Genomic DNA, 230686 nt, shown 5'->3' on the forward strand with positions numbered 1-230686 from the left:
GTGAAAGGGGCCTCTTCGGAGGCCCCAATTTTTTGAACCATCCATCAATTCTATGCGACTTCACTGGTAAATCGGGACACGCGCCTTACATCCGCAACAAAGATTATATTTCTGCAGGAGCGTCGGATGATCCCCTTTTCCATTCTCGACCTTTCGCCCATTGGCGAAGGCGAGAGCGTCAGCGAGGCGCTTGAAAATTCCCGCCGCATGGCGATCAAGGCTGAAGACCATGGCTATAACCGCATCTGGCTGGCGGAACATCATGGCATGCCGGGTATTGCCAGTGCCGCAACCTCGCTCGTCATCGCCCATGTGGGCGCAGCCACGAAACATATCCGGGTCGGCTCGGGCGGCATCATGCTGCCCAACCATTCCCCGCTTGTCATTGCCGAACAGTTCGGCACGCTTGCGGCGCTGCTGCCCGGTCGTGTCGATCTCGGTCTTGGCCGCGCACCCGGAACCGACATGCGAACGGCAAGGGCACTGCGCCGCAACCTCGATGCGGGTGCGGAAAACTTCCCGCAGGATATTATCGAACTCCAGCGCTACCTCGGTCCACCGCAGCAGGATCAGGCGATCCTGGCCGTGCCCGGCATGAATTCGAACGTGCCGCTGTGGCTGCTCGGCTCCAGCACCTACAGCGCGCATCTGGCGGCAGCGCTCGGCCTGCCCTATTCCTTCGCCTCACATTTTGCCCCTGACATGCTGATGGAGGCGATCCATATCTATCGCGAGCGCTTCCAGCCCTCCGAGGTGCTGGACAAGCCCTATGTGATGGTGGGCGTGATGGGTGTGGGGGCCGATACGGACGAGGAGGCGCAACATCTCTTCACCTCGTCACAGCAGCAATTCGTCAATCTGCGCCGCAACGTCCGCACCCCGTTCCCGAAGCCGGTGCACAGCATGGACGGTTACTGGAACGAGATGGAGCGTTTCTCGGTGGAACATACATTGCGTTTCGCGGCCGTCGGCGCGCCTGAAACGATCAGCCGCCATCTCGACGGTTTCCTTGCCGAGACACAGGCGGACGAGCTGATCGTCTCGATGCCGATCCACGACATCGAAAAACGGCTGCGCTCCGTGGAGATTTTCGCCGATGTGCGGACCTCCATCAGGAAGGCCGCCTAAACAAAAAGCCCCGGAGCGACAACGCTACCGGGGCTTTTTTAGAAGATATGAAATGTCAGGCGGAAAGCTTGGCGAGGATTTCTTCGGAAACCTCGAAGTTGGAATAGACGTTCTGCACGTCGTCATCGTCTTCGAGATTGTCGATGAGCTTCATCAGCGACTGCGCCTTTTCCTCATCCACCGGCACCGTGTTCTGCGACTTCCAGATGGCCTTGACGCTTTCGGCTTCACCCAGCACGCCTTCCAGCGCCTTGGAAACCTCGTTCATCGCTTCGAAACCGCAGATGATGGTGTGGCCATCTTCGGTGGTCTCGACATCGTCGGCACCCGCCTCGATAGCCGCTTCCATGACCTTGTCGGCATCGCCGACTTCCGGCTTGTAGGCGATTTCGCCGACACGGTCGAAGGAGAAGGATACGGAACCGGTTTCGCCGAGAGCGCCGCCAGCCTTGGTGAAGATGGAGCGCACGTTGGAAGCGGTACGGTTACGATTGTCGGTCAGGGCCTCGACGATGACGGCGACGCCGCCCGGGCCATAGCCCTCGTAACGGACTTCATCGTAGTTTTCTCCGTCTGCGCCGGAGGCCTTCTTGATGGCACGCTCGATATTGTCTTTCGGCATGGACTGGGCCTTGGCGTTCTGGATTGCCAGACGCAGACGCGGGTTCATGTTCGGGTCGGGCATGCCCGTCTTTGCCGCAACGGTGATTTCACGCGCAAGCTTGGAAAACATTTTGGACCGTACGGAGTCCTGCTTGCCCTTGCGGTGCATGATGTTCTTGAACTGTGAATGACCAGCCATGGAAAACCTGATTGTCGTAATTTGGAGATTGCGGGCCTTATAAGTGCGATAGGCCCATCGTTCAAGCCCGCAAGCGCTTTCTCTTGCCCGCAAGAATATAAGGAACTGATTTATCCGCTTTTCGTTTTGTTCATGAAAGCGGAAGAGCGGGGCATTTTTGCCCTCCCGGTTGCCGCAGCGAACCTGAAGGAGGAAGCACATGGTCAGCCTGACTGAAGCAAGAGAAGCCCCTGCCCGCCAGCTCTGGGACGAGGTCAATTCGGTCCATGCCGGCATGCTCGGCCTCGAGGGCCTGCACAATCATATGCAGCCCATGGCACCGCACGCCGACCCCAAGACCAACACGATATGGTTTTTCTCCAAGAAGGATACCGATCTGGTCAAAACGCTGAAGCCGGGTTCACGGGCGCATTTTTGCCTCGTCGGAAAGGACCATGATTATCACGCCTGCCTTTCGGGCGTGCTTGAGGCGCGTGACGACAAGGCAAAGATCGAGGAATACTGGAATTCCGTTACTGCCGCCTGGTACGAACACGGAAAATCCGATCCGCAATTGACGATGCTGGCGCTTCACGTTGACGATGCCGAAATCTGGGCCTCGACCGACAGCACGCTTAAATTCGGCTGGGAAATCGCCAAGGCCAATATGTCCGACGACAAGACACCCGATGTCGGCGTGCGCCAGCACCTCGCCTTCGCCTGATAACGGGCTCCCCCGCCTTCCTCGCCGGCCCCTCTATTGCATGCCTTTTGGCACCAGTATCTGCGGCTGGCGGGGAAGATTTCTCATTGAGACCCGGATGATCGGATCGCTCGCATAGGCAATCCGGAAACTTGCACCAAACATCGTCAGAAACTGCTCCAGCGGCGCGCCGGTGCGGTGCATCGGCAAGATCAGCGCGGAACGCAGGCGCTTGACCACGCGGCTCATGCTGTCGGCGCCCATCGTCAGCCCGCCATCAACAGGCACCATCAGTACATCCAGACGGCCTATCTCGGCATAGTGCGTATCCGTCAACTCATGATGCAGATGGCCGAGATGACCAATGCACAGCCCCGCGACCTCGAAGATGAAGATGGAATTGCCGTTTTCCTGGAAGGATTCGTAGTCACCCCATCGATTGCGGATGTCGGTCGCGACATTGCGGATATAGACATCGTCCACGAGAACCTTGTGTTCGGCCTTTTCCCCCGGCGTATCGCTCCAGCCATGCAATACATATTGAATGGCCGGGTCGGGATTAAGGGTGAAATGCGTCGAATGAGCCCGGTTCATCGTCACCACAGTCGGCGTGACGGGCGGACGATAAACGCCGTTATAATCGGTGGCGATCGTCACGCCGCCGGGGCTTTCGATGAGATAGGTGGAATGGCCGATGAAGCTGATCTTCACCTCTTCCTTTGGCGTCGCCTGTGCCAGCTGGACACTTGGCCGATTGAGGGGCGGTTCGAAGCTCGCGAACATGACGCCGGGTATGTTGCGGGCGATCGCCTGGCACTGGCTGACCGGAGGGCGGCTTTCCGTTTGGGCAAAGGTCGCTCCCGCACAGGTGAGCAGACCCGTTATTGCAAGCATAAGCACACGCAGCATCATGCCACTCCCCTGAACTTGCGAAGGTTGAGAGGATGAGACAGGTTTTGCCGGGCGTCCAGTTTCAAGAACGGCGGGACGCTCACAATCTCGTCATTGTGAACGTCGCAAGGGGGCCTGTTAAGCCCAGAAGGACGGGAGGGTTTCGGCAAGCCTCGGGCCGATGCGCAGCGGTGCGATCTTTTCCGCAAGGCCGGTGCGGTCAGATATCTCGACGCCCACGCCGCAGATCGTCGCAGGCCCACTGGCCGCCTCGAAGCGGCCCTTCGGCATCTTGGAAATGAAGCGGTTGATCGGCTCTTCCTTCTCCATGCCGAGCGAGCTGTCATAATCGCCGCACATGCCGGCATCCGACATATAGGCGGTTCCGCCGTTCAATATCTGCGCGTCGGCGGTCGGAACATGGGTATGAGTGCCGACAACGAAGCTTGCACGCCCATCGACGAAATGGCCGAAACACTGTTTTTCGCTGGTCGCCTCGGCATGGAAGTCGAAAATGATGGCGTCAGCCTGCTCTTTCAGCGGGCAGGCAGCGAGAATGTTTTCCGCCGACTTGAAGGGATCGTCCAGTTCCGGATGCATGAACACGCGGCCCATAATGTTGGCGACGAGCACACGCGCGCCGTTGCGGGCATAAAAGATGCCGGAGCCCTTGCCCGGTGTGCCATCGGGATAATTGGCGGGCCGCAGGAACTGATCGTGGCGCTCGCAGAAGGAGACCGCCTCTTTCTGATCCCAGACATGATTGCCTGTCGTCACCACATCGGCGCCGGCATTGATGGTTTCGAGATAGATATCCTCGGTGATGCCGAAACCGCCGGCGGCGTTTTCACCGTTGACGATGACGAAATCAAGCTTCAGATCGGAAATCAGCCCCGGCAGCCTGTCCCAGACCGCCGTGCGTCCGGTCTTGCCAACCATGTCTCCGAGAAAAAGAAGTCTCATTCACCGCCCCGTTTTGCGTATGTTCTTTGGATTTCGTCCCTCTAGCGGGTAATCCGTCTTTTAAAAAGTGCTAAAGCGCCGTTTGCCCATTATCTGGCATCAACGGCTGGCCGGAAAACCAGCGCAGACCGCTCTCCGTCAGAACAGCATGAAGCGGCACATCGTGGGGCTCTGCCGGCACCGACGGCACTTCCTGACAGTCAAAGGCGACGCCGATGAGAATGGGAAGCCGACCCTTGCCATGCAATCTCGCAATGGCGCGGTCATAGTGTCCCGCGCCATAACCGATCCGCTGGCCCTGCCCGTCAAAAACAGACAGCGGCACGAGTAGAATATCCGGATCGAGAACCGCCGCATCCTCCCCCGGGCCGGTCGTGCCGAAGCCGGTCTTCACCAGTGGCGTGTCCGCCTCGAAGGCACGAAAGACGATGGTTTCTCGGTCCAGCACAACGGGGAGAACGAGACGCCCGCCCCTTGTCCGCAACGCTTCCATAAGCGATCGGGTATCGACCTCGGAGCGGATCGGCATGAAGCCGGAAATCACGGTGCCCGGTGTAAACGGAATGCCGGAGGCACCGTGAGCCGTTATAGACTGGCTCTTCTGCTGCCGCTCGGCCGGTGTCAGGGCGTCGCGCGCGGCAAGCCTTTCGCCGCGCAGTCTCGCTTTTTCGGCAATGTCGCCGGACATCAGGCGGCCCGGCTCACAAGCACCTTGTCGATACGGTGTCCGTCGAGATCGATAACCTCGAAACGCCAGCCGTTGCGGGTGACATGTTCGCCCAGTTCCGGCAGGCGACGGAACTCGTCCAGAACCAGACCGGCAACGGTTTCGAACTCCGCATCCTCGTCGATCTGAAAGCCCATGCGATAGGCAAACTCATCGGCCGGCATCCAGCCGGCAACGAGGAACGAACCGTCCTCGCGCTCGACCATGGCAGGCTCCTCGTCATTGTCTTCCTGGAAGGCACCGGTGATAGCCTCCAGAACGTCGCCGGAACTGACGATACCTTCGAAGTGACCGTATTCGTCGTATACCAGCACCATATGCACGGTGGAACGGCGCAGCGACTGAATGACATCCACGGCGCTCGTCAGATCCGAGACCACAGGAACTTCACGCAGAAGTTCGCGGACATTCAGTTCTTTTCCGGATGCCAGCGCATCAAAAGCGTCCTTGGCGAAAAGCACGCCCAGAATCTCATCCGAGGCGCCGTTGCGCACGGGCAGACGCGACCGCTGCGTCTCGCGAAGCTGCACGCGGATTTCCTCCGCGCTGTCTTCGATATCGACCACTTCCACATCGCGGCGCGGCGTCATCAGGCCGCGCGCGTTACGGTCGGCAAGGCGCATGACGCTGGTGATCATCGCCGATTCCTCGGTCTCGATCACGCCGGCGCTGTGGGCCTCTGCCAGAACCGTGCGAATTTCATCGTCGGTTACCGATGCATTGGACTCGCCGCTATGGCCGAGAAGGGCGAGAACGGTCTTACCGGATTTGTCGAGCAGCCACACCAGAGGCGCACCGATCCTCGAAAGCAGCATCATGGTGGGCGCGACGCGGGCGGCCACCTTTTCCGGATCGCGCAACGCGATCTGCTTGGGCACAAGCTCGCCGACGATCAGCGACAGATAGGTGATGGCGACAACCACCGAACCGACGCCAAGCGCATCGGCGGCGCGGTCGGGAATGCCCTGTTCCAGAAGCCAGGCCGTGAAACGGGCGCCGAGCGTGGCGCCGGAAAAAGCACCGGAAAGGACGCCGACCAGCGTGATGCCGATCTGCACCGTGGAAAGGAAGCGTCCGGGATTTTCGGAAAGGCTGAGCGCCATTGTGGCGCCCTTGCTGCCCTGGGAGGCAAGCACCTTGAGCCTCGCCGGTCTGGAGGAGACAACGGCAAGCTCGGACATGGCAAGCACACCGTTCAATACGGTGAGCAGAACCACGATCATAATTTCAGTAAACAAGTTTAGCTCTTTGGGCTGTTGAACGGCACGTCGCGGTTTTGGCCGCAGCGCCCTTTCTGTAAAAGGGCATGACAGACATACCAATCCGGATAATAGGGAATTGTTCCGCCAATGCAATGATGGCGGGATAAAAAAGCCGAGCCCGGCAGCAATGAAAATAACTGTCGACTATATCAGGGTCAGGGAAGAGCCGGGGTTAACCCGGAACTTCAAGCGCGATCCACGGCGACCGATGGAGATTTACGATCCTGGGTGCCTACAAAAGTAGGTGGGCACCGTGTGTCCAGCCCCACGGGACTGGCCAGGGACAGCTCCCTTTGGATCGAGTATGGCCCCAGGGATTGTGGTTCCTGTCGGGAAGCGCAGAACGCGCTACAGATATAAGACGTATCGAACAAAACCACCAGAGGGCCGGCAGCGAAATTTTGCCGGCGCAAAGCTTCCCAAGTGATCAATGCGCCGCAGACTTCGGCCGCGCCAGCAATTTTTCCGTAATGCCGTTCAGGCGGTCGGCCAGATCGCCAATGGCAACAGCCACCATCTCGTCCGATTTCGCCTTGTGCTCAGCCATGCCGTCGCGGTTGCGGGAAAGGGAGGTGACTTCGCCCTCCAGTTTTTCGAGCTTGCGATTGATCTCGGAAAGCTCGTCCATCACCATGATACCCGCCATGACGGTGAGCCTGAGATCGCCGATTTCGCCGAACTGGCTCTTGAGATGTCCGACGTAACGGTCGAAGCGGGTGGCAAGATCGGTCAGGTGGTCTTCCTGTCCCGCTTCGCACGCCATGCGATAGGCCTTGCCGTCGATCATAACAGTAACTTGCGCCATGAAACCGCTCCTATCGATCCAGCACCGCGCGGATCGTCTCCATCGCCGTCACCAGACGGCGGGAAACCTCGCGGTTGACTTCCTCAAGACGGTTGGCGCGAAATTCGGCCTGATCAAGCTCATGCGCAAGCCTTGCGCGGTCGACATGGACCCGCTTGACTTCGTTATCGATCTCGCCCGTCTCCCTTTGCCGTTCGATACGCATATCGATGGCATTTTCGAGATTTGTGATGGCAGCACTCAGCTCCGTCAGCGCAGATTGTACGGTCTTCTCAGCCGACATCGTTTTTTCCAACTTGCAAGCAACCGGCCGAATCGTCCGGTTTCAGGCCTTTTCAACAATCACGAGGTTATTACCCGATTTATCATCCAGTCAATCAAACCAGTGCATTGAGGCATTTTGCTCTGTGGATGAACGAGGAAGCCTCGGCACATATCGCGCAGATTTTGTCCGGACACCCAATTTTCTAAACGATTTTTATCTTCGACAGAACCGCAAACGCCCGTGGATTTATTGACTTGCCTGCCTCACCTGCTATGGATCAACCCGCTTTTTGGATAGTTGCGTAAAACTATCTCCTTTCACCCGGAAACAGACGGAAAAGCCATGATTTCTCGCGACAAACACAACCGGATGGCAAATGCGATCCGCTTTCTTGCCATGGATGCAGTGGAGAAGGCCAATTCCGGCCATCCCGGTCTGCCGATGGGCGCCGCTGATGTCGCCACCGTTCTCTTCACCCGTTACCTGAAATTCGATCCCAAGGCGCCGCTTTGGGCGGATCGTGACCGCTTCGTGCTGTCGGCGGGCCATGGTTCGATGCTTCTTTACTCGCTGCTCTATTTGACGGGCTACGAGGATATGACGATCGACGAGATCAAGCGCTTCCGTCAATTCGGGTCCAAGACCGCCGGCCATCCGGAATATGGCCACGCGACCGGCATCGAGACGACCACCGGTCCGCTCGGCCAGGGCATCGCCAACGCCGTCGGCATGGCAATCGCCGAACGCAAGCTGGAAGAGGAATTCGGCTCCGACCTGCAGAGCCACTTCACCTATGTTCTGTGCGGTGACGGCTGCCTCATGGAAGGCATCAGCCACGAAGCCATCGCGCTTGCCGGCCATCTGAAGCTCAACAAGCTCGTTCTGTTCTGGGATGACAACAACATCACCATCGACGGTGAAGTGGGTCTTTCCGACAGCACCGACCAGATCGCCCGCTTCAACGCCGTTCACTGGAACACGATCCGCGTCGACGGCCACGATCCGGACGCGATTGCCGCCGCCATCGAAGCCGCGCAGAAATCCGACCGCCCGACCTTCATCGCTTGCAAGACCGTGATCGGCTTTGGCGCGCCCAACAAGCAGGGCACCCACAAGGTTCACGGCAACCCGCTCGGCGCCGAAGAAATCGCCGCTGCGCGCAAGAGCCTCAACTGGGAAGCCGAAGCTTTCGTCATTCCGGAAGACGTGCTGGATGCATGGCGTCTCGCCGGCCTGCGCTCCACCAAGACCCGTCAGGACTGGGAAGCCCGCCTCGAAGCCGCTGAAGCCGGCAAGAAGGCCGAGTTCAAGCGCCGCTTCGCCGGCGACCTGCCAGGCAACTTCGACAGCTCCATCGATGCCTTCAAGAAGAAGATCATCGAGAACAATCCGACCGTCGCCACCCGCAAGGCTTCGGAAGACTCGCTTGAAGTCATCAACGGCGTCCTGCCGGAAATGATTGGCGGTTCGGCTGACCTGACGCCGTCCAACAACACCAAGACCAGCCAGATGAAGTCCATCACGCCGAGCGACTTCTCCGGCCGTTACCTGCATTACGGGATCCGCGAGCACGGCATGGCAGCGGCGATGAACGGTATCGCCCTGCATGGCGGTCTCATCCCCTATGCCGGCGGCTTCCTGATCTTCTCCGACTATTGCCGTCCATCGATCCGTCTTGCTGCGCTCATGGGCATCCGCGTCGTCCACGTTCTGACGCATGATTCCATCGGCGTCGGCGAAGACGGCCCGACCCACCAGCCGGTCGAGCAGATCGCCGCCCTTCGCGCCATTCCGAACCTTCTCGTCTTCCGTCCCGCGGATGAAACCGAGACGGCGGAATGCTGGCAGCTGGCTCTCGAGCAGAAGCATCGTCCGTCTGCTCTGGCGCTTACCCGTCAGAATCTCGCGCCTTCGCGTAAGGAATATGAAGAAAAGAACCTCTCCGCTTATGGCGCTTACGAGCTCGTATCGGCAAGCGACGCGAAGGTTTCGATCTTCGCCTCCGGTTCGGAAGTCGAAGTGGCACTGAAAGCCGCTGCAACGCTGAAGGACAACGGCATTTCGGCCCGCGTCGTCTCCGTTCCCTGCTTCGAACTCTTCAAGGAACAGCCAGAAACCTATCGCAATGCCATCATCGGCAAGGCACCGGTGAAAATCGCGGTGGAAGCCGCCATCCGCCAGGGCTGGGATTATTTCATCGGCTCCGACGGCGCTTTCGTTGGTATGCATTCCTTCGGTGCGTCCGCACCGGCGAAGGATCTCTTCAAGCACTTCGGCATTACGGCGGAAGCCGTTGTCGCCGCAGTCGAGGCAAAACTCGCGTGAGGGCCCCAAGCCCTCACCATTCCAGCAAAGACCAAGCCCATATCTTGATCGGGAGACTGTAAATGACTGTAAAAGTTGCCATTAACGGCTTCGGCCGCATCGGCCGCAATGTTCTGCGCGCCATCGTCGAATCCGGCCGCACCGATATCGAAGTCGTTGCCATCAACGACCTCGGCCCGGTTGAAACCAACGCGCACCTGCTGCGCTACGATTCGATCCACGGCAAGTTCCCGGCCGAGGTGAAGGTCGAAGGCGACACGATCATCGTTGGCGGCGGCAAGCCGATCAAGGTGACGGCCGTTCGCGATCCGGCAACGCTGCCGCACAAGGAACTCGGCGTCGATATCGCGCTCGAATGCACGGGCATCTTCACCGCCCGCGACAAGGCTGCTGCACACCTGACCGCCGGCGCAAAGCGCGTCATCGTGTCTGCTCCGGCTGACGGCGCTGATCTCACCGTCGTTTTCGGCGTCAATGACGACCAGCTGACCAAGGACCATCTGGTCATTTCCAACGCATCCTGCACCACCAACTGCCTCGTGCCGGTCGTGAAAGTTCTCGATGACGTCGTTGGCATCGACCATGGTTTCATGACCACGATCCACTCCTACACGGGCGACCAGCCGACGCTGGACACCATGCACAAGGATCTGTACCGCGCCCGCGCCGCAGCCCTGTCCATGATCCCGACCTCGACGGGTGCAGCCAAGGCCGTTGGCCTCGTTCTGCCGCACCTCAAGGGCAAGCTGGACGGCACGTCGATCCGCGTTCCGACCCCGAACGTTTCGGTTGTCGACTTCAAGTTCATCGCCAAGCGCGACACGACGGTTGAGGAAATCAACGAAGCGATCAAGTCCGCTTCCAACGGCAAGCTGAAGGGCATTCTCGGCTATACCGAAGAGCCGCTGGTTTCCCGCGACTTCAACCATGACAGCCATTCCTCGATCTTCGCGATCGACCAGACCAAGGTCATGGAAGGCAAGTTCGTGCGCGTCCTGTCCTGGTACGACAATGAGTGGGGCTTCTCCAACCGCATGTCGGATACGGCCGTCGCCTTCGCGAAGACCATCTAAGCAAATATCACTTTCGTAAAAACCGGCAGGAGCGATCCTGCCGGTTTTTGTTTGCCTGAAAAATGCCGGCGGGAATGAGGGATCCCGCCGGCATCGATCCAGAAGCAAGGCGGGGCGCTTCGGATCGAAACAATCACCGGCGGAGAAACGATGCGGCCGTCACTCAACCAGTACGGTGCACGCGCATCCGTCATTTTCTGTTGTTGATAATGACCGGGCCGGAATTCCCGGCACTGCTCCAGATCGTATCGAACGTCTGTTGCCGCAAATCACTTTGCTGCATGGAAAGCTTCATCATGCAGTCGGCAAAATCCCGAGAACCTTCAGGGTAGCCAAAGACGCGACAACGCTCGCGTTGAGCAGCCATGTTTTCGGCCGTCTGTTCCGTGCTTGAGCAACCCGAAACTATCGAGCCCGCCACCAACACCATAATAAATCCAGTAATATTTATCCGCTTCATCCGACCGCTCCGGTAATGTTGAAAAGCAATTCGGACGAGAGAAATAACGCCGCTGCATTGTCTCTATGTTACGTCGAAACCCCGGCGCCTGAATTGTTTCGGCGGGGCATATTTCGCGCTGCGCGCCTTGGATCTTTTAGGCCATACGCCGAAAAAAATCCCATTTCCTGCCTTTGTCTGGTCCATTTTGAAACGGACAAGAAGAACAGGGATAACGGTCGTGCGCAATGCACTTCGGCCCTGCCGTATCATTCGATACACCCCGCCTTGCGTCACCTTTCAACGCCAGCAGAAACAGCGCTGACAGACCGCAACCCGTGGCGCATTGACTGCACGCGCAGAGCATTCATTGCGCCACGGGTTGCGGTCTATCAACGCGGTTTGAATGAGGCGGTGGACGTGGAGTCATTTTATCTTCTGTTGCTGGTGGCAACTGTTCTGGTTCTCGTCGCCGCCTTTTCCAGCCTCATCGCCTTCCGGTTCGGCGCGCCCCTCCTTCTGCTTTTCCTGATGATCGGCCTTGGGGCTGGTGTGGATGGCCTCGGCATCGAATTCACCAACAATCCCCTGGCCTATATGCTTGGCTCGCTCGTGCTTGCCGTCATCCTCTTCGATTCCGGGTTCGGCACGTCCATCCAGTCCTTCAGACTTTCCGCAGCACCCGCCGTCGCTCTCGCTACAGTCGGCGTCATCCTCACATCCGTCTTCTTTGCCGGCGCGGCGGCCCTGCTGCTCGGGCTTTCATGGCTTGAGGGCCTGCTGCTTGGCGCCATAGTCGCTTCCACCGATGCGGCGGCCGTGTTCTTCCTGCTGCGCATCGGCGGCATCCATATCCGCGATCAGGTGCGTTCGACGCTGGAAGTCGAATCCGGTACCAACGATCCAATGGCGATCTTCCTTACCATCGCCCTGGTTGAAATCATCGCAAAGGGCCAGGGGCTGGCCGGCATCGACAGCGGCTTTCTGCTGCTTTTCATTGAGCAGATGGGCCTTGGCGTGATCTTCGGCCTGCTCGGCGGTGTCATGATCGCCACCGTCGTCAACCGGTTCGCCGCCGACCGCGGGCTGGCGCCGATCTTCGTGCTGGCGCTGGCGCTGCTGGTCTTCTCCTTCACCGGCACAATTGGCGGCAGCGGTTTTCTGGCGGTCTATGTGGCAGGCATTGTTGCCGGCAACCGCCGAATCTTCGCCAAGGAAACCATTCGCCGTTTCCATGAGGGCCTGACCTGGCTTGCCCAGATCATCATGTTCCTGATGCTCGGCCTGCTCGCCACCCCGTCGCAATTTCCGGCAATCGCCATTCCGGCCGTGCTGCTCGCGCTGTTCCTGATCTTCGTCGCCCGTCCGCTTGCGGTGTGGCTGAGTCTCATGCCCTTCAACTATACCCAGCAGGAAACCTCCTTCGTGGCCTGGGTGGGCCTGCGCGGCGCGGTTTCCATCCTGCTCGCCATCATGCCCATTCTCGGCGGGCTTGATGATGCGCAAATCTATTTCAACGCCGCCTTCATCATCGTGCTGGTGTCGCTGCTGGTGCAGGGCTGGACCATCAAGCCGGTAGCGACGAAACTCGGACTGATCGTGCCGCCGCGCATGGGCGAGGTGGACAAGCTGGAAGTCGACCTGCCCGGTACCGCCAATCATGAGCTGATCTCCTACCGGGTCGCGAAAGGCAGCGCCATCATGCAGGGCGAGCGTATTCCGCGCTGGGCCATGCCTTCGCTGGTGGTGCGCGACGGCAAATCGATCCGCTACCAATATGCCGGACGGCTGCGCGAGAACGATCTCGTCTATCTCTTCATCGCGCCCGGCTATTCTCGATTGATCGACCGGCTGTTCGCCAGCGCCCTGCCGGTTGCCGATGACGACGCCGATTTCTTCGGCACTTTCGCGATCTCGCCCGCCCGCCCGGCAAAGGAGCTGGACGCAGCCTATGGCCCCGGCCTGCTTTCGCCCGCCGAACAGGCGATGAGCGTTGCCGAACTCATCGAGGCGCGTCTTGCCGGAAAGGCCGATTATGCCGACCGCGTGCGCCTCGGCTCCATCGTGCTGATCGTTCGCACACTGGACGAGCACGAGGCGATAACGGGTGTGGGCATCTCCCTCGAACCGGTGGAACCGGCGACCAGCCTGCCGATCTTCATCAGCTTTTCGGAAATCCTCAACCGTATACGCAACCATCTGGCAGAGAAGCGCCAGCCGCGCGCCGCCAGCGTTGAAGAAAGCACCCCCGCCGCTGCGAATACAGTGAGAGAAAATGAGGCCTGACCGGCTTGCGTCGGCATTCAGGCATAGTATGGTCCGTGCCGAACTCGCAACAAATCAGGATCGACCTATGCCCGCTTTCAAGACCCTCGACGACCTTAACGACATTGCCGGAAAGCGCGTTCTCGTCCGCGTTGATCTCAACGTGCCGGTCGCAGATGGCAAGGTAACGGACGCAACCCGTATCGAACGCGTTGCGCCGACCATTCTGGAACTGTCCTCCAAGGGCGCGAAAGTCATTCTGCTTGCCCATTTCGGCCGTCCGAAGGGCGAACCGGTGGCCGACATGTCGCTTTCCCAGATCGTGCCTGCCGTCGAGGAAGTGCTGGATCATGCCGTTTCCTTCGCGACCGATTGCATCGGCGCACCGGCGGCGGATGCAGTCGCTAAACTGAACGATGGCGATATCCTGCTTCTGGAAAACACCCGTTTCCACAAGGGCGAAGAAAAGAACGATCCGGCCTTCGTGGAAGCTCTGGCAGCCAATGGCGATATCTACGTGAACGACGCCTTCTCCGCCGCCCACCGCGCCCACGCTTCCACCGAAGGCCTTGCACGCCACCTGCCCGCTTATGCCGGCCGCACCATGCAGGCCGAGCTTGAGGCTCTGGAACAGGGCCTCGGCCAGCCGGTGCGCCCGGTTGTCGCCATCGTCGGCGGCGCCAAGGTGTCGAGCAAGATCGATCTCCTTATGAACCTCGTTAAAAAGGTCGATGCCCTGGTCATCGGCGGCGGCATGGCCAACACCTTCCTCGCCGCCCGCGGCGCGCAGGTCGGCAAATCGCTGTGCGAGCATGATCTCGCCGAGACCGCAAAGCAGATCATGATCGAGGCAGCGACATCCGGCTGCGCCATCGTGCTGCCGGAAGACGGCGTCGTCGCCCGCGAATTCAAGGCCGGTGCGGCCAATGAAATCGTCGACATCAACGCCATTCCTGCCGACGCCATGGTTCTCGATGTCGGCCCAAAATCGGTTGAAAGCATCAAGGCCTGGATTTCCCGCGCCGAAACGCTGGTCTGGAACGGCCCGCTCGGCGCCTTCGAAATCGAACCATTCGACGCGGCGACTGTCGCCGCGGCAAAACACGCGGCGGAATGCACCAAGGCCGGCAAGCTCGTCTCCGTCGCTGGCGGCGGCGACACCGTTGCCGCGCTCAATCATGCCGGCGTTTCCGAGGATTTCTCCTATGTTTCGACGGCCGGCGGCGCCTTCCTCGAATGGATGGAAGGCAAGGAATTGCCGGGCGTTGCCATCCTGACCGCCGCCAAGTAAACTCATCCTACTTGCCTGACACAAGGCCGGACAAGCCATGCTTGTCCGGCCTTGCTTTTTGGTAAGCGGCACCGGGAGGAAAAGTTTCAAACGATTGAAATCATTTCAATCGTTTCAATGAGTTAGCGTGCCATTTCCCTGCCCTGGAACTTCTGTTATCGGAAATTTATTGTGCCTTGGGAGAATAGCAAATGACCGAACGTCTCGAAGACATTGCAATCAAAATGGTCGCCGACGGCAAGGGCCTGCTCGCCGCCGACGAATCCACGGGAACGATCAAAAAGCGTTTCGACAGCATCAATCTGGAGTCCACCGAGACCGCCCGCCGCGATTATCGCGAGATGCTGTTCCGTTCCGACGACGCCATGAAGAAATACATCTCCGGCGTCATCCTTTACGAAGAGACCCTGTTCCAGAAAGCCGCCGACGGCACGCCTTTCGTTGACATCATCAAGGCGGCCGGCAGCCTGCCGGGCATCAAGGTGGATATCGGCGCCAAGCCGATGGCTTTCCACCCGCATGAATTCATCACCGAAGGCCTCGATGGTCTTTACGAGCGCCTGCGCAAGTATCATGAGGCCGGCGCGCGTTTCGCCAAGTGGCGCGGCGTCATCACCATCGGTGAGCAGCGTCCGAGCTGGGGTTCGATCAAGGCAAACTCCCAGTCGCTCGCCCGTTACGCCGCCCTCTGCCAGCAGGCGGATATCGTGCCGATCGTGGAGCCGGAAGTGCTGATGGACGGCGAGCCGGGCACGCATGACATCGACCGCTGTGCGGAAGTCACGCAGTGGGTTCTCCAGACCGTCTTCGCAGACCTGTTCGACGCCCGCGTGAACCTTGAAGGCATGATCCTCAAGCCGAACATGATCATCGACGGCAAGAAGGCCCGCAAGGCTTCTGTCGAGGAAGTGGCGGAAAAGACCGTGAAGGTTCTGAAGGCAACCGTGCCTTCCGCCGTTCCGGGCATCGCCTTCCTTTCCGGTGGCCAGTCCTCCGAAGAAGCAACCGCGCATCTCTCCGCCATGAATGCCGGTTACGACCTGCCCTGGTCGCTGACCTATTCCTACGGCCGCGCGCTTCAGGATACGGCCCTCAAGACATGGGGCGGCAAGCAGGAAAATGTCGCCGCCGGCCAGCGCGCCTTCACGCACCGCGCCGCGATGAACAGCCTCGCCGCCAAGGGTAACTGGAAGCAGGAACTCGAAAAGGCAGCCTGAGGCCCTCGCCGCAGGCATTCAGCCAAACAAAAGCCGCCCCATGGGGCGGCTTTTTTGTTACGGACGCAGAAGCAGCGTCACCGACCAGATGACAAAGGTGGCAACCGCAATCTTCCAGCAATCGCCTCTTTTCTTGAGGCCCGGCAGACCAAGCGGCCGGATGATCTGGACCACCATGGCCAGCAGTAAAAAAAGGCCGATCGCCTTTGTCATTTATTGAGCCTTTTCTTTATTTCTGCATCGTCACAGGCTGGACATTTTTACCGTTCACCAGAAGAGTGCAACTCATTCGGGTAATCCCGTTCTATGACCTGTCCGACCGTCCGTCCGAACGCATGAGAGTGTCTTCATGAGCAGAAATCTTCTACCCGTATTCGCTCTTTTATCCAGCACTCTGTTTCTTTTTCTCGGCAACGGCCTTCAGGGCCTCGTATTGCCGGTTCGCGGTTCGGCGGAAGGTTACTCCAATGAAATACTGGGCTTCCTTGGCACCTCCTGGGCGGCCGGCTTCGTCATCGGCTGCTTCGTGGCGCCCGCCATCGTGCGCCGTGCTGGGCATGTCAGGGCCTTTGGCTCCTTCGTCGCGCTGATCTGCCTGACGGTGCTGATGACCGGCCTCATCGTCGATGATGTCTGGTGGATTGCCCTGCGAGCACTGACCGGCTTCTGCACGGCCGGCACCTCGATGATCATCGAAAGCTGGCTGAACGAGCGTGCGACCAATGAGAGCCGCGGCATGATCTTTTCGCTCTATATCGCCATCACGCTGCTTGGCGTCGTGGCCGGGCAAATGATCGTGCCGATGGGCGACATCAGCAATACCTCGCTATTCATGATCTGCGGCATCATTTACTGCATCGCCATTCTGCCGGCCACACTCTCGAAGGCGGCCAGCCCTCAGCCCCTGCAGAAGGTCAGTCTGGATTTACCGGCGCTCTATCGCAATTCACCGGTCTCTTTCGTCGGCATTCTGATGATCGGCATTGCCAACGGTGCTTATGGTACGCTTGGCGCTGTCTTTGGCGCACGAGCCGGTCTCGACCCGACCATGATCGCCATCATGGTCTCCGTCACGATTTTCGTCGGCGCGCTGGCGCAGTTTCCGGCGGGCCGCCTGTCGGACCGGATAGACCGCCGTTACGTCCTGGCGGGGTTGGCCGGGCTCGGCGCGGTCGCGGGCCTTGCCGTTGCGGCGGTGCAACCCCATGATGTCTATGTGCTGATTGCCATGATCGCCGTGTACGGCGCCGCCGCCAACGCGCTCTATCCCATCGCCGTGGCGCATGCCAACGACTATGCCGCCTCGGAAGACTTCGTGAAGGTCTCGGGCGGGTTGCTGCTGCTTTACGGCATCGGCACCATTATCGGCCCGACACTCGGCGGCGCGGTCATGACTTATTTCGGTCCCTATGCGCTGTTTCTGGTAACAGCCGTCGCCCATGTGCTGATCACAGCCTATGCCATTATCAGAAGCCGTCAGCGTGCCGCCCTTTCGACCGACGAAAAAGACAATTTCTCGACCATGATGCCGACGACGCCCTCCCCACTCGTCACGCCGGAAAGCATTGCACTTGATCCGCGCGCGCCGCAATATCCCGGGGACGATGGCAACTATGTTGAAAAAGGAGCAGGCATATGAGCCTCTTTGACGATGACCGTCCGCAAAAACCGGTGGCGCACGAGATCGGCAGCGATCTCAGCCTTCTTTCGGTAGACGAACTGACTGGCCGCATCGACCTCCTGCAAACGGAAATCACCCGGCTTGAAGAGGAGCGGACGAGGAAGTCCGCCGGCCGGCTGGCGGCGGAGAATCTCTTTCGGTCCTCATGACCGATCTCGGCAGGGCCTTGAAAGAACCCACAGGCGGCAAGATGCGGCCGGCGGGGTTGTGCGCAAATAAACAACCTGGCGCAGTCTTTCGTTTACCATTAACCAAAAATTAAGCTTTCTGAGAGATTACTATACATGTCCAGTTCTTCTGGACCTCAGGCATCTTCTCCATTCGGCGAATTGGTCTGATTTTTCTCCCTGTTTTACCTTGAGAGCCGCTTTCGCGGCTCTTTTTTTGCCAGACGGCAAATTCCGTAAAACTGTGGGTATTAACCCTTCTTTAATAATTGCCTTGCGCATTTCAGGTAAAGATACCATCCTGAAAACACTAAAGGCCGGAACAAAATATCCCGGTCGTCGTTGCCTGACAGTGTGGTGCGTGAGCAGGGATTTAAAGAAATGTCGGAACAGGTTTTAAATACCATAAGCTTTGCGGGGCGCGCGGCTGCTTCCAACCAGTTCAAGACCCTCTATACCGAAGGCATGACCTTGGTTGAGGAAACGGCAAGCTATCTCGATGGCGCCGGTCGCGTCGCTTCCAAGGTTCTGCCGCGCATGGCCTCGGTTCTTTATGCGGCGGAATCGATGCGCCTCACCACCCGCCTGATGCAGATGGCCTCCTGGCTGCTGCTGCAGCGCGCCGTCAATAATGGCGAGATGACGCGCGATCAGGTTCTGAGCGAAAAGAACAAGGTGCGTCTCGACAGCTTCAATGTCGACCGCAACGCGCCCGGCTGGAACGATCTGCCGGAATCCTTCCGCGACCTCATCGAACGCTCTCTGCGCCTCCAGAACCGTATCGCCCTTCTTGACCGCGAAATCTATCGTCCGTCCGAAGCCACCAAGGTGCCGGACAACGAAAACAGCGTGCAGGCGCAGCTCAACCTTCTGCGTACGGCTTTCTCCATCAACTGAGAAAAGACGATCTTATCCGGACAATTTGAAAAGCAGGCTTATCGGCCTGCTTTTTTTATTTTGACGTATACGCCCACATCCGCCATTGCCAAAACGGCAACAAAAAAGCCCGGTAAAAACCGGGCTTTTTTAAATGATCCGTCCGCAAGAGGATCAGAGGCCGAGGCCGCCGAAACGCTTGTTGAACTTGGAAACGCGACCACCACGGTCCATAAGCTGCTGGTTGCCGCCCGTCCATGCCGGATGGGACTTGGGGTCGATTTCAAGGTTCATGACGGCGCCTTCCGAACCCCAGGTAGAGCGGGTTTCGTATTCGGTGCCATCGGTCATGACCACCTTGATCGTGTGATAATCGGGATGGATATCAGCCTTCATGACAATCTTCCTGGTTAAGTGACGTGCGGTCCATTTGCCGCAATTGCGTCAACTGAGCCATTTCAATAAATGAAGCCATAGACCAGATGGGCTATGGCTTCCCAATTCGATGCGGAGCCTATACATGAAGGTCGCCCAGATAACAAGAGCCTGCTATCCCCTTGTGAAAGGAGATGGCCGCAGGGGCAGAAATTTTACCGCAGGCCGGAAATTCGGCCCCAAAAGACCGAAAAACGGCGCGGAACGAGGAGCATAAAGGACGTGGCAGATATTGAAGCGCAGAAAGCGGCGAAACAGAGAAGCCTGAAGCCGCTTCTTGGCCTTTTCCCCTATCTCAGGCGTTATCGCGGCCTGATGGCGGCTGCCCTTTTCGCACTTGTCCTGTCTTCCGCCACCACACTCGCCCTGCCGCTTGCCGTCCGCCGTATCATCGATCACGGCTTCCAGACGCCCGATGGTGGCATGATCAACAGCTATTTCGCCATGCTGCTGGCAATTGCCGTCCTCCTCGCGCTTGCCAGCGCCATGCGCTACTATTACGTCATGACGATTGGCGAAAGGGTTGTTGCCGACCTGCGCCGCGACGTCTTTGCCCACCTCACCACGCTGTCGCAGCAGTTTTTCGATACTAATCGATCCGGTGAACTGACCTCGCGGCTGACCGCCGACACGGTGCAGATCCGTTCCGCCTTCGGGTCATCCGCCTCCGTGGCTCTGCGCAACATCATCATGTGTTGCGGCGCAGTGGCGATGATGATCTATACCAGCCCCGGCCTCTCCGGCCTTGCGCTGCTTGCCATTCCCTTCATCGTGTTTCCGTTGATCGCCTTCGGACGTTCCGTCCGCGCCCGCTCGCGCACCACGCAGGACACATTGGCCAATTCCGCCGCCTATGCTTCCGAGACGATTGCGGCGAGCCGCACGGTACAGTCATTTAATGCCGAGACCCTCGCAAATGCACGTTATGGCGCCTCCGTGGAAGCCGCCTATCAGGGTGCGCGCGCGGCGATCGGTGCACGCTCCATCCTCACTGCCGTTGCCATTGCGCTGGTCTTCGGCAGCGTCGTCGGCATTCTCTGGTATGGCGCACAGAGCGTCCTGTCCGGCGGCATGACCGCCGGCACGCTCGGCCAATTCGTGCTTTATTCAGTCATCGCTGCAAGCGGCCTTGGCCAGCTTTCGGAAGTCTGGGGGGAACTGGCGCAGGCGGGCGGTGCCGCCGAACGGCTTTCCGAACTGCTGGACGAGCGCTCACCCGTCATCGAACCGACGGCGCCCATTGCCCTGATACAGCCGCCGCGCGGCGAGGCGGCATTTGAGAATGTCGATTTCATCTACCCCCTCGCGACGGGACGGCCGATCATCTCCGGCCTCTCCTTCAAGGTGAACGCCGGCGAAACCGTTGCCATTGTCGGCCCATCCGGCGCGGGCAAGAGCACGGTCTTCTCGCTACTGATGCGGTTTTACGATCCGCAAAAAGGCCGCATCACGGTTGATGGCACGGATATCCGCGATGTCAGCCTGGCGGACCTGCGCGCGCGCCTTTCCATCGTTCCGCAGGACGTGGCGATATTCGCCTCCTCCATCCACGATAACATCGCCTTCGGCCGGCCGGATGTGACACGCGAGGAGGTCCGTGCGGCCGCGACCGCCGCACAGGCGGACAGTTTCATCGCGCGACTGACCGATGGTTATGATACGCAGGTGGGTGAACGCGGCGTTACGCTTTCCGGCGGCCAGCGCCAACGCATTGCAATTGCCCGCGCGATCCTGCGCAATGCGCCGATTTTGCTGCTCGACGAGGCGACCTCAGCGCTCGATGCGGAAAGCGAAATGCTGGTGCAGAAGGCTCTGGATGAGCTGATGAAGACCCGCACCACCATCGTCATTGCCCACCGTCTTGCCACCGTGCTGAAGGCCGACCGCATTCTGGTGATGGATGAGGGCCGCGTCATCGAGGAAGGCACGCACCAGAGCCTCATTCGCCAGAACGGCCTCTACGCAAAACTTGCTCGGCTGCAATTTCAGACGGGGCCGGACGAGTTGCGCGCCCAGGCTTAATCACGCCAGCACTTTGCGCCCTGCAACACGGCCTGAAAACAGGCAACCACCAAGGAATGTGCCCTCAAGCGCATTATAGCCGTGCATGCCGCCGCCACCGAAACCCGCCACCTCACCGGCGGCATAAAGACCCGGCACCGGCGCACCGGCACCATCCAGCACCCGCGCCTCAAGGTCGGTATGCAGGCCGCCCAGCGTCTTGCGCGTCAGCACATGCAGGCGCACGGCGATTAAGGGTCCCATCGCGGGATCGAGCAGCCGATGTGGTTTTGCAGTGCGCATCAGCCTATCGCCGAGATAACGACGTGCGCCATGGATTGCCGTCACCTGCGCGTCCTTGCAGAAACCGTTTTCGATCTCACGGTCGCGCGCCTCTATCTGGTGGCGAAGATGGCCAATATCCAATCGCTTATCGCCGCTGATTGCATTCATCGCCGGTACAAGTTCTTCCAGCGTGTCGCGGACAGCAAAATCCTCACCACGCTCCATGAAAGCCCTTACCGGCCCGGGCGGCTCTTTGCCCAGACGTTTGAGGAGCAGCCGCACATCTTTATTCGTCAGATCAGGATTTTGCTCCGAGCCTGAAAGCGCAAACTCTTTCTTGATGATCGCCTTGGTCAAGATGAACCAGCTATGGCCGCTGCCGCGCTCGCCCAGCATTTTAAGCGTGCCGAGCGTATCGAAGCCCGGCATGGCGGGCGCTGTGAGCCGGTTTCCATCCGCATCACACCAGAAGGACGAAGGGCCGGGCAGGATGCGGATACCGTGGCCCGGCCAGATCGGATCATGGTTTCTCACGCCCTCGGTATAGTGCCACATCCGGTCGCGATTGATGACCGTTCCGCCCGCCTTCTCCGAAATTGCGATCATCCGACCATCCACATGGGCGGGTACGCCGCAGACCATGTTCGCGGGAGGTTTACCCAGCCGCTCCACCGGCCAGTTACGCCGCACCAGTTCCTGATTGCCGCCGATGCCGCCGGAACTGACGATGACGGCCGAGGCTGCAATGGTGAAATCCCCCACCACGTCCCGGCTGCTCTGCTGTCCGCGCAACACCGGATCCGTTGCAAGAACAGCGCCGGAAATGCCAGTCACCCGGCCGTCAGTGATATCCAGCCGATCGACGCGATAACGAAACCGAAGGGTAAGGCGGCCGTCTGCCGCCATGGTTTTCGCCCTTTCAGCAAAAGGCGCCAGCACGCCGGGACCCGTGCCCCATGTAACGTGGAAACGCGGCACGGAATTGCCGTGGCCATGGGCAAGGGCGCCGCCACGCTCGGCCCAGCCAACCACCGGAAACCAGCGCATGCCCAGCCGATGCAGCCATTCACGTTTCTCGCCGGCAGCGAAATTGAGGTATGCTTCCGCCCACCGTTGCGGCCAATGATCTTCTGAGCGATCGAAACCGGCCGAACCAAACCAATCCTGCCTCGCCAGATCAAGACTGTCGCGCACCCGCATCAGGCGCTGCTCGGGACTATCGATGAAAAACAGCCCACCGAGCGACCAGAAAGCCTGCCCGCCAAGGTTCTGCTCTCCTTCCTGATCCACAAGGCAAACGCTGAGACCACGCTCGACAGCCTCGGTGGCAGCGACCAGCCCGGCAAGCCCCGCACCGACGACAATCACATCATATCGTTCCATCAGCCCCTCCCAGATATGACGGAATTACTTTTACGCGAACGTAAATTCCCTCGCGTCACAAGGCAACCGCCAAGATGCGGCTCTTGTCTTAGCGCTCGGTGAGCTTCAGTTCGATACGGCGGTTCTGCTGACGCGCTTCCGGCGTGTCGCCTTCTGCAATCGGCTGATATTCGCCGAACCCGGCGGCAACCAGGCGGTTTGACGGAACGCCCTTGGAGATAAGGAATTTCACCACCGAGGTGGCGCGGGCTGAGGAAAGTTCCCAATTGTCGCGGTAACGGCCGGAGCCGGAAAGCTGGACATTGTCGGTATGGCCGTCAACGCGCAGGACCCAGTTGATCTCCGCCGGGATTTCCTTGGCAAGATCGATCAAAGCTGTCGCCAGCTTCTCCATCTCCGCCTGCCCTTCCGGATTAAGCTCGTTGCCACCGGAAGGAAACAGCACTTCGGACTGGAAGACGAAACGGTCGCCGACGATACGGATATTTTCGCGATCCGAGAGGATTTCGCGCAGACGCCCGAAGAAATCAGACCGATAACGGTTCAGTTCCTGCACCCTCTGCGCCAACGCCACATTGAGGCGACGGCCGAGATCGGCGATTTTGACCTGAGACGAGGCATCCTTGGCTTCCGAAGCCTGAAGCGCAGCCTCCACCGAAGCGATCTGCGCCCTGAGTGCCGCAATCTGCTGGTTGAGCAATTCGATCTGGGCGGAGGCACGGGAATTTGCCTGCTTCTGGTCGTCCAGTTCGCCGGTGAGGCTACCGATCCGGGCATTGGCGCTTGCATTGTTGCCCGATCCCGCATCAAGAAGCGACTGCAGGCGCGAGCGCTCGCTTTCGGACGCCGCAAGTGTGGATTGCAGGCTCGCCAGTGCGTCCTCGATATCCTGCTTGTTGCCCTTTTCCATGGCCAGAAGTTCGGTCAGTTCCGCTATCTGGCTATTGAGGCGCGTCAGCACCTCGTCCTTGCCGGTGATTTCCCGCGACAGCACGAATTGCGCCAGCACGAAAACCGTGAGCAGAAACATGATGGCCATGAGCAGCGTCGAAAGCGCATCGACGAAACCCGGCCAATAATCCACACCCCTGTCGCGGCGGCGGTTGCGCGCAAGCGCCATGGCTACTCGCTCCCGTTATCGTGCCGGGTGCGTCCGGAGGATTTTGTCTCCCCGTCGATGCGCGTCGACAGCCGATCAAGCGTGCGGCGGAGCGATCTCGATTCCTCCTGCTGCGCCTCGATCCAGTCGCGCAGCATCTGCTGTTCGCTGCGCATATTCTTGACCAGACCCTGAATGCCCTCGGCAAGGCTGGTCATGGCCGCAAGCGAACGCTCGGTGCTGACAACCGCGCCGGCTTCAGCCTTGAACTCCCTCGGCATTTCCGCCGAGGTATCCGTCACGGAAGACAGCCAGTTCTCGAGCTGAGTGTAAAAACGATTCTGGGCGCGACCCGCCTGAAGATCGAGAAATCCGAGGATCAGCGAACCCGAAAGGCCAAGCAGCGACGAGGAAAACGCCGTTCCCATGCCCGCCAGCGGCGCAGTCAGGCCGGCCTTGAGGGAGCCGAGAATATCGTTGCTATCACCAGCACTTGGATCAAGCGACTGGATGACGTTGCTGATGGCGCCAATGGTGCCGATGAGGCCCCAAAAGGTGCCGAGCAGGCCAAGGAAAACCAGAAGGCCAACGAGATAACGCGAGGTATCACGCGTCTCATCAAGGCGAGTCGCGATGGAATCGAGGATCGTGCGCTGCGTAACGGCGGAAAGCCGGACCTCACCGCGCTTGCCAATCAGCGTGCTCATGGGGGCAAGTAACTTTGGCGCGCGGCCAACCTTCTCAACGCTGCCAGCGGCGCGGAACGCGTTGAACCAGCGCACTTCCGAACGCAGGCTCATGGTCTGCGTGAACACCAGAATAATGCCGATGGCGAGAACGCCGAGAATGAAACCGTTCAGGCCCGGGTTCGTCATGAAGGCGGTGTGCGCCTGCCGGTAAAGAATGGCCGCCAGGAAACCCACGAGGATCAGAAACAGAACCATCGTCCAGAGAAACGGTGTCGGGCTGGACAGCTTGTGGCTGTATTGCCGTGTGGTCACCGGCTTCTCGACGCCGAGATCAAGTAACTCCGAATCCGCCATAACGTTCGCATTCCCTTCGGTCAGGTATCCAGCGGAAGCTATTTGAAAATTGCGACGATTTGAAGCGAAAAGCCGGTCTTTCGTCATACGCATTTTGCAAAGACGGATGGGACCAGCGCTCAGAAAAACAAAAACGCCCGGCAAGGGTTCGCCGGGCGCTTAAAAACTTGCACTAAACGGCAGGTTTTCTGCCGAAATCGATCAGCGGCCCGGTATCGGGCGGTTGGCGACTTCCACGAGCGACTTGTGGATATATTCATTTCCAGCCGCAACAGTACCGCTGCCGAAGATGTCAGTGCCACCCTTGATATCAGAGGCGAAGCCACCGGCCTCGCGAATCAGCACCAGACCGGCCGCCATGTCCCAGGGCGAAAGATCCGCCTCCCAGAAACCGTCGAGACGGCCCGCAGCAACATAGGCAAGGTCAAGTGCTGCCGCACCCATGCGGCGAATGCCGGCCGCTTCACCCATGACATGACGGAGCTCGACGAGGAATTTACCGTGATTGCCACGGCCGAGATGCGGCACGCCGCAGCCGATAACGCAATCGGTCAGCGCCTTACGCGCTGCAACGCGAATGCGGCGATCGTTGAGGAAGGCGCCACCGCCACGCTCGGCAGTATAGAGTTCGTCGGTCGCCGGGTTGAAGATCACGCCGGCGACGACTTCACCGTTGCGCTCCAGCGCGATGGAAACGGCGAAATGCGGAATGCCGTGCAGGAAATTGGTCGTGCCATCAAGCGGATCGACGATCCAGCGATGGGCGCCGTCACTGCCTTTTTCCTCGCCGCCTTCCTCGCCCAGGAAGTCGTAGGTGGGGCGGGCCTTCATCAGTTCATCGCGCACGATCTTCTCGGCCTTGAGGTCTGCCTGCGATACGAAGTCACTCGGTCCCTTGACCGAAACCTGAAGGTTCTGCACTTCACCGAAGTCACGCGACAAAGACTTACCCGCCTTGATGGCGGCCTGAACCATGACATTGAGAAGGGCTGAACGGGCCATCGAGTTTGTTTCCTGGAAAGCTTGCGAACCGCCCGAAAGCTTGCCGGGCAGGCACGTCATTATTTTCTTGAATTGAAAGTTTGCGGTTCAAGACCACAAAACGCGCGGAAATTCAAGGCAAAAAGCCCGCGGGCGAACGCCGGCAGCGGTTGAGCCGCCCTGCATCACACCGGGCGGAACCGATTTGCCGCCTCGATCGCCTTTTTCTGCTGCTCGTCGGTGATGCCGAGATAAAAATCCTCAAGAGCCGGATCCTTGAGCCCTGCACGCCGGGAAAGCACATACCATTTGGCCGCTTCCACCGGGTCGGGTCGGGTGCCCAGTGCCTGAATATAGAGGTGCGCCACCTTGTTCTGGGCCACAACATTGCCGCGCTGTGCAGCGCCATAAAGCCAGCGGAAGCCCTCATCCAGATTTCGCTCGCCGCCAAAACCATTGACCAGCCAGATGCCGAGATCGACCTGCGCGGTATCGTAGCCCGCCTTCGCGGCCCGCATCAGCCAGTCCCTTGCCTTGGCCTTCTTTTCGGCAGGCACATCCTTGAGCGACCAGTAAATCTGCGACACCGCATATTGCGCATCGGCAATGCCCTGTTCGGCGGATTTTTCATAAAACGGCATGGCCATCAGCAATCCCTTGGCACCGGGATTTTCCGAAACCAGGATCTGCCCCCAGTTGAACTGGGCCGAGGCATTGCCGGCTTCCGCGGCCCGGCGCATGTAATCGTCGGCTTTCACCTTGTCGCGGGTGACGAATTTACCTTCCATCAGGATCAGGGCGAATTTGAACATGGCGACGGCGTCACCACCCTGCGCCGCCTGCTGGTACCAGAAAGCCGCGGTCTTCTCGTCACGGGCAATGCCGAGCCCGCGCGACATCATTTCCGCCACCAGTGTCTGGGCGGCCGCATCGCCGTTCTGCGCACGGGTCAACGCCTTGTCGAGCGCCTGCACATATTCACCGCGCTGGAAATGACCGTAGGCCTCGTCCACCCTGCCCTTGAACTCCTTTTCAGGTGGCAGGGCCGGCAGTTCGGCACCCATGCGCTGATAGACGTTGACGCCCTGCGACGGTTGCAAATCCTTCTGTTCTTCCGATTGCACCCTGCCCTGACGGGAAGGCTGCGCCTCATCCTCCATCTGGCGGGAAAGCGCGTTGCTTTCGCTCTGCGGTCCGGACTGGGCAAAAGCAACGCCCGCCGACGCGCCAAAAATCAGCGTCATCAGCGAAACGGAAAGGCAGAAGGGAACCGAGCGCATGAACATCGCCTGTATCAACCGCCAAACCGTGGCGCTTTTTCGTCAAGCAACGCGTTGATTTCAGAAACGGCCTGGGAGGCGCCGGCAGCATTGTCGAAAACGCCGCTGCGCATCGCCACAAATTCCACGCCGGTTTCAGCAACGGCAACCACCGATGACGGATCCGTACCACCCATGACGATGGCCGGGATTTCGATCATCGAAGCCCACCACTCGCCAAGCGCCAGATTTTTGGGGTGCGCTTCCGGCTTGATGTCGCCTTCGAGCTTGCCAAAAAAGACGTAGTCCGGATTGGACTCGCCCTGTTCCAGAGCCTTGTGACGGTCATCCGCATTGCCGCCGCCGACGATCATCTTGGGCGTGAAATTTTCAACGGCTTCGGCAAGCGCCTCGGCATTGCCCGCCACATGCAGGCCATCCGCCTTCACCCGGCCCGCAACCCGGCTGTCGCCTGCAATGAGCGCAGCCGCACCCGCCTTCTGGACGAGAGGCACGATCAGTTCGGCGCGCTTCTGGAAAGAGGCGTCATCCAGACCGTATTGCGGAATGATGACCGAGGCCACATCGCCGCCCCGCAGTGCTTCTTCCACATCTGTCGCCTGCTTTTGCGCATCGTCCGATTGCGGGACGATCAGAACAAGGCGGCAACGGTCTTCAACTATGGTCATTGGTTCGTCCATTTCAGGCAGAAGACACTTCCGGCGCGATCTGCACTCGTTTTGATATGATAAATCCGATAAACCGGACCGGCGAAAGGATCAACCATCCATCCATGCTGACCGATTTTCATTTTTTCCTCGTCGCTATCCCCGCAGTCGTGCTTGTCGGCCTTTCCAAGGGTGGTTTGGGTGGCGCGCTGGCGCTGATGGGCGTGCCGCTGATGGCGCTTGCAATACCGCCGGTACAGGCGGCGGCGATCTTCCTGCCGATCCTGATCGTGATGGATCTCGTGGCGCTTTGGGCGTGGCGACACCACAATCACCGGCAGACGCTCCTCATCATGCTGCCCGGCGCAATCGCCGGCATCGCACTCGGCTGGGCAACCTCGAGCCTCATATCTGCAGATGCGATGCGGCTTGTCGTCGCCTCGGTGACGATCCTCTTCGTGCTGCGCTATTTCCAGGAGAGCTTCAAAAGCCGCAACGGGCAGCAAATCCCGGCCAGACCACAACGGCCGGCCGCCGCAACGCTCTGGTCCAGCCTTTCGGGTTATGCGAGTTTTGTCGCCCATGCGGGCGGCCCGCCCTTCCAGATCTATGTCCTGCCGCTGAAGCTCGACCCCAAGACCTATACCGGCATGAGCGTGCGTTTCTTCGCCATCATGAACGCGATCAAGCTCATTCCCTATTTTGCGCTGGGCGCGCTGGACGCCACCAACCTCAAGACCTCGGCCAGCCTTTTGCCAGTCGCGATGCTGGCGACGCTCGCCGGTGCAAGGGTGGTGAAATACCTGAAACCATCGGTGTTTTACCCGCTGATGTATACCATGGCGCTGATCGCGGCCCTGAAACTGCTATGGGACGGACTGCCCTTTTAGGTTTTGACAGCCACTAAAAAGCCCTGGCAACACCGCAGGTGTCGTCAGGGCCGAAAAGGAACCGTCAGTCCTTCATTGAAGGCTGCGGCATGGCATCATTTAATGCCTTGTGGAGGCTTTAAGCCTCTGCAGTTCATCCTTCAGGCGCAGTTTTCGACGTTTGAGGTCAGCGATCTCTGTGTCGTCCGAAGACGGGGAAGCAAGAATACTTTCGAGCTCTTCCTCCAGAGCACCGTGTTTCTTTTCGAGCGATGCAATATGAGCCTGAATGGTCATGCGGCACGTCCTTCCATTTTTAAGCCTACCTCCAGCTCTCCATCGCTGGAGTTTCAGGTTTGCGACGACAATGTGACATGGATTAATGGTATTGTCGAAGGCGAAATGAAGGCAATTAGTGGGCAATTTGGTCGCAACGGATAACTTCCCGTTACCGCGATTTGATGATAGAGGCTCGAGAACAGACGACATAGGCGCCGGAGGCTATCCGGCTGGCATAAAATGGGGATGACAAGATGCCCGATCAGGACCAGGCGGACATCAGGCTCACGCTGGCGCGGCTGCGCCAGGAGCATGAGGATTATGACGCTGCGATCAATGCGATGATCCAGACCAGCTGCGATGCGCTGAGGATACAGCGCATGAAGAAGAAGAAGCTGGCCGTCAAGGACAAGATGACCCAGCTCGAAGACCAGGTCATTCCCGATATCATTGCCTGAGCCGGAGAAATTACGTGACAGCAGAAACGCCCCCCGTCGCCATCATCATGGGCAGCCAGTCCGACTGGGAGACGATGAAGAACGCCGCCGATACGCTGGATGCGCTGGACGTGGAATACGAAGCCCGCATCATTTCCGCCCACCGCACGCCGGACCGGCTTTATGATTTCGCCAACGGCGCGAAGGACGAAGGCTTCAAGGTCATCATCGCCGGTGCGGGCGGTGCCGCCCATCTGCCGGGCATGACCGCTTCGATGACACCGCTTCCGGTCTTCGGCGTTCCGGTGCAGTCCAAGACAATGTCCGGGCAGGACAGCCTCTATTCCATCGTCCAGATGCCTGCCGGCATTCCCGTCGGAACGCTTGCGATCGGCAAGGCCGGCGCGATCAATGCCGCACTTCTGGCGGCAGCGGTTCTGGCACTCAGCGACGAGGATCTTGCAGACCGGCTCGACGCATGGCGCGCGCGCCAGTCGGCGGCCGTGGCCGAATATCCCATGGACAACGCCCAGTGACGACCTCTGAGACTTCTGAAGTGACGACGGAAAACAATAATCTCATCATCGGCATCATCGGCGGCGGACAGCTTGGCCGCATGCTGGCAATGGCGGCGGCACGCCTCAACCACCGCACCATCGTCTTGGAACCACAGGCCGATTGTCCGGCCGCACAGGTCTGCAACAGCCAGATCGTCGCGGATTACGACGACGAGACAGCACTTGCGGAACTCGGCCGCCTTTGTGATGTCGTGACCTATGAATTCGAGAATGTGCCTGTCGCGGCAGCCGAGATGCTGAGCGCCTCCGTTCCCGTCTATCCGCCGCCGCAGGCGCTCAGCGCCTCGCAGGACCGGTTGACGGAAAAGCGCTTCCTCAACGGTTGCGGCATTCCGACCGCCGATTTTCGCGCCGTGGACAATCAAAAAGAACTGGAAGCGGCATTGGGCGCTTTCGGCGGCAAGGGCGTGCTGAAAACCCGCCGTATGGGTTATGACGGCAAGGGCCAGCGGCTTTTCCAGGGTGGCGAGGACATCACCGGTGCCTTCGAGGCGCTCGGTGGCGTGCCGCTCCTCCTTGAAAGCTTCGTCGCCTTCGAGCGGGAAATCTCGATCATCGCCGCCCGTTTTCAGGATGGCACCGTTACCTGCTACGATCCGGCGGAAAACATTCATCTGAACGGCATTCTGCATACATCCACCGTTCCGGCAGCGCTCTCCGACGCGGCGAAAGCTGTTGCCGTGCAATCAGCGGAAAAGCTGCTGGCGGCACTCGATTATGTGGGTGTGATCGGCATCGAATTCTTCGTCCTGCCCGACGGTTCGCTGGTTGCCAACGAAATGGCGCCGCGTGTGCACAATACCGGCCACTGGACGGAAGCGGCCTGCGTGATTTCGCAATTCGAACAGCATATCCGTGCCGTATCGGGCCTCGCGCCCGGCAGCACGGCCCGCCATTCGGATTGCGTCATGACCAATCTCATCGGCGATGACATCAATGATGTGCCGGCATGGCTTTCGAAAAAAGACTGTCTCGTCCACCTCTACGGCAAGACCGAAGCACGGCCCGGACGCAAGATGGGCCACGTGACCGAGCTTTTGCACACAGGAAAAGCCTCAGTCTTTTAAGGTAAAAACCCCTGCAAGTGTTGACAGGCAGGGGTCAAACGGGTATTTGCCTGCCAACCGAAAAGAGCGCGCCCCGTTGCGCGCTTTTGATTGTTTGAATAAGCACGGTAAAAGCCGTGCAAAACTGCGGACCAGTAAAATGAAAATCAAGAATTCGCTTAAAGCGCTTAAGGCCCGTCATCGCGATAACCGCCTGGTTCGCCGCAAGGGCCGCGTCTACATCATCAACAAGCAGAACCCGCGCTTCAAGGCTCGTCAGGGCTGATTGGACTGCGGTTCGCGATCAAGATCGCGGATCACTTTGTTGACAGAGTAGAACTTTGCATTTGATATTGGGCGCAGTCGGGTTAAGCTTTAACCCATGCGCCCAAATCGTTTTTGCATGGCTATCATCGTCGCTCAGGGTTTCCTGTTTTCAGGCCTCGCGTTTCCGGGAATGGCCTCCATTGGTCATGCTGCGGATGGGCAAGCCCCCGCAGTGGTGGAACCCGCGCCTTCTCCCGCCAGGACCATAGACACTCTTTTCGCATCCCTGAAAAAAGAGCGAAACGCCGTCAAGGCGCGCAGCATCGCCAACCAGATCGCTTCCGAATGGAATGATTCCGGCAGCGCGACGATCAATCTTCTGATGCAATGGGCAGGCGAAGCGTCTGACGAGAAGCGTAACGCCGCCGCTTACGATTTTCTCGACCAGATCGTTTTGCTCGATCCGGACTACGTGCAGGCACCCTATCGCCGCGCCATGGTGCATTTTGCCGATGGCGACACCCGCAAGGCGATGGCAGACATCAACCTGACGCTGGAGAAGGAGCCGCGCTATTTTCCGGCGCTGGCGAGCCTCGCCAACATCCTTGAAGCCTCGGGCCGAGACGAACTGGCTCTGAAGGCCTGGGAACGCTACCTGGCGCTCTATCCCGCGGACAAAGACGCCCGCAAACAGGCCGTCGACCTTTCCGAAAAATTGGCGGGAACGCGCGGCTAATTATTGGATTTATCAGGACGATATTTTGGCAGAGCAGAATGAATTTAAAGCAGCCGAAAGTCTTTTAAACTCCATTGGAGATAACCCGAGTTTCGATATCGGCGAGTTCATAGATCGAATTTCCGTGACTGAGGATTGGGGGAAACTAATAGTCGCCCATATCTATCTGGATCACATCGTCACTGAAGTTTTGAACACGCATCTCGATCATCCTGACTCGTATTTCAACGGCTACAGATCGTTCGCTGAAAAACTTAGCCTATGCCAGGCGCTGGGTTACTTTCGCGATGAATTCGGCAATGTTCTAAAAGCCGTAAATAACTTACGCAACAGGTTTGCGCACAAACTGGTATTTCATGTATCGGATGAAGAAAAGCGTAATTTGTTTCGCACTCTCACGATCGAACGGCCTATATCCGAAGTGACACGCCCCGGCGGTTTCGAGGAGTTTCTGTTTACAGTCGTTATGTTTACAGAGATTTCGCGATCCGCAGAAGAGCGACAAGCTGAACTGTCGAAAGAGCGTGAGTTCGTGAGCGAAAAGATTCTCGAACTCCTTATCGCCAATAAAGACCTGCTGGGCGATAAAATTTAGCTGTAGGGCGTATTCGTCTATCGCCCTACAGCAACTTGTTGGCGCTAATTATTCCATACCAAGCGCGGCCATATAGGTCTGAAGAATGGTTTCTTCCTCGATACGCTCGTTGGCGTCCTTCTTGCGCAGGCGGATGATGGTGCGGATCGCCTTGGTATCGTAACCACGCCCTTTGGCTTCGCCAATCACGTCCTTGATGTCACCCTGAATGGCGGCCTTTTCTTCTTCCAGCCGTTCAATGCGTTCAATAATCTGACGCAGTTCGGCGGCGGCGACGGTTTCGGTGGTGCTCGTTTCGTCCATCATATCATCCTTCATTGGCGCTCTTGCGAGCCTTGTTCATACAATCCGGGCGAAGCTTTCGCCGGTCGCCGCCAACCGGGCGACAAAAATTCCGGCCTGTGAACTGCCCATTGCCGGGCCTCACGTCAAGTCGTTTCCATCGATAAGGGGTTATTCGCTGGGCCGGTTTTGCTCGAAGGCGGCTTTCTGGGCATCACTCGCCTCCGCCTGATATTTTTCCTTCCAGTCCTCATAAGGCATTCCGTAGACGATTTCCCGGGATTCTTGCTTGCTAAGCGGCACACCAGCCTCGTCCGCCGCTTCACGGTACCAGTTGGAAAGGCAATTGCGACAGAAGCCTGCGAGATTCATCATGTCGATGTTCTGCACATCATGGCGCTCGCGAAGATGCTGCACCAAACGGCGGAAGGCGGCCGCCTCGAATTCGATCTGCTGTTTGTCGTTCTGTGTCGTCATGGGGCAACTCCAGGCTCAATAGGGGCCGGTGCGAGAGGCAAACAGCTGGTACTCATGCAGGACGGGATCGTCGTTCATTGCGGCAAAAATGGGAGCGAGCCGGTCCGACCAGTCGGCAATCCCCTCCTCATCCGCGATCAGATCCTGCCGAACCTCAAGAAGCGCATGCGGTATGCCCCTCATCATGCAATGGCGGTACATGGTGTCACCCTTCAGCGCTCCGTCATAGGGTTCGTTGTCGCCGACGAGAATGTCGCCGGTCGCGCGCAGATGCGCCAGAAGCGGATCGACCACACGATTATCCGTGTCCCAGAGAACAGCCGCATGCCAGGGCCGCGGCGTTTCCTTCCAGAACGGCGTGTAGGAATGCAGCGACAGAACGAGAGGCGCCTCCCCGGACGACTGTGCAACACCGTTGAGCACGCGATCAACGGCATCGTGATAAGGCCGGTGAAAAATCTCGATGCGCGTCTGCCATTCCTCATCCGAAATCGGGTGATTGCCGGGGATGATGGCGCCGTCCGAAATCTTCATGATGAGAGTGGGATCGTCCTCACCGCGATTCGGATCGATCAGGAGCCGCGAAAAGCGCCCGAGGACCGCCGGCACGCCAAGGCGGGCGGCGAGCGACCGTGTCAACCCTTCTATGCCGATATCAAATGCGATATGGCGATGAAAAGCGGTTTGCGGAAGGCCAAGTTTGCCGTAGTGTGCCGGCAGGAGGTTCATGGCATGGTCCGCCAGAAGAACCATGCCTTTGTCATAATCGCCTTCTATGATTTCATAGGGTATGAAGTCGTTCATCGATGATTTTCTGGGGCAGGATTGAGGAGAAAAGCTTGATGGCATGGCTTGAGGCCGGGCGCAAGTTTCGGCGAAAGAATAGCCATCTACCTTATCGCACTCATGATCCCACGAACAATATAATCGATTAAACTCGCGTTGACTTTCTCTGGCGGCCACGCCAAGAAGTGTGTTCATTATAACCATGGAATCCGGATGGAAGCCGTGACTCAGTCATCTCTCGCTCTTCCTCGCCTTTTTCGGCATATCACCCGTCTTTTTTCCGCAGCGGCATTGTTTCTGACCCCGTTTGTGTTCGTGGAGACCGCCCATGCGGATTTCCGCGTCTGCAACAGCACGCAAAACCTCGTGGGGGTCGCAATCGGCTACCGGGCACAAAACGGCTGGGTCAGCGAAGGCTGGTGGCAGGTTCCCTCCTCTACCTGCGCAACGCTGATAGAGGGTGAGCTGCAGTCGCGTTATTATTATCTTTATGCCGAGGATGCCGCCCATGGCGGCCGCTGGACTGGTGACGTCAACATGTGTGTGGCGGAAAACGAGTTCAAGATCGACGGCGTAGACGATTGTTATGCCCGCAGCTTCCAGAGAATGGGTTTCAAGGAATATGACACGGGCAGACAGGGCAGCTGGATGGTCCAGCTTTCCGATACGCCAGGCACACAGGGAAATCAAAACTGATGAAGCGTAACCGCAAAGTCAAAATTCTTGCAACTCTCGGCCCCGCCTCTTCCGAAGAGGCGATGATCGAGAAGCTGCATCTGGCCGGCGCCGATCTCTTCCGCATCAACATGAGCCATGCGAGCCACGACGTGATGCGGACGCTCATTCAGCGTATCCGTTCGGTCGAGAGCCGCAACGGCCGTCCCATCGGCATTCTGGCCGACCTGCAGGGTCCCAAGCTGCGCGTCGGAAAATTTGCCGAAACCAAGGTCGATCTCGTTCCTGGCCAGACCTTCACGCTGGACAATAATGACGCCCCCGGCGACAACAGCCGCGTTTTCCTGCCGCACCCTGAAATTCTCGAAGCGGTCAAGCCTGGCCATCGCCTGCTGATCGATGACGGCAAGCTGCATCTGCGCGCTGAAAAATGCGACGGCAAGAGCATCGTCACCACGGTCGTTTCCGGCACCCGGATTTCCGACCGCAAGGGCATCAGCCTGCCCGATACCCTGCTTGGCGTCGGCGTGCTGACCGATAAGGACCGCGTCGATCTCGATGCCGTTCTGGCAACCAATGAAGTGGACTGGGTTGCACTTTCCTTCGTCCAGCGCCCGGAAGACCTGGCCGAAGTCCGCAAGATTTCGCGCGGCCGCGTTGGCCTGATGTCCAAGATCGAGAAGCCGCAGGCGATCGAGCGGATCGAGGAAATCATCGAACTTTCCGACGCATTGATGGTCGCACGTGGCGATCTCGGTGTCGAAATGCCGCTGGAAGCAGTTCCGGGCATCCAGAAGCAGCTGACACGCGCCTGCCGTCGGGCCGGCAAGCCCGTCGTTGTCGCCACCCAGATGCTGGAATCCATGATTACCGCACCGGTTCCGACCCGCGCCGAGGTGTCGGACGTCGCCACCGCCGTGTTTGAAGGCGCCGATGCCATCATGCTTTCGGCTGAATCGGCCTCCGGTGATTACCCGGTCGAAGCCGTGTCGACCATGGCGTCCATCGCCAGCACGGTGGAACAGGATCCCTATTATTCCAACATCATCTACGCGCAGCGCCCGCAGCCGGAAGCAACCGGCGCCGACGCGATTTCGCTTGCCGCCCGCCAGATTGCCGAAACGCTGAAGCTTGCGGCGATCGTCACCTATACGTCCTCCGGCACGACGGGCCTGCGCGCCGCGCGTGAACGGCCGCAGGTTCCGATCATTGCGCTTTCGCCGATCATCCAGACCGCACGCCGCCTGTCAGTGGTATGGGGCCTGCACTGCGTCGTCACCGGCGATGCCAGCGATCTGGACGACATGGTGAACCGCGCTTGTCGCATCGTCGTATCCGAAGGTTTCGGCAAGCCGGGCGAGCGCATCATCATCTCCGCCGGCGTACCACTCGGAACCCCCGGCGCAACCAATATGGTGCGCATCGCCTATATCGGCTCGGACGGCCAGAGCGGCGTCTGAAGTCAGAACAAACCGTCATAAAAAAACCCGCCGTCACCGGCGGGTTTTTTGTTGGCCTTTAGGCTGCACTACAACAGCTTGGGCTCAGTGCATTTTCACCGGCGTGCTGAAGCGGCTGGACTCGATTGCCGCAGCGCCCGGCCTGAAGCTTGCCGAGGTGGCAGAGGCCGACATGTCGTGGCTGAGCATGCGGTTGGCGATAACGCGCGGTGCCTTTACCGAACGCCCGGTCGTACCCTTGTTCTGGTTCAGCGCCCAATCCGAGATCAGATCCTGCGTCAGGCGGCCACCACCAACCATCGCCTGATGGGAAACAGCCGCATCCTGCTTGCTCGGGCGCGAACCCTTGGTCGGCAAGCCGGCAGTGAGCCCACCATTGATGGCGGGCTTGAGGTCGAAGGCATCGCCGAAGCCCTGCTTCGGTTCTGCCTTGGCCATTTCGGCCGGCGCTACCGTAACCTTGTGGTTGACAGCGGCCGGGAACGCAGCAGCTGTCGGAACGGCAGCCGATTGAACCTGCGAACGGGCAGCCTGACCGCTCTGTTCAAGAGCCGCTACCACTGTCGGCGAAAGCGTATCCTGCTGTGCGTCGGCGAGATCGTCTTCACCTTCGGGGTCAGCATTGGCCGCCGCCAGCAGGGCTTCTGCGACTGCCGGGCGATTGGCGGGAACCGGAACGGAGGCAAGTTCACCGGTCGCAGCCGGGGTTGCGCCATCTGCCGAAGCCGTCAGGATCGATCCCTCGGCATCGCCTCTCATGCCACGCGGCCCGAGAAGTGTCGGCACGGGTACGGATACCTCAGCCAGATCGGCAAATTGCTGACGCTCAGCTGGAGCGGACGCCGGTGTCGGCGTTGTCGCAGCCTGCAGTGCATCCTGCGCAGCATTGCGGGCAGGAGAATAAAGTGCAGTCGCAAGGCCAGTATTGGCCGGCTGATTGCCGAAGGCGGGACGAGCCGTTGGCAGCGGCGCATCGTTCACGCCAGGAAGAGATTGTGCGGAAGCAACGGCAATGGCCTGTTCCGGCTCGGGCGCTGCGGGCTGCGGAGCAGCCGGCCGTGCGACAGCCGGGCGTTCTGCGGGCTCCGGCGCTGCGATGCTATCCGGATCTTCATCCTCATCGCCTCCGCCGCCAAAGAGTGTCTGCAACAGCGTCTTGCGCTTGCCGCCGCCGGAAGAAGCAGGACCAGAACCGGCGCTGGAAGCAACCTGGATAGAGGACGAGCTGACGCGCTTCTTGTAATCCGCCAGAGCCTGTTCGTAACCGGGAAGCGGCTTGCCGTCGGAGGGAAGATGCAGCGTATTGCCGTTCGGGAAGATGCGGACGAGTTCCTGGCGGCTCATGCGCGGCCAGGCGCGAACGCCGCCGACATCCATGTGCACGAAGGGGGAACCGGAACTCGGGTAGAAACCGACGCCGCCGATCTGCATCTGCATACCGATTTCGCGCAGACGCGCCAGCTTCACGCCGGGTATGTAAAAATCCATGGCCTTGCCGAGCATATGCTGGCTTTTTTCCGCGACACCCTTGGTCCGGGTGCGCAGGAGACCATTGGTCTCCGGCGAGCGAAAGGCCGAAACGACGTTGATGTAATCGGTCGCGCCGCTGCGGCGATAAACTTCCCAGACGAGATCGAACAGGCGCGGGTCCATCCGTGTCGGCTGGTTGCGGCGCCAGTCACGCAGGAACCGGTTCAGCTCCTGCAGACCCTTCTGGTCGTATTTGCCATTGCGCTTGAAGGTGATGACCGCCTTCTCGCGTGTATGGATATAATACAGTTTAAGGCTGCGCGTCTCGGCGAAGGCTTCCGTCGCCGAGGCACCTACGAAAGGCATGGCGGCGAGCATCAGGCAGGCAAAGGTGACAGCGCGTGCCGACAGCTTCGTGCATATATCCTTGATCAAGCCGCGCGCGATCTTGGTCGACAGCGCGTTATTCCGATGCAGATATGGCAATTCGATCCCCGCCTGGAAGACAATTTCTGTCACATTGCCTCAAATGAACGTCAAATACGGTGACACGATGGCAAAATTGCCACACACATGCAACCTTCCTCTACATAGTGAATCAGCCACTAACAAGAGGTTTATAGACGGTAAGCGGATATCCTTGCTCAGAAGTTAACGAATCTCACGATCTGCCGGGGAATATGCCATTTGCGGCATCAGGCGGCATCTCGAAGCGGATCATCGGGATCGATGCCATAATCCTTCAGTTTTCGATAAAGCGTCGATCGCCCTATGCCGAGTTTCCGTGCGACCTGGCTCATCTGCCCGCGATAGAAACGAAGGGCGAAACGGATAAGCTCTTCCTCGATCTCCGCCAGTTTTCGGATATTGCCCGAATCGTCCATGCTGGAGATCAGGTTGCCTCCGCGGTAGATGGTCGTCGAAATATCCGCCGTATCTTCAAGAACGGCGTTAGTTTCGGCCAATGGCGGCGGCGGTGAATAGGCCGCGAGTTTCAGCGACGATCCAGACGGCGACCGGATGGAATCACCCGCTTCATCCCCCGTTGCAAATTCCGGCAATTGCAGCGCGATCTGCGGAAAATCGGAATCCGCCAGTTCCTCGCCCTGCGACAGCACGACAGCGCGGAAAACGGCGTTTTCAAGCTGGCGGATATTGCCCGGCCAATCATAAGCCGTCAGCAGCGCCAGGGCGCTGGCGTCAAGGCCAACCGGATTGGGCAATTTCTGCTCCGCCGAAAAACGCTCGGCGAAAACCCGCGCCAGATGGGGAATATCCTCCTTGCGGCGGCGCAGCGCCGGAATGGTGATCGGGAAGACGTTGAGGCGATAATAGAGATCCTCGCGGAAACGGCCTTCCTTCACCTCTTCGATAAGGTTCTTGTTGGTGGCGGAAATCAGCCGGACGTTGACCTTCTGGACCCGCGCGGAGCCGACGGTTTCGATTTCGCCCTGCTGAACGGCACGCAGCAGCTTGACCTGAACGTCCAGCGGCAGATCGCCGATTTCATCAAGGAACAGCGTTCCGCCATCGGCCTCCATGAATTTGCCGACATGTTTTTCCGTGGCACCCGTGAAAGCGCCCTTCTCGTGGCCGAAGAGAATGCTTTCCACCAGATTATGCGGGATAGCGCCGCAATTGACGGTGATGAATGGCTTGTTCGACCGGTCACCGGCCGACTGGATGGCGCGCGCGACCATTTCCTTGCCGACACCGGATTCACCTTCCAGCACCACGGGAATGCTGGACTGGGCGGCACGTTGTGCGAGCTCGATGACCCTCAGCATTGCGGGGCTTGCGGAAACGATATCGGTAAAATTCACTGCATTGCTCCGTCCGCGCCTGCCCGTGCGGGCCTTTGCCTCTCTCCTGTCAAGTTTGAGAGCATTGGAGATGGCGGCGCCGATCCTTTCCGGGGAGACCGGCTTGACCACGAAATCGAAGGCGCCGGCGCGCATGGCCTGCACGACAGTGTCGATGCCGCCCTGTCCCGTCTGGACAATGACGGGAACATCGGTGCCAAGTTCGCCGACGGCTTTCAAAAAGGTCAGGCCGTCCATTTCCGGCATCATAAGGTCGAGGACAACAACATTGATCTCGCCGCTATATTGCTTGAGCAGCTCCAGCCCCGCTTTGCCGTTTTCGGCAAGCAAGGCGAGATGCCCATAACGTTCCACCGCGTTTTTGAGCAGGCGGCGCTGGACAGGATCATCGTCTATCACGAGAACATGCGCGGTCATTTTTGGCTCCGGTTTCCGGTTTATGGACCTGCGTCATGCGGTCCCTTATGCCGCACTCTGGCACAGGAGACTTGAACATCCAGTTTTGAGATTTGCTTGCATTTTATCCATTGCTACGGGAAACAAAGGCCCCATATGCTTCGAAAAGCATAACCAGAAGGATACGTCCGATGACCCTTAATCGCTCCATTCCGCAACCCGTCTTTTCCCTTGCGGAAACCTCCGGTCCCGTGCTTGGCGACCTGCCCGGCTGGAAGCTTTCGGATCTCTATCCGTCGGGCGATTCGCCAGAATATAAGGGTGATCTCGAGAAGGCGGCGGCGATGGCGACGGCTTTCGAGGATAAATGGAAGGGCAAGCTTGAGACCGCCGCAAAGGCGACAGGCGCCAACGGCATCGGCGCGGCTCTCAAGGAGTATGAAGCGCTGGACGATCTCATCGGCCGCATCGGCTCCTTTGCCGGACTGACCTATTTTTCCGATACGTCGAACCCGGCAAACGGCAAGCTTTACGGCGACGCGCAGTCGAAACTGACGGATATTTCCGCCCATCTCCTGTTTTTTACGCTTGAACTCAACCGCATCGACGATGCGGTGATGGACGCCTGCATGGCCAATGATGCCGCTGCAGGGCATTACCGGCCCTGGCTCGTGGATTTGCGCAAGGACAAGCCGCACCAGCTTGACGACCAGCTGGAACAGCTGTTCCTTGAAAAATCGATGACCAGCGCGACCGCCTTCAACCGTCTGTTCGACGAGACGATGGCCGATCTGCGTTTTGATATTGACGGCGCAAGCCTTCCGCTGGAAGTGACGCTCAACATGCTCCAGGAGCCGGAGCCGGAAACCCGCAGGAAGGCGGCGGAAGCGCTGAGCGCCACCTTCAAGGAGAATCTGCGGGTCTTCACCCTCATCACCAACACGCTCGCCAAGGACAAGGATATTTCCGACCGCTGGCGCAAGTTCGAAGACATTGCCGACAGCCGCCATCTGGCGAACCGCGTCGAGCGCGAGGTGGTTGATGCGCTGGCTGCCGCCGTCAAAAACGCCTATCCGCGCCTTTCGCATCGCTATTACGCCATGAAGGCGAAATGGCTCGGCATGGAAGAGATGAACTACTGGGACCGCAACGCGCCGCTTCCAGATACGTCTAATACGATCATTCCATGGGATGAGGCGAAGGATACGGTGCTTTCCGCCTATGGCGATTTCGCCCCTGAGATGGCCGATATCGCCCGCCGTTTCTTCGATGAGGAATGGATCGACGCCCCCGCCCGCCCCGGTAAGGCGCCGGGTGCATTCGCACACCCCACCGTGCCATCGGCCCACCCTTACGTTCTGGTCAATTATCTCGGCAAACCGCGTGATGTGATGACGCTCGCCCACGAGCTTGGCCATGGCGTGCATCAGGTGCTGGCGGGCGGCCAGGGCGCGCTGATGTGCGCCACGCCGCTGACGCTTGCCGAAACAGCCTCCGTCTTCGGTGAAATGCTGACCTTCCGCAAGCTGCTCGACGACACCAAGGACGTGAGAGAACGCAAGGCCATGCTCGCCCGCAAGGTCGAGGACATGATCAATACTGTCGTGCGCCAGATCGCGTTTTATGAATTCGAACGCAAGCTGCACACCGCCCGCAAACAGGGCGAATTGACCTCTGAACAGATCGGTGAATTGTGGCTTTCCGTTCAGGCCGAAAGCCTCGGCCCGGCGATCCGGATTTCCGAGGGTTATGAGACATGGTGGACCTATATCCCCCATTTCATCCATTCACCCTTCTATGTTTATGCCTATGCCTTCGGTGACTGCCTGGTGAACTCGCTTTATGCGGTCTACCAGAAAGCCGAGACCGGCTTTCAGGATAAATATTTCGAGCTTTTGAAAGCGGGCGGCACCAAGCACCATTCCGAGCTTTTGAAACCCTTCGGTCTTGATGCGACCGATCCTTCCTTCTGGGACAAGGGCCTTTCGATGATCGAGGGGCTGATCGACGAGCTGGAAGCGCTGGACAACAAACAGGCTTAACCTCGCCAGCCGGCAAGGCTATCCTATTTCGGACAAGCTTTGCCGGTTGATATCGCCGGTATGGACACCAATGATGACGACAGGCGACGAGCAAAGGCAATGAAGCGCAAACCCGCCGATCTGACCCTGAGGGAAACACTGCGCTGGGAGCCGCAAACGGGCTTTCAGCGCATTGACCAGCATATGCGCCGGCTGTTGCGCTCGGCCGATGCGCTTGGTTTTCGCGCACCGGTCAATGCGGTCCAGATTCTGGAAAAGAAGGTCGGCGGCGAAACCCCGCTCTGTGTCAAGCTGATCATGAACTACAAGGGCGAACTGGACATCGAAACGGCTGATTTCCAGCCGTTGCGGGAGAACACGGTTTGGCGGGTCCGGATCGCGAAACAAACCACCCTCGATTCCGCCGATACCTTCTATCGCCACAAGTCGTCGCGCCGGGAACCCTATGATGCCGCCCGTGCCGAATTTTCAGCCGCGGATGCGGACGAGGTTTTGCTGCTCAACGAACGCGGGGAGTTGTGCGAGGGATCGTCCACCAGCATCTTCGTCGAAATGCCGGACGGGCAGTTGCTGACGCCGCCGCTCGACAGCGGCATTCTGCCGGGCGTCCTGCGCGCTGATCTTATCCGTGAGCGCAAGGCACGCGGACAGGCACTGAAACCGGAGGATATTGCCGGGCGGCGGCTATTCGTCGGCAATTCGCTGCATGGATTGATTGCGGCGGAACTGGTTTAGGCCGTCACTGCCAGAAGCCGGTCACGGCCTTTTTCCTTGGCAGCATAAAGTGCCTGATCGGCGCGCATGAAAATCTCGTCGGCGCTTTCCGCCATGCGATAGGGGGTCATGCCGGCGGAGCAGCTATAGGAGAAATCCGGAAAATCGGCGAGAGGTCTTGAAAGGCGTACCCTTTGCAGCAACCGCTCGACAATCTCACGGCTTTCCGAAACCGAGCTGCGCGGCAGGACAAGCATGAACTCCTCACCGCCGATCCTGCCGAAACAGTCCACCCGGCGGATAACGGAATGGGCGATGCCGACAAAATCGCGCAGAACCGCATCGCCGCATTTGTGGCCGAAACGATCGTTAATCTGCTTGAAAAAATCGATATCGAGGGTGCAAAGGCAAAAGGGTGCTTCAAGGCCTTTGCCCACCCGCTCCACCTGCAGGGCCAGTTTCGCGAAAACGAAACGCCGGTTTGCCGTTCCGGTCAATTCATCCGTCTGCGAAGCGCGCACCGCAAGATCCCGGTCCTGCCGCAGGGCTCTGTAGCCCTGGCGCAATTCCGTGACGTCGCTTGCAACGCAGAGCATCCAGCCATCCTGCTGCACCGTCTCCGTCATCCAGAACCAGCGACCGTCATACATGTCCATCTCGAAGGCGCGATAGGGCAGCTTGCCGCGCCGGGACTGCGCTGACATCAGCCAGCCCTCGAAATCGTTGTTTCTGATGACGACGCCGGTGCCCAGCCGCTGGTTCAGCCGCATGATATCCGCCCAGGTCGGGAAATCACCGGCGGCAAGCTGAAAGCTCTCCCGAAACGATGGGTTGGCATGCCGCAACCGATCCCCGGAATCATAGAGGGCAATAAGAACGGGGGTAGCACTCTGAAGCGCTGCGACACGCTCGATAAGACTATCCAACAGGCAACTCTCCTGTGATGGCGAAAAACTCCCCCGTCGTCATCCGCCCAAAGCCCCCAAGCCTTTGGACATATATACGAAAAGAAGAACCTAATTATAAACGCACTATCTAAAATGCGAAGAGGCAGAATGTGGTGGAAAGGATGCGCGCGGCCATCTCACCACCGCCACCGTCATATGTCCGTCATCCGCCTGCCCTTTATTGTGGCACGCTTTTATGATCTAGCTTACTTATTGGCTGAAAAAGGAAAATTGACGAATGACGGATGCAAACCACCCGATTTACGGCGATATTGACGGCCCCATCATCATGATCGGCTTCGGCTCCATCGGGCGCGGTACTCTTCCGTTGATCGAACGTCATTTCAATTTCGACAGGACCCGGCTCGTCGTCATCGACCCGCGCGAGGATATCGCAGCGTTTCTGGCCGAGAGGAACATTCGCCATATCCGCACACATCTGACCAAGGAGAACTATAAGGAGGTTCTCAAACCGCTTCTCAAAGGGGTTCAGGGTCAGGGGTTCTGCGTCAATCTCTCGGTCGATGCCGCATCCGTCGATCTGATGCGGCTCTGTCGCAAACACGGCATGCTCTACATCGACACCGTGGTGGAGCCATGGCCCGGTTTTTATTTCGACGCCGATGCCGACAATGCCTCCAGAACCAATTATTCGCTGCGCGAGACCATGCTGAAAGAAAAGGCGCGCAAACCGGGCGGCACCACGGCGGTTTCCACCTGCGGCGCCAATCCGGGCATGGTGTCCTGGTTCGTGAAGCAGGCGCTGATCAACCTCGCCAGGGATACGGGTCTTGATATCGAAGAGCCGCAGCCGCATGACCGGGAAGCATGGGCAAAGCTCATGAAACAGCTTGGCGTCAAGGGCGTGCATGTGGCCGAGCGCGACACGCAGCGGGCAAGGGAACCCAAGCCCTTCGGCGCTTTCTGGAACACCTGGTCCGTCGAGGGTTTTATTGCAGAAGGCTTTCAACCCGCCGAACTCGGCTGGGGAACGCATGAAAACTGGATGCCCAAAAACGCAAAAAAACAGAAAAAAGGCAGCAAGGCGGCCATCTATCTCGATCAGCCCGGCGCCAATACGCGGGTGCGAACATGGTGCCCGGGCCAGGGCGCACAATATGGATTTCTGGTCACCCATAACGAGGCGATCTCGATTTCCGACTATTTCACCCTTCGCAATGACGATGGCGGCGTGATCTACCGCCCTACCTGTCATTATGCCTATCACCCCTGCAACGACGCCATTCTTTCCCTGCACGAACTTTTCGGCAATGGCGGCACGGCCCAGCCGATCCAGCATGTGCTCGGCGAAGACGAACTGGTCGACGGCGCTGACGAGCTGGGCGTTCTTCTCTACGGCCATGACAAAAATGCCTATTGGTACGGATCACGGCTGAGCCTGCAGGAAGCGCGCTCGCTTGCCCCTTACCAGAACGCAACCGGATTGCAGGTCAGTTCGGCGGTTCTGGCAGGAATGGTCTGGGCAATTGAGAACCCGCAGGTGGGCATCGTTGAGGCGGACGAAATGGATTACCGCCGGTGCCTCGAGGTGCAGCGCCCCTATCTCGGCCCTGTCGAGGGACATTACACGGACTGGACACCGCTCGATGGCCGACCCGGCCTGTTCCCCGACAATATCGACAAGTCCGACCCCTGGCAGTTCCGCAATATTCTGGTGCGCTGAGGGACGGAGTCTCATATTTGTCACGCCGGCGCTTTCATGCGGGACGTCAGGAACCCGGGAGAGCAAACAACGTTGCCTTGAAATAAGTAACGCTTCACGGCATGGTCGAAGCACAAGGGTTTCATCGAATCGCAGGAGAACAGGCTCATGAACTTCAAGACAAGCGCTGCTTTGCTTTCAGCCGCCATCGCGGTGTCTTCATGCGTCGCGCCGGGTCCCTCCCAGCAGACCTCGATGGCCCCATCGCTTGCCCGCGGGCCGGCCGTCGATGGCCGCTGGATCGACCGTAACGGCATCGTATCGACATTCCAGAACGGCGCTTTCTCCACGCGTTCGACCGATACCAATACGCTTCTGGCCTCCGGCACCTATGTCACGATTTCGCCGACACTCTACGAAATCAACATGACGTCGCTGGTCCGCAATACGCAGTCGCGCGTCAACTGCGCTCTCGTCTCCCCGTCACAATTGAATTGCACGACAGACACGAACAGTCAGTTCTCGCTGACACGTCAAGGCTGATAACATCACCTTTTCAATGAGATGACCTTATGGAACGCACGCCTCAGGCGTGCGTTTTTCTTTATTGCGCGTCTGTCATAATTTCGCTTGCGGCAGCTGCCGCTAAATGGAAACATCGCGCTTTGAAAGACTGACATGTTTTCAGATTAGAGAATAAGCACGGCCGGATGATGATCGACCGGCCCGGGCTTCCGCTTTGAACAGGAGAGAGGGACCATGAAGAAAATTTTGGGACTGGGCATGCTGAGCGTTTCGGCAATAACGCTTTCAGCCGGAGCGGCCTTGGCCGACTACGAGCTCAACATTCTTCACATCAACGATTTTCACTCCCGTATCGAATCGATCAACAAGTTCGACTCGACCTGCTCGGCGGAAGAAGAAGGCAAAAACGAATGCTTCGGCGGTGCCGCCCGTCTTCTGACCGCCATCAATCAGACCCGCGATGCCCTGAAGGCTGAAGGCAAGAACGTTCTGCTGCTCAATGCCGGCGACAATTTCCAGGGATCGCTGTTTTACACCACCTATAAGGGCACGGTGGAAGCGGAAGTGCTGAACGCCATGAAGTTCGACGCCATGACCGTCGGCAACCACGAGTTCGACGATAGCGAGGACGGTCTTGCAGGTTTCCTCGACAAGGTTCAGTTTCCGGTCGTGACCGCCAATGTGGTCGCCACCGCCGCCTCCAAAATCGGAGATCGCGTCAAGCCTTCCATCATTCTTGAAGTCGGCGGGCAGAAAATCGGCATCGTCGGTGCCGTGGCCAATGACACGGCGGAACTGGCGACACCAGGTCCCAATATCACCATTGCCGAAGACGTCGCGAAAATCAGCGAACAGGTGCAGAAGCTGAAGCAGGACGGCGTCAACAAGATCATCGCCCTCACCCATGTCGGATATCCGCGCGACCTCGAATTCATCGCGAAGATCCCGGATGTGGATGTCGTAGTCGGCGGTCACTCGCATACCCTGCTTTCCAACACCGACCAGAAGGCCGAAGGCCCCTATCCGACACTCGTCGACAATCCCGGCGGCTACAAGGTTCCGGTCGTTCAGGCCGGTCAATACAGCAAATATCTCGGCGACCTGCGCGTCGTCTTCGATGACAGCGGCGTGGTCAAGGAAAGCAAGGGCGATCCAATCCTGATCGATTCCTCCTTCAAGCCCGATGAAGCCACGCTCAAGCGTATCGATGAGCTGAAAGCGCCGATCGAGGCGCTGAAAGCCAAGGTTGTCGGCACTTCGGAAGGCCCGATCGAGGGCGACCGCAAGATTTGCCGCGTCAAGGAATGCTCCATGGGCAATCTGGTCGCGGATGCAACACTTGCCCGTGTGAAGGATCAGGGCGTCACCATTGCTTTCGCCAATAGCGGCGGTCTGCGCTCCTCCATTGATGGTGGCGATGTCTCTATGGGCGAGGTCCTGACGGTTCTGCCGTTCCAGAACACCGTGGCAACCTTCCAGCTGAAGGGCGAGGACATCCGCGCCGCTCTCGAAAACGGCGTCAGCCAGATCGATGATGGCGCGGGCCGCTTCATGCAGGTTTCCGGCCTGAAATATTCCTTCGACCGCTCGAAGCCAGCCGGCAGCCGTGTCGTTTCGGTTGAGGTCAAGGAAGGGGACGCTTTCGTGCCGCTCGACCCGGCCAAGGCCTATATCGTCGCGGCCAATAACTACGTGCGCACCGGCGGTGACGGCTTCAAGGTCTTCGCGACCAAGGCAATCAACGCCTATGACTTCGGCCCGAACCTCGAAGAGGCAGTCGCCGCCTATATCACCGCAAACAGCCCCTATAAGCCCTATACGGATGGCCGCATCAGCGAAGTCACGCCGGCCGGTTACGTGGCTCCGGCAAAACCCGCAGCACCCGCACCCGCTGCAACCGCCCCGGCGCCTGCAGCAAGCACGCCTGCTCCAGCCGCCACACCGGCCCCGGCACCTGCTGCCACCGCACCGGCCGCTACTGCGCCTGCGGCAGCCGCTGCTGCCGTCAGCAAATATGTCGTTGAAAAGGGTGACTCGCTCTGGAAGATCGCTGCCGAAAAATATGGCGACGGCGCTCTCTGGACCAGAATTGCCAAGGCGAACACGCTGAAGCATCCGAACCACATCGAGATTGGTGAGGAACTGGAGCTTCCGGCGCAATAAGCCGGTAGCGACCAGACAGGGCAATTTGCCGCAGACCGGAAGCCGACCCTCAACCACGGGGTCGGCTTCTTATTTTCCTATAAAAAACAGGTCATTACAGGCCGCACTTTGCAAAAGGGCATCGTGCCTGTCAGCGAGCCCCGGAAATCACCTCCACCGGTGGTTCAATCCTGAGAAATTTCGTCTAGAACACGTGAACAAATTGACGACAGGGGCGTATAGCTCAAGCATTTGCGACAGGATCCGTCAGGGTTCTCGTCGGTATGCATAAAACAAAAGATGGAGCCTTCCGCCCTCTCCCAAACGGAAAGCTCTTGTGCAAACAGTCCGAATTTCAGGGTGTCATTCATGGCGATAGAACTATCCGCACTCCCCGTAGACCATCCCGGCATAAGATTTGGCAAGGTCGGCGTCCTGCTCGTCAATCTTGGCACGCCTGATGGTACGGATTATTGGCCGATGCGCCGTTATCTGGCGGAATTCTTAAGCGACAAACGCGTGATCGAATGGTCCCGGCTCTACTGGTATCCGATCCTGTACGGCATCGTTCTCAACAAACGCCCGCAGAAGGTCGGCAAGGCCTATGAGGAAATCTGGAACCACGAGCGGAACGAAAGTTATCTGCGCACCTATACCCGCAGCCAGGGCGAGCTGATGGCTGAGGCGCTGAAGGATTTGCCCAATGTCGTCGTTGACTGGGCCATGCGTTACGGACAACCCTCCATCGCCTCGAAAATCGATGCGCTGAAGGAGCAGGGCTGTGAAAAAATCCTGCTTTTCCCGCTTTACCCGCAATATGCCGCATCGACCACGGCAACCGTAAACGACAAGGCATTCGAGCACCTGATGAAGTTGCGCTGGCAGCCTGCGCTACGCACCGTGCCGCCCTATCACGACGATCCGGCCTATATCGGAGCGCTCGCCGCCTCTGTCAAAAACCATCTGGCGACGCTGGACTGGGAGCCGGAGATGCTGATCACCTCCTTCCACGGCATTCCGCAATCCTATTTCAAAAAGGGCGATCCCTATTACTGTCACTGCCAGAAAACCGCCCGCCTGCTGCGCGAGGCGCTGGGACGGACAGACAAGAATTTCATGATCACCTTCCAGTCGCGTTTCGGGCCGGAGGAATGGCTGCAGCCCTATACTGACAAGACCGTGGAAAAGCTGGCTTCGGAGGGTATCAAGCGCATTGCCGTGATGAATCCCGGCTTCGTATCGGATTGTCTTGAGACGCTTGAAGAAATTGCCGGTGAAGCCGGTGAGATTTTCCTGCATAATGGCGGCGAGAAATTCACCCATATCCCCTGTCTTAACGACAGCGCCGAGGGCATGGATGTTCTCGAAAAGGTTGTGCGACGGGAGTTGCAAGGCTGGGTGTAATCTTGCCATAACGATACTGGGGTAAAATCCCTGACGGTTCTTACCCTGGAGGAAATGTGATGATTGAATTGGGCGGTTTCGATATTGTTGTTCTGGCAGCGGTGGTGCTGGTTATTCTGGTGCTGTTTGCCGGTATCAAGACCGTGCCGCAGGGACATCGTTACACGGTTGAACGGTTCGGGCGCTACACCCGCACGCTCGAGCCCGGCCTGAACCTTATCGTGCCCTTCATCGAAAGCATCGGTTCGAAAATGAATGTCATGGAGCAGGTGCTCCATATACCGACACAGGAAGTTATCACACGCGATAATGCCAGTGTCTCCGCCGATGCCGTCACCTTCTATCAGGTGCTCAATGCCGCCCAGGCCGCCTACCAGATTTCCAATCTGGAAATGGCGATCGAAAACCTCACCATGACGAACATCCGCTCGGTAATGGGCTCGATGGATCTCGACGAATTGCTGTCCAACCGCGATGCGATCAATGATCGCCTGCTGCGCGTGGTGGATGAGGCCGTGGGGCCATGGGGCATCAAGGTCACGCGCATCGAGATCAAGGATATCGCGCCGCCAAAGGACCTCGTCGATTCCATGGCGCGGCAGATGAAGGCCGAGCGTGAAAAACGCGCGCAGGTTCTGGAAGCCGAGGGCGCGCGAAACGCCCAGATTCTGCGCGCGGAAGGTGCAAAGCAATCCGCTATTCTTGAGGCGGAAGGTCAGCGCGAAGCGGCGTTCCGCGATGCCGAGGCGCGCGAACGTCTGGCAGAGGCCGAAGCCAACGCCACCCGCATGGTGTCTGAAGCCATCGCCGCCGGTAATGTCCACGCCATCAACTACTTCGTTGCCCAGAAATACACCGAAGCGCTCGCCGAGATCGGCACAGCCAAAAATTCGAAGATCGTATTGATGCCGATGGAAGCCTCGGCGCTGATTGGTTCTCTCGGTGGTATCGGCACGATTGCGAAAGAGGTGTTCGGCGACAGGGGCGATGCGCCAACCGCACCCACCGCCACGCCTTCCCGCTCCGTGCCGCCAACACGGTCTTCGGGACAGACCATCAACGTTACGGTTCCCGGCAATCCCTTCGGTTCTTCATCGGAGAAGTGACGATGCTGCAACGGCTTGCCTCAGAATTTGGACCATGGAGCTGGTGGATCGTCGGCTTCATTCTGCTGGCCGCCGAACTGGTCGCTCCGGGTGTATTCCTGATCTGGATCGGGCTCGCCGCGCTGGTCATCGGCGCGCTCTCGCTGTTTTTCTGGGAAGCGGCATTCTGGGCATGGCAATTGCAGTTCGTGCTGTTTGCCGCCCTCTCCATCATCTTTGCCCTGCTCGGCCGGCGATATTTCGGCAGGAACCGGGACACCAGCGATGAACCCTTTCTCAACCAGCGGGAGGCAAGCCTTGTCGGTCGCACGGCAACCCTGCAGGAACCAATCGTCGAAGGGCGTGGCCGGATAAGGCTGGATGATACGTGGTGGTCCGTCAACGGCGAGGATATGCCTGCCGGAACACGGGTCAGGATCGCAGCCGCACGTGGCCGCACCTTGGTTATAGAACCGCTCGACCGATCCTGACGATCAGGCGACGCCGATCCGCAGAAGATCGTGGAAATGCACCAGCCCGATCGGCCTGTTGTCTTCGTCAACCACGATCAGCGCGCCAATATGAAATTTTTCCAGCGTCGCCAGGGCGCTGGTCGCCAGAACCGATTTTTTCACCGTTTTCGGATTGCGGGTCATGATGTCATCCACCGTCAATTCCGCGAGGTTGCGCGACAGGTTGCGGGCCATGTCACCTTCCGTAACGATGCCGCACAGGCGGCCATTCTCGTCAAGAATGCCGACGCAGCCGAAATGCTTGCGGGAGAGAACACCGACCGCTTCCGGCATGGCCGTTCCCTTATCGACCAGCGGCACACGATCGCCCGTATGCATGATATCGCTGACCAGCGTGAGGCTGGCGCCCAGTTTGCCGCCGGGATGAAACACCTTGAAATCACCGGCAGTGAAATTGCGCGCTTCCAGAAGCGCAACGGCAAGGGCATCGCCGAGTGCCAGCTGCATCAATGTGGAGGTTGTTGGCGCGAGACCGAGCGGGCAGGCTTCCTGTTCATTGGGAACCAGAAGCACGATATCGGAAGCTTTCGCCAGCGACGAATTTTCCGAACAGGTCAGCGCGATCAGCGGAATGGAGAAACGGCGCGAATAGTTGATGATGCTGCGCAGCTCGGCACTTTCACCGCCCTTGGAAATGGCGAGAATTACATCATCGCCGCCAATCATGCCCAGGTCGCCATGGTTGGCCTCGGCCGCATGCACAAAAAAGGCAGGCGTTCCGGTGGAAGCGAAGGTGGCCGCGAGCTTCGCGCCTATATGTCCGCTTTTACCGACCCCGGTTATGATGAGACGGCCATTCGACTGGCCAATGGTCTCGATCGCCTTGCAGAAGGGCTCGGAAAGCCCGTTTCTGAGAGCGTCCTCAAGAGCAGCAAGGCCAGCCCGCTCCATCGAAATCGTCCGCACGGCGGATTCGATGGCATTGTCTTCGACCAGTTTGACGGCGCGCGTAATCATGGCCGACTGTTACTCTTTCATCCGGAATAAGTCCACTCTCCAGCGGAAAAGCGCCGTGTTTAGTGTCGCAGGTCTGGTGGAGAAATCTCCTCCATCGTTCCCAGTCGCTTAAAGGGGATGTTTTCTTCATCGACAAGATACCGTCCGACGGTCCTCACCCACGATACCGAGCCGTCGTCTCGGCGCACGGCATATTCCTGGCTGTAGAAACTTGCCGCCTTCAGCGTGGTCAACGCGGTCTCGATGACGCGATTTCGATGATCCAGATCCACTTTTTCAAGCATCTGGAAAATACTGATGCCCTGCATCGCCTGTCTCAGCGGAATTCCGAAGAGTTCAGCGCATATTTCGTCCAGATAAAATCGATCGTTGGTAATATCCCAGCAATAAAAACCAACCTGATTGATATTCAAAACGGGATTCATGAAAAGACGCTGTCACAAAAATAAAAATCAATAGGACTTACTGAGCAATAATAGCCAGTTCCCCCTAATCATAGGGCGATTCCGTGCCAAATTGAACCGTTTAAATCTGATCATATTAGAAATATTTTGCATTATCGCAAATTTCCTCGAGCGACCTCGCCTCGGAAAACCCGGCTGCCCGATCAGGCGATAGCAGCGGCGGGTTTCCTGGCTATGACCGCAGCGCTGAAATCCCGGCAATCTTTATCAACTGTTAACCATAAAAAACCTATTGTTAAAGCGATGTTAAAACTTGCGTCGTCTGCCTGATCGCCGGTTTGCCCACGTCATTCTCACCGGCCTGTCGTCATTGGCCGGCAGAGATGCCTTGGTGAACTTTCGATCCGGCATCGGCCAGATTCGCCGGGTGAAGAGGAATGAATGTGAGGGGCGCCGCCACACGTCTGTCGACGTCGCGGAAAGCAGCAACCATGCTGCTTGCCTGCACGCTTCTTTGCGCGTCCGGAAACGCCTTTGCCCAGAGCGTGGCCACGCCTGTCCCGACTGCGGCTCCTTCCCGCGCCGGAACGCCTCCAGGCGTCCCGGCGGAAGAAGCGGAGGCAAACACGACGCAGGCCACTGCCGCGCCCGCACCGCAGCAGCTATGGCGGCCTTCCAACAATCCCGGTGATCCGATCTTGGAACAGCAGGACGAAGCGGGACAGCCCTATGCCGAGGCCGAAAACCCCTATGAACCGACGGTCGATGGCGGCGAAAACCCGCAAGTGCCGACTCAACCCGGACAGACGCCCGGGATCCGGCTCGGCACATTCCTGCTGCGGCCTTCGATCAGCCAGACGATCAATACGGAAAAACAGAGCAATACCGGCGGGCCTTCCCGGCGCAACTACCTGACAACGGGCATACGTGGAACGCTGACCAGTGACTGGTCCCGCCACGCGCTGACCGTGACGGGCGATGGCGCCTGGGAAAGGAATTTCGGCAGCGACAAGGATGGCGAAGAGCCGAGGGCAAGGCTCGAGGCCGATCTGCGCCTCGATCTCGGTGAAGAAACGACCGCCAATCTTACGGCCGGTTACGAATTCAGCCGCGAAGACACGACAGATCCCAACGCTCTGACCGGCGCATCGGTGCAGGGCGGCGAACACCGCTTCACGACCGGCGCATCCATTGAACGGGATTTCGGCAAGCTGCGCGGGTTGGCGGCGCTCGATCTTTCGCGAACGGTCTATACGGATGCGAAGGGCCTGAACGGCCAGCCGATCAGTCTCAGCGACCGCGACCAGAAGGCTGCAAATCTGCGCGGTCGCATTGGCTACGAATTGTCGCCGGCCTTGATCCCCTTCCTCGAACTGAACGTCGGAACGACGAAATATGACAGCCGCCTGGATAATTCCGGCTACGCCCGCTCCTCGAATTCCTACGGCGCGAAGATCGGGACCGAGGTCGACCTCGGCGAGAAGACACGCGGCGAGGCAGCAATAGGTTATCTGCGCAAGCAATATGACGACGACCGCCTTGCCGCCATCGGCGCGCTGACACTGGACGGCGAACTGAACTGGTCACCCCAGCGCGGTACCAACGTTAATCTCGGGCTGCGCACGATGATTGAGGACTTCGCCGGCGGCCCGCAGGGTGGCTGGATTTCCTATCGCCTTGACGCCGGTCTGACCCACGAATTGCGCAGCAATCTGGTTGCTCGACTGACGGGGCAGATCGTTCACCGCACCTTCCCCTCCTCCGACATCGATAATGTCGTGGAATATACCGCAGGCGCCGGCCTGACCTGGGGCCTGAACCGCTATCTCGATCTGACGGCAGATGTCAGCTACCAGTGGACGCCGGTTTATGACAGCAACGAACTGCGCGTCGGCGCAGGGCTTGTCCTGAAGCGATAAACTGTCTCCAAAACAGAAATCCCGGCGCGAAGGCCGGGATCCCAATCTCATATTTTGGCTGAATTACTTCAGGCCGTCGATAAGTGCCTTGATCGGCTCCTCGATCGCAGGACGAATATCGCCGCGCTCCAGAGCGAAGGCGACGTTGGCGAGGATGAAACCATCCTTTGCACCGCAATCGAAAGTCTGGCCGCGGAAATGATAGCCGGAGAATTCCTGCGACTTGGCGAGCGTCAGCATGCCATCCGTCAGCTGGATTTCATTGCCGGCACCGCGTTCCTGATTTTCGAGAATGTCGAAAATCTCCGGCTGAAGGATGTAGCGGCCGTTAATATAGAAATTCGACGGCGCCGTGCCCTTGGCCGGCTTTTCGACCATTTCGGTGATCTTGAAACCTTCGCCAACGGTGTCGCCCACGCCGACGATACCGTATTTATGCGTCTGGTCGGGAGCGCATTCCTGCACAGCGATGACGTTGCCGGCGGTCTGGTCGTAAAGTTCGACCATGCCCTTCAGGCAGCTTTTCTGCGAGTGCATGATCATGTCAGGCAAAAGCACGGCGAAAGGCTCATCACCGACGATATCACGCGCGCACCATACCGCGTGGCCAAGGCCGAGCGGCACCTGCTGGCGCGTGAAGCTTGCCGTGCCCGCCTTGGGCAGAAGGCCGGCCAGCAATGTCAGCTCGGCATTCTTGTTGCGCTCACGCAGCATCTGTTCGAGTTCAAATTGAATATCAAAATAATCTTCGATGACCGCCTTGCCGCGGCCGGTAACGAATACAAAATGCTCGATGCCCGCTTCCGCCGCCTCATCAACGACGTATTGAATGACAGGCTTGTCGACGACGGTGAGCATCTCTTTCGGAACCGCCTTGGTTGCGGGCAGGAAACGCGTGCCGAGACCTGCGACCGGAAATACGGCCTTCCGAATTTTCTTCTGTTCTACCACATATCCCTCCTGAGAGATAAAACTTGATCACAATCCCCGCACGCTGTTGTTATTTCAAAAATAACAACGTTTTGTAAAGGGTGACGCTACCATCTATTAATGGTAAAGAATTTGTTGACGTTCTTTTGTTATCCATGATGACGCCCGATGCGTTTTCGCAATCGAAATGACATTCGAGAGAACGAAAGACTGACGATGACAAAGATGATCCTTTCAGGTGTCCGCAAATTCGGCTGCATGATGGCTGCAGGTCTGGCAATCTCGCTGGCGCCCGTTTCTGCTCACGCAGATGCGGGGTTCAGACAATGGATCAACCAGTTCTACGCAACAGCCGCGAAAGAAGGCATTAGCAAGGCCACATATCAAAAGGCCTTTGCCGGCGTCAGCGAGCCGGATCCGGACGCGCTGCGCAAGGCAACCTTTCAGCCGGAATTCACCACTCAGGTCTGGGATTATCTCGATTCCCGCGTTAACCCCTATACGGTGCGGATCGGTCGGGAAATGAAGATGAAGCATGCGACGACCCTCAACTGGATCGAGCGCAACTTCAATGTCGACAAACACATCATCCTCGCCATCTGGTCGATGGAATCGAATTACGGCGCCGTTCTCGAAAAGCCGGAGCGACTGCACAATATTCCGCAGGCGCTGGCCACGCTCGCCTATTCCGATCCCAAGCGCGCCAAATTCGCACGCACGCAATTGATCGCCGCGCTCAAAATCCTGCAGGCCGGCGATGTAACGCCGAAGCAACTGACGGGTTCCTGGGCAGGGGCGATGGGCCACACCCAGTTCATCCCGACCAGCTATCTGCTTTATGCGGTGGACGCCGATGGCAACGGCAAGCGCGATATCTGGCACTCGGTTCCCGATGCGCTGGCAACCGCTGCCAATCTTCTTTCCAAGAACGGCTGGGAGCCCGGCCGCACCTGGGGTTATGAAACCGCCGTACCGCGTGGCGGCGCGCGTTATGAAGGCCAGACGAAGACCATTGCCGAATGGGCAAAGCTTGGTTTTACCCGTCCGAACGGGAAGAATTTCACACGCGGCTCCGACCGCGCCATGCTGAAATTGCAGGGGGGTGCAAACGGCCCCGGTTTCCTGATGATGAAAAACTTCTTCACCATCAAGAAATACAACGCATCGGACAGCTACGCGCTGGCAGTTGGCCTGCTTGCGGACGAAATTGCCGGTTATGGCGGCATGCAGCAGAAATGGCCGCGTCCGGACGGCACGCTGGATATTCGTGAAAAATTCGAACTCCAGACCCGCATGAAGGAACTGGGTTATTACGATGGCGAAATCGACGGCAATTTCGGCTCCGGGTCGAAGGCCGCAATCAGCGCCATCCAGTCGCGCATGGGCATGGAAAATGACGGCCAGCCGTCGCAGCGATTGCTGAGAGCCCTGCGCAATTAATAATGTGCCGGCGAATTCGGCGACGGTCGTTACCGCCGCCGAACCATCCGGAAAGGTCGGTGCCATGAGTAGGAAACCTGCGGCGAAAAGCGGAAAGACAGGTTGGCGTGTCTGCGCCATCATCCTTTGTGCTGCGCTGTGCACGCCGCTCGTCCCTTCCCAAAGCTTCGCGCAGGAACAGCGGCGTACCCTGTTCGAAATGCTGTTCGGCAGGCCCGTGGGCCGGGAGGATGCGCCCAGCCGCGAATACCAGCCCCGCAACCGCCGGGATTTCCCGTCAGCCCCACGCGAAAGAGCCGTCACTCGCCCGCAACCCGCGAGAAAAGCGCCTTCGGTGGTTCAGATGCGAACCATAAAACCGGAACCGGCCGCCAAACTTGAAAATGCAAGGCGCGTGCTGGTCGTCGGCGATTTTCTGGCCGGCGGCATGGGGGAAGAACTGGTCAACGCCTTTGCCAGTTCACCGGCAATCGCCGTCGATGTGCGGGCGAACGGCTCCTCAGGTCTCGTTCGCACTGATTATTACGACTGGTTCGCCAATCTGCCGCAATTCATAACCGAGACCAATCCGGCCACGATCGTCATCATGATGGGATCGAACGATCGCCAGCAGATGCAGATCGGCGATATCAGGGAAAAATTCGGCACCGATGTCTGGTTCAAGGAATATGAACGGCGGATCGATGAACTTCTGACTATTGCGGGCCGCAAGAAGGTGCCGCTGTTATGGGTTGGTCTGCCCGCCTTCCAGTCGCCCTCGCTCACCGCCGATCTGGTGGGCTTCAACCGGCTTTATCGCAGCCATGTCGAGAAATATGGCGGCGAATTCGTGGATGTGTGGGACGGCTTCGTCGACGAGGCGGGGAAATTCGTCATTACCGGTTACGACATGAACGGGCAGCAGGCCCGCCTGCGCGAAGCCGATGGCGTCGGCATGACAAGCGCCGGCAAGCGCAAGCTTGCTTTTTACGTCGAGAAATTCGTGCGCAGGCACCTCGACAGCGCCGGCCCTGATCTCGTGAAACTGGACGGCAGCAACTTGCCGGCTCTTACTTCGCTGCCGGCGCTTGGCATCGACGCGGGACAGGTGCGCACGCAACCGATCAGCCTTACCGATCCGGCGCTTGATGGCGGCGACAAGCTGCTTGGCGATGCTCCCCTGACAGCAGGACCGACACGCGTATCGGTGGTGGAATCACCACGCGAGCGGCTGACCAAGCGCGGCGAGATGGCCGATGCGCCGGCAGGCCGCATCGATGACTACCGCATCGTCCCGGATACGGCACAGGCCAGACAATAGGCGCTACATCACCAGCATGAGAGCCCGTCAGGGCGTAATGTTTAGGCAATCCGAAAATGGCAGGATAAGTGAAGCTCTGCAGGAGAGCGGCCTATAACCGCGTTTTTGCAAGGCGATATTTCTTCGTTACATCCACGAAGCTGTTGTTTTATTTCATGCGCGGCCCTGCGGGGAAGGTGCGCAGACATTGCCGAGAACACTTCATGCGCCTGCTGCTAGTTGAAGACGAACGCGAAATGGCAGCAGCCCTGTCCGCCGCCCTGCACCGGTTCGATATCATCGTGGATAATGTCGGGACGCTCGACCTTGCCCGCCATGCGATCATGGACGGTGTTCACGATCTCGTCGTGCTTGATCGGCAACTGCCCGATGGCGATGGCATCGAACTCATAGAAGATCTGCGCCTGCTGCCCGTCACCCCGCCCGTCATCGTGTTGACGGCGCAGGGGACACTTGCCGACCGGGTAAACGGTCTCAACCTTGGAGCGGACGATTATCTTGGCAAGCCCTTCGCCGTCGAGGAGCTTCTTGCCCGTATCCGCGCCCTGATGCGCAGACCGGCAGGCGCGGTGACGATGACGGCGAGACTGGGCAAGCTGGAATTTTGCTTCGAAACCCGGGAAGTGCGCATCAAGGGGGAGTTTATTCCCCTGACCAGACGTGAACTGCTCATTCTTGAAGCCCTGTTGCGCCGGCAGGGTCGAACGGTGCTTCGTTCGGTGCTGGAGGAGGCCGTCTACAATTTCGACGATGAAATCCAGTCCAATGCGCTTGATTCCCATATTTCACGTCTGCGCCGTAAATTGCAGGCGGCGGATGCAGGCCTTGAGGTCCACGGCATTCGCGGTGTTGGTTACCTTCTGAGGGCGGCCGCATGAAGCTGGCCAGACGGAAATCGCTCAAACATCGCCTGACAATTCAATTGCTGCTGTTCCAGATCGGCAGCCTCTTCATCGTCAGTGCGGCCTTCGTTGCTTACCTGTCCAGCGGCGGCGCAGGCAGCGCCCTGCTCAGCCCCCAGGCAGCCCAGATCACCGCCAATGCAATCATGCGGGACAAGGATGGCCGGCTGAGACTGGAGGAAACGGAGGAGTTTGCCGAGCTACGCAACGACATGCCCGATTTCTGGTTCGTTGCGGTCAGCGAAAAAGGTGAAATCGTGCAGGGCGGGCCGGTACCAGAGGTCTTCAGCAATATGGATCAACAGCTTAGCGACATCAAAGTCTCGGATGTGCGCGACGCGGCATTGTCCTATTCCTATCTTGCCGTGGTGCGCATCGCCGTCGTTCGCCGTGCTTCAGGGCCGGCTGGCGAATTCGTCATGATCGGCAAAGGCGGCCCGTTCAGCATGACATTCCCGGTTCTGCTGTTTTCCAACATATTGATCATGCCCATCCTTATTCTCATGTCCATCGTGACGATCGTGACCATTCCCTGGATCATCCGCAGGGAATTTCTCGCCCTTTCCGCCATTGCGCATGCGGCGGAAACCATCGATATCGACAGACGCGGATATCGATTGCCGGATAGTAATATTCCACAGGAAGTGCAGCCGCTCGTGCATGCCGTCAACGGCGCGCTGCAGCGGTTGGACGATGGTTATGAACGGCACAAGCGTTTCATTCTCGATGCCGCCCATGAATTGCGCACCCCGGTCGCCATTCTCCAGACCCGCGTTGAAACGCTGCTCGACGGGCCGGACCGGAGCAGGATATTGGCCGATGCCAGCCGTATCGCCGTGCTTGCCGAACAATTGCTCGATCTGCAGCGACTTGGCGGGCAAAAGGCGCCCCTTATCCCGCTTGATCTTGTTGGTCTTTGCAGGTCGGTCGTGGCGGACATGGCGCCGCTTGCGATTTCTCAAGGATACGGGCTTTCATTCGAGCCGGAGGAAGAACCGATCCTCGCCCTTGCGGATGACGCCTCGCTGCAGCGCGCCCTTATGAACATCGTGCAAAACGCCATCGAACATGGCGGCAATCGCGGAACCATCACCATAAAAGTCGGGGCCAACCGCGTGATCGACATATCCGATGAGGGTCAGGGAATTCCCGAAGAAGACCGGGAAGCCGTGTTCGACGCGTTCCATCGATTAAGGCCCAAGGATCGCGGCACCGGCCTCGGTCTCAACCTCGTGCAGGAAATCGTCCGATACCATGGCGGAGAGATCACCATTGGTGATTCACCTACCGGCGGCGCCTCCTTCCGCATCAGCCTCCCCTATTGCTGAAACGATCTCATCTTCGGAAACACGTAATGTCATTGCAATTTTAAGGCGCGATATAGTGTCCGTCCCCTGAATGCGAGACCTTCATTGCATTTCGGTTCTCCAGTCAAACAAAAGGCCTGTTGTGAAACACAACAGGCCTTTCTGTTTTCGGGTAGCGGCCTGCGCCGCATCGTCTGGCTCAGCGCGGCAGGACGGTTGCGCCCATCAGCGCCTCGTCGATTGCGCGTGCCGCCTGGCGGCCTTCACGGATGGCCCAGACAACCAGCGACTGGCCACGACGAACATCACCTGCCGCCCACAGCTTGTCGACCGAGGTTCTGTAGTCCGTCTCATTGGCGACCACATTGGTAGAGCCGCGACGATCGGTATTGAGCGTCAGCTTGCCATTCATTTCCTTCAGCACGCTATCGGTGAAGGGGCCGGAGAAGCCGATGGCGATAAAGGCGAGATCAGCCTTGATGATGAATTCCGTGCCGGCGATGGGCTTGCGGCGATCATCCACCTGACAGCACTTCACACCGGTCAGAACGCCATCTTCGCCAACGAATTCGAGCGTGGCGACCTGGAACTCGCGGATGGCGCCTTCTGCCTGCGAGGAAGAGGTGCGCATCTTGGTTGCCCAGAAGGGCCAGACCGCGAGCTTGTCTTCCTTTTCCGGCGGCATCGGGCGGATGTCGAGCTGCGTGACTTTCACCGCACCCTGACGGAAAGCCGTACCGACGCAGTCAGAGGCCGTATCGCCGCCACCAACGACGACGACATGCTTGCCGCCGGCGAGGATGGGATCGGCAGGCCAGCCGATGCTGTCGATGTTTTCGCGGCCAACGCGGCGGTTCTGCTGCACGAGGTAAGGCATGGCGTCGTAAACGCCGTTGAAATCAGCGCCGCCGATACCGGCCGGGCGCGGGGTTTCCGAACCGCCGCAATAAAGCACGGCATCGTGGTCTGCCAGAAGCGTCTCAACCGTCACATCCACGCCGACATTGACGCCGCAATGGAAGGTAACGCCTTCGCCCTTGATCTGCTCGACACGGCGGTCGATGAAGTTCTTCTCCATCTTGAAATCAGGAATACCGTAACGCAACAACCCGCCGGGCTTCGATTCACGCTCGTAAACATGCACTTCATGACCGGCGCGGCCAAGCTGCTGTGCGGCCGCCATGCCCGAGGGGCCGGAACCGATGACGGCAACTTTTTTCCCGGTGTGGATCGTTGCCGGCTTCGGCACGATAAAGCCCAGCTCATAGGCCTTGTCGGCGATGGCCTGCTCGACGGTCTTGATCGCGACCGGTGCATCCTCGAGATTCAGCGTGCACGCCTCCTCACAAGGCGCGGGACAGACGCGGCCGGTGAATTCCGGGAAGTTGTTGGTGGAGTGGAGGTTGCGGATCGCCTCTTCCCAGTTGTTGTTATAGACCAGATCGTTCCAGTCGGGGATCTGGTTGTGCACGGGACAGCCGGTCGGGCCGTGACAATAGGGAATGCCGCAATCCATGCAGCGCGCCGACTGCTTCTGCACCTCGGCATCCGACATCGGAATGGTGAATTCGCGGAAATGGCGGATGCGGTCCGATGCGGGCTGATACTTGCCCACCTGCCGGTCGATCTCCAGAAAACCTGTAACCTTGCCCACGTTTATGTCCTCACATCAAAGCGGAGCGCCTGTCGGGCCCCAGTACCAGTAAGCGAAACCAAAAGCCGCCCCCAGCACGATGAACTCAAATCCGGTCTCGCCGCTCGTCCAGTAGATCGCCGTGGGAACGGCGACCGCGATCATCAGCGAGACCAGTTGGTGTAGTATCCTCACGCGGCGGATTACTCCGCCGCCACGCCCATGCGCATGCGCTCCATTTCCTCAAGCGCACGACGGTATTCGACCGGCATGACCTTGCGGAACTTCGGACGGAACTCGCTCCAGCGGTCGAGTATATCCTTGGCGCGCGACGAGTTTGTGTAGTGGAAATGGTTGGAGATCAGCTGGTAGAGACGCTCCTCATCGTGGCGCGTCATGTCCTCGGAAACGTCTACACGCCCCTTGTGCATGAGGTCGCCGCCGTGATGGTGCAGCTTCTCCAGCATGTCGTCCTCTTCCGGAACCGGCTCCAGCTCGACCATGGCCATGTTGCAGCGTGTGGCGAAATCACCTGTCTCATCGAGAACATAGGCCACGCCACCGGACATGCCGGCCGCGAAGTTACGGCCCGTTTCGCCGAGAACGACCACGATGCCGCCAGTCATATATTCGCAACCGTGATCGCCGACACCTTCGACAACTGCGACCGCACCGGAGTTGCGCACCGCAAAGCGCTCACCCGCGACACCGCGGAAATAGCACTCGCCGGTGATTGCGCCATAAAGCACGGTGTTGCCGACGATGATCGAGTTCTCCGCGACGATGCGGGTGTTTTCCGGCGGGCGCACGATGATACGGCCACCCGACAGACCCTTGCCGACATAGTCGTTGCCGTCACCCACCAGATCGAAGGTGATGCCGCGTGCGAGGAACGCGCCGAAGGACTGGCCCGCCGTACCCTTGAGGGTGACGTGGATAGTATCGTCCTTCAGGCCCTTGTGGCCCCAGCGCTTGGCAAGCGCACCCGAAAGCATGGCGCCGGCGGAACGGTCGACGTTCTTGATCGGCACTTCGAAGACAACAGGCTCGCGGCTTTCCAGCGACGGCAGCGACTTCTCGATCAGCTTACGGTCGAGAATATCGTCGATCGGGTGCTTCTGGCGCTCGGTCCAGAAGGTTGCCTCCTTCGGAGCCTCGACCTTGTGGAAGATGCGGCTGAAATCCAGACCCTTGGCCTTCCAGTGCGCCAGCATCTCATCCTTCTCCAGCAGTTCGGAAGCGCCGATGATCTCGTCCAGTCTGGTAACGCCAAGCGAGGCAAGGATTTCGCGCACTTCTTCGGCCACGAAGAAGAAGTAGTTGATGACGTGTTCCGGCGTGCCCTTGAAGCGCTTGCGCAGAACCGGATCCTGCGTCGCGACGCCCACCGGGCAGGTGTTGAGATGGCACTTGCGCATCATGATGCAGCCGGCCGCTATCAGCGGCGCGGTGGCAAAGCCGAATTCATCCGCACCGAGCAGCGCGCCGATGATGACGTCGCGGCCCGTCTTCAGGCCGCCATCCACCTGCAAGGCGATGCGCGAACGAAGGCCGTTCAGCACCAGCGTCTGCTGGGTTTCGGCAAGGCCGATTTCCCAGGGGGAACCGGCGTGCTTCAGCGAAGTCAGCGGCGAAGCGCCCGTGCCGCCATCGAAACCGGCAATGGTGATATGGTCGGCGCGCGCCTTGGCAACACCGGCCGCAACCGTGCCGACGCCCACTTCCGACACCAGCTTCACCGAAACATCGGCTTCCGGGTTGACGTTCTTCAGGTCGTAGATCAGCTGCGCCAGATCTTCGATGGAGTAGATGTCATGATGCGGCGGCGGCGAAATGAGGCCAACGCCCGGCGTCGAATGCCGGGTCTTGGCAACGGTCGCATCCACCTTGTGGCCGGGCAGCTGGCCGCCCTCGCCGGGCTTGGCACCCTGCGCCACCTTGATCTGCAGCATATCGGCATTGACGAGATATTCCGTCGTCACGCCGAAGCGGCCGGAGGCGATCTGCTTGATGGCCGAGCGTTCCGGGTTCGGCTTGCCGTTCAGGAGCGGCATGTAGCGGTCGGATTCCTCGCCGCCTTCACCGGTGTTGGACTTGCCGCCGATGCGGTTCATGGCGATGGCAAGCGTCGTGTGCGCCTCGCGGCTGATGGAACCGAAGGACATGGCGCCCGTCGAGAAACGCTTGACGATATCGACCGCCGGTTCAACGTCATCGATGGAAACCGGCTTGCGGCCGAGCGCTTCCGCCGACTTGACCTTGAACAACCCGCGAATGGTGTTCATGCGCAGCGCCGTCTCATTCACCATGCCGGCGAATTCGCGGTAACGCTCCTGGCTGTTGCCGCGCACGGCGTGCTGCAGCGAGGCAACCGCATCCGGCGTCCAGGCGTGGCTTTCGCCGCGCATGCGATAGGCATATTCGCCGCCAATATCGAGCGTGTTGGCAAGGATCGGGTCCTTGCCGAAGGCAGCCGTGTGGCGCGTCACGGTTTCTTCCGCAATCTCCGTCAGGCCAACGCCTTCGATGGAGGTGGCGGTGCCGAAGAAATACTTCTCGACGAATTCCGAAGACAGGCCGATGGCGTCGAAAATCTGCGCGCCGCAATAGGACTGGTAGGTGGAAATGCCCATCTTGGACATGACCTTGAGGATGCCCTTGCCGACCGCCTTGATGTAGCGATAGACAACTTCGTCGTCCGACACTTCCTTCGGGAAAGCGCCGTGCTTGTGCATGTCAAGCAGCGTGTCGAAGGCGAGATAGGGGTTGATCGCCTCCGCACCGTAACCGGCGAGCAGACAGAAATGGTGGATTTCGCGCGGCTCACCGGTTTCAACGACGAGGCCGACCGAGGTGCGCAGACCCTTGCGGATCAGATGATGATGCACGGCGGCCGTTGCCAGCAGCGCCGGGATCGCAATGCGGTCCGGGCCAAGCTGACGGTCGGACAGAACGATGATGTTATAACCGCCGCGAACAGCCGATTCCGCACGCTCGCACAAGCGGTCGAGCATATCGGGCATGCCTTCGGCGCCGCGCTCGACATCATAGGTGAAATCGAGCGTCTTGGTGTCGAAACGGTCTTCCGTGTGGCCGATGGAGCGGATCTTTTCCAGATCGCCATTGGTCAGGATCGGCTGGCGCACTTCCAGACGCTTGGCGCGGGCGGCACCTTCATGGTCGAGAATATTCGGACGCGGACCGATGAAGGACACGAGGCTCATGACAAGCTCTTCGCGGATCGGGTCGATCGGCGGGTTGGTGACCTGCGCGAAGTTCTGCTTGAAATAGGTGTAAAGCAGCTTCGACTTTTCCGACATGGCCGAAATCGGCGTATCGGTGCCCATGGAGCCAATGGCTTCCTGACCGGTGGTCGCCATGGGCGACATCAGGAGCTTCGTATCTTCGCTGGTGTAACCGAAGGCCTGCTGGCGGTCGAGCAGCGACACGTCGCGGCGCAACGCGCGCGGTTCAACTGGCTTCAGCTCTTCGAGAATAAGCTGCGTGCGGTCGAGCCAGGTGCGGTAGGGGTGCTTGGCGGCAAGCTCGTGCTTCACTTCCTCGTCGGAAATGATCGAACCCTTTTCCATGTCGATCAGCAGCATCTTGCCGGGCTGCAGACGCCACTTCTTGACGATGCGCTCTTCCGGCACCGGCAGGGTGCCGGCTTCGGACGCCATGATGATGCGGTCATCATCGGTGACGAGATAACGCGCCGGGCGCAGGCCGTTGCGGTCAAGCGTTGCGCCGATCTGCTTGCCATCGGTGAAGGCAACGGCGGCCGGGCCGTCCCACGGCTCCATCAGCGCTGCGTGATATTCGTAGAATGCCTTGCGTTCGGCCGACATGGACTGGTTGCCGGCCCAGGCTTCCGGGATCAGCATCATCACGGCATGGGCCATGGAATAACCGCCGCGAACGAGGAATTCGAGCGCGTTGTCGAAACAGGCGGTATCCGACTGGCCTTCATAGGAAATCGGCCAAAGCTTGGAGATATCGTCGCCGAACAGCGCCGAGGAAACGGATGCCTGACGCGCCGCCATCCAGTTGACGTTGCCGCGCAGCGTGTTGATTTCGCCGTTATGGGCGACCATGCGGTAAGGATGTGCAAGCTTCCAGGACGGGAAGGTGTTCGTCGAGAAACGCTGGTGCACGAGTGCAACCGCAGATTCGAAGCGCGGATCCGCCAGGTCCTTGTAATAGGCACCCACCTGATAGGCGAGGAACATACCCTTGTAGACGATGGTCGAGGAAGAGAGCGATACAGGATAAAAATCCTGCGTTTCCTTGCCACCACCCTCATCATAGATGCGGTTGGACAGCACCTTGCGGATGAGGAACAGCTTGCGCTCGAAATCTGCATTGGTGGCAGCGTCACGCCCGGCGCCGATGAAAACCTGAACATGGTGCGGCTCGGTCCCGGCAATATCCGGAGCCTTGGAGAGCGATTCATTGTCAACAGGCACGTCACGGAAGCCGAGGAACTGCTGCTCCTCCTCGCCGATGACATCGACGATCACCTTCTTGTAGTGCTCGATGCGGGACGGATCGCGCGGCATGAAGATGTGGCCGACGGCATATTCACCGGCCTTCGGCAGCGTCACGCCCTGCGCCGCCATTTCCTCACGGAAAAAGCGGTCGGGGATCTGCACGAGAATGCCCGCGCCGTCACCCATCAGCGGATCGGCGCCGACTGCGCCGCGATGTGTGAGATTTTCGAGAATGAACAGGCCGTCCTTGACGATCTGGTGCGACTTCTGGCCCTTCATATGGGCCACAAAGCCGACGCCGCAGGCATCATGTTCATTGGCGGGATCATAAAGACCCTGCTTTTCCGGCAAGCCGCCCGCGAAACGCCCCTTCGCAGAAACGGGTGCGGCCGCAGCCGCGGTGGGACAGTCTATGGTCAGGGTTGCGGCGGCGATCTCTGCCTGCGGCTTGTTCGTCATTTTTGTCCCTCCTGCAATATTACCTGCATGGTTTCATGCGAAGATCCGGCTCGACGCGAATTTTTGCTTCCCGCAAAATCCACACTCAACCCGGCTCGATCAAATTTAGGACAGCAAAGCTGTCTCAATTCGTGAGAATTTTGGCAGAAATCGGTGGATTTAGCAAGGGTACGAATCCAATTAGTCGAACTACCGTTTTGCAGCGAAGTTTCGATACTGACCTATTGCGCGAAACTTTCTTGTCTCAAAGCGGGTCGACCCGTTGCTTTCATTGCCGGATTTGCCAATCGCCACGTTAGGTCCTAGAACTTTTTCCGGTCATCGGCCACGCCTTACCAAATCGAACCCCAGCCATCGGAAAGCCTTCAGAGATGTTTTTTGCTTCAGACAATTGGGCCGGCGCCCATCCGGCCGTCAACGAACGACTTTCGCGGGAATCCACCCGGTTTGCCGCCGCTTACGGTACCAGCGAACTCGATCTCTCCATCGAAAAGCGCTTCAACGAGATTTTCGAGCGCGAGGTGGCTGTGTTCTTCGTCGCAACAGGCACGGCGGCCAACTCGCTTTCGCTGGCAAGCATCGCCCGCCCCGGCGGCCTGACCTTCTGTCACTCCGAAGCGCATGTGATCGAGGATGAATGTGGTGCACCGGATTTCTTCTCTGGCATGCGTATGGTCGCCGTCGAGGGACCGAACGGCAAGATGCTGCCCGAAAACCTGATCGAGCGCATTGCGCGTTATCCGCAGGACGCAGTCCACCACGGCCGCGCCGCAGCCATCACCATGACGCAGGCGACCGAGGCCGGGACCGTCTATACGCTCGATGAAATCGACGCCATCGCCAAAATCGCAAAAGACAACGGCCTGCCGCTGCATATGGATGGCGCACGTTTCGCCAATGCGCTGGCCGCGCTCGGCGCCACGCCCGCCGAAATGACCTGGAAACGCGGCGTCGACGTCCTGTCTTTCGGCGGCACGAAAAACGGCTGCTGGTGTGCGGAAGCCATCGTCTTCTTCGATCCCTCGCTCGCCCGGGATTTTTCGTTCCTGCGCAAGCGCACCGCCCAGCTTTTTTCCAAGTCGCGCTTCATCGCCGCGCAGTTCGAGGCCTATCTGCAGGACGACCTGTGGCTCGGTCTCGCCAGCCACGCCAATGCCATGGCTAACCAGCTGCGCGCCGGTTTCGCGTCGCTGAACAGCGCCCGCCTTGCATGGCCGACCCAGGCCAATGAAGTTTTTGCCATTCTGCCAAAGGCTGCCGCCGAAGCCGCCACGGCAAAGGGTGCGAAGTTCTATGACTGGCTGGAGCCGCGCGACATGCCGGAAAAGGTCGGCAAGGATGAAGTGCTGATCCGTATGGTCACCAGCTTCGCGACGACCGAGGCCGATGTCGACGAATTCCTGTCGATCTGCGCCGCCGTCTGAAAGCATGAGGGGCGTCGCATCGCGACGCCCTCACACCTCCTGCAGCCGGTAACCGACCCCGGTTTCTGTCAGGATATAACGCGGCTGATCCGGGATCTTTTCGATCTTCTGACGAAGCTGGCGCACATAGACCCGCAAATATTGCACGTCGGTCAGTTCATCCCACACATGCTCCAGCAGGAAGCGGTGCGTCAGCACCTTGCCCGCATGCTGCACCAGAACCCTGAGGATGTCATATTCCTTGGGCGAGAGCTTCACCTCGCGGTCCTCCACCTTCACGATGCGCCTGACGAGATCGACCGACAGGTCCCCGGTCTGAAACACCGGCCTCTCCCCTTGGGTCTGCAATCGATGGCGCAGGGCGACGCGGATGCGGGCGACGAGCTCGTTCATGCCGAAAGGCTTGGTGATATAGTCATCGGCCCCCAGTTCCAGCGCCTTGACGATACCCGCCTCATCCGTGCGGCTGGAAAGGATGATGACCGGCAGCGCCAGCCCTTCGCCCCGCCATTTCGCCAGAAGATCATGTCCCGACATATCCGGCAGGCCGAGATCGAGAACAACGAGATCAGGCTTGTCCTCACGCATCAGTTCCATCGCAACACGGGCGTTCATCGCCTCGCTGACCGCATAATCCTGCGTCGAGAGACCAACCCGCAGAAGCTTGCGGATAGGCGGCTCGTCATCGACGATCAGAATGCGGACGGCGGAATTGGTCATTCGCGATCTCCTCTGGCGGTGGCGTGAATGATTCTCTCCTGAAATCGCGCCCTAATCATGATCTAGCACAGGTGCCTCGGTGGGAGCCGGCAGGCTTATGGTGAATTGCGCGCCTGAGCGACCCGGTCTGTTTTCCGCGCGGATCGACCCGCCCATGGCCTCGATGAACCCCTTGCAGATGGAAAGCCCGAGACCCGTCCCGGCCTGCACATGGTCCACCTTGCGCACCCGATAAAAACTGTCGAACACCCGCTCCGTATCATCAGGCGGAATACCCGGTCCCGCATCTGCCACGGACAGGACGATATTCTTGCCCTGCCGCCAGCCACGAATCTCGATAGTCGTATGTTCGGGCGCGTATTTGGCCGCATTGTCGATGAGATTGAACAGGACCTGTTCGAAAAGCACGGGATCGACCTTCAGCATCGGCAGGTCGGAGGGAATATCCAGAACGATCTCATGCCTGACGACGATTTTCGCGGCGCGCGAAAGTGCGGTTCCAACCATGTCGCCGACGAAATGCAGACCGTAATTCGGCTCCATCGCACCCGAGCCGATCCGCGTCATATCAAGAAGATTGGAGATGAAGCGGTTCAGCCGCTCGGATTCCTCAACGATCGTCGACAGCAGTTCGGCGCGCGCATCTGGCGGGATGTCCTCGGCAAAATCCTTCAGCGTTCCGGCCGAACCCAGAATGGCCGCAAGCGGCGTCTTGAGATCATGGGAAATGGATGTCAGCAGCGCCGTGCGCAGCCGGTCGGTTTCCGCCGCAAGCCTTGCCCGGTCGACATCCGAGACGAGCTGAATCCGCTCGATGGCAAGTGCCGCCTGATCGGCCAGGGCATCGAACAGCCGTTGCTGTTCCGGCGTCAGAAGCGGACCGAGACGGTCATCGTCCAGCCCCACCACGCCGACGGCGCCGCTGCCGGTGCGCAGGGGCAGATAAAGACGTCTGGCGCCGGGAAGCGTATCCGCGCCCCTGCCCGCAGCCTTGTTATGCTCCCAGGCCCATTGCGCAGCTGCAATATCGGCATCAACCAGCGTATCATCAGGCGGATATCCCGCCTTGACCGTGATCGTATTGTTTTCTGGCAAAAGCAGAACGATCCGAACCTTCAGCATCGAGGCCATCTGGAAAGCGGCCGCCCACAGCACATCGTCCAGCGTTCCAGTTACCGAAAGCTTCTTGGAGAACAGATATAGATCTTCCGTCGTTCGCGCCCTTGCCCGTGCAGCGGCGGCCTGCCGTTGCACGGCCGCCGTGAGGTTGGAAGCGACAAGCGCCACACCAAAATAAAACAGCAGCGCCACGACACTTTCCGGATCGCGAACGGTCAGCGTGTAACGCGGCTCAAGGAAGAAAAAATTGAATGAGAAAGCGCCAAGCAGGGAAGCATAAAGCGCTGGTCCCAACCCGCCACGCACGGCGGCGGCCAGAACCGCCATCAGGAACACCAGCGCCAGATTTCTGACATCGAGCGTCTGGTCAAGAACGATGCCGGCCACGATTGCCAGGCCGACAAACAGGGTGCTGTTAAGGTAGGGCCATAAGGAAGGATGCGATTGCGCCGAGGCCGGCTTTGCGGCCTGACCCGGCTTCTCTTCCTTTTTATCGCCGGAAATGACGTGAACGCTGATATCGCCCGCATGATCAATCAGATCATGCGTCAGCGAACGCTGAAAAATCCGCTGCCACCACGATTTTCGCGGGCGGCCGATGATGATGTGGGTGAAATTATTGGCGTTGGCGTAGGAGATGATCTCCCGTGTTAGGTCGAGCGCCGGCAGGGTCACCGTCTCGCCACCGAGCTGCTGGGCGAGCCGCATGGTGCCGGCCAGCCGGTCCTTCTCCGCCTCTGACAATTGCTGCGAACGCGGCGTGTCGAGATGCAGCGCCGTCCAGGGCGCCCGCAGCCGATCCGCCTGCCGGCGGGCATAACGCACCAGCCCGGGACCGTTGCCGCCGTGATCGAGACAGACCAGAACCCTGTCTCCCGCAGCCCAGGGGCCTGAAATGGCGTGCGACTGCATGTGGTTGAGTAATTGCTCGTCCACCCGCTGTGCGGTGCGCCGCAGCGCCAGCTCGCGCAGCGCCGTCAGATTGCCGCGCGAAAAATAGTTCTCGATAGCGCGTCGCGCCGTGCGCGGCATATAGACCTTGCCATCCTGCAGGCGCTTTATCAGATCGTCGGGGGTGATATCGATGATTTCGACATCGTCTGCCCGGTCGATAATGCTGTCAGGAACCGTTTCGCGCACGCGGATGCGGGTAATCTGCGCCACCACATCGTTCAGACTTTCGACATGCTGGATGTTGAGCGTCGTATAGACATCGATGCCCTGCGCCAGAATTTCCTGAACATCCATATAGCGCTTGGGGTGCCGGCTGCCCGCGGCATTGGTGTGGGCCAGCTCATCGACGAGGACCAGAGCCGGGCGACGGGCGAGAATGGCATCGAGATCCATCTCGTCCAGCACCTGGCCGCGATAGTCGATATTCCGGCGCGTAATGATCTCGAAACCGTGCACCAGCGTTTCGGTTTCCTTGCGACCATGCGTTTCCACAACACCGATGACGGTGTCGACACCCTCCGCCAGCTTCGCCCGCCCCGACATCAGCATTTCATAGGTCTTGCCGACACCGGGTGCCGCGCCCAGAAAAATTTTCAGCCGGCCCCGCGCCTCGCGCCGGGCGTTTTCCAAGAGCGCATCGGGCGATGGTCGGCTCGGCATATCGCGATTGTCGTCAGGCATGAAACCGATCACCAATAATCGAGGCTATGGCGATTCCTCAAAAGCGCCATAGCCATTTCAGTTTATGAGCCGGCTGCGTCAAGGGCCATGTTGAGTGCCAGCACGTTTACGACAGGCTCACCCATGAAGCCGAGTTCCGGTCCCTCGACATGACGCTCGACGATGGCGCGAAGCGCCACTTCATCCATGCCCCTTGCCTTGGCGACGCGCGGAACCTGAAAATAGGCGGCATCAGGCGAAACATGCGGATCGAGCCCGCTGCCCGATGCCGTCACCAGATCGGCCGGAACCTCAGCTGCGGGATTTTCGGCTTTTGCCGCACCGTAATCCTGCTTCACCCGGTCAATCAGTTTGGCGCTTGTCGGCCCGAGGTTGGAGCCGGAAGACGAAGCGGCATTGTAGCCATCGCCAGCCGCAGAAGGTCTGCCGTGGAAATATTTCTCGCCGGTGAAGGCCTGCCCGATCAATTGCGAGCCGACCACCGTGCCGTTCTTCTCAATCAGGCTACCATTTGCCTGGACGGGGAAAATCGCCTGCGCGAGACCTGTCATTCCCAAGGGATAAGCAAGGCCGGTGATGACGGTGGTGGCGAGGATCAGCACCAGTGCGGGACGTAACTGTTTCAACATTTCAATACTCCTCAGGCGAGACCGAGCGCCGTGATGGCAAGGTCGATGGCCTTGATGCCGATGAAGGGCACGATGATACCGCCCAGACCATAGATGACGAGATTGCGCGACAAGAGCGCGCCGGCGCCGATCGGGCGGTATTTGACGCCTTTCAGCGAGAGCGGGATGAGTGCGATGATGATGAGCGCATTGAAGATGATGGCGGAGAGGATTGCACTCTGCGGCGTCGAAAGCCCCATGATATTCAGCACGCCAAGCTGTGGATAAAAGGCCAAGAACATCGCCGGGATGATGGCGAAATATTTCGCGATGTCGTTGGCGATGGAGAATGTGGTCAGCGCGCCCCGCGTCATCAGCAATTGCTTGCCGATTTCAACGATCTCGATGAGCTTGGTCGGATCGCTGTCGAGATCGACCATATTGCCCGCCTCGCGTGCCGCCACCGTACCCGTGTTCATGGCAACGCCGACATCGGCCTGCGCCAGCGCCGGGGCGTCGTTGGTGCCATCACCGCACATGGCGACAAGCTTGCCCTTGGCCTGTTCCTCGCGGATAAGCTCCAGCTTGTTTTCCGGTGTCGCCTGGGCGAGGAAATCATCGACCCCGGCTTCTGCCGCAATCGCAGCAGCCGTCATCGGGTTGTCACCCGTGATCATCACCGTGCGGATGCCCATACGGCGAAGCTCGGCGAAACGCTCGCGAATGCCGCCCTTCACGATATCTTTCAGCTGCACGACACCCAGCAGCTTTCCGTCCCGCACAACGGCGAGCGGTGTGCCGCCAGTCTTGGCGATTTCTTCCGCAATGGTGCGGATGTCCCGCGTGGCATCCGTTTCGGTTTTAACGGCAAGTGCCGTGTTACCCTGCTGCGCAACGCCGCCGTTAACATAGGCGAGAACGGCGTCGACTGCGCCCTTGCGAATGGAGGCGCCCTCGAAATCGACGCCGCTCATGCGGGTCTGGGCGGTGAAGGGTACGAAATTCGCATGCAGCTTCTGCATGTCGCGGGCGCGGATACCGTATTTTTCCTTGGCCAGAACGACGATGGACCGGCCTTCCGGCGTTTCGTCGGCAAGGGATGCAAGCTGGGCCGCATCGGCCAGTTCCTGCTCGGAAACGCCGGCAACGGGGCGAAACTCGGTCGCCTGCCGGTTACCGAGGGTGATGGTGCCGGTCTTGTCGAGCAACAAGGTATCCACATCGCCGGCCGCCTCAACAGCACGGCCGGACATGGCCAACACGTTGAAACGAACCAGCCTATCCATGCCGGCAATGCCGATGGCGGACAGAAGAGCACCGATGGTCGTGGGGATGAGCGTTACGAACAGTGCCACCAGCACGATGATCGGGATGGAACCGCCGGCATAGGCCGCGAAGCTTGGAATGGTCGCGGTGGCCAGAACGAAGATCAGCGTCATGCCGGCGAGCAGAATGTTGAGTGCGATCTCGTTCGGCGTCTTCTGGCGCTCAGCACCTTCGACGAGCGAAATCATCCGGTCAAGGAAGGTGGAGCCGGCAGCGGCGGTGATGCGAACCCTGATCCAGTCCGACAGCACCTGCGTGCCGCCTGTCACGGCCGAGCGATCACCGCCGGATTCACGTATGACGGGCGCGGATTCGCCGGTGATTGCCGCCTCGTTGACGGAGGCGACACCTTCGATGACCTCACCGTCAGAGGGAATGATGTCGCCCGCCTCGACGAGAACGACATCGTTCACCTTGAGGCTGGTGCCTGCGACCATTTTATACTGGCTGCGGTCATCGCCGCTCAGCAGTTTCGCCTGAGTTTCGGTGCGGGTCCTGCGCAGCGAATCCGCCTGCGCCTTGCCGCGCCCTTCGGCAACCGCCTCGGCGAAATTGGCAAACAGCACGGTGAACCAGAGCCAGAGGTTGATCTGGAAGGAGAAGCCGAGATTGGCGCTGCCGATGATGAGGTCGCGAATGAACAGAACGGTGGTCAGCACCGATACAGTCGCCACCACGAACATGACGGGGTTACGCGCAAGCGTGCGCGGATTGAGCTTTTTGAATGCGGCGGCGACCGCCGGTACGAGAATGCGAGAATCAAGGATGCTCGCTTGTTTGGACTGGCTCATGAAGAGGCTCCAGCGTTTGAAACAGGGCGACCGATGAAGGTCGATCAGCCCGTGAGAACTTCGAGAGCGACGACGGCAGCGAACAGGGCCGCCATCATCGCAAGAATGAGATTGGAAGCGCACCAGCCGCCGGGGCCGGCGCTCCTGTTGACAGGAGCACCGGTGCGGACAGGAAGTTTGCGTCCATGTCGGGAGGTGTCATTGGTCATGGTGCACCTCAAAAGACCTGACCTGCGGCCATCACCAGATGTTCCACGACCGGACCGAGCGCCAGGGCCGGCAGGAAGGTGAGGCCGCCGACGATCAGGATCGTGCCGACGAGCAGGCCGACGAAGAGCGGACCATCCGTGGGGAAGGTACCGGCCGAAGCCGGAACGGTCTTCTTAGTGATCAGCGAACCGGCAATCGCCAGCGCGGGAATGATCACCAGAAAACGGCCCATCAACATGCCAAGGCCAAGCGTGATGTTGTACCAGGTCGTATTGCCGGTGAGGCCACCGAAGGCAGAGCCGTTATTGGCGGCCGCCGACGTATAGGCATAGAGGATCTCGGAAAAGCCATGTGGTCCGGCCGTACCGATCGACGCGACCGCTGAGGGCAGGATCGTGGCAGTGGCGGTGAAAACCAGCATGGCGAGCGGCAGGCAGAGAATGGCCAGAACCGCCATCTTCATTTCCTTGGCCTCGATCTTTTTGCCGAGATATTCCGGCGTGCGCCCGACCATCAGCCCCGCCACGAAGATGGCGATGATGATGAACAGGAGAATGCCGTAGAAACCCGCGCCGACGCCGCCGACGATGACCTCACCCAACTGCATGTTGATGAGCGGGATAAGACCGCCAAGCGCCGTGAAGCTGCCATGCATGGCGTTGACCGCGCCGCAGGATGCGGCGGTGGTGATGACCGCAAAGAGCGACGAGAGCGCCACGCCAAAACGGACCTCCTTGCCTTCCATATTGCCGCCGGCAAGACCGAAACTGTGCATCAACGGATTTCCGGCCGCTTCCGCCCAATAGGTAACCGCGACACCGGCGATGAACAGAACACCCATGGCGGCGAGGATCGCCCAGCCCTGACGGGCATTACCGACCATACGACCAAACACATTGGTGAAGGCCGCGCCGATTGCGAAGATCGACACCATCTGGATCATGTTGGAAATGGCATCGGGATTTTCGAAAGGATGCGCGGAATTGGCGTTGAAGAAACCGCCGCCATTGGTGCCGAGCATCTTGATCGCCAGCTGCGACGCCACGGGGCCGACGGCAATCACCTGCTGCGCGCCTTCCAGCGTCTGCGCACTCACATAGGCGCCGAGCGTCTGTGGCACACCGAGCCAGACATAAACGAGGGTCAGCACGATGCAGAGGGGTAAAAGCACGTAGAGGGTCGAGCGGACCATATCCACCCAGAAATTGCCGATCGCCTTGCCGGAAGCGCGGGAAAACGCGCGGATCAGGCCCATGGCGATTGCCATGCCTGTTGCGGCGGAAACGAAGTTCTGCACGGTGAGGCCAGCCATCTGGGTCAGATAGGACAGGGTGCTTTCGCCGCCATAATTCTGCCAGTTGGTGTTGGTGACGAAGCTGACCGCCGTATTGAAGGACAATTCCGGCCCTACGGCCGCCATTCCCTGCGGATTATAGGGTAGCACCGCCTGAAAACGCATCAGGGCATAAAGCAGGGCAAAACCGAGGAGGTTGAAGAGAAGCATGGAAAACGCATAGGTCGTCCAGTGCTGTTCCTCGCGCTCGCTCGTTCCGGCAAGCGCATAGAGGCCGCGCTCGACGGGTGCGAGCACCGGCGACAGCAGGGTACGTTCGCCATTAAAGACACGCGCCATATAGAAGCCGAGCGGCTTCACCAGCACGACAACGATCCCGCAAAAAAGCAGGATCTGAAACCATCCATTAAGTGTCATGGTATTGAACTTTCAATAGCCGCCGCTTCCCGATCAGAAGCGTTCGGGGCGAATGAGAGCATAGGTGAGATAGGCGGCGATAAAGACGGTGACGGCACCGCTCAAGACATAGTCGAAGATCATCGCAGCCTCCGCCTAAAGCCGGTCGCAGGCGCGCGTATAGGCAAAGCAGAGTGCGAAAAACACCGTGGCCGCGCCGATCAGAATAACATCCATCATCGATGGGGACTCCCTTTTAAATCGAGGAGCCGGACAGGAAGAAAAGCGCCGTCATGTGGGACGTCGCTTTTCGTTCTTTCTGGCTTGAGAAGGGAACACCATCCCTTCCCGCACAGAAGAATGCACCCGAACCGCATAAAGGTTCGAGACGGCGGGGGATGGAATAAAATAGGAATCCTATAGGAATTTTGATGCCCGCAAAGGCGGGCATCCCAGCCGCTTCTTAGTGAGAAAGCGGCTCGCCGAAGGCGGAAACAATGGTTGCCGCCGGGCTTTTGCCAGCCAGCAGCGCCGCCAGCAGAATGCGGGCTTGCCCCGGCCGAAGGGTGGAGGAATGCACCGCGCCCGCCGCAACGAGATCATGCCCGCCGCCGCCGCCGCCATAACTCGCCACCAGCAGCCCTTCCGGCACACGGCTGGAAACGACGACGGGAACACCTTGCTCGGTACAACGCTTCACGGCAACGGCAATGCCCGGATTGGCGTTGCCGGAACCAAGTGCCGCAAGCACGATCCCATCAGCACCGGCCTTTAGGCTGGCCTCGATATGGGCGGCATCGCATCCGGGATAAATGGCAACGATATCGACCCGCAGATCGGCGACGGGAGCGGCAAGGTCCATCGCTGCGGCATGCGCCGCCGGTCGCGCGGAGCGAAAGGCATCCGCGGCATCCGCACTCCGCTTGTAAAGCCCCCAGGCCGGCAGGCACCTGCCGCCGAAGGACAGGAGTACGCCGCGCTCGGCATTCGCCTGATCGAGTGCGGTTTCAATCGCCCGAGCCAGATTGGCCGGCCCATCCGCATTCGGATGGTCCGCGGTGAATTGCGCGCCGGTGAAGACAACCGGTTTGGTGATGGCGTGCTGCAAGTGCACGAGCAGCGAGGATTCCTCCATCGCGTCGGTGCCGTGCAGAATAACGACGCCTGCCACGGCGGGGTCATTGAGCTCCACGCCAACGGCGTCGCTGATGCGCTGCATGTCGGCCAATGTCAGGCTGGAAGAGTCCTTCGCCATCAGATCAACCGGCTTCAGCCGGGCGGCGATCTGCGGAACCAGCGCAAGCAGGTCCTCGCCCGAAAGGCTGGGCGTGCTGGCACCATCGGCGCCACGCCTGCTGGCGATGGTGCCTCCGGTGGCGATGACCGCCACCAGCGGTATTGCGCCCTGCCCGCTCAATGCGATGCTCCCGCACCTGCGCGCTCGGCGGCCAGACGGTGGATACGATCGCGCAGCAGATACCAGCCGATCACCAGCGCCGGGATGATGACCAGCAGCGAAGCGATGGTCCACGAGCCGATGGGATAATCGAAGGCCATCAGCACCAGAACCCCGAAGAGGAAGATAAGTGTGAGGATGCCGGTGTAAGGCGCGCCGAACATGCGGAAATCCGGACGCACCAGCTCGCCGCGCCGGGAAAGCTGCCAGAGCTTCAACTGGCAGAGAACGATAACCGCCCACGCGCAGATGATGCCAAGCGCCGAGAGGTTAAGCGCGATCTCGAAGGCAGCAGCGGGAACGACGGCATTCAGCGCCACACCGAGAACCGTGACAACGGCGGTCACGGCGATGCCGCCATAGGGCACGCCGGCCTTGTTCATCTTCGCAAGCGCTGCCGGCGCCGAGCCGGAAACCGCCATGGAGTGCAGAATACGGCCGGTGGAATAAAGGCCGGCATTAAGCGATGACAGTACGGCGGTCAGAACCACGAGGTTCATGATTACATCCGCACCCTGCACGCCGATGGAGCCGAAGAAGGTGACGAAGGGGCTCTCGCCAGCCTTGTAGGCGGTATAGGGCAGAAGCAGCGTGAACAGCAGCACCGAGCCGACATAAAACACGACGAGGCGCAGAACCACGGCACGGATGGCGCGGGGCATGACCTTGCGCGGGTCTTCGGTTTCGCCTGCCGCCGTGCCGATCAGTTCGATGGAGGCATAAGCGAAGACGACGCCCTGTATGATGACGAAGGCTGGCAAAATGCCGTTCGGGAAGAAACCGCCATTATCGGTGATGATGCTGAAACCGGTAACGTGGCCTTCAATGGGGGTGCCGAAAATGACGAAATAGACGCCGACGACCAGGAAGATAGCAAGCGCCAGCACCTTGATAAGGCTGAACCAGAATTCAAGCTCGCCGAAGACCTTCACCGACAGCATGTTCATCGCCAGTACGACCAGAAGTGCCGTCATCGCAAAGACCCATTGGTCGATACCAGCGAGCCACGGAACATATTGCTTGAAGAAATTCATGTAGAGGGCAACGGCGGTCACATCAGCCACCGAGGTCATGGCCCAGTTCAGCCAATACATCCAGCCGGCGGCGAAGGCCATCTTCTCGCCGTAGAATTCGCGGGCATAGGACACGAAGGAGCCGGAGCTCGGACGATGCATGATCAGTTCGCCGAGCGCGCGCAGCACCAGAAATGCGAAGAAGCCGCAAAGCGCATAAACGAAGACCAGCGCGGGGCCTGCCTGCGCCAGACGTCCGCCCGCACCGAGGAAAAGCCCGGTGCCGATGGCGCCGCCAATGGCGATCATCTGGATCTGACGCGGCTTGAGGGCCTTGTGGTAACCGAGATCTTCTTCGACGAAGACCTCACGGTCGGCAGACGCCGTTTTCCCAGAATGCATGGATATTTATCCTCCCGATAAAGTGCTTGCAGTCGGCGATAAGCCGGAAATGAAAATGAAACTGGCACAGTCCGCGCTGGAATATGGCCAGCATGCATGCTCATGCATGCTGTAAAGCTGCATGACAGATTTTCGCTCCTCATAATGGCAGATAATGCCGTTCGTCAAGCGTATTCGATATGATTGACCTTCTCCTCCCCCCGAATTAAGGTCGAAAAATCTGTAAGACAGCTTTACAGATATAGCAACGCTTAAAAGCCAGTGGAGGAAAAAGTGAGCGTGACGCGCAAGGAGCATGATTTGCTCGGGACGAAGGAAATTCCGGCGGATGTCTATTGGGGCGTGCACACGGCGCGCGCCGTGGAAAACTTCAAGATCACCGGGGTGACCATCGGCCACAACCCCTATCTCGTCAGGGGACTGGCCTATGTGAAGGAGGCGGCGGCACGCGCAAATCACGAGCTCGGCCTTCTCGACACCGAACGAATGGAAGCCATCGCCGCAGCCTGCCGTGAAATCCGCGCCGGCGCGCTGCATGAGCAGTTCGTGGTGGATGAAATCCAGGGCGGTGCCGGCACCTCCACCAACATGAATGCCAATGAGGTTATCGCCAACCGCGCGCTCGAACTGCTCGGTCACGAAAAAGGCGATTATGCCCGGCTTCACCCGAATGACCATGTCAATCTCAGCCAGTCGACCAACGACGCCTATCCGACCGCGATCAATGTCGGGCTGATCGAGGCCATCGACGATCTGGCGGCTTCCATGGGCGTGCTGAAGGATGCCTTCGACCGCAAGGCGCAGGAATTTGCCGGCTTCATCAAGATTGGCCGCACACAATTGCAGGACGCCGTGCCGATGACACTCGGCCAGGAATTCCGCACCTTCGTGGTGATGCTGGGAGAAGATCAGGCGCGCCTCATCGAATCCGCAGCACTTCTGCATGAGATCAATCTCGGCGCCACCGCCATCGGTACCGGGCTCAATGCGCCGCGTGGTTATGCCGAGCTTGCCTGCCAGCATCTGGCGGAACTGACCGGACGACCGCTGGTGACGGCGGCAGACCTCATCGAAGCCACACAGGACCCCGGCGCTTTCGTGCATCTCTCCGGCGTGCTGAAACGCGTCGCCGTGAAGCTGTCGAAAACGTGCAACGATCTTCGCCTGCTCTCTTCCGGCCCGCGCGCCGGTATCGGCGAAATCACCCTGCCTTCCGTTCAGGCGGGTTCCAGCATCATGCCGGGCAAGATCAATCCGGTCATTCCCGAAGTGGTCAACCAGGTGGCCTATGCGGTGATCGGCAATGACATCACCATCACCATGGCGGCCGAAGCCGGGCAGCTGCAGCTGAACGCTTTCGAGCCAATCATCGTGCGAGCCTTGTCGCAGAGCATCAGCCAGCTAAGCGCGGCCTGCCGCACGCTGGCGGAACGCTGCGTCGACGGCATTGTCGCCAATCCGGCGATCATGGCGCAGCGCGTGGAAGAGTCCATTGGTCTCGCCACCGCGCTCAACCCGCTGATCGGTTATTATGCGGCAACCGAAGTGGCCAAGGAGGCGCTTGCCAGCGGCCGCACCGTGCCGCAGGTGGTTCTGGAACGCGGTTATCTCACCGATGCGCAATTGCAGCAGGCGCTGAGCCCGCGGCACCTTGCAAACCTGCCCGCCGTCACGGCTGGCGAAGCCGATCTTCGCCAATAATCGTGGTCACCACCTGTTTCACCTGCCCAAGGTGAAGCTCCATCGCCTCCCGCGCCTCGGGCGCTGAACCCCGCCGGATCGCCTCGACGATCCGGCGGTGCTCGTAATTCGAAGCAACGCGGCGACCGGCCATCAGGTTCACCATCTCGGATTGCTGGGATACGGCCTCGCGGGCATCCGCCACCACCTTGGCGAACAGTCCATTGGCCGAAGCTTCCGCAATGGCGCAATGGAATTGCCCATCCAGCAGCACCCAGGGATGCGGTCTTTCTTCGGATTCCATCCGATCGCAAAGGTCCAGCAAGACCTCCAGCTGCGCCTCGGTGCGCCTCAGCGCCGCCCAACCGGCCGCAGGAACCTCGATGAAGGGGCGCGCCTCGATCAGGTCGCGGGCAGAATATGTCCCGTAGTTCAATTCGGAAGGCGGCGTCGGCGTCATCACATAGGTGCCGCTTCCGGTGCGGGTCTGCGTCAGCCCCAAAGTCTGGAGCGAGCGTAAAGCCTCGCGAATGATCGGCCGGCTGACACCATATCGTGCGGCAAGATCCGCCTCGGAAGGCAGCCGGGTGCCAACCGCAAGCTGACCCGAGGTGATGGCGGAACGGATATCATCGAACACCGCTTCTGCGGCATTCTTGCGATTGATCGGCTGCGCATCCGCAAGCCAATCCGACAACCCGCCCATCTTCAAACCCTCCGCACTCTCAATATGTTCGCAATATCAACGCAAAACCAGAATCGTCCAAACGCAAAAAGGACGGCCGCCGCTCTCGCGGCCAAGCCGACCTTCCTAACATTATCCTGCCCGCCGGAACAACGACGGCGGATATTTTTGTTGGAGTGAGGGTGCGGCACCGCCGCACCCTCACTCCGCGTCCGATATTACGCCTTGATTTCCGCTGCCTCCGGCTTGTCATCCTCACGCGGGATGCGGAACCACGCGACATAGAGCGCCGGCAGGAAAAGCAGCGTGAGCGCCGTACCCACCACAATGCCGCCCATCATCGCATAGGCCATCGGCCCCCAGAAGATTTCCCGCGATATGGGGATGAGGGCAAGCGTGGCCGCCGCCGCCGTCAGCATGATCGGCCGCATGCGGTGCTCGGTCGCCTCTATGACGGCACGCCATGCCGAGACCCCTTCGCTTCTCAGATGCTCGATCTGCACGACGAGGATGACCGAGTTGCGGATCAGGATGCCGATCAGCGCCAGCACGCCGAGAATGGCGACGAAGCCCATCGGCGCATTGGAGAAGAGCAGCGCCACCACGACGCCGATCAGGGCAGTCGGCGCCACGGCGAAGACCAGGAACAGCCGGCTGAAGCTCTGCAACTGGATCATCAGGATGGTCGCCATTGCAAACAGCATCATGGGCACGACAGCGACGATCGGCGCTTGCGAATCCGCACTGGATTCCACCGAACCGCCCGTCTCCAGCGTGTAGCCGACGGGAAGCACCTTCTGGAACGCCTCGATCTTCGGTTTCAGCTGTTCCACAATCGTCGCTGGCTGCGTTGGACCGATAATGGCCGCCTTGACGGTGACCGTCGGGATCCGGTCACGACGCCAGATGGTCGGCTGCTCCAGCTCATAACGGAAATTGGCGATTGCCGAGAGCGGCACGGCCTTGCCGTTGGTTGCCGGCAATTGCAGGTTCTGCAAGGTCTCGATGGAGCCGCGCTCCGAAAGCTGCGCCCGCGCCACCACGTTGACGAGGTAGATATCGTCCCTCACCTGCGTGACGGTGGACCCTTCGACAATGCTGTTCATGGCATTGGCGATGTCTTCCGAGGAGACGCCGAGCTGGCGGGCCTTGTCCTGCAGAACATCCACTTTCACCACGCGCGTCGGCTCGTTCCAGTCCATCACCATGTTGGACAGCAGCCGGTGTTCGCCGACGATGCCCGACAATTGCTGCCCGAGCTCGCGGACCTTCTGGATATCAGGACCGCTGAGGCGATATTGCACCGGCTTTCCGACCGGCGGACCGATATCGAGCAGTTTCACGAAGGCGTCGGTGCCGATAAAAGTCTTGTTCAGATAGTCCTGCAGCTCGGCGCGCACCTTGTCACGGACATCCAGCCCCTTGGTGACGATGACTGTCTGGCCGAAGGTGACGTCAGGCGTCTGCACGTCGAAGGACAGGATGAAACGCGGCGCGCCTTCGCCGACATAGGTTGTCCAATGGTCGATATCCGGATTCTTGGCCAGCATGTCCTGCTCGAACTGCGCCATCTGCCGGTTGGTCTCGGCAATCGAACTGTTCTGCGGCAGGTTCCAGTCAACGATCAGCTCCACGCGGTCAGAAGACGGGAAGAACTGCTGCTGCACAAGGCCCATGCCGCCGACGGAAAGGCCGAACAGCGTGATGGTGAGGATAATCGTCACCCAGCGCCAGCGCAGCGCCCGGCCGAGAAGCCAGGAAAAGGCGGAAGCAAAGCGGCCCTTTTTCTCATGGTGCGATTTCATCGTCTTCGGCAGGATCGTCACGCCGAGCAGCGGCGTGAACAGAACCGCGACGATCCATGACACGATCAGCGAAACGGCGATCACCACAAAAAGCGTGAAGGTGAATTCACCCGCCGCACTGTTGTTGAGGCCAACCGGAATGAAGCCGGCAACGGTGACCAGCGTACCGGTCAGCATCGGGAAAGCGGTCGAGGTGTAAACATAGGTCGCCGCTTTCCTGAGATCGTCACCGACCTCAAGCCGCGCGACCATCATCTCGACGGCGATCATCGCATCGTCCACGAGGAGCCCGAGCGCGATGATGAGGGCGCCCAAAGAGATACGCTGCAAGGAAATGCCGGTATATTCCATGTAGACGAAGGTGATCGCCAGCACGAGCGGAATGGAAACGGCAACCACCATGCCGGCCCTGAGACCAAGGCTGATGAAGCTGATGACGAGAACGATGGCGATCGCCTCGAAGAGCGCCGAGGTGAAGCCGGAGACCGCCTCATCGACCACGGCCGGCTGATCGGACACACGATGCACATCGACGCCAACAGGCAGGTCCGCAACCACCCGCTTCATCTGCGCATCCAGCGCCTCGCCGAAGTGCAGCAGGTTCGCGCCGGTTTTCATGCCGATCGCAAGGCCGATGGCCGGCTGGCCGTTAAAGCGGAAGAGCGAAGATGGCGGATCGACATAACCGCGCCGGATCGTCGCCACTTCCGTCAGCGGAAAGAACCGGTTGTTGACCCGCAGATTGATGGACCGCAGGCTGTCTTCCGAGGTGAACTGTCCGCTGACGCGCAGCGCCACGCGTTCAGGTCCGGCATTAACGAAGCCGGATTGCGTGACGGCGTTTTGCGATTGCAGGGTCTTGATGATCGACTGCTGGTCGATGCCGAGCGCCGCGATCTGCCGTGTGGAGAACTCCAGATAGATCGTCTCGTCCTGCGCGCCGATGACATCGACCTTGCCGATATTGTCGACGGTCAGCACCTTCGCCCGTGCATCTTCCACCAGATCGCGCAATTGCCGCTGGCTGAGACCATCGCTGGTGAAGGCATAGATATTGCCATAGACATCGCCAAAGCGGTCGTTGAAGAAGGGACCGACGACGCCGGAGGGAAACTCGCCCTTGATGTCGCCGATCATGTTGCGCACCCGCACCCAGGTCGGCTCGACGTTGCGCGCCTTGGTTTCCGGCACCAGTTCCACGAAGATCGTCGTGCGACCGGCCACCGTCTGGCTGCGCAGATGGTCGAGATTGTCGAGTTCCTCGAGCTTTTTCTCGATCCTGTCGGTCACCTGCCGGGCCACTTCTTCGGCGGAAGCGCCGGGCCATTGCGCACTGATCACCATGGTCTTGATGGTGAAGTTAGGATCTTCCTCGCGGCCGAGGTTGAGATAGGAGAAAACGCCGGCAAGAACGAAAACCAGCATGAAGTACCAGACGAGCGAACGGTGTTCGAGCGCCCAGTCGGAGAGATTGAATTTCTTCACTGACGGACCTCCTGATCGATCCTGATGGCCTGTCCATCCCTAAGCTTGTGAACGCCGGCGCTGGCAACGCGCTCGCCGGGCTTGACGCCATCGGTGATGCGCACGCTGCCGCCTTCGGCAGGCTCGCCCTCAATCGTGACCTGGCGGAGCGTTACCGTTGCCGTATCGGCATTGACGATCCAGACACCCCATCCATTGTCGGTCTTCAGCAGAGCCGATGATGGAAGCATGATCTGCGGTTCGGAGGCGGCAAGCACCGAGGCAGTAACGACGGAACCGAGCCGGAATGCCGGCGGTGCATCCTGAAGGCTGATTTTCGTGCGGCGCGTGCGCGTCGCCGTTTCGGCTTCCGGAGCAATCTCGCGCACCACGCCGGTGGTGCGAATTTTCGGGTCGAGCTGCAGGGCGATCTCGAAGGTCGAGCCGATTTCCAGCCGCTGGGCCGCAAATTGCGGAACATCGACCACCACATCACGCACTTCCGGGCGGGCGATGGTTACAACCGTCTGGCCGGCTGAAACGACCTGACCGATTTCGCCTGAGGTTGCTGTCACCACACCGTCAAATTCCGCATGCAGCTGCGCATAACCCAGCTGCTCCTCGGCCTTGTCCAGATTTGCACGGGCCTTGGCAACAGAGGCATTGGCGGTTCGCGTGGCCTGCTCGGCCTCCTCAAGCGCCGCTTCCGTGCCGCTGCGAGCCTCGGCCAGCACACGCTGGCGCTGTTCGGTCGTTACTGCGTTGGCGAGTTGCGCTTCGGCATTGGAAAGATCGGACTGCGCACTTTTCACCGAAAGTTCGAGCGCGAGCGGATCGATCGACGCCACCACATCGCCTTTCTTGACCAGGTCGGCCACATCGACATTGCGGGCTATGATCCGACCAAGAACGCGAAAACCGAGATCGGTCTGAATCCGCGATTCCACCGTACCGGTCAGCCGCAGTGCATCCGCCGCCTTCTCCTCCACAACAACGGACAGAACAGGGCGCGGCGCCTCGGCGGCTGCTTCCTGCTTCTCCTCACAGGAGGAAACCGCAATCGCGACAGCCACCAACAACAAGCTTCTGTATATAATGGACATTATTGTACCTGCCCCTTTTCATAGGCAACCTTTTCGCCGGCGCGGAGAAATTTGGTCCCGACGGTCACGACGAGATCGCCGGGGTTAAGCCCTTGCGCGATGACGAATTGACCGGTCTCGTAGTCGGCCACCTCGACGCGCCGCATGGCGATTTCCGAGGATTGCGGATCGACCACCCAGACGGCGGGAAAGCCGTCCTGCGACGTCATCGCCGACCACGGAAGCTCAATCGCATCGACCTGTTTGAAGCGGAAATGGCCGGATACGGGCGCGCCGAGCGGCATTGTCATATCGCCGTTCAGACCGACCTTGACCCTGATCGTTCCATTGTCCGGGTCTATCGTCGGAGAAATCTCCCGCACGGGTGCGGCAACGCTGCGGGTGGGATCCGACAGGAGGCTGACATTGACGAGATTGTCGATATCGCGCTCGAGGAAGAGAGATTCATAGACATCGAAAACCGCGTCACGCGGGCCGTCATGCGCCAGCGTGAAGACGAGCTGGGCGGCCTGGGCCACCTGGCCGACCTCCACGTTGCGGGCCGTGATCACCCCGTCTGCATCGGCCCTGAGCTCGGTATAGGAGAGCGCATCGCGCGCCGTGTCGAGCTGCGCCTGCGCCGATCTCACCGCTCCTTGTGTGGTCAGCAGTGTTTCCTGCGCCTTGTCGACCGCCGAACGTGAGGTCACCTGCGTCTTGAAGAGGCTTTGCTGACGGTCGAATGTCAGTTGCGCCTGCGTCTGCTGCGCTTCGGCAGATTGCAGGTTCGCCAGAGCGACATCGATATCGGCCTTCTGCTCTTCGGGGTCGATGCGAGCGAGCAATTGCCCGGTCGTTACCCGCGCACCCACATCCACCAGCCGCTCGGTAATCTTGCCGCTGACCCGGAATGACAGGTCCGTCTGGACACGCGCCCTCACTTCACCGGTGATGACGCTGCCGCGATCGACCGGCTTTTTTGTCGCCGTAACCACATCGACGGTGCGCAGCGGCTTTTCGGCGGGAGGCTCTTCATTGCTGCAGGACGACAGGGCGAAAATTCCGCCAACCATCGCCGCTATAAGAATGGTTTTCATGGTGACCTCTTGATCTTCGCCCCATCCTATAATATTTGACTGACTGAATAGTCAATGAAATTCTTGCGTCGCCGATCGAAGAACCTTTTGGACACCGGATCGGGCGTCCTGAATGATCATTGCAAGAGTTTTCCCGCCACGCGCTTTCACGCGCATCCGGGATGCTTTGGCATATTGAACCACGCACCACCTCTTGCAAAAATCGATTCCGGTTTTTGCGCCGGTGCTATAGCAAGCGACCTGTCATTCCGCCGATCACGACGGACAAAATGGCACGCGCCCAAATACGTAGGGATCCGGGGTATGGCAAAAGCAAAGCTGACACGTGCTGAACAGAAGATACAACGTCCGCTGCAAATTCTCGACGCCGCATTTGAGGAATTTACCAAAAGGGGATTTACGGCGACGCGGGTGGAGGACATTGCCGAGCGGGTGGGAGTAACGAAAGGCACGGTCTACGTCTATTTCGAAACCAAGGAAGCGCTGTTCGAGGCAATGATCAGACATGCCTCCGCGCCTTTTCAGGAGACCTTCAAGGCCTATGCGCGCACATCCGAAGACCCCGTCGAAGAGCTTCGCCTGCTGCTCGAGTTCCTGTTCGACGCACTTGTCGACAACAGGATGATGCGGGAGCTGTTCCGCCTCATAGTCGCGGAGGGCGCGAAATTCCCCGATCTCATAGACCAGCACCATGATGTGTTGATGGCACCGGTATTCGCGCGCATCGATGCAATTCTCGAAGAGGGCGTGGCGAAAAAAAGGTTCAGGGCCAATCCGCCGGAACTCGCCAAGGTCGTGATGTCACCAATGGTCGGAACATTGGTGTTCAGGCTGATTTTTGACGACCGGCGTAGTCTGGACAGGAAGGCCGTTCTCAAGATTCATCTGGAATTGATTATGCGCGGGTTGCTGGCTTAACTGCCTTCAGCCGACGCGGCCACCGCCCCGCCGGCTCGCTTGGTCTGACGACGAGCACCTAAGCCGTACGCGCGCCGGTGAAATTGTCCGAGGCTGCAAATTCGGGTAGCTGGAGGTTGCCGCGGAAGTCGTCGCTTATGTAATCCGTATCGATGATTGCACGGCGGCGCAGTTCCGGCAGAAGTCCGTTGACCAGGAGGTCTTCCTGCTCGGGATTGCCAAACCCGTGAAGAGAAAGCACGTCGAGAATTCCCGCGCGATACCGCTCCTCGATGGCATCCACAAGTTTCTCGGGCGTACCCGCCACGGACCAATGCCCCGTTTCCTGGGCCTGGATAATCAATTCGCGCAATGACAGCCCCTGCTTGACGTAGCGGCGGAAAACTTCCACCCGACCGCGTCTGCGGTTGATGCTTGTCACTTCCGGCAGCAAGGTGTCGGGGAGAGGCTGGTCCAGCGGCAATCCGGAAAGGTCGAGATCGCCGCCCAGCATATCCGCCAGTTTCAGTCGCCCCTGCTCGTAGTCGATGCGCTCATGCTTTTCCTTCAATCGACGTGCGACATCCGCATCGGACTCGCCAATGACCGCATGGAAGGAATTCATGATCAGGGGCAGGCCGCCGGCACGGCCGAAAGCCGTTGCCCGCCGCCGCAATTCGGTCGCGAATGCGACGGCATCTTCGAAACGAGGCTGCGACGTGTAGACAACCTCGGCATAACGTGCGCCAACGGTAACACCCGCTTCCGACTGGCCGGCCTGGAACAGCACGGCCCTGCCCTGCGGCAGCGGCGGCACATTGAGCGGTCCCTGCACGCTGAAATACCGGCCCTCATAGGCGATGGGGTGAAATTTGGCGGGATCCACTGCGATTGCGCCCGAGGCTTTGCGCTGGGCCGCGTCCCGCTCGTTGGCATCATAAAGGGCGTTGACGACTTCGATGAACTCCGCTGCGCGCTCGTAACGCTCCTCCGGGCTTGGCAAGGCTTCGCCGAAATTTTCCTCGCCGACGGAAGATGTCACCGCATTCCAGCCCGCGCGGCCGCCGCTGAGGTGGTCCAGCGTGCCGATCTGGCGCGCAAGATTGTAAGGGTGATGGAAGGTGGTGGAAATCGTCGCGATCAAACCGATCCGCGATGTCGCCTGGCTGAGCGCCGCCAGCGTCACGATCGGCTCCTGAATGCCTGCCGTACCAGCAAGACCGGCGGGATCAATATGAAGAAGATCGGCCGTAAAAAGGCCGGTGATCTTTTCAGCTTCGGCCTTTTTCGCCAGTTCCACCGCGCGTTTAATGCCGGTTGTCGCAATGTGGTCGTTCGATGCGGCAACCACGCTGCTTGCACCGGTGAGTGTTTTCAGACGTCGGGGGCGAGTGAGCGCCATGATCGGTTCCTTTTCAATGCTGGTTCGTGTTTCTTGCCTGATGGCAGGCAAATGGCGGGCTCACGCAAGCACGGGAACCGCATCGATCAGTTTTCGCGTGTAGCCATGCCGGGGAGCGGAGAATACCTCTGCGACATCGCCGCTTTCGACGATGCGGCCGTCTTTCATCACCAGCACCCGGTCGGTCAGGTGGCGCACGACACCGAGATCATGAGAGATGAACAGCAGCGAGGTGCCGGATGCCGCCTGGAGTTCCGCGAGAAGATCGAGAACCTGCGCCTGAACCGAAACGTCCAATGCGCTCACCGGCTCATCGGCAACCAGGAGGCGCGGGCGCGGAGCAAATGCTCTGGCGATGGCCACGCGCTGGCGCTGCCCGCCCGAAAGCTCGCGGGGATAACGGCTGAGGAAATCGCCGCCCAACCGAACGGCTTCGAGGACTTCCAGCACGCGGTCGCGGCGCTCGGATCCATAAAGCCCCGTGACATCGAGGCTTTCGCCGACGATCTTCTCAACCGTATAACGCGGATCGAAGGAACTGAAGGCATCCTGGGCGATCAGCTGCATGGTGCCGCGGCGCGATCTGCGCAGGCTTTCCGCAACATTGTTCCATGGCTGGCCCTCGATCAAAACCGTGCCTTCCTCGGGTTCGACAAGCCCCAGAACCATTTTTGCGACGGTCGTCTTTCCGGAACCGGACTCGCCCACAATGCCGAGCGCCTCACCGGCAGAAAGCTCGAAGGAGACATCGTTGACGACAGGCGCGTTTTCCGGACCGCCGTAATGTTTGACGAGATTGTGGATCGAAAGAACATGCTTGCCCGGATGGACGGTCCTTGGTGGCAGCGGCTCGCGTTGCGAAACTGGTGCTCCCCCGCCGTCAGCCGGCAACGGCACCGCTGCCGAAAGCCGATAACCCTTCGATCCGGCCGATGGCACGGCGTCGAGCAATTGGCGCGTATAGGCGTGTTTCGGCCGACGCAGCAGCTCTTGCGTTGGCCCTTCCTCGACGATTCTGCCTTCATTCATGACAAGAACGCGGTCAGCAAGACGCGAGACCACCGCCAGATCATGGCTGATCAACAGCAGCGTATGTCCGGCTTTTCGACGTTCGGCCAGCAGATCGAGAATCTGCTTCTGCACCGTCGCATCGAGTGCCGTGGTTGGTTCATCTGCGATCAACAGCGAAGGGTTGCGGGCGATCGCGGTTGCGATCAGGGCACGCTGCCGCAGCCCGCCGGAAAGCTGGTGCGGATATTGACGCAACCGGCGAACGGGATCGGGAATGCCGACAGACTTCAACAGCGCGTGGCTGTCGAAACCTTCCGGCGCACGGGCAAAGAGTTTCCGACGGCCGGCGGCATCGGAAAGCTGCTGCGAAATCCGGCGCAGCGGATCGAGCGAGACCAGCGCATCCTGCAGGACAAAACCAATCTTCTCCCCGCGAAGACGTCGCCAGCCCGCTTCGCGCAGGCCCAGCACATTTTCTCCCGCTACCTCGAACCTGTCCGCGGCCACCCTGGCGGCATGGCCGGCAAGCCCGATCAACGAACGGGCCGTGACCGATTTTCCTGACCCGGACTCTCCGACAAGCGCGACGGTTTCGCCCCGATGAATGGTCAGATCGATGCCGTGTACGACGGTGTTGTCACCGTTGCCGCGCGGAAAACCGATCTTCAGATTGCGCACATCGATAAGCGGCGTCATGCCTGTCTCCTGCCTTCGAATGCGATCTGCCAGCGTTTTCCCAGAATGCTGATGGCGATGACGGTGAGGGTAATGGCGAGGCCCGGCCAGATGCCGATCCACCACGCCACCCGCAGATAATTGCGCGCTTCCGCCAGCATGGCGCCCCATTCGGGGATTGGCGGTTGCGGCCCCATGCCGAGAAAGCTGAGGCCCGCTGCCTGAATGATGGTGGAGCCGAGGCCGATCGTCGCCAGAATGGGAACCTGTGCTATCGCATGCGGCAGCACATGCCGGGTGACCAGCGTAAAGCGGCGGAGACCGAAGGTTTTCGCCTGTTCCACATAACCGCTTCTGGCGATGACGAAGGTCTGGGCGCGCACCACGCGGGCAAAACGCGGCACGGAGGCGACACCGAGCGCGAAGATGAGATTGACCGTTCCCGGCCCGGTAAACGAAATCAGCACCAGCGCCAGAAGCAAATCCGGGAACGACGATACGACATCGAGAAACCGCGATATCAGTTCATCCACCGCGCCGCGTGCAAGACCGGCGACAAGGCCGAGCAGGGAACCGACCAGCGCGGCAATGGCGATGGCGCTGACACCGATCAGGATCGAATAACGCGCGCCATAGACCACCCGCGAAAAGACATCACGGCCCAGATGATCGGTTCCGAACCAGTGTTCGGCAGATGGCGGCAGTTGCGCTTGCAGGGGATCAGCCAGCAGGGGATTGGCGGCGGTGACAAATTGCGGCCAGATGGTCGCCGTTGCCACAAAAAGCAGAAACAGCGACGAGAGTGTCAGCCCCGGTCTGGCAAACAGCACCGATAAAACCTGCCGCAGACGGCCGGTGGCGGATATGGGCTTGTCGAAGGAAATGCTCATGGCTTTCTCCTCCCACCCTCGTTGCGCAGCCTGGGATCAAGCAGCAGGTACAGGACATCCACGAGCGTGCTCATCACCACATAAATGAGTGCGGACAGGATGGCGACCGCCAGGACCACCGGCATGTCATGTGCAAGAACGGCGTCGACTGTTATCCGCCCGAGGCCCGGACGTCCGAACACCGCTTCGGTGATGACGGCACCGGACAAAAGATTGCCGACCAGCCAGCCGGCAAGGGTTACGGTCGGGAGCGCGGCATGGCGAAGGCCGTGGCGCAGCCTGAGGACAAGATCGCTTGCGCCCCAGCTACGAACCGTCAGCGCAAAAGGCTCCTCAAGCGCCCGTTCCAGCCCTTCGCGCAGGACCTGTCCAAGAACAGCGCCGAGCGACAGGCCAAGCGACAGGGCCGGCAGCACCAGCGCCGACAGGTTCCGGTCGCCGGAAACTGGGAAAATCTTGAAGGTGAATGAAAAGACGTAAAGCAGCAGAATGCCAAGCCAGAATGTCGGCGTGGAAATCAGCGTCAGTTCCAGACCGCCGGCAATGCTGCGTGATATGGGTTTGCCGGCGGTGAGGATGGCGCTTGTGACCGCAAAGATGATGGCAACCGCAAGTGCGGCAGCAGTCAGCTTCAGCGTCGGCAGCATCTGCGTTGCCACAAGGCTCGATATATCGGTCTGCAGAATATAGGATCGGCCGAAATCACCGTGCAGCAATCGTGTCAGATAAGCGAGATACTGGTCGAGAATGGACTGATCCAGTCCCCATTCGGCACGGATGGCCGCCTCGACCTCGGGCGTGCGGATCTGTTCACCGATCAGCAGGCTGACAATGTCTCCGGGGGCAAGCTGGATGCTGATGAAGCTCAGCGTCACCGCCGCCCACAGGACCAGTATGCCCGAGCCGATGCGGCCGAGAACCTGAAGCGGCAGGCCGCCCCGCCGCCGGAAACGCCCGCGGCGGAAAAAGGACGTCGGTGCCTGGCCCAGGGATGTCACATTGTCAGCGCTCATGCCGTCCAATCTCACTTTGTTTCAGTTGTCAGCCGTTCCTGAAGGATTATTCGCTCCGCCACACGTCGTAGGCGTTTTCAGGCAATTGCTTGAACGGCCGGAAGCTGATGCCTTTCACATGTTTTGCGGCGGCAACCTGATCTTCGGGCTCATAGAGCGGAATGGCGTAAGCCTGATCGACAATCGCGAAACGCTGCAGCTTCGCATAAACCTCGAAACGCTTTTTCTGATCGAGGGTCGATGCCGCCGCGTTCAGCCATTGCGCCAGTTCCGGCGCTTCGGCGCGGCTGTAGTTGATGGTGCCACCCTTCTGCAGCGGCAGGTAATGATATTCGATGTCGATCGCATCCGTCGGCGTGTTGGAATTGGCGATGGAACCGAACTGGCCGGTCTTGCGGCGATCCGTGTAGGTGCCCGCATCGACATAATTGATGGCTAGATCGATGCCCGCCACTTGCCGGGCCTGTGCCTGCAGCGCCTGCAGGAGGACATCGCGCTGATCGCGCACAGTGGCCTGCGCCTGCACGACATCGATGGTCAGACGCTTGCCGTCCTTGGTGCGGAAACCGTCCGCATCCTTCTCGCGCCAGCCCGCTTCGTCCAGCAGCCTGTTGGCCAATTCAGCATCTGCCCCGTAGGCGTTCTCGATGCTCTTGTCATAAAACTGCGGATCGATCGGCGAGGTGATGCCCCAGGCACGGGTGCGTTCACCGCGATAAACCGCCTTCAGGACCTTGTCGATATCAAGCGAAGCGAGGAGCGCCTTGCGTACTTTGACATCCTGCGTCGGACCCCAGGTGACATTGAGGAAGAGCGAGTAGGGCGTCCCCGTATTGAGCGCCGTCTGATAGGTGAAGTCGGGATTATCCTTGAAGAGAGCCGCGTCGTTGCCCGAAATCCCTTCGATCACATCGAGCTGCCCGGAGGTCAATGCACCGGTCCTTACCGAGGATTCCGGCAGGAAACGATAGGTCACCTGATCGAGATAGGCCGCCCCCTGGTGTTTGGCGGTCTTCGGCGCCCAATTATAATCGGGGTTCTTTTCGAACTGGATTTCCTGACCCTTGACGTAGCGCTTGAGAATGAAAGGACCGGTTCCAGCAACTTCCGGTCCGCCAGCCTTGATTTGCGGCGATGCAAAAGCAGCCGGCGACAGGATTTCGAGGCCCGCGACATAATCGAGGAAGGGTGCGTAAATGTCTTTCAGGGTGAAAGATACCGTATGGGAATCGACGGCTTTCAGCTCGGCGATGCGCGAAACCGGACCGGCGCTGACGCTGGTGGAATAGGCAGGATCTTTAAGCTTTTCGAAATTGGCGATCACCGCCTGCGCATCGAATTTCTGGCCGTCGGTGAAGGTGACGTCGTCGCGCAGCTTGAACGTATAGGTCTTGCCATCCTCGGAAATGCTGTGGCCGGTCGCGAGCCACGGCACATATCCGCCATCGGCAGTCCGCGCCAGAAGCGATTCATAGGCGTTTCGCAGCAAAAGCTTGGTCTTGTCCTGGCCGTTCAGTTGCGGATTGAGCGTCGCCGGTTCCGTCTCGACACCCCAGGTCAATGTACCGCCACTGACGGGCTTGGCGTCCTGCGCAGAAGAGAGCACCGGGAAGGCCGAAATTGCCAGCAGCGCGGTGCCTGCGACGACGAACTGTCTGCGATTGAGCATGCTTAAACTCCATTAAAATATTGAATCGCCGACGGATCAGGCGTTTTGCTGAAGCCAGATATCGTAGGCATTATCGGGAAGGCGTTTGAAGGGTCTGAAGCCGACACCCTTGACCGCGACCGAAGCGGCAATCTGGTCGTCGGGCACATAAAGCGGCAGGCCGAGCGCCTGCTCCAGAAGCGCATAACGCTGCAATTTCGCGTAGATTTCGAAGCGTTTTTGCTGATCGAGCGTCGCTGCCGCCTCGTCCAGCCAGGCGGATATTTCCGGCGCCTCGGTGCGGCTGTAATTGATCGATCCGCCCTTGTCGCGCGGCAGATAGTGGAAATAGATCGTGACGCCGTTTTCCTGCGTCGTCGTCGAATTCGGAATAATGCCGTACTGGCCGTCCTTCTGGCGGCTGGAATAGGTCCCCGCATCGACATATTGCAAGGCGAGATCGATACCGGCATTCTGGCGCAGCTGTGCCTGCACCGCCTGCAGGAGAATATCGCGCTGGTCACGCACGGTCGATTGCGACTGCACGACCTCGATCGTCAATCGCTTGCCGTCCTTCACGCGGAAACCATCACCGTCGCGGACGGACCAGCCGGCTTCATCGAGCAGGCTATTGGCGAGCTTCGGATTGAAACCATAGGCCTGCTCGATACTCTTGTCGTAGAAATCGGTATCCGCGGGGGTGAGAATACCCCAGGCACGCTTGCGTTCGCCGCGATAGACGGCTTGCAGGATCTGGTCCACGTCAACCGCCGCCTGAAATGCCCTGCGTATTTTAACGTCGGCGGTCGGCCCGTAATTGACGTTGAGGTAAAGCGTATAGGGCGTACCGGTATTGATTGCCGTCTGATAGGAAAATTCCGGGTCGTCCCGGAAGAGACCGGCATCATTGCCCGGAATTCCCTCGATCACCTGGACCTGACCGGAAGACAGAGCACCGCTGCGCACGGCGGATTCCGGCAGGAAACGATAAGTCACCTCATCCAGATAGGCTGGCCCCTGATGGCCGGCAGTCGCCGGCGCCCAGTTGTAACCGGGATTTTTGACGAAACGGATTTCCTGACCCTTGACGTAACGGTCGAGAACGAACGGGCCGGTGCCGGCAATTCCAGGCCCACCCGATTTCAGCTGCGGTGAGGAGAAGGCCCGCGGCGACAGGATTTCAATACCGGAAGCGCCGTCAAGGAAAGGCGCATAGACCCGCCCGAGCTTAAGGACGAGCGTGTGCTCGTCCACGGCAAGCGCTTCAGTAACGTGAGACAGGTGGCCGGCGCTGATACTGCCGGAATAGGTCGGCTCCTTCAGCTTGGTGAAATTGAGCGCCACCGCGGCAGCATTGAACTTCTCGCCATCGCTGAACGTCACGTCGTCGCGCAAGATGAAAGTGTATTGTTTGCCATCATCGGAGATCGAATAGCTTTTAGCCAGCCATGGCGCATAACCGCCATCGGGCGTACGAGCCAGAAGCGACTCATAGGCATTGCGCAGAATGAGCTTCGCCTTGGCCTGCCCGTTCAGATGCGGATTGAGCGTGCTTGGCTCGGTCTCCACAGCCCAGATCAACGAACCGCCGCTTGTCGGCGTCTGCGTGGTATCGCCTGCACCGAAGGCGACCCGGCCGCCGGCAAAAATCGCTGCGGCGCTCGTTGCCAGAATGAAATGACGTCTGGTTACCATCTCTAATCCCCTGTGCCGAATGGCCTGCCTTCACGCAGCGAGAGCGCGGCTGGCTGCCGCCAGATATTCGATTGTCTTCAGGCGATGCGCGCCGTCGGATACGGGGCAATCGACGACGAACTCGTTGATGCCATGATGGTGATGAAGCCGGAGCAGTTCGGCACGAACCGTGGCCGGCGAGCCACGCACGATGAGCGGGCTGCGTTCCTCGATACGATAATGCGTCGCGCCCGCCTGCCGGGCATATTCCCGGGCCTGCTCCTCGCTGCCGACGTTCACGCCCTGCCCGCCTTCGACCTCGACGCGAAAGCGACGGCTTTCAACCGCAAGCGTATCGGCAGCCTCATCGGTTTCGGCAACCACGACGGCCACGGCGAGAGCCGCATATTTGCCGCCGGCGGTTCTGAACGCATCCAGCGCCTCGGAAATGGCCGCCTCATTGCCATGGATATGGCCGGCATAAACGAAGTTCCATCCCAGCCTGCCGGCAAGCCGCCCGCTTTCCGGGCTCGCCCCAAGCAGGAAACGGTTGGGTGGCGAAGGCGGAAGGGGATAGGCCGCAAGCCTGTCTTCACCCCGATTTTCTGATCCGTCATCGCTGACATACTGCTCGAGATCCTCAAGCTGCCGTTCAAACGAGGGCTTGCGCGCCGGATCATAGGCGCCCTGAAGGGCACGCGTGGAGAGTGGAAGCCCGCCCGGCGCCTTGCCAATGCCCAGATCGACACGACCGGGCGCAAGCGTTGAAAGCAGCTTGAAGTTTTCGGCGACCTTGTAGGCGCTGTAATGCTGCAGCATGACGCCTCCAGACCCGATATTGATCCGCTGGGTCTGCGCCAACAGAAAACCGATCAGCACTTCGGGAGACGAGCTTGCCAGTTTTGGCGAGTTATGGTGCTCGGCAACCCAGAAGCGCAGGAAGCCGTGCGCTTCCGCTTTTTGCGCCAGCGTCACTGTTCTTTGCAGCGCCGCCACGGCGCTTTCATCGTGATGGATCGGACTCTTGTCGAGAAAGCTCAAACCAAAGGTCATCGACACTCCAGGGTAACGGTCGTTAATTTGATAAAATCTATATTTTTAGTGATATAAATAATCGAGCAATGATATTTCCTTATTCAATTGCACAATAAAAGATCATGCCGCGCCAAAGCCGCATGCCTTGCGCCATGCTTCTGCCCGCGGCTGAGGCCGGTGCAAGCTTTCAACGCTTGATCACCACCGCCCGGACAGCCGGCTTTCGTGTCCAAGCGAGACAAGCCATGCCCGATGTCATCATTCACTCCTCTTTACTTCACCCCTTGACCCAACCTCTCATCGAAGGCCTGATCAGCGAATATGACGGGCGATATGGCGCGACAGATCGCCCCGGCGGTGCGCGCGGCGAGATATTCCGATATCCGGAAGGGCTCTATTCCCCGCCGCTGGGCGATCTCCTGCTGGTGCAGCGAGACGGCAGGACCATTGCCGGCGGCGCCTTCATGAGCCACGACGACGAAACGGCCGAAATAAAGCGGATATGGACCGATCCATCGCTGCGACGTCAGGGACTTGCCCGCACCATCATGTCGGCGCTTGAAGAAAGCGCTGCAGCCCTTGGCTATACCCGCACCTATCTCTCGACCGGATTTCGTCAGCCGGAAGCCGTGGCGCTTTACCTCAGCCTCGGATATCGCCCGCTTTTCGACCCGGCGGCCGATCCGCATCTTTATCGCTCGCTACCTTTCGAAAAGCACATCGGCACCAGGGCCGGGCACAGGGGAAACACGCCCGTCTATCCTCCCGCCGCTTCCTTCGAAGAGGCGACCGCGCGAGTGAAAGCTTTAAAGGAAGGGCAGGAGGCGAAAATCCTAGCGCGCTTTGCCGGGCACAGCGCAGCACGGGCTGGGGGAGGCCGCGATGAACTATCGTACCAGAGCGTGCTTTCCGCCCGTACGGCTCAACCCTCAGCACGGAGTGCGACATGACTTTCGCAACGAATTTTCATCTGGGCATAGACCTCAGTCACCGTTCCCTTGATGTACTCGGGCAAGACAGCAAGTCAAATGGCCTTCTCCGGCGTCTTGACGAAGGTGTCGATCTCATCACCCTTGAAGACGATTTTGCGCGCTCCACAGGCGATGGCCTCGATGCCATATTGCTCGCAAACTGGCTTGGCGCCCGAACCAGCCACGCCGGCATCCTTGCCGGTGCGCCGATCAACTTCCTTGAACCCTTCCATGTATCGACCGCCATCGCCACACTCGATTACGTTACCGAAGGTCGTGCCGGCCTTCTTGCGCAACGGCTTGAGGGCAGCCGGGCGGCTGCGGCAAGACGCGCGACCGGGGAGCTTAACGGCTATCCGGAAAACAACCGCCAGGCGCTCGAACGGGATTTCGACGAAGCGATAGACGTCATTCGTCGGCTCTGGGACAGCTGGGAAGATGACGCCGTCATCCGCGATCCGGAAAGCCAGCGCTTCATTGACGGCGCAAAATTGCGTTATGTCGATTTCAGGGGCGCAAATTTTAACGTCCTCGGCCCGTCGATCACACCGCGGCCTCCACAAGGCCAGCCCGTCATCGCCGCCATAGTGGGACCTAGAGACAGCATCCTTCCGACCTCCGCCGTCGATCTCGCATTCTTGCGTGCAAGCGAGAGCGAGCTTTTGTCGCTGGTGAGGGGGCTCAAATCCAGACATCCGGAGCTGCGGCTCCTTGCCGACATCGGCATTGGGATTGACGAGCCCGAAAAAGATACGATCCCGCAATGGAAGGATGAAGTGGCGACGACGATTTCACGGACACGCGCATTGGCCACAGCGGGGCTGGATGGCATCCGCTTCCTGCCACGACAACCGGAACGGGATCTTGCACCCCTGTCGGATCATATCCTGCCGGCGCTTCGCGATGCCGGACTTGCGCAACCAGGACGCGGATCGACGCTGCGTGACCGCCTGTCATTGCCTGCCGCCGTGAACCGTTACGCCGTCGCAGCCGCCTGAAAGCCATCGGAAATAACACCATGTCAAAGAAGCAAGTCATCATCGGGGCCCAGTTTCCGGGCGTCAACAACTTCACGGTCTGGAGCGATCCAGCGGCCGGCAGCCAGATCGCTTTCTCGTCTTTCAGGCATTTCGCCGAAACGGTGGAGCGGGGAAAACTGGACTTCATTTTCCTCGCAGAGGGATTACGGGTACGCGAACAGAAGGGTCGTTTCCACGAACTGGATGTGGTTGGGCGGCCGAACACATTGGCGATCCTCACGGCAATCTCCGCCGTCACCACCAATGTGGGCCTGATCGGAACGCTCACCACAACATTTAACGAGCCCTATCCGTTAGCCCGCCAGCTTGCCACGCTTGACACACTTTCAAACGGCCGCGCCGGGTGGAATGTCGTCACCTCGCCCGGCGCCTTTACCGGCGCGAATTTCCGAAGAGGCGACCATCTGCCCTTTGCCGAACGTTATGAGCGGGCAAGGGAATTTATCGAGGCAACGCGGGCCGTCTGGAAGGGGCAGGATTTTGCCTTCAAGTCCAAGCACTTCGATATCGCCGGCCGTTCCGATCTGCCACCCTCGCCGCAAGGCGCTCCCGTCATCGCGCAGGCCGGCGATTCCGAAACCGGCCGCGAACTGGCCGCCAGCCACGCCGATGTCATCTATTCCCGCCACGGCACGCTTGAGGATGGGCAGGCCTTCTACAAGGACGTCAAGGCGCGGCTTTCCAGATATGGCCGCAGCGCGGACGACCTCAAAATATTGCCCGGCGCCGCTTTCGTTCTGGGCGACAGCCAGGAAGATGCCGAGGAACGGCAGCGCGCCATTCGTTTGCAGCAGGTAAGCCCGAAAAACGCGATCGTATTTCTGGAACAGGTATGGAATCGCGATCTCTCTTCTTATGACCCGGATGGACCGCTGCCGGAGATCGACGCCGAAGTCGCCTCTCCTGCAGTAGCGCAAGGCCGTGCGAGCCGTGTCGACGACCGGCTGGAAACCGCCCGCACCTGGCGGGAAATCGCCAAGCGCGAAAAATTGAGCATCCGTCAGCTCATCATCAAGGTGACGGCACGCCAGCATTTCATCGGCACGCCGGAAACGGTGGCGAGACAGATCAACAACTACGTTCAGGAAAACGCCGCCGACGGCTTCGTTTTTGCCCCGCATCTTACGCCAACAGGCTTTGATGAATTCGTCGACAAGGTCATTCCCTATCTTCAGGAATGGGGCGTCTACCGACAGCAATATGAAACGCAGACATTGCGGGGCAATCTCGGCCTCGCCGTGCATTGATCCTTGGTTCACTCCCGGACATACGAGAAATGCCGAAAGGCCGCCTTTTTCAAGGCCTGTCGGCACTTGCGTTCAAACGAACGCGCCACAGAATTCTAAATTCCGTACCCCTTGCTTGATCTTTCAGTCCAGCGCATCAAAAAGCGAAAGATATCGCTCACCACTGTCGGGAAAGACGACGGCAATCGTCTTGCCACTGTTTTCCACGCGCCGTGAAAGTTCGATGGCAACCGCGATGGCAGCGCCGGACGAGGTTCCGACCAGGAGGCCTTCCTCCCTTGCGACAGCAAGTGCAGCCCGCCGCGCCTGCTCGGTCGTAACGGCGACAACCTCATCCACAACGCCCTTGTTGTAAGTCTCCGGCAGGGTGCTTTCCTCCACCTCCGTGACCTTGTGCACGCCTTCGATCGTCAGCGCATCAGGATTGTCGGGGGACGGAACGGACTCCGGCGTAGGTTCGGCAACGACAATTTTTATTTCCGGGTTTTGCGACTTGAGGAAGCGCCCGGCACCGGAAACGGTGCCGCCCGTACCAACCGTAGCCACCAGAATATCAATGTTTCCGTCGGTATCGCGCCAAATTTCGGGCCCAGTCGTCTCGAAATGCACCTGCGGGTTGGCGTCATTGGAGCGCTGACCGGTGTAAAAGGCGTCAGGGTTTTCACCCTTGATCCGATCGATAATGCGATGGATCGCATCGGGCTGGAAAAGCTCCTCGTTTTCGATCAGTTCGATCTCGGATCCAAACTGGCGAAGAATGTTGATCTTATCTTCGCTGATCGTATTGCGAAGGTAAAATTTCGTGCGATATCCGCGCGCGGCGGCGACAGCCGCAAATCCTATACCGGTATTGCCACTGGTGAGATCGAAAAGAAGATCACCCGGCTTCAATTTACCGCTCTTCTCCGCTTCGCGGATGATGCCCCATGCGGTTCGGTCTTTCACGCTGCCTGCGGGATTGAGGTACTCGATCTTGGCAAGGATCCTCGACGAAAGATCGTATTTCTCCGCTATTCTGGCGAGTTCCACGAGCGGCGTGTTGCCAACGAGTTCCGTAAAATCACGATAGATCCTGCCCAATTTCGCTATCCTGTTTTGAATTGAAGGGGATGTGAAACGACCCGGACAAGGCGCCGGATTACCTGGCTTCCATCCGTTGACGAGGAGAAATGGAAGGTTGAAAGCAGGCTTGGCGAGGCATCTTCACGCTCAGGCGACACGGTGTTTCGCCCATGATGCAAATCTGCCCAGGCCGATCGTCGCATCGCCATCCGTGACGCACAGCCTTCTCATGCGTCAGTTTTTTCGCTCTCAGTTCGTGGGGCTATTCCCACACCTCCCTGCGGTGTTGGCAGGATGCCGTTCACCGCGAAATCTCCCACGATACGGTCGTGATAAATGCGGGGATTGTGCGAGGTTATGGTGCGGGCGTTTCGCCAGTGCCGGTCCAGACCATGGCTGCGCTTTGCCGCGGAGGCGCCAAGGGCATCGAAAAGGATCGTGGAAGCGTCGAGGATCAGATTGCTGACCACAGTCACCGACTGGCTGACCTCAAGGTCCGCATTGCGATTTGCCAGCGCAATGCGCTCCTCATCTCCGGAGAGATTGGCCTCATAGGCAGCCTGCAAGGCTTCTGCCGCCTTTAACACGATAACGCCGGCGCTGTAGGCCGCACCTCTCACCCGCCCCACGACCTGAAGCACCTGTGGGTCTTCGGCAAAACGCGAGGCGTTGCTGCGCTGATAGACCCGCTTGCGTTCCGCCACATGACGGGCGATTTCCGTGGCGGCCGCGCGGCCAATTCCGGCAAGTGAGGCCAGATGGACAAGCTGGAAAAAGCCACCTGAATAGCTGAAACGCAGGGCGCTTGGCTTGATGAGATCATCGGAAATCGCCACGTCCGTAAAACGCGCCGTACCGCTGGCCGTCAGTGCCTGCCCAAAACCATCCCAGTCGTTGAGAATCTCAACGCCTTCCGCCCTGGTGGGAACGAGAGCGCCAACCGGTACGCCATCGCCATCCACGGCGCCGAGCGTTATCCAATCGGCATAAAGCGAGCCGGTCGTATAATATTTCTCGCCGTTCAGCCGCCAGCCGCCGCCATATCGGGTAAGCTGGGTGGAATATGTTCCAATCCGGGCATCTCCCAATTCGGAAAAACCGCTGCCGATGGTTTCGTCTTGTCCGATCCGGGTAAGCCATGCATCCCGCCATGGCGAAGCTGCAGCGTTGAGCAGGTCCTCCGTGAACCCCAGGTGGCTGCGGTAGGCATTGGTGAGATTGGGATCCGCTTCCGCCAGTTCGATGATGAGCCCGAAGAGCTCCGGAAGCGTCAAGCCGAGACCACCAAACTCCTCCGGCAGACGCAGCCTGGAAAAGCCGGCTTTTTTCAATGCTTGATAATCATCGAAACGAAGCACGCGATCGAGATCGTGCCGTATGGAATCCCTGCCAATTTCGGAAAAAATCCCCCGAAATTTCTCGGCTATCGTATCAAAGCGTGCGCTGGGAGCGGAACCCCAGGCCTGGGTGGCATTGGTCATTACAAATTCCTGTCTGTGGACCAGTCTGGTGAATATTCCGCCGACCTATGCGGCAGCGGCTTCGGCACCCTGTTCGAAATCGTGCAGATGAATGGCGATTTCAAAGCCCCGGCGTTTCAGCCAGTGGGCAACCACGCTTGCGCGGGCGCCCAGCAGGTCATCCACCAGAATGACCCGCGCTCCGCGCACGGCAATGGTGCGATAGGCAACACCGAGAAGCTGTCCGCCTTCCGAAGAAATCGAACCTTGCAGGTGTGAGATCGCGAATTCTTCCGGTGTTCTGACATCGAGGAAATAGGTCGTTCGCGCCGTGTCCCGCAACCATGTCTCGGCCGTGACATGATCGATAAACAACACCTCGTCATCGCGGGAGAATGTTTCCAGACGTGTCTTTGCGATGTGCTTGGCGTCATCACTGGCGGGCGAATAGGTTTGTGAAAGACCCGTTTCCAGTTCAAACCCGTCATCCGTCCAGCCGCGCGTCCCATCATGCAAATAGCTGACATCGTTTTCGACACCGGCGTCGATCAATGTCTGGGCACCGAGGATTGCACGGGGAAGGCCCGCACAGGAGACGACGACCCTTGTTTTGGGTGAGGGCACGAGGTCGGAAAAACGCAGCAGAAGTTCTGCACCCGGCACGCCAATGGCGCCCGGCACGTGCGCCTTTTCATATTCCGCTATTGTGCGGGTGTCGATGACGACAACGTCTTCGCCGGCTTCCTTCCACGCCTTGAGTTCGCGGGCGAAAACGACGGGTGTGTTCTTTTCGCCGCGTATCTGCTGGACGAAGGGAACGCCGGGAATATCGAATGTCGGCAAGGCGTCAACGCCGCCCTCAATCCACGCCGGAATTCCTCCGCGCAGAAAATGAATGTCGCTCCAGCCCCTGGCGGCCAGCCGCTCCGCCGCCTGCTCCGCGCTTCCCTTGCCATCATCCACCAGAACGGTTCGCACGACGCGGCGTGGAATGAAGCGCTCGATTTCCGCATCCAGTCTTTCAGCCGGGAGGTTGGTCGCAAACAGCGGCGAGGCATACCCCACCTCTTCTGCGGAGCGAATGTCGAGAACGGCAAGCTCCTTGCCATCTCTCAACCATTCGATGAGACGGTCTTTGGTTACAGCATGTACAGACATTGCGTATCCTCCTGGCAAATCCTGATTTCAGATGCGGGTTTCAGGCGGTGGGATCGAGCCACAGATCGCCGAAACTCCAGTTGAGACCCTGCGCGCCGGTGACGTAGTTCTTGACCCGCTTGTGCGCCACGATCTGGCTTCCCGCCGCGACCAGATCGACCGAGGCGACGTCGTTGTGGATGAGGTGCTGAAACTTGCTCCAGATCACCCAGCGTTTTTTCGGATCCGGCTCGATGGCCGCAGCCTCGAGAAGCGCATCCGCCTCGGGATTGGCGTAATTGGCCGCGTTGGAAAAGGGCAGCCCGATCTTGAAATTCTTGCTCCAATAGGCGCGCTGGATGCCGAGCGACGGATCGAAAGTATTGGAAAGGGATTCCACCACCAGATCGAAAGCGCGATCGGTGTAGACCGTCTTCAGATAGGTCGGCAGGTCGTATTTGCGGATTTCGACGGCGACGCCGATCTTCTCGAGCTGGTTGCGAAGCACATCCGCAAAGCCGGGAGCGAGATAGGAATTATAGGTCAAACGCGCTGCAAAACGTTTGCCGTCTTCCTTGCGGGGATATCCCGCCGCATCGAGCAGTTTTTCCGCTTCTCTGGGATCATACCCATGGGCCTTGACCGATGCGTCGTACCAGTTCGGCAGGGCTGTGCTGACGGGGCTCGGCGATACCTGCGCATAACCGAAGAGCGCCACATTGACGATTTCATCAAGATTGATCGCCTTGGCAATGGCCAGGCGGACATCTTTCTTGCGGAAGATTTCGTTATCGTAGTTGAAAAACAGCTGTTGCTGCGGACCCGCATAGGCATAGGTGTTGGTGTCCAGAACGAGATCGGGGTTCTGTTTCAACCGTTCGAGATCCGCCAGCGGAACCGGGTTGTCGCCAATATCGACTTCACCCGTTTCCAGTGCCACGGCCCGGGCAGCCGGATCGGTGATGATGCGCAGAATGATGCGATCGAGATAAGGTTTGCCCGCATCCCAATAGTTGGGGTTTCGTTCGAAGATCAGATGGCTTCCCGGTGTCCATTCCGTCAGCTTGAAAGGACCGGTGCCAATCGCGGTCTGCAGCGTCTGGCCGTCGGCGGGTTTCAGCTTTTCGAAAATATGCTTCGGTACGATCGGCGACTCCGAACTCGATTGCGCGGCGATCAGAAAGGGCGCCGGTTTGGAAAGAACGATAATCGCGGTCAAGGGGTCCGGCGTCTCCACCGCCTCGACATTCTGATAGGTGATGCGGCCACGCGGATGGGCTTCCTTCAGGCGGAAAATCGAAAACGCGACGTCTTGCGAGGTGAAATCCTGACCATCGTGCCATTTTACATTTGGGCGGAGTTTGAAAGTATAACGAAGATGGTCATCCGAAACGGACCATTCCGTGGCCAGCAAAGGCTGCGGATTGAGGTCGAAATCGAATGTCAGAAGACCTTCGACGATCTTCGGGCCGATCGCCTGCCCCGTGCCGGACGACGTGTTGATGGCAAAAAGCGCGTTGCCGGGATCAACACGATAAAGCAGCTTGAGGGTGCCGCCGGACACGGGCCGGCTCGCATCGCTGCTTGCAGCGAATAACGAACCTGGCAGGGCCGTCCCTGCCGTTGCCAGAAGAAGCATTTTGTTGAACTGGCGGCGTCCTATCGTCATGAAAATCCCCGTTTGAAAACGTCGTTTCGATGACGAAAGCATCGGGGCAAAGCGGCTCGTTCCTAAGAAGAAAATTCTTCTCCCCCAGCAAAGAAAACATTTCTTGCAGAATTTTATTCCCATACGTGCGCGGCGAGGCACCAGAATTTGTGCTGAATTACAGGACTGCCTTGGATCGCCGTTGCGTTTCTTCGCAGCATGGCGAGATAAAAGGAAATCTCGACCGCACGTGTCTGGGACTTGGCATGGAAATGTTGTTTCACTGAAAAAACGCGAATGAGTAAGACATTGCTCGGCACAGGACCTCGCACAGCATATCAAGTCACAGGTGCTTAGCCACCTTCCCCGGCCCCTCATCCGGCCCTGCCCTCCACTCCCAACATTCCGGAGTTTCGTACGATGACCCTGCCCAGCTCGATCACCAAACTGGAAATCCCACAGCAGCGGGTCGAGGCCCGTTACGGGGCACAGGCAGCTTTTTCTCCCCCTTTCTGGAACGACACCATCGATGCCTTGCTAAACCATCGAACCGCGCGCGCTTATCTGCCCAAGGCACTGCCGGAAGGTAGCCTTGAACTTCTGATCGCAGCTGCCCAATCCGCGCCGACCTCGTCAAATCTTCAGGCATGGAGCGTCGTGGCGGTTCAGGACAAGGATCGCAAGGCGCGGCTTGCGGACTTCACGGGCGGTAACGGCCACATAAAAGATGCGCCTGTCTTCCTCATCTGGCTGATAGACCTGAAGCGGTTGCGAACCGTTGCTTCCAACCATGGCAACAAGGGCGAAGGGCTGGATTATCTGGAAAGCTTCCTTATCGGCGCCATTGATGCAGCATTGGCTGCACAGAACGCCGTTGCCGCCATCGATTCACTCGGACTTGGCTCCTGCTATGTGGGTGGCATTCGAAACAGACCGGAAGACGTGTCCGGTGAATTGAAACTGCCACCCGAGACGGTGGCGGTTTTTGGTCTTACGGTCGGTTATCCCGACCCTGCGGCGAAAACCGATGTGAAACCGCGCCTGCCGCAATCATCCATTCTCTTTCATGAGACCTATTCGGAAGCGGGAGGGGATGACCTCAATGCTTACGATGAGGTTTTGAAAGTGTTTCAGGAAAAGCAGGGGCTGCCGCAAAATGGCTGGACGGCTCCCATTGCCAAACGCGTGCAGGATGCCGAAGCGCTGAAGGGCCGCGCGGATTTGAGCCACACGTTGCGTCGCCTCGGATTCGGCATCAAATAAACGCCGACGGCCGCAAACCAAGTGCTGCCACCATCATCCCCCAATGGCCGACAGGATACCTCTGGAAAGAGTTCGGAACCGGCGTGCAGAAGACGCCGGTTGGCGGCCGACCATGGAGGCAGGTTACCAGTTCGTCACCGAACCATCGCGACGTTTCAGATGTGGTGCCTCCCAAAACTCGAAACTCTGTTTGGCCAGCAGGTCTTCATTTACCTCGATACCAAGGCCAGGGGCATCAGAAACCGGGTAGAATGCACCTTCGAGCTTCGGCTGGACGGGAAAGAAATCTGAATTGTCGAAGCCGAGATGGGTTTCTGCCGGGCTGTTGCGGGTCTCAAGCCAGGAGAAGTTCGGCACGGCCGCGCAGAAATGCACGGTCGCAGCCGTGCAGACGGGTCCAAGCGGATTATGCGGCATCATGTCGACATAGTGGGTCTCGCTCCATGCGGCCACCTTCATCGATTCCGTCAGTCCACCGACATTGCAGACATCGAGGCGGTTGAACTGATGGATATCCCGCTCGATATAGGGCTGAAACTGCCATTTCGATGAGAACTCCTCGCCAATGGCGAAGGGCACGTCAGTCATCCGCCGCAATGCTTCATAGGCCTCGGGGCTTTCGGCCCGGATAGGCTCCTCCAGAAAATCGAGCGTGCCGGATGGCATCTTCTGGCAGAAGCTTGCGGCCTCCGCGACCGTCAACCGGTGGTGATAATCGATGCCGAGCACGATATCCTCTCCCAGCTCCTCACGCGCCTTCACCAGCCATTTCGCCGTCGCTGCTATATGTTCACGCGGCTCGTAGATTTCTTTCTCTTCATGCCCCGAAGGAGAAAGCCGCATGGCTGTCCAGCCATGATCGATCAGCATCTTTGCCTGGTCGATCATTTCCGGCCCCGGTGCAGCAAAGGTTGTCGCAAACGTGGGAATACGATCGCGCTGCTTGCCCCCCAGCAATTCATAGACCGGTACGCCAAGCGCTTTGCCCTTGATATCGTGGAGCGCAATATCGATCGCCGAAATCGCCGCCTGCAACACGCGCCCGCCCTCGAAATACTGGCTGCGATACATTTCCTGCCAGAGCGCGCCGATCTTGAATGGATCCCGCCCCTTGAGGAATTCCGCATAATGTTCCAGCGCCCCGACCACGGCTTTTTCCCGGCCCGAAAGCCCGCTTTCACCCCAGCCGAAAATACCCTCATCCGTCTCTATCTTGACGAGAAGCTGGTTGCGAATGCCGACCTTGACGGCATAGGTCTTGATGGTGGTGATCTTCATTGTCTTTATCTCCCCTTCGCGTCGCTTACCAATGCCAGAGCGTGCCGTCTTCGAGACGGTTCACGGGTAGATAGGCCCGCTCATAGGGGAATTTGGCGGCAAGCTTTTCGTCGATTTCGACGCCGTGGCCGATCGCCTCACCGGGATGCAGGTAACCGTCGCTGAGGCTCCATGCGCCCGGGAAGACTTCGAGGATCTGAGGCAGATAGCCGGAATATTCCTGGATACCGAAATTCGGCACCCAGAGATCAAGATGCAGGTTGGCGCCGAGGCAGATCGGCGACATGTCCATTGCGCCATGGCAGGCGGTGCGGACGTTGTAGATGCTGGCGAAATCCATGATGCGTCGCAGGGCGGTAACACCACCCGCGTGAACACAGGTGGTGCGAATATAGTCGATGAGCTGTTCCTCGATCAGCAGTCGCGCATCCCATATCGTGTTGAAGACTTCGCCGACGGCAAGCGGCGTCGTCGTATGCTGGCGGATCAGACGAAAACCCTCCTGATGCTCGGCTGCGACTGTGTCTTCCAGCCAGAATAACCGGGCGAATTCCAGATCCTTGCCAAGTCTTGCCGCCTCAATCGGCGTCAGGCGGTGGTGGCTGTCGTGCAACAACTCCACGTCCCAGCCATGCGCCTCGCGCACCGCCTCGAACAGTTTCGGTATATGACGCAGATATTTTGAGGTGGACCAGACTTCCTCATGCGGGACGGCGTCGTCCACGGCATTGTTTGTCACCGTCTTGGCACCGGTGCCATAGACATCAGGCAGACCCGGTATCCCGCATTGGACGCGAACCGCCCTGTAACCCTCATCGATGCGCTTGCCGACCGCTTCGACGGCCTCCGCAATGTTGGTTCCCTGCGCGTGGGTATAGCAGAGAACCCTGTCACGGCTCGCGCCACCGAGAAGCTGATAGAGCGGCATGTTGGCGGCCTTGGCCTTGATGTCCCACAGCGCCATGTCAATACCGGCGATCGCAGCCATCGTCACCGGACCGCGACGCCAATAGGCACCGCGATAAAAATACTGCCATATGTCTTCGATGCGGGACGGATCTCGGCCGATCAGAAGCGGTGCGAGATGTTCCTCCAGATAGGCGACAACCGCCTTTTCCCGCCCGTTGAGCGTCGCGTCACCAACACCGGTCAGCCCTTCGTCGGTAAATATCTTCACCGTGACGAAGTTGCGGCCGGGGGAGCAGACGATGACTTTGACATCTGTGATTTTCATGACTTATCCGTTCAATGCATGGTTCGCGACATAGCGCACACGGCTGTGCAAACGCCGATCGCGCGGGTCTGGATGGGGAATGGCGGAGAGCAGCGCACGAGTGTAGTCGTGCGTCGGATTGTTGACGACCTGATCGGTATCGCCGGCCTCAACGATCTGCCCGCGATACATCACGGCAACGCGGTCGCACATGTAACGGATCACCGACATATCGTGGGAGATGAAGACGTAGGAAAGGCCAAGCTCGTCCTGCAGCTTCATCATCAGATCGAGAATCTGCGAGCGAAGCGAGACGTCGAGCGCCGAGGTCGCCTCGTCGGCGACAATCAACCTTGGCTTGATGGCGATGGCGCGTGCGATGCCGATGCGCTGGCGTTGGCCGCCGGAAAAGGCATGGGGGTAGCGCTCACGCCAGGCAGGCTCCAGACCCACCTGTTCCATCAGCTCCGCCACCCGCTGGTCCAGCTCCCTGCCCTTCATGCCGGCAAGCTTCAGCGGTTCGGCAATGATCTGCGCGACCGTTTTGCGGGGGCTGAGCGATCCGACCGGGTCCTGGAAGATCATCCGCACCTCGCGACGAACCTCCTTCAGCTGCGAGCTGCTCGCCGTCCTCAAGTCGATGACGTTTCCGTCCGGGCGACGATAGTTGATATTCCCGGCTTCGGGATCATAGATACGCAGCAGGCAGCGCCCCATCGTCGTCTTGCCCGAGCCAGACTCGCCGACGATGCCGAGTGTTTCGCCCGGACGGACGGTGAGTGAAACACCGTTTACCGCTTTAAGGCCGGATGGAAATGTCAGCGACATGTCGCTGACTTCAAGCAGCGGCGCCGCATCCGCCGGGATTGCAGCACGCTTCAACCTGATGTCGGCCTTACTCTCCAGTCGCACGACCGAGCCAATCAGCCGCTTGGTATAATCATCCTTCGGTGCGTGGAAGACCTCGTCAACGCTGCCATGTTCCATCACGCGGCCGCGATACATGACGAGCACTTCGTCTGCGATCTCTGCCACCACGCCCATGTCGTGGGTGATGAAGATCACGGCCATCCCGTGGCTCTGCTGCAGCTTCCTGATGAGATCGAGAATTTCCGCCTGGGTGGTCACATCGAGCGCTGTCGTCGGCTCGTCGGCTATCAGAACCGACGGATTGCAGGCGAGCGCCATGGCGATCATCACCCGCTGGCGCATGCCACCCGAAAATTCAAATGTATAGCGATCAATCGCGTGTTCCGCCCGCGGGATTTCCACCTGCTTGAGCAGTTCCAGAACACGCTCACGGCGCTCGCGTTTCGGCGTGCCGAAATGTATGCGCAAGGCTTCACCGATCTGATCACCGATCCGGTGGACGGGAGACAGCGAACTCATCGGCTCCTGAAAGATCATCGCGATCTCCCGGCCGCGAACCTCACGAATCTCCTTGCCGCGGGGGTCGAGCCTCGCAAGATCGACAGTCGATCCGTCCTGGCGCGTCAGGACGATGGAGCCGCCTTCGATCTTGCCCGGCTTGTCGACGATCTGCAGGATCGAGCGTGCAGTAACCGACTTGCCGGAGCCACTTTCACCAACTACGCAGAGCGTCTTGCCGCGTTTCAACTCGAAAGACACACCGTCGACCGCCTTGAAGGTGCCGGTGCGCGTCGTGAAGTAGGTGCGCAGGTCATCAACCCTGAGTATTGTATCATTTGTCATGGTCATCAGGCGTTCTCATAGGGATCGGCCGCATCGCGCAGTCCGTCTCCAAGGAAGTTGAGGGAAAGCACCGCGATGACGATGGCCGCGGCCGGCGTGAAGAGCAGCCAGGGTGCCTGCGCAACGGCACGAATGTTCTGCGCCTCCTGCAGAAGAACGCCCCAGGAGATGATGGGCGGCTGAAGCCCGATGCCGAGGAAGGACAGGGCTGTTTCCGCCAGGATCATCGTCGGAATGGCGAGCGTCACGGTTGCGATGATATGGCTCATGAAGGACGGCACGAGATGGTGGAATATGATGCCGAGTTCACTCATCCCGTCGAGCCTTGCTGCGGTGACGAAATCCTCGTTGCGCAGGGAAAGAAATTTGCCTCGTACCTCTCGCGCAAGGCTAGTCCAGCCGAGCAGCGACACAATCAGCGTGATGACGAAATAGGTCCTGAGCGGCGGCCAGCCGACCGGGATTGCGGCCGCAAGGCCCATCCACAGAGGGATCGTCGGTATGGACCGCAGGAGTTCGATGACACGCTGGATCGCCACATCCGTCCAGCCGCCGAAGAAGCCGGAGATGCCGCCGATGGTGACACCAAGCACAAGGCTCATGGCAACGCCCACAAGGCCGATGGAAAGCGAGATGCGCGCGCCATAAACGACACGAGAGAAGATGTCGCGGCCCAGGCGATCGGCACCGAACACATAAAGACTGTCACCCGGGCGCGCATCAACGAGGCCGAACAGCTTGGTCTTCATGGGAATGAAGCCGGCAAGCGTGTAGGGATCGGACGGCACGAAGAAGCCGACGGCAATCGGCTTGGCCGGATCCGCAGAAAACTCGCGCCGCATCGACTGGGTGTTGAGCGTCATCTTAAGCTGATCGACATGCGGCATAAACGCGCCATCGTGGATCAGTGAAAGGCCCTGCGGCGGCGCATAGGTGAAACGCGCATTGGTGGCGTTCGGATCGAACGGTGCGATGAACTCCGCAAACAGCGCGACGAGATACATCAAGGCGATGACAACGAGACTGGCCAGCGCGATCTTGTGCTTCTTGAACTTCAGCCAGAACAGGCGCCACTGGCCGGCAACGGCCAAGTCCTTGCCGCGGAGATCGACAACGGCATCCGTGTCGGAGGGAATCTGGGTCATGTCGGTCATTGCAGTCTAATCCTCGGGTCGGTCAGCGCGAGCAGGAGGTCGGAGATCAACGTGCCGATAATGGTGAGAACGGAGATCAGGAGGATGAGGGAGCCGGCAAGGTACATGTCCTGGGCCAGAAGCGCGCGCAACAGGAGCGGACCGGTCGTCGGCAGGCTCATGACGACGGAGACGATGATCTCGCCCGAAATGACGGCCGGCAGTATCCAGCCGAGCGTCGAGATGAGCGGATTGAGTGCCAGCCTGACCGGATAGCGCATCAGAAGCTCGAATTCCGACATGCCCTTGGCGCGTGCGGTGGTGACATAAGGCTTGGAGAGTTCGTCGAGCAGGTTGGCGCGCATGATCCGTACCAAAGCTGCAAGCGAGCCAAGGCCAATCACGATCACCGGCAGCCAGACATGTTTGGCGAAATCAGAAAGCTTGCCGAGGCTCCAGGCGGCATCGGCATATTCGGGAGAAAACAGCCCGCCGACACTCTGACCGAACCATGCGGACATCAAATACATGGCGGAGAGCGCCATGAGGAAGTCGGGCACGGCAAGGAAGAAGAAGGCGAGAAAGGTCGCCGTATAATCCGAGATCGAATATTGCCGCACCGCCGAGAGGATGCCGATCGGGATTGCCACTGCCCAGACAAAGCAGAGGGTCAGGACCGACAGCAGCAGGGAAAAACCCAGACGGCTCCAGATCAACTCCGTGACCGGCTTGCCAAGCTCGAACGAAATACCGAAATCGCCGCGAAGGACGATACCTGCCATCCATTTATAGTACTGGAAATACATCGGCTGATCGAGACCGTAGCGCTCGCGCATGGCGGCAAGCGTTCCCGCCTCGACCGCGCCGCCCTGGGCAGCCCAGTCGGCCATAAGCGTCGTCAGATAGTCGCCCGGTGGCAACTGGATGATGGCAAAGGCGATGATCGATACGGCGAACAGCGTCGGAATAGCGAACACCAGCCGTTTGGCGATATAGCGAAGCATGAGCAATGACCATTTCGGGTGTGGTGTGGCCGGAAGCTTCATGCCTCCGGCCAGGATCTCTGGGATCGTTTATTGGGCTTTTTCGAAGTACCACTGCGAGAGGGTCGGTGCCGGGTGCCAGAGGTTGCCGGTGATCGGAATGCCGTTCACGACATTTTTCAGATCCTTGGACACCATCATATATTTGGGCATCGGGCGGGAAATGCCGATATTCAGGAAGTTTTCCGCCGAAAGCGTCAGGAACTCCTTCATCCGCGCCTTGCGATCGTCATCGCTGGACGACGCATTGACCTTGTCATAGGCGGCCATCAGAGCCTTGATCTCGGCCGGTGGCTCCTCGCCCGTCTGCGGATTGGCATACCATTCGGCCCACTTTACCGCGAAGAAGATGTCGGCCTTCTGGAACGGCATGTAGCAACGTGGATCGGTATAAACCTCATTCAGCCCGCCGACGCAGTTCCAGATATAGGCATCCTGCTCATTGGCGTTCCACATCGAATTCAGACGCGCGCGATCAGTGGTACGGATCTGGATGTCAATGCCCACTTTCTTGGCATATTCCTGCACCATCTGCATGATGTCGGGATAAGAGAGGCCGAAGGCATCCGCCACCATGAAATTGATCGTGAAGCGTTTGCCCGTCTCGTCGAGACGATATCCCTGACCATCCTTGTTCGGCATGATCTCATCGAGCGCGGCATTGGCCGCAGCCGGATCATATTCCGTATACTGCGTCGCTTCCTTCTCGTTGAACAGTTCGTTCTCGGGCTGCACCGCCACCTGGGCTGGCGCGCCCTGCCCGACATAAACCAGATCGATGATCTCCTGCCGGTTGATCGCATGGCTGAGCGCGATGCGGAAATCCTTGTTCTGGAAAACCTTCCTCTTCACGGGATCGGTGGAGTTGAGGTTAAGCAGGATGACCGCATCGTTGGCCGGCAGGTCCTTGACGTCGACGAAGCGGAAGTTGCCGCTCTCCTGGCCATCAAACAGCACCGACTTGAAAGTCGCATTGTTGATGTGGCGGAAAGCAAAGTCGAACTCACCGGATGTCATCTTCAACGCCATCAACTGCGGATCGTCCAGCTTTGCCCAGGTGACATTGTCGATATAGGGTAGCTGGTTACCTTCGCTGTCGACCTTCCAGTAATAGGGATTGCGCTTTGCTGCGACCCGTTCGCCATCCGCATAGGGAATGGTCAGGATCCAGGGATTGAGCGTCGGCAATTCGAGGTTTTGCCAATATGCCGGCTGAAAGGTCAGCGAGACCTTGGAGTTGAACAGTGCGACCCAGTCCCCTGCCGCCGGATTGGCCTTCAGCAGAGCCGGAATGCCGTCCTTGTTGTATTTCTCATGGAACTGGCTGAGATAGTGCTTCGGATAGATGACGGGCAGATGCCCCTGACCATAGGCCAATTGCTGCAGGAACAGGCCGTAAGGCGAGTCAAACTTGAACTCTACCGTCTGCTCATCGACTTTACGAACCTTGACGGGTTTGCCAGCGACCGTGAAGGTAGGATTCTTGGCCGGCGAAAGCGCCGGGTTCATGAATACATCCTCGTACCAGAACATGATGTCGTCGACGGTGAAAGGCTGACCGTCGCTCCACTTCAGGCCCTTGCGAAGCGTGAAAGTGTAAGTTGTGGCGTCATCGGAAACGGTGAATTTTTCGGCCAGCGACGGCTCCACCTTGCTCCATTTTGGATCCCACCTGACGAGCAGTTCGTTGGCAATCGTTCGCGTCAGATTGTACTGATCGCCGTTCGCCAGAATGGTCGTCCGTAATGTACCACCATACTTGCCGACACCGTCCACCATCGTCTCGACAAACGGATTTTCCGGCAGCCGCTCAGCCACGGCAGGCAATGCCCCCGCCTTCACCTGCTCCTCAAGCGCCGGCGCCTGTTTGTAATCTGCCGCCCACGTCGGAAACAACCCAGCCGAAAGTGCGACCGTGACGATTGCAGCAGACACACCAAGTCGATTCAGCACACGCTGATAGCTCATAAATTCTCCTCCCGCCGGATATCGGCTCTCCCGAAACGCACCCTCCCCGGGCACAAATCACACGATAACTCACAGATCGTACATTATTTGTCAACAGCGATGTACGCTCTTTGCGTTTTGCTATTGGCGACGGGACAGAAAATGGATTAAAAGCAACCTCATGAGCACAATTTTAAAGCTTGAAACAACCGACACGGAAAACGCGAAACCGAGTGATGAAGCTGGCGCCTCGATCTACGAGCGCTTGCGTGACGACATCATTTCTGGTCGCGTCAAAGCCAATGAGAGGCTGAAGGTTGCCGAACTCGCAACCCGGCTTGGGACATCAACCAACCCGATCCGCGAGGCGCTGCAACAGCTTCGAGGTGAGGGCTTCGTCGTGATGAGCCCCAACCGGGGCGCACGCGTGAGACCGATCGACGAAGATTTCGTGCGTGACATCTGCGAAATCGAAGTGCTGATCGAGCCTGCGCTCACACGCTGGTTCGTAAGCATTGCCACGCACAGCGACATCGCCGAACTGGAGCGTCTGCAGGGAGAGATCGAAAAGATGAACTTCGGCGACGAGATGGCTCACTCCAACCTCGACCTGCAGTTCCATCAGCTGATGTACAATCGGCACTACAATCGTCATGCCGTGGAACTCTGGGTGCGTCATCGCCACATCCTTTGGGCAATCAGCAGAGGATTTCCGACCTCCCTCAGCCGGCAGGCCAACGTGCTGGCCGAACATCGGGAACTTATAGCCTGCGTCAAAGCGCAGGATGCGGAAGGTGCTGCTGATGCAATAGCACGCCATGTGGAAGGCTCCGGCAGGCACATCATCGAACGCATGCGCCTTAGCAAAAGGTAAGCGATATAGCTCCCCGCGCTGATACTGGCACGATGGACAAGCTCCAAAAAAGCCGCCTTGCGACCTATCCGTTTTGCGAAGGCCGTCTGCATCGACGGTCAGCACCGTGCGCGAAAGGCGTGCGTCTCGACACCGCCACCGCCACCAACTTATTACCGCGTCTGCGGCTATAATGGTTGTCCTGCGCAGGCAGATAGATGTATTCAAGGGGCCGAATATTCACTCAAACCTGCAGGCACATGGAAACTTCGCTTTATCTGCCCGTCAAAGGCTTCCTTGAGAAGGCGGGTTACACTGTCAAAGGCGAAGTTGGCGGCTGTGACCTCGTTGGCTTGAGCGATACGGATCCGTCCGTGGTTATCGTCTGCGAGCTAAAGCTCAGCTTCAATCTGGAACTCATTTTGCAGGCCGTCGATCGCGCCACTATAGCGGACGAGGTCTGGATCGCGGCCAGAGTTTCAGCCAGGGGCAAGGGCCGCGAGGCTGACAAACGCTACCGCGATCTCTGCCGCAGGCTCGGCGTCGGTATGCTCGGCATTTCCGATGCCGGAGACGTCAGCATTATCGTCAACTCCGTAACACCGATGCCACGAACCAATCCGAAACGGCGTTCGAGGCTTATGCGTGAACACCAAAGGCGACGCGGCGATCCGGCCGTCGGTGGAAGCACACGCGCGCCTATAATGACCGCCTATCGCCAGCAGGCGCTCGGCTGCGCTTTGGCTCTCGCATCTGGACCGATGCGTGTGCGTGAAATCAGATCAAGCGTCCCGGATGCTGGGAAGATTCTGCTGGCTAACGTCTATGGCTGGTTTGAGAGGCTCGACAGAGGAGTGTATGGCTTGACCGAGGCAGGTCGGCAAGCACTCCAGCAATGGCCGCAGCAAGAAACGCCGGCAACAGCGATGGCGCCCGCCTGACTTCCGTTTCGCACCGGAACGCGACGTTGCCTCACAAAACATCGCTTTCCAGGCCACTCGACCACTCACTGCCAGGAACCAGCCCTGCGGGCTTCACACTTCGACAGGCTCGCGAACATCATCCAAGAGAAAATGCACGATTACATAATTCGTCGTGTATTTTTGACCGCTATCGGAGACGCTCTCAACGCTGCCACCGTCGGAGGGATGCCATTTCTGATAATGAGGATTGTTGGTGATCAGCGTAATCGCCTTGCCCGAAAACCGGCCATTCAACCGGTAACGGGCCTCTGCCAGATGCCAGATCTTCTCAAAATCCTGCTGGCTGATACGGCTTTTCAAAGCCTTCCTGGATACCGCCTCTCCGGGCGAACTATCATCCTGTGCCGCCGATGGAATATGCAGGTCAACCTCTTCCGCACCGTCCAGCAGAAAGGCAAATTCGTCTGGCCACATCCGTCTCACGTATCGCTCCTCCCAAAGCTTAACGTCCTACAACACAATCATGATAGCGCCTCCGCCGCGAGAGGCAATGGCGGATATGAACATACGTTCTCAGCAATCTCCACCCCTCCTTATCGTCGCCCCATTTTCTCAGTCGACAACATATGTTCGAGGCATATTCTCATCAGCCAGCATAACGCAAAAAAACGCTTCCCGTGGGGCCAGCATATTGCATGCTTCAGCACGGCATCGAATGAAATAAACCAATTTCGGGGGGAATATCACGCCTCAGCGTTTGACTATGGCGGAGAGGGTGGGATTCGAACCCACGATACCCTTGCAGGTATGCCGCATTTCGAGTGCGGTGCATTCGACCACTCTGCCACCTCTCCGCATGCGCGAACGCTTGCGTTGCGCGCTCCTCTTAAACATCAATGGCGTGACTGACAAGGGGAATTTCGTGTTTGTGTCACAAATTATTCGTCATGGGTGAGGCTCGGGAAATGCAACGGCTTCTGGCCATTTTCGCAGATATTTTTAAGGTGACGCGCACAATCCGCAGGGGTGCGCGTCACATTCGACAGCAGCGTCAGATCCGTTGATAACGCCGCAGGATTTCCAGGATTTTTTCATCCTGCTCTTTATCCGGCAGAAGGGCCGGTTGGCGGCTGGCGCCGACGGATGGGTCCTGGAGATAAAGCGAGCGTTTGACCATGGCCGGTGCGAAGCCGAGGGCGTAGAGGTCGGTGCGGAAATCGGCGTAGATTGCCTGCTGGCGTTCGGCCTCGGTGATGTCACCGGCGTTGAAAGCATTGAGAATGCCGGCCAGCACATCCGGCAGCGCGTTGCCGAGGCCGGAAATGCAGCCTGCCGCCCCGTTCTGCAACGACCAGAGAACGAGGTGATCCGGGCCGGAATAGACCTCGAAGCCGGGCATCTCCTTTGCCACCTGAAGATAGGCTTCGAGTGTCTGCTGAGCGCCGCCAGAATCCTTGATGCCGGCGATATTGCCATGGGTGGCGAGTTTGCGGGCGGTTTCCGGCTCTATGTGGTTCTGGGTGCGGGCGGGAATATCATAGAGATAGACCGGCGTTTCAACGGCATCGGCCACCGTCGAGAAATGGCGGATCAGGCCATCCTGCGTGCAGGCGATGAAGAAAGGCGTGATGACGGCGATACCGTCGACGCCGATGCGGTCGAAGGCTTTGGCAAGTTGCAGGGTTTCGAAAGTGGCCGGCATGCCCGCATTCACGATGACCTTGGCACGGCCGGCAACTTCGTCCACCACCTCTTCCGTCAGCCGGATTTTTTCCGCATGCGTCAGCGCGGTAAAATCGCCATTGGTGCCGGCGCACATGATGTTGTTGCCGGCCGCCACCTGGCGGCGCACCTGCGCGCGGGTTGCCTGATAGTTGATGGTTTCGTCCTCGTTGAAACAGGTGACGAGCGCGACGAAAGCTTGTTTGCTCATGAAAGAACTCCGCTTGAATTTCCGATGGCGTTGCCGGCCACGGCCGGATGACGCTGGGATTGCATATCGGGGTCGGGATCGAGGCTCGCGGATAGAAGGGCACGGGTATAGGCCTCGCGCGGCGCCTCGAACACCTGCCGGACGGTGCCGAACTCCACCACCTCTCCCCGCTGCATGACCATGACGTGATCGGCAAAATCCCGAACGACCGGCAAGTCATGTGCGATGAAGATGAAGGAGAGGCCAATTTCACGGCGCAGCTTGTCCAGCAGCGCGATAACCTGCGCCTGAACCGAAACATCGAGCGCCGAGACCGCCTCGTCGCAGATGATGAGCTTCGGTTCCAGCGCCAACGCGCGGGCAATCGCGATCCTCTGCCGCTGACCTCCGGAGAACTGATGCGGATAACGGCGCATATGTTCCGGCGAGAGACCCACCTGATGCAGCAATTCCGCAACCCGCTCACGCCATCTTGCCTTGGGCAATATCTCCGGATGGATGACCCAGGCTTCGGAAACCAGCTGGAACACCGTCATGCGCGGATTGAGCGACTGGGTGGGGTCCTGAAACACCATCTGCAAATCGCGCCGGAGCGCGAAGAGTTCGGCAGGCGGAAGCTTGAAGAGGTCGCGCCCCTTCCACAAGGCGCTGCCCGCATCCGGCTCGTCGAGGCGAAGTAGAATACGCGCCAGCGTCGATTTGCCGGAACCGCTTTCGCCGACGACCGCGATGGTTTCGCCTTCCATGAGTTCGAAGGAAACGCCCTTCAGCGCCTCGAAGGCGCCGTAACGCTTGCGCACATCACGCACGCTGAGCAGCGCTTCGCCCGCCGCCTGCGGCTCGTGCATGTCGCCCCTGCCGGGTGCTGCGCTGATGAGCTTGCGGGTATAGGGGTGCTGCGGATTGCGATAGACCTCACGAACCGTGCCGGCCTCGACCAGGACACCCTTTTCCATCACCACCACGCGATCGGCGATTTCGGCGACGACACCGAGATCGTGAGTGATGATGAGCACGGCCATGCCGGTTTCCCGCTGCAATTCCTTGAGCAGCGAAAGCACCTCGGCCTGTACCGTCACGTCAAGCGCGGTGGTCGGCTCATCGGCAATCAGGAGATCGGGCCGAAGCGCCAGCGCCATGGCGATCATCACGCGCTGGCGCTGACCGCCCGAAAATTCATGCGGATATTTCTTCAAGGCCCCGTCCGGGTCAGGAATGCCGACGCGAGCGACAAGCCGCCTCGCCTCCGCTTCGGCCTTTGCCTTGTCCATACCGTGGGTGGTCATCGCCTCACGAATCTGCCAGCCGACGGTATAGACCGGATTGAGATGGCTGAGCGGGTCCTGAAAAATCATGGCGATACGCCGGCCGTTGATTTCGCGGCGCGCTTCGGCCGGCATGGTCAGAAGGTCCTGGCCGTCGAGCAATATCTGACCGCTGCTGATATGTCCGGGCGGCATGTCGATGAGGTTCATGATGGCCGAGGACGATACCGATTTGCCGGAACCGCTTTCGCCGAGGATGGCCAGCGTTTCGCCACGGTCGATATGGTAGGAGACATCCTTCACCGCATGGACGATACCGCTTGCGGTGTGGAACTCCACGGAAAGGTTGCGCACGTCGAGAAGATGGTCAGCCATGCTTGCGGCCTTTCATTTCCAGCCGCCAGCGCTGCACGGGATCAAGCGCGATGCGGAGCCAGTTGGAAAGCAGGTTTAGCGACAGGGTGGTGAGAATGATGGCAAGCCCCGGCCAGAAGGACAGCCACCAGGCATTGGTGAGATATTGCCGCCCCTGCGAAATCATCAGGCCCCAGGTGATTTCCGGCGGCTGAATGCCGATGCCAAGGAAGGACAGCGCGCTTTCCGCCAGCATCACATAGGCGAAATCGAGCGTGGCGAGCGTCGTCAGCGTCGGCAACACGACGGGCAGGATGTGACGGAACAGGATGCGCTTGCCCGATGCGCCCATGACCCTAGCCGCCTGCACGAACATGCGCTCGCGCACCTCCAGCACCTCCGCCCTCGTGGTGCGGATGTAAACGGGAATGCGGGTGATCGCCAGAACCAGCATCAGGTTTAGAATGGAGGAGCCGAGCAGATAAAGCACGATGACCGCGATCAGCAGCGACGGGAACGACATGATCACATCGGCAAGCCGCATGATGATCTGGCCGACACGGTTGGAGGAGAAACCGGCGATCAGCCCGAGCACGGTGCCGGTGATGGCGGAAAGAAGCACCGCGCCGGCGGCGATCATCATCGTATTTTGCGTGGCAGCGACAATGCGCGCGAGAAGCGAACGGCCGAGCGCATCCGCTCCCAACCAGAAATACCACTCGCGCTGCCAGTCGAACGGGGCGAGGTTGCGCCCGCGCAGGTTCTGTTTCGTTGCCAGATCGCCAAGCCAGGCAGGGCCGACAAAAGCGAGGATAATGACAATGATGAGGAAGATCGCGGCGCAGAGCGCGAATTTATCCGCCCACAACATGCGCAGCATGCGTGTTGCGAAGGAAGGCTCGGCGATGATCTCGGTGTCGGCGCTGGAAAGGCTCATGGCTGAACGGCCTCCTCAGTGCCGGATACGCGGATCGAGGAGCGCATAGGCGATATCGATCAGAAGATTCATCAGGAAGATCGCCAGCGCGGTCACGAGAATGGCGGCCAGCACGACGTTGAAATCGCGCTGAAGAATGGAATCGATCATCAGCTTGCCGACACCGGGAAAACCGAAAATCGTTTCGACGATGACGGCGCCGTTGAGAAGGCTTGCCGCCTGGTCGCCAATGACGGTGATGACCGGCAGCATGGCGTTTCGCAAGGCGTGAATAAAGATGATCGGACCCGACTTCACGCCCTTGGCGCGCGCCGTTTTGACATAGGCCGAGGACAAAGCGCCGATCATCGAGCCGCGCACCACCTGTACGATAATGCCGAAGGGGCGCACGAACAGGACCGCAATCGGCAATATCCAGTGCAGCACGGAGCCCGTGCCCGACGTGGGCAGCCAGGCGAGATTGACGGAGAATACGACGATAGCGACAATCGCCAGCCAGAAATCCGGAACGGATGCACCGATGAGCGAGATGCTCGAGGCCATGCGGTCGAAGAAGCCGCCGGAGCGGAAAGCCGCAAGCGAACCGACAACGATGGCGGCGGTGGTGACGAGCGACATGGTGATGACCGCAAGCCACAGCGTCCAGACGAAAGCCTCCAGCACCACATCCAGCGCCGGGCGGGCTTTCCTGAGCGATTCGCCGAGGTCACCCGTCATCACATCGCCCGCATAACGCAGGAACTGCACCATCAGCGGATCGTTCAGCCCGTGCAGCGCCCGGAACTGCTGCTTCAACTCTTCCGAAGCTTCCACCGGCAGAAACAGTGCGGCCGGGTCTCCCGTCAGGCGGGACAGGAAGAAAACCATGACGATGAGGCCGATCAGAGAGATCAGGCTCGCAACGGAACGTTTTCGGATGAAGCTCAGCATGGTTGCCTCCGGTTTTTCAATGCGGCGGCGAAGCTTTCGCCGCGCCGCCGCTTCTCAATTGACAAGACGCGGGGTCTTATTTGATGCCGATTTCCGAAAGCTGCAGCATCGAGTTGGTGGCGATGGTGGGCTTGAAGTCCAGCCGCTCCGAGACGCGGGAGAAGCCGACCATGTGGAACAGCAGCACATCCGCCACCACATCGTCGTGCAGATAGGCGATGAGTTCCGACCAGAGCTTGGCGCGCTCGTCACCCACGGCTGCGGATGCACGTTCGATCAGATCGTCCACCTTCTTGTCCGAGAAGCCCGACTGCGTGCCCTTGGTGGCATATTTGAAGAACATGGTGAAGGACGGGTCGCCCTTGGAATTATCGTGCATGGCGGCTACGATCTGCGGTCCACGGCCTTCCTTGAAGGGCTTGGAGTAATAGCTTTCGTGCTCGGCCACTTCCACGAATTTCAGGTCGATCTTGAAGCCGACATCCTGCAATTGCTGCTGGATCGCCTCCATGATCTCGGTGACGTTGGGGAAATTCGCGGTGCGCGCGATGATGGTGATCGGCGTATCCACCTTCACACCGGCAGCCTTTGCTTCCTCAAGCAGCTTCTTTGCGCCCTCGGGGTCATAGGGGAAGACCTTGACGTCGGGGTTCCAGCCAAGCGTGGTCGGCGGAACGAGCGCGGTGGCCAGCACGGCACCCTCCGGAACAAGCGTGCCGAGGAAGGCCTGCCGGTCGATGGCAAGGTTGAGTGCGCGGCGCACCCGCACATCGTTCAGCGGCGCAATATTGTGATCGAGACGCATATAGACCGTCTCGCTGTCGAGATAGGAAAAGTCGGTTTTCGTATTGGTAGCGTCGAGCTGCGAAATGGAAGGTGAAAGATCGGCTTCACCGGTCTGCACCATGGCGGCGCGAACCGAAGGATCGGCGCGGAAAAGATAGGTCGCTTCCGTCACCTGCGGCTTGGCGCCCCAATAATCGTCGCGTGCTGTGAGGACAATCTGCTGGCCCGGTGTCCAGTTGGTCAGCTTGTAAGGCCCGGTGCCAACAGGCTCGCGGATGAATTCCATCTTGGTTTCTTCGGGAACGATGGTGACAAGCGACATCAAGAGCGGCAGAATGGGCTGCGCCGGGTCGGTCTTGAAGTCGATCGTGTGATCATCAACGATCGACGGGGTCACCGTCATGCCGCCGAAATAACGACGGGATTCGCAGGCGTTCTTGTCGCTCATGATGCGTTCGAAGCTGTGCTTGACGTCCTTGGCATCAAATGCCGTGCCGTCGGAAAACTTCACGCCTTCACGCAGGTGGAAACGCCAGCTTCCGTCGGCATTCTGCTCCCACTTCTCGGCAAGGCGCGGCTGAACACCCTTCTTGCCGCGAACATCAAGCTCGGTCAGCGTCTCGCTGACATTTTCCATGATAATGCGGCCGATATTGGAGCGGGTGGCCATGCAGGGCTCGAGCAGGTCCGCCTCTTCCGCCAGCACGATCTTGATCGGCCCCGATGCCGCGAGCGCCGGCGAAACCGCGGCGCTGAGGGAACCCAAGACAAGGGCGCCCGCAATCAATGACTTCTTCATTCCGTTCTCCTCCCAGATTCAGAAATTCAGCAACATGGCGGCGCGCCGCAAGGGGCATCTGAAAAATCCCCGTCTCCTGCATTGAGGAGCATGACATGCGGATGATTGTCTCCTCCACCCGTAAGCAGAGCATCGACGTTATCGCATTTTTTGTCAATTTATTTTTCGAACGCAATTTTTATTCAGGCCAAATCAATTAATTTTATCATTTAAAAACAAAAGTTTAACTTCAAAAATCAAAAACGATAGACCCTCTTTTTTTATCAAATAAACTTGACAACTTTTTGAATATGTCATTTTCATCGGAACAAGAGGAGACCACGATGACCCCTGACGACATCGCTCACGCCATGACCGGAGCCATCCATGCCGTGTCGGAAGACCGGCAGGAAGCGTTCCTGCCGTCACGCATGATCCAGAACCATGCGAGCTTCCTGCACCTTCTGGATGGCGGCACCCTGCTCTGCGCCTGGTTCGGCGGCACGCTGGAAGGAAAATCGGATATTTCGATTTTCGCATCCGTGCTGACAGCGGGTGCAACCCACTGGGGACCACCGCAGCGCCTGAGCTACGACCCCGCCCATTCCGAACAGAACCCGGTCCTCTTCACCGCTCCGGATGGCGTTCTCTGGCTGTTTCACACAGCCCAGCCCTCCGGCAATCAGGATGAATGCCGCATTCGCATGGCGCGTATCCACCGCGACGCGACTGCACCGGAAAAGCTTATTTCCGAGGAAGGCCGTTTTCTCGATCTCCCGCAGGGCTGCTTCATCCGCGCGCCGCTGCGCATCCGCGATGACGGCGCCTGGCTGCTGCCGATCTTCCGCTGCATCCAGCGCCCCGGCCAGAAATGGAACGGCAGCCACGATACGGCAGCGCTCGGCATATCCATGGACAATGGCGCGACTTGGCAATTGCAGGAACTGCAGGAATCGACCGGCTGCGTGCATATGAGCCCGGTCGCGGTGACGGATGGGGGCTACGCCGCCTTCTTCCGCCGCCGTCAGGCCGATTTCGTTTATCGTACGGAAAGCGCCGATGAGGGCCGCTCGTGGTCAAAGCCGCAGCCAACCGATGTGCCCAACAATAATTCCTCCATTGCGATCATCAGGCTGAACGATGGCAGGCTGGCCATGATCTGCAACCCCGTCAACGCCGCGCAGTCGAGCGATCGCCGCGCCTCGCTTTATGACGAGCTGGGAGAGGAAGACGACAGGCCGGATGCCGATCCGAGCGGCGGGTGCGTTCCCGTCTGGGGCGTGCCGCGCGCGCCGGTTACGATCTGCCTGTCCGACGATGGCGGGCGCAGTTTTAAAACACGAATACTGATCGAAGACGGGCCGGGCACCTGCCTTTCGAACGATTCGACTGATGGACGCAATCTGGAAATGTCCTATCCGTGGCTTCTGGAAGCACCGGACGGTACGCTGCATGCGAGCTACACCTATCATCGCCGCGCAATCAAATATGTCCGGCTGGCGCCCGGCTGGGCTAACAAGAACGACGGGAGACAAAGATGAGCAACATCATTGGCATCACCATGGGCGACCCCTGCGGTGTCGGCCCCGAGATCACGGTGCGGGCGCTCGCCGAAATGTCTGCCCCGGATCGCGTGGCGACGCGGATTTACGGCAACCTCACCACGCTGGAAGCGGCGCGGGATGCGCTCGGCGTTGATATCGATCTTTCTCAGCGCGTGGTCGACCTGCCCGTGGATGGCGCGCCGCTGCCCTGGGGTACATTGTCGCCAGTGGCCGGAGACGCCGCGTTCCGCTTTATCGAAAAGGCCGTTCGTGATGCCGAAGCGGGCGCAATCGGCTGCATCGTCACCGCGCCGATCAACAAGGAAGCCTTGAACCTCGCCGGTCATCATTATGACGGGCACACCGGCATGTTGCGAAGCCTCACCGGCTCCTCGGCCGCCTATATGCTGCTCGCCTCCGAACGGCTGAAGGTCATTCACGTTTCCACTCATGTCTCCCTGCAGGAAGCCATTCGCCGCGCGACGACGGAGCGGGTGCTGGCGACCATCCGTGCCGGCAATGCGCATCTGAAGCGCATCGGTTACGAGCGGCCGCGCATCGCGGTTGCCGGCATCAATCCACATTGTGGTGAAAATGGCCTGTTCGGCACCGAGGATGACGACCAGATCGCACCGGCAGTCGCAGCCGCACGCGCCGAAGGCATCGAGGTGCAGGGACCGATTTCCGCCGATACCGTGTTCCATCGGGCTTATTCCGGCGCTTTCGATCTCGTCGTCGCGCAATATCACGATCAGGGCCATATCCCGATCAAGCTTGTCGCTTTCGACACCGCCGTCAATGTCTCGGTCGATCTGCCGATAGACCGCACCTCCGTCGATCACGGCACGGCTTTCGATATCGCCGGCAAGGGCATCGCCGATCACGGCAACATGAAAGAGGCGATCGCCTATGCGCGCAGGCTCGTGGCGGGCAAGGAGCGGAAGGAATGAGCATCATGTCGACAGCTCCCATTCTCATCCACCAGCCACGACGGCTCGCCGTTGGCGCTGGCACCATTTCACAGGTCGGCACCTGGGCGGGAAAAACCGCATCGACCCTGATTATCGCCACACCGTTGACGGCAAAATTTGCCGAACGGCTGCAATTGCAGGGCCCTTTCACGATCTTCGACGCCATTCCCGGCGAGCCCGACACCGCAACGCTCGATGCCGCCCTTGCCGCGGCGCGCGCTGCCCAACCCGATCTCGTCATCGGCCTCGGTGGCGGTTCCGTAATGGATGTGGCGAAGCTGGTCGCCGCCCTCTGGAATTCCAGCCAGTCGCTTGAAGACGTGGCCGGACCGAACAGGGTTGCCGGGCGCGACACACGGCTGGTGCAGATCGCCACCACCGCCGGCACCGGCTCGGAGGCCGGCATCCGCTCGCTCATCACAGACCCGGTGAAAGGCAGCAAGATCGCGGTCGAAAGCCCTTATCTGATCGCGGATTTCGCCGTGCTTGATCCGGAACTCACCTATTCCGTGCCATCGGCCGTAACGGCGGCAACGGGGGTGGATGCCATGGCCCATTGCGTGGAAGCCTTCACCAACCGCAAGGCCCATCCGATGATCGACGGTTTCGCCCGCATGGGCTTTGCACTGGTCGGCAAATATCTGGCGCGCGCCGTCCGCGATGGCGCGGATACTGAGGCGCGGGAAGGCATGATGCTCGCTTCCTATTATGGCGGCATCTGCCTCGGCCCGGTCAATACGGCGGCCGGCCACGCCATCGCCTATCCGCTCGGCACGCTTCTCAACCTGCCGCATGGGCTGGCAAACGCCATCGTCTTTCCGCATGTTCTGGCCTTCAACCAGCCTTCGGTTTCGGCGAAGACGGCGGAAGTGGCGGGAGCGCTCGGGCTTCGCGAACATCTTTCACCTGATGATCTGCGCAAGGCGGCAACCGATTTCTGTGTCGGGCTCGGTATCGAAATGTCGCTCGCACGGCATGGCGCGACTGAGGCCGATCTTCCCCGCTACGCCGAGGATGCGCACGCCATCCGCCGGCTGATGGATAATAATCCGGTCGATATGAGCCTTGAAGACGTGCTCGGTATTTACCGCCGCGCTTTCTGAGCGGAAATCCGTTGCGCGCTCCCGCGCATCGGTCTGCGGCGGCTTCCTTAATCCGTGTGCGAAGATTCAAACAGGCGGTCACGCGATCCCGTCAGATGCTGGAGCATCAGCTGGCGGGCCGCCTCCGCATCCCCTTCCGCAATCGCCTTTGCAATCGCCTCATGCTCGGCAAAAACACGGGCAAGACCTGACGCCTCACGCTTCACCGACATGCCGTGGAACTTCATGCCCATGGCGATATGATCTTTCAGGGCCTCCATCGCGGTGGAGAAATAGCTGTTCCTTGCCGCCCGTGCGATGGCGAGGTGAAACTGATAGTCGGCATCCTCGCGGTGGGACTGGCGATTGGTGGCGTCCCGCATCAGCTCGAGCGCCTTTTTGATCGCTGCAAGCCTCTCGCCATCATGTCGGAGCGCCGCCGCCGCAGCGGCGGCAGGCTCCAGCGTCAGTCGGAATTCGTAACAGTTCAGAAGGTCTGCGACATTTTCCAATTGCCCGAAACCGAGCGGCTCGCGCAGGCCGAAGGCCCGGACATAGCTGCCGGAGCCCCTGCGGGAATAAATGAACCCCTGCTCACGCAGCCGCCGCAGCGCCTCACGAACAACCGGCCTCGAGACTTCAAATTCCATGGCCAGTTCATGTTCGGTCGGCAGCCGTTCATCCGGCTTATAGGCACCGGATTTGATCGCCCGATGCATTCTCTCGAAAATAATGTCCGGAAGTGCCTTGCGCGCCGTTTCTTTCATCAGCCCCATCTGGTCAGCTCTCTCCAGCGTCATTGTCGCCAAGCATCATTTTCGCGATCCGTTTCAACGTGTCAGCTTGCCCAAAACCGCCGGATTTCGCAATGATACATTGGTCACCGGACCAGCCAACGCCAAGACCGGGCAGGCATTCGCCGGCAAGACGCAGACGCGAAATGCCCATGGCGCGCAACACGGCTTCGGCCGTGGCTCCGCCCGACAAAAGCAGCGTGGCAGCCCCGGCGGTAAAGATTGGAACGACCCCCTGCCCCAGCTGTTCGGAAACGTCGAGCGGCGAAAGATCGTCCGTTCCCTGCGTCGCCTGAACGAGCGTCAAACGGGAACCTGCCTGTGCCTGAGAAGGGACTGCGCCACCGGGCGCATCGACAATAGACGCCAACCCCTCACCCTTCAGGACTTCAATCTGCCCGACGGTGATCGGGTCTCGCGACCCGATGACAAAAAGCCCATTGCCCGAACGAATGGTTGCCGTTTCAGCCACCGCTCTTCCCGTCATCGTCTCGGCCAGCGCCTCAGCAAGCCCGCGCGCACCCACCAGGAGATCAACGCCTTCTGCCCGTCCGGCACCAAGAGCCTCACTCATGTCCGCCTTGGATCGGGTATCGGGTATTGTACAGCGGCCAGCATGCTGACCCAGCCTTTCACGGACCGGAATGGTGCCATCGACGCCGAAACCGGACACCGCCCCATTAATGACAACGCGCGCAAAATCCGGAATGGCGGGAGCGACAAGCGCATGCCGATAGGAAATCGCATCCATTTCTGCCGCGATATGTCCCTTCAGGCGGGAATCGATCTTCTTGAACAAGACAATATCGGCAGGAACCAAGCCCAAAAGCTGCCGGGTGAGGCGGTACGCTTCATCGGCCTGTCCATCACGGCATCCCAGATTGACGCTGAGAACCTCCGGCGCATCCGCAAGCGCTGCGCAGACGCCATCAAGGCCGATAGCAACCTCGGTTGCAAGCCCGCGCCCGGCAAAGGGGGCGGCTGCGTCGAGCGCGCCGGTCAGATCGTCGGCAATAATCAACAGCACGGGCGAGGCCTTCAGAAAAGTTGTAATGTTTCTCTTCGAGAAATTTATTTATAATCAATAGATAACTACATGTGAATAACAAAAATAGGCGCTACTTGAATATTTGGATGAGGGCTGAATCTGGAACGGGCGAGCAGCCTAGGGCCGCACCATCAAAGGCAGCGCCATGGGAAGACGTAGACGAGCAGGTTTCGTCGTTACAGGAAGCGGAAGGGCAGGCCGGAGATCAGCGCTTTGACAAATCGCTTTTTCTGAAAATGTCCGTTCAGCGATACGCGTGGCAGCAGCATCGGCTTTTCAAGGCTGTGTGGCCCCAGCACACCGGCCTGCGTGGTGACCGCCACGGGAAAACCCACATTAAACACCGCCTTCGCCTCACGCTCTCCGGCGGCCTTTGTCCAGCCATAAGGATAGGAAAAGGACTGTGGCCGACGGCCAACATAGGCCTCCACCCGGTGCGTCGATTTCTCGATCTCGTCAGCAAGACGCGCTGCATCGATCCTGCGCATATTCACATGTGTCATGGTGTGTGCGCCAAGGTGAGCCAGGGGATCATGCGACAGCGCTTTCAGTTCTGCCGCATCCATGACGAGTTCATCCACGATCGCGATGGGATCGATACCGTGTTGCCTCGCGACATGGTCAATCCGCTCCACCGCCTCATCCTCTGCTGTGGTCTGAACGAAATTTTCAAAACGTGTGAATGCTTCCGCTTTTTGCGAAAGGCTGGCGCACTTGATGTGTTCCGGCCCGGACCCGAAATCAAAGTCAAACGACGTGACTTTTTGCGTCAGCGCAGCCGCGGATTCCCACCACACGCTACGCGTCCTTTCGACAAAACCCGGCGTGATGAAAATCGTATAGGGAACGCCGAATTTGCGGAAGACCGGAGCGGCATATTCCGCATTGTTGCGATAACCGTCGTCAAGCGTGAAGGCGCAAAACGCCCTCCTTTCGGAATTATCGGCAAGCAGGCGCGGCAGATCGTGCAGATGAACGGGAACCAGACCACATTCAAGGGCAGCCTCTATCGCCTCTTCCAGAAATTGCGGCGTGATCGACAAATGCGCATTGGGCGCAAAAGCTGATGTTTCTTCGTGCGGGCGAACATGGTGCAGCGTGAAGATAACGCCACGACCGGTAAAGGATGGAAAGGCCGAACGAACCGCGGGGAGGGAGCTCACCTCCAGCCCTGCCCGTATCGCCCCGTATTTCAGGGAACGTTTCACCGACTTCAGCAGCATCCCTGCCGATTGCCGTGAATTCAGGCCGGGCAAAACCCGTTTTTTGATGACTCTCCAGACCGTGAGCGGCAGATCGATCAGTCCCGGCAAGGGGTCGTTAGTCGCAAAGGCAGCCCAGCTGCGGATTTTCCGCAAAGAGGCGAAATAGTCGCCGATACGCGTCTGACCACGCCGGTTCAACGTGAATGCCGCAACGGCATCACGGACGAGATAGGACCAGGATACGCCTTGCCGCGCGTGCACGGCCTGACCGGTCGGCACATCATTGGCGACCTGCCACAGCAAGGCGCCAAGATCGATACCGGCTGCCGAACACAGGCCGAACCAGGACCACGGGCGCGGATTGACATCGAGAAGTTTCAGCGATCCATCCCTGCCGTCCCGCTTGAACTCCACCTCGACCAACCCGCTGTGACCGGCCGGCTTCAATATTTTCCGGGCCGCATCGATTGCATCAGCATTGTCGACAACCTCGACGCAAGTGCTGGTATAACCGAAATCGACGGGATATTGGCGCGTGCGCCGGGCGGTGAATTCAGCAACCGGCTCACCGTTCCGCCAGAGCGCCGCATAGGAAAACTGGCTTTCTCCTCCGCCGGGAATAAGCTCCTGCACCACGACATTGCCGGCACCGATCTCGCCGCTCGCCTCGGTAAAGGCGGCTTTCAACGCCTGCCGGTCATCGGCGCGGATGACCTTTGCCCGGGAAATCACGGTGTCGCCGCCACCCATGTTCGGCTTCAGGATAACGGGAAATGTAATGTCCAGCGCATCGGCGTCATCGGCGGATGTCAGGGCATAGGTGCGGGGAAAGCTGACACCAAGTTCCGCAGCACGCCTGTAGAGCAGCGGTTTCTCACACAACCATTTAAGGGACGTCCAGTCCGGCAGGACAATTTTGTAAAGAGCGGAAAGCTCCTCGCGATGTTCCGCAACGAGCTGCACCTCACCGTCTCCCGAAGGCACCAGAAGCCAGCCTCTAAGATCATGCTTCGTGGCCATTTCACGCAAAAACGATATTGCTCCGGCATCGCGCGGACCTGACCAGCGGATCGTTTCACGCACGAAGCGGGACCAGCCCGGCAGGGGTGAATCATGTGTGAGATAGTGCACAGGCACATTCAGGGCGCCAAGGCTGCGGGCAAGGGCAAGCGTGCCGTGAGCGCCCCCAACAATAACAACTCCTGGAATGGTCAAAGTCTGATCCCCGTCCTACTCCACACCTTGATCGCAAAAATTGTTAAATAAATTGGATATTTCTAAAGTATCGAGCCGCGGCAGATCGAATTGCGGGAACCGAAGCGCCTTGCTCTTTCAAGCTGTTGCAAGCAAACGCTCCGGACTGTGCTTCGCGCGGATGCCGCCTCACGCCTCTTTGCGGACGGCGCGCGGCTCGCCATTGTCATCCACCGCAACCATGATGAAGACGGCTTCCGTCACCTTTTCCCGGGAATCCTGATAATGCCTGCGGGTCCAGGCCTCGATCTTGAGCGTGACGGAGGTACGCCCGACCTTTTCGATCCTGGTGTAAACGCATAATGTATCGCCGATCTTGACCGGTTTCTTGAAGACGATCTCATTGACCGCCACGGTGACGGTACGGCCGCCGGCCACATCATTGGCGCGGACGAAAGCGGCAAGGTCCATCTGCGACATCACCCAGCCGCCGAATATATCTCCGGCCGGATTGGCATCCGCCGGCATGGCAAGCGTTCTGAGCGTGAGTTCCATATCTGCGGGCGGTTGCTGGTCCATCTCTCAAAATCCTTTTCACAAACCTCCCGCCGCCGGACTTAAACAACCGCGCGCCATCAGCCAATAGCCGATTTTTCGCGGCAGCCCTTCCAAAACAGCAAGGAATCACAAGGCCATCGTAAGCTTCGGTTAACCATGATGGGGCACGATTCCAAAAAACGCGAGGGCGTGCAAATGGCCTATGACTGGAGTGGAAACAACGCGATACAGCAACGCTACGACCGCATCATTCTGGCGGTCGCCGGCGTCGTCGCCATCAGCCTTGCGACCGGTACCCTCTTCCTGCGGTCGCAGGAAGGGCCGGGCAACACCATAAGCCTTGCCAAACAACAGCGGCTCGATTCGGAAAAGTGGCACTTGCGGCTCTGAGCCGACAAGACCTGTGATACCGCGCCCCTATTGCGGAGCGATATCCGGCTTCAACGGACTTTCTTTTGCAGGGGCATGGTCCAGATGGGCCACGGCCGGAGACAGAACCGACAGGAACGTCTCTGACCGGCCGATATAAACAATCGCCACGCCTTCAATACCGTGCAGAACCTCCGCCAGCGTATCCTGCGTCTGTTTTTCCAGCCCTTCCAGCAAATCGTCGATGACGATGAATTTCGGTTTGAGCAACAGGGCATTGGCGATCCGTATGCTCGCCTGCTCATCCGAATCCAGTCTCTTGTCCCAGCGAATATTTTCGTCCAGACGGGGAGCCATCTCGCCAAGCCCGCATGCGGTGAGCGCCGCGACATAATCTTCCTCGGTAAACCGCTGGGGGGCACGCGGATAGGCAAGAATTTCGCGCAGCGTGCCGGTCGGCAAATAACCATGCTGGGCAATGAAAAGCGTGTCGGATTGTTCGGGCATTTCTATCCTGCCCTGCCCCCATGGCCACAGGCCCGCCATGGCAGCAAACAGCAGCCGCCGGTTCACGCCCTGCTCGCCATTGATCATCAGGCGATCGCCGGGACCGATTTCAACCTCGCCCTCGCGCAGCCAGAAACCCCGCTCCAGATCCTGCCCGCCCGCATCGCGGCAGATAATGACCGACTGAAGACGGATTTTTCCGTTGTCGGCGCTTCGTTGAAGATCGATCGCCAGCCCATGCTGTTCGACGCTGTCCATCTGGATCAGGGCGTTGCGAAACACCGAAACGCGCTGCAATGTGGCCTTCCAGCTGGCGATCGGCCCAAAATTGTCGATATACCAGCGAAGAGCCGTATTGACCTGGTTGAAAGCGCCAACGGCCATCATCAGGCCGCCAAATGTCAGGTTTCCGGAAAAATAAACCGGCGCGGCGATGAGAATGGGCGCGACGACCGCCAACCAGCCGTAGCCGGAAGACACCCAGGTGAGATGGGTGAGCGCCATGGCCAATCCGCGGATCACGCCGAGTACCGCATCGATGTCGACGCCGATCCGCCGCCGCTCGTTTTTTCCCCGCGCGCAAGCGTAATCGCCGCCAGATTTTCACTGGCGCGCATCAGGGAAAAGCGCAGTTCGGCCTCTTTTGAATAACGCTCTGCATTAAGCCCAACCAGACGATAGCCGACAAGGTTGCTGAGCAGAGACGCCGAGCCCGCATACAGGATCGCCGCCCAGACCATGTATCCCGGAATGGGGACGAGATCGCCATTGATGGTGATGGAGAAACCCGCCGAAAGCGACCACAAAACGCCGATAAAGCTGATGAGCAGGATCGTCGCATTCACTAGGCCGATGGAAAGCGCCGTGCTGCTTTCCGCAAGGTTGCGGACATCATCATGCAGGCGTTGGTCCGGATTGATCGCGATCGTACCGAATCCGGCAAGGCGCGCAGCGCGACCCGGTTTCAGCCATTGATCCACCATGTCCTTGGCAAGACCCTCGCGCATGTTCAGCGCCGTCATCTGGTTGAGCCAGGTCTGAATGACGTTGAGCAGCAGCAGCAGCCCGGCAATGATGGCGAAAACCTCAAGCTGGTGGAGGAAGGCATCGAGATCGCGCCGCTCCAGCGCATTGTAAAACGGGGCGTTCCATTCATTAAGCCTGATCTGCCCATAGGCGGTGAGCAATATCACCGTCAAAAGGGCTATCGACAGCAATATCAGCCGGTTGCGCACGGGCGACGTCCAGAAGGCACGCCCCATCATGCGCAGCTGCGCAGGAAAATCGAGGTCGAAGCCCGAAAGGTTGGCCGCGCTCTTGCGCTGATCGTCGGTCACCGTGGTTGCCATTCATTCCATTCCGAAACGTCAGTCGGCAAAGAAAGCGGGCCGCAACCCTGCGTCTTGCGATGCCAAGCAATAACACGCCGTTGGACCTTGTCCACAATCCTGTCGAAATCCCCGCGGGTACGGTTGAAAAGCCCGGACAATTCTTTGTGCGGGCAAACATCGCGGGCTGCACCAACAATGCGATAGCCCCCGGAAATGATCCTTGCTTTCTTTTCCTGCATTGCACAAAATCCGAATAATTTCAGAGGGGCGGATAAACCGCATAAACCGGAAAAACCGGGCAAGGCAGATTAATGGCGATCAAAGCGAGCATCTATCATCTGACGCATTATAAATATGACAATCCGGTTCGCCTTGGACCCCAGATCATAAGATTAAAGCCCGCCTCCCATTCCAGAACCCGCGTCATCAGCCATTCGCTCAAGGTTTCTCCCTCCAACCACTTCGTGAACCTTCAGCAGGACCCTTACGGCAACTACCTCGCCCGTTTCGTTTTTCCCGAGCCGGCGACGGAGTTCAAGATCGAGGTCGATCTTGTCGCTGATATGACGGTTTACAACCCGTTCGATTTCTTCGTCGAGGAAGAAGCGACCAAGTGGCCGTTCGATTATCCGCAGGAACTGCGGGAGGATCTGTCCATCTACATGAAACCGGAGCCGACCGGCCCCCTGTTCACAGCCTTCATGGCCACCGTCGACCGCACGCCCGGACAGCCGACAGTGGATATGGTCGTCGGTCTCAACGCCCGTCTGCAACAGGAAATCGGCTACGTCATCCGCATGGAACCGGGGGTTCAGGCACCTGAGGAAACGCTGGCTTCCGGCAAGGGATCGTGCCGCGACACCAGCTGGCTGCTGGTGCAGGTTCTGAGACACCTCGGCCTTGCCGCACGGTTCGTGTCCGGATACCTCATTCAGCTGACACCCGATCTCAAGGCGCTCGACGGCCCCTCTGGAACCGAGGTGGATTTTACCGATCTGCACGCCTGGGCAGAGGTCTATATGCCCGGCGCAGGCTGGATCGGCCTCGACCCCACTTCCGGACTTCTGACCGGCGAAAGCCATATTCCGCTGGCAGCGACACCGCATTATCGCAACGCCGCACCGATTTCCGGCGGCTATTTCGGCCAGGCCAATACGGAATTTGCTTTCGACATGCAGGTCCGGCGCGTCGCCGAAACCCCGCGCATCACCAGGCCATTTTCCGATGATAGCTGGGAAAGCCTCAACGCACTCGGCGAAAAGGTCGATCAGGTTCTGGACGCTCACGACGTGCGATTGACCATGGGCGGCGAGCCGACCTTCGTTTCCATTGACGATTTCGAATCCGACGAATGGAACACCGGCGCGGTGGGACCGACGAAGCGCGAAAAGGCGGACGCCCTGATCCGCCGCCTGCGCGAACGTTTCGCCCCTGGCGGCTTTCTGCATTACGGGCAGGGCAAATGGTATCCCGGCGAAAGCCTGCCGCGCTGGACCTTTTCGCTTTACTGGCGGAAGGATGGAATGCCGATCTGGCAGGACCCGGCGCTGATCGCCGAAGAGGGGGCAGATGCCGGGGTCAAGGCCGAAGATGCGCAGAAGCTGCTCAGCGGCATCGCCACCCACCTTGGTATTGAAAAGGAACTGGTGCTGCCGGCCTATGAGGATCCGGCAGAATGGATCATCAAGGAAGGCAGCCTTCCCGACAATGTTGACCCATCCAATTCGAAACTGAAGGATCCCGAGGAGCGAAACCGCATCGCGCGCGTGTTCGAACGCGGCCTGACGACACCGACGGGCTATATTCTTCCGGTGCAAGCCTGGAACGCCAAGGCCAACGGCAAGCGCTGGGTCAGCGAGAAATGGAAGACACGGCGCGGCAGGATTTTCCTCGTTCCGGGCGACAGCCCGGTGGGATATCGCCTGCCGCTCGGCACATTGCCCTATGTGCCGCCATCCGCCTATCCCTATACCCACGAGGCCGACCCCTCGATCCCGCGAGGGCCGCTTCCAGATATATTCAAACCTTCCGGACGCACCATGCCGGAAGCCTCTTTCCATGCGGATGGAGGCGCGACCCAGGAACGCGTCGAGCAGACACTTGGTGAAATCGGCGGTGCCGTGCGCACCGCCATGTCGGTGGAACCGCGCGATGGCCGGCTCTGCGTCTTCATGCCGCCGGTCGAACGCATCGAGGATTATCTCGAACTGATTGCAGCGGCGGAAGCTGCGGCGACCGATCTCGGACTGCCCGTTCACATCGAAGGTTATGCGCCGCCGCATGATGAGCGCATCAATGTCATTCGCGTCGCGCCCGATCCCGGCGTCATCGAGGTCAATATCCACCCTGCCTCCAGCTGGAAGGATTGCGTCGACATCACGACCGCGGTCTATGATGAGGCGCGCCAGACGCGTCTCGGCGCAGACAAGTTCATGATCGATGGCCGCCACACCGGCACCGGTGGCGGCAACCATGTGGTAGTGGGCGGCGCCAACCCCAATGACAGCCCCTTCCTGCGCCGCCCCGATCTTCTGAAAAGCCTCGTTTTGCACTGGCAGCGGCATCCGTCCCTTTCCTATCTGTTCTCCGGTCTGTTCATCGGCCCGACAAGTCAGGCGCCCCGCATCGACGAAGCCCGTCACGACAGTCTCTACGAACTGGAAATCGCGCTTTCGCAGGTTCCGGCACCCGGGGAGGGCGTGCCGCCGCTGCCCTGGCTGGTCGACCGCCTGTTCCGCAACCTCCTGACGGACGTCACGGGCAACACTCATCGGGCTGAAATCTGCATCGACAAGCTCTTTTCACCGGACGGGCCGACCGGCCGCCTCGGCCTTGTGGAATTCCGTGGCTTCGAAATGCCCCCGAATGCCCGCATGTCGCTTGCCCAGCAATTGCTGGTGCGCGCCCTCATTGCCCGCTTCTGGCAGAACCCAGCCGGCGGTAAATTCGTGCGCTGGGGCACGGCGCTCGCCGATCGCTTCATGCTGCCGCATTATATCTGGGCGGATTTTCTGGATGTGCTTGCCGATCTCAGGGAAAACGGCTTCGACCTGAAGCCGGAATGGTTCACCGCCCAGCAGGAATTCCGTTTCCCCTTCTTCGGCGAAGTGGAATATGAGGGCGCGAAACTGGAATTGCGCCAGGCTCTGGAACCCTGGCATGTGATGGGCGAACAGGGCGCCATCGGGGGAACCGTGCGTTTTGTCGACTCTTCCGTCGAACGCCTGCAGGTTCGCCTCGAAACATCCAATCCGTCCCGTTACACCGTCGCCTGCAACGGACGCGCGGTTCCGCTTGCGACAACGGAGAACCGCAGCGTGGCGGTTGCCGGTGTCCGCTTCAAGGCATGGCATCCCGCCTCCGGCCTGCATCCCGTTCTGCCCGTCAATTCACCCTTGACCTTTGACATTTATGATACATGGTCGAGGCGATCGATCGGCGGATGCATCTACCATGTTGCTCATCCGGGCGGGCGCAATTACGAGACGTTTCCCGTCAACGGCAACGAAGCGGAGGCACGCCGCCTCGCCCGTTTCGAACCATGGGGGCATACGGCAGGGCAATATCCGCTTCATGCGGAAACCGTGTCGCCAGAATTTCCGCTGACGCTTGATCTGCGTCGGCCATACGGAGTTTAAATTGTCCAAAGCCCCGGCAACGGAACGCAAGACGGAAACGAGCGCGCAACCGCGCGGGCTTGATTATTCCACCTTGCCGGGCGTGGCGGATGAAATGCTCGACACCAATGGCAAGGTCAGGCCGGTCTGGAAGAACCTGCTCGGCGCACTCTCGCGCATGTCTGAGCGCGAACTGCATGAACGCTTTGCCCGCACCGACCGCTATCTGCGCGATGCGGGCGTGTTCTACCGCGATTACGGCAAGGGCAGCAGCGAAAGAAACTGGCCGATCTCCCATATTCCGGTGCTGATCGACGACAGGGAATGGGCTGTGCTTTCCGAGGGGCTCAAACAGCGCGCCAATCTTCTCGAAGCCATGGTCGCCGATTTCTACGGCGAAAACCGGCTGGTGAAGGAAGGTTACGTTCCGCCGGCGCTGATCGCCTCCAATCCGGAATATCTGCGGCCGATGGTCGGCGTAAAACCGGCAAGCGGCCACTATCTTCATTTCTGCTCGTTTGAAATCGGACGTGGACCTGATGGAAACTGGTGGGTGCTGGCCGACAGGACGCAGGCGCCTTCGGGCGCGGGTTTCGCGCTCGAAAACAGGGTGGCGACCACGCGTGCCCTGTCCGACATCTATGCGGAAACCCATGTGCACCGTCTCGCCTCGTTTTTTGGCGCTTTCCGCGACACATTGCAGGCGCACAGAAAACACCCCGATGACCGTATCGCGGTGCTGACGCCCGGACCCGCCAACGAAACCTATTTCGAACACGCCTATATAGCCCGTTATCTCGGCTTCATGCTGCTGGAGGGTGAGGATCTGACCGTCGTCAACGGCCGCGTCATGGTCAGAACCGTGGCGGGGCTGAAACCGATCGGTGTGCTCTGGCGGCGTCTCGACGCTTCCTATTCCGATCCGCTGGAACTCAACCAGCAGTCCCATATCGGCACGCCCGGCATGGTGCAGGCGCTGCGCAACGAGGCGCTCACCATCGTCAATGCGCTAGGCAGCGGTATTCTCGAAACGCGAGCCTTGCTTTCATTCATGCCGCGCGTTTGCCGTCACCTGCTCGGCGAAGACCTGAAACTGCCGTCGATCGCGACGTGGTGGTGCGGGCAGGAATCGGAACGGCGCCACGTTGCCGGCAATATCGAAGGCATGGTTATCGGCCCGGCCTATTCCCGGCTTCCCTTCTTCGACGACAACGGCCAATCGGTGCTGGGCTCTTCCCTGCGTGAAACGGCGAAGGAATCGATCAGCGACTGGCTCGCCTCGGACGGCCACAGGCTGGTCGGCCAGGAGGTGGTGACGCTTTCTACCACGCCGGCCTATGTCGACAACAAGCTCGTGCCACGCCCGATGAGCCTTCGCGTTTTTGCCGCCCGCACCCAGGATGGCTGGCAGATCATGCCTGGCGGTTTTGCGCGGATCGGCAGCAGCAACGACGTGTCCGCCATCGCCATGCAATCGGGCGGCAGTGCAGCGGATGTCTGGATCGTCAGCGACAAGCCGGTGGAACGCACCACGCTTTTGCCGGCGGAAGAGAGCTTCACCCGCAACATGCCGGGCAGCCTGCCAAGCCGGGCCGCTGACAACCTCTTCTGGCTCGGTCGCTATATCGAGCGATCGGAAGGCGCATTGCGCATCCTGCGTGCCTGGCACGGGCGTTATGCCGAATCGGCCGATCCGCGCCAGCCGCTCCTTGCCCATGTGACGCGTTATCTCGAAGCGCTGGATGTGGAGATGAACGATGCCGTGCCGGAAAGCCTGCTGAACAATATCAACAGCGCGGTTTATTCCGCCAGCAACATCCGCGACCGCTTTTCACCGGATGGATGGCTGGCGCTGAACGATCTTGCCAAAACCGCCCGCCGGTTCCACGCCAAGGTGGCGCCTGGCGACGACGCAACGCACGCCATGACGATCCTGTTGCGCAAGCTTGCCGGCTTTGCCGGCCTCGTGCACGAAAACATGTATCGTTTCACCGGCTGGCGTTTCCTGTCAATCGGCCGCTATCTCGAACGTGGCCTGCATATGACGCGGCTGCTCGGCCATATGACCGGACCCGATGCGCCCGATGGATCCTATGACATGCTGCTGGAAATCGGCGACAGCGTCATGACCCATCGCCGCCGCTACAATGTCAGCACGGCGGGCCTGACCGTCACCGATCTCCTGGCGCTCGATCCGCTCAACCCACGGTCGATCCTGTTTCAGCTGAACGAAATCCGTACCGAGGTGGAGCAGCTTCCGAACGCCTTCGTAAACGGGCAGATGTCGCCCTTTTACCGCGAGGCGATGCGGCTGCATTCCGGCCTTGCCGTCATGGCGCCGGAAAACATGAATGGTGCGATTTATCGCCAGCTCGAAACGGACATGGAACATTTGTCCGATGTTCTCGCCCGAACCTATCTCGGATAAATCGATGCTTTACGATCTTTCCCTGCATATGGGTTACACCTACGACACACCGGCCCATGGAGCGCGGCACATCATCCGTGTCCTGCCTTTGTCCATCCCCGGCCGGCAGCGGCTTGTCGCCGGTTCTCTCGATGTTTCTCCTGTGCCGGAAGAACGCGTCGTTTTCGACGACTTCTTCCATCAATCGGCTACCTCCGTGCATCTGCGCGCGCCGCATGAGAAACTGGATATCCGCATGCAGGCGCGCGTGATGGTCGAAGCGGCAGCCCTGACGGCCGATTTTTCACCGGAGCTTTCAAGGTTGCCGCAAGATCTTGCCGATGTCTGGTCGCTCGATTTCCAGTCGCCGCACCATTTCATCGGCGCCAGCCCGAGAATAGGGACGGATGCGGCGATCTCGGCCTATGCGCGGGAATTGCTGAAACCCGGAATGACCATTCGCGAAATCGCGCTTGCAATGTGCAAACGCATCCACAGGGACTTCACCTATGACGGTGAGGCGACGACTGTGGATACGACACCGTCCGAAGCCTTCAAGCTGAAACGCGGCGTCTGCCAGGATTTTTCGCATATCATGATCATGGCGCTGCGCAGCCTCGGCATTCCCGCCGGTTATGTCAGCGGCTTCCTGCGCACCATTCCGCCGCCGGGCAAGGAACGCCTGGAAGGCGCCGATGCGATGCATGCCTGGGTCCGCATCTGGTGCGGCGAGGCCACCGGCTATCTGGAACTCGACCCCACCAATGACATCGTGGCCGGAAGCGACCATATCGTTGTCGGTTATGGCCGGGACTATTCCGACGTCGCGCCGGTGATCGGGGTATTAAAGAGCTATGGCAACCAGCAGATAAAGCAGGCCGTTGACGTCATCCCCGTCCAGCAATGACGCAGGGTGTGTTATTTCGAGCTTTGCACAAACCAATTCTTGAAAATACTTCAAAAACTGCACCAATTTGAACGCTGCATAAAATTGAACCCACCACGTTAGCGGATTTTACATCGTTTACGGGTTTCCTGCGCTCAGTCGTCTATTCTTATCGGTGAGCCCCATCATGACCGCCTCCGCCCATCAAAAACTGAAGCGCCGTTTCCTTGCCGATACCAAGGGCAATTTCGGCATCATGACGGCGATATTGCTGCCGGTATTGCTGGGCTTTGCCGGAGCCGGCATGGAACTGGCGAATGTGATGCAGGTGAAAGCGGACTTGCAGAATACGGCGGATTCAGCGGCCCTTGCGGCGGCGACCGAGGCTCGTTTGAAGGAAGGCGCATTGACCGACGAACAAATCAAGGAGATCGCCAAGGCCTTCATCGCCAGCCAGCTGGAAAAGAACCTGACCGAGGAAGAGAAGAAGGCAATCGAGAAGAATTCGCCAATCAATGTCGGTACGACGGAAGATACCCGTGGCAAGACTTACACAATCGAGACCACGATCAACCGCGAGATACAGCTCAATCCCCTTCTTGGATTAGTCGGGGTAAAAACACTCGAAGTTTCGGCAACCGGTACCGCAAAGAGCACGGTCAACAAGGGCGCGCCGATTTCCATGTACCTGGTGCTGGATCGCTCGGGTTCTATGTCCTTCAAGACCGATACCGTCGACACAAAAAAAACGTCGTGCCAGAACTACACGTCCGATAACTGGGGCAGCTATCCCAATCTCAAGAACACATCGCCCTGCTATGTCAACAAGGCCGCATCGTTGAAAACCGCAGTGGGCTTTCTCGTCGCCACCTTGAACAAGGCCGATCCTACCTCGGCCCTTAGTGGCGGTTCCCAGCTCGTTCGAACAGGCGCTTCGGTTTACACCCACGAGAGCTACGCCGCTCAGGCAATCAACTGGGGTACGAGCGGCGTTGTCAGCTATGTGGACAAAAACATCCCGGAATTTCCATCCGGTGGCACGGACGCCACGAGCGGTCTGAACGCCGCTTACGCCGCCCTGAAAAAGGCGAATACAACCGAAGCCAACGCCCACAAGGCGAAGAAAAGCGAATCCTTCGAGCGTTACATCGTTCTCATGACGGACGGCGAAATGACGGGGTACAGCGCCAATTGGAACTCCACTATCGACCAGACGGTACGCAACACCTGCGATACGGCCAAAAAGGACGGCATCAAGATTTTCAGCGTGGCCTTCATGGCGCCGGACAAGGGCAAATCCCTGCTGCAATATTGCGCCTCAAACCTCGACAACTATTACGCGCCGGAAAATATGGAGCAGATCGTCACCGCCTTCGGTGAAATCGCCCGCAAGGCCGCCGGCAGCATTGCCACGCTAACCAACTGATGAAAAGCTCCGCGAGCGCACCGTGAAACGGTCGCGCTTGCAAGGAGCGATGCTTCCTGGCGATTCTGTTCGGCTGCATGGCTGGCAAGGCGTGAGCGGCAGGTGACAGCGGCGGCGGCCCGTGGCATAGGAGGGCACTCCCATTCCCAAGGCCCCGTCATGATCCGCATCGAAAATATCAGCAAGTCGAACAGCCACCGCATTCTTTACATCGAGGCCTCCGCCGCGCTCAATCGCGGTGAGAAGATTGGCCTTGTCGGCCCGAACGGTGCTGGCAAGACCACGCTGTTCCGGATGATCACCGGCGAGGAACAGCCCGATGAGGGACAGGTCGTCGCCGAAAAGGGCATGACGGTTGGTTATTTCAATCAGGATGTCGGTGAAATGTCCGGTCGCTCCGCCGTGGCCGAAGTCATGGAAGGCGCCGGCCCGGTTAGCGAAGTGGCGGCCGAGCTCAGGCAACTGGAAGCCGCCATGTCCGATCCTGACCGGATGGACGAGATGGACGCCATCATCGAACGTTATGGCGAAGTGCAGGCGCGGTATGAGGAGCTGGACGGCTATGCGCTGGAGGGCCGTGCCCGCGAGGTTCTGGACGGCCTCAGCTTCAGCCAGGAGATGATGGACGGTGATGTCGGCAAACTTTCCGGCGGCTGGAAAATGCGCGTGGCGCTCGCCCGCATTCTTCTGATGCGCCCGGACGTGATGCTGCTCGACGAACCCTCGAACCATCTCGATCTTGAAAGCCTGATCTGGCTCGAGGATTTTCTGAAGAATTATGACGGCGCGCTTTTGATGACCTCGCACGACCGCGAATTCATGAACCGCATCGTTACCAAGATCATCGAGATCGACGGCGGCAGCCTCACCACCTATTCCGGCGATTACGGCTTTTACGAACAGCAGCGCGCGCAGAACGAAAAACAGCAGCAGGCGCAGTTCGAGCGCCAGCAGGCCATGCTTGCCAAGGAAATCAAATTCATCGAGCGCTTCAAGGCGCGCGCCTCGCATGCAGCGCAGGTGCAGAGCCGGGTGAAGAAACTCGACAAGATCGACCGTGTCGAACCGCCGCGCCGGCGCCAGACGGTCGCTTTCGAATTCGCACCGGCACCCCGATCGGGTGAGGATGTCGTCGCGCTGAAAAAAGTGAACAAGGCCTATGGCAGCCGCACGATTTATGGTGAACTGGACTTCATGGTACGCCGTAAGGAACGCTGGTGCATCATGGGCGTCAACGGCGCTGGAAAATCGACATTGCTCAAACTGGTGACCGGCACAACCGAGCCGGATTCCGGCAATGTCACGCTCGGCGCCAGCGTCAAGCTCGGTTATTTCGCCCAGCATGCCATGGATGTTCTGGATGGTGACAGCACCATTCTCGAATGGCTGGAAGAACGCTTTCCGAAAGCCGGGCAAGCGCCGCTGCGCGCCCTTGCCGGCTGTTTCGGCTTTTCCGGCGACGACGTGGAAAAACGCTGCCGCGTCCTCTCCGGCGGCGAAAAAGCCCGCCTTGTCATGGCGGCAATGCTGTTTGATCCGCCGAATTTCCTCGTTCTGGACGAACCGACGAACCATCTCGACCTCGACACCAAGGAAATGCTGATCAAGGCCCTGTCGCAATATGAAGGCACGATGCTATTCGTTTCCCACGATCGCCATTTCCTCGCCGCGCTTTCAAACCGGGTGCTGGAACTGACGCCGGATGGTATCCACCAATATGGCGGCGGATACACGGAATATGTGGAAAGCACCGGACAGGAAGCGCCGGGCCTGCGGAGCTAGCCAACGACCGAACGCATAAGGCGCCGCGACGGCGAGTTTCTTAACCGATACTGGAGAAGCAGATGCGGATCGTGGTCTATAGCGCCAAACCCTATGACAGGCAGTTTCTTGACGCCGCAACCCCGTCCGGCATGCGGATGCAATATTGCGAAGCGCGCCTCTCCCTTGAGACGGTGGCTCTCGCCAAGGGAGCTGCCGCGATCTGCGCCTTCGTCAACGATGATCTGTCGCGACCCGTGCTCGAGAAGCTGGTGGAGAGCGGCGTGCGGCTCGTCGCCCTGCGCTGCGCCGGCTTCAATCAGGTTGATCTCGCGGCGGCCGAGGCGCTCGGCCTGACAATCGCGCGCGTTCCCGCCTATTCGCCCTATGCAGTCGCCGAGCACACCATGGCGCTCATCCTGGCGCTCAACCGCAAGATTCATCGCGCCTATAACCGGGTGCGCGAAGGCAACTTCGCTCTTGATGGTCTGCTTGGTTTCGATCTGCACGGCAAGACGGTCGGCATCGTCGGCACGGGAAAGATCGGTGCGATTTTTGCGCGCATCGCGGCCGGCTTCGGTTGCCGTCTCATCGGGCACGATCCATATCCGAATCCCGATTGCGAGGCCCTGGGCATGGTTTATGTTGCCCGGGAGGAATTGCTCCGCACATCGGACATTCTTGCGCTGATGTGCCCGCTCACGCCTCAGACCCGCCATCTGATCCGCAGGGAAACGTTACCACTGCTGAAAAAAGGCGTGATGCTCATCAACACCAGCCGTGGCGCAATCATCGATACGCGTGCCGCGATTGCAGGTCTGAAGGATGGCACGATCGGCAGTCTCGGCATCGATGTCTACGAAGAGGAGGCCGATCTCTTCTTCGAAGATCTTTCAAACGACGTGCTGCGTGATGATGTGTTCGCTCGACTGCTGACCTTCCCCAATGTTCTGGTCACTGGCCATCAGGGTTTCTTCACGCAGGAAGCTCTCAAGAATATCGCGGACACCACGATCGGCAACATCCAGAGCTTCTTCGACACCAGCAAAGCCCTGCACGCCGTTTCCACCCAGCAGCTGGCAAACCCAGCCTGAACTCCGTTGCAACCGACCGAAAGCCTCTCAACAGCGAACCGAAATCGTCCTTGGTGCAATTGCCGGTTTCAAATCTCCGGTATAGGTTTCGGCGATCTTTTGATACGTCTTCACAACGGACCGGTCGGATAACAGATGCAACTCAAGGACTGCTACAATTTCCACGACTTTCGCCGCATGGCGAAGCAGCGTCTTCCCGGACCGATCTTCAACTACATAGACGGCGCCGCCGATGACGAGGTGACGTACCGCCGCAACACGGCCGCCTTCGAAAACTGTGATCTCGTTCCCGACGTGTTGCGCGGCGTCGCGGATGTGGACATGTCTGTCACCGTCATGGGCCAGAAGCTGGCGATGCCGGTCTATTGTTCCCCGACGGCGCTGCAGCGGCTCTTTCACCATCAGGGTGAGCGGGCAGTCGCGGCGGCGGCGGGAAAATATGGCACCATGTTCGGCGTCTCCTCGCTTGGCACCACCAGCCTCGAGGAAGCGCGCCGCATCAGCGGCGGGCCGCAGGTCTATCAGTTCTATTTCCACAAGGACCGTGGCTTAAACCGCGATATGATGGCGCGTGCCAAGACTGCCGGCGTGCAGACGATGATGCTGACGGTGGATAGCATCACGGGTGGAAACCGCGAGCGGGACAAGCGAACCGGCTTTGCCATTCCCTTCAAGCTCAATCTGTCCGGCATCGCGCAGTTCGCAATCAAGCCTGCCTGGGGCATTAATTACCTGACGCATGAGCGCTTCAGCCTGCCGCAGCTTGACGGCCACATCAAAATGGATGGTGGCGCGCTCTCCATCAGCCGCTATTTCACCGAAATGCTCGACCCTTCCATGAACTGGGACGATGTGGCGCAGATGGTGCGCGAATGGGGCGGCCCCTTTTGCCTGAAGGGGATCATGTCCGTCGATGATGCAAGACGCGCCGTCGAGATCGGCTGCAGCGGCATTGTGCTTTCCAATCACGGCGGCCGCCAGCTGGATGGCTCCCGCAGCGCCTTCGATCAGCTCTCCGAAATTGTCGATGCGGTCGGTGACCGGATCGACGTCATGATGGATGGCGGCGTGCAGCGCGGGACGCATGTTCTCAAGGCGCTCTCTCTCGGGGCGAAGGCCGTGGGGCTTGGCCGCTATTATCTTTTCCCGCTCGCTGCCGCCGGGCAATCCGGTGTGGAGCGCGCTCTTGAGCTGATGCGTATCGAGATCGAGCGCGGCATGAAGCTGATGGGTTGCACCACGGTCGATCAGTTGACGCGCCGGAACGTGCGGTTTCGCGACTAAGGTGGGTGGACCCGAAACATTCCAATCAGCGAGCCAGAGTAGTGTTAGAGCCGGCCACTGGCATCACATACCATTTCGGCCGCATTTCGCCGATGTTCCAGAAGCGCCGCGCCGATACTCCAGATAAGCGCCAGACAAATCAGCCCGCAGACACCGCCCGCCATCAATGAACGATGGCGCCTGGTGCCGGAAAGAAACAGCCATCCAACAATGGCGTAGGCCACGAGCGCCGGCACGGCTGCGATCAGCACGGACATCGGCCCATCGCAATCAACGGCATCAATGCCGATAGCACGATATTGATTTGGCGTTCCCAACACCCCAAGGGCTGCAACGGGAAACATTGCTGCTAAAACGGCATAACGGAAGAATCGAGGCGTATCGGGCATGGCTTCTCCATAGCCGGATAAAAACTGTGCGAACCGGCAAGAGACCCGGTGAATGGACGTTTGCCGACAGCCGCAGCTTCACAATCCTTTTTCTGAGTTATGGGGTGAGGATTGCCCGCTTTTGCGGAGAAATCCAGCATTTTGAACAACGCGATCTTGGCAGGTCATGCAGATTATGACTATAGTTGCATCGTGCAACCATAATGGATTTCAGCGTGTCTCAGCAACCCTTCCCCATAAACGACATCCGCTCCACCTCGCGACGCCTTGTCCGCGAACTCGGTTTCATGGGCGGGGGTTTCGCTGGCACCGATTTGCCGCCCTCTGCCGTCCACGCCCTGATTGAGCTTGACGCCTGCCCGGGCATCACGGCGCGTGATCTGGGCAAGCTGCTCCGGCTTGAGAAATCAAGCGTCAGCCGCATGCTCCGCAAGCTTGTTCTATCTGGTGATGTTCTGGAGGAGACGGACAAGGAGGATAGTCGTATCAAACGGCTGTATCTCACCGGACAAGGACAGGAGCGGGTTGGAGCAATTCACGGCTTTGCAAACCGGCAGGTCTCGAGCGCCATGATGCGGCTTACGCCGGCGGACGGACACACGATCCTCGAAGGGCTGCGCCTTTACGCCGATGCGCTGGGAGACCGGGGCGAGACCGCTGCTCCCGCGATCGAAATCGTCGAGGGTTACAGGCCGGGCCTCATTGCCCGCATCACGCAGATGCACGCGCTCTATTACGCCCGGACATCGGGTTTCGGCCAGCGCTTCGAATCCGTTGTCGCCGAAGGCCTCGCCTCCTTTTGCAACCGGCTCGAAAGCCAAAAAAATGCAATATGGGTCGCGATGCGGGGGCAGGAGATCATCGGCTCCGTTGCCATCGACGGCGAGGATTTGGGGTCCGGTATCGCGCATCTGCGCTGGTTCATCGTCGACGATGGCGTGCGTGGAGGCGGGGTCGGACGCCGGCTGCTGGCGGCTGCCCTTGCCTTTGCGGATGAAAAGGCCTTCGCTGAGACCCATCTATGGACGTTCAACGGCCTTCTGGCCGCACGGCATCTTTATGAAGCCAATGGTTTTACGTGTATGGAGGAACATCCGGGCAGCCAGTGGGGAAGCGAGGTTCTGGAACAGCGTTTTGTCAGGCACCTGAAGGGTAAAGCTGTTTCCTCCGGCAGCGATTAGACGCTGCTCAGCAATAGGCTGGTTTCGCTGTTCGAGACACCGTCTATCATGCGGACCTCGCGCAGCACGCGATCAAAATCCGAAAGGCTTCCGGCGCGAATATTGGCCACAAGGTCCCAGTTGCCATTGGTGGTGTGCAGCGAGGAAATCTCTGCGATGCCACGCAGCTTGCGGATGACCTGTGTGGTGGATTTTCCCATGACCTCGATCATCATGACCGCATGCACCGCCCGGTCATCATAATCCTCACGCACACGCACGGTAAAACCAAGCAGCGTGCCGGTTTCCGTCAACCGGTCCAACCTGTTTTGAACTGTACCGCGCGCCACGCCCAATGCATCGGACAGCTTGGCCAGCGAAGCGCGGCCGTCGACCCTCAGATGGGCAATGATTTGCCGGTCTAGCTCATCGGGTATGTATTTGGCGATGCTCATTGAAATTCCTGACAGAATTGACAACAGGACTGAGCATATTGTGCAAAATAGTTTCAGAAATAACAAGATTTTGCGATTTCGGTTGAACAGGCGGAGCGGATATCCTCATTCCAGCAAGTGAGGAGTTGCCTATATGCCCCTGTCCCCATCCGCCAAAGCCCTTATCCCCTTCGTCAGCGTCGAAAACATGATGCGCCTCGTGCATCATATCGGCATCGAGCAGATGCTCGTTGAGCTAACCGACGCCATCGAAGCCGATTTTCGCCGATGGGAGTGCTTCGACAAGACACCGCGCGTTGCCTCCCACTCGCGCGAAGGCGTCATCGAACTGATGCCAACATCAGACGGTGAGATTTACGGCTTCAAATATGTGAACGGCCACCCCAAAAACATGGCCGAGGGGCTTCAGACCGTGACCGCCTTCGGCCTGCTTGCCTCCGTCTCGACCGGTTATCCAGTGCTTTTGACCGAGATGACGCTCCTGACGGCGCTGCGCACCGCCGCCACCTCGGCAATGGCCGCCCGCCATCTTGCACCGAAGGGTGCCGACACCATGGCGATGATCGGCAACGGAGCACAGGCGGAATTCCAGGCGCTGGCCATGAAGGCGGTACTCGGCATAAAGGAAGTGCGCCTTTACGACATCGACCCCCGCGCCACCGAAAAGACAGCCGCGAACCTGAAAGGGAGCGGCCTGACCGTGACCCCATGCAAATCGGCGCAGGCCGCAATCGAAGGGGCCGGCATCGTCACCACCTGCACCGCCGACAAGCAATATGCGACAATCCTGACCGACAATATGGTCGGCACCGGTGTGCACATCAACGCGATCGGCGGCGATTGCCCCGGCAAGACGGAACTGCACAGGGATATATTGCTGCGTGCCGACACCTTCGTTGAATATCCGCCGCAGACGCGTATCGAGGGTGAAATCCAGCAGATGGACCCGGATTATCCGGTGACCGAACTTTGGAAAGTGATCGTCGGCGAAGCCGAAGGACGGCAGGACGCACGCCAGATCACCCTGTTCGACAGCGTCGGTTTCGCCATAGAGGACTTTTCCGCACTGCGTTACGTACGCGAGAAGCTGGAGGGCTCCGCCTTTTACCAGGAGATCGACATCATCGCCGATCCCGATGATCCACGCGATCTCTTCGGCATGCTGCAACGCGCCCGGGCCTGAGGAGCAAGGTGATGAAAAAAACCTATTCCATTCAGGCTCCAGCCGCGGTCGTGATGGTGCGTCCGCACCATTTCACGGTCAATACCGAGACCGCAGCCGACAACCGGTTTCAGGCAACGCCCGACAGCGGCGAGGACTTCAGCGCCATCGCCCATGCGGAAATTACCCGCGCCGCACAGGCGCTGGAAAGCCATGGCGTGACGGTGCATCTCTTTGAAGACGAAGGCAGCCGCACACCGGATTCGGTCTTTCCCAATAACTGGTTTTCCACCCATGCGGGCGGCCATGTCGCCATCTATCCGATGAAAGCCGAAAGCCGCAGGCTAGAGCGGCGCCAGGACGTTATCGAGATGCTGAAAAACCGCTACCGCGTTCAGGACATCATCGATTATTCCGGCCTGGAGCCGGACGGCCTGTTTCTGGAAGGAACCGGCGCGATGGTTCTCGATCATATCGACCGTGTCGCCTACGCCGTACGCTCCGACCGCACCGATCCGATCGCGCTCGAACGCTTCTCGACCCATTTCAATTTCGAGCCGATGGTGTTCGACGCACGCGACGAGGCCGGCGTGCCGGTCTACCATACCAATGTGCTGATGTGCATCGGCACGGATTACGCGATGATAGGTCTCGACATGATCGCCGACGGCCTGCGGCGCGCGGAAATCGTCAACCGGCTCGAACGCTCGGGACGACAGGTCGTCGCGCTTACCAACGCCCAGATTCGCAGCTTCGCCGGCAATGCGCTGGAGCTACAGGGACGCGACGGCCGCATCCTGGCGCTCTCCACCACCGCATTCGCGTCGCTCACCCCGGCCCAGATAGATACGATCCGCGAGAGCGCCGTTCCCGTGCCGCTGGATATACCAACAATCGAGAAGGCCGGCGGTTCGGTGCGCTGCACGCTTGCCGGCATTCATCTGATGCCACGGTGAGAGAGATCAGAAGGCGAGTTGAACCTTCATCGACCTGCTTCTGTCACCGGCGGCTTCAAATGCCGCAACCGCCTCTTCCAATGGAAAGGTTCCAGTCAGCAGGGGCTTCAGGTCGACACGGCGCTGGTTGATGAAATCGACGGCAAGTCCGAATTCCTCATGAAACCGGAACGTGCCCTTCATCTCGATTTCCTTGGCAACCACCATGTTCTGCGGAATGGACACATCGCCGCCGAGACCGAGTTGCACCACCGTTGAGCGCGGTTTCAGCGCCTCCAGACCCGAACGGACCGCTCTTTCATTGCCGGACGCCTCGAATTGCACATCGAAATAGCCCTTGTTTGCCGAATAGGCAGAGAGCGCATCTGAATCACTGGCGACATTGATGACGCGGTCGGCGCCGATGGCGAGCGCCTTTTGAAGAACCGCATCCATGACATCGGTTGCGACGATTTCCCGGGCGCCATGGGCGCGGGCGGCGATGATGGCAAGTGCACCGATCGGCCCACAGCCGGTGACCAGAACGCGTTTGTCGGTCAAGGCACCGGCGCGGTTGACGCCATGCAGCGTTACCGCGAAAGGTTCGGCCATGGCCGCTTCATGAATGGAGACGCCATCCCGCACCTTGTGGCACTGATAGGCCTCGGCCACGAGACGCTGACGAAACGCGCCCTGAATATGCGGCATGGGCATGGCGGAGCCATAAAAGCGCATGTTGAGGCACTGGTTCTGCTGACCCTTCAGGCAGAATTCGCAATGGTTGCAGGGCCGGCTCGGCGATACGGCAACACGGTCGCCAACGGCGAGGCCAGAGACACCCTCTCCCAAAGCCTTGATGGTGCCGGCCACCTCATGGCCAAGGATCATCGGCTCCCGCACGCGTACGGTGCCGAAGCCGCCATGATTGTAATAATGCAGGTCGGAGCCGCAGATGCCACCCGCTTCGATGGCCACATCGACCTGCCCCGGACCGGGCTGCTCGGTCTCCCGTTCCTCGATCCGCAGATCCTTCGCCGCGTGGATGACAACCGCTTTCATAGTCTCTCCTCCCATGAGGGTTCGGCGTGGCGGCTATTGCCGCCAGACCCTTTCCCTGGACTTGTCTCAGATATCGACCACGAGGCCCTTGGCTTTCAGAACCGGCTCGAGCTTGCTGACCTCGATCACCGACTTGCCCTGCTTGTAGGCTTCGATGTAACCGGCTTCGGCATCTTCGCGGGCCTGAGAAAGCTTGGCCGCCTCCTGCGCTTCCTCGCGCCTGACGACCACCAGCCCATCGGCATCGCCGACGATGATATCGCCCGGATTGATGATTTCGCCGCCGACAATCACCTGGTCGTTGACCGCCGCAATGGTCTCCTTGACCGTGCCCTTGATGCAGACGCTGAGCGAGAAGACAGGGAAGCCGAGGTCCCGCAGCTGCAACGTATCGCGCACGCCGGTATCCGTCACCAGGCCGCCGATGCCTTTTGCGAGGCAGGCATTGGCGAGAACGTCGCCGAAGGAACCGGCTTCTTCATATTCGCCGGCGGAAACGACGATGATGTCACCCGGCTTGGCATAGTTGATCGCAAGCTGCAGCATGATGTTGTCGCGCGGCGCGCATTTCACCGTGAAGGCCGGGCCGCAAAGCTTCATGCGATAATCGACCGGCTTCAGCCGCGAGGACAATGCGCCGCGACGTCCCTGCGCCTCATGGATCGTGGCGGGAGAGAATTTGGCAAGGGCGTCGACATCCGCCTTGGCCGGACGCTGCGCGATATCTTTAATGTGGATCATGAAAACCTCCCACGTTGAAGCTGTCGGCGAGAGCGTCTCGCCGACCGATAGTGTTGAAGAGTTGGAAATTGGCCGATGTTGAGCCGAAACTCAGGGGATCGGGTCGAACTTCAGTTCGGACAGAGGCACGACCTTGTCGGTGCGTGTCATCTTGTATTCGGTGTTCGGGCCAAGCCACTTGTCCCAGATGCGGTTGATTTCGCCATCCGCATCGAGCTTGCGCAGGATTTCGTTGATCTTTGCGGTCAGCGCCGGGTTGTCCTTGGCCATGCCGATGCCGATGGGCTGGAAGAGCATCGGCTCTTCGATCATGCGCATCGGCTTGCCCTTGGTCTTGGATTCATTGACGAACTTGGTCATCGTCATGGTGTTGCCGACAATGCCGCGCGCCTTGCCCTGCTGGACGGCGAGATAGGCGGATGCCGTATCCTGGAACGTCAGCGGCTCGGACTTGTTAAGCTTGACGGAGAGTTCGGATGTCGAGCCCTTGCTGGACGCGATGCGCTGGCCGACGAAATCGGACTTCTTGGTGCCGGGGTCATCGACCGGAACGATCAGCATTTCCTTAGCCAGATAATATGGGTCGCTGAACTGGATCTGTTCGGCGCGGCTCTGGGTGTAAGCGAGGTTGGCGACCGAGAGGTCGACGCGGCCGAGCTTGACTTCGGGGACGCGCGCTTCGACCGACACCGGCTTGATCTCTGCCTTGACGCCGAGTTCCTTGGCGATGGCGCCGCACAGATCGACATCGAAGCCTGCCATTTCGCGCGTCTTCGGGTCCGGCGAGGCGAAAGGCGGCACATCGGCGAATGTCGCGCAACGCAGCGTCTTGTTCGCAATGATCGTGTCGAGCTGGTCGGCCTTGGCCGGAATGACCGCAGCCGAGGTTGCCAATATGGCGGTAAGAGTAATGCACTTCCAGTTCATTTCAGTTCTCCCGTTATTATAGAGGTTGGGTCTAGTGTCTCAGATCGGCAAGAAACCGCTGGGCACGCGGATGTTGCGGATTTTTGAAAAACTCGTCCGGTTTTGCGGTTTCGAGAATGCGCCCGGCATCGATGAACCAGATGCGGTCGGCCACTTCACGGGCAAAGCCCATTTCATGGGTGACGCAGAGCATGGTCATGCCTTCGGCGGCGAGGCTCTTCATGACGGCGAGCACTTCGCCGACCATTTCCGGATCGAGCGCTGAGGTCGGCTCGTCGAACAGCATGACCGGTGGTTCCATGGCAAGTGCCCGCGCGATGGCGACGCGCTGCTGCTGACCGCCGGAAAGCTGGGCGGGATAGGAACCGGCCTTATCGGCAAGGCCGACGCGATCGAGAAGCTTCAGCGCCTTGTCATGGGCGACCGCGGGAGAAACACCCTTCACCCGGATCGGCGACATGGAGACATTTTCCACCACCGAAAGATGCGGGAAGAGGTTGAAGCTCTGGAAGACGAACCCAACCCGGCTGCGCAGCGCGTTCAGCTCCTTTGCGCGCATCTGGGCATGGATGTTTCTGCCGTCCAGCATGATCGACCCGCTGCTGATCTCTTCCAGACGGTTGATCGTGCGGATGAGGGTGGACTTGCCGGAACCCGACGGCCCGCAAATGACGACGACCTCGCCACGGGTGACGTTTTCGTTGACATCCTTGAGCACCTGATAATCGCCATAGCTTTTGCAGACCTGCGAAAGCGTGATGGTGTAGTCCTGAGTGGCGGAAACTGGCGCGGTCATAGCTGCTCCGTAGCGATATTGGCGGGGGCCGGTGCCGTGTCTGCGGCAAGCTTGCCGCGCGGCCCGGCCCGGCGGCGGGCGATACGTCGCTCGAGAAGATTGGCGACATGGGTGAGCGACCAGCAGATGATGTAATAAACCAGCGCCAGAATGAGGAAGACCTGGAAGGGCTGGGTCAAAAGCTGATTGTTCACCTGGTTTGCCGCAAAGGTCAGATCAGGCACATTGATGACATAACCGAGCGTCGTATCCTTTATGGTGGATACGAAAGTCGAGATCAGGCTCGGGATCATGTTGTAGAGCGCCTGCGGCAGGATGACATAACGCATCGCACCGAAATAACCGTGGCCAAGCGCCCGTGCTGCATCCATCTGACCCGTACCCAGCGATACGATGCCGGCGCGGACGACTTCACTCATGAAAGCGCCCTGATAGATGACGAGCGTGGTCAGCATCGTCACGAAGCTCGGCACATCGGCGCCGGTCCAGAGCGGAACGAGGAAGTAGCTCCAGAGAATGAGCATCAGCAGCGGCACGCCGCGGGTGAAATAGACCACCGCGGTCACCGGCCAGCGCAGGGCCCGCCATTTCGACAGCCGCGCCAGCGCCATCAGGATGCTGACGGGAAAGGCGAGCGCGATGCTGAGCGCTGAGAGGATGAGCGTGTTGGCAAGGCCGCCGAGCGGACCGTTGGGATATTGGCCGATCAGGAGCAGCAGCCAGTAATCCTGAATGATTGCGATCATGTCGTGGATCATGCCCGCGCCCTCCGCAGAGGATCGGCACGCATGGAGATATAGGCTCCGAGACCCATGATCAGCAGCGAGAAGAACAGATAAAGCACGGTGGCGACCAGATAGACCTCAAACGTCCGGAAACTCAGATTTTCGACTTCCTTGACCGCATGGGTCAGTTCCGGTGCGCCGATCAGAACGCCGAGACTGCTGTTCTTGAAAAGCGAGGTGCTGTGGTTGATGAGCGGCGGCAGCGCGTTGCGAACGCCCTGCGGCATGATGACGAAGCGCATGGCCGAGACATAGCTATGCCCGAGTGCACGCGCCGCCTCCATCTGGCCGGGATTGATGGAGCGAACGCCCGAACGCAGATCCTCGCTGAAATAAGCGGCCTGACAGAGGCCAAGGCCGATAATGGCGAAGATCGCTTCCGCATTGTGGCTGGAAAGCCAGCTGGCCAGCCCGCTCGGCAGCAGCGTGAAGACGCCGAAATACCAGAGCATCAGCTGCACCAGCGTCGGCACGTTGCGGTGATAGGACACATAGGCCGCCACCAGCGGATCGCCGAAGCGGAAGGGCGAGAGGCGGATGGCGAGAAGCACGATGGCGAGCGACATGGCGAGCAGCCACGAGCCGGCATAGATGATGAACGTCATCTGGATGCCATGCAGAAGCATCGAGACATAGTCCGCATTGTTCAAGATTGCGCCGAGGTCAAAACCGCTCACGCGACTTTTCCTCCGGCTCCGCCCGCCGCGACCTTTTCAGAGGTCTGGGGCTTGGCCGTCTGCAGCCCGCCCATGACCTGAAGCGTCGGGGTAATTTCCATGTGGCCGATATTCATGGCCACGGGTGCGGCGATGGCAAACGCAATCGCATCGGCGATATCGGATGCCTGCGGCAATTCGAAACCATCGATGAAACGTTCGCGAATGCTCGGATCATCGCCGTGCACGTGGTTGAAAATGTCGGTCGCAACACGACCGGGGCAGATTTCCGTCACCCGCACGCGTTTACCGAAAGCATCGATACGCAACTGGTTGGACAGCATCGCCACGCCGGCCTTGCTGGCATGATAGGTGGAATTGCCGCCAAAATTATAATTGCCGGCAATGGAGGAGATGTTGATGACATGGCCGCGATCTCGCGCCACCATGCCCGGCACCACCATGCGGCAGAGATGCAGCACGGCGCGCAGGTTCACATCGATCAGGAGATCGATATCGCTCTCATCCGCTTCCAGGAACTTCTTCGGGCGGTCAACGCCGGCATTGTTCACGAGGACATCGAACGCAACCTCACTGGTGAGCTTTGCAAGCGCCGGCCGGTCCGTCACATCGATGGCGTGGGCAAAGCAGCCCGTGCGCTTCGCCAGCTTGTTGAGAGCGTCCGCACTTCTGGCAACCGCATGCACTTCCAGCCCTTCGCGGCAAAGGCGCTCAACGACGGCGGCGCCAATTCCGGAAGATGCGCCGGTTACGAGTGCGGTCTTGTAGTCTGAGAATGGCATGTTTGTCCCCTATCGTTGAGCAAACATTAGTGAAGCTTTCATCGCTTGCCTAAGACCGATTTTTTTTGGAGTAATAAGCAACTTGTATGGATGGTGATTGCGCCACTTTCAGCGATGCGGCAACCCGGCCGGCGGGGCATGCATCCCCCATGCCGGCCACCGGCACATTCTAGACCACCGCCGTCGGCAGGTCCTGTCCTGCGAAATACGCATCCAGATTGGCGAGAACCAGAGCGCCCATCTGAAGCCGCGTCTCATGGGTCGCAGCGCCGATATGCGGAGCAAGAACGACATTGCGCATGCCGATCAGCGCCTCGGGAACATGCGGCTCGTTCTCGAAGACATCAAGCGCCGCACCCTTCAGCCCGCCTGACATAAGAATATCGACCAGCGCCTTTTCATCCACCAGCGATCCTCTGGCGACGTTGACGAGCACGCCATCCGGCCCCAGCGCCGCCAGCACCTCGCGGTTGATCGCGTGTCTGGTCTCCGGCGTCGCCGCCGCCGCGACGATCAGGACATCGCAGGCGCTTGCGAGCGACACTGCCGTTGAATGATAACCATAGGCCACGTCCTGTTTCCGCCGGCTGAAATAGGAAATCTCCGCGTCGAAGGCTTCCAGCCGCGCTGCGATGGCGCGGCCTATGCGACCAAGCCCATAAATCCCGTAACGCCGCCGCGAGGCCTTGTTGCCAAGCGGCATCTCGACTTTTTTCCACTCTCCCGAGCGGACATGGTGATCCGCGCTGACAAGCTGGCGCAGCAGCATGATGGAGAGGCCGATGGCGAGATCGGCGACGTCCTCGGTCAGCACGTCCGGCGTGTTCGTCACCCTGAAGCCGCGCACGTGGGCCTGATCGAGATCGACCTTGTCGAAACCGACGCCGTTGATGGCGACGATTTCGAGAGCGGGCAGGCAGGCGGCGAGATCAGGGGCGAGGCCGATATGACCGCCGGTGACGACAGCCTTTATCGAAGCCGCCTCCGCCTGCAGAAACGCCTGTTTGTCAGATATTTCGTGCCAACGATGGACCCGGAAGCGCTTTTGCAGCTCGGCTTCTATCTGTGGCTGAAGCGGGTAGGTTTGCAGAAGATCGGGCTTCATGCGCGCTCCTTAGCCGCGACCGACGAAAGGCATGCCGCTCGCCATCACCGTCATGGTCAGCACATTCGCTTCCAGCGGCAGCGAGGCCATATGCACCACGGCCCGGGCGACGATGCTGGCATCGATGGTGGGTTCGATGGCGGTGCTGCCATCCGCCTGCAGCACGCCGGTCGCCATGGCGCGCGTCATTTCGGTGCTGGCATTGCCGATATCGATCTGCCCGCAGGCGATGTTGAACGCCCGGCCGTCCAGCGCGGCCGACTTGGTAAGGCCGGTGATCGCGTGTTTGGTCGCGGTATAGGGTGCCGAACGCGGCCGCGGCGTGGTGGCCGAAATCGAGCCGTTGTTGATGATGCGCCCGCCCTGCGGCGATTGCGCCTTCATCTGGCGGAACGCCGCCTGGGTGCAGAGAAAGGCGCCCGTGAGATTGGCCCCGACCACCGCGTTCCAAGTTTCGAACGGCACATCTTCGATATGGACGGCCGGTGCCGACATGCCGGCATTGTTGACCAGAAGATCGAGACGGCCGAAACGTCCGGTAACCTCCGCAAACAGCCGCTCGACATCGGCCGGAACGGAAATATCGGCCGCGACGGCCAGAACGCGGTCTCGATGTTCGCGCCATTCGCCGACGGCGGCGTCCAGAACCTCATGCCGCCGCCCGGTGATCGTGACGCTGTAACCATCTTCCAGAAGCGCCGCGGCAATCGCCTTGCCGACTCCTGTTCCTCCGCCCGTAACGAGCGCGATCTTTCCAATACTCATGCTGCTTTCCCCTCCAGCTCATCTTCCACATGCGCCTGAATGATTTCGGCAAAGGACGTCTCCGCCCGGAAGCCGAGCGACAGCGCAAGCTGCGGATCGTAATCCTCGGCCCAGCCGTCGACGATCCTGATGATCCGCTCGTCGGGAACGCGTTTGATAAGCGCCACAGCCTTTTCCCCGGCAAAGGCGCGCAGGGCCTCGATTTCATCGGCCACCGTGGCAGAAAGTCCCGGCATGATGAGATTGCGGCGAACGCCAAGCCCGGAGAGATCAACACTCGCGGCGCGCAGCAGGAAAGCGACTGCCGAACGCGGGCTGGCGAACCAGTGGCGCACGGTATCGGCAACGGGCAGCACCGCCTCCTGGCCCACCAGCGGTTCGCGCAGAATATTGGAGAAGAAGCCGGAGGCGGCCGCATTCGGCTTGCCGGGGCGGATGCAGATGGTGGGCAGGCGGATGCTGACGCCATCGAAGAAACCGCGACGGCTATAATCCGCAAGCAACAGCTCCACGATCGCCTTCTGCGTGCCATAGCTGGTCAGCGGCGCGGGCAGGAACTCGTCGCCGATCACCTCGGGGAATGGCGATCCGAAAACCGCGAGCGACGAGCAGAAGACCACACGCGGCCGATACCCGTCCTTCTGATGCTCCAGACGAATAGCCTCGAACAGTGAACGTCCGCCATCGAGATTGATGCGATAACCTTTCTCGAAATCGGCCTCCGCCTCACCCGAAACCACGGCGGCGAGGTTGAAGATCACATCCGGTCGTTTGGCTATCAGCTTTTCGGCGACGCCGGCATTCGACAGATCGCTGCGTTCGATGGTCAGCTTGCCGCCAAAGCCCTTCGGCGCTGCCGGCTCGAAAACATCCGTCAGGGTCATCTCGGTGATCTTCGCACCGCCAAGCGCTCCGTCAGAAGCGAGACGTTGCGTCAATTTGCAGCCGATCATTCCGGCCGCGCCGATTATCAGAATATGCATGTTTCACCTTTGTTTGGCCGGCAGCGCCGGCTCGATTGATCGTCAGTCGTCATCACCCTGAAACACCACCTCGCGACGGCGCATGATCGCCGGCATCGCCATCATGATGACGACCATGCCGGACAAAGCGAGCAGGGTGGCGCTGATCGGATGGGTGACGAATGTCGAGAAACTTCCCTGCGAAATCAGCAGCCCAAGGCGCATGTTCTGCTCCAGAAGCGGACCGAGAACGAAGCCCAGCACCAGCGGCGCCGGCTCGCAGCCGATCTTGCGCAGGAAGAAGCCGACAATGCCGAAGACCGCGCAGAACAGAACGTCGACGACGCTGTAGGAAAGCCCGTAAGCCCCGATGGCGCAGAACATCAGAATGGCGGGGCACAAGAAGCGGTAGGGAATGCCGAGAAGGCGGACCCAGATGCCGATCAGCGGCAGGTTCAGCACCAGAAGCAGCAGATTGCCCACCCACATGCTGGCGATCAGCCCCCAGAAAAGGTCGGGCCGCGATTGCATGACCTCCGGTCCCGGCGTAATGCCCTGGATCATCATCGCGCCGACCATCAGCGCCATCAGGCCGTTGGCGGGAATGCCGAGTGTCAGAAGCGGAATGAAGGAGGTCTGCGCACCGGCATTATTGGCGCTTTCCGGCCCCGCCAACCCTTCGATCGCACCCTTGCCGAACCGGGATGGATCCTTGGCGATCTTGCGTTCCAGCGCGTAGCTCGCGAAAGAACTCATGATCGCACCACCGCCGGGCAGCACGCCGAGGAAAGAGCCGAGCGCCGTGCCACGCAGCACGGCGGGGAAAGCCTGTTTGAAATCCTCCCGCGTCGGCATCAGCGATCCGGTCTTTGCCGCACCTGCATCACGCTCGACGCCCTGCTGCAGATTGAAGAGAATTTCGCTGACGCCGAGAAGCCCGATGGCAAGAACGACGAAGTCGATGCCGTCGAACAATTCGGCCATGCCGAAGGTGAAACGCTGCTCCCCGGATGTCGGATCGATGCCGACGAGGCTGAGCGCGATACCGAAGGCGACCATGCCGACCGCCTTGACCGGCGATCCGCTGGACAGGAACACGGCAAACAGCAACCCGAAGATCACCAGACTGAAATAATCGGCCGGGCCGAAGGCAAGCGCAATGGCCGAAAGCGGCTTTGCGACAACGACGATCAGGACAGTCGCCACCGTGCCAGCAAAAAACGATCCGAGCGCCGCCGTGGCCAGCGCCACACCCGCCCTGCCCTGCCGCGCCATGGCATATCCATCGATGCAGGTGACGACGGATGAGGATTCACCCGGCAGATTGACGAGGATCGCCGTGGTCGAACCGCCATATTGCGCACCGTAGAAAATGCCCGCGAGCATGATCAGCGCCGCCGTATCCGGCATGGTATAGGTGATCGGAAGAAGCAGTGCGACGGTGGCGGAAGGGCCAATGCCCGGCAGGATACCGATCATCGTGCCGAGTGTGACACCCAGCAGGCAATAGAAAAGATTGACGGGTGTGACGGCCACGCCAAAACCGAGAACGATATTGGAAAGAAGATCGGTCATGGCAGCAACGGTATCCTCTGTCCGAGGCCCACAACGAAAATGAGGATGCAGGCGAAGATGAGCACGGCGGAAAGCAACAGAACCTCAACCGGCCGGATCCTGCCATAAGCGATGCAGGCGAGCACGATCAGCACGAAGGCAGCGGCGATAAAGCCTAGTGGCTCGATCAGCAGCGCAAAACCGGCAATGCCGGCCACCGCCAGAAACGGGCGCATTTTCGGCGCCACCCAGGCTTCGGACGGTGTCTTTCCCAGCAGATCCTGCAAAAGCAGCGCGATACCCAGCGCAAACATCAAGGCCGCGATGACCGTCGGCATATAGCCGGGCCCGGGCTGGAAATTGGTGCCCATGCTCAGCGGCCGCGCGCCATAATAAAGCCCGGCGGCGGCCGCCAGAAAGAAGGCCCCCGACAGAATATTCGCCGTTAGTTTCGAGCCGTTTTCGGCCATGATTATCTCCCCTCCACACTGAGAATACGCCGCGCTTCCCGACACGGCGTATTCAGATGTCGAAACACCGGCTCAATCGGCCCAGACACATCCTTTCGAGCGCATCATTTCGTAGCGATCCTCGATATCCATCTTGCCCTGCCGGTGCAGTTCCATCATGTGGTTCTCGTGGTCGTCGCGCTCCCGGCAGGCCTTGACGAGTTTCGGGATATCGCTCTCGCGAACGACGACAACGCCGTCATCATCGCCGCAGATTATATCGCCGGGGCTGATCAATTCGCCGCCGACCACGACCGGATGGTTGATGGTGCCGAGCGTGTCCTTGGAGGTGCCCTTCATGCAAAGGCCGAGTGAGAACACCGGGAAACCAATCTCGCGCAGACCCTTGCCATCACGCACGGCGGCGCTGACCACGAAGCCGACAATGCCCTTGCCGATGCAGGCGGCAGCCAGCACATCACCAAAGCCGCCCTGATTGGGATTGTCACCGCCATCGATGACCAGCACATCGCCGGGCTTTGCCAGATTGATGGCTTCGAAAATCATCAAATTGTCGCCGATATGGCATTTCGCGGTGATTGCGGGGCCGCAGATTTTCAGGCCGGGCTTGATCGGCTTGATGCGATAATCGAGAGCGCCGAGCTTGCCCTGCGCCTCGTGAATCGTGGCGGGGCTGAATTTGCTGATTGCCTCGATATCGGCTCTGGAAGGGCGCTGGAAATTGCGGATGACATGGGCCATGGGCCGGATTCCTTTCAACAGTGGGTCATGCCTGGGCCAAACGCGGCCCAAGCGTCATTTTCATTGGGGATGAGAGAAGCGGTCGGTGCCGGCCGCTTATTTTGTCCAGGGCTTGCTTTTCCAGAGCTCGGCCAGATTGGCGTTGCCCTTCTTGAGCGCCTCGGCAAATTCGGCCTGTGTCAGTGGCAGCATCGTCAGCTCGCGCTTTTTGGCATCGGCAAGATAATCCGGGTCCTTCAGCGCCTTCTGGAAAGCATCGACCAGCCTGGCCTCCACATCCGCCGGCAAGCCCTTCGGCGCGCCGAAGCCCGCCAGCAGGCTGAACTGCACATTGTAGCCGGCTTCCTTGAAGGTCGGCACATCAGGCGAAAGCGGCGAACGCTCGGCACCGGAGGTCGCGAGCACACGCAGCGCGCCGGAACGATTGTCGGCGAAGACCTCGTTGAGGTTCATGAAACCGAGCGTCACGTGGTTGCCAAGCATGGCGAGCCGTGCCGGCCCGCCACCATTGAAGGGCACGAAATTGAGCTTCACGCCCGCCGCCTCTTCGAACAGCAGGGCGGTGATCTGGCTCGGATGACCGATGCCCGTCACGCCGACGACGACCGGGTTCGCCTTGGCCGCCTCCACGAATTCCCTGGCGGTCTTGATCGGCGACACCTTGTTGACTGTCAGCGCCAGATCGCCACCGATCTGGTTTGCGAGCGCCGTGAAGGCCTCTTCCTTGTAGCTGGCATTGCCCTGCACGATCGGCGAATACATTGACGGGAAATTCAGCGCCCCGATGGTGTAACCGTCAGGCTTCGCATTGGCGATATAGGTCGCGCCGATCAGCCCGCCGGCGCCTTCGCGGTTTTCCACCACAACGGATGTGCCGAGATATTTTTCAAGATAGGGCACCAGCGCCCGCGACTGGATATCGGTGCCGCCGCCGGCCGGATAACCGATGACGAGCGTCACCGGCCGCTCCGGATATTCCGCCGCCGCCCCTCCCGCAGCCAGCATTCCCGCCGCCGCCAGCATGCCAAACAGAGATGTCTTCAAACGCATATCTTTTCCTCCCCGATACGCTTTCACAGGGGAGGCTAGGAAGAAGCCATCAACAATACAAATACCGAGTTTTCAATTTACCCATACAGATCGTTTATGGGTTGAATGCCGGCTCGCGTCCTGCGACAGCCCGCAAAAGGTCGCGGAACAGCCTGAACGTTCGCTCATCCACCTCCCTGCCCTTCAGCAGATGGACGGAGCGATAAATGACTGGCTCGATGATATGGGCGGCCTGAAGCTGACCGGCTTCCTGCTCCTGCTGCACCGAATTCCATGACAGGATCGTCGCACCGATACCGGCGCTGACGGCGCGTTTGATCGTATCCTGCCCGTCGATCTCCATGGTGACGTTCAGTGTTATCCCGGCACGGGCAGCGGCTTCGTCGATCGATATGCGCAGCGGATTGTCTTTCGGCGGCAGGATCAGGTCGAGCCCTGCTGCAGCCTCAAGCGGCATCGACCGGCCGATAGGCCTTGAAGAAACGGCAAACAGGCTCTCCTTGACGATAAGATCGTCGGCCTTGTCCTCAGCACCGACCAGCGCAACGGCCATATCCACCTTGCCGAGACGGATGAGCCGCAGGGATTCGTCATTGCGCGCCTCTATCAGCCGTAGCGAAACCTTGGGCATCGAAGCGGCAACCTCGCTGATGATGCTCGGCGCAAAGGCGGTCGCCCAGGAGGGAATGAGGCTCAGCCGGATCACCCGCTCATCCAGATAGGCCATGGCCCGGATTTCCGCCTCCGCCTGCCGAACCTTCTCCGTAATCTCCCGCGCATGGGAAAGCAGGACTTCACCCTTTTCCGTCGCCTTCACACCGCGCGCCAGCCGGTGCAGCACAGGAAAACCCACCAGCCGTTCCAGTTCCGTAATGTGATGGCTGAGCGCCGGCTGGGCTATTCCCAATTGCCGCGCCGCCGCCGACATGGAGCCGCAATCGGCAATCGCGACCAGATATCGCAGCCTGCGCAAATCCAACATGCCCGCTTAAACCTCCCGCCGGTTCGAGTTGCGATCATGACACCAAATCACCGCGCGGGCCTAGGGGAAAAGCGCCGTCCGGTGGTCCTGCCGGTCTTCAAGGGAGTGATGGGGTAAGACAAGATTCTTATGACAGCCGGCTAAGGCTTTTCTCAATGTCTTCCCCATGACACGGTCCTGGCTGCGATGGGGAGCGGGATGAATTCTAAGACCGGAATTTTGCTCAAGCTGACGGCCATGCTGGCATTCACAGTCATGTCCGCCTGCGTGAAGGGCCTGGACGGGGCGATCCCCGTTGGTGAAGTCGTTTTCTGCCGGGGATTTTTTGCCCTCATTCCCCTCTGTCTCTGGTTCATCGCCTCGTCCGAGCGGATAACCGTGCCGGCCGCAAAGAACATCGGCAGCCTGCTTGCCGGAAGCTCGGCCGGGCTTGGCGGCATGTTCTTCGGCTTTCTGGCGCTCGCCTATCTGCCGCTGGTGAATGTGACAGTGCTGAGCTACACGACACCGCTTTTCACCATCATGCTGGCAGCGCTGCTTCTAGGCGAAAAAGTGCGGATATATCGCTGGTCCGCCGTGCTGACCGGTTTCATCGGTGTCTTCATCACGCTCTCGCCGAAACTGATCTTCGATGCCGCCTCAGGCCCCGCTCAAATCGACAGCGTCGCGATGATCGGAACCGCACTGGCGCTGACCGGTGCGCTTTGCGCGGCCTTTTCCTCCATCGCCGTCCGCCATCTGAACAGCATCGAAAAGCCGTCGCGCATCGTGCTCATCTATACGCTGACGGGTGTGGTGGCCGGCCTCGCCACGCTCGGATTTGGATGGAAGATGCCGGATTTTCACCAGTTCCTGCTGCTCGCTGGCGGCGGCCTTGCCGGCGGCATCGGCCAGATCGCCATGACGCTCAGCCTGCGCCACGCCCAGGCCTCGCTGCTGGCGCCGTTCGATTACACCACGATGATTTGGGCAATCGCCCTCGGTTATCTCTTCATGGCCGAAGTGCCGACGGGTGCGACCATCATTGGCGCCTTGACTGTCATCGCCGCCGGGCTTTTCGCCATGTGGCGCGAAAACCGGCTGGCGAAACAGGTCGTCAGGGAGCCGACAGCGTCAGCTGTTCCGTGACACGCTTTTTGTGCAGCCGCCTTTCCCGCCACAGCGTGAACAAACCGGCGGCAACCACGATAGAAGCCCCCAGAATGGTCGTCAGGGCCGGAACCTGATCCATGAAGGCATAACCGATCAACAGCGCCCAGATCATCGTGGTGTAATCGAACGGCGCCAGCAGCGAGGCCTCGGCATAACGCAGGCTGAGCGTCACCAGTATCTGCGCGGTCCCGCCAATGAGACCGGTGCCGATCAGCAGGGTCCATTGCCACGCGGTCGGCATTTTCCAGCCCATGCCGATGCTGGCAAAGCCGATGACGGTGGTGAGCAGGGTGAAATAGAAGATGATCGCGCCGGTATTTTCCGTCTGCGTCAGATGCCGGATCTGGATCATCGATATGGCGGAGAAAAAAGCAGCCGCCAGACCGAACAGGCCGCCGAGCATGGCGACACCGGAGCCGGAAGCGACATCCGAAACATCGAAGGAAAAATGCGGCGACAGGATCAGCACGATGCCGCACAGCCCCACGACCACCGCCGTCCAGCGGTAAATCCTGACGACTTCCTTTAGAAGCAGCACCGCCAGAATGACGGTGAAGAGCGGTGTCGCGTAACTGATGGCCGTCGCGTCGGCCAGCGGGATATAGGCGAGCGCCAGATAGCTGAAGACCATGCCGCCGGTGCCGGAAAAACTCCGCACCAGATGGCCGCCAATATGGCTGGTGGCCACCTGCCTTCGCAAACCGCCCTGCACCGCCATCCACAGACAGAGCGGCAGCATGGCCACCGCCGACCTGAAGAAGACGACCTGCCCGATGGGTATCTCGCCCCTGAGGCTGCTGATGCAGGCACCCATCAGCACCAGAGCGAGCGCTGCGGAGATTTTGAGGAGAATGCCTTTGCGGGAATCCATGGTTCGTTCCTTCGGAGTCTTTGAACCGTTTCACCACGCGGCGGCGGGATATCAAACCGGAAAGCAATGTCCATAGGAACTTCGTCTGACCCCATCAATCCCGCCCCCATGGTAGCTATTGCTGATGGACAGGGTGCGGATTCCGCTCCGCCCGCCTGCCGCCGTGGGGACAAAAAAGACGTTGGAAACCAATATGGATCTGGAAAAGATCAAGAAACTGATCGAGTTCGTCGGCTCTTCGCGAGTGTCCGAATTGACCGTGAGCCAGGAGGGAACCACGGTCCGGATCATCCGCGAAAACAACGCCGTTTCACTGCAGGCGCCATCATCGCAGCCCCGGCCCGTTCCGGTAGCCGAAACGGCATCCGAGACATCCCGCGCCGAAGAGCAGGCGCCGACATCCGCCGCAGCCGCACCGGCGTCGTCCGGCATCGTCGCAGCACCCTCATTCGGTCTTTTCCATCGCGCCCCGAGCCCGGGTGCGGCGCCTTTCGCCGAAGCCGGCGACGAGGTGAAGGAAGGACAGGAACTCTTCATCATCGAGGCTATGAAAGTGTTCAACACCGTGAGGGCCGAACGAAGCGGCAGGATCGCCAGATTTATCGCCAATGACGGCGAAGACGTTGAACTTGGACAGCCGGTGCTGGAGTTCGAATGATGGATACGACACTCCCAAAGGTGGCTGAGCCAAGAACATTCGACAGCGTGCTGATCGCCAATCGCGGCGAGATTGCCTTGCGGGTGCAGCGCGCCTGCCGTGAGCTCGGTCTGAAGACCGTCATGATCTATTCAGAAGCCGATAAGGACGCCGACTATCTGAAGGCTGCCGATACCGCCATCTGCATCGGCCCGGCCTCTCCCAGCCAGAGCTACCTCAACGCGCCGGCCATACTGCTTGCGATGGAGCTGACCGGCGCTGGCGCGGTTCACCCCGGTTATGGTTTCCTGTCCGAAAGAGCATCTTTTTCGGAAGCCGTGGAGGCGGCGGGGGCGGTCTTCATCGGCCCGCGCGCCGACGCCATCCGCACCATGGGCGACAAGATCGCGGCGAAGCGGGCAATGATGGAGGCCGGCGTTCCCTGCGTGCCCGGCCCCGATTCCGCCCTGCCGGATGACATGGCCGAAGTCTCGAAAATCGCCGCCGAAATCGGCTATCCCGTCATCGTCAAGGCGGCCGGCGGCGGCGGCGGGCGCGGCATGCGTGTCGTGCACGAGGCCTCCGCCCTTCAGGATGCCGTTCTCGTCACGCGGGAGGAGGCGAGCCGGGCCTTCGGCACGCCGGAACTCTATATCGAGAAGTTCCTCGAACATCCGCGTCATGTCGAAATTCAGGTTCTCTGCGATGGTCAGGGCGGCGGGGTCTGGGTGGGGCTGCGCGATTGTTCCATGCAACGCCGCCACCAGAAGGTCGTCGAAGAAGGCCCGGCCATCGGCATCCCGCCCGATGTCGCGGCTTTCGTCGGCAATCGCTGTGTCGAAGCCTGCCGCCAGATCGGTTATCGCGGCGTCGGCACCTTCGAATTTCTCTATGAAAACGGCGAATTCTATTTCATCGAGATGAATACCCGCCTGCAGGTCGAACATCCGGTCACGGAAATGACCTCGGGCGTGGATCTGGTGCGCCAGCAGCTTCTCGTCGCTCTCGGCCATCCGCTCGAGATTTCGCAGGAGGATATCGTCTGCGAAGGCCATTCGATCGAATGCCGCATCAATGCCGAAGACCCTTACAACTTCATTCCCTGCCCCGGCCTGATCACAGCTCTGCACCTGCCGGGCGGTCCCGGCGTCAGGGTCGATACCCATGTGACGGCGGGTTATCGGGTTTCGGCTCACTACGATTCGCTGATCGCCAAGCTCATCGTCCATGCGCCGACCCGCGAGCAGGCAATCCTGCGCATGCGGCGCGCCCTTGGCGAAATGCGTATCGAAGGCGTTTCCACCAACCTGCCGCTGCACCGGGAAATATTGCAGGACCCGGCCTTTTCCGAAGGCGGCACGGATATTCATTACCTCGAGCATTGGCTTGCAGCGCGGAGTGCAAAGTGAAGCGACAGCCTGTTTCCATATCCCGCTACAGCGAGCCCGGCACGATTGCCGATCTTGCCGCTCACCTCGAGCGCAACAACGTCTCCGCCATTGAAATAGAGACGCCGGATGGATCATTGAAGATCGTTGCCATGGCAGGCGGTCAGGCCCCTGCCGCACAGCGGCCCATCGAAGCGGCCAAAGCGCCGGTAAAGGCGGGGGATATTCTTGCCCGTGCACCGATGGCCGGCATCTTCACGCCCGCGCATCCGCAGCGCCCCGACCGGGCGGTTCAGACAGGACAATCCGTAGCGAAGGGCGAGATCGTCGCATTCGTCGCGGCCGGACCCGTGCTTGTTCCGGTCATTGCCGAAAAAGCCGGCACCGTCAGCGAAATCGTGACGGAAGCCGGTGCGCTTGTCGGCTATGGCTCCACCCTTCTCAAGACCGAAACATGATGGTGACGTCGATGAGCAACCTCCCGCTGAAAACGCCCCACCTCACCCCTGCCCATCTGGGCCTGCCGAAAATCTCGATGATCGGCAACAAGACCTTTCTGATCGAAGCGCCCGGCGAGCTGGACCTGCCCGCCCAGAGGCGCATCTGGGCGCTGACGCGCGCATTGAAGGACCGCCCCGAGGTGCTGGAACTCATACCCGGCATGACCAACCTGCTGATCGTGCTGCGCAGCACGCCTGAAGATGCCGGGCATCTGCAGGACGAGCTTCTCGACATCTGGCAAAGGACGGCGGAACTCGATCTTCTGGGCAAGACCATCGAAGTGCCGACGACCTATGGCGGTGAGCAAGCCATCGACCTTGCCACGATCTGCGATTATTCCGGCCTGCCGGACAGGGAAGTCGTGCGCCTGCATTTCGAGCGGACCTATACGGTTTTCGCCGTCGGCAGCGCGCCGGGCTTCGGTTATCTCGGCGGCCTCGACCCACGCATTTTCATGCCGCGCAAGAAAGTCCCGTCGCTGCGTATGCTCAAAGGCATGGTGACCATCGGCGGCATGCAGTCCGGCATCTCGGTTCTGACCGGGCCGAATGGCTGGAATTCGCTGGGTTTCACCGAAATCACCATGTTCGACGCCACCGCCGAACAGCCGGCGGTGCTGGCGCCCGGTGACCGCGTTCGTTTCCTTCCTGAAAGGATCGAACTATGATCCATATTCTTGCCTGCGGGCCACTGAACACCGTCCAGGACCTCGGCCGCGCGGGTTACCGCAATATCGGCATCACCGCCACAGGCGCGATGGATCCAATTGCGCTCAGGGTCGGCAATATTCTTGTCGGCAACGGCGAGGGTGCCGCGGCGATTGAAATCCAGACCTTTCCGTTCCGCATCGAATTCGAAGAGGCGCTGACCTTCGCGGTAACCGGTGCGGATTGCGCCGCCCGGCTCAATGGTGCCGATCTGCCGCCTTACTGGTGCGCGCGGGCAGAAGAGGGTCAGATTCTCGAATTTTCGACGCCCATGAAAAATGCGCGCGCCTATCTCTGCCTTCAGGGCGGCATAGACGTCCCCGTGGTCATGGGATCACGAAGCACCTCGCTTCGCGGCTCCTTCGGCGGCCATGAGGGACGCCATCTCACCACCGGCGACAGGCTGTCCGTTCTGCCATCCGCACCACCGGCAAGCGGCCTCGGTGTCATGCCGCTTGCCGAGGCGATGCCGGAGATGTTTCCGGTATCTGACAAGGGCGAATTGCTGCTGAGAGCCATTCCCGCCGCCGAACATGATCTTTTCGGCGAAGGTGCGGAACGTTTCTGGTCCGAAGCCTGGAAAATCACCTCGCAGAGCGACCGCACCGGCTACCGGCTTGCCGGCACGCCACTCATGCTTTCGGCTCCCGTCGAATTGCGCTCCTATGGCGTCATTCCGGGCGTGGTTCAGGTGCCGCCGGGCGGCGAGCCGATCATCCAGATGAGCGACGCCAACACGGCCGGCGGTTATCCCAAGATGGCCGGTATCATCGACAGCGATCTTTGGCGGCTCGGACAGGCGCGCATCGGCAGCCGCATCCGCTTCGTGCAGGCAACGGTGCGCGAGGCGCTGGAAGTCGAGCAGGCGATCGATGCGTATTTCGCCGATATCCGCAAGACCCTGCCGCTGGTCACCGCCGCACTCGGCACGCTCACAAAACGATAATCCTGAAGAACAAGGAGAGGGAACCATGAAGATCGATGTTAATTCCGACATGGGCGAAGGTTTCGGCGTCTATAAGGTCTGCGACGACGAGAAACTTATGGAAGTCGTCTCTTCGGCGAATATCGCCTGCGGCTTCCATGCCGGCGATCCGGAAATGATGGCGCGCATGGTGCGTCTTGCCAAACAGAACGGCGTCGGCGTCGGCGCCCATCCGGGCCTCGCCGACCGTCTCGGCTTCGGCCGCCGCGAAATTCCCGTTGATGCGGAAGAAATGGAACAGCAGGTTCTCTACCAGCTCGGCGCGCTTTCGGCGATTGCGAGGGCGCAGGAGGTTGCGCTCTCCCATATCAGTTTCCATGCCGCCATGGGCAACATGATCAACCGCGATGCGGCACTTGCGGATCGGATCATGAAAAAGATCAAAGCGGTCGATCCCAATCTCATCGTCTTTTCGATGCCGGACATGCTGATCGAAAAGGCGGCCCTAGATTGCGGGCTGAAGGTGCTCAACCTCTTTCTCGCCGACCGCGCTTATGATGTGAAGGGCCAGCTCGTGCCACGCAAGCTGCCCAATTCCGTCATCAAGGAAGAGGGAAAAGTTCGCGCACGCGTGCGCCAGTTTCTGGAAAAAGGCACGGTCACGACCATCGAGGGCGAGACCATCCCCGTTCGCGCCAGATCGATCCTCGTCCACAGCGATACGCCCGGCTCGCTGGAGCTTGCGCGCACGGTGCGCAGCGAAGTGGAAGCCTGCGGCGGCAACGTCGTGCCGGCTCGCGAAGTGGTCGCCTGAAGCAGTATACGCCTCATATTCTGAAGCACAAAAGAACGGCACCGCATTCCGTGTCAGGAGTGCGGCGCCATAATTTTGTCAGCTATGGAATAAGGCAAGGTTTCGATCCGTCGCCAGCCGAGCCGCCTGAGCGACCCGGCCGCGAGATCATCAATTCAGCTGGATCACGTGATTGCTGTCGCTCGTCCAGCTCAGTCTCACCCGGTCGCCAGCGGCGCTGACGGCATTGGTGAAACCTTCCGTCTGGGTCTGCCGGTAGGCGATCATCGGCTCGCCATTGTCCAGACGCAGGTAATAATGCAGCATGAAGCCGCGATAGACGACCTGCTCCACCCGCGCCGTGGTGGAATTGCTGGCGTTTTCACCTGCGTCCACCGCAAGCGGTGAGACCGAGATTGCTTCGGGGCGAACGGTCACGACGACCTTATCGCCCTGAACCGCCCCCATATCCTCGACATCGAGCCGCACGCCGGAACCGGTGACCAGCCTTGCGGAACGACCATTGCGCTCCGCCACGCGCGCCTCGAAGAAGTTCGAGGCGCCGATGAAACCCGCGACGAAGCGTGTCAGCGGCTTCTGGTAGATTTCACCGGCCGGTGCGATCTGCTCGAGATTGCCATCCCGCATCACGGCAATCTGGTCCGCCATGGTCAGGGCTTCGTCCTGATCGTGGGTCACCATGATGGTGGTGAGGCCAAGCCGCTGCTGCAGGCTGCGGATCTCGACCTGCATGCTTTCCCTCAGGCCCTTGTCGAGCGCGCCAAGCGGCTCGTCGAGAAGCAGCATCGAAGGCTCGATCACCAGCGCGCGCGCCAGCGCCACACGCTGTTGCTGGCCGCCGGAAAGCTGCACAGGCAGCCGGTCGCCGAAGGCGTGCAGCTGAACGAGATCGAGCGCCTGCTTCACGCGCCCTTCCCGGTCAGCCTTCGAGATGCCCCGCATCTCCAGACCGAAGGCGACATTTTCGGCAACGGTCATGTGGGGAAACAGGGCGTAGTTCTGGAAAAGCATGCCAACATTGCGGCGGTGAACCGGGGTACGCGTGGTCGGCTTGCCGCCGACCACGATTTCACCCGAGGTAGGATCGACAAGCCCCGCAATCATGCGCAGGCAGGTCGTTTTCCCGCAGCCGCTCGGGCCGAGAAGCGCCAGGATTTCCCCTGCCTTGACGGTAAGCGAAACATCATCGACGGCAACGACCTGACCGCTGTAATGCTTGGTCAGTCTCTCCAGGCGGACTTCTACGGATTTCATCAGCGTTCCTCAGCCGTTAAAGGTCTGATTGTATTTTTCGAGCCATTGGGCGCGGCGCGGAATGATGTATTTCCAGTCCGGCGTGAAGAGGTTGAGCGATTCCATCTTCGCTTCCGGATAGGCGAGGAACTTCGCCGTATCTGCGCCGAACTCGATGCCCTTGACGGAGGGGGCGCTCAGCGTCGCTTCCGAAAGCATCTTCTGCACGCCCGGATCGAGGATGCGGTTGATATAGGCAAGCGCGAGATCGCGGTGCGGTCCGCCCTTTACCAGCGCGATGGAATTGATGCCGGTGAATGCCCCTTCCTTCGGGAAGGTCATGTCCAGCGGCACGCCCTTCTTGGTGTGCGGATAAACCGCCTTGGAATATTCGATACCGCCGAAATCCGCCTGGCCCTGCGCCACCATCATCGTCTGCGCTTCCGCGTCATAGATCGAGAGCACGTTCGGCTTCAGCTCGGCGAGTTTCGCCCAGCCGGCATCCGTATCATATTGCGCCTCTTTCAGCGGCTTGCCGGTCGCAAGGGCGGCCGCCACCATCAGCATCAGAACGCTCTGGGTGTTCTTCGGTGTGTTGAGAAGCATGCGGCGGGCATATTTCTTGTCGAACATCTGTTCGTAGCTTTCGAACGGCTTGCCCGTTGTCGGATTGTAGAACAGGCCGGCAATCGAAATCGCAAAACCGACGCCGAAATTGTCTTCGAAAAGATAGCGCGAATAGACGTTCTTGAGGTTGGGGATTTCGTCCGCCGGCAATTGCTCGATCAGGCCTTCCTCCTTGGCCTGCGGAACACCGACATCGTCCATCGACATCACGCTATATTGCGGATTTTCGCGGGTGGCGCGCAGCGTGGCGATATTGGCGAGCGTCGCGCCTTCGGTCGTCAGCACCCGGCACTTATATTCCTTTTCGAAAGCCGGGATCACTTCCTTCTTGATCAGCCCGCCCTGCGCCGAATTATAGACGCCGACATACATGGTGCGGTCCTGTGCAGAAGCCGCGGTGTAGAAATAGGGTGTGGCGAGCGCGCCTGCGGTGACTGTCAGGAAACTGCGCCGTTTCATGATGATGGTCTTGTCTGTCATTTCCGGTACCCCTCTTGTTGTTGATTTACATAGCCATTGCCCGGCGCAGGCCCACCAGCCTGTCGAGGACGAGCACGACGGTCACCGCCAGAAGGATGATGATGGTGGACATGGTCGCGACCGAAGGATCAAAGACCGTGCCGATCTGGCGATAGAGAACGATGGGCACGGGCAGGTTCGCTGAATCCGCCAGCCACATCGAAACGGGATAATTGTCGAAAGAAACCATGAAGCAGAAGATCGAGCCGGAGGCGACGCCGGGCGCGATCTGCGGAAAGATCACCCGCGTGAAGGTTTTCCAGCGGGTGGCGCCAAGCGTGCGCGCCGCCTCCTCGAGGCTGACATTAACGAGCTGAAGGCTGGTCAGCACCGTGCGGATCACATAGGGCGAGGTGACAACGGTGTGGGCGATCAGAAGCTTCAGCTTGGTATCCATCCAGCCATAACCGGAGAAAAGCTGTAGCAATGCCAGGCCGGTCACCAGCACGGGAAAGATCAGTGGCGAAAGCAGCAGCCCCTTCATCAGCGAGCGGCCGATGAACTTTCCACGGGAGAGCGCGAAGGCTGCCGGAACGCCGAGCGCCAGTGAAAGGATGGTGGTCGCCACCGCCAGCGCCGCACTGAAGGTGAGGCCAGCGGTAAATTCCTCGTTCTGCATTACCGCCGCATACCAGCGGAAGGTGAAACCCTGCGGCGGGAAGGTGACGAAATAACTGTCGGAAAACGAGATGGCGACAACGAGGATGATAGGAGCCAGGATAAAGACCATCATGGCGGCGGTGATCGCGTAAAGGACGATGGCGGAAGTGCCGGTCAGCTTGTTGTTCATGAAGCGCTTGCCTTGATACGACGCCCGCCGAGCAGCCTCATCGAGACGGCGTTGATCAGAATGACGATGAAAACGAGGATGGTGGCGATGGTGGCGCCGAACGGCCAGTCATAGACCGCGAGAACCTGCTGTTCGACCATGTTTCCGAGCATCTGCGAGCCGGGACCGCCGATCAGAGCGGGAATGACGTAGGATGCCGAGGCCAGAGAGAAGACCAGCGTGAAACCCGCTAACAGACCGGGAAGGCTGAGCGGGAAGGTGATCCTCAGGAACACTTTCCATGCCGGCGCGCCCAAAGTTCTGGCAGCCTGCTGCAGATTCGGATCGATCTTTCCGAGAGCCGAGGACAGCGGCAACACCATCATCGGGAAGAAAATGTGCAGGGAGCCGATAACCACGGCGGCATCCGAAAACAGCAGCGTCATGGGACTGTCTATGATGCCCAGATTCATCAGAACGTAGTTCAAAAGGCCGGTCGGACCGTTGCCGAGAATGAGCTGCCACCCATAGGCGCGCACCACGACGCTGACGGCAAGCGGCGCGATCACGATCAACGTGATGATACGGGTCGTGACGATATTGCCGCGCACGAGAACGGTCGCAACCGGATAGGCCAGTATCGCCGCAAGAACCGAGGTGATCAGGCTGATGCGGATCGTCGCCCAGAGGACCTTCTGGTAAAGATCCACCTCGAAAAACCTGACATAATGGGCAAGCGTGAAGGGGGAGCCGATCAGCCCCTGCGAATTCTGGGTCATGAGGCTGAAGCTCATCAGCCGAACCGCCGGCCAGAAGAAAAAGATCAGCAGAAAGATCAGCAGCGGCAGGATGAGGATGCCGGGCGAAAACAGCCGACGCTCGAGGGCCTTCCAGCCGGAAACTCCACGGCGTGGCGGGGCATGTGGTTCCATGATCGCAATATCCGACATCTATACTCCCGTCGCGTTGAATACGGCACGAGGCATCGCGTTGAGCCGAACGAGATCGTCCAGGCCCTATGACTAGAATTTGCTGGGTGTGCTCCCTGTCGAGGCATCCGGTCTTTTGCCGGCGCCTGTCGCATATTTCTGCATTTTCGCGCCGGTTACCTCTTTGGGTAATATTGCCCGACGCGTCGTTCCCTTGTTGTTGCGCCAAGCTTAGGGGCTAAGCCGACGGGCTGCATAATATTTTATTCCTCTGAGGTCATCGCATACGCATATGGACTGCCCACCCCATTTTGGCGGCGATGCATCAAAATCCCGTATGACCTCACATCGAAGTCGTATTGGGGAAACGGCGGAAAATTCCCGTAACCTCCTTGTCATGCACTGGCGTCGCGACGATGCCTGCCTTCACCGTTACAATCGGAAATAATCCATGCCCACCATCGCCCAACGCCTTAACAACGTCACCGTGTCAGCTTCGCTCGCCATGACCCAGAAAGCGCGCGATCTCGCCGCTCAGGGCATCAAGGTCATCAGCCTGTCTTCCGGCGAACCGGATTTCCCGACGCCTGCCCACGCGGTAGAGGCGGCGCATGCGGCGGCCCTTGCCGGCGACACGAAATATCCGCCCGCCGACGGAACGCCGGCGCTGCGAGCCGCGATCCAGCGGAAGTTCAAGCGCGACAATAATCTCGATTACGATCCGAGCCAGATTCTGGTGGCGGGCGGCGGCAAGCAGATCATCTTCAACGCCATCATGGCAACCTGCGACCCGGGCGATGAGGTCGTGATCCCCGCGCCGTCGTGGATCAGCTATGCCGATATCGTGAAGTTCGCGGGCGCCGTGCCGGTGCCGGTGGTTTGCCCGGAGAATAACGGTTTCCGCCTGCGCGCCGAAGATCTCGAAGCCGCCATCACCCCGAAGACCAAGTGGCTGCTTTTCAACTTCCCGAACAACCCCACGGGCGCCGCCTGCTCCCGCGCGGAAATGAAGGAAATCGCCGAGGTCATGCTGCGGCATCCGCATGTCTGGATCATGACCGACGACATGTATGAGCACCTGATCTATGACGACTTCGAATTCTGCACCATCGCCGAAGTCGAGCCGCGCCTCTATGATCGGGTCCTGACCGTCAACGGCGCATCGAAGGCCTATGCCATGACCGGCTGGCGCCTCGGTTTCTGCGGCGGCCCGAAAGATCTCATCAAGGCCATCAGCAACGTCAATACCCAGAACAGCGGCGGTGTCGCAACCATCGTGCAGGCTGCCGCCGTCGCGGTTCTCGACGGTCCGCAGGATCTGCTGAAAGAGCGCGCCGATATCTACAAGACGCGCCGCGACTTCGTGCTCGGCAAGCTTTCGGAAATCGAGGGGCTTCGCTGCCACAAGCCGGAAGGCGCCTTCTATATCTTCCCGAACATTGCCGCGCTGATCGGCAAGACGACGAAGGGCGGCACGAAGATCGAAAACGATACCGATTTCGTCATGGCGCTTCTCGCCGAACATCACGTTGCGACAGTGCAGGGCGCGGCCTATGGCCTCAGCCCCTTCTTCCGGCTTTCTTATGCCACCAGCATGGAAAACCTTGCCGAAGGCTGCGCCCGCATCGCCGAATTCTGCAATGGAATGAAATAGGGAGAACAGCATGTTGGGAGGAAGTGGCCGTGTCATCATGGTTTCCGGCGCATCGCGGGGCCTTGGCCTTGCGATCGCCAAAAGGCTTCACGAAGCCGGTTTCACCGTCGCGGCGGGAGCGAGAAATCCGGCCGCCATTGCGGTGAAGGACCGGCTTTCGGCCGATCGCTACGATGCGGAAGAGGCTGGCTCGGCGGAGGCCTGGGTTGACGCCGTTGCCGCGAGATATGGCCGGATCGACGGGCTGGTGAATTGCGCCGGCATCAACCCCAAAGTCCGGGTCATGGATGCGGGTGAAGAAAGCCTCGACCAGATGTGGCGCATCAACGTCAAGGGTCCGCTGAGGGTAACCCGCGCCGCCATCCCCCATCTCGTAAAAACCGGACAGGGCAGGGTCATCAATGTCGCCTCGCTGGCGGGACGCCGCGTGGGGTCGAATGTGGGTTATGCGATGACGAAATTCGCCGTCGTCGCCCTCACCCACGGCATCCGGCAGGAATTGTGGGACAGCGGCGTACGTGCCACCGCGCTTTGCCCCGGCTATATCGCAACCGATATGACCGTCGGCGAAACGGAAGTCAGCCGCGAGGATATGACCCAGCCGGACGATCTCGCCGAAATGGTGGAAACCCTGCTTCGCCTGCCGAACAATCTGTCGGTGGCCGAATTGCTGGTGAATTGCCGCAAGGAAGCAATGCTCTGATCTTTTCCACGCGCGGTACCGGGAAACGGTGCTGCGCGTGGCTTTAAAACCGGCCTGACCCTTTTATTTCAGGGTCTCCGCCAGTTGCAGCAATATCTCCTTCACGGCAAGCGCCGGCTCGGAGAGCGGCGTATTGTCCGAGACGCAGAAGGACAAGGTTTCCTCAATCATCGGGCTGGCGATCTGCCTGACAACGATTTCCTCATTGGATTCCGCGACGATACGGTCGGCGATGGCCTTGGGCGTTATGGTCGCGCCAAGCCCGGCATCCACGCCGCGCGCTATGGTCCTTACCGATTCCAGCTCCGCCATCACGATCAGATCCTTGCGGCTGCGGGTGAACGCAAGATTGATGGCGCGGCGCACGAAATTATAGGTCGGCGGCAGAAGGAACGGCAAAAACGCCAGATCGGCGACCGTGATCGGCGCATCGCCCGCTTCCACGCCGAAGCTGCGATGTACGACCAGCACGAATTCCTCACGAAATAACGGCGTGAACTTGACACCCCGGATCGGCCCGACGCCATGGATCAAACCCATTTCCAGACGGCCGTTCATGATCATCTGGCTATAGGGCTGGCTGACGCTTTCCGTGATGTGCAGCAGAATGCCGGGATGAAGCCGCTTGGTTTCCTCCATCAGACGCAGCGAAAGCGTGGCGGCGCTGCTGAAGGGCGCAAGACCCACCGATACCTTGCCGGAAAGCACAGCGCCCGCTTCCAGAGCCTCCGCCTGCGCCTGCTCCATCTGCCGCAAAATGACCTGTGCATGCCTGTAGACGACCTTGCCGGCATCGGTCATGACAACGCCCTGCTGGCTTCGGGTCAAAAGTTTCTGGCGAAAATGCTCCTCGATACTCGCCAGCTGCTGGCTGAGCGCCGGCTGGGCAATATGCAGCACATCGGCCGCTCTTGTTATGCTACCCATGTCGACAATCGTGATAAACGATTTCAGGCGCCTGATATCCATCTGCTGTTGATCATCCCATTGCTGCTTGCAGGAATAAGATGCTCAATTTGCAGACAAAGTCCATCTTCCATTTCCCGCCCGAACCTCCCGCCGTGGCGCAGCTGATGCGCGCCACGGGGCCTTCTGGCGGAGCGACTATCGCTCCTGCAAACGCAGGTCGCTCCAGAAGCCGCGCAGCTGTTCGGTCAGCTGCATATAAAGGCCATAGCGCCGCCGGTAATGCGTGATCTGGCCCGCATCCGGCTGGTATGCATTGGCCACACGCGTCATCGCCGCGACTGCCTCTTCATAGTCGGGATAAAGACGGATCGCCACGGCCGCACCGATTGCCGCACCAAGCGCACCGGTCTCGCGGGCCTCCGCGACCCGCAGGGGAATTTCCAGAACATCCGCCATGATCTGCGGCCAGTGCTGGCTGCGGGAACCGCCGCCAGACATCACGGCACCCTCGACAGGCAGTCCCGCTTCACGCAGGACGCCGATGTGACGACGGTGTTCGAAACATACCCCCTCGAACAGCGCTCTCAACATATGGCCTTCGCCGTGCCAGCCCGCGAGGCCGTAAAATCCACCACGGAATTCCGCGCCCAGCCGCGAGCCGAAGATGAACGGGTGGAAGAACGGATCGTCGCCACGTGGCGTGACGGAACCGACCTGCTCGTTGCAGCGCTCGAAGGCATGGTCGCCGTGGTCGGCCCGAACACGATGCACATACCATTCGAGATTGGCTGCGGAAGTGGCGCTGGATTCGATATTGACATAGCGGTTACGGCCGAAGGTCGTGACCATGAAGACATCGGGGCTGACGACCGGCTTATCCGCGAAAACCTGATTGATGCTCCAGGTGCCGGCGATGATGGAGGCCTCCCCGGCATTGATGACACCCGACCCCATGGCGCTGGAGACGACATCGAAGAAACCGCCGATAACGGGCGTGCCTTGAGAAAGCCCCGTCAGACCCGAAGCCTCAGCTGTTACATGGCCGACGATATCCGCCGATTCCACGAGGCGTGGGAAAAAGTCGACCGCATCGTCAAGCCCGTAGAGCGCCAGAAGTTCCCGGTCGAGCTTCGCTTCGGGGAAGGCAAGCAACCCCGCACCGCTGAGATCGGAAATATCATTCGCGAGGCACCCCGTCAGGCGGAAGTTGACGAAGTCCTTGCAGAACAGCACCGTTCCGGTCTGCGCATATATGTCTGGCGCATGTCGTTTTACCCAGGCAAGCAGGCTGGGCGTTTGCGCAGGCCATGGTCGCTGCAGGCAAAGGGCCTGCAATTGCGCTCCGCTTTTCCGGTCAAGCTCGGCCGCCACATCGGCGGCGCGGCTGTCGAGCGACTGGATGCCAATCAGAGGCTGCTGCGCCTTGTCCAGGAGATAGAGACCGTTGCCATGGCCAGCGCAGCCGACCGCAAGGATGCTTGCGGGGTCGACGGAGGATTTTGCCAGAAGCTCACGGATCGCCTCGCATCCATTGCGCCATAATTCCTCAAGATCGCGCTCGACATAGCCGGGCTGCGGAAATGTGGAATGGCCGTCAATGGCGTGTTGCGCAACCTGCCGGCCTGCCGTGTCGAACAACACGGCCTTGATCACCGTATTGCCGACATCCAGACCCAATATGTGATTTTTATCAGCCACGATTATAGATATCCCACGCTTCCTCACCGCCCACACCCTGATGGATGATGGCCATCAAGGCCGCAACAACGGCCTTCGGATTGTCATGCTGATAGATGTTGCGTCCATAAACCATCCCGTTCGCACCCTCGGCCATCAGAGCCGCCGATTTCGCCAACACGTTGCGCAAGTCCTCACGCCCTCCGCCCCGCACCAGCACCGGGCAGCGCGCCGCCTCGATCACGCGGTGAAAATCATGCGGGTTGCTGGTCGGGTCGGCCTTGATGATATCGGCTCCCATTTCCGAGGCAAGACGCACCAGCGTGACGATCTTTTCAGCATCGCCATCCACCTGATACCCGCCGCGCACATCATTGGGCAGCATCACCAGCGGCTCGATCATCAGCGGCATGCCGAAACGATGGCAATCGGCACGCACGCGGCTGATATTTTCGACGCATTGGCGAAACAGCTCCGGCTCGTCAGGCAGCATGAACAGATTAACGACAACGCAGGCGGCATCCATCTCCAGCGCACCGATGATCGGATCGTGATAGTTCTGAAGCTGCGACCACATGGTTCTGTGGCGCGTGGAATTGTAAGGATTACCCATATCGATGCGCATGACGAGCGCCGGCTTGTCGCGCTCCGGCCTCTGCTGCAGCAGATCCGCCTGGCCGTAAACCATCTGGATGGCGTCGGGACCGGCCTCCACCAGCCTGTCGACGGTCTGCGCCATATCTTCCAGCCCGACGAGGAAGCTCGGTTCGTTGCAAACCCCGTGGTCGATGGCCACATCCAGGCATCCGCCATTGCGGAACAGCCGGTTCATGCGCGCCTTTTTCGAAATCCGCATCATCATGCATTCTCCTTGCATCTGTGTTGAAGCATTGCCGGCGTGACGCCGTAAAAGGTCTCCAGCTCATCAATGAGCCGCTGCCGTTCCGCCGCCGCTTGGCTCGGCGTCCAGCCCAACTCGCGCGCCGCAACATTCAGGATCGCATCGATCAGATCGGCATCTATGACGCCGGTGATGGCAAGCGTCGTGCGTCGCAGGATGAGGTCGGTCAGGTGCCGGACATGTTCGGAGCGGATCAACCAGACCAGCTCGGCGGCCGTGATTGGCAGATTTTCGCAAAGCGGTGCATCATCCGGGCGGGCCCGGCAAAAGCCCATCAATTCGAGTGCGCGTGAACCATAGGCCAACGCCAGATGCTCGGCCCTATCCCTCCCGATTGAAAACTCCTCCACCAGCAGGGCCGGCAGGCGTCCCGCCCCGGTGGGGAAATTCCTGCCGCCGCCGATAGGGCGGTCCATCGTGTCGGCCCTCCGCTTGCGTCCGAGAAAGGCCAGAACATCGTCGGTCACCTGTTCGCCAAAGGCCCTGAAGGTCGTCCACTTGCCGCCTATCATGCAGAACTGCGGCGGATCGCCCGCAACGCGGTGGACGAAATGGCTGCGGGAAATTCTTCCGGTAAAGGCGGCATCACTGCGCGGCAACGGGCGTATGCCGCTGAAACTGAAGACGATGTCAGAATGGGTAATGGCAATCTGCGGAAAGACCTGACGGATCGCCTCGAGAATGTAATCCCGCTCCTCGGGCTCACACCGCACCCGCTCGGGACGCTCCACCTTTATATCGGTGGAGCCCGCCAGAACCCGGCCAAGATAGGGAAAAAGGATACAGACGCGGTTGTCGGCATTCTCGAAAAAGATCATATGGCCGTTCAGGGCCTTGAGAAGCGCCTCGTTGGCGATGATCAGATGCGATCCCTTGGTTCCGGAAACGGTCGGTTTTGCCTTCTCAGCCGCCGGGGCGGCGGTCAGCGCACCAATCGTCTCATCGATCCAGGCGCCGGTCGCATTGACGATGACCCTTGGCCGGATCGACAGGGTTTCGTCCATTCCCTCAGTCCGAAGTCGATATTCACCATCGAGACGGACAAGCTCGGCATAGTTTAGCGCAATACTTTGTGGCGCATCGGCGCAGGTGTCGATCAGAAGCTCCAGCGCAAGCCGTTCGGGCTGGCTGATCCAGGCATCGTAATAAGTTGCCGAATATCTGATCCCCGGGGTCAGACCCGGCCAACCCTGCAGCGTCTTGCCCGCGCTGCGAAACTCATGGCGGGGCAGGATGCGGTTTTTGCGGGTAACGAAGTCATAGAGCATGAGGCCCGCCTTGATGGCGAGCGCGCCCCGGCTGGCCGGTTTGCCGCCGGAGCCTGCAAAGGTTGCCGCCGCGTTGAACAGGCCGCTGAAAGTCGAAAAAATCGGAATTGTCGTCGGCAGCGGATGAACCATATGCGGCGCGAGCCTCAGAAGAGCATCTCGCTCCCGCAGCGATTCCGCAACAAGGCCGAATTCACCGTTTTCGAGATAACGCAGGCCGCCATGGATCATGCGCGAGGGTGCGGCGCTGCAACCGGAGGAGAAATCGTTACGCTCGACCAGCAGCACCCGCAGCCCCTGCAAGGCAAGATCACGATAGGCGGCAATTCCGTTGATGCCGCCGCCGATGACGACGGCGTCGAAATCACCGTCGAGCCGAATACGGCGCAGAGCGTCCTCGCGAAAACTGGGCATAGAAATACCGTTCGCCGGCTGATGACCAGCGTCCCAATGTTGTTGACCGTTTAAAGCGACAGGAGAGACGGGAGGCGAAAGATTATGTTGTCTTCGCGAGGCCCCGTCTCAGCGACATTATTTAAGTATCGAGCCCGACAAGATGCTCGGCGACACCGGCGCTGATGAGAGCGAGTTCACCCTCCGTAAGTCGCAGGCGGGCCGCAGCGGCGTTTTCAACCGCCTGAGCCGGATCGCGCGCACCACACAGCGAGAAGGTGATGCCGGGCTGGGCAATCGTCCAGGCAATCACCACCTGCGCTATCGACGCCGCATGCGCTTCGGCCACGGGTTGCAGCGACCGCATCAGCCGCGAGATCTTCTCGCGGTTCGCTTGGCTGAAGCGCGGATTGCCGTGGCGCTGGTCATCCTCCGCAAAAACCCGCTCAGGCCCAACCTTGCCTGACAGGAGACCAAGCGCGAGAGACGAATAACTCAAAACCGAGACAGCATTCTTTCGGCAAAGCGGCAGCAGCGTCGTCTCGATATCCCGCTTCACCATGGAATATTCTTCCTGGATGGCATCAAGCGCGCCGGTGGCGATATAGGCCTCAAGATCGCCGGGCGAGACGTTGCTTGCCCCGATGGAGCGGATCTTCCCCTCCTCCTTCAGCCGCACCAGAGCTCCGACCGTTTCGGCAATCGGCGTCGTGGCATCCTGCCAATGGGTGACGTAGTGATCGATATGGTCGGTTCCGAGCCGTTTCAGGCTTTCTTCTACCTCATAACGGATAGAGGCAGGACCGAGATAACGGTGAACGGGTTTGCCATCCTGATGGAAGAAATAAGCACCCTCGTTCACGTGCCAGACGAGGCCGCATTTGGTGACCAGCACCACCTTGTCGCGCCTGCCGGCAATCGCCTTGCCGACAATGGTTTCTGCGAGCCCCATGCCATAGGCCGGCGCGGTGTCGATCAGGGAAATGCCCGCGTCAATCGAGGCCTGAATGGCGGCGATGGATTGCTGCTCATCGGTGCCGCCCCACATCCAGCCGCCGATGGCCCAGGTGCCCAGCCCCACGGCGGATGCGCCAATGCCGCTGCCGCCGATTGTCCGGGTCAATATTGCATTGTCCGTCACGAAGTTTCCCCTTCTTCCTGATCCAGTAAATAAGCGGCGATCGCCTCGTCCACGACGAGCGAGGTCAGATAGCGGCCGGCAAGCGTGGCTGCCACCGGTCCGGCCTTGATGGCGCCTGCCGCCACACCAATGATGTTCGGGCACCGGGCAAGCTGCCCGGGGTCCAGCGCCACCACGCGCGAGTTGAGATCGATCCGTGCCAGCTGCCCGTCCGCCATGGTGAGGTGGGCGAGGAATTCCCCGGCAATGCCCGCATCCACCAGCGCCTGCCCACCACGGGCCGCATCCGGCAGAAGATCGTAATAGCCGGACCCGGGCGCTTCCACCGAACCGATGCCAACCAGCGCCACCTGCGCCTGCCGCGCCAAGTCGAACACCTCACGGATCGATGCGACATTCATCAGCAGATCACGCTGTTCCTCGTCCTCGGCAAACAATGGCGCATGAACGAGCGATGCGCTGCCGCCCAGCTTTTCCGCCAGTTGCGTGGCGAGATGATTGACATCCGTATAGTGCTTGCCCTGCACACCGCCGGTCAGCGGCACCACCCGCACATCGAAACGGCGCTCCGCCTCCAGATTGTCGACAACGGCACTCACCGCCTTGCCGCCGGTAATCGCGATCACATCGCCGTCGCGGATGGTTTCCAGCAAGTGATTGGCGGCAACCCGCCCGACCATCTGCAGCGCGGTTTCCGGATTATCGGAGACCGTTGGCGTCACCACCGACTGCCTGAGGCCGAAACGGTGGGTGATCTCGTTTTCAAGGTCCACCAGTCTCTGATAGGGGCTGGCGATGGTGATCTTCACCATGCCCGCCTTGCGGCCCGCCGCAATCATGCGGTTGACCTTGGTATGGGAAAGATTGAGCCGCTCGGCGATTTCCGACTGCTTCACACCCTCGATGAAATGCAGCACCAGGACGGAATATATCTGCCGCTGCTGATCGAAATCGTCCTTGATGTCCAGCATGATCGTCTTTCTCCAGTTACCCATCGCCACTCAACGGGCGTTCAGCGGCGACGCTTGACCAGATAGTGGTCGAACAGAACCGCAGTCAGCAATATGCTGCCCCTGATGATGTCCTGCCAGTAGACAGACACATTGAGCAAGGCAAGCGAGCTGGAAACGACCGAAAGAAGGATCGCACCGAGGATCGCGCCCAGAATGGTGCCTGAACCACCCGAGAGGCTGGCGCCGCCGATGACAGCAGCCGCAATCACGTTGAGTTCCATGCCGATGCCGAAGCTCGGCTGGGCGGAGCCGAAGCGCGCCATGTATATGACGCCCGCAACGCCTGCCAGCATCGAACAAAGCGTGGTGGTGGCAAAGACGACCCGGCCGACGCGAATGCCGGAATAGGCCGCGGCCTTGGGATTGCTGCCGGTATAGAACACCTTGCGGAATGCCGTCGTGCGGCGCAGCAGCAGATCGAAGGAAACGACAACCACCGCAAATATGATCAGCACCAGCGGAATGCCGCCAAGCGCGCCCTGCCCGATGAACTTGAATTCAGGCGGCAGCGAGTAGAGGCCGAGCGGGCGGCCGCCCGTTGCCAGCAGGCAAACGCCGCGCGCAATCACCATGACGCCGAGCGACACGATGAAATGATGCAGGCCGACAACCGTTGTCAGAAATCCCATGGCCATGCCCACCAATGTCGTCAGGCAGATCGCCAGCCCCGCCGCGACCCAGGGATCAACACCGTTGAGGAAAAGCCAGCCAGCCGCCACCATGGCAAGCGCCGTGACGGAGCCGACGGAAAGATCGATGCCGCCCGAGATCAGCAGGATCGTCATGCCCACCACGACAATACTTTCGATGGCGAAGACCATGGCCATGGCCCGTAGATTGTCCACGGTCAGAAAATACGGCGATATGAACGACATCACTGCAAAAAGCGCGAGGATGATGACGATGAGCCCGGTTTCCCGAGCCTTGAGCGCGGGTTCCCACCAGCCGGTGCGGCGAACCGCCGTTTCAGCTATGCCCGAAGGTGTTTCCGATGTTGCCATTTTCCCGCTCCCTCAGGCCCCGACAGGGCTCTCTGCAATATTGATCGATGCAAGCTGCATGATCTTTTCTTCCGTCATGTCCTCACCCTCCACCTCACCGGTGATACGCCCCTCGCGCACGACCAGCACGCGGTCGCTGACGCCGATGAGTTCCGGCAGTTCCGAGGATATGACGACCACGCCCACGCCCTCACGCGCCAGTTCCCGGATCTGCCGATGGATTTCGGCTTTGGCACCCACATCCACACCGCGTGTCGGCTCGTCCAGAAAGATGACCTCGGGTTCCACCGACAGCATCTTGGCGAGCGCCACCTTCTGCTGGTTGCCACCGCTCAGGGTCGATACCGCGTCGCCAACGCTGTTCGCCCGCAATTTCAGCCGCCGTCCCAGCTCATCGGCACGCTTCATCTCCTTGCGCCGCTCAATGAAACCCATGCCGTTCGATATCCTGCCGATATCGAGTGCGGAGACATTCGCGGCGATGGACATATTGAGGAACAAGCCGTCGCCCTTGCGATCCTCGGAGAGATAGACGAGCCCCTCCCGGATGCTGTCACGATAGTCTCTCAGCTTCAGCGGCCGCCCCCGCAGCGTAACCTCGCCTTTCGGTTTTCCCTCCAGCCGGCAGACCGCCCGGGCAATCTCGCTTCGGCCTGCACCGATGAGGCCGGCAAGCCCCAGGATTTCGCCCCGACGCAGATCGAAATCGACATCGAAAACACGCTTTCCTTCATTCAAGCCCCGAACCGAAAGAATGACCTCGTCTGATTTTTCATCTTCCGCGAGCTTGGGCGGATAGAGCTTGTCGAGAACACGCCCCACCATGCTGTTGACGACCTCCTCCGGGGAAATCTCTGCGATATTCGCCGTCCTGATGTGGCAACCATCGCGCATCACCGTAATGCGGTCGCAATGTTCGAAAATTTCCGCCATCCGGTGCGAGATATAGATGATCGCAATCCCGCGCTCAGCCAGCCGGTGCATGATCCTGAAAAGGGTCTGGGCCTCGGTCTCGGTCAGGGCCGCCGTTGGCTCATCAAGGATCAGGATACGGCAATCCAGCGTCAGCGCCTTGGCAATTTCGACGATCTGCTGTTGCGAAATCGACAGATCACCGGCGCGGCTGGCAGGGTCGATGTCGCCGATTTCCTTGAGGATGGTTGCGGCCCGACTTGCAAGGTCGCGATAGTTCATGAACCAGGAACGGCTTTGACCGGTCTCCGACATGAACATGTTTTCAGCAACTGAAATCTCCGGGCAGAGCGCAATCTCCTGATGCACGAAACCGATACCAAGCCGGTTCGCCGCATTGGGTGAGGCTATCCGCACCGGTTTCCCGTCCAGCAGTATTTCGCCACCGTCAGGCTGCAGAATACCATCGATAATATGCATCAGCGTCGACTTGCCGGCGCCGTTTTCACCCGCCAGCGCATGGATCTCGCCGCGCCGCAGCTCAAGTGCGGCACTGCGCAACGCCCGCACGGGGCCGAACGCCTTATGAATATTCGTCATGTTGAGGATGACCTCGCCCATAACGCCCTCCCGAAGCTGCTTCCCCTTTGGCCGGCGAGGCTTAAACCTCGCCGGTTTCAGGGCGGCGCGTCAGCGCCCCTTCATATAGTTATTGAGATCAAAGGAAGCGGCGTTCGCCCTAGTGATCACGGCGAAACCATTGTCCATCGACGGAACCTGCATCGGGTTGAAACCGGACACCTTGTAGTCGTTGAACGGGTCGATCAGGTCCGAATGGGCACCCAGAAATGTGTTCATGAAACCCATGAAACCCTGAACGCCCTGATTGGGATTGATGGACATGTAGATATTGCCCTGCTTGATGTGCTCCAGCGTGGCCGGGGTGATATCCGCATGCAGGATCAGGACCTTCTTCTTCGCCTCAAGGACGGCCGCCGTCGCACCTTCGGCCGAACCGGCCTCGGGAATCCACAGAGCGCCGAGATTGGGATTGGCCTGCAACAGGGCGCCAACCGCCTGATAGGCGAGGTTCGAATCCTGATTGGTTGCCTGGCGGCCGACCAGCTTCATCTGCGGATAGGTGCGACCCATATAGTCGATGAGGGCCGTGACGCGCAGATCGTGATTGCTTTGTCCCGGATTTTCCAGAACGGCATATTCACCTTTTTCGCCGAGTTTCTTGACGATTTCGTCAGCCGCAAATTTCGCCTCGGCGACATTGTCCGAGGTAATATAGGCGGTGCGCTTCGACTTTGGCGAATCCGCCGCAAAAGTCGTCACCGACACACCGGAACCGATCGCCTTGTTGATAGGCTCGATAAAGGGATCGGCCTGCATCGGATGCAGCAGAATGCCCTTCGGCTTCTTCACCAGCTCCTGCTCGAAGGAGGCGATCTGCTTCGTGATGTCATATTCGGGCGTGCCGGTGAAAACCGCTTCGCAACCCAGCGCCTTCGCAGCCTGCTTGAATCCCTCAAAGACCGGCACCCAATAGGGGTGGCTGGAAACCATGACGTTCATCACATAGGTCTCACCCGGCTCGCAGGCGAATTTACCCGCAGCGGCGGCCGGAGAACCGGCAGCAGCGGAAATCGCCACGGCAAAAACACCCGCAGCAACGGTCGATTTCAGAAAAGCCAACATATTCCCCTCCCAAGGACAATGACTTAATCCGCAATAAATTTTGAGTGATGTAATTTATTGCATGTGACTTGAGATATCTGGAAACCAAACGCTCGTCAATGCTTGTGAATTTTATTTTTTGTTGTGAAATTTATTGCGAACCTCAGAGGACTCAAGAGGTTGCTGACAGATAAACCATCGTACGCAAATTCTCACAGGCTGAATCAGGAGCTGGCGAGAGGTTCGAAAAAGAGCGGGGGGCAACTTTGGCCAAACGCTAGCCGGAAACGAGAAAAGGGTTTCTGATTGCTCAGAAACCCTTTTCAAAAATTCGGATGGTGGGCGTGACAGGGATTGAACCTGTGACCCCTACGATGTCAACGTAGTGCTCTCCCGCTGAGCTACACGCCCTCCGTGGCGGCGGATAGACCACAAAACCGGTTCATGCGTCAACTGCTTTTTTTCGGTTTTGTGAAGGTTTTTTGAGACCCCTTACGCCACAAGGAGTTTGTTCACCTCATCCACCAGATCACGCAGATGGAAAGGCTTGGAAAGCACCTTGGCGTCCTTCGGAGCCTTCGAATCGGCGTTCAAGGCGACGGCTGCAAAGCCAGTGATGAACATGACTTTCAGGTCGGGATCGAGTTCGGTCGCACGACGGGCCAGTTCGATACCGTCCATTTCAGGCATGACAATATCGGTCAGCAACAGCGAAAAGGGCTCCTCGCGAAGCCGGTCGTAGGCGCTGGCGCCATTGTCGAAGGAAGAAACCTTATAACCGGCTTTTTCCAGCGCCTTGACGAGGAAGCGGCGCATATCGTTGTCGTCTTCAGCAAGAAGAATTTTCTGATTCATCGTTAAGTGACCGTAACTGCTCAATGTTTGGAATACCCTAGCCCGATTATAGGATTTTCACGGTAAATATCCTGTGAAGACGAGAATCGGTATAGCGCTATATGGGCGATAGTATGGACTTGCCGCACTGTAACTGGCAACATGATCATCCTGATTGTTTGCGACATGGTAAATGGGTCTGAATGGACTGGGTAACGGGTGAATATGAGCTGTTCGAAGTAACGGAACCTGCCGTTCAAACCCTGCCATTCGTCTATAATTCACCCCATAGCGGCCGCTGTTACCCCATCTCCTTCCTGGAATCGGCACGGCTTGATTCGCACGAGATCCGGCGCTCGGAAGATCACTTCGTCGACGAGCTGTTCGCCGCAGCGCCCGAAATCGGCGCGCCGCTTTTGAAGGCGAATTTTCCCCGCGCCTATCTCGACGTTAATCGCGAGCCCTACGAGCTTGATCCGCGCATGTTCGAAGGCACCCTGCCGCCCTATGCCAATATAGGCTCCATGCGGGTGGCCGGCGGCCTCGGAACGGTGCCACGCATCGTCGCCGAGAACATGGACATCTATGCCCACCGCCTGCCGGTGGATGAGGCGCTGTCGCGTATCGAGACGATCTACAAACCCTACCATGCCTGCCTGCGCAGGCTTCTCTCCCGCACCCACGCCAATTTCGGCATGGCGGTCCTGATCGATTGCCATTCCATGCCGGGCAATATCCGCGTCGCGGGCTCGAACCTGCGGCCGGATGTGATTATCGGTGACCGTTACGGCACCAGCGCTTCCCAGGAAGTCTCCCGCGCCGCCCTGCATTTTCTCGAGGAGCTGGGCTTTGTTGCGGTCTGCAACAAGCCCTATGCCGGCGGCTTCATTACCGAACATTACGGGCGGCCGATCCGCTCTCTCCATGCTTTGCAGATCGAGGTCAACCGGGCGCTTTATGTCGATGAAAAGACGCTTTCGAAGAAAGCCGATTTTCCAGCCATTCAGGCATCGCTTGAAATCTTCATGCGCCAGCTTGGCGTCTTCGTTTCGGATTATGCGATCGAGACCTCGCTCGCCGCCGAATAACGCCGAATTCCCCCGATAGTTCATACGCTTATTCCAGATTTCCTGGCCGCGCGCCGGGCAAAAAAAACCGCGCCTTGGCGCGGTCAAGTCTAGGGAGGAAACACCCAAGGAGGGTATTTACAGTCAAAGACTGTAGCTTGACGTTATGCATTGAATGCACAATTGTCAATCAATTTATTTTGTGCATATTTTTTAGGCGTATGCCGAAAATATGGAAACCTCTACTCCGGCAACCGTACGAGTGGACGGCGGATGTGATTCCAGTCTATGCATCTTGCCATACAGTCCAGGCCCCAATGATTCAGGCAATGAGGTTCCATATGCTGCCCGACCGGGATTTCTTCTTTAAACTTGCCGATGCAGCCAGTGCTGAAACGCTTCCCCGCTTCCGCACGGGCATTGCCGTCACCAACAAGCAGGATGGCGGCTATGATCCGGTCACGGAAGGCGATCAGGCTGCTGAAAGCGCCATTCGCGCCCTGATCGAGGCGCACTTTCCGCAGCATGGCATTCTTGGTGAAGAACATGGCAATGTTGGTCTCGACCGCGAGCATATCTGGGTTATCGACCCCATCGACGGCACACGCGCCTTCATTTCCGGCGTGCCGGTCTGGGGCACGCTGATCGGCTTCCAGTCGGCCGGCCGTGCCACGATGGGCGTTATGGACCAGCCCTTCACGAAAGAACGTTATTTTGCCGATGGTCAAGCGGCCTGGTATTTCGGCCCCGATGGCGAGCGCAAGATCCGCACGCGCGAATGCACTTCGCTGTCGGATGCGGTGCTGTTCACCACCACGCCCCATATCTTCACCGCAGAAGAAAAGCCATTTTATGAAAAGGTGGAGGAACAGGTCCGCCTCTTCCGTTATGGCGTGGATTGTTACGCCTATTGCCTGCTCGCGGCCGGCCATGTCGATCTGGTGATCGAGTCCGGCCTGAAGCCCTATGATGTCGGCGCACTCATTCCGGTGGTCGAACAGGCTGGCGGCATCATGACCACCTGGGATGGCGGGCGTCCGGAAAATGGCGGCCGCATTTTGGCCGCCGGCTCCAAAGCCGTGCACGAACAGGCACTCGCCATTCTCTCGAAACTATAAACCGTTTCGTTTCGGCGGCCATTTATTCCGGCGCAAAAAAGGCGTCGATGGCCGCCAGCGCCTGTTTGCGGAAAACATCGCGCTCATGCAGCAATTCATGGCGCGCACCGGTTATGGGAAGAAGCTGCGCCGCCCGGAAGTTGCGCGACAGTTCCTCCTGCGCCTTATAGGGCGTGATCGTATCCAGCATCGGCGCGAGAATAAGGGTCGGAATGGTTATGTTTGTCAGGTGGTCCTGGCGGGTTACTCGCGCCATGGTCTTCAAGGCTTCATAGACCCAACGCGCCGTTGGCGCACCAATGAACAATTCCGGAAATTGCCGATGCAGCAAAAGATTCCTGGCAAAACGTCGGGCGTCGGAAGTCAACGGGTTACCGTCGAAATCCCGTTCGCGCTGGTCCTTACCGAGCTGAACCCTTCCAAGGCCGACGAGACTTAGGACCGTCGAAACCAGCCGGATGACAGACGACGGGACGGATTGCTGACTGTCCAGCTCGATGAATGGCGAACAAAGCGCCAGGCGATCGATCCGGTTCGACAGACGGGGTGCGGCGGCAAGCGCTGCAAGCGCGCCGGTGGAATGGGCGATCATGAAAAACGGTAGCCGCGTATCCGGCAACACCACCTGCTCGAGAAAAAGGCTAATATCCCGCTGGTAGTCGGAGAACCGCCGGACATGCCCGGCGCCCGGCTTCTTCAGCAGCCTTTCGGAACCGCCCTGCCCGCGCGTGTCGAAGGTCGCGACCCAGAACCCCATGGCTGTCAGATCGTTGACCGTTTCGAAATATTTTTCGATACATTCGTTCCGGCCATGCAGCAGAACGACGGTTCCACGGGCAATGTGCCGGCTGGCGCGGAAGATCGCATATCGAAGCTGTTTGCCGCGATCGCCGGTAAAATAACCGACGGTATGGTTGCCGGGAACCGGGTTGTCTTCGCTTTCGCGCAATGTGGCTTCGATCATCGGTCTTTTCCGGCTTTTCTGCCCTCTCGGGATAGGTCGACGGCAAGCGAAGGTCAAAGAAAAAATTGCCGGAACCGTCGGTTAAAGCAGTCGCGGTTCCGGCCAGTAAGACAGAAGAAGAAGGGACGTTATTGCTTCTGTCCACGGAGAATGTCTCCGATGGCTGAAGTTTTATGGCTCTCAAACTGAACGATGCCGGAACCTGACGTTCAGCCATGGTTCATCTTGCCATTCGCCTTTTTGCCCTCACCGCGCCCCCTTGACGCGGCGACAGGCCATTCCCATCTCATTCATGCGGTCGCCAGAACGGGACCGCGCCATATGTCCGGCCGTCGCCAGAACGGGACGCCGGGCTTAACCGCAAACAGTCGCTTCATAAGGAGGACACCATGCGTCACGTCGATTTTTCCCCCCTTTACCGCTCCACCGTCGGTTTCGACCGTCTCTTCTCGATGCTCGACGGCCTCGGACAACCCGAACAGGCCCAGTCCTATCCGCCCTACAATATCGAGCGGACGGGCGAGAATACCTATCGCATCACCATGGCTGTTGCCGGTTTCGATGAAACCGAACTCAGCATCGAATCCCGCGCCAATACGCTGACGGTGAAGGCCGAGAAGGCCGCGGATGAGAAATCATCCGAAGGTGAGTTCCTGTATCGCGGCATTGCCACACGCGCTTTCGAACGTCGCTTCCAGCTGGCCGACCACGTCGAAGTCCAGACCGCTTCCTTAAAGAACGGCCTGCTTCACATCGATCTCGTCCGCAACATTCCGGAAGCCATGAAACCGCGCCGCATCGCAATCTCGTCCGACAGCGCCGATGCGCCGAAGACGATCGAAGCACAGATCACGCCGGCCCAGGTCAACTAAGCCGATCCGGATATCAAACGAACGGCCCCGTCATGGGGCCGTTTTTATTTGATGAAAATTCGCCCTTCAGCGGGTGGAGACGACCGCGCCTTCTGCAGCAGCCGCCTCCGATATGGCCGCTTTTTCATGGGCCTTTCGGGCATAACGCTGTGCCAGCACCGCGCAGACCATCAGCTGGATCTGGTGGAAAAGCATGATCGGCAGGACGATTGCGCCAATGCTCTGGCCGGCGAAAATCGCGCCCGCCATGGGCACGCCGCTGGCGAGGCTCTTTTTCGAGCCGCAGAAGGTGATGGTGATTTCATCGGCCTTGTCAAAACCGAGCGCGCGGCTACCGAACATCGTGACACAGAGAACAAGCGCCAGAAGCACGATGTTGATGACGATGACTACGCCAATATCGCGCAGGGAAAACGTCTGCCAGATGCCTTCGATCACGGCGTCCGAGAAGGCAAGATACACGACCATCAGGATGGAACCGCGATCGACAGGGGACAGCAACTTCTTGCGCGCCCTGATCCAGTCGCCGATCCATGGCTGCAGCACCTGACCGGCAATGAATGGCAACAGAAGTTGCAGGAAGATTTGCAGGAAAGCATCCAGCGAGAATCCGCCGCCATGGCCGCCCACCGTAAACAGCAGGCCGACCAGCAGCGGGGTCAGGAACATGCCGAAAATATTCGATGCGGAAGCCGAACAGATCGCCGCCGGCACGTTTCCTCCAGCCATGGAAGTGAAAGCGATGGAAGACTGCACGGTGGATGGCAGAACGCAGAGAAACAACACACCCATATAGAGCGGCGCAGGCAGAATATTCTCGGGAATGAAACCGATCGCCACGCCGAGCAGCGGGAAAAGGCCGAAGGTGACGAGAAGGATCGCCAGATGCAGGCGCCAGTGCAGGATACCGGCAATCACCACATCCCGCGAAAGCCGGGCGCCGTGCAGAAAGAACAGCAATGCGATCGCCAGCTTCGTCGCAAGCCCGAAATAGTCCGCAGGCTCTCCGCTGATGGGCAGAAACGAGGCCAAAATCACGGTGGCAACCAGCATCATGGTGAAGCGGTCGGGCAGGAAGCGGGTCATGGGAAGTCTTTCCGGCATCGGTTTTGCTTGAAACGCGCGTTACTATCGCTCATCATGAATTCGGATGCAAAGATTAACAGTTATCGTGATTCCAGATAAATGCTGAACCTTCAACATCTTGCCAGCTTCGTCATGCTTCAGCAAACCGGCAGCTTCACGCTGGCTGCTGAACGGCTGGGCATTGGCCAATCCACTGTCAGCCAACATATTCAAAGGCTTGAGGCCGCACTTGGCCGCCGGCTGATCGCACGCAGCACCCATCAGGTAAGGCTGACGGGTGAAGGTGAGGCGCTGCTCGGTTATGCCCGCAACATGCTGGAAATCGACAGTAAGGTATCGTCACTGTTCAGCGAGAACCGCCTGCGCGGGCGCTTAAGGCTCGGCGTTTCCGAGGATTTCGTCGCCAGCCGGCTGACCGCCATTCTGGAAGAGTTCATCCGCCTTTATCCCCTCGTGGATCTGGAACTGACGGTTTCGCTGAGCGGCGTGCTTTACCAGATGCAGGACAATGGCGAGCTGGACGTCGTGCTCGCCAAACGCCGGCTCGGCGACAAGCTTGGGCATTTTCTCTACCGCGAACCGCTGGTCTGGCTGGCCCGCGACCCGGAGCGGATGCTGAGCCAGCCCGACGCCTTGCCGCTGATCGCCTTTCCGCCGCCGAGCATTACCAGAAAGGCGGCGCAGGAAGCACTTGATCGGGCCGGTCTCGCGTGGCGCATCGTCTGTACCTGCGGCAGTCTCAGTGGATTGACCGCTGCCGCAAGGGCGGGCATGGGCATTCTGGTGCAACCGCGCAGCATGGCGCCCGCCGGTCTCAAGGAGATTGCGGCGGATGTGCTGCCGGCGCTCGAAGACGTTGAATTCGTGCTTCAGCCCAGCAAGGGCACCGACACGAAACTGGTGCGCGCTCTTTCCGATCTCGTTTCCAGCAAGAGCATCGCACCGGGCAGTTTCGTTTAAATTCTGTCAGCCTTCCCGCCGCGACAGGCAGCGACCGACACTGTCTCGCCAGCCGGCGATGGCATTTTTCCGCTCAGCCTCATCCATATCGGGATTGAAACGGCGGTCGCGTTTCCAATGGGCGGCAAAGGCTTCACGATCTGGCCAGATGCTGGCGCGTGAGGCAGCGAGCCAGGCCGCACCCAGAATGGTGGTTTCCAGAAATACCGGACGATCCACCGGTGCGGCGAGAACATCGGCCAGCCGCTGCATGGTCCAGTCGGAGGCGACCATGCCGCCATCAACCCTCAACACCGTCTTGCCATTGTCGCCCGCCCAGTCCTTGCGCATGGCGTCCAGCAGATCAAAAGTCTGATAGGCGACGCTTTCCAGCGCCGCGCGGGCAAATTCCGCAGGTCCTGTGCCGCGCGTCAGGCCGAAAATCGCGCCCCGCGCCTCTGCATCCCAATAGGGAGCGCCGAGGCCGGTGAAAGCCGGCACCAGATAGACCCGCTGCTTGGGATCGGCTTTTTCGGCAAGCGCGCTGACTTCGGAGGCGACCGAAATGAAGCCCAGCTCGTCACGCAGCCATTGCACCGCCGCACCCGCAATGAAGATAGAGCCTTCAAGCGCATAGGTCGTCACACCGTCGAGACGATAGGCAATTGTCGTGAGCAGCCGATTTGTCGAAGTCACGCGGTCGGTGCCGGTGTTAAGAAGCGCAAAACAGCCGGTGCCGTAGGTCGATTTCATCATGCCCGGTTCGAAGCAGGCATTGCCGATCACGGCCGCCTGCTGGTCGCCCGCCACACCGAGGATCGGGATTTCCGCGCCCAGAAGCGACTTGTCCGTCACGCCGAAATCGGCGGCGCAATCCAGCACCTCTGGCAGCATGGCGCGAGGAATATCGAGGATGGACAGCAACTCGTCATCCCAGGCATTGTCTTCGATATTGTAGATCAGCGTTCGCGAGGCGTTGGTCGCATCGGTCACATGGCGGCGACCGCCGGTGAGGCGGTAGATCAGGAAACTATCGACCGTGCCAAAGCATATTTCGCCCTTCACGGCTTTTTCGCGAAGGCCGCTGACGCTATCCAGAAGCCATTTGAGCTTGGTGCCGGAAAAATACGGGTCGAGCAGCAGGCCGGTCTTTTTCGAAAAAAGCGGCTCCAGCCCCTGTCGTTTCAGATCTTCGCAAATGGGCGCGGCACGGCGATCCTGCCAGACCACCGCCCGGTGCACGGCTTCGCCGGTGTTGCGGTCCCAGAGCACCGTCGTTTCACGCTGGTTGGTGATGCCGATCGCTTCGATGTCGGAAGCGGCGATGCCGGCATCGGCGAGCGCCAGCCGGATGGTTTCGAGCACGCTTTTCCAGATATCCTCTGCATCGTGTTCCACCCAGCCGGAGGCCGGGAAATGCTGCGGAAATTCTCGCTGTCCGACACCGATGACCCGCATGTCGCGATCAAAGACCATCGACCGTGTCGATGTCGTTCCCTGATCGATCGCCAGAATATAACCGCCCATTATGTCACTCCCTTTCAAACGCAATGACCGGGGCGGCAAGCCGCCCCGGTTTCAAGATTTGGTGCAGACATTACTTCTGCCAGCTTTTGACCAGTTCGTCGTAATTGACGGTGACCGGCTTTTCCTTTTCGTTGGCAATCTTCAGCTGCGGAGCCAGATTGCCCTTCGAAACGGCGTCCTTGTTCCAGTAGTCGATATCGTGTTCTTCCGCCAGTTTCGGACCGATATCGCCCTGCACACCGGCGCGCTCGATACGGGCCATGACCTTTTCCTGCTCGGCGCAGAGCGAGTCCATTGCGGCCTGTGCGGTTTTCGCACCGGACGACGCATCGCCGATTGCCTGCCACCAAAGCTGTGCCAGCTTCGGATAATCAGGAACGTTGGTGCCGGTTGGAGACCATTGCACGCGGGCTGGCGAACGATAAAACTCGATCAGACCGCCGAGCTTGGCAGCCCGATCCGTGAAGCTCTGGTGATGGATGGTGCTGTCACGAATGAAGGTGAGACCCACATGGCTCTTCTTCACATCGACCGTCTTTGAGGTCACGAACTGCGCATAGAGCCATGCGGCCTTGGCGCGGTCGTCGGGGGTGGATTTCATCAGCGTCCACGAACCCACATCCTGATAGCCGAGCTTCATGCCGTCCTTCCAGTAGACGCCATGCGGCGAAGGTGCGACGCGCCATTTCGGCGAACCGTCTTCGTTCACGACAGGCAGGCCGGGCTTGGCCATATCGGCGGTGAAGGCCGTGTACCAGAAGATCTGCTGGGCGATGTTACCCTGTGCCGGCACCGGACCAGACTCGGAGAAGGTCATGCCCTGTGCTTCCGGCGGCGCGTATTTCTTCAGCCATTCGAGATATTTCTCGATGGAATAGACCGAGGCCGGACCGTTGGTATCACCACCGCGCGCCACGCAGGAGCCGACCGGCTGGGACTTGTCGTTGACCTTGATGCCCCATTCATCGACCGGCAGACCGTTCGGCAGGCCCTTGTCGCCGTTACCCGCCATGGAAAGCCAGGCATCGGTGAAGCGCCAGCCGAGTGACGGGTCCTTCTTGCCGTAGTCCATATGGCCGAAGACCTTCTTGCCGCCGACATCGCGGCCGGTGAAGAATTCGGCGATATCCTCATAGGCCGACCAGTTGACCGGAACACCGAGGTCATAACCGTATTTAGCCTTGAAATCCGCCTTGTTCTTGTCGTCGTTGAACCAGTCGTAACGGAACCAGTACAGGTTCGCGAACTGCTGGTCGGGAAGCTGGTAGAGCTTCTTGTCCGGTGCCGTCGTAAACGCGCTGCCGATGAAGTCCTTGAGATCGAGGCCGGGATTGGTGACGTCCTTGCCCTCATTGGCCATGAAATCGGTCAGGTTGCGAACCTGCTGGTAGCGCCAATGTGTGCCGATGAGATCGCTGTCGTTGACCCAGCCGTCATAGAGGTTCTGGCCGGTCTGCATCTGGGTCTGGATTTTTTCGACGACGTCACCTTCCTGAATGATGTCATGCGTGACCTTGATGCCGGTGATGGCGGTAAAGGCGGGTGCCAGAACCTTGGATTCATATTCATGCGTTGTCAGGGATTCGGAAACGACCTTGATGTCCATGCCTGCGAAAGGTTTCGCGGCATCAATAAACCATTGCAGTTCCTTTTCCTGATCGCCACGTGAAAGCGACGACATATCGCCGATTTCCTTGTCCAGAAACTGCTTTGCTTCCTCCATTCCGGCGAAAGCGGAACCCGTCATTGCCAGCAGCATGGCCGCCGTCGTCGTCATCAGATGCCGTCGCATATCAGTCCTCCCAGGGGTTTGCGATTGCATGAAGTCTGCGGGTGCGGTTTTCCTCCGCCGCACCTTTTTCCTGCTCTAGACAAAACGGAAAACGCCGATGGCGTAGACCAAGGATAGAGCGAGAGCCCACCACAGGTTCGGGCCGACCAGCCCGAGCCATGCGAGATGAATGAAGGCGCTGCCGAGCAGCGAGATGAACAGCCTGTCACCGCGCGTCGTCTCGAAACGCAAGAGGCCGAAGCGGGGATTGCCGCCGGGCGAAAGATATTCCCAGAACCACATGCCGACGAGCAGCACGGCGATGGCAGCGAAAAACGCGGCTGTCGCCCAAGTCCACGCCATCCAGGAAAAATCGGGCATCTTCGTCATGGTCAAACCCTCCCCAGTGCAAAGCCCTTGGCGATGTAATTGCGGACAAACCAGATCACCAGCGCACCCGGAATGAGCGTCAGCACGCCGGCGGCGGCAAGCAGGCCCCAATCCATGCCGGCGGCGGAAACGGTTCGTGTCATCGTCGCGGCGATCGGCTTGGCGTCGGTCGTCGTCAGCGTGCGGGCGATCAGAAGCTCAACCCACGAGAACATGAAGCTGAAGAAGCAGGCGACACCGATGCCGGAGGCGATGAGCGGCATGAAAATCTTCACGAAGAATTTCGGGAAGGAGTAGCCGTCAATATAGGCGGTCTCGTCGATTTCCTTCGGCACGCCGGACATGAAACCTTCGAGGATCCACACCGCCAGCGGCACGTTGAACAGGCAATGCGCCAGCGCCACGGCGATATGCGTGTCGATAAGCCCGAAAGCCGAATAGAGCTGGAAGAAGGGCAGCGCGAAAACGGCGGGCGGCGCCATGCGGTTGGTCAAAAGCCAGAAGAACAGATGCTTGTCACCGAGAAAACGATAACGCGAGAAGGCATAGGCCGCCGGGAGCGCTGCGGCGACCGAGATCACCATGTTCATGACGACGTAGATGATCGAGTTGATGTAACCCGAATACCAGGAGGAATCGGTAAAGATCGTCCGGTAGTTCTGAAGCGTCGGCTGGTGCGGATAAAGCGTCATGGACGACACGATTTCCGCATTCGTCTTGAAGCTCATATTGATGAGCCAGTAGATCGGCACAAGCAGAAGGATGATGTAGATCGTCGGCACAAGCCAGGAAAAGCGCGATGGTCCGTGGCGGCGGCGGGAGCGTGCGGCAATGCCTGATAATCCCGCCGAGGCGGCTTTTACCGGCGAATTTCCCATCCGTTCCATGCCTGTGGTGACATCAGAGGCGCTCATGTCTCAAGTCTCCGCGTCGTGGCTGGTCATGACGGTGTAGAACACCCAAGACAGCAGCAGGATGATGAGGAAGTAGATCAGCGACATGGCCGCAGCCGGCCCGAGGTCGAACTGGCCGAGCGCCATCTTCACGAGATCGATGGACAGGAAGGTGGTGGAGTTGCCCGGACCGCCGCCGGTGACGACGAAAGGCTCGGTATAGATCATGAAACTGTCCATGAAGCGCAGCAGGAAAGCGATCAGCAACACCCGCTTCATCTTCGGCAATTGAATGAACCGGAATACCGCAAAACGCGATGCGCCATCGATCCTTGCCGCCTGATAATAGGCATCCGGAATGGACACGAGGCTGGCGTAGCACAGGAGCACGACAAGGCTCGTCCAGTGCCAGACATCCATGATGACGACGGTGATCCAGGCATCGAGCGGATCGTTGACATAGTTGTAATCAAGCCCCAGCTGATTGGCGTAATAACCGAGCAGGCCGATATCGCTGCGGCCGAAGACCTGCCAGATCGTGCCCACGACATTCCACGGCACCAGCAACGGCAGCGCCATGGTGACAAGGCAAACAGGCACGCCGATGCCGGATTTCGGCATCTTGAGCGCGATGAAGATGCCGAGCGGAATTTCAATCGCCAGAATGATGCCGGAAAACAGCAGGTTGCGCCCCAGCGCATCCCAGAACCGGTCCGATGCCAGAATTTCCTCGAACCACTGCGTTCCGGCCCAGAAGAACTGGTTGTTGCCGAACGTATCCTGCACCGAATAATTCACGACGGTCATCAGCGGAATGACGGCGGAAAAGGCAACCAGCACCAGCACCGGCAGCACCATGAACCACGCCTTGTTGTTCCAGCTCTTTTCCATGGTCAGGCCCCCATCTTCACGCGCCAGGAATCGGCAAAGACGCCGATGGCGGCCGGATCGAAGCGAACACCCGCTTCCGCCGGGATTTCCTCGTCTTCGGCCACGACGATCGCGAGTTTCTGGCCGGCGAACCGGGCACGCACGATCTTCTGTCGGCCAATATCCTCGACCTTGTCGACGATGATCGGCATGCCGCCCCGCTCCAGCCGGATAAATTCCGGGCGGACACCAATCTCGATGCGCTGCGCGCCATCGACCTTTGGTACACCGGCGAGCGGCACACCAAGACCGCCGACCACCGCGGTCGCGCCGTCTATCTTGGCGGGAAGCACATTCATGCCCGGCGAGCCGATGAAATAACCGACAAACGTATGTCCCGGCCGCTCGAAAAGCTCGGCCGGCGTGCCGATCTGAACGATCTGTCCGTCATACATCACCACCACCTTGTCGGCGAAGGTCAGCGCTTCGGTCTGGTCATGGGTGACATAGACCATGGTGAAACCGGATTGCCGGTGCAGCCGCTTCAGCTGCGAGCGGAGCACCCATTTCATATGCGGGTCGATCACCGTCAGCGGTTCGTCAAAAAGGATGGCGTTGACGTCGGAGCGCACCAGCCCGCGCGCCAGCGAAATCTTCTGCTTCTGGTCCGCCGTCAGACCGCGGGCGCGGCGTTTGGCCATGCCGGACAGATCGGTCATTTCGAGGATGTCCCGCACCCGGCGGTCCACTTCGGCTTCCGGCACATGCCGGTTGCGCAGCGGAAAGGCCAGATTGTCATAGACCGTCATCGTGTCGTAGACGACCGGGAACTGGAACACCTGCGCGATGTTACGGTCTTCGGTGGCGAGATCGGTGACGTCCGTTCCATCAAAGGCGATGCGTCCTTCGGAAGGACGCAGCAGCCCGGAAATGATGTTGAGCAGCGTGGTCTTGCCGCAGCCGGAAGGGCCGAGCAGCGCATAGGCGCCGCCATCCTCCCATTCGTGATGCACCTCTTTCAGGGCATAGTCGCCAGCGGCCTGCGCCTTGGCATTATAGGCGTGGCGGATGTGATCGAGCGTGATGCGTGCCATGACCGATCTCCCTTACGCCGCTTTGCCGATGGCGCGGCCGTCTACATCAAAAGCCATCAGGTGCCGTGTATCGAGAAACAGCTCGATATCCCTGTCCGGCTCGATGTCGTGAATGCCATGCGCCAGCATGACCCAGCGCCGGCCCGAAAACTCCACATGGACGAAACTTTCCGACCCGGCGATTTCCGAAATCAGCGTCCGCGCCCGGATGGATTGCCGCGCCTCGCCCTTCGCATGCGGGAAAAGATGATGCGGCTGGAAGGCGATGGTCAAAGGGCCATCCGGCACGGCGGCAAGATGCGCCGGCACCGCAATCACTGCCTGGTCAGCACGGGTAAATGCACCGCCCGCCTTGACGACCTCGATGGTGTTGAGCGGCGGATCTGCAAAAATTTCTGCGGTGACGATGTCCACCGGACGCCGGTAAACCTCGATGGTGCGGCTGAACTGCGTTACCCTGCCCTCATTGAGCGTTGCGGTATTGCCGCCCAAAAGCAGCGCCTCGGAAGGTTCTGTCGTCGCATAAACGAAGATCGCGCCGGATTCGGCGAAGATGCGCGGCAGTTCCTCGCGCAATTCCTCGCGCAGCTTGTAATCGAGATTGGCCAGCGGCTCATCGAGCAGCACCAGATTGGCGTTCTTGACGATGGCGCGGGCAAGTGCCGTTCGCTGCTGCTGGCCGCCGGAAAGATTGAGAGGCGTACGGTCAAGATAAGGCGTCAGCTTCAAAAGCTCGGCGGCTTTCCTCACTTCCCTGTCGATGGTCGCCTGATCCTTGCCAGCAACGCGCATGGGCGAGGCGATGTTTTCGTAAACGCTCAGCGCCGGATAATTGATGAATTGCTGATAGACCATGGCGACGTTGCGTTTCTGCACCGGCCATCCCGTCACGTCCTCCCCGTTAAAGAAGATCGCGCCGCCGCTTGGCTTGTCCAGCCCGGCCATCAGCCGCATCAGCGTCGTTTTGCCCGAAAGTGTCGGTCCAAGCAGGACGTTCAGGCTTCCGCGCTGTAACGTCAGATCGGTCGGGTGAATATGATATTCACCACCCGCCATCTTCGAGACGTTTCGCAATTCAAGCATGGTGATCCAAAGCCTCCTCCGCTTGTCGTCCGGATCGTCAGATTGCCTTCAAGCGTTCCCCTGCAATGTCGTCGATATAAGTCTCCAGCCCGCGCACCTCTTCAGGCGTGAAGAAAAGGCCCTGCTTGGTGCGCCGCCACAGAATATCCTCCGCCGTCAGCGCCCATTCCCGCGCCATCAGCCAGCGGACCTCGGCCTCATAAAGCGTGCCCCCGAAATGACGGCCTAGTGCTGACGCCTCCGTGGCAGAGCCGATCAGCGCCGCCGCATCCGTTCCGTAACAACGCACAAGCCGCTTGGCATGACGCTCTTCGAGAAAGGGGTAACGCGACCGGAGGGTAGTGACCTCCGCGGCATAGGCCTCGGCACCGAAATTTCCACCCGGCAAATGCGAACCAGCCGTCCATGGCGCGCCCTTTTCACCCAGCGCATCGCCGATTTTTTCAAGAGCATGTTCGGCAAGCCGCCGATAGGTGGTGAGCTTGCCGCCGAAAATATTGAGAAGCGGTGCTTCGCCTTCCGCCCCTTCGGTTTTCAGCACATAATCGCGGGTCGCTTCCTGCGCTTTCGACGCGCCGTCATCGAAAAGCGGCCGCACGCCGGAATAGGTCCAGACGATGTCCGCCTGTGTAACCGGCTCGGCAAAATATTCGCTTGCCGCGCTGCAAAGATAGCTGATTTCCTCCTCGGTAATCCTAACAGCCCGGGGGTCGGCGGTATAGTCGCGATCCGTCGTGCCGATCAGCGTAAAATCCTGTTCGTAAGGGATGGCGAAGATGATGCGCCCGTCCGGATTCTGGAAGAAATAGGCGCGTGGATCGGCAAACTTCCTGCGCACGATGATGTGGCTGCCCTGTACCAGGCGAACATTGTGGACATTGTTTTTGCCGAATGTCGAAGACAGAACCTTGTCCACCCAGGGGCCGGCGGCATTCACCAGCATGCGCGCGCGATAGGTAGCGGTTTCACCGGCAGCACTTTTCGTTTCAACCCGCCAGAAGGCGCCTTCGCGTCGCGCCGAAACCACTTGCGTGCGGTTAAGGATCAAAGCGCCGCGATCGGCGGCATCACGGGCGTTCAGCACCACGAGACGGGCATCGTCCACCCAGCCGTCGGAATATTCGAAGGCGCGGGCGAAAATCGGCTTCAGCGGTTTTCCGGCGGGGTCGCGGCGCAGATCGAGCGAGCGCGTGGCAGGCAAAAGCTTGCGGCCGCCAAGGTGATCATAAAGAAAAAGCCCGAGACGCACGAGCCAGGCCGGACGCACGCCGCCCTTCTGGAACGGCAGGACGAAGCGCATCGGCCAGATGATGTGCGGCGCCATGGCCCACAGCACCTCGCGCTCCATCAGCGCCTCACGCACCAGACGAAACTCATAATGTTCGAGATAACGCAAACCACCGTGAATAAGCTTGGTAGCGGCGGACGAGGTTCCGGAGGCGAAATCGTTCATTTCCGCAAGTGCGACGGAATAACCTCTGCCGACGGCGTCACGCGCGATACCGCAGCCATTGATGCCGCCGCCGATCACGAAAATATCGTGGATTGCCTCGTCAGACATAAACTCTCCCGCGCTTTCATCGACGCTCTCCTCATCGACATATTGAAAGCACGGACATCTAATTCGAAGACAAAACGAATGTCAAACGAAATTCCGATGACGTGAGATCAGGCCTCACGCGCCTCGGTTTCAATCAGCCGAACGTCATGATCTGCACAGATAGAACGGATCGAATCGACCGGACAATGATCGGTGATAAAGGTATGCACCTGCGAAAGATGGCCGATGCGCACCGGGGCCGTGCGCTCGAATTTGAGCGAATCCGACACCAGAATAACATGGCGGGCATTGGAAATGATCGCCTGCGCAACCTTGACCTCGCGGAAGTCGAAGTCCAGCAGGGCGCCGTCCTCATCAATGGCCGAAACGCCGATGACGGCGAAATCGACCTTGAACTGGCGGATGAAATCCACTGCCGCCTCGCCGACGATGCCGCCATCGGAACCACGCACGACGCCGCCCGCAATCACCACCTCGATACCCGGGAAAACCCGCAACCTGTTGGCAACATTGATATTGTTTGTGATGACCATCAATTCGTGATGGTCCGCCAGCGCTTCTCCCACCGCTTCAGTCGTCGTGCCGATGTTAATGAAAAGCGACGAGTTATTGGGAATGAGGGCGGCAGCGGCAGCGCCGATCGCCTGTTTTTCAACGGAAGCAATGGCGCGGCGCGCCTCGTATTTGACGTTCTCGTTGCCGCTTGGAAAAAGCGCGCCACCGTGGATGCGCGTCAGCACCCGCGTGTCGCAGAGGTCGTTGAGGTCCTTGCGGATCGTCTGAGGGGTCACCGAAAACCGCGCCGCCAGCTCATCCACCAGCACCCGCCCGTTCGCTTTTGCCAGCGCAACGATTTCATCCTGACGCGGTGTAAGCAGCATTTCACCCTCCCTCCTCTTTCAATTTTTTCGTTTTATTGAAGAGCGAACGAAAAACCAATGTCAAGGGACGGTTTTATGGCCGCCTCTGGCAAGAGATGGACGGCTGACAAAAGCAATGCCGTAAGCCAAAAGAAGATGCTTGAATGGCTTATTAGCCGGCTCTCTGAGAAAACAGGCCCACCGGCTCCTGCGGACCAACATCTGAAGACGCTGAGGACGCCGCACGGAACGCATCGCCGATGCCAATCAGCAACGGCTCGTTCACGCCCAGCCTGTCCACTGCCGCAGCCAACTCTGCGAGCGAACCGCACCAGCGTCTTTCATTGGCCCGGCTGACCGAAATCATGATGACAACAGGCGTCGAGGCGGGCATCCCGTGGACGAGCAGCGAAGACTGGATATAGGCAGCGGTTCGGCCGCCCATGTAAAACACGGTGGTCACGGCGGGGTCGGAGAGCGATTTCCAGTCGATATTCTCCGGCAATTTTCCCTGCCGGGAATGACCGGTGACGAAGCGGACCGATTGCGCGTGGTCACGATGCGTCAGGGAAACACCAAGACATGAGGCCATGGCGCTTGCCGCGGTAATACCCGGCACAATCTCAACCGGAATATTTTCTGCTTGCAGTGCGGCGATCTCCTCGCCGGCGCGTCCGAAGATCATCGGATCGCCGGATTTCAGCCGCACCACCCGTTTGCCTGCCTTGGCGAGACGGATCATCATGTCATTGATATCTTCCTGCCGGCAGCTTTCCCGGCCGCCGCGCTTGCCGACCAGCATGCGCTTCGCCTCCCGCCGCGCCAGTTCCAGCACCTCGGCTGAAACGAGATCGTCGAACAGGATGACATCGGCCGCCTGCAAAGCGCGCACCGCTTTCAGCGTCAGCAGTTCGGCATCGCCCGGCCCGGCGCCCACAAGCGTCACAAGGCCGCGCCCCGATCCTGCCCGCGCAGCCTGCATTCCGATATCGGCAAGCAGCCGTTCCTCGCTGCCCTCATCCAGCCTTTCGGTAAAAGCCCGATCGACGAATTTTTCCCAGAAAGAACGCCGCGGCGCACCCGGAGCGAGCCGCAGATTGACGCGCTCGCGGATTGTCTGGGCAAGCGCGCCCCAGTCCTTCAGCGAAAGCGGCAGCAACGTTTCGATGCGCCGGCGGATCGCCTGCGCCAGAATGGGTGCTGCGCCATCGGTGGAGATAGAAACCACCACCGGCGAGCGATTGACGATGGAGCCGAACTGGAACTGGCAGAATTCCGGCTTGTCAATGACATTGACGGGAACGCCGGCCGCCCGCGCTGCATTGTAGAAGCTCTCGGCTTCCGCATCGGTTTCGCAATCCGCCAGCGCCAGTTCCGCGCCGTCGAAGATATCCGGACCCCACGGACGGTCATGCCGTGTCAGCATCTGGCTTTTTGCGATAAGCGCTGCAAAGCTTTCCGAAAGCTCGCTTTCCTCGCAATAAAGATGCAATTCCGCCCCGCAGGCCAGCAGAAGTTCCGCCTTCCAGGCGGCCCCGTCCGATCCGCCCGCCAGCACCACGCGCTTGCCCTCAAGCCCCCAGAAGACCGGCAACTTGGCTAATCTTTCCATGCGGGCCGGTTCATTCCGCTGCGGTTTTAAGGCATCCATCGATGATCCCCCTGATCTCGGCGCGGCAGGAGCCGCAATTGGTTCCGGCATTCAACGCCTTGCCGATGGCTTCGACGCTGTGGCACCCTTCGCGGATGGCCGCGGTAATCTGGTTCACCCCGACATTAAAGCAGGAGCAGACGGTGGCGCCCGGATCGGCGCGGCCGGCACCGGGGCGACCGGCAACCAGCGCAAAACGCATGCGCAGATCCTCATGGCGTTCGGTCAATTGCGAGATCGCCCAGTTGCGGGCGACGGCCACCGGCTGTCTGGCGATGAACAGCGCCGCCAGCAGGATATCGCCATCGAAGAAGGCGAGGCGCAGATCGCCCGTCTGCCGGTCGCTATAACCCAGCGGCTCGATCCTGACATCAATGCCGAAGACCTGCCGCGCCCAGAATGGCCAGTCCTGCGGCTCCTCCGCAAAGGCAAGCTCCATGCGATAGCCGCCATCCGCTTTGGCCGTGGCCCAGTAAGCACAGTCCGGTGCATCCGGCCGGATGCGGGAGATGGCAAAACCATAGGCTTTCGCTTCGAAGCGCCTTGCCCTTACCGCTACGTTTTTCGAGGCGGGCTGGCCGGAATGCGGGTCCGTCACCGGGGCAACCACGACATCGATGCGCGCCCGCGAGGCGAACTGGTCGTTCCAGTGCATCGGCGCAAACACCGATCCGCGCGCCTGCCTCTCACTGACCAGCGCCCGCAGCAGAACCTTGCCATGGGGGCTTTCCAACTCCACCAGATCGGCGCTTTCGATTCCCAGCGCCTGCGCATCGCGCGGATGAAGCTCGGCGAAGGGTTCGGCGATATGGGCGGTGAGGCGTGCGCTTTTGCCGGTGCGGGTCATGGTGTGCCATTGATCGCGGATGCGGCCGGTATTCAGTGTCAGCGGATAATCCGCCGATGTCCTGCACGTCTCCGGCAAGGCCGTGGCAATGAAGCGCGCCTTGCCATCGGCGTGGTAAAACCGTCCATCCGCGAAAAACCGGGTGACGACGCCATTGCCCCGCTCCACTTTCGGCCATTGGAAGGACGCCATAGTGTCGTAGGATTCGGGCTCTATCCCGCTGATGTCGAAATCGCGACTGCCCATATTCTCAAAGCCGGAAAGAGCGGCATGTTCCGCGAAAATCTCCGATGGCTGGCCATAGGCGAAGGCCGTGCCGAAACCCATGCGCCGGCCCACTTCCGCCATTTGCCACCAGTCCGCTTTCGCTTCGCCTGGCGCATCGAGAAAACCGCGCTGGCGGGAAATGCGCCGCTCGGAATTGGTGACGGTGCCGTCCTTTTCACCCCAGCCGAGCGATGGCAGAAGCACATGGGCATGACGGGCGGTATCGGTACTCGCCATGACATCGGACACCACGACGAAAGGACAGGCCTTGATGGCCGCCTCAACGGCGCCGGCATCCGGCATGGAAACCACCGGGTTGGTCGCCATGATCCACAGCGCCTTGATGCGGCCATCGGCCACCGCCCGGAACGTGTCCACCGCCTTCAGGCCGGGTTTTTCCGCAATGGCGGGCGAGGCCCAGAAGCGCCGCACGCGGTCGCGATCCTCGGCATTTTCGATAGCCATATGGGCGGCCAGCATATTGGCCAGCCCGCCGACCTCGCGCCCGCCCATGGCGTTCGGCTGGCCAGTTAGCGAAAACGGCCCCATGCCCGGTCTGCCGATGCGGCCGGTGGCGAGGTGGCAATTGATGATCGCGTTGACCTTGTCCGTGCCGCTTTGCGACTGGTTGACGCCCTGACTGTAGCAGGTGACGGTTTTTTCGGTGCGTTCGAACAATTCGTAAAAGGAAATCAGTTCGGCAATCGTCAGGCCCGTGGCTTCGGCGATCTCCGGCAGACTGTGTCCGGTTGCTGCCTGTATCGCTGCATCAAAACCGACCGTGTGATTGTCCACATAACCGCGATCGATTGCAGGACTATCGGAAAGATGCGCCAGCAGGCCGGTAAACAGCGCCACATCTCCATCCGGCCGGATGGCGAGGTGCATGTCGGCAATATCGGCGCTCATCGTCCGGCGCGGATCGATGACAACGACTTTCATTTCCGGCCGCGCGGCCTTTGCCGCCGCAAGCCTTTGGTAAAGCACCGGATGGCACCAGGCGAGATTGGAACCGGTGAGGATCACCAGATCGGCAAGCTCCATATCCTCATAGGTGCCCGGCACCGTATCGGCCCCGAAGGCACGGCGATGGCCGGCGACGGAAGACGACATGCAGAGCCTTGAATTCGTATCGATATTGGCCGAACCGATGAAACCCTTCATCAGCTTGTTGGCGAGGTAATAATCCTCGGTCAGCAATTGGCCGGAGACGTAAAAGGCAACGGAATCCGGGCCGTGTTCGGCGATGGCTTGAGAAAACCGGGAGGCGACGAGGTCAAGCGCGTCGTCCCATGCCGCCCGCCTGCCGCTGATTTCAGGGTGGAGCAAGCGACCGTCGAGGTCGATGGTTTCGGCCAGAGCCGAACCTTTGGAGCACAGCCGACCGAAATTGGCGGGGTGGGCCTGATCACCCCTGACGGAAACGACGCCATTATCATTGACGGTGGCGATGACGCCGCAGCCGACGCCGCAATAGGGACAGGTGGTTTTTGTTTCAGTGGGCATGGGTTTGCCCCCTCAGTGCGTGGCGGTTACCCCCCTCTGTCCTGCCGGACATCTCCCCCTCAAGGGGGGAGATCACTTGCGGCACGAACTTCCATTCACGGTGTGAGTCGCCGCCCGCAGAGATGAAACGGGAAGCCTTCCGCTTGTCGATCTCCCCCCTTGAGGGGGAGATGTCCGGCAGGACAGAGGGGGGTAACGCCGCTGCCATCGCAATTCACTCCGCCGCGATCATCAGGGTTTCGAGCGCTATCGAAAGCCTTCCATCCAGATTACGCACCGGAATGGTCCGCACCTCACCTTCATCCGCCCCCAGCGCCTTGCCCGTTTCCAGCGAAATGACCCAATTGTGCAGGGGACACGTCACCGAAGCCCCGTGCACGATGCCCTGGCTCAGCGGCCCGCCCTTGTGCGGGCAATGGTCCTCAATGGCGAAGACCTGATTTTCCGCCGTGCGGAACACGGCGATCTTGCCCATTGGCATTTTTACGCAACGCGCGCCACGTAGCGGAATGTCGGAGATATCGCCAATATCGATCCAGTTGCTGTCCATCGTTCTCACTCCGCCGCCTCACTGAAACCGATTGCCGCCATGGGTCTGAATTCGTGCTTGTCGTGACCGGATACACGTTCCGACCAGGGGTCGACCTGCGCGAATTTCTGGCTGAAGACGAAGCGGTCGAAATAGGCCCTGCGCTTTTCCGCATCGTCCATGATCTGGCGGCGGATTTCGTCGTAACCGATGCGCTTGGCCCATTTGTAGATGCGCTCGAGATAGCGCGCCTGTTCGCGATACATCTGCGTCAGCGCCACGATATGCTCCAGCGCCTCATCCTCGGTTTTGACAAGACCCAGAACTTCCGTGCCCTTGATATCGAGACCGGCAGCACCGGCAAAATGAATCTCAAAACCGGAATCGACGCAGATGACGCCGATATCCTTGCAGGTGGCCTCGGCGCAGTTGCGCGGACAGCCGGAAACGGCAAGTTTCAGCTTGGCGGGCGTCCACGAACCCCACATGAATTTTTCGATGCGGATGCCAAGGCCGGTGGAATCCTGTGTGCCGAAGCGGCACCATTGCTGGCCGACGCAGGTTTTGACCGTGCGCAAACCTTTGGCGTAGGCCTGGCCGGAAATGAAGCCAGCCTTGCCGAGATCGGCCCAAACCGCCGGCAGGTCCTCCTTTTCGATGCCGAGAAGATCGATGCGCTGGCCGCCCGTCACCTTCACCATCGGGATTTCGAACTTGTCGACCACATCCGCAATTGCCCGAAGCTCGGAGGAAGAGGTAACGCCGCCCCACATGCGCGGCACGACGGAATAGGTGCCGTCCTTCTGGATATTGGCGTGGACGCGCTCATTGATATAACGCGACTGGTAATCATCGGCATATTCATCCGGCCAGTCGCAGACGAGGTAATAATTGAGCGCCGGCCGGCACTTGGCGCAGCCGCAGGAGGTCTTCCATTCCAGCTCCTGCATCACGGCTGGAATGGTCTTCAGCCCCTTGGCCTTGATGAGACGGCGCACATCGTCGTGGCCGAGATCGGTGCATTTGCACATGGGCTGCACGGCAGCGGGATTATAGCTGTCGCCGAGCGTTATCGTCATCAGCTGCTCGACAAGGCCGGTGCAATTGCCGCAGGAGGCGGACGCCTTCGTGTGGGCGCGCACATCGTCCAGCGATGTCAGCCCCTTGGAGGTGATGGCCGAGGTGATCTTGCCCTTGCAGACGCCGTTGCAGCCGCAGATTTCCGCATCATCCGGCAAGGCTGCAACGGCCGCCATAGGGTCCAGCGGCGACCCTCCCTGATAGGCCTGGCCGAAGATCAGGGTTTCACGCATGGCGGAAATATCGGTCGATTTCTTCATCAGATCGAAGAACCACGAGCCATCCGCCGTCTCGCCATAGAGAACCGCACCGATGATGCGGTTTTCCTTGAGGATCAGGCGCTTGTAGACACCGGCCGTGGCGTCACGCAGCACGATTTCCTCGCGGTCGTCGCCTTCGGCGAAATCACCGGCGGAAAACAGGTTGATGCCGGTGACCTTCAGCTTGGTATTGGTGACGGAGCCGTGATATTCGGCCGAACCGCCGCACAGCCGGTCGGCGAGCACCCGCGCCGATTCATAAAGGGGTGCAACGAGGCCATAGCACATGCCGCGATGTTCGGCGCATTCGCCAAGCGCGTAGATCGAGGCGTCCGAGGTCATCATGCCGTCATCCACAACAATGCCGCGATTGACGGCGATGCCTGCCTCCTTGGCGAGACCCGAAGCAGGACGGATGCCGACCGCCATCACCACCATGTCGCCCTTGATAACCCGGCCGTCTTCCAGCTCGATGCCTTCGACCTTCTCCTCACCGAGAATGCATTTGGTATTGGCCTTGGTGATGATGTCGATGCCGCGCTCATTGAGCGCTTTTTCCAGAAGATAGGCCGCTGCCGGATCGAGCTGACGCTCCATGATCGTCGGCATCAGGTGGATGACGGTGACATCCATGCCCTGGCGCTTGAGGCCATAAGCGGCTTCCAGCCCGAGAAGACCGGCGCCGATGACGATGGCGCGGCCCTTGCCCTCGGCGATGTCAAGCATCTTCGTCACATCGTCGAGATCGCGATAGGCGAGCACGCCTGGCAATTGATGACCGGGAACGGGAATGATGAAGGGCGACGAACCGGTGGCGATCACCAGCTTATCGTAGGAAACCGTGATGCCGTTTTCGCTGGTCACGGTCTTCCTGTCGCGGTCGATGCCGGTGACCTTCGCTCCCTTGTGCAGCGTGACATTGTTAGCCGCATACCATTCGTCATTATGAATGACGATGTCTTCATAGCTCTTTTCGCCAGAAAGCACCGGCGAGAGCATGATGCGGTCGTAATTGACGCGCGGCTCGGCGTTGAAAATGGTGACGTCGTAAAGGCCGGGAGCGGTTTCGAACAGGTTTTCCAGCATGCGCCCCGGCGCCATGCCATTGCCGATGATGACGAGTTTTTGCGTCATGGGCGTTACTCCGCAGCTTCGACGAAGCGGTGACGTTCGTAGAGGAACTTCAGCACGGCCTCGCGGCATTTGAGGTAGGTCTTGTCGGATGCGAGCTCGATGCGGTTGCGCGGGCGTGCCAGCGGCACGTCAAGCACTTCGCCGATATGGGCGGCCGGACCGTTGGTCATCATCACGATACGGTCCGAAAGCAGCACCGCCTCATCCACATCGTGGGTGATCATGACCATGGTGTTGCCAAGCCGGGCATGGATTTCCATCACGGCATCCTGAAGATGGGCGCGGGTCAGCGCGTCCAGCGCACCGAAAGGCTCGTCCAGCAGCAGGATTTTCGGCTCCATGGCGAGCGCGCGGGCAATGCCGACGCGCTGCTTCATGCCGCCGGAAATTTCCGAAGGCTTCTTGTCCTTGGCATGGGCCATCTGCACGAGATCGAGATTGCGCATGACCCAGTCATGCCGCTCGGCCCGCGTCTTGGTATTGCGGAAGACCTTCTCGACAGCGAGATTGACGTTTTCATAAACCGAAAGCCAGGGCAGCAGGCTGTGGTTCTGGAACACGACGGCGCGTTCTGGACCCGGCTCGTTGACTTCGCGGTTTTCGAGGAGCACCGCGCCGGCAGACACTTTCGTCAGTCCGGCGATGAGGTTGAGCATAGTGGACTTGCCGCAACCGGAATGGCCGATGACGGAGACGAATTCGCCTTTTTCGATGGTGAGGTTGATGCCTTTCAGCACCTCGGCGCGCGAACCGCCCTTGTCGAAATATTTGTCGATATGATCGAGCTTGAGATAAGCGTTCATAATTGTTCGCCCTTTCAGTTCGCCGCAGCGCCGCGGGTGATGACCTTGCCAAGCGCCGCCACCAGCTTGTCGAGCACGAAGCCGACGACGCCGATGTAGACGAGCGCCACGATGATGTCGGGCAGGCGGGAGGAGTTCCACGCATCCCAGATGAAGAAACCGATGCCGACGCCGCCGGTCAGCATTTCCGCCGCGACGATTGCGAGCCAAGAAAGGCCGACACCGATACGCAGGCCGGTGAAGATGTAAGGTGCCGCCGAAGGCAGCATGATCTTGAAGAAGAATTCCAGCTGGTTGAGCCGCAGTACCTGCGCCACGTTGCGATAGTCCTGCGGAATATTGCGCACGCCGACTGCGGTATTGATGATGACCGGCCAGATGGAGGTGATGAAGATCACGAAAATGGCCGAAGGATTGCTGTCCTGAAAGGCGGCCAGCGAAAGCGGCAGCCAGGCAAGCGGCGGCACGGTGCGCAGAACCTGGAAGATCGGATCGAGACCGCGCATGGCCCAGACCGACTGGCCGATGACAGCGCCGAGAATGATGCCGGCAATGGCGGCAAGGCCGAAACCGTAAGCCACACGCTCCAGCGAGACCAACACACGCAGGCCAAGGCCGATATCCTGCGAACCATTATGGAAGAACGGCGATACGATGAGATCGTAGCTCTCCTCGAAAACCTGGCTCGGCGGCGGCAGCGATGAGCCGGGGGCGGAACAGAGCAATTGCCAGACGCCCAGCAGAATGGCGAGAACGATGAACGGCGGTATGATGTTGCGGGCCGCCGCCGCACCCCATTTGCGCAGATCGATCCGCGAGGCAGATTTCGGCGCAAGCGACACGACGTTTGCCTTCTGCGCTACCGGCTGCTGCGGCTCTTCGTTGAATTTTCGGGCCAATGCTGACATGGGCATTTCCTCTTGATTTCGGTTGCGGTCTGGGGCTCGCCCCTCATCCGGTCTTCAGTCGCGCCGGTTGGGCAGCGCACCTGGCGGATGAGGGGCGATACCCCGGGTCTCCTCCTCAGGAGGCCGCCTTGATGGACAGGCTTTCGAGATAGGCCGACGGATTTTCCGGGTCGAAGACCTTGCCGTCGAAGAAGGTTTCCTTGCCGCGCGAGGTCGAGGCGGGAAGATCGGCAACGCCGAGATCCTTGGCCGCCGCGCGCCAGATATCCTCGCGGTTCACCTTCTCCACCAACGCCTTCACATCCGTATCGGGCGCGAATTTGCCCCAGCGGATGTTTTCCGCGATGAACCAGCTGTCGTGGCTGCGGAAGGGATAGGAGGCATGGTCCTGCCAGAACTTCATCTGCAGGCCGGTATTTTCGAGCACGCGGCCGTTGCCGTAATTGATATTGCCCTTCAGGCGGCCAAGCACATCCTTCGGCGGCACGTTGAACCATTGGCGCTTGCCGAGGATGGTGGACATTTCCTCCTTGTTCGCCATGTCATCGCACCATTGCTGCGCCTCCATCACGGCCATCAGCAGCGCCTTGGTGGCGTTGGGGTTCTTTTCCACCCAGTCCGCACGCATGCCGAGCGCCTTTTCCGGATGCCCCTTCCAGAGTTCGCCGGTGGTACAGGCGGTGAAACCGATGCCCTGGTTGACGAGCTGCTCGTTCCAGGGTTCGCCTACACAGAAGACGTCCATATTGCCGACCTTCATATTGGCGACCATCTGCGGCGGCGGAACGACGATGGTGGAAACGTCCTTGTCCGGATCGATGCCGCCGGCGGCCAGCCAGTAGCGGATCCAGAGATCATGCGTGCCGCCGGGGAAGGTCATGGCGGCCTTGATTTCCTTGCCCTCCGCCTTCTTCTTCTCGAAAGCCGCCTTCAGCTTGGAGGCATCCAGCTGAACGCCGGTTTCGGCATATTCCTTGGCAACGGAAATGCCCTGGCTGTCGAGGTTGAGGCGGGCGAGGATGGTCATCGGCACCGGCACATTATTCTGGGTCACCTTGCCGGTATGCATGAGATAGGGCATCGGCGTCAGGATGTGTGCGCCATCGATGCCGTTCGAGGCGCCGCCGAGCACGAGATTGTCGCGCGTCGCACCCCAGGAGGCCTGTTTCAGAACCTCGACGTCAGGCATGCCGTGTTTGGCGAACAGGCCCTTTTCCGCCGCAATGATGAGCGGGGCGGCATCCGTGAGCGCGATAAAGCCGATTTTCGCGCCTTTCACCTCGGGCTCAGCAGTGGCTGCGAAAGCACCGGACGGAAAGGCCACGCGCACGGCGCTGACAAGGGCGGCGGTGGCTGTCGTCTTCAGTATCGTGCGGCGGCTGACATCGCCGGAGAATATCTTTTTCATTCGCATGTTCCCCTTATTGGGCCACCTCTGTGGGTGACGTTTTCGCTTGCGAAAAAACCTGAAAATAAAAAAACGCCGCTCGGTGTTTGCGCCTGCGGAACGGGAGGTGTTCCGGGCAGCAAAACCTTGCGACGTCTATGTCTTTGAAAGCGCCTATGCCGCGCCCTGCTTGCCCCGATCGCCGTTGACCGGTGCAAACAGGAAGAAGCAAAGGGCGTGCCAGTTTATAGATTTAAAGATATAATACTGAAAATAAACGGTATTTTTTGAAATTCAAACGAGTGCTCAGATTTTGATCAACGCAATTTTTGTCTGCTGTTTGTGCAAAACAAAAGGCTCCGCGCTTGAAATTTGCGCAGCCCGCAAGGCCTGACGCCAATCACGCCTCTCCAGCGGGCGGTGAAAACGGCGCGGATGTGCGCACGGAAAAGGCATTGACGTAACCTACAATATCGGCCGGATCGAAAACGAAACCATCCACGAAACGATCCCCCTCTTCCTGCCCTTCGATACGGATATCGGCATCGCCGGGTGCATTGGCGTCTCCCAGCGCCGCCCGATAAATATCCGGCCGATAGGCCGATACAGCAGCCTGTACGCCCGCTTCAGAAAATTCCGCCTGCCCCCAGCGGATCATCTGGCTGTAAATCCACAATGCCTGGCTCCGGCGCGGATAATTGGCATGGCCGTGATGGAAGATGAAATAATTGTCGATGATCCGGCGATTGCCCCGGCTGTCGATATTGAACTCACCGGCGAGCACATGGCGGATGATGCTTTGCGGCGCATCGATATAACGGGGATCGGCGAGCGCCCTGCTGAGCTCGTCGTGATTTTCCGCAAGGTCACACCAGCGCGCCGCCGCATCGAGCGCCGTCAGCAGCCGACCGACCGTTTCCTGCTGGCCTTCTGCCCATTCAGGCCGCATGCCAATGACTTTTTCGGGCGCGGAAGGCCATAGATCCTGCTTGGCCGCAACGATCCTGCCGACGCCACGTTCGGCGGCGACGATGTTCCACGGCGCGCCGACACAGAAGCCGTCAATAGCGCCCGCCGCCAGGGCATCCGATGTCAGGGGCGGCGGTACCACCACCAGCTTGACATCATGATCGGGGTGAATACCGCCAGCGGCAAGCCAATAACGGAATTCGTAATTGTGAGACGAAAACGGATAGGTCATGCCCAGCGTCGGCGGCGCTTCGCCCCGCGCTCGCATGTCAACGAGCACCTGCTTCAGCGCCTTGGCGTTTTCCAGCGCTCCCGCTGTTTCGGAAAGGCCCGTCAACGCCTTCATCCGGGCAAAAAGCCGGGTCGAAAGCGTAATCGCATTGCCGCCTCGACCGAGCGAAAAGGGCGTGATCGTCGGTGAAGGGTTGGAGCCGAGCCCGAGCATGGAGGCGACAGGCATTGGCGAGAGCATGTGCGCGATATCAAATTGCCTGAATGCCAGCCGGTCGCGCACATTCGCCCAGGACACATCCTTGACGAGATCGAGCGACAGTCCCTCGCGCTCGGCAAAACCGAATTCGACAGATGCGATCAGGACGGAGGCGTCGACAAGCGGGATAAAACCGGCACGCAGGCGTTTTTGCCGATCGCTGCCCACGATTGCGGGCGCGCCTGTTACCCGTGTCCCTGCACTATCCGATCCGGCCGTTTTTTCCGGTGCCGCCATATCATACACTCCACACTGTCCAACCGGCGGGGTTCGTCACATCAACAGACCCGCTGCGGTGACCACGCTTTGCGCGATCTCGGAAATTTTCTTTTTCTCGTTCATCGCCGTTTGTCGCAAAAGCGCGAAAGCTTCCTCCTCGGAAAGGCCACGCATCTTCATCAGGATGCCCTTGGCGCGCTCGATGACCTTGCGTTCCTCCAGTGCCGATTTGGCGTCGGCAAGTTCCCGCTGCAGCCGGCTGAAAGCATTAAAGCGGCTGACCGCCATATCGAGAATGGGCTTGACCCGCTCTTTCTTCAGCCCGTCCACCACATAGGCGGAAACGCCCGCTTCGACGGCTGCCTCGATGGAAGCCGTATCGGAACGATCGACAAACATGGCGATTGGACGACCGACCGTGCGCGTGAGCTGGAACAGATGCTCCATCATGTCACGGTTGGGGTTTTCGAGATCGATGAAGATGACATCGGGTTGCAGCGTCTCGATGGTGCGCGCCACACCGTTCACCTCATGGATGACGGTGACACGATGATAGCCGGCCTCGCGCAATCCCTCCTCGATGATGGAGGCTCGGATCGCGTTTTCGTCGATAACGAGAATGGTGAGGTCGCGAAGCGTCATGGACGCATTGATGACGCAGCGCAGCAAACTTGGCAATCGGCTGCGCAAGCAAAAATAAGGCGGAAGCGAAAAGGAGCGTCACGCCCCTCCTCACCAGACATGTCAGGAAGCGTGTTCGACGGCGCGTTCGAGCGCCTTCAAAACCGTACGCTCTGACAGATTGAGGTAGATTTCCATCTCGTCACCCGCTTCGCCAGCCTTTCCTTCCTCCATGAGCGACAGGATCTTGCTGTTCATGTCGACGAAGGGAGAATGAAGCTGTTCAGGGTCTTTCAACAGGCCGAAACAAAGCCTGAGTTCAGCGGCGATGCGTTCGTAAAAATCGCTGAGACGGGCGCTGTCGAGGAGATCGACCACGGCGGCATGAAATTTCATATTGGCGCTGCCCACGCCCAGCCAGTCGGCCTGGTCACGCTTCACCTTGGCATCTTCGACCGCCGCGCGCATCGTCCGGATAGCCGGATGCTTGTGCCAGGCCTGACGCAGGGCGCCGCATTCCACCATGCGCCGAACGCGATAGATGTCGATCACGGATGCCATGGTGGGAACAGCAACAAAAACGCCGCGATTGGCCTCGTGGCGCAAGAGCCCATCCTTTGTCAGCAGACGGAAAGCTTCGCGCAGGGAATTGCGGGAGACATCAAAGCGCTCGCTGAAGGCTGCCTCCGATAGACGCTGTCCCGGCATCAACTCGCCGGAGATCAGCAGGGTGCGGATACCCTTGGCCAATCGATCCGCAAGCGGAAGACCTTCTATCGTTTCCGTCATGGCGCTTCTTTCCTTAAGGCAATGCAGCATCGGGAATTCCGTGACAGGCAAGTTCGGGCACGGCATGATTGCCCATAGCACAAAGCATTAGCAAAGCACGAAAAAAACGTGATTAAATCCTGCTCATGACGTCCAACAAATAGACAAAATGAAAGAACGATAACTTTATATTGTTGAACAAAGTTGACAATTTCGCAGAACACGACAAGATCGGCGGCATAAAGCATCCGCGAGGGGCGGAATTGCGACAGGAGCGGAGAAAATCCATGGAGCAGAAAAAGCTCACGCCCGCCGACCCGAACGAGGTCGCACAGAAGGCGAAAAACCAGCGTTATGCCTTGCTTTCGGCAATGTTCTTGATGTCCATGTCCGCTGTCGGACCGGGCTTCATCACGCAAACAGCGAATTTCACGGTGAAACTGGGCGCCGCATTCGCATTCGCCATCATTATTTCCATCCTGATCGACTTTGTCGTGCAGGCCAATATCTGGCGCATCGTTACCATTACCCGCATGCGGGCACCGGCCATCGCCAATGCCGCCATTCCGGGTTCGGGTTATCTGCTCGCCATTCTCGTCATCATCGGCGGCCTGTTTTTCAACATCGGCAATATCGGCGGCGCGGGCCTCGGCTTTAATGCCATGATTGATCTCGACCCGAAGATCGGCGGCGCGATCGGCGCGCTGGCGGCCATCGGCATCTTCCTGTCCCGTCGGGCGGGCATTGCCATGGACCGCGTCGTTTTCGTGGCCGCCTTTGTCAAACTCGCGCTGATCCTTTACGCAGCCTATGTTTCCGGCCCGCCGGTGGCAGAAGCCTTCCGCCAGACCTTCCTGCCGGATACGATCGATTTCGTCACCATCACCACCATCGTCGGTGGCACGGTCGGCGGCTATATCACCTATGCCGGCGCGCATCGCCTGCTGGACAAGGGAATGGTCGGCGTTGAAAATATCAATGCGGTCAATCGCGCGGCATTGAGCGGCATCGCGATTACCGGCGTGCTGCGCTACATCCTGTTCCTTGCCATTCTCGGCGTCGTCGCAAGCGGTGTGGTCATCGATCTCTCGGGCAAGGCTGCGAACCCGGCGGGCCAAGCTTTCCATGCCGCCGCCGGCAATATCGGCTATCGTCTGTTTGGCGCGGTGTTCCTCGCCTCGGCCATGACCAGCATCATCGGTGCGGCCTACACCTCCGTTTCGTTCCTGACGGCTTTCAAGCCCGACATCACGGAACGCCAGCGCAATTTGGCCACCGTCGGCTTCATCGCCATTTCGCTGATCGCCTATATCATCATCACCACACCGCCCGCAGCCATGCTCGTCTTTGTCGGTGGCCTGAACGGTCTCGTTCTGCCAATCGGCCTTTCGATCTTCATGTATGCCGCCTGGAAACGCGCCGATCTGATGCACGGCTATCACTACCCGCGCTGGCTGCTGGTGCTTGGCGTGCTGACCTGCGTACTCACCTGGTATATGGCCTATAAGTCGGCGGGCGCGATCTTTGCCCTGCTCGGCTACTGATAAATTTAAGGGAGGCAAACATGGCCGCTATCGATCTCAACAGCGATCTTGGCGAAAGCTACGGCGCATGGCGCATGGGAGACGACGAGGCGATGCTCGCCATCGTTTCCAGCGCCAACATCGCCTGCGGATTTCATGCCGGTGACCCGGCCGGTATCTACCGCACCGTCAAGGCCGCCGCCGAAAAGGGCGTGGTCGTCGGCGCCCATGTTTCCTATCCTGACCGCGTCGGCTTCGGCCGCCGCGATCTGGACGCGACTTCGGAAGAACTGATCGCCGATGTCATCTACCAGATCGGCGCACTGAAAGGCGTCGCCGCCGCTGCCGGCACAACGGTGCGTTACGTCAAGCCGCACGGCGCGCTTTACAACCGCATCGCCAATGACGCGAAACAGGGGCAGGCCGTCATTGACGGCATCAAGGCCATAGATCCTTCGCTGGTACTGATGGGTCTCGCGAACGCGCCTATCCTCGATCTTGCCCGCAAAGCAGGCCTTGCCGTTGTCGCAGAAGCTTTCGCGGATCGCGCCTATACGCCTCAGGGCCAGCTCGTCTCCCGCCGCGAGGCCGGTGCCGTGCTGCACGACGCGGCCAAAATCGCCGACCGCATGGTACAGCTTGCCCGCGAAGGCACGCTTGAGGCCATTGATGGCAGCATCATAAAGATCGAAGCGCAATCCATCTGCGTGCATGGCGACAGCCCCGGTGCCGTCGCCATTGCCCAGGAAATCCGCCGCCGTTTCGAGGCTGATGGTATCGACATCCGTTCCTTTGCATCCGATCGCTGAAAGGATAGCCGATGACGATACCGACATCCTATCTCAACCACACGGACGCCGAAGCCGCACGAAAGGCCCGCGCCACCTATCGCGACGGCCTCGTCGCCCCAACTTCCGGCATTGCACCCGGCTTCACGCAGGCGAACATGATCGTGCTGCCGCGCGACTGGGCCTTCGATTTCCTGCTTTACGCGCAGCGCAATCCCAAACCCTGCCCGGTGCTGGATGTCTCCGATCCCGGTTCGCCCACCACGCTTCTGGCACCCGGCGCCGATCTCAGAACCGACCTGCCGCTCTACCGCGTCTGGCGGGACGGCAAGCTCGTCGAGGAAACGGCTGACGCCACCGCCGCTTGGGCCGAGCGTGACGATCTCGTCGCCTTCCTGATCGGCTGCAGCTTCACCTTCGAAACGCCGATGGTGGAAGCGGGGATCGAAATCCGCCACATGACCGACAAAAGCAATGTGCCGATGTATCTCACCAACCAAGCCTGCCGCCCGGCCGGTCGGCTGAAGGGCAATATGGTCGTTTCCATGCGGCCGATCCCGGCCTCGCGGGTCGCCGATGCTGCGACGATTTCGGGGCGTTTTCCGGCCGTACACGGATCACCCGTGCATGTCGGCTCGCCGGAAGAGATCGGCATCACCGATCTTGCAAAACCCGACTTCGGTGACGCGGTACGGATCGAGCCGGGCGAGGTTCCGGTGTTCTGGGCCTGCGGCGTCACCCCGCAGGCGGCCGTGATGGCGTCCGGCGTGCCCTTTGCGATCACCCATGCGCCGGGGCACATGTTCATCACCGACATTCCCGATTCAGCCTATCACGCGTGAGGACATGATGCGTTTTCTCCCCGTCAGCCTCACCACCATTCTTGTCGAACTCACCGATCTCGATGAAACCCTGGCGCTTTTCGCCTCGCTTCAGAACGATCCGATCGAAGGCGTCGAAGAGACGGTGCCGGCTGCCCGCACCCTGATGATTCGCTTTCGCCCTGAAAAGATCGGTGCCGAAGCGCTGGCCGCGCGGCTGGCAAGCCGTGATCTCTCGGCAAAAATCGCGCCTTCGGACAATCTCGTTGAAATCCCCGTCCACTATAATGGTGAGGATCTCGCCGATGTTGCCGAATTGACCGGCATGAGTATCGAAGAGGTCATCCGCCGCCATACCGAAAGCGAATTCACCGTGGCCTTCTGCGGTTTCGCTCCCGGCTTCGGTTATCTGGTCGGTGGCGATCCGGCGCTGCATGTGCCGCGCCGGCAAAGCCCGCGCACTCGTATTCCGGCAGGTTCGGTGGCGCTGGCCGGCGCCTTCAGCGGCGTCTATCCGCAAAACAGCCCCGGCGGCTGGCAGATCATTGGCACCACGCCAGTCAAGATGTGGGATATAGACCGCGATCCCGGCGCGCTTTTCCAGCCGGGTTACCGGGTGCGTTTCTTCGACATGGACAAGGCCGGCAAAACGGTCGACATCCCCGTCTCGGCACCGCGAAACGCCATTAAAGAGACTGCAAAAGACGGCCCGCATTTCGAGGTGCTCGCCGCACCCATGCCCGCCATCTTTCAGGATCTCGGCCGCTTCGGCCAGACCGGTCAGGGCGTTTCGGCCTCCGGCGCGCTGGATCGTGGCGCGTTCAATGCCGCAAACCGCATCGTCGGCAACCCCGTCAACACACCCTGTCTCGAACTGACGCTCGGCGGCTTTTCCTTTAAAAGCACGAGCCGCGCCGTCATCGGCATTGCAGGTGCGCCCTGCCCCGTCACCATCACCACAACGGATCGCAGTTTCGCGGCCAAGACCCATGGCCCGGTGTCGCTCGAACCCGGTGATGTGGTGACCTTCGGCCAGCCGCCGAAGGGCATGCGCTGTTATCTTGCCGTACGTGGCGGCTTCGATGTCGAGCTGGTGCTGGGCAGTTTCGCAACGGATACACTGGCTGTCGTCGGCCCAGAGCCGGTGGGCGCGGGCGCCATACTGCCGCTTAAGGGCGAGAAGACTAGCCTTTCCAGCGTATCGATCGACGAGGTTCCAGCCTTCGAAGCGCCGGTAACGAGTGAGGTCGTCACGCTGGACGTCGTTCTCGGACCGCGAACGGACTGGTTCACGCAGAAGGGTATCGAGACCCTGACCGGCCAGCTCTGGCAGGTCACGCCGCAATCGAACCGCGTCGGCATCCGCCTTGCAGGCGAAGTGCCGGTGGAACGCAGGGACAGCGCCGAATTGCCGAGCGAGGGCACCGCGACAGGGGCGATCCAGATTCCCCATAGCGGCCAGCCGGTTCTCTTCCTTGCCGATCACCCGTTGACCGGCGGTTATCCCGTCATCGGCGCGGTCGCCGAATATCATCTCGATCTTGCCGGGCAGATCCCGGTGAACGCCAAAATCAAATTCCGCCCGATCGGCCCCTTCGCCGAAATCGCGGCCAAGAACACAGAATTCCGAGGAGAAGAGCGATGAAAAAAGTGCTGATTGCCAATCGCGGCGAGATCGCGGTCCGCATCATCCGCGCATGTCGCGATTACGGCCTGCAATCGGTCGCCGTTTATGCCGATCCCGATCAGGATGCGCTTTTCGTCCGGCTCGCGGATGAGGCCTATGCGCTGGAGGGCGTGCGCCCGGCCGAGACCTATCTCGATATCGCCAAGCTGATCGCGATCGCCAAACGCGCCGGTGCGGATGCCGTGCATCCCGGTTACGGCTTCCTGTCCGAGCGCGCCGAATTTGCGCGTGCGGTTCTCGATGCCGGCCTCATCTGGATCGGCCCCGATCCGCATGTCATCGAGGCACTGGGCGACAAGGTAGAGGCACGGCGCATTGCCACCGGCGTTGGCGCACCGCTGGTCGCCGGCAGTGACGGCCCGGTCGCTTCCGCCGCGGAAGTCACCGCCTTCGCGGAACAACACGGCCTGCCCGTCGCCATCAAGGCGGCCCATGGCGGCGGTGGTCGCGGCCTGAAGGTTGCGTGGAAGATGGAAGAGATCGCCGATCTCTACGAATCCGCCGTGCGCGAGGCTACGGCCGCCTTTGGCCGCGGCGAATGCTTTCTCGAGCGCTTTCTCGACCGTCCGCGCCATATCGAAGCGCAGGTTCTGGCCGACAAGCATGGCAATGTGCTGGTGCTCGGCACCCGCGATTGCTCGCTGCAACGCCGGAACCAGAAGCTGATCGAGGAGGCCCCTGCCCCCTTCCTGTCCGACAATCAACGCCAGAAAATCCATGCGGCCGCCAAGGCGATCTGCGCCGCTGCCGGTTATTCCGGCGCCGGCACTGTCGAATTCCTGCTCGGCGTCGATGGCACGATTTCCTTCCTCGAGGTCAATACGCGCCTGCAGGTGGAACATCCCGTTACAGAGGAAACCACCGGTATCGATCTCGTCATCGAACAGTTCCGTATTGCCGAAGGCCATAGGCTGCGGGTTCTCGAAACGCCGGAACCGCGTGGACATTCGATGGAATTCCGCATCAATGCCGAAGATCCAGGCCGGGGCTTCCTGCCGACGCCCGGCTCGATCTCGCTTTTCGACGCCCCCTCCGGTCCCGGCATTCGCGTGGATAGCGGCGTCGTCAGCGGCTCCAGCGTGCCGGGCGTCTTCGACTCGCTGATGGCAAAGCTGATCGTCACGGGTGCCGACCGTGATCAGGTTCTACGCCGCGCCCGCCGCGCGCTCAAAGAATTCCGTATCGAAGGCATCGCCACCGTCCTGCCGTTCCATCGCGCCGCGATCGAGACCGATGATTTCATCGGCACCGACGGCTTCAAGATTCACACCCGCTGGATCGAAACCGACTTCGCCGCCATGCCGGATGCCATGGAGCGCCCGGCACCGGCCGACGACCCTTCCATCACCCGCACTTTTCTGGAAATCGACGGCAAGCGCGTATCGGTCGGTCTGCCCAGCCTGCTGCTCTCCAGCCTGGGTGCGGTTAGCGGCAGCAGCGCGGCGGCTCCCGGCACCACCGCCCCCAAGCAAAAGGAAGGCGAAATCACCGCCCCGGTTTCCGGCACCCTGCAATCCTTCAAGGTAAAAGACGGTGATGCGGTTTCGCAAGGCGATCTTCTGGCCGTCATGGAAGCCATGAAGATGGAGACGCAGATTGTCGCCACCAAGGCGGGCAAAGTGCGTCTGATCGTCAAGGAAGGCGACTATCTGCAGGCGGGCGCAGCCCTTCTCGACATAGCCGGCTAATATACAGACAGGCCACCGGCCTCACAATTGCGGATCGCGTATGACCGGCGGCGGAACCCTTTCGCCGCCGGTCCGTTTATGGCGCGACCTGCTAACGACTGTGAGGGAAATATGGCCGGACGCACCTTGCTTCAGTTCTTCCATTGGTATTATCCGGACGGAGGGAAATTATGGAGCGAGGTGGCCGAAAAGGCCGAAAGCCTTGCCAAAATGGGCATCACCGATATCTGGCTACCACCGGCCTATAAGGGTGCTGCCGGCGGCTATTCGGTAGGTTACGATACCTATGATCTCTTTGACCTCGGTGAATTCGATCAGAAGGGCACCGTCGCCACAAAATATGGCGATCGCAGCGCCCTTGAACACGCGGGCCGGACGCTGAAGGAAAACGGCATCCGCGTCATTCACGATGTGGTTCTCAATCACAAGATGGGTGCGGATGAGAAAGAAAAGGTGCGGGTTCGCCGCGTCAATCCCGAAGACCGTACCGAGATCGACGATGAAGACTTTCAGGCGCTGGCCTATACGCGTTTCACCTTTCCCGGCCGCAGCGGCAAACATTCCAAATTCATCTGGGACCTGAAGTGCTTCAGCGGTGTCGACCACATCGAGGAGCCGACCGAAGACGGCATTTTCCGCCTCGTCAACGAATATGGCGATGGGGAATGGAATGAGGAAGTCGATCAGGAAAACGGCAATTTCGACTACCTGATGGGTGCAGATGTCGAATTCAGGAACTGGGCGGTTTATGAGGAACTCAAATATTGGGGCCGCTGGCTCTCCGAGCAGGTGCAGGTAGATGGCTTCCGCCTGGATGCCGCCAAACATATTCCGGCCTGGTTTTTCCGCGAATGGGTCGGCCATATGCGCGAAACGGTCGATCCCGATCTTTTCGTCGTGGCGGAATATTGGCACCCCGATCTCGAGGCGCTGAAAAGCTATCTCGAACTCGTCGACAAGCAGCTGATGCTTTTCGATGTCGCCCTCCACCACCGCTTCCATGATGCGTCCAAACATGGCGGCGATTTCGACATGCGTACTATCTTCGATGGGTCGCTGCTTTCGGCGGTTCCCGACCATGCGGTCACGCTTGTCGACAATCACGACACCCAGCCGCTGCAATCGCTGGAAGCGCCAGTGGAACCCTGGTTCAAGCCTCTGGCCTATGCGATCATTCTGCTGCGCGAAGAGGGTGTTCCCTGTGTCTTCTATCCCGATCTGTTCGGCACGAGCTACACCGACACCGGCAATGACGGCAACGAATATAAAATCGATATGCCCGCCATTGAATGCCTGCCGAAACTCATCGAAGCCCGCAGCCGTTTCGCCAACGGAGCCCAGACGGATATTCTCGACGATGCAAGCTGCATCGCCTTTATTCGCCACGGCACCGCCGATGCGCCGGGCTGCGTGGTGGTGATGTCGAATGGCGAGCCGGCGGAGAAGCAGATCGATCTCGGTGCCGACCGCGCCGGCGCAGTATGGCGCGACTTTCTCGGTCACCGTGAGGAAGAGATTACCCTTGATGATAGCGGCAAGGGCGTTTTCCCGACCAATGGCGGCAGCGTCAGTGTCTGGATTGCGGCCAACGCCGAGTGAGGACAATCAGTTTCAAAAGGGCAGACCCAAAATCTTGCTCATTCGGCTGGAACAAGGCGACGCGCACCCGCGCCGCCATCGGCCAGAATATCGTCGGGATTGCGCAAGGGGCAGTCGTCCAGCGAAAGACAACCGCAACCGATGCAGCCGGTCAGCTGATCCCGTAGCTGGATCAGGCTGTTGATCCGAAACTGAAGCATCTCCCGCCAGGACTGTGAGAACCTGCGCCAGTCAGCCGCCGTCGCCACCCGATCCTGCGGCAGATCCGCCATCGCTTCCCTGATGATGCTGAGCTGGATGCCGGCGCGCTGCGCGATACGGATGATCGCGATACGCCGCAGGACGGCGCGGTGATAACGACGCTGGTTGCCGGCGGTTCGCCAGCCTTCTATCAACCCCTTCGCCTCGTAGAAATGAACGGTGGAAACGGCGACGCCGCTACGGTGCGCAACCTCTCCCACCGTCAGGCTGTGTTTAAACACGCTATTTTCCATTCTGGCTCCTGTCTCCGGAACGATTTCCGCTCGGGAAACGCGGAAACATATTGAAGAGCAGCCGGTATAATTCCTCAACTATAGTTGAGGTCAATAGGCGAATGGTCAAAAAAAGAGGCGCCCGATAGGCGCCTCAGAAGTCTCGTCAATAGGCCGGGTTCAGAACTTCGCGGTCATGCTGATCCAGAAACGGCGGCCTTCCATGACAGTGTTGAAATCATCGGTGCCGACATCCTTGTCGAAGACGTTGTAAACGGCCGCGTTGAGATCGACGTTTTCGGCCACCGCATATTTCGCGCCGATATCGAGGGTCGTGTAGGCCTCGTATTTGCGTCCGGCCTTGCCGTTGATCGTGACCGGCGTCCCGTTGGTGCCGATGCGTGGGCCGGCATTGATTTCCGATCCGTGGTAATTCACCGACGCCCAGGCTTCCAGCCCGTCTATCGGCGTCACCCAGTCACCCCGCAGATTGGCCATATGCTCCGGTGTCCTCGCCAGCGGGAAACCTTCATAGTCGCCGGTTTTCTGTTCGGAATGCGTATAGGTGTAGTTGCCGCGCAGCGTCAGTTCCGGCGTGGCGTACCAGGTCGCCGTCAGCTCCACACCCTGAATGACCGCATCGTCGATATTGTAATTATACCAGAGGCGATAATTGCGGTCTTCGCTCCAGCGGGCGGGCGTTCCATCCGGATTGAGCACCAGCGCGTTGGAAATCTTGTCCTTGAAATCAGTGTAGAAATAGGTGGCGCCGAGAGCAACGTCGCCATTATCCCAGAGCGCGGCCACTTCGTAGCTTGTGCTCTTTTCCGCCTCGAGGCCCGGATCGCCGATGATCACGCCGCACGTGCCGCTCGGGCCGTAAGTGCAACCGCCGCCACCGGTCGTATAGGCATAACCTGGCGCGATCTGGCGGATTTCAGGCGCGCGAAAACCGGTGGAAATGCCGCCCTTGATCGTCAGCTCGTCCGTGGCACTCCAGACACCGTAAAGACGCGGGCTGAAATGATTGCCGTATTTTTCGTGGTTATCCAGACGAAGACCACCCGTCAGTGCGAAATTATCGACGATGCGCCATTCATCCTCGACAAACAGCGCCCATTGCGTCGCCGAGAATGTCTCATCCAGATTGGTGCGACGTCCCGGATTCTGATCCGTCAGCCGCGCCTCGAAATATTGACCGCCCGTGACCAGCGTGTGGTTGCCGAACAAATCAAAGGGCGTGGTGAATTTGCCGTCGAGAACGGTGTTGCGCACTTCCGGCGAGCGCGGATCTTCGGTCACGCGTCCCGTGCGGATGTTGCGGGTAAAATTGGTGCGCTCCGACCATTCCTGCTGGAAAGAGAATTCCGATGTGGTCGGCCCCCAGCGGCCGGTATGCGACAGGGACCAATGGTCGCGCGTATTGGTGTTATAGGTACTATTGAGCGTCGCCGCCGCCAGCGTGTCGCCGGGCTCGGCGCTGCGGCGCAGCCTCGTCTTGCCGCCTTCGAGATAAATGTCGTGGTCTTCGTTCGGGGTAAAGGTCAGGCGGCCGTTGAAATCATATTCCTTGGCGCCGGTGGTGCCGCTCAGAATACGGTCTTCGCCGCGATTGAAGCCCCTGCCCCAGACCTGAAGGCCCAGCTGGTCCTTGAGGATCGGCCCGTTGGCATACCAGGAGACCTGGCCGCTATTGCCGAATTTGGAATGCTGCTGGACCGTGCCTTCGGTGGTGACCGAACCGGACCAGACATCACCGACCTTGCGGGTGATGATGTTGATGACGCCGCCCATGGCATCAGAACCATAGAGGGACGACATCGGGCCGCGCACGACTTCGATACGCTCGATGGCCGAAACCGGCGGCACGAAGCTCTGTTCGAAACCGGAATTGCCGTTGGTGCGGGCGTCGCGGGTGCTCTGCCGTTTGCCGTCAATAAGGATCAGCGTATAGGCGCCGGGCAATCCGCGAATGAAGATGTCCTTCTCATTGGCGATGCCGGTGACGGATACGCCCTGCACCTCGCGAAGGGCATCCGTCAGATCGCGATATGAGCCCTTCTCCAGATCTTCCCGCGTCACGACCGTGATGCTGGCCGGAGCGTCCTTCACATTCTGCTCGAAGCCGGATGCGGTGACGACGATCTGCTGAAGAACGGTGTTTCCGCCAGATGCCTGCTGCGCGAAAGCGGGCGCAGCGAAGCTGAGCGCCGTTCCTGCCATTGCTGTCGAAAAACCAGCCTTTATTATTGTCGCGGCCATATCTCGACCGCGGTACTTCAATTCCATGTTACGCCCCCGCATTTAACTTGAGAATTTAACCCCACTTATTTAGGAGGGAGTGCAGGCGCAACGCGTTTGTTTTCGAACCGTTCTAAATTCCAGAAATTGCAAAAAGGGCTCCACCAATCGGCGGCGGAGTAAAAAAACAGCAAGATGACAACCGGCAAGAGAAAAGAACAATCAGCTTCCCCAACAAAGCCCGA

The 230686-nt window shown here is 59.5% G+C and carries 202 protein-coding genes, 2 tRNA genes, 1 other RNA gene and 1 pseudogene (1 of these 206 only partly in view); 77 read left to right on the forward strand and 129 right to left on the reverse strand.

Going from position 1 to position 230686, the window contains the following annotated elements:
* The first annotated feature begins 126 nt into the window (after positions 1–126).
* Positions 127–1128, forward strand: coding sequence for an LLM class flavin-dependent oxidoreductase (locus tag AGR13A_RS18200; protein WP_080838333.1), 1002 nt, complete (start codon positions 127–129; stop codon positions 1126–1128).
* Between the two features lie 55 nt (positions 1129–1183).
* Here the strand turns inward: AGR13A_RS18200 and AGR13A_RS18205 are convergent, their stop codons facing one another.
* Entirely contained in the window at positions 1184–1930 is a 747-nt protein-coding gene (locus tag AGR13A_RS18205) for a YebC/PmpR family DNA-binding transcriptional regulator (protein ID WP_080838339.1), read from the reverse strand.
* 199 nt (positions 1931–2129) lie between these two features.
* Here AGR13A_RS18205 and AGR13A_RS18215 point away from each other — a divergent pair, with 199 nt between their 5' ends.
* Entirely contained in the window at positions 2130–2633 is a 504-nt protein-coding gene (locus tag AGR13A_RS18215; RefSeq protein ID WP_035222217.1) for a pyridoxamine 5'-phosphate oxidase family protein, read from the forward strand.
* Positions 2634–2666: 33 nt separating this feature from the next.
* On the opposite strand, the gene AGR13A_RS18220 is transcribed toward AGR13A_RS18215, so the two are convergent.
* From AGR13A_RS18220 to AGR13A_RS18255, 7 genes are all read right to left on the reverse strand, one after another.
* Complete coding sequence (locus AGR13A_RS18220) at positions 2667–3524, reverse strand: MBL fold metallo-hydrolase (RefSeq protein ID WP_139786095.1); 858 nt, start codon at positions 3522–3524, stop codon at positions 2667–2669.
* 117 nt (positions 3525–3641) lie between these two features.
* Positions 3642–4466, reverse strand: a complete 825-nt coding sequence (locus AGR13A_RS18225) for a TIGR00282 family metallophosphoesterase (protein WP_003497598.1) — start codon at positions 4464–4466, stop codon at positions 3642–3644.
* A gap of 70 nt (positions 4467–4536) precedes the next feature.
* Positions 4537–5154 carry a 5-formyltetrahydrofolate cyclo-ligase gene (locus tag AGR13A_RS18230; RefSeq protein WP_080838345.1) on the reverse strand — a complete coding sequence of 206 codons (618 nt, stop codon included), beginning with the start codon at positions 5152–5154 and terminating at the stop codon, positions 4537–4539.
* Positions 5154–6416: a hemolysin family protein gene (locus AGR13A_RS18235; protein ID WP_167377635.1), complete on the reverse strand. Its 1263-nt coding sequence runs from the start codon at positions 6414–6416 to the stop codon at positions 5154–5156. The genes AGR13A_RS18230 and AGR13A_RS18235 overlap by 1 nt, the downstream gene beginning before the upstream one ends.
* 228 nt (positions 6417–6644) lie before the next feature.
* Positions 6645–6803: non-coding RNA, 6S RNA (gene ssrS / locus AGR13A_RS18245), on the reverse strand.
* 79 nt (positions 6804–6882) lie between these two features.
* A complete protein-coding gene (locus tag AGR13A_RS18250; protein ID WP_080838351.1) occupies positions 6883–7260 on the reverse strand; it encodes a cell division protein ZapA in 378 nt (125 codons plus the stop codon).
* 10 nt (positions 7261–7270) lie between these two features.
* Positions 7271–7543, reverse strand: coding sequence for a DUF4164 domain-containing protein (locus AGR13A_RS18255; RefSeq protein ID WP_035222205.1), 273 nt, complete (start codon positions 7541–7543; stop codon positions 7271–7273).
* Between the two features lie 324 nt (positions 7544–7867).
* Here AGR13A_RS18255 and tkt point away from each other — a divergent pair, with 324 nt between their 5' ends.
* The gene (gene tkt, locus AGR13A_RS18260) at positions 7868–9850 is read left to right on the forward strand and encodes a transketolase (protein ID WP_080838355.1); all 1983 of its coding nucleotides are present in this window, start codon (positions 7868–7870) and stop codon (positions 9848–9850) included.
* 62 nt (positions 9851–9912) lie between these two features.
* Positions 9913–10923 carry a type I glyceraldehyde-3-phosphate dehydrogenase gene (gap, locus tag AGR13A_RS18265; protein ID WP_080838357.1) on the forward strand — a complete coding sequence of 337 codons (1011 nt, stop codon included), beginning with the start codon at positions 9913–9915 and terminating at the stop codon, positions 10921–10923.
* A gap of 190 nt (positions 10924–11113) precedes the next feature.
* On the opposite strand, the gene AGR13A_RS18270 is transcribed toward gap, so the two are convergent.
* The gene (locus tag AGR13A_RS18270) at positions 11114–11383 is read right to left on the reverse strand and encodes a hypothetical protein (protein WP_035222201.1); all 270 of its coding nucleotides are present in this window, start codon (positions 11381–11383) and stop codon (positions 11114–11116) included.
* Between the two features lie 399 nt (positions 11384–11782).
* On the opposite strand from AGR13A_RS18270, the gene AGR13A_RS18280 reads away from it, so the two are divergent.
* The 3 genes from AGR13A_RS18280 (at position 11783) to AGR13A_RS18290 (ending at position 16135) form a co-directional block, all read left to right on the forward strand.
* Positions 11783–13648, forward strand: a complete 1866-nt coding sequence (locus tag AGR13A_RS18280; protein WP_080840303.1) for a potassium/proton antiporter — start codon at positions 11783–11785, stop codon at positions 13646–13648.
* Between the two features lie 67 nt (positions 13649–13715).
* A complete protein-coding gene (locus tag AGR13A_RS18285) occupies positions 13716–14918 on the forward strand; it encodes a phosphoglycerate kinase (RefSeq protein WP_080838360.1) in 1203 nt (400 codons plus the stop codon).
* 191 nt (positions 14919–15109) lie between these two features.
* Positions 15110–16135 carry a class I fructose-bisphosphate aldolase gene (locus tag AGR13A_RS18290; RefSeq protein ID WP_003523197.1) on the forward strand — a complete coding sequence of 342 codons (1026 nt, stop codon included), beginning with the start codon at positions 15110–15112 and terminating at the stop codon, positions 16133–16135.
* A 57-nt stretch (positions 16136–16192) separates the two neighbouring features.
* On the opposite strand, the gene AGR13A_RS25020 is transcribed toward AGR13A_RS18290, so the two are convergent.
* Positions 16193–16348 (reverse strand): hypothetical protein, encoded by a 156-nt coding sequence (locus AGR13A_RS25020; protein WP_167377588.1) that lies wholly within the window; start codon positions 16346–16348, stop codon positions 16193–16195.
* A 136-nt stretch (positions 16349–16484) separates the two neighbouring features.
* Here AGR13A_RS25020 and AGR13A_RS18295 point away from each other — a divergent pair, with 136 nt between their 5' ends.
* The 3 genes from AGR13A_RS18295 to rcdA all read left to right on the forward strand — a co-directional run bounded on the left by AGR13A_RS18295 (position 16485) and on the right by rcdA (position 18880).
* Complete coding sequence (locus AGR13A_RS18295; protein ID WP_035222196.1) at positions 16485–17774, forward strand: MFS transporter; 1290 nt, start codon at positions 16485–16487, stop codon at positions 17772–17774.
* Entirely contained in the window at positions 17771–17965 is a 195-nt protein-coding gene (locus tag AGR13A_RS18300) for a DUF1192 domain-containing protein (RefSeq protein WP_080838363.1), read from the forward strand. Before AGR13A_RS18295 ends, AGR13A_RS18300 begins: the two co-directional genes overlap by 4 nt.
* Positions 17966–18364: 399 nt before the next feature.
* Positions 18365–18880 (forward strand): protease adaptor protein RcdA, encoded by a 516-nt coding sequence (gene rcdA / locus AGR13A_RS18305; RefSeq protein ID WP_035222191.1) that lies wholly within the window; start codon positions 18365–18367, stop codon positions 18878–18880.
* Between the two features lie 153 nt (positions 18881–19033).
* Here rcdA and rpmE read toward each other — a convergent pair whose 3' ends face one another.
* Positions 19034–19255, reverse strand: coding sequence for a 50S ribosomal protein L31 (rpmE, locus tag AGR13A_RS18310; protein WP_003497640.1), 222 nt, complete (start codon positions 19253–19255; stop codon positions 19034–19036).
* Between the two features lie 261 nt (positions 19256–19516).
* Here rpmE and AGR13A_RS18315 point away from each other — a divergent pair, with 261 nt between their 5' ends.
* Entirely contained in the window at positions 19517–21316 is a 1800-nt protein-coding gene (locus tag AGR13A_RS18315; protein WP_080838368.1) for an ABC transporter transmembrane domain-containing protein, read from the forward strand.
* Here the strand turns inward: AGR13A_RS18315 and AGR13A_RS18320 are convergent, their stop codons facing one another.
* The 6 genes from AGR13A_RS18320 to AGR13A_RS18345 form a co-directional block, all read right to left on the reverse strand.
* A complete protein-coding gene (locus tag AGR13A_RS18320; protein ID WP_080838374.1) occupies positions 21317–22963 on the reverse strand; it encodes an FAD-binding dehydrogenase in 1647 nt (548 codons plus the stop codon).
* Positions 22964–23051: 88 nt separating this feature from the next.
* Positions 23052–24083: a peptidoglycan -binding protein gene (locus AGR13A_RS18325; RefSeq protein ID WP_080838377.1), complete on the reverse strand. Its 1032-nt coding sequence runs from the start codon at positions 24081–24083 to the stop codon at positions 23052–23054.
* A gap of 2 nt (positions 24084–24085) precedes the next feature.
* Complete coding sequence (locus tag AGR13A_RS18330) at positions 24086–25105, reverse strand: flagellar motor protein MotA (RefSeq protein ID WP_080840306.1); 1020 nt, start codon at positions 25103–25105, stop codon at positions 24086–24088.
* Between the two features lie 201 nt (positions 25106–25306).
* Positions 25307–26107 carry an inositol monophosphatase family protein gene (locus tag AGR13A_RS18335; RefSeq protein ID WP_035222743.1) on the reverse strand — a complete coding sequence of 267 codons (801 nt, stop codon included), beginning with the start codon at positions 26105–26107 and terminating at the stop codon, positions 25307–25309.
* A 164-nt stretch (positions 26108–26271) separates the two neighbouring features.
* Entirely contained in the window at positions 26272–27372 is a 1101-nt protein-coding gene (locus AGR13A_RS18340; protein ID WP_167377589.1) for a tetratricopeptide repeat protein, read from the reverse strand.
* A gap of 8 nt (positions 27373–27380) precedes the next feature.
* Positions 27381–28034 carry a thiamine phosphate synthase gene (locus AGR13A_RS18345; protein WP_080838387.1) on the reverse strand — a complete coding sequence of 218 codons (654 nt, stop codon included), beginning with the start codon at positions 28032–28034 and terminating at the stop codon, positions 27381–27383.
* A 104-nt stretch (positions 28035–28138) separates the two neighbouring features.
* On the opposite strand from AGR13A_RS18345, the gene AGR13A_RS18350 reads away from it, so the two are divergent.
* A complete protein-coding gene (locus AGR13A_RS18350) occupies positions 28139–28903 on the forward strand; it encodes a sulfite exporter TauE/SafE family protein (RefSeq protein ID WP_035222736.1) in 765 nt (254 codons plus the stop codon).
* 99 nt (positions 28904–29002) lie between these two features.
* Here AGR13A_RS18350 and AGR13A_RS18355 read toward each other — a convergent pair whose 3' ends face one another.
* Positions 29003–29179, reverse strand: coding sequence for a YdcH family protein (locus AGR13A_RS18355; protein WP_035222179.1), 177 nt, complete (start codon positions 29177–29179; stop codon positions 29003–29005).
* Positions 29180–29415: 236 nt separating this feature from the next.
* On the opposite strand from AGR13A_RS18355, the gene AGR13A_RS18360 reads away from it, so the two are divergent.
* From AGR13A_RS18360 to AGR13A_RS18385, 6 genes are all read left to right on the forward strand, one after another.
* On the forward strand, positions 29416–29619 hold the full coding sequence (locus tag AGR13A_RS18360) for a YdcH family protein (RefSeq protein WP_003497661.1): 204 nt from the start codon (positions 29416–29418) through the stop codon (positions 29617–29619).
* 47 nt (positions 29620–29666) lie between these two features.
* Complete coding sequence (gene purE / locus AGR13A_RS18365; protein WP_167377636.1) at positions 29667–30134, forward strand: 5-(carboxyamino)imidazole ribonucleotide mutase; 468 nt, start codon at positions 29667–29669, stop codon at positions 30132–30134.
* Positions 30135–30154: 20 nt separating this feature from the next.
* Positions 30155–31243 (forward strand): 5-(carboxyamino)imidazole ribonucleotide synthase, encoded by a 1089-nt coding sequence (locus tag AGR13A_RS18370; protein WP_080838393.1) that lies wholly within the window; start codon positions 30155–30157, stop codon positions 31241–31243.
* A gap of 139 nt (positions 31244–31382) precedes the next feature.
* A complete protein-coding gene (ykgO, locus tag AGR13A_RS18375; protein ID WP_003497670.1) occupies positions 31383–31508 on the forward strand; it encodes a type B 50S ribosomal protein L36 in 126 nt (41 codons plus the stop codon).
* A 96-nt stretch (positions 31509–31604) separates the two neighbouring features.
* Positions 31605–32225: a tetratricopeptide repeat protein gene (locus AGR13A_RS18380; RefSeq protein WP_080838396.1), complete on the forward strand. Its 621-nt coding sequence runs from the start codon at positions 31605–31607 to the stop codon at positions 32223–32225.
* A 25-nt stretch (positions 32226–32250) separates the two neighbouring features.
* Positions 32251–32820: a hypothetical protein gene (locus AGR13A_RS18385; RefSeq protein ID WP_080838399.1), complete on the forward strand. Its 570-nt coding sequence runs from the start codon at positions 32251–32253 to the stop codon at positions 32818–32820.
* A gap of 48 nt (positions 32821–32868) precedes the next feature.
* Here the strand turns inward: AGR13A_RS18385 and AGR13A_RS18390 are convergent, their stop codons facing one another.
* The 3 genes from AGR13A_RS18390 to AGR13A_RS18400 form a co-directional block, all read right to left on the reverse strand.
* Complete coding sequence (locus AGR13A_RS18390) at positions 32869–33126, reverse strand: DUF2312 domain-containing protein (RefSeq protein ID WP_080723112.1); 258 nt, start codon at positions 33124–33126, stop codon at positions 32869–32871.
* 147 nt (positions 33127–33273) lie between these two features.
* The gene (locus tag AGR13A_RS18395) at positions 33274–33579 is read right to left on the reverse strand and encodes a DUF1244 domain-containing protein (RefSeq protein ID WP_080838401.1); all 306 of its coding nucleotides are present in this window, start codon (positions 33577–33579) and stop codon (positions 33274–33276) included.
* A 15-nt stretch (positions 33580–33594) separates the two neighbouring features.
* Complete coding sequence (locus tag AGR13A_RS18400; protein ID WP_080838404.1) at positions 33595–34383, reverse strand: N-formylglutamate amidohydrolase; 789 nt, start codon at positions 34381–34383, stop codon at positions 33595–33597.
* Between the two features lie 246 nt (positions 34384–34629).
* Here AGR13A_RS18400 and AGR13A_RS18405 point away from each other — a divergent pair, with 246 nt between their 5' ends.
* A complete protein-coding gene (locus AGR13A_RS18405) occupies positions 34630–35061 on the forward strand; it encodes a DUF1036 domain-containing protein (protein ID WP_374701181.1) in 432 nt (143 codons plus the stop codon).
* Complete coding sequence (pyk, locus tag AGR13A_RS18410) at positions 35061–36500, forward strand: pyruvate kinase (protein ID WP_035222169.1); 1440 nt, start codon at positions 35061–35063, stop codon at positions 36498–36500. Before AGR13A_RS18405 ends, pyk begins: the two co-directional genes overlap by 1 nt.
* An 84-nt stretch (positions 36501–36584) precedes the next feature.
* Here pyk and AGR13A_RS18415 read toward each other — a convergent pair whose 3' ends face one another.
* Together AGR13A_RS18415 and AGR13A_RS18420 are read right to left on the reverse strand one after the other, a co-directional pair.
* The gene (locus tag AGR13A_RS18415; RefSeq protein WP_167377590.1) at positions 36585–38489 is read right to left on the reverse strand and encodes a DUF882 domain-containing protein; all 1905 of its coding nucleotides are present in this window, start codon (positions 38487–38489) and stop codon (positions 36585–36587) included.
* Between the two features lie 176 nt (positions 38490–38665).
* Complete coding sequence (locus tag AGR13A_RS18420; protein ID WP_080838407.1) at positions 38666–40210, reverse strand: sigma-54-dependent transcriptional regulator; 1545 nt, start codon at positions 40208–40210, stop codon at positions 38666–38668.
* A gap of 170 nt (positions 40211–40380) precedes the next feature.
* Here AGR13A_RS18420 and AGR13A_RS18425 point away from each other — a divergent pair, with 170 nt between their 5' ends.
* Together AGR13A_RS18425 and AGR13A_RS18430 are read left to right on the forward strand one after the other, a co-directional pair.
* Entirely contained in the window at positions 40381–42231 is a 1851-nt protein-coding gene (locus tag AGR13A_RS18425; RefSeq protein ID WP_080838410.1) for a M3 family oligoendopeptidase, read from the forward strand.
* A 99-nt stretch (positions 42232–42330) separates the two neighbouring features.
* Positions 42331–42966, forward strand: coding sequence for an aminotransferase class IV family protein (locus AGR13A_RS18430; protein WP_080838413.1), 636 nt, complete (start codon positions 42331–42333; stop codon positions 42964–42966).
* Here the strand turns inward: AGR13A_RS18430 and AGR13A_RS18435 are convergent.
* Entirely contained in the window at positions 42963–43871 is a 909-nt protein-coding gene (locus AGR13A_RS18435; RefSeq protein ID WP_080838415.1) for a GGDEF domain-containing protein, read from the reverse strand. The genes AGR13A_RS18430 and AGR13A_RS18435 overlap by 4 nt on opposite strands.
* Before the next feature lie 259 nt (positions 43872–44130).
* Between AGR13A_RS18435 and AGR13A_RS18440 the strand changes: the two genes are divergently transcribed.
* The 6 genes from AGR13A_RS18440 (at position 44131) to AGR13A_RS18465 (ending at position 51202) form a co-directional block, all read left to right on the forward strand.
* On the forward strand, positions 44131–45576 hold the full coding sequence (locus AGR13A_RS18440; protein WP_080838417.1) for a homospermidine synthase: 1446 nt from the start codon (positions 44131–44133) through the stop codon (positions 45574–45576).
* Positions 45577–45723: 147 nt separating this feature from the next.
* On the forward strand, positions 45724–46098 hold the full coding sequence (omp10, locus tag AGR13A_RS18445) for an outer membrane lipoprotein Omp10 (protein ID WP_003497694.1): 375 nt from the start codon (positions 45724–45726) through the stop codon (positions 46096–46098).
* 216 nt (positions 46099–46314) lie between these two features.
* Positions 46315–48243, forward strand: coding sequence for a 5'-nucleotidase C-terminal domain-containing protein (locus tag AGR13A_RS18450; RefSeq protein WP_080838420.1), 1929 nt, complete (start codon positions 46315–46317; stop codon positions 48241–48243).
* A gap of 348 nt (positions 48244–48591) precedes the next feature.
* Positions 48592–49626 (forward strand): ferrochelatase, encoded by a 1035-nt coding sequence (gene hemH / locus AGR13A_RS18455; protein ID WP_080838422.1) that lies wholly within the window; start codon positions 48592–48594, stop codon positions 49624–49626.
* A 59-nt stretch (positions 49627–49685) separates the two neighbouring features.
* Positions 49686–50732, forward strand: coding sequence for an SPFH domain-containing protein (locus AGR13A_RS18460; protein ID WP_035226772.1), 1047 nt, complete (start codon positions 49686–49688; stop codon positions 50730–50732).
* A gap of 2 nt (positions 50733–50734) precedes the next feature.
* Positions 50735–51202 (forward strand): NfeD family protein, encoded by a 468-nt coding sequence (locus AGR13A_RS18465; protein ID WP_080838425.1) that lies wholly within the window; start codon positions 50735–50737, stop codon positions 51200–51202.
* 3 nt (positions 51203–51205) lie between these two features.
* On the opposite strand, the gene AGR13A_RS18470 is transcribed toward AGR13A_RS18465, so the two are convergent.
* Positions 51206–52201 carry a KpsF/GutQ family sugar-phosphate isomerase gene (locus tag AGR13A_RS18470; protein ID WP_080838426.1) on the reverse strand — a complete coding sequence of 332 codons (996 nt, stop codon included), beginning with the start codon at positions 52199–52201 and terminating at the stop codon, positions 51206–51208.
* Positions 52202–52260: 59 nt separating this feature from the next.
* Positions 52261–52626, reverse strand: a complete 366-nt coding sequence (locus AGR13A_RS18475; protein ID WP_035226777.1) for a PAS domain-containing protein — start codon at positions 52624–52626, stop codon at positions 52261–52263.
* A 416-nt stretch (positions 52627–53042) separates the two neighbouring features.
* Between AGR13A_RS18475 and uppP the strand changes: the two genes are divergently transcribed.
* The gene (gene uppP / locus AGR13A_RS18480; RefSeq protein WP_080838428.1) at positions 53043–54524 is read left to right on the forward strand and encodes a polysaccharide biosynthesis protein UppP; all 1482 of its coding nucleotides are present in this window, start codon (positions 53043–53045) and stop codon (positions 54522–54524) included.
* A gap of 63 nt (positions 54525–54587) precedes the next feature.
* Here uppP and galU read toward each other — a convergent pair whose 3' ends face one another.
* A complete protein-coding gene (gene galU, locus AGR13A_RS18485) occupies positions 54588–55475 on the reverse strand; it encodes a UTP--glucose-1-phosphate uridylyltransferase GalU (RefSeq protein ID WP_035226781.1) in 888 nt (295 codons plus the stop codon).
* Between the two features lie 195 nt (positions 55476–55670).
* Between galU and AGR13A_RS18490 the strand changes: the two genes are divergently transcribed.
* The 4 genes from AGR13A_RS18490 (at position 55671) to AGR13A_RS18505 (ending at position 60424) form a co-directional block, all read left to right on the forward strand.
* Positions 55671–56894: a lytic murein transglycosylase gene (locus AGR13A_RS18490; RefSeq protein ID WP_080838431.1), complete on the forward strand. Its 1224-nt coding sequence runs from the start codon at positions 55671–55673 to the stop codon at positions 56892–56894.
* Positions 56895–56958: 64 nt separating this feature from the next.
* Entirely contained in the window at positions 56959–58194 is a 1236-nt protein-coding gene (locus AGR13A_RS18495; protein ID WP_080840310.1) for an SGNH/GDSL hydrolase family protein, read from the forward strand.
* 203 nt (positions 58195–58397) lie between these two features.
* Positions 58398–59072 (forward strand): response regulator transcription factor, encoded by a 675-nt coding sequence (locus AGR13A_RS18500; RefSeq protein ID WP_080838433.1) that lies wholly within the window; start codon positions 58398–58400, stop codon positions 59070–59072.
* Entirely contained in the window at positions 59069–60424 is a 1356-nt protein-coding gene (locus AGR13A_RS18505) for a sensor histidine kinase (RefSeq protein ID WP_035226787.1), read from the forward strand. Before AGR13A_RS18500 ends, AGR13A_RS18505 begins: the two co-directional genes overlap by 4 nt.
* Positions 60425–60602: 178 nt before the next feature.
* Here the strand turns inward: AGR13A_RS18505 and AGR13A_RS18510 are convergent, their stop codons facing one another.
* The 3 genes from AGR13A_RS18510 to gltB are packed head-to-tail and all read right to left on the reverse strand — an operon-like array spanning position 60603 to position 66985.
* Complete coding sequence (locus AGR13A_RS18510; protein ID WP_035226790.1) at positions 60603–62057, reverse strand: glutamate synthase subunit beta; 1455 nt, start codon at positions 62055–62057, stop codon at positions 60603–60605.
* Between the two features lie 15 nt (positions 62058–62072).
* The gene (locus AGR13A_RS25025) at positions 62073–62231 is read right to left on the reverse strand and encodes a hypothetical protein (protein WP_155275992.1); all 159 of its coding nucleotides are present in this window, start codon (positions 62229–62231) and stop codon (positions 62073–62075) included.
* 8 nt (positions 62232–62239) lie between these two features.
* The gene (gene gltB, locus AGR13A_RS18515; protein ID WP_080838436.1) at positions 62240–66985 is read right to left on the reverse strand and encodes a glutamate synthase large subunit; all 4746 of its coding nucleotides are present in this window, start codon (positions 66983–66985) and stop codon (positions 62240–62242) included.
* 371 nt (positions 66986–67356) lie between these two features.
* Between gltB and AGR13A_RS18520 the strand changes: the two genes are divergently transcribed.
* A complete protein-coding gene (locus AGR13A_RS18520; protein WP_080838439.1) occupies positions 67357–68409 on the forward strand; it encodes a threonine aldolase family protein in 1053 nt (350 codons plus the stop codon).
* A gap of 30 nt (positions 68410–68439) precedes the next feature.
* Here the strand turns inward: AGR13A_RS18520 and AGR13A_RS18525 are convergent, their stop codons facing one another.
* From AGR13A_RS18525 to AGR13A_RS18560, 9 genes are all read right to left on the reverse strand, one after another.
* Complete coding sequence (locus AGR13A_RS18525; protein WP_035226799.1) at positions 68440–69129, reverse strand: response regulator transcription factor; 690 nt, start codon at positions 69127–69129, stop codon at positions 68440–68442.
* 51 nt (positions 69130–69180) lie between these two features.
* Positions 69181–71883 (reverse strand): sensor histidine kinase, encoded by a 2703-nt coding sequence (locus AGR13A_RS18530; protein WP_080840313.1) that lies wholly within the window; start codon positions 71881–71883, stop codon positions 69181–69183.
* 62 nt (positions 71884–71945) lie between these two features.
* The gene (gene kdpC, locus AGR13A_RS18535) at positions 71946–72512 is read right to left on the reverse strand and encodes a potassium-transporting ATPase subunit KdpC (protein WP_080838440.1); all 567 of its coding nucleotides are present in this window, start codon (positions 72510–72512) and stop codon (positions 71946–71948) included.
* 11 nt (positions 72513–72523) lie between these two features.
* Entirely contained in the window at positions 72524–74608 is a 2085-nt protein-coding gene (gene kdpB / locus AGR13A_RS18540; RefSeq protein WP_080838442.1) for a potassium-transporting ATPase subunit KdpB, read from the reverse strand.
* Positions 74609–74652: 44 nt separating this feature from the next.
* Positions 74653–74817, reverse strand: coding sequence for a hypothetical protein (locus AGR13A_RS25030; protein ID WP_167377591.1), 165 nt, complete (start codon positions 74815–74817; stop codon positions 74653–74655).
* An 8-nt stretch (positions 74818–74825) separates the two neighbouring features.
* Positions 74826–76529 (reverse strand): potassium-transporting ATPase subunit KdpA, encoded by a 1704-nt coding sequence (kdpA, locus tag AGR13A_RS18545; RefSeq protein ID WP_080838444.1) that lies wholly within the window; start codon positions 76527–76529, stop codon positions 74826–74828.
* A gap of 33 nt (positions 76530–76562) precedes the next feature.
* Positions 76563–76652: a K(+)-transporting ATPase subunit F gene (gene kdpF / locus AGR13A_RS18550; RefSeq protein ID WP_035226808.1), complete on the reverse strand. Its 90-nt coding sequence runs from the start codon at positions 76650–76652 to the stop codon at positions 76563–76565.
* Positions 76653–76971: 319 nt separating this feature from the next.
* Positions 76972–77925: an asparaginase gene (locus tag AGR13A_RS18555; protein ID WP_080838447.1), complete on the reverse strand. Its 954-nt coding sequence runs from the start codon at positions 77923–77925 to the stop codon at positions 76972–76974.
* Positions 77922–79379 (reverse strand): amino acid permease, encoded by a 1458-nt coding sequence (locus tag AGR13A_RS18560; protein ID WP_080838450.1) that lies wholly within the window; start codon positions 79377–79379, stop codon positions 77922–77924. The genes AGR13A_RS18555 and AGR13A_RS18560 overlap by 4 nt, the downstream gene beginning before the upstream one ends.
* Positions 79380–79652: 273 nt before the next feature.
* Between AGR13A_RS18560 and AGR13A_RS18565 the strand changes: the two genes are divergently transcribed.
* Positions 79653–81080 carry an aspartate ammonia-lyase gene (locus AGR13A_RS18565; RefSeq protein ID WP_308400301.1) on the forward strand — a complete coding sequence of 476 codons (1428 nt, stop codon included), beginning with the start codon at positions 79653–79655 and terminating at the stop codon, positions 81078–81080.
* Here the strand turns inward: AGR13A_RS18565 and AGR13A_RS18570 are convergent.
* The 4 genes from AGR13A_RS18570 to AGR13A_RS18585 form a co-directional block, all read right to left on the reverse strand.
* The gene (locus tag AGR13A_RS18570) at positions 81049–81765 is read right to left on the reverse strand and encodes a FadR/GntR family transcriptional regulator (RefSeq protein WP_080838458.1); all 717 of its coding nucleotides are present in this window, start codon (positions 81763–81765) and stop codon (positions 81049–81051) included. The two genes, AGR13A_RS18565 and AGR13A_RS18570, sit on opposite strands and share 32 nt — an antisense overlap.
* A gap of 197 nt (positions 81766–81962) precedes the next feature.
* Positions 81963–85034 (reverse strand): efflux RND transporter permease subunit, encoded by a 3072-nt coding sequence (locus AGR13A_RS18575; protein ID WP_080838461.1) that lies wholly within the window; start codon positions 85032–85034, stop codon positions 81963–81965.
* The gene (locus tag AGR13A_RS18580; protein ID WP_080838463.1) at positions 85031–86116 is read right to left on the reverse strand and encodes an efflux RND transporter periplasmic adaptor subunit; all 1086 of its coding nucleotides are present in this window, start codon (positions 86114–86116) and stop codon (positions 85031–85033) included. The genes AGR13A_RS18575 and AGR13A_RS18580 overlap by 4 nt, the downstream gene beginning before the upstream one ends.
* Entirely contained in the window at positions 86116–87192 is a 1077-nt protein-coding gene (locus tag AGR13A_RS18585; RefSeq protein WP_080838465.1) for an efflux RND transporter periplasmic adaptor subunit, read from the reverse strand. Before AGR13A_RS18585 ends, AGR13A_RS18580 begins: the two co-directional genes overlap by 1 nt.
* Positions 87193–87495: 303 nt before the next feature.
* On the opposite strand from AGR13A_RS18585, the gene AGR13A_RS18590 reads away from it, so the two are divergent.
* Positions 87496–88110, forward strand: a complete 615-nt coding sequence (locus tag AGR13A_RS18590) for a TetR/AcrR family transcriptional regulator (RefSeq protein WP_035226825.1) — start codon at positions 87496–87498, stop codon at positions 88108–88110.
* 58 nt (positions 88111–88168) lie between these two features.
* Here AGR13A_RS18590 and AGR13A_RS18595 read toward each other — a convergent pair whose 3' ends face one another.
* From AGR13A_RS18595 to AGR13A_RS18625, 7 genes are read right to left on the reverse strand one after another with little or no spacing between them, the layout of a single operon-like run.
* Complete coding sequence (locus tag AGR13A_RS18595; protein ID WP_080838468.1) at positions 88169–89491, reverse strand: NtaA/DmoA family FMN-dependent monooxygenase; 1323 nt, start codon at positions 89489–89491, stop codon at positions 88169–88171.
* Positions 89492–89551: 60 nt separating this feature from the next.
* Positions 89552–91198, reverse strand: coding sequence for a dipeptide ABC transporter ATP-binding protein (locus AGR13A_RS18600; protein ID WP_080838471.1), 1647 nt, complete (start codon positions 91196–91198; stop codon positions 89552–89554).
* Positions 91195–92067 (reverse strand): ABC transporter permease, encoded by an 873-nt coding sequence (locus tag AGR13A_RS18605; protein WP_080838474.1) that lies wholly within the window; start codon positions 92065–92067, stop codon positions 91195–91197. The genes AGR13A_RS18600 and AGR13A_RS18605 overlap by 4 nt, the downstream gene beginning before the upstream one ends.
* Entirely contained in the window at positions 92064–93080 is a 1017-nt protein-coding gene (locus tag AGR13A_RS18610) for an ABC transporter permease (RefSeq protein ID WP_080838477.1), read from the reverse strand. Before AGR13A_RS18610 ends, AGR13A_RS18605 begins: the two co-directional genes overlap by 4 nt.
* 46 nt (positions 93081–93126) lie before the next feature.
* Positions 93127–94749 (reverse strand): ABC transporter substrate-binding protein, encoded by a 1623-nt coding sequence (locus AGR13A_RS18615; protein ID WP_080838481.1) that lies wholly within the window; start codon positions 94747–94749, stop codon positions 93127–93129.
* A gap of 36 nt (positions 94750–94785) precedes the next feature.
* Complete coding sequence (locus tag AGR13A_RS18620; RefSeq protein WP_080838485.1) at positions 94786–96423, reverse strand: ABC transporter substrate-binding protein; 1638 nt, start codon at positions 96421–96423, stop codon at positions 94786–94788.
* A 30-nt stretch (positions 96424–96453) separates the two neighbouring features.
* Positions 96454–97455: an MsnO8 family LLM class oxidoreductase gene (locus tag AGR13A_RS18625; RefSeq protein WP_080838489.1), complete on the reverse strand. Its 1002-nt coding sequence runs from the start codon at positions 97453–97455 to the stop codon at positions 96454–96456.
* A 227-nt stretch (positions 97456–97682) separates the two neighbouring features.
* Between AGR13A_RS18625 and AGR13A_RS18630 the strand changes: the two genes are divergently transcribed.
* The 3 genes from AGR13A_RS18630 to AGR13A_RS18640 are packed head-to-tail and all read left to right on the forward strand — an operon-like array spanning position 97683 to position 100695.
* Complete coding sequence (locus AGR13A_RS18630; RefSeq protein WP_080840316.1) at positions 97683–98387, forward strand: GNAT family N-acetyltransferase; 705 nt, start codon at positions 97683–97685, stop codon at positions 98385–98387.
* Positions 98384–99406, forward strand: coding sequence for an LLM class flavin-dependent oxidoreductase (locus AGR13A_RS18635; protein ID WP_080838491.1), 1023 nt, complete (start codon positions 98384–98386; stop codon positions 99404–99406). The genes AGR13A_RS18630 and AGR13A_RS18635 overlap by 4 nt, the downstream gene beginning before the upstream one ends.
* A gap of 20 nt (positions 99407–99426) precedes the next feature.
* Positions 99427–100695 carry an LLM class flavin-dependent oxidoreductase gene (locus AGR13A_RS18640; RefSeq protein ID WP_080838494.1) on the forward strand — a complete coding sequence of 423 codons (1269 nt, stop codon included), beginning with the start codon at positions 99427–99429 and terminating at the stop codon, positions 100693–100695.
* A gap of 123 nt (positions 100696–100818) precedes the next feature.
* On the opposite strand, the gene AGR13A_RS18645 is transcribed toward AGR13A_RS18640, so the two are convergent.
* The 4 genes from AGR13A_RS18645 to AGR13A_RS18660 form a co-directional block, all read right to left on the reverse strand.
* A complete protein-coding gene (locus tag AGR13A_RS18645; protein WP_080838497.1) occupies positions 100819–101775 on the reverse strand; it encodes a PLP-dependent cysteine synthase family protein in 957 nt (318 codons plus the stop codon).
* Between the two features lie 209 nt (positions 101776–101984).
* Positions 101985–103238 carry an acyl-CoA dehydrogenase family protein gene (locus tag AGR13A_RS18650; RefSeq protein WP_080838500.1) on the reverse strand — a complete coding sequence of 418 codons (1254 nt, stop codon included), beginning with the start codon at positions 103236–103238 and terminating at the stop codon, positions 101985–101987.
* 45 nt (positions 103239–103283) lie between these two features.
* Positions 103284–104375 (reverse strand): rhodanese-like domain-containing protein, encoded by a 1092-nt coding sequence (locus AGR13A_RS18655; RefSeq protein ID WP_080838503.1) that lies wholly within the window; start codon positions 104373–104375, stop codon positions 103284–103286.
* Positions 104376–104415: 40 nt separating this feature from the next.
* Positions 104416–106023, reverse strand: a complete 1608-nt coding sequence (locus AGR13A_RS18660; protein ID WP_080838506.1) for an ABC transporter substrate-binding protein — start codon at positions 106021–106023, stop codon at positions 104416–104418.
* A gap of 29 nt (positions 106024–106052) precedes the next feature.
* On the opposite strand from AGR13A_RS18660, the gene AGR13A_RS24720 reads away from it, so the two are divergent.
* Together AGR13A_RS24720 and AGR13A_RS18665 are read left to right on the forward strand one after the other, a co-directional pair.
* On the forward strand, positions 106053–106289 hold the full coding sequence (locus tag AGR13A_RS24720) for a hypothetical protein (RefSeq protein WP_139786096.1): 237 nt from the start codon (positions 106053–106055) through the stop codon (positions 106287–106289).
* Positions 106290–106422: 133 nt separating this feature from the next.
* Complete coding sequence (locus AGR13A_RS18665; RefSeq protein ID WP_080838510.1) at positions 106423–107265, forward strand: NADPH-dependent oxidoreductase; 843 nt, start codon at positions 106423–106425, stop codon at positions 107263–107265.
* 123 nt (positions 107266–107388) lie between these two features.
* Here the strand turns inward: AGR13A_RS18665 and AGR13A_RS18670 are convergent, their stop codons facing one another.
* From AGR13A_RS18670 to AGR13A_RS18695, 6 genes are all read right to left on the reverse strand, one after another.
* Positions 107389–108543 (reverse strand): mandelate racemase/muconate lactonizing enzyme family protein, encoded by a 1155-nt coding sequence (locus AGR13A_RS18670; RefSeq protein ID WP_080838515.1) that lies wholly within the window; start codon positions 108541–108543, stop codon positions 107389–107391.
* A 25-nt stretch (positions 108544–108568) separates the two neighbouring features.
* Positions 108569–109777, reverse strand: a complete 1209-nt coding sequence (gene manD, locus AGR13A_RS18675) for a D-mannonate dehydratase ManD (RefSeq protein ID WP_080838518.1) — start codon at positions 109775–109777, stop codon at positions 108569–108571.
* Positions 109778–109780: 3 nt separating this feature from the next.
* Positions 109781–111475 carry an ABC transporter ATP-binding protein gene (locus tag AGR13A_RS18680; RefSeq protein ID WP_080838521.1) on the reverse strand — a complete coding sequence of 565 codons (1695 nt, stop codon included), beginning with the start codon at positions 111473–111475 and terminating at the stop codon, positions 109781–109783.
* Positions 111475–112623 (reverse strand): ABC transporter permease, encoded by a 1149-nt coding sequence (locus AGR13A_RS18685; RefSeq protein WP_080838524.1) that lies wholly within the window; start codon positions 112621–112623, stop codon positions 111475–111477. The genes AGR13A_RS18680 and AGR13A_RS18685 overlap by 1 nt, the downstream gene beginning before the upstream one ends.
* Positions 112620–113606, reverse strand: coding sequence for an ABC transporter permease (locus AGR13A_RS18690; RefSeq protein WP_080838527.1), 987 nt, complete (start codon positions 113604–113606; stop codon positions 112620–112622). Before AGR13A_RS18690 ends, AGR13A_RS18685 begins: the two co-directional genes overlap by 4 nt.
* Before the next feature lie 69 nt (positions 113607–113675).
* Complete coding sequence (locus AGR13A_RS18695) at positions 113676–115613, reverse strand: ABC transporter substrate-binding protein (RefSeq protein WP_080838529.1); 1938 nt, start codon at positions 115611–115613, stop codon at positions 113676–113678.
* A gap of 160 nt (positions 115614–115773) precedes the next feature.
* Between AGR13A_RS18695 and AGR13A_RS18700 the strand changes: the two genes are divergently transcribed.
* Complete coding sequence (locus AGR13A_RS18700) at positions 115774–116466, forward strand: GntR family transcriptional regulator (protein WP_035226882.1); 693 nt, start codon at positions 115774–115776, stop codon at positions 116464–116466.
* 239 nt (positions 116467–116705) lie between these two features.
* A complete protein-coding gene (locus AGR13A_RS18705) occupies positions 116706–117386 on the forward strand; it encodes a DUF2161 domain-containing phosphodiesterase (protein WP_080838531.1) in 681 nt (226 codons plus the stop codon).
* 93 nt (positions 117387–117479) lie between these two features.
* Here the strand turns inward: AGR13A_RS18705 and AGR13A_RS18710 are convergent, their stop codons facing one another.
* The 7 genes from AGR13A_RS18710 to AGR13A_RS18740 all read right to left on the reverse strand — a co-directional run bounded on the left by AGR13A_RS18710 (position 117480) and on the right by AGR13A_RS18740 (position 124372).
* Positions 117480–117842, reverse strand: coding sequence for a hypothetical protein (locus tag AGR13A_RS18710; protein WP_080838534.1), 363 nt, complete (start codon positions 117840–117842; stop codon positions 117480–117482).
* Between the two features lie 290 nt (positions 117843–118132).
* Positions 118133–118222: transfer RNA gene (locus tag AGR13A_RS18715), tRNA-Ser, on the reverse strand.
* A 197-nt stretch (positions 118223–118419) separates the two neighbouring features.
* Positions 118420–119301 (reverse strand): dihydrodipicolinate synthase family protein, encoded by an 882-nt coding sequence (locus AGR13A_RS18720; RefSeq protein ID WP_080838537.1) that lies wholly within the window; start codon positions 119299–119301, stop codon positions 118420–118422.
* Complete coding sequence (locus AGR13A_RS18725; protein WP_080838542.1) at positions 119298–120941, reverse strand: ABC transporter ATP-binding protein; 1644 nt, start codon at positions 120939–120941, stop codon at positions 119298–119300. Before AGR13A_RS18725 ends, AGR13A_RS18720 begins: the two co-directional genes overlap by 4 nt.
* Positions 120934–121857 (reverse strand): ABC transporter permease, encoded by a 924-nt coding sequence (locus AGR13A_RS18730; protein ID WP_003519622.1) that lies wholly within the window; start codon positions 121855–121857, stop codon positions 120934–120936. The genes AGR13A_RS18725 and AGR13A_RS18730 overlap by 8 nt, the downstream gene beginning before the upstream one ends.
* Positions 121858–121872: 15 nt before the next feature.
* The gene (locus AGR13A_RS18735) at positions 121873–122787 is read right to left on the reverse strand and encodes an ABC transporter permease (RefSeq protein WP_003506052.1); all 915 of its coding nucleotides are present in this window, start codon (positions 122785–122787) and stop codon (positions 121873–121875) included.
* A gap of 76 nt (positions 122788–122863) precedes the next feature.
* Positions 122864–124372, reverse strand: a complete 1509-nt coding sequence (locus AGR13A_RS18740; protein WP_080838544.1) for an ABC transporter substrate-binding protein — start codon at positions 124370–124372, stop codon at positions 122864–122866.
* A gap of 323 nt (positions 124373–124695) precedes the next feature.
* Here AGR13A_RS18740 and AGR13A_RS18745 point away from each other — a divergent pair, with 323 nt between their 5' ends.
* Genes AGR13A_RS18745 through AGR13A_RS18755 form a run of 3 tightly spaced genes read left to right on the forward strand, consistent with a single transcriptional unit; the run spans position 124696 to position 127969 of the window.
* Positions 124696–125892 carry a sialidase family protein gene (locus AGR13A_RS18745; protein WP_080838547.1) on the forward strand — a complete coding sequence of 399 codons (1197 nt, stop codon included), beginning with the start codon at positions 124696–124698 and terminating at the stop codon, positions 125890–125892.
* Positions 125889–126845, forward strand: a complete 957-nt coding sequence (pdxA, locus tag AGR13A_RS18750; protein WP_080838549.1) for a 4-hydroxythreonine-4-phosphate dehydrogenase PdxA — start codon at positions 125889–125891, stop codon at positions 126843–126845. Before AGR13A_RS18745 ends, pdxA begins: the two co-directional genes overlap by 4 nt.
* A complete protein-coding gene (locus tag AGR13A_RS18755) occupies positions 126842–127969 on the forward strand; it encodes an iron-containing alcohol dehydrogenase (RefSeq protein WP_080838552.1) in 1128 nt (375 codons plus the stop codon). Before pdxA ends, AGR13A_RS18755 begins: the two co-directional genes overlap by 4 nt.
* Before the next feature lie 47 nt (positions 127970–128016).
* Here the strand turns inward: AGR13A_RS18755 and AGR13A_RS18760 are convergent, their stop codons facing one another.
* The 4 genes from AGR13A_RS18760 to AGR13A_RS18775 form a co-directional block, all read right to left on the reverse strand.
* A complete protein-coding gene (locus AGR13A_RS18760; RefSeq protein WP_080838554.1) occupies positions 128017–128724 on the reverse strand; it encodes a FadR/GntR family transcriptional regulator in 708 nt (235 codons plus the stop codon).
* 4 nt (positions 128725–128728) lie between these two features.
* Positions 128729–129769 (reverse strand): four-carbon acid sugar kinase family protein, encoded by a 1041-nt coding sequence (locus AGR13A_RS18765; RefSeq protein WP_080838557.1) that lies wholly within the window; start codon positions 129767–129769, stop codon positions 128729–128731.
* A 197-nt stretch (positions 129770–129966) separates the two neighbouring features.
* Complete coding sequence (locus AGR13A_RS18770) at positions 129967–132210, reverse strand: polysaccharide deacetylase family protein (protein WP_080838559.1); 2244 nt, start codon at positions 132208–132210, stop codon at positions 129967–129969.
* Between the two features lie 168 nt (positions 132211–132378).
* Positions 132379–132768, reverse strand: a complete 390-nt coding sequence (locus tag AGR13A_RS18775; protein ID WP_035225019.1) for an acyl-CoA thioesterase — start codon at positions 132766–132768, stop codon at positions 132379–132381.
* Between the two features lie 174 nt (positions 132769–132942).
* Here AGR13A_RS18775 and AGR13A_RS18780 point away from each other — a divergent pair, with 174 nt between their 5' ends.
* Positions 132943–133137, forward strand: coding sequence for a hypothetical protein (locus AGR13A_RS18780; protein WP_035225254.1), 195 nt, complete (start codon positions 132943–132945; stop codon positions 133135–133137).
* Positions 133138–133164: 27 nt separating this feature from the next.
* Here the strand turns inward: AGR13A_RS18780 and AGR13A_RS18785 are convergent.
* Positions 133165–134972, reverse strand: a pseudogene (locus tag AGR13A_RS18785) (ABC transporter ATP-binding protein/permease).
* Positions 134957–135193, reverse strand: coding sequence for a hypothetical protein (locus tag AGR13A_RS25035; RefSeq protein ID WP_167377592.1), 237 nt, complete (start codon positions 135191–135193; stop codon positions 134957–134959). Before AGR13A_RS25035 ends, AGR13A_RS18785 begins: the two are co-directional and overlap by 16 nt.
* 72 nt (positions 135194–135265) lie before the next feature.
* Between AGR13A_RS25035 and AGR13A_RS18795 the strand changes: the two genes are divergently transcribed.
* The 7 genes from AGR13A_RS18795 (at position 135266) to AGR13A_RS18825 (ending at position 147429) form a co-directional block, all read left to right on the forward strand.
* Complete coding sequence (locus AGR13A_RS18795) at positions 135266–138592, forward strand: transglutaminase family protein (RefSeq protein ID WP_080838565.1); 3327 nt, start codon at positions 135266–135268, stop codon at positions 138590–138592.
* 1 nt (position 138593) lies between these two features.
* Entirely contained in the window at positions 138594–140999 is a 2406-nt protein-coding gene (locus AGR13A_RS18800) for a circularly permuted type 2 ATP-grasp protein (protein ID WP_080838570.1), read from the forward strand.
* A 4-nt stretch (positions 141000–141003) separates the two neighbouring features.
* Positions 141004–141885: a transglutaminase family protein gene (locus AGR13A_RS18805; RefSeq protein ID WP_080840318.1), complete on the forward strand. Its 882-nt coding sequence runs from the start codon at positions 141004–141006 to the stop codon at positions 141883–141885.
* A 166-nt stretch (positions 141886–142051) separates the two neighbouring features.
* A complete protein-coding gene (locus AGR13A_RS18810) occupies positions 142052–143290 on the forward strand; it encodes a TadE/TadG family type IV pilus assembly protein (RefSeq protein ID WP_080838573.1) in 1239 nt (412 codons plus the stop codon).
* Between the two features lie 159 nt (positions 143291–143449).
* Positions 143450–145072 (forward strand): ribosomal protection-like ABC-F family protein, encoded by a 1623-nt coding sequence (gene abc-f / locus AGR13A_RS18815; protein ID WP_035225030.1) that lies wholly within the window; start codon positions 143450–143452, stop codon positions 145070–145072.
* 62 nt (positions 145073–145134) lie between these two features.
* Positions 145135–146145 (forward strand): 2-hydroxyacid dehydrogenase, encoded by a 1011-nt coding sequence (locus AGR13A_RS18820; protein ID WP_080838578.1) that lies wholly within the window; start codon positions 145135–145137, stop codon positions 146143–146145.
* A gap of 135 nt (positions 146146–146280) precedes the next feature.
* Positions 146281–147429, forward strand: a complete 1149-nt coding sequence (locus tag AGR13A_RS18825) for an alpha-hydroxy acid oxidase (protein WP_035225034.1) — start codon at positions 146281–146283, stop codon at positions 147427–147429.
* A 44-nt stretch (positions 147430–147473) separates the two neighbouring features.
* Here AGR13A_RS18825 and AGR13A_RS18830 read toward each other — a convergent pair whose 3' ends face one another.
* The gene (locus AGR13A_RS18830) at positions 147474–147818 is read right to left on the reverse strand and encodes a hypothetical protein (protein ID WP_080838583.1); all 345 of its coding nucleotides are present in this window, start codon (positions 147816–147818) and stop codon (positions 147474–147476) included.
* Between the two features lie 203 nt (positions 147819–148021).
* Between AGR13A_RS18830 and AGR13A_RS18835 the strand changes: the two genes are divergently transcribed.
* Entirely contained in the window at positions 148022–148999 is a 978-nt protein-coding gene (locus tag AGR13A_RS18835; protein WP_139786097.1) for a MarR family winged helix-turn-helix transcriptional regulator, read from the forward strand.
* Here AGR13A_RS18835 and AGR13A_RS18840 read toward each other — a convergent pair.
* On the reverse strand, positions 148996–149433 hold the full coding sequence (locus AGR13A_RS18840; protein ID WP_046799006.1) for an Lrp/AsnC family transcriptional regulator: 438 nt from the start codon (positions 149431–149433) through the stop codon (positions 148996–148998). The genes AGR13A_RS18835 and AGR13A_RS18840 overlap by 4 nt on opposite strands.
* Before the next feature lie 133 nt (positions 149434–149566).
* Between AGR13A_RS18840 and AGR13A_RS18845 the strand changes: the two genes are divergently transcribed.
* Entirely contained in the window at positions 149567–150616 is a 1050-nt protein-coding gene (locus AGR13A_RS18845) for an ornithine cyclodeaminase (RefSeq protein WP_080838586.1), read from the forward strand.
* Between the two features lie 11 nt (positions 150617–150627).
* Complete coding sequence (ctlX, locus tag AGR13A_RS18850; protein WP_080838590.1) at positions 150628–151551, forward strand: citrulline utilization hydrolase CtlX; 924 nt, start codon at positions 150628–150630, stop codon at positions 151549–151551.
* A gap of 6 nt (positions 151552–151557) precedes the next feature.
* On the opposite strand, the gene AGR13A_RS18855 is transcribed toward ctlX, so the two are convergent.
* The 15 genes from AGR13A_RS18855 to AGR13A_RS18925 all read right to left on the reverse strand — a co-directional run bounded on the left by AGR13A_RS18855 (position 151558) and on the right by AGR13A_RS18925 (position 164926).
* Positions 151558–152589, reverse strand: coding sequence for an L-idonate 5-dehydrogenase (locus AGR13A_RS18855; protein ID WP_080838594.1), 1032 nt, complete (start codon positions 152587–152589; stop codon positions 151558–151560).
* A gap of 66 nt (positions 152590–152655) precedes the next feature.
* Positions 152656–153330, reverse strand: coding sequence for a 4-carboxy-4-hydroxy-2-oxoadipate aldolase/oxaloacetate decarboxylase (locus AGR13A_RS18860; RefSeq protein ID WP_003519667.1), 675 nt, complete (start codon positions 153328–153330; stop codon positions 152656–152658).
* 90 nt (positions 153331–153420) lie between these two features.
* Positions 153421–154257 (reverse strand): ABC transporter substrate-binding protein, encoded by an 837-nt coding sequence (locus AGR13A_RS18865; RefSeq protein WP_035225049.1) that lies wholly within the window; start codon positions 154255–154257, stop codon positions 153421–153423.
* A 31-nt stretch (positions 154258–154288) separates the two neighbouring features.
* The gene (locus tag AGR13A_RS18870) at positions 154289–155053 is read right to left on the reverse strand and encodes an amino acid ABC transporter ATP-binding protein (protein WP_035264886.1); all 765 of its coding nucleotides are present in this window, start codon (positions 155051–155053) and stop codon (positions 154289–154291) included.
* Positions 155050–155811 (reverse strand): amino acid ABC transporter permease, encoded by a 762-nt coding sequence (locus tag AGR13A_RS18875; protein ID WP_035225052.1) that lies wholly within the window; start codon positions 155809–155811, stop codon positions 155050–155052. The genes AGR13A_RS18870 and AGR13A_RS18875 overlap by 4 nt, the downstream gene beginning before the upstream one ends.
* On the reverse strand, positions 155808–156515 hold the full coding sequence (locus tag AGR13A_RS18880) for an amino acid ABC transporter permease (protein ID WP_003519671.1): 708 nt from the start codon (positions 156513–156515) through the stop codon (positions 155808–155810). Before AGR13A_RS18880 ends, AGR13A_RS18875 begins: the two co-directional genes overlap by 4 nt.
* Positions 156512–157297 carry an SDR family oxidoreductase gene (locus tag AGR13A_RS18885; protein ID WP_035225054.1) on the reverse strand — a complete coding sequence of 262 codons (786 nt, stop codon included), beginning with the start codon at positions 157295–157297 and terminating at the stop codon, positions 156512–156514. Before AGR13A_RS18885 ends, AGR13A_RS18880 begins: the two co-directional genes overlap by 4 nt.
* Positions 157298–157466: 169 nt before the next feature.
* Positions 157467–158402 (reverse strand): 2-hydroxyacid dehydrogenase, encoded by a 936-nt coding sequence (locus AGR13A_RS18890; protein WP_080838598.1) that lies wholly within the window; start codon positions 158400–158402, stop codon positions 157467–157469.
* 9 nt (positions 158403–158411) lie between these two features.
* Entirely contained in the window at positions 158412–159167 is a 756-nt protein-coding gene (locus AGR13A_RS18895; RefSeq protein ID WP_080838600.1) for an SDR family oxidoreductase, read from the reverse strand.
* Positions 159164–160150: a D-erythronate dehydrogenase gene (denD, locus tag AGR13A_RS18900; RefSeq protein WP_080838603.1), complete on the reverse strand. Its 987-nt coding sequence runs from the start codon at positions 160148–160150 to the stop codon at positions 159164–159166. Before denD ends, AGR13A_RS18895 begins: the two co-directional genes overlap by 4 nt.
* 42 nt (positions 160151–160192) lie before the next feature.
* Positions 160193–161704, reverse strand: coding sequence for a tripartite tricarboxylate transporter permease (locus tag AGR13A_RS18905; protein ID WP_035225062.1), 1512 nt, complete (start codon positions 161702–161704; stop codon positions 160193–160195).
* Positions 161701–162153: a tripartite tricarboxylate transporter TctB family protein gene (locus tag AGR13A_RS18910; protein ID WP_080838608.1), complete on the reverse strand. Its 453-nt coding sequence runs from the start codon at positions 162151–162153 to the stop codon at positions 161701–161703. Before AGR13A_RS18910 ends, AGR13A_RS18905 begins: the two co-directional genes overlap by 4 nt.
* A gap of 72 nt (positions 162154–162225) precedes the next feature.
* Complete coding sequence (locus tag AGR13A_RS18915; protein ID WP_080838611.1) at positions 162226–162894, reverse strand: 4-carboxy-4-hydroxy-2-oxoadipate aldolase/oxaloacetate decarboxylase; 669 nt, start codon at positions 162892–162894, stop codon at positions 162226–162228.
* A 96-nt stretch (positions 162895–162990) separates the two neighbouring features.
* The gene (locus AGR13A_RS18920) at positions 162991–163944 is read right to left on the reverse strand and encodes a tripartite tricarboxylate transporter substrate binding protein (RefSeq protein ID WP_080838614.1); all 954 of its coding nucleotides are present in this window, start codon (positions 163942–163944) and stop codon (positions 162991–162993) included.
* A 94-nt stretch (positions 163945–164038) separates the two neighbouring features.
* Entirely contained in the window at positions 164039–164926 is an 888-nt protein-coding gene (locus AGR13A_RS18925) for a LysR family transcriptional regulator (RefSeq protein WP_080838617.1), read from the reverse strand.
* A gap of 198 nt (positions 164927–165124) precedes the next feature.
* Here AGR13A_RS18925 and AGR13A_RS18930 point away from each other — a divergent pair, with 198 nt between their 5' ends.
* Complete coding sequence (locus tag AGR13A_RS18930; protein WP_080838618.1) at positions 165125–166054, forward strand: DMT family transporter; 930 nt, start codon at positions 165125–165127, stop codon at positions 166052–166054.
* On the opposite strand, the gene AGR13A_RS18935 is transcribed toward AGR13A_RS18930, so the two are convergent.
* On the reverse strand, positions 166023–166949 hold the full coding sequence (locus tag AGR13A_RS18935; RefSeq protein ID WP_080838621.1) for a DMT family transporter: 927 nt from the start codon (positions 166947–166949) through the stop codon (positions 166023–166025). The two genes, AGR13A_RS18930 and AGR13A_RS18935, sit on opposite strands and share 32 nt — an antisense overlap.
* Positions 166950–167142: 193 nt before the next feature.
* On the opposite strand from AGR13A_RS18935, the gene accB reads away from it, so the two are divergent.
* Genes accB through AGR13A_RS18965 form a run of 6 tightly spaced genes read left to right on the forward strand, consistent with a single transcriptional unit; the run spans position 167143 to position 171921 of the window.
* Complete coding sequence (accB, locus tag AGR13A_RS18940) at positions 167143–167607, forward strand: acetyl-CoA carboxylase biotin carboxyl carrier protein (RefSeq protein WP_080838624.1); 465 nt, start codon at positions 167143–167145, stop codon at positions 167605–167607.
* Complete coding sequence (gene accC / locus AGR13A_RS18945; protein WP_080838627.1) at positions 167604–168995, forward strand: acetyl-CoA carboxylase biotin carboxylase subunit; 1392 nt, start codon at positions 167604–167606, stop codon at positions 168993–168995. Before accB ends, accC begins: the two co-directional genes overlap by 4 nt.
* The gene (locus AGR13A_RS18950; RefSeq protein ID WP_080838630.1) at positions 168992–169432 is read left to right on the forward strand and encodes an acetyl-CoA carboxylase biotin carboxyl carrier protein; all 441 of its coding nucleotides are present in this window, start codon (positions 168992–168994) and stop codon (positions 169430–169432) included. The genes accC and AGR13A_RS18950 overlap by 4 nt, the downstream gene beginning before the upstream one ends.
* Complete coding sequence (gene pxpB, locus AGR13A_RS18955) at positions 169429–170142, forward strand: 5-oxoprolinase subunit PxpB (protein ID WP_080838633.1); 714 nt, start codon at positions 169429–169431, stop codon at positions 170140–170142. The genes AGR13A_RS18950 and pxpB overlap by 4 nt, the downstream gene beginning before the upstream one ends.
* Positions 170139–171128, forward strand: a complete 990-nt coding sequence (locus tag AGR13A_RS18960) for a biotin-dependent carboxyltransferase family protein (protein WP_080838636.1) — start codon at positions 170139–170141, stop codon at positions 171126–171128. The genes pxpB and AGR13A_RS18960 overlap by 4 nt, the downstream gene beginning before the upstream one ends.
* Before the next feature lie 25 nt (positions 171129–171153).
* On the forward strand, positions 171154–171921 hold the full coding sequence (locus AGR13A_RS18965) for a 5-oxoprolinase subunit PxpA (protein WP_080838639.1): 768 nt from the start codon (positions 171154–171156) through the stop codon (positions 171919–171921).
* A 150-nt stretch (positions 171922–172071) separates the two neighbouring features.
* Here the strand turns inward: AGR13A_RS18965 and AGR13A_RS18970 are convergent, their stop codons facing one another.
* The 4 genes from AGR13A_RS18970 to AGR13A_RS18985 are packed head-to-tail and all read right to left on the reverse strand — an operon-like array spanning position 172072 to position 176019.
* Positions 172072–173175, reverse strand: a complete 1104-nt coding sequence (locus AGR13A_RS18970; protein WP_080838640.1) for an ABC transporter ATP-binding protein — start codon at positions 173173–173175, stop codon at positions 172072–172074.
* Between the two features lie 9 nt (positions 173176–173184).
* Positions 173185–174261, reverse strand: coding sequence for an ABC transporter substrate-binding protein (locus AGR13A_RS18975; RefSeq protein ID WP_059757965.1), 1077 nt, complete (start codon positions 174259–174261; stop codon positions 173185–173187).
* Positions 174262–174286: 25 nt separating this feature from the next.
* Complete coding sequence (locus AGR13A_RS18980) at positions 174287–175090, reverse strand: ABC transporter permease (RefSeq protein ID WP_035225090.1); 804 nt, start codon at positions 175088–175090, stop codon at positions 174287–174289.
* Positions 175087–176019 (reverse strand): ABC transporter permease, encoded by a 933-nt coding sequence (locus AGR13A_RS18985; RefSeq protein WP_080838643.1) that lies wholly within the window; start codon positions 176017–176019, stop codon positions 175087–175089. Before AGR13A_RS18985 ends, AGR13A_RS18980 begins: the two co-directional genes overlap by 4 nt.
* A gap of 430 nt (positions 176020–176449) precedes the next feature.
* Here AGR13A_RS18985 and AGR13A_RS18990 point away from each other — a divergent pair, with 430 nt between their 5' ends.
* Together AGR13A_RS18990 and AGR13A_RS18995 are read left to right on the forward strand one after the other, a co-directional pair.
* Positions 176450–177652 carry a pyridoxal phosphate-dependent aminotransferase gene (locus AGR13A_RS18990; RefSeq protein WP_035225097.1) on the forward strand — a complete coding sequence of 401 codons (1203 nt, stop codon included), beginning with the start codon at positions 176450–176452 and terminating at the stop codon, positions 177650–177652.
* 10 nt (positions 177653–177662) lie between these two features.
* A complete protein-coding gene (locus AGR13A_RS18995) occupies positions 177663–178355 on the forward strand; it encodes an SDR family NAD(P)-dependent oxidoreductase (protein ID WP_080838645.1) in 693 nt (230 codons plus the stop codon).
* A gap of 63 nt (positions 178356–178418) precedes the next feature.
* Here the strand turns inward: AGR13A_RS18995 and AGR13A_RS19000 are convergent, their stop codons facing one another.
* From AGR13A_RS19000 to cpdR, 11 genes are all read right to left on the reverse strand, one after another.
* On the reverse strand, positions 178419–179324 hold the full coding sequence (locus AGR13A_RS19000; protein WP_035225101.1) for a LysR substrate-binding domain-containing protein: 906 nt from the start codon (positions 179322–179324) through the stop codon (positions 178419–178421).
* A 135-nt stretch (positions 179325–179459) separates the two neighbouring features.
* Complete coding sequence (locus AGR13A_RS19005) at positions 179460–180962, reverse strand: FGGY-family carbohydrate kinase (RefSeq protein ID WP_167377593.1); 1503 nt, start codon at positions 180960–180962, stop codon at positions 179460–179462.
* Positions 180955–181797, reverse strand: coding sequence for a class I fructose-bisphosphate aldolase (locus tag AGR13A_RS19010; RefSeq protein ID WP_080840322.1), 843 nt, complete (start codon positions 181795–181797; stop codon positions 180955–180957). Before AGR13A_RS19010 ends, AGR13A_RS19005 begins: the two co-directional genes overlap by 8 nt.
* A 2-nt stretch (positions 181798–181799) precedes the next feature.
* Positions 181800–183524, reverse strand: coding sequence for a glycerol-3-phosphate dehydrogenase/oxidase (locus AGR13A_RS19015; protein ID WP_080838648.1), 1725 nt, complete (start codon positions 183522–183524; stop codon positions 181800–181802).
* A 121-nt stretch (positions 183525–183645) separates the two neighbouring features.
* On the reverse strand, positions 183646–184644 hold the full coding sequence (locus tag AGR13A_RS19020) for an aldo/keto reductase (RefSeq protein ID WP_080838650.1): 999 nt from the start codon (positions 184642–184644) through the stop codon (positions 183646–183648).
* Positions 184641–185615 carry a sugar-binding transcriptional regulator gene (locus AGR13A_RS19025; RefSeq protein ID WP_167377594.1) on the reverse strand — a complete coding sequence of 325 codons (975 nt, stop codon included), beginning with the start codon at positions 185613–185615 and terminating at the stop codon, positions 184641–184643. The genes AGR13A_RS19020 and AGR13A_RS19025 overlap by 4 nt, the downstream gene beginning before the upstream one ends.
* Positions 185616–185656: 41 nt before the next feature.
* Positions 185657–186658 carry an ABC transporter permease gene (locus AGR13A_RS19030; RefSeq protein WP_035225113.1) on the reverse strand — a complete coding sequence of 334 codons (1002 nt, stop codon included), beginning with the start codon at positions 186656–186658 and terminating at the stop codon, positions 185657–185659.
* Between the two features lie 12 nt (positions 186659–186670).
* Positions 186671–188191: a sugar ABC transporter ATP-binding protein gene (locus AGR13A_RS19035; RefSeq protein WP_080838652.1), complete on the reverse strand. Its 1521-nt coding sequence runs from the start codon at positions 188189–188191 to the stop codon at positions 186671–186673.
* Between the two features lie 69 nt (positions 188192–188260).
* Positions 188261–189274: a substrate-binding domain-containing protein gene (locus tag AGR13A_RS19040; RefSeq protein WP_080838655.1), complete on the reverse strand. Its 1014-nt coding sequence runs from the start codon at positions 189272–189274 to the stop codon at positions 188261–188263.
* 315 nt (positions 189275–189589) lie between these two features.
* Positions 189590–189664, reverse strand: a tRNA-Val gene (locus AGR13A_RS19045).
* 81 nt (positions 189665–189745) lie between these two features.
* Complete coding sequence (gene cpdR, locus AGR13A_RS19050; protein WP_003497910.1) at positions 189746–190108, reverse strand: cell cycle two-component system response regulator CpdR; 363 nt, start codon at positions 190106–190108, stop codon at positions 189746–189748.
* A 182-nt stretch (positions 190109–190290) separates the two neighbouring features.
* Between cpdR and AGR13A_RS19055 the strand changes: the two genes are divergently transcribed.
* Both AGR13A_RS19055 and hisN read left to right on the forward strand, forming a co-directional pair.
* The gene (locus tag AGR13A_RS19055; protein WP_035225146.1) at positions 190291–191175 is read left to right on the forward strand and encodes an N-formylglutamate amidohydrolase; all 885 of its coding nucleotides are present in this window, start codon (positions 190291–190293) and stop codon (positions 191173–191175) included.
* Positions 191176–191495: 320 nt separating this feature from the next.
* Positions 191496–192272, forward strand: coding sequence for a histidinol-phosphatase (hisN, locus tag AGR13A_RS19060; protein ID WP_080838656.1), 777 nt, complete (start codon positions 191496–191498; stop codon positions 192270–192272).
* 22 nt (positions 192273–192294) lie between these two features.
* On the opposite strand, the gene AGR13A_RS19065 is transcribed toward hisN, so the two are convergent.
* Positions 192295–193236 carry an alpha/beta fold hydrolase gene (locus AGR13A_RS19065; protein ID WP_080838657.1) on the reverse strand — a complete coding sequence of 314 codons (942 nt, stop codon included), beginning with the start codon at positions 193234–193236 and terminating at the stop codon, positions 192295–192297.
* Positions 193237–193625: 389 nt separating this feature from the next.
* Between AGR13A_RS19065 and hspL the strand changes: the two genes are divergently transcribed.
* The gene (hspL, locus tag AGR13A_RS19070) at positions 193626–194108 is read left to right on the forward strand and encodes a heat shock protein HspL (protein ID WP_035225150.1); all 483 of its coding nucleotides are present in this window, start codon (positions 193626–193628) and stop codon (positions 194106–194108) included.
* A 66-nt stretch (positions 194109–194174) separates the two neighbouring features.
* On the opposite strand, the gene AGR13A_RS19075 is transcribed toward hspL, so the two are convergent.
* A complete protein-coding gene (locus AGR13A_RS19075) occupies positions 194175–195194 on the reverse strand; it encodes a bile acid:sodium symporter family protein (RefSeq protein WP_035225265.1) in 1020 nt (339 codons plus the stop codon).
* A gap of 99 nt (positions 195195–195293) precedes the next feature.
* Here AGR13A_RS19075 and AGR13A_RS19080 point away from each other — a divergent pair, with 99 nt between their 5' ends.
* The gene (locus tag AGR13A_RS19080) at positions 195294–196154 is read left to right on the forward strand and encodes a LysR substrate-binding domain-containing protein (RefSeq protein WP_035225152.1); all 861 of its coding nucleotides are present in this window, start codon (positions 195294–195296) and stop codon (positions 196152–196154) included.
* A 6-nt stretch (positions 196155–196160) separates the two neighbouring features.
* On the opposite strand, the gene glpK is transcribed toward AGR13A_RS19080, so the two are convergent.
* From glpK to AGR13A_RS19180, 19 genes are all read right to left on the reverse strand, one after another.
* Positions 196161–197660: a glycerol kinase GlpK gene (gene glpK / locus AGR13A_RS19085; RefSeq protein WP_080838659.1), complete on the reverse strand. Its 1500-nt coding sequence runs from the start codon at positions 197658–197660 to the stop codon at positions 196161–196163.
* A 70-nt stretch (positions 197661–197730) separates the two neighbouring features.
* Entirely contained in the window at positions 197731–199452 is a 1722-nt protein-coding gene (locus AGR13A_RS19090; protein ID WP_080838662.1) for an ABC transporter substrate-binding protein, read from the reverse strand.
* Between the two features lie 75 nt (positions 199453–199527).
* Complete coding sequence (locus AGR13A_RS19095) at positions 199528–199821, reverse strand: DUF2160 domain-containing protein (RefSeq protein ID WP_035225156.1); 294 nt, start codon at positions 199819–199821, stop codon at positions 199528–199530.
* A gap of 2 nt (positions 199822–199823) precedes the next feature.
* A complete protein-coding gene (locus AGR13A_RS19100) occupies positions 199824–200699 on the reverse strand; it encodes a carbohydrate ABC transporter permease (RefSeq protein ID WP_374701213.1) in 876 nt (291 codons plus the stop codon).
* A 39-nt stretch (positions 200700–200738) separates the two neighbouring features.
* Positions 200739–201605: a carbohydrate ABC transporter permease gene (locus AGR13A_RS19105; protein ID WP_035225162.1), complete on the reverse strand. Its 867-nt coding sequence runs from the start codon at positions 201603–201605 to the stop codon at positions 200739–200741.
* A gap of 2 nt (positions 201606–201607) precedes the next feature.
* Positions 201608–202678, reverse strand: coding sequence for an ABC transporter ATP-binding protein (locus AGR13A_RS19110; protein ID WP_035225164.1), 1071 nt, complete (start codon positions 202676–202678; stop codon positions 201608–201610).
* A gap of 12 nt (positions 202679–202690) precedes the next feature.
* On the reverse strand, positions 202691–203761 hold the full coding sequence (locus tag AGR13A_RS19115; protein ID WP_080838663.1) for an ABC transporter ATP-binding protein: 1071 nt from the start codon (positions 203759–203761) through the stop codon (positions 202691–202693).
* A gap of 37 nt (positions 203762–203798) precedes the next feature.
* Positions 203799–205322 (reverse strand): glycerol-3-phosphate dehydrogenase, encoded by a 1524-nt coding sequence (locus tag AGR13A_RS19120; protein ID WP_080838665.1) that lies wholly within the window; start codon positions 205320–205322, stop codon positions 203799–203801.
* A 107-nt stretch (positions 205323–205429) separates the two neighbouring features.
* Positions 205430–206203: a DeoR/GlpR family DNA-binding transcription regulator gene (locus AGR13A_RS19125; RefSeq protein WP_080838666.1), complete on the reverse strand. Its 774-nt coding sequence runs from the start codon at positions 206201–206203 to the stop codon at positions 205430–205432.
* 151 nt (positions 206204–206354) lie between these two features.
* Complete coding sequence (gene cysG / locus AGR13A_RS19130) at positions 206355–207833, reverse strand: siroheme synthase CysG (RefSeq protein ID WP_167377595.1); 1479 nt, start codon at positions 207831–207833, stop codon at positions 206355–206357.
* On the reverse strand, positions 207805–210453 hold the full coding sequence (locus tag AGR13A_RS19135) for a nitrate reductase (RefSeq protein ID WP_080838667.1): 2649 nt from the start codon (positions 210451–210453) through the stop codon (positions 207805–207807). The genes cysG and AGR13A_RS19135 overlap by 29 nt, the downstream gene beginning before the upstream one ends.
* A 214-nt stretch (positions 210454–210667) precedes the next feature.
* Positions 210668–211003 carry a nitrite reductase small subunit NirD gene (gene nirD / locus AGR13A_RS19145; RefSeq protein ID WP_080838669.1) on the reverse strand — a complete coding sequence of 112 codons (336 nt, stop codon included), beginning with the start codon at positions 211001–211003 and terminating at the stop codon, positions 210668–210670.
* Positions 211004–211008: 5 nt separating this feature from the next.
* Positions 211009–213456 carry a nitrite reductase large subunit NirB gene (gene nirB, locus AGR13A_RS19150; protein WP_080838671.1) on the reverse strand — a complete coding sequence of 816 codons (2448 nt, stop codon included), beginning with the start codon at positions 213454–213456 and terminating at the stop codon, positions 211009–211011.
* A 5-nt stretch (positions 213457–213461) separates the two neighbouring features.
* Entirely contained in the window at positions 213462–214259 is a 798-nt protein-coding gene (locus AGR13A_RS19155; protein WP_035225183.1) for an ABC transporter ATP-binding protein, read from the reverse strand.
* A gap of 14 nt (positions 214260–214273) precedes the next feature.
* Positions 214274–215167 (reverse strand): nitrate ABC transporter permease, encoded by an 894-nt coding sequence (gene ntrB / locus AGR13A_RS19160; RefSeq protein ID WP_080838673.1) that lies wholly within the window; start codon positions 215165–215167, stop codon positions 214274–214276.
* Between the two features lie 115 nt (positions 215168–215282).
* Positions 215283–216575 carry a CmpA/NrtA family ABC transporter substrate-binding protein gene (locus tag AGR13A_RS19165; protein WP_080838674.1) on the reverse strand — a complete coding sequence of 431 codons (1293 nt, stop codon included), beginning with the start codon at positions 216573–216575 and terminating at the stop codon, positions 215283–215285.
* A 379-nt stretch (positions 216576–216954) separates the two neighbouring features.
* On the reverse strand, positions 216955–218250 hold the full coding sequence (locus AGR13A_RS19170; protein ID WP_080838676.1) for a CmpA/NrtA family ABC transporter substrate-binding protein: 1296 nt from the start codon (positions 218248–218250) through the stop codon (positions 216955–216957).
* A 36-nt stretch (positions 218251–218286) separates the two neighbouring features.
* The gene (locus AGR13A_RS19175; RefSeq protein ID WP_034500932.1) at positions 218287–218874 is read right to left on the reverse strand and encodes an ANTAR domain-containing response regulator; all 588 of its coding nucleotides are present in this window, start codon (positions 218872–218874) and stop codon (positions 218287–218289) included.
* 102 nt (positions 218875–218976) lie between these two features.
* Positions 218977–219642, reverse strand: coding sequence for a GntR family transcriptional regulator (locus AGR13A_RS19180; protein WP_035225192.1), 666 nt, complete (start codon positions 219640–219642; stop codon positions 218977–218979).
* A 266-nt stretch (positions 219643–219908) separates the two neighbouring features.
* Between AGR13A_RS19180 and AGR13A_RS19185 the strand changes: the two genes are divergently transcribed.
* The 6 genes from AGR13A_RS19185 to amyA all read left to right on the forward strand — a co-directional run bounded on the left by AGR13A_RS19185 (position 219909) and on the right by amyA (position 227727).
* Positions 219909–221165 carry an NRAMP family divalent metal transporter gene (locus AGR13A_RS19185; RefSeq protein WP_035225196.1) on the forward strand — a complete coding sequence of 419 codons (1257 nt, stop codon included), beginning with the start codon at positions 219909–219911 and terminating at the stop codon, positions 221163–221165.
* A gap of 20 nt (positions 221166–221185) precedes the next feature.
* Positions 221186–221953 (forward strand): LamB/YcsF family protein, encoded by a 768-nt coding sequence (locus AGR13A_RS19190; protein WP_080838677.1) that lies wholly within the window; start codon positions 221186–221188, stop codon positions 221951–221953.
* An 11-nt stretch (positions 221954–221964) separates the two neighbouring features.
* Complete coding sequence (locus AGR13A_RS19195; RefSeq protein ID WP_080838678.1) at positions 221965–222774, forward strand: putative hydro-lyase; 810 nt, start codon at positions 221965–221967, stop codon at positions 222772–222774.
* A gap of 7 nt (positions 222775–222781) precedes the next feature.
* Positions 222782–224398 carry a 5-oxoprolinase/urea amidolyase family protein gene (locus tag AGR13A_RS19200; protein WP_080838680.1) on the forward strand — a complete coding sequence of 539 codons (1617 nt, stop codon included), beginning with the start codon at positions 222782–222784 and terminating at the stop codon, positions 224396–224398.
* Positions 224395–226128: an acetyl/propionyl/methylcrotonyl-CoA carboxylase subunit alpha gene (locus AGR13A_RS19205; protein ID WP_080838681.1), complete on the forward strand. Its 1734-nt coding sequence runs from the start codon at positions 224395–224397 to the stop codon at positions 226126–226128. Before AGR13A_RS19200 ends, AGR13A_RS19205 begins: the two co-directional genes overlap by 4 nt.
* A 111-nt stretch (positions 226129–226239) precedes the next feature.
* Positions 226240–227727, forward strand: coding sequence for an alpha-amylase (amyA, locus tag AGR13A_RS19210; protein WP_080838683.1), 1488 nt, complete (start codon positions 226240–226242; stop codon positions 227725–227727).
* 38 nt (positions 227728–227765) lie between these two features.
* Here amyA and soxR read toward each other — a convergent pair whose 3' ends face one another.
* Both soxR and AGR13A_RS19220 read right to left on the reverse strand, forming a co-directional pair.
* A complete protein-coding gene (gene soxR / locus AGR13A_RS19215) occupies positions 227766–228221 on the reverse strand; it encodes a redox-sensitive transcriptional activator SoxR (RefSeq protein WP_035225210.1) in 456 nt (151 codons plus the stop codon).
* A gap of 159 nt (positions 228222–228380) precedes the next feature.
* Positions 228381–230489 carry a TonB-dependent receptor plug domain-containing protein gene (locus AGR13A_RS19220; RefSeq protein WP_080838685.1) on the reverse strand — a complete coding sequence of 703 codons (2109 nt, stop codon included), beginning with the start codon at positions 230487–230489 and terminating at the stop codon, positions 228381–228383.
* Between the two features lie 147 nt (positions 230490–230636).
* Between AGR13A_RS19220 and AGR13A_RS19225 the strand changes: the two genes are divergently transcribed.
* Positions 230637–230686: the start of a glycosyl transferase family protein gene (locus tag AGR13A_RS19225; protein ID WP_080838686.1), read on the forward strand. It continues 1420 nt past the right edge of the window; only the first 50 of its 1470 coding nucleotides appear in the window; its start codon is at positions 230637–230639; its stop codon lies beyond the right edge, outside the window.

This window comes from Agrobacterium genomosp. 13 str. CFBP 6927 (assembly GCA_900012615.1).
GTDB lineage: Bacteria > Pseudomonadota > Alphaproteobacteria > Rhizobiales > Rhizobiaceae > Agrobacterium.

Bases quoted from the DNA above. Each gene is read 5' to 3' on its own strand.
- AGR13A_RS18380 (WP_080838396.1), top strand. From the start codon at position 31,605: ATGCGCCCAAATCGTTTTTGCATGGCTATCATCGTCGCTCAGGGTTTC.
- AGR13A_RS18935 (WP_080838621.1), bottom strand. From the start codon at position 166,949: ATGGATTCCCGCAAAGGCATTCTCCTCAAAATCTCCGCAGCGCTCGCT.
- AGR13A_RS18345 (WP_080838387.1), bottom strand. From the start codon at position 28,034: ATGACCATAGTTGAAGACCGTTGCCGCCTTGTTCTGATCGTCCCGCAA.
- AGR13A_RS18710 (WP_080838534.1), bottom strand. From the start codon at position 117,842: ATGTGGCCAGACGAATTTGCCTTTCTGCTGGACGGTGCGGAAGAGGTT.
- AGR13A_RS18450 (WP_080838420.1), top strand. From the start codon at position 46,315: ATGAAGAAAATTTTGGGACTGGGCATGCTGAGCGTTTCGGCAATAACG.
- pxpB (WP_080838633.1), top strand. From the start codon at position 169,429: ATGATGGTGACGTCGATGAGCAACCTCCCGCTGAAAACGCCCCACCTC.
- AGR13A_RS18490 (WP_080838431.1), top strand. From the start codon at position 55,671: ATGACAAAGATGATCCTTTCAGGTGTCCGCAAATTCGGCTGCATGATG.
- AGR13A_RS18560 (WP_080838450.1), bottom strand. From the start codon at position 79,379: ATGCATTCTGGGAAAACGGCGTCTGCCGACCGTGAGGTCTTCGTCGAA.
- amyA (WP_080838683.1), top strand. From the start codon at position 226,240: ATGGCCGGACGCACCTTGCTTCAGTTCTTCCATTGGTATTATCCGGAC.
- AGR13A_RS18570 (WP_080838458.1), bottom strand. From the start codon at position 81,765: ATGGGCGGGTTGTCGGATTGGCTTGCGGATGCGCAGCCGATCAATCGC.
- hemH (WP_080838422.1), top strand. From the start codon at position 48,592: ATGGCGATAGAACTATCCGCACTCCCCGTAGACCATCCCGGCATAAGA.
- AGR13A_RS19205 (WP_080838681.1), top strand. From the start codon at position 224,395: ATGAAAAAAGTGCTGATTGCCAATCGCGGCGAGATCGCGGTCCGCATC.
- AGR13A_RS18470 (WP_080838426.1), bottom strand. From the start codon at position 52,201: ATGATTACGCGCGCCGTCAAACTGGTCGAAGACAATGCCATCGAATCC.
- AGR13A_RS18670 (WP_080838515.1), bottom strand. From the start codon at position 108,543: ATGAAGATCACCACCATCAAGACCTATGCCGTCAAGGTCGGCATTCGC.
- AGR13A_RS18980 (WP_035225090.1), bottom strand. From the start codon at position 175,090: ATGAACAACAAGCTGACCGGCACTTCCGCCATCGTCCTTTACGCGATC.
- AGR13A_RS18915 (WP_080838611.1), bottom strand. From the start codon at position 162,894: ATGGCCCATGTCATCCGCAATTTCCAGCGCCCTTCCAGAGCCGATATC.
- AGR13A_RS19155 (WP_035225183.1), bottom strand. From the start codon at position 214,259: ATGAACGCTTATCTCAAGCTCGATCATATCGACAAATATTTCGACAAG.
- AGR13A_RS19120 (WP_080838665.1), bottom strand. From the start codon at position 205,322: ATGTCTGACGAGGCAATCCACGATATTTTCGTGATCGGCGGCGGCATC.
- AGR13A_RS19065 (WP_080838657.1), bottom strand. From the start codon at position 193,236: ATGATCGAAGCCACATTGCGCGAAAGCGAAGACAACCCGGTTCCCGGC.
- AGR13A_RS18440 (WP_080838417.1), top strand. From the start codon at position 44,131: ATGACGGATGCAAACCACCCGATTTACGGCGATATTGACGGCCCCATC.
- AGR13A_RS18640 (WP_080838494.1), top strand. From the start codon at position 99,427: ATGTCAAAGAAGCAAGTCATCATCGGGGCCCAGTTTCCGGGCGTCAAC.
- hspL (WP_035225150.1), top strand. From the start codon at position 193,626: ATGCGTCACGTCGATTTTTCCCCCCTTTACCGCTCCACCGTCGGTTTC.
- AGR13A_RS18805 (WP_080840318.1), top strand. From the start codon at position 141,004: ATGCTTTACGATCTTTCCCTGCATATGGGTTACACCTACGACACACCG.
- AGR13A_RS18500 (WP_080838433.1), top strand. From the start codon at position 58,398: ATGCGCCTGCTGCTAGTTGAAGACGAACGCGAAATGGCAGCAGCCCTG.
- AGR13A_RS18775 (WP_035225019.1), bottom strand. From the start codon at position 132,768: ATGGACCAGCAACCGCCCGCAGATATGGAACTCACGCTCAGAACGCTT.
- AGR13A_RS18895 (WP_080838600.1), bottom strand. From the start codon at position 159,167: ATGAGTATTGGAAAGATCGCGCTCGTTACGGGCGGAGGAACAGGAGTC.
- AGR13A_RS18780 (WP_035225254.1), top strand. From the start codon at position 132,943: ATGGCCTATGACTGGAGTGGAAACAACGCGATACAGCAACGCTACGAC.
- AGR13A_RS19040 (WP_080838655.1), bottom strand. From the start codon at position 189,274: ATGTTGGCTTTTCTGAAATCGACCGTTGCTGCGGGTGTTTTTGCCGTG.
- AGR13A_RS18735 (WP_003506052.1), bottom strand. From the start codon at position 122,787: ATGCTGAGCTTCATCCGAAAACGTTCCGTTGCGAGCCTGATCTCTCTG.
- AGR13A_RS18335 (WP_035222743.1), bottom strand. From the start codon at position 26,107: ATGGCCCGTTCAGCCCTTCTCAATGTCATGGTTCAGGCCGCCATCAAG.
- AGR13A_RS18690 (WP_080838527.1), bottom strand. From the start codon at position 113,606: ATGCTTCGCTATATCGCCAAACGGCTGGTGTTCGCTATTCCGACGCTG.
- AGR13A_RS18460 (WP_035226772.1), top strand. From the start codon at position 49,686: ATGATTGAATTGGGCGGTTTCGATATTGTTGTTCTGGCAGCGGTGGTG.
- AGR13A_RS18430 (WP_080838413.1), top strand. From the start codon at position 42,331: ATGAAGCGCAAACCCGCCGATCTGACCCTGAGGGAAACACTGCGCTGG.
- AGR13A_RS18930 (WP_080838618.1), top strand. From the start codon at position 165,125: ATGAATTCTAAGACCGGAATTTTGCTCAAGCTGACGGCCATGCTGGCA.
- AGR13A_RS19110 (WP_035225164.1), bottom strand. From the start codon at position 202,678: ATGGCACGCATCACGCTCGATCACATCCGCCACGCCTATAATGCCAAG.
- AGR13A_RS18230 (WP_080838345.1), bottom strand. From the start codon at position 5,154: ATGTCCGGCGACATTGCCGAAAAAGCGAGACTGCGCGGCGAAAGGCTT.
- cysG (WP_167377595.1), bottom strand. From the start codon at position 207,833: ATGGATGCCTTAAAACCGCAGCGGAATGAACCGGCCCGCATGGAAAGA.
- AGR13A_RS19185 (WP_035225196.1), top strand. From the start codon at position 219,909: ATGGAGCAGAAAAAGCTCACGCCCGCCGACCCGAACGAGGTCGCACAG.
- AGR13A_RS18835 (WP_139786097.1), top strand. From the start codon at position 148,022: ATGGATTTCAGCGTGTCTCAGCAACCCTTCCCCATAAACGACATCCGC.
- AGR13A_RS18225 (WP_003497598.1), bottom strand. From the start codon at position 4,466: ATGAGACTTCTTTTTCTCGGAGACATGGTTGGCAAGACCGGACGCACG.
- AGR13A_RS18925 (WP_080838617.1), bottom strand. From the start codon at position 164,926: ATGTTGGATTTGCGCAGGCTGCGATATCTGGTCGCGATTGCCGATTGC.
- ntrB (WP_080838673.1), bottom strand. From the start codon at position 215,167: ATGTCAGCATTGGCCCGAAAATTCAACGAAGAGCCGCAGCAGCCGGTA.
- AGR13A_RS18525 (WP_035226799.1), bottom strand. From the start codon at position 69,129: ATGACCAATTCCGCCGTCCGCATTCTGATCGTCGATGACGAGCCGCCT.
- AGR13A_RS19030 (WP_035225113.1), bottom strand. From the start codon at position 186,658: ATGGCAACATCGGAAACACCTTCGGGCATAGCTGAAACGGCGGTTCGC.
- rcdA (WP_035222191.1), top strand. From the start codon at position 18,365: ATGTCGGAACAGGTTTTAAATACCATAAGCTTTGCGGGGCGCGCGGCT.
- AGR13A_RS18390 (WP_080723112.1), bottom strand. From the start codon at position 33,126: ATGATGGACGAAACGAGCACCACCGAAACCGTCGCCGCCGCCGAACTG.
- AGR13A_RS18200 (WP_080838333.1), top strand. From the start codon at position 127: ATGATCCCCTTTTCCATTCTCGACCTTTCGCCCATTGGCGAAGGCGAG.
- AGR13A_RS19075 (WP_035225265.1), bottom strand. From the start codon at position 195,194: ATGACCCGCTTCCTGCCCGACCGCTTCACCATGATGCTGGTTGCCACC.
- AGR13A_RS18825 (WP_035225034.1), top strand. From the start codon at position 146,281: ATGCAACTCAAGGACTGCTACAATTTCCACGACTTTCGCCGCATGGCG.
- abc-f (WP_035225030.1), top strand. From the start codon at position 143,450: ATGATCCGCATCGAAAATATCAGCAAGTCGAACAGCCACCGCATTCTT.
- AGR13A_RS18605 (WP_080838474.1), bottom strand. From the start codon at position 92,067: ATGAGCATTTCCTTCGACAAGCCCATATCCGCCACCGGCCGTCTGCGG.
- pyk (WP_035222169.1), top strand. From the start codon at position 35,061: ATGAAGCGTAACCGCAAAGTCAAAATTCTTGCAACTCTCGGCCCCGCC.
- accB (WP_080838624.1), top strand. From the start codon at position 167,143: ATGGATCTGGAAAAGATCAAGAAACTGATCGAGTTCGTCGGCTCTTCG.
- AGR13A_RS18465 (WP_080838425.1), top strand. From the start codon at position 50,735: ATGCTGCAACGGCTTGCCTCAGAATTTGGACCATGGAGCTGGTGGATC.
- nirD (WP_080838669.1), bottom strand. From the start codon at position 211,003: ATGGACAGCAACTGGATCGATATTGGCGATATCTCCGACATTCCGCTA.
- AGR13A_RS18505 (WP_035226787.1), top strand. From the start codon at position 59,069: ATGAAGCTGGCCAGACGGAAATCGCTCAAACATCGCCTGACAATTCAA.
- AGR13A_RS18830 (WP_080838583.1), bottom strand. From the start codon at position 147,818: ATGCCCGATACGCCTCGATTCTTCCGTTATGCCGTTTTAGCAGCAATG.
- AGR13A_RS25020 (WP_167377588.1), bottom strand. From the start codon at position 16,348: ATGACAAAGGCGATCGGCCTTTTTTTACTGCTGGCCATGGTGGTCCAG.
- AGR13A_RS18660 (WP_080838506.1), bottom strand. From the start codon at position 106,023: ATGACGATAGGACGCCGCCAGTTCAACAAAATGCTTCTTCTGGCAACG.
- AGR13A_RS18420 (WP_080838407.1), bottom strand. From the start codon at position 40,210: ATGACCGCGCATGTTCTCGTGATAGACGATGATCCTGTCCAGCGCCGC.
- AGR13A_RS19095 (WP_035225156.1), bottom strand. From the start codon at position 199,821: ATGACGAAGATGCCCGATTTTTCCTGGATGGCGTGGACTTGGGCGACA.
- AGR13A_RS19010 (WP_080840322.1), bottom strand. From the start codon at position 181,797: ATGCGGATTTCGAAAAAGGCGCGCATGAACCGGCTGTTCCGCAATGGC.
- purE (WP_167377636.1), top strand. From the start codon at position 29,667: ATGGGCAGCCAGTCCGACTGGGAGACGATGAAGAACGCCGCCGATACG.
- AGR13A_RS18920 (WP_080838614.1), bottom strand. From the start codon at position 163,944: ATGCGTTTGAAGACATCTCTGTTTGGCATGCTGGCGGCGGCGGGAATG.
- AGR13A_RS19055 (WP_035225146.1), top strand. From the start codon at position 190,291: ATGGACTGGGTAACGGGTGAATATGAGCTGTTCGAAGTAACGGAACCT.
- AGR13A_RS19190 (WP_080838677.1), top strand. From the start codon at position 221,186: ATGGCCGCTATCGATCTCAACAGCGATCTTGGCGAAAGCTACGGCGCA.
- AGR13A_RS18355 (WP_035222179.1), bottom strand. From the start codon at position 29,179: ATGACCATTCAGGCTCATATTGCATCGCTCGAAAAGAAACACGGTGCT.
- AGR13A_RS18975 (WP_059757965.1), bottom strand. From the start codon at position 174,261: ATGACAGACAAGACCATCATCATGAAACGGCGCAGTTTCCTGACAGTC.
- AGR13A_RS18740 (WP_080838544.1), bottom strand. From the start codon at position 124,372: ATGAAGAAGTCATTGATTGCGGGCGCCCTTGTCTTGGGTTCCCTCAGC.
- AGR13A_RS18885 (WP_035225054.1), bottom strand. From the start codon at position 157,297: ATGCCATTCTCAGACTACAAGACCGCACTCGTAACCGGCGCATCTTCC.
- AGR13A_RS18285 (WP_080838360.1), top strand. From the start codon at position 13,716: ATGCCCGCTTTCAAGACCCTCGACGACCTTAACGACATTGCCGGAAAG.
- AGR13A_RS18875 (WP_035225052.1), bottom strand. From the start codon at position 155,811: ATGATCCACGACATGATCGCAATCATTCAGGATTACTGGCTGCTGCTC.
- glpK (WP_080838659.1), bottom strand. From the start codon at position 197,660: ATGGGCGGTTATATTCTGGCGATCGATCAGGGAACGACATCGACACGG.
- AGR13A_RS18725 (WP_080838542.1), bottom strand. From the start codon at position 120,941: ATGGCTGACCATCTTCTCGACGTGCGCAACCTTTCCGTGGAGTTCCAC.
- AGR13A_RS19170 (WP_080838676.1), bottom strand. From the start codon at position 218,250: ATGGCGGCACCGGAAAAAACGGCCGGATCGGATAGTGCAGGGACACGG.
- AGR13A_RS18290 (WP_003523197.1), top strand. From the start codon at position 15,110: ATGACCGAACGTCTCGAAGACATTGCAATCAAAATGGTCGCCGACGGC.
- AGR13A_RS18700 (WP_035226882.1), top strand. From the start codon at position 115,774: ATGAGCACAATTTTAAAGCTTGAAACAACCGACACGGAAAACGCGAAA.
- AGR13A_RS18960 (WP_080838636.1), top strand. From the start codon at position 170,139: ATGATCCATATTCTTGCCTGCGGGCCACTGAACACCGTCCAGGACCTC.
- soxR (WP_035225210.1), bottom strand. From the start codon at position 228,221: ATGGAAAATAGCGTGTTTAAACACAGCCTGACGGTGGGAGAGGTTGCG.
- AGR13A_RS18795 (WP_080838565.1), top strand. From the start codon at position 135,266: ATGGCGATCAAAGCGAGCATCTATCATCTGACGCATTATAAATATGAC.
- kdpF (WP_035226808.1), bottom strand. From the start codon at position 76,652: ATGATCTTCGACTATGTCTTGAGCGGTGCCGTCACCGTCTTTATCGCC.
- AGR13A_RS18530 (WP_080840313.1), bottom strand. From the start codon at position 71,883: ATGCCTGACGACAATCGCGATATGCCGAGCCGACCATCGCCCGATGCG.
- AGR13A_RS18810 (WP_080838573.1), top strand. From the start codon at position 142,052: ATGACCGCCTCCGCCCATCAAAAACTGAAGCGCCGTTTCCTTGCCGAT.
- AGR13A_RS18250 (WP_080838351.1), bottom strand. From the start codon at position 7,260: ATGGCGCAAGTTACTGTTATGATCGACGGCAAGGCCTATCGCATGGCG.
- AGR13A_RS19195 (WP_080838678.1), top strand. From the start codon at position 221,965: ATGACGATACCGACATCCTATCTCAACCACACGGACGCCGAAGCCGCA.
- omp10 (WP_003497694.1), top strand. From the start codon at position 45,724: ATGAACTTCAAGACAAGCGCTGCTTTGCTTTCAGCCGCCATCGCGGTG.
- AGR13A_RS18520 (WP_080838439.1), top strand. From the start codon at position 67,357: ATGTTTTTTGCTTCAGACAATTGGGCCGGCGCCCATCCGGCCGTCAAC.
- AGR13A_RS18905 (WP_035225062.1), bottom strand. From the start codon at position 161,704: ATGACCGATCTTCTTTCCAATATCGTTCTCGGTTTTGGCGTGGCCGTC.
- AGR13A_RS18630 (WP_080840316.1), top strand. From the start codon at position 97,683: ATGCCCGATGTCATCATTCACTCCTCTTTACTTCACCCCTTGACCCAA.
- AGR13A_RS18860 (WP_003519667.1), bottom strand. From the start codon at position 153,330: ATGATCCACATTAAAGATATCGCGCAGCGTCCGGCCAAGGCGGATGTC.
- cpdR (WP_003497910.1), bottom strand. From the start codon at position 190,108: ATGAATCAGAAAATTCTTCTTGCTGAAGACGACAACGATATGCGCCGC.
- kdpC (WP_080838440.1), bottom strand. From the start codon at position 72,512: ATGTTGAAACAGTTACGTCCCGCACTGGTGCTGATCCTCGCCACCACC.
- AGR13A_RS18590 (WP_035226825.1), top strand. From the start codon at position 87,496: ATGGCAAAAGCAAAGCTGACACGTGCTGAACAGAAGATACAACGTCCG.
- AGR13A_RS18235 (WP_167377635.1), bottom strand. From the start codon at position 6,416: ATGATCGTGGTTCTGCTCACCGTATTGAACGGTGTGCTTGCCATGTCC.
- AGR13A_RS19165 (WP_080838674.1), bottom strand. From the start codon at position 216,575: ATGAAAAAGATATTCTCCGGCGATGTCAGCCGCCGCACGATACTGAAG.
- AGR13A_RS19220 (WP_080838685.1), bottom strand. From the start codon at position 230,489: ATGGAATTGAAGTACCGCGGTCGAGATATGGCCGCGACAATAATAAAG.
- AGR13A_RS18760 (WP_080838554.1), bottom strand. From the start codon at position 128,724: ATGGGGCTGATGAAAGAAACGGCGCGCAAGGCACTTCCGGACATTATT.
- manD (WP_080838518.1), bottom strand. From the start codon at position 109,777: ATGAAAATCACAGATGTCAAAGTCATCGTCTGCTCCCCCGGCCGCAAC.
- tkt (WP_080838355.1), top strand. From the start codon at position 7,868: ATGATTTCTCGCGACAAACACAACCGGATGGCAAATGCGATCCGCTTT.
- AGR13A_RS18840 (WP_046799006.1), bottom strand. From the start codon at position 149,433: ATGAGCATCGCCAAATACATACCCGATGAGCTAGACCGGCAAATCATT.
- AGR13A_RS18395 (WP_080838401.1), bottom strand. From the start codon at position 33,579: ATGACGACACAGAACGACAAACAGCAGATCGAATTCGAGGCGGCCGCC.
- AGR13A_RS19105 (WP_035225162.1), bottom strand. From the start codon at position 201,605: ATGGAAAAGAGCTGGAACAACAAGGCGTGGTTCATGGTGCTGCCGGTG.
- AGR13A_RS18610 (WP_080838477.1), bottom strand. From the start codon at position 93,080: ATGAGCGCTGACAATGTGACATCCCTGGGCCAGGCACCGACGTCCTTT.
- AGR13A_RS18990 (WP_035225097.1), top strand. From the start codon at position 176,450: ATGCCCACCATCGCCCAACGCCTTAACAACGTCACCGTGTCAGCTTCG.
- AGR13A_RS18730 (WP_003519622.1), bottom strand. From the start codon at position 121,857: ATGAGCCTTTCCAGCGCCGACACCGAGATCATCGCCGAGCCTTCCTTC.
- gap (WP_080838357.1), top strand. From the start codon at position 9,913: ATGACTGTAAAAGTTGCCATTAACGGCTTCGGCCGCATCGGCCGCAAT.
- AGR13A_RS18910 (WP_080838608.1), bottom strand. From the start codon at position 162,153: ATGGCCGAAAACGGCTCGAAACTAACGGCGAATATTCTGTCGGGGGCC.
- AGR13A_RS18220 (WP_139786095.1), bottom strand. From the start codon at position 3,524: ATGATGCTGCGTGTGCTTATGCTTGCAATAACGGGTCTGCTCACCTGT.
- AGR13A_RS19080 (WP_035225152.1), top strand. From the start codon at position 195,294: ATGCTGAACCTTCAACATCTTGCCAGCTTCGTCATGCTTCAGCAAACC.
- AGR13A_RS25035 (WP_167377592.1), bottom strand. From the start codon at position 135,193: ATGCAGGAAAAGAAAGCAAGGATCATTTCCGGGGGCTATCGCATTGTT.
- AGR13A_RS18845 (WP_080838586.1), top strand. From the start codon at position 149,567: ATGCCCCTGTCCCCATCCGCCAAAGCCCTTATCCCCTTCGTCAGCGTC.
- AGR13A_RS18615 (WP_080838481.1), bottom strand. From the start codon at position 94,749: ATGCTCAATCGCAGACAGTTCGTCGTCGCAGGCACCGCGCTGCTGGCA.
- AGR13A_RS18215 (WP_035222217.1), top strand. From the start codon at position 2,130: ATGGTCAGCCTGACTGAAGCAAGAGAAGCCCCTGCCCGCCAGCTCTGG.
- AGR13A_RS19090 (WP_080838662.1), bottom strand. From the start codon at position 199,452: ATGCGACGGCATCTGATGACGACGACGGCGGCCATGCTGCTGGCAATG.
- AGR13A_RS18585 (WP_080838465.1), bottom strand. From the start codon at position 87,192: ATGAAAACCATTCTTATAGCGGCGATGGTTGGCGGAATTTTCGCCCTG.
- AGR13A_RS19125 (WP_080838666.1), bottom strand. From the start codon at position 206,203: ATGCTGCTTACACCGCGTCAGGATGAAATCGTTGCGCTGGCAAAAGCG.
- AGR13A_RS18890 (WP_080838598.1), bottom strand. From the start codon at position 158,402: ATGAAGCCCGATCTTCTGCAAACCTACCCGCTTCAGCCACAGATAGAA.
- AGR13A_RS18650 (WP_080838500.1), bottom strand. From the start codon at position 103,238: ATGACCAATGCCACCCAGGCCTGGGGTTCCGCTCCCAGCGCACGCTTT.
- uppP (WP_080838428.1), top strand. From the start codon at position 53,043: ATGAATGTGAGGGGCGCCGCCACACGTCTGTCGACGTCGCGGAAAGCA.
- AGR13A_RS18655 (WP_080838503.1), bottom strand. From the start codon at position 104,375: ATGTCTGTACATGCTGTAACCAAAGACCGTCTCATCGAATGGTTGAGA.
- AGR13A_RS18635 (WP_080838491.1), top strand. From the start codon at position 98,384: ATGACTTTCGCAACGAATTTTCATCTGGGCATAGACCTCAGTCACCGT.
- AGR13A_RS18595 (WP_080838468.1), bottom strand. From the start codon at position 89,491: ATGGCGCTCACTCGCCCCCGACGTCTGAAAACACTCACCGGTGCAAGC.
- AGR13A_RS19035 (WP_080838652.1), bottom strand. From the start codon at position 188,191: ATGGGCGAGGTCATCCTCAACATGACGAATATTCATAAGGCGTTCGGC.
- AGR13A_RS18495 (WP_080840310.1), top strand. From the start codon at position 56,959: ATGAGTAGGAAACCTGCGGCGAAAAGCGGAAAGACAGGTTGGCGTGTC.
- AGR13A_RS19015 (WP_080838648.1), bottom strand. From the start codon at position 183,524: ATGCCCAGTTTTCGCGAGGACGCTCTGCGCCGTATTCGGCTCGACGGT.
- rpmE (WP_003497640.1), bottom strand. From the start codon at position 19,255: ATGAAGGCTGATATCCATCCCGATTATCACACGATCAAGGTGGTCATG.
- ctlX (WP_080838590.1), top strand. From the start codon at position 150,628: ATGAAAAAAACCTATTCCATTCAGGCTCCAGCCGCGGTCGTGATGGTG.
- AGR13A_RS19000 (WP_035225101.1), bottom strand. From the start codon at position 179,324: ATGGATATCAGGCGCCTGAAATCGTTTATCACGATTGTCGACATGGGT.
- kdpA (WP_080838444.1), bottom strand. From the start codon at position 76,529: ATGACACTTAATGGATGGTTTCAGATCCTGCTTTTTTGCGGGATCGTT.
- AGR13A_RS18325 (WP_080838377.1), bottom strand. From the start codon at position 24,083: ATGGCGCTTGCGCGCAACCGCCGCCGCGACAGGGGTGTGGATTATTGG.
- AGR13A_RS19025 (WP_167377594.1), bottom strand. From the start codon at position 185,615: ATGCTGGACATCAAGGACGATTTCGATCAGCAGCGGCAGATATATTCC.
- AGR13A_RS18995 (WP_080838645.1), top strand. From the start codon at position 177,663: ATGTTGGGAGGAAGTGGCCGTGTCATCATGGTTTCCGGCGCATCGCGG.
- accC (WP_080838627.1), top strand. From the start codon at position 167,604: ATGATGGATACGACACTCCCAAAGGTGGCTGAGCCAAGAACATTCGAC.
- AGR13A_RS25030 (WP_167377591.1), bottom strand. From the start codon at position 74,817: ATGACCAATGACACCTCCCGACATGGACGCAAACTTCCTGTCCGCACC.
- AGR13A_RS18425 (WP_080838410.1), top strand. From the start codon at position 40,381: ATGACCCTTAATCGCTCCATTCCGCAACCCGTCTTTTCCCTTGCGGAA.
- AGR13A_RS18965 (WP_080838639.1), top strand. From the start codon at position 171,154: ATGAAGATCGATGTTAATTCCGACATGGGCGAAGGTTTCGGCGTCTAT.
- AGR13A_RS18745 (WP_080838547.1), top strand. From the start codon at position 124,696: ATGACCCCTGACGACATCGCTCACGCCATGACCGGAGCCATCCATGCC.
- AGR13A_RS18350 (WP_035222736.1), top strand. From the start codon at position 28,139: ATGCTGACCGATTTTCATTTTTTCCTCGTCGCTATCCCCGCAGTCGTG.
- AGR13A_RS18400 (WP_080838404.1), bottom strand. From the start codon at position 34,383: ATGAACGACTTCATACCCTATGAAATCATAGAAGGCGATTATGACAAA.
- kdpB (WP_080838442.1), bottom strand. From the start codon at position 74,608: ATGAGCCAGTCCAAACAAGCGAGCATCCTTGATTCTCGCATTCTCGTA.
- AGR13A_RS19100 (WP_374701213.1), bottom strand. From the start codon at position 200,699: ATGGGAAATTCGCCGGTAAAAGCCGCCTCGGCGGGATTATCAGGCATT.
- AGR13A_RS18330 (WP_080840306.1), bottom strand. From the start codon at position 25,105: ATGGCGGATTCGGAGTTACTTGATCTCGGCGTCGAGAAGCCGGTGACC.
- hisN (WP_080838656.1), top strand. From the start codon at position 191,496: ATGCTGCCCGACCGGGATTTCTTCTTTAAACTTGCCGATGCAGCCAGT.
- ykgO (WP_003497670.1), top strand. From the start codon at position 31,383: ATGAAAATCAAGAATTCGCTTAAAGCGCTTAAGGCCCGTCATCGCGAT.
- AGR13A_RS18360 (WP_003497661.1), top strand. From the start codon at position 29,416: ATGCCCGATCAGGACCAGGCGGACATCAGGCTCACGCTGGCGCGGCTG.
- AGR13A_RS18870 (WP_035264886.1), bottom strand. From the start codon at position 155,053: ATGACCGCGCCAGTTTCCGCCACTCAGGACTACACCATCACGCTTTCG.
- AGR13A_RS19180 (WP_035225192.1), bottom strand. From the start codon at position 219,642: ATGACGGAAACGATAGAAGGTCTTCCGCTTGCGGATCGATTGGCCAAG.
- AGR13A_RS18340 (WP_167377589.1), bottom strand. From the start codon at position 27,372: ATGTTCATGCGCTCGGTTCCCTTCTGCCTTTCCGTTTCGCTGATGACG.
- AGR13A_RS18720 (WP_080838537.1), bottom strand. From the start codon at position 119,301: ATGAGCAAACAAGCTTTCGTCGCGCTCGTCACCTGTTTCAACGAGGAC.
- AGR13A_RS18270 (WP_035222201.1), bottom strand. From the start codon at position 11,383: ATGAAGCGGATAAATATTACTGGATTTATTATGGTGTTGGTGGCGGGC.
- pdxA (WP_080838549.1), top strand. From the start codon at position 125,889: ATGAGCAACATCATTGGCATCACCATGGGCGACCCCTGCGGTGTCGGC.
- AGR13A_RS18680 (WP_080838521.1), bottom strand. From the start codon at position 111,475: ATGACCATGACAAATGATACAATACTCAGGGTTGATGACCTGCGCACC.
- AGR13A_RS19200 (WP_080838680.1), top strand. From the start codon at position 222,782: ATGCGTTTTCTCCCCGTCAGCCTCACCACCATTCTTGTCGAACTCACC.
- AGR13A_RS18985 (WP_080838643.1), bottom strand. From the start codon at position 176,019: ATGTCGGATATTGCGATCATGGAACCACATGCCCCGCCACGCCGTGGA.
- AGR13A_RS18475 (WP_035226777.1), bottom strand. From the start codon at position 52,626: ATGAATCCCGTTTTGAATATCAATCAGGTTGGTTTTTATTGCTGGGAT.
- AGR13A_RS18970 (WP_080838640.1), bottom strand. From the start codon at position 173,175: ATGAAATCCGTAGAAGTCCGCCTGGAGAGACTGACCAAGCATTACAGC.
- AGR13A_RS18580 (WP_080838463.1), bottom strand. From the start codon at position 86,116: ATGTCCATTATATACAGAAGCTTGTTGTTGGTGGCTGTCGCGATTGCG.
- AGR13A_RS19115 (WP_080838663.1), bottom strand. From the start codon at position 203,761: ATGCTTGAATTGCGAAACGTCTCGAAGATGGCGGGTGGTGAATATCAT.
- denD (WP_080838603.1), bottom strand. From the start codon at position 160,150: ATGCATATTCTGATAATCGGCGCGGCCGGAATGATCGGCTGCAAATTG.
- AGR13A_RS19175 (WP_034500932.1), bottom strand. From the start codon at position 218,874: ATGACGCTTCGCGACCTCACCATTCTCGTTATCGACGAAAACGCGATC.
- AGR13A_RS18295 (WP_035222196.1), top strand. From the start codon at position 16,485: ATGAGCAGAAATCTTCTACCCGTATTCGCTCTTTTATCCAGCACTCTG.
- AGR13A_RS24720 (WP_139786096.1), top strand. From the start codon at position 106,053: ATGACGAAAGCATCGGGGCAAAGCGGCTCGTTCCTAAGAAGAAAATTC.
- AGR13A_RS18865 (WP_035225049.1), bottom strand. From the start codon at position 154,257: ATGAACTGGAAGTGCATTACTCTTACCGCCATATTGGCAACCTCGGCT.
- AGR13A_RS18705 (WP_080838531.1), top strand. From the start codon at position 116,706: ATGGAAACTTCGCTTTATCTGCCCGTCAAAGGCTTCCTTGAGAAGGCG.
- AGR13A_RS18300 (WP_080838363.1), top strand. From the start codon at position 17,771: ATGAGCCTCTTTGACGATGACCGTCCGCAAAAACCGGTGGCGCACGAG.
- AGR13A_RS18320 (WP_080838374.1), bottom strand. From the start codon at position 22,963: ATGGAACGATATGATGTGATTGTCGTCGGTGCGGGGCTTGCCGGGCTG.
- AGR13A_RS18620 (WP_080838485.1), bottom strand. From the start codon at position 96,423: ATGGTAACCAGACGTCATTTCATTCTGGCAACGAGCGCCGCAGCGATT.
- AGR13A_RS18600 (WP_080838471.1), bottom strand. From the start codon at position 91,198: ATGACGCCGCTTATCGATGTGCGCAATCTGAAGATCGGTTTTCCGCGC.
- AGR13A_RS18665 (WP_080838510.1), top strand. From the start codon at position 106,423: ATGACCCTGCCCAGCTCGATCACCAAACTGGAAATCCCACAGCAGCGG.
- AGR13A_RS18695 (WP_080838529.1), bottom strand. From the start codon at position 115,613: ATGAGCTATCAGCGTGTGCTGAATCGACTTGGTGTGTCTGCTGCAATC.
- AGR13A_RS18625 (WP_080838489.1), bottom strand. From the start codon at position 97,455: ATGACCTTTGGTTTGAGCTTTCTCGACAAGAGTCCGATCCATCACGAT.
- AGR13A_RS19135 (WP_080838667.1), bottom strand. From the start codon at position 210,453: ATGCCCACTGAAACAAAAACCACCTGTCCCTATTGCGGCGTCGGCTGC.
- AGR13A_RS18205 (WP_080838339.1), bottom strand. From the start codon at position 1,930: ATGGCTGGTCATTCACAGTTCAAGAACATCATGCACCGCAAGGGCAAG.
- AGR13A_RS18255 (WP_035222205.1), bottom strand. From the start codon at position 7,543: ATGTCGGCTGAGAAGACCGTACAATCTGCGCTGACGGAGCTGAGTGCT.
- gltB (WP_080838436.1), bottom strand. From the start codon at position 66,985: ATGACGAACAAGCCGCAGGCAGAGATCGCCGCCGCAACCCTGACCATA.
- AGR13A_RS18685 (WP_080838524.1), bottom strand. From the start codon at position 112,623: ATGACCGACATGACCCAGATTCCCTCCGACACGGATGCCGTTGTCGAT.
- AGR13A_RS18855 (WP_080838594.1), bottom strand. From the start codon at position 152,589: ATGAAAGCGGTTGTCATCCACGCGGCGAAGGATCTGCGGATCGAGGAA.
- nirB (WP_080838671.1), bottom strand. From the start codon at position 213,456: ATGACGCAAAAACTCGTCATCATCGGCAATGGCATGGCGCCGGGGCGC.
- AGR13A_RS18820 (WP_080838578.1), top strand. From the start codon at position 145,135: ATGCGGATCGTGGTCTATAGCGCCAAACCCTATGACAGGCAGTTTCTT.
- AGR13A_RS18755 (WP_080838552.1), top strand. From the start codon at position 126,842: ATGAGCATCATGTCGACAGCTCCCATTCTCATCCACCAGCCACGACGG.